Origin of the sequence: Thalassococcus arenae (assembly GCF_019104745.1) — a bacterium.
GTDB classification, from domain to species: Bacteria; Pseudomonadota; Alphaproteobacteria; order Rhodobacterales; family Rhodobacteraceae; genus Thalassococcus_B; species Thalassococcus_B arenae.
Window position 1 is genome coordinate 677,243 of record NZ_JAHRWL010000001.1, and the last position, 219,250, is coordinate 896,492.

The following is a 219,250-nucleotide window of genomic DNA, read 5'->3' on the forward strand; positions in this document are numbered from 1 at the left end:
CGCAGCACGGCGGCGCGCTGCTCGTCGTCCTTCAGGCCCATGACCTCGAGCACGCCGTTCAGCACCTTGCGGTTGTTGACCCGCACCACGTAATCGCCGCGCGGAATGCCCACGACCTCGAGGCAATCGGCCAGCAGGGCGCAGATCTCGGCATCCGCGGCGACCGACACCGCGCCCACGGTATCCGCGTCGCATTGATAGAACTGCCGGAACCGCCCCGGGCCGGGCTTTTCGTTGCGCCAGACCGGACCCATCGCATAGCGGCGATACGGCAGCGGCAGGTCGTTGCGGTGCTGGGCGTAAACGCGCGCCAGCGGCGCCGTCAGGTCATAACGCAAGGCCAGCCAGCCCTCGTCGTCATCCTCCCAGGCAAAGACGCCCTCGTTCGGGCGATCCACATCGGGCAGGAACTTTCCCAGGGCTTCGACCGTCTCGACCGCGGCGCTTTCCAAGGCGTCGAAACCATAGGCGTGATAAACCCCGGCGATCTGGCGCAGCATTTCGCTGCGCTCGGTCACCTCGGCGCCGAAATAATCGCGGAAACCCTTGGGCGTCTGGGCCTTGGGGCGCGGGGTCTTCTTGTCTTTGGCCATCGGTCCGCCTCGGCTGCAAATCCGCGGCCCGTTTATCGGCTTCGCCGCGGCGGGGCAAGCGACCGACTTGCAGCTTCACCTAGCTGGAAATATCCTCGGGGGGCTTGCCGCAGGCAAGCGGGGGCAGAAAGCCCCCTCCACCTCTGCAATCGAACTCTCCGCCGCCGTGACCGACCGCCAGACCCAGCTCGAAGAACGCCTCGCCGACCTGCTGCGGATCGTCGACGACCTGTCCTCGGTCGTCGCCCGCCAGGACCGCGAGATCGACCGCCTGACGGCGCGGGTCAGGATGCTGTTGGAGCGCGAAGCCGCGCGCGAGGCCGAAGCCACCGGCGGTGTGGTGATGGGCGACGAACGGCCACCGCATTACTGATCACTTGGACTTGATGTCCAGCGCCGCGACCTTGCCGTCGTGCAGCAGGATGTTCTTCCAGCGCACGTTGTCGCCGAACCGCTCGTATACGCTCAGGAAAGCCGTGTCGCGGGCCAGCGTCGACATGCGCGCGCCGCAGGGTCTGCCCTCGCCAACGCGGCAGACGCGCGACTTGATCGTCTCGTAGGCGGCATCGGTCTCGGAAACCGGAAGGGTCTTGGACGGCGCGCCGTAGCGCAGCTGTTCGTGCATTTCGGGCGATCCGAACAGCGCCAGAGCCGCGGTGAACTGGCGCGCGCAGCCATCGTCGAACCCGGTCACGAAAAAGGTGTGCGGAGCGGTACTGCCCGGAGCCGTGTCGTAAAGAACATAGCCGCGCCCGCGTTCGGGATAACGACCCACCTCGCGTCCCAGCCGGTTGACCGGCGTGCCGCAAAGCCGCGCGATCTGGCCGTAGGGCAGCGTCACGCCGGGGCCGACCTGCTCGTAGTCGGGCGCGCCGGGCGGCGGGGCGCCACGCGTCGGCGTCGTGCTGTCGGCTGCCGTGTTTCCACCGCGCAACGCGGCAAACAGGCCGCCGCGGCGTGGTTCCGTTGCAGCGGGAACGGCCGGTTCGGCGTCGGGGGCGGGTTCAGCCATCGCGGACCCTGCCGGTGCCACGTCTTGCGGAACCGCTGCGTCGTCCTGCTGCACGGGCGATTGCGCGGCGTCGGCGCGGGCACGCAGAAAGCCCAACAGCCCGCGGCGCGGTTTCTCGTCTTCGGCGATGGCCGGCGCAGGCGCATCGGCTATCGCGGTTTCGTCACCGGCGGGCGCTGCCAGCGCTTCGGCCTGAGCCGCGTTTTCGGGCACGTCGAGATCGGCCAGTTTCGGCACGTCGTCCAGCGCATCGCCGCAGCCCGCGGCAAGGCTCAGCACCAGCAATCCGATCGCTATCCCGCGCATCATCCCCTCTCCGTCGCCCCGAACCGGTTTACCTGCTACGCCACAAGCCGTCCAGCGAGCGGCGCTCAGAACTCCTCGACGGCCATCACCCCGGGCAGCGACTTGATGGCACCGCGGATCTCGGGCGTCACAGGGAATTCCTGGTGCAGGTCGATCTCGACCTCGCCGGGCAGGCCGGCATCGCTCAGGCACAGCCGCACCGGTCCGCGCGCCGTCCGGGGCATCTGCTCGGCCGCCCGGCCCAGCACCGAAGCCAGATTCGGAACGGCCTCGGGCGTCTCGACGAAAATGCGCAGGCCCGCGACACCGGCGCCAGCCGCCACGGTGTCGACCGGTTGCACCGCGCGGCCCAGCAGCTTGAGCTGGTCGGCCTCCATCGTCGCCTCGACCGTGACCACGACCTTGGCACCCGTTTCGAGGTGGTCGCGCGCCTCTTCCAGCGTGTCCGAGAACAGCGTGACCTCGTAGGCGCCGGTGGTGTCGGAAAGCTGGCAAAAGGCAAAGCGGTTGCCGCGCGCCGATTTGCGTTCCTGCCGGCCGGCGACGACACCGGCCAGCTTGGCCACCAGCGGCGCCGCCTCTGCCTTGGCCGTCACTTCGTCCAGCGTCAGCACGCCGGCGCGTTTCAACGGCGCCATGTAATCGTCCAGCGGATGGCCGGACAGGTAAAAGCCGATCGCCTTGAATTCCTCGCTCAGCCGTTCGGCGGGCAGCCAGTCAGCCACCGGCGACAGGCGCGGTTCGGGCAGGTCATCGCCGGCCTCGCCGAACAGGGACACCTGGTTCGACGATTTCTGGTCGTGGATCGCCGCGGAATAGGCCACCAAGGCATCCAGGCTGTCGAACACCCGACGCCGGTTCGCGTCAAGCACGTCGAAGGCACCGGCCCGCGCCATCATCTCGAGCGGCCGCTTGCCGATCCGTTTCAGATCGACCCTTCGGGCAAAGTCGAACAGCGTGGCAAAGGGCTTGTCGCCGTTTTCGCCCTGCGCGCCTTCGGCGCGACGCCCCTCGACCACCAGGCGCATCGCCTCGACCCCGACATTCTTGAGCGCGCCCAGGGCATAGACCAGGTGCCCGTCATGCACATCGAAGGTCGCCTGGCTGCGGTTCACGCAGGGCGGCACGTAAGGCAGGCCCAGGCCCTTCTTCACCTCTTCGAAATAGACCGCCAGCTTGTCGGTCAGGTGCAGGTCGCAGTTCATCACGCCGGCCATGAACTCGACCGGGTGATTGGCCTTGAGCCATGCGGTCTGGTAGCTGACCACTGCGTAAGCCGCGGCATGCGATTTGTTGAAGCCGTAATTCGCGAACTTGTCGAGAAGGTTCCAGACCTCCAGCGCCTTGTCCTTGTCGACGCCGTTCTTGGCGGCGCCATCCAGGAATTTCGGGCGTTCGGCGTCCATCGCCTCCTGGATCTTCTTGCCCATGGCGCGGCGCAGCAGGTCGGCCCCGCCAAGGCTGTAGCCGGCCATCTCCTGCGCGATCTGCATCACCTGTTCCTGGTAGACGATGATGCCCTGGGTTTCGTCCAGGATGTGATCGATCGTGGGATGCAGGCTGTCGCGTTCGCGCAGGCCGTTCTTGACCTCGCAATAGGTCGGGATGTTCTCCATCGGACCGGGCCGGTAAAGGGCAACCAGCGCAACGATGTCCTCGATGCAAGTGGGCTTCATGCGCTTGAGCGCATCCATCATGCCCGAGCTTTCCACCTGGAACACGGCGACCGTCCTGGCGGCCGCGTACAGCTTGTAGGATCGCTCGTCGTCCAGCGGGATGGCGTTGATCTGGTTCTCGGCCCCCGGGGCAGGGTCGTAAAGCTCGGTCCCGTCGGCGGCGATGTGCAGCGCGCGGCCGGTCTTCAGGATCAGATCGACGGCATTCTGGATCACTGTCAGGGTCTTCAGACCCAGAAAGTCGAACTTGACCAGCCCCGCCGCCTCGACCCATTTCATGTTGAACTGGGTGGCCGGCATTTCCGAACGTGGATCGCGGTAGAGCGGTACGAGCTCGTCCAGCGGACGGTCGCCGATCACAACGCCGGCGGCATGGGTCGACGCGTTGCGCAACAGCCCTTCGACCTGCTGGCCGTAGGTCAGCAACCGGTCCACCACCTCTTCGGCCCTGGCCTCTTCGCGCAGACGCGGCTCGTCGGCCAGCGCCTTTTCGATGCTGACGGGCTTGACCCCTTCGACCGGGATCATCTTGGACAACCGGTCGACCTGGCCATAGGGCATCTGCAAGACGCGGCCCACATCACGCACCGCCGCCTTGGACAGCAGCGCGCCGAAGGTGATGATCTGCGCCACCCGGTCGTGGCCGTATTTCTGCTGGACATAGCCGATCACCTCTTCGCGGCGGTCCATGCAGAAGTCGATGTCGAAATCGGGCATGCTGACCCGCTCGGGATTCAGGAAGCGCTCGAACAGCAGGGAATAGCGCAGCGGGTCCAGGTCGGTGATGGTCAGCGCATAGGCCACCAGGCTGCCGGCGCCCGACCCCCGCCCCGGCCCAACCGGGATGTCCTGATCCTTGGCCCATTTGATGAAGTCGGCGACGATCAGGAAATAGCCGGGAAAGCCCATCCCCACGATGATGCCCAGCTCGAATTCCAGCCGCTTTTCGTATTCTTCGACCGGCGCCGCGTGCGGGATCACCGCCAGACGTTCCGCCAGCCCTTCCTTCGCCTGGCGGCGCAGTTCCTCGACCTCGTTCTCGGCAAAGCGCGGCAGGATCGGATCGCGCTTGTAGGCCATGAAGGCGCAGCGCCGCGCGATCTCGACGGTGTTCTCCAGCGCCTCTGGCAGGTCGGCGAACAGCACCGCCATTTCCTGCGGGCTCTTGAAATAGTGCTGAGGCGTCAGGCGGCGGCGCGGTTCCTGCTGGTCGACATAGGCACCCTCGGCGATGCAGATCAGCGCGTCATGCGCCTCGTACATGTCGGATTTCGGGAAATAGACATCGTTGGTGGCGACCAGCGGCAGCCCCATCTCATAGGCCATCTCGACAAAGCCGCGTTCGGTCAGACGTTCGGCCTCGGGCGCGCTGCCATCCTCGCCCGGGTGGCGCTGCAGTTCGACATAGAGCCGGTCGTGGTAGATGCCGTGCAGCCGGGTCAGCAAGGTCTGCGCCGCGGCGGCCTGCCCCTGCTGCAACAACATGCCCACCGGCCCCTCGGGCCCGCCGCTGAGACAGATCAGCCCGTCGCCATGCCGTTGCAATTCGTCCAGCGTCACATGCGGCAACGCGCCGTCCCGCCGCAGGTACAGGCACGAATTCAGCTTCATCAGATTCTCGTAGCCGGTCTCGTTCTGGGCCAGCAGGACGACCGGCGCGGGGTCGCGCGGCCGCTGACCCGGTTCGGGCTCGACATGGCGCAGGTCGATCTGGCAGCCGATGATCGGCTGTACGCCCGCGCCGCTGGAGGCGACGGAAAACTCCAGCGCCGCGAACAGGTTGTTGGTGTCGGTCACCGCCACCGCCGGCATATCTGCTTTCCGGCACAGGTCGGGCAGCGACTTGAGCCGGACCGCGCCTTCCAACAGCGAATACTCGGTGTGGACGCGAAGGTGGATGAATCGGGGATCGCTGCTCATGCCCCGAGGCTAGCCCAGCCCGCGGCGGGGCAAAAGGCGTGATGCTCAGGGATGCAGCGAATAACCCGTGACGGTTCCGCGCCAATACAGTTCGTGGCTGTCCGCCGTGCCGTAACCGACCTCGCCGCGCAGGGGAATGCGCCGCCCGCCGATCCGGTCGTAATCCCAGAACCGGCCATACCAGGGGCGCGCAATGACGGTGCCGTCCGGAGAGGTGGCGGGACGGTCCGGCGCCTCGACGAAGGCGATGTCGCCAGCGGAATCGAACGTGAAGGTGACGGCTGCGACCTCGGCACCGACAGCCAGGGAAACCGACACCTGGTCGGGGCCGATCTGCCGCCAGACCAGGTCGGGATTGTGCAGAATCGCGTCGGGCACCCAGGGCAACTCGGCAAGATAACGCATCGCCTCGGACCGGTCCAAGACGCCGCTCTGCATGTCGGCGACCGGAACCGATCCGAACAACCGCGCCGCCAGACGCCCCTCGCCACCGGTATAGGCGTCGATCACCACCACCCTTGCAAAAGGCCCGACGCCCGCCAGGTCGGCGCGCCACAGAAATCCCGCCGTTCCCAGGCCGATCCATTGCTGCGCATTCATCGGCTGCCAGTCGGGCCGCGGCGCCAGGATCATCTCGGCCTCCTGGGTCAGGTGGACATAGCGCTGGCCACTGCCGCCCCCGCCATTGCGTTCCGCGAAGGCGGCGACGATCGGCGGCAGGTCGGCACGGGTCGCGGTGGCGACCGGACCACCGGTGATCGCCCGGACCAAACCGTTCTGCAGCCGTGCCAGCCGCCACATGCCCAAGAGCTGGGCCATGGCCAGCGCGGCAAGAAGAACCAGAACGATCAGAAGTGCGAGTCGCATGACCCGATCTTGGTCTCTGGCTACTGCGCGAACCTTGATCTGGCGCATGCCGCCTTCGATCCGGTCGACCGAATAACCGGCAACAACCGCGCAAGGCCCGACGCGATCCCAGTTTCCGCTTGCGTCGGCGCGGCGCCCGCTCCTAGGCTTGCGGCGAAAAACGCAACCACGCGCGTCTTCTACGCCGCATCGAGGGCGCGCAACCCGATCTTCGGGGGCACTTGGTAAGGCGGCAGGTTTATCGACATGGACATCACCTTTCTTCTCAACGGAGAGAGCGTGACGCTGCAACATCCGGAACCGACCGCAACCCTGCTGGATTGGCTTCGTGACACGCGCGGGCTGACCGGGACAAAGGAAGGCTGCAACGAAGGCGATTGCGGCGCCTGCACCGTGATGGTCACGGACGGCGACGGCGCACGACCGTTCAACGCCTGCATCCTGTTCCTGCCGCAATTGCACGGCAAGGCTGTGCGCACCGTCGAAGGCATCTCCGGCCCGGATGGCAGCCTGCACCCGGTGCAGCGCGCGATGATCGACCACCATGGCAGCCAATGCGGCTTTTGCACGCCCGGCTTCGTGGTCTCGATGGCCACCGCGCATCTGAACGCGGAAACCGATTACGACGACGCGCTGGCAGGCAATCTGTGCCGCTGTACCGGTTACGCACCGATCATCCGCGCCGCGCAATCCGCAGCCGGGCACCCCGCCCCGGACTGGATGCGGGACGACCTGCCCTTCTCTGGTTCCGAAATATCCTCAGGGGGGCTCGGCCTTGCCGAGCGGGGGGCAGACAGCCCCCCTGCGCCGTTCCACGCGCCCGAAACGGCGGACGATCTTGCCGAGCTTTACGCCCGGCACGCGGGCGCCACGCTGGTCGCGGGCGCCACGGATGTCGGTCTTTGGGTGACCAAGCAGATGCGCGATCCGGGCGAGGTGATCTTTCTGGGCCGCTGCGCCGATCTGCAAGGGATCGAGGAAACCGCTGCCGGGCTGCGGATCGGCGCCGGGGTGACGATGGATCGCGTGCTGCGCGCGGTTCAGACACGCCACCCGTCCTACGCGCAGATGCTGCGGCGCTACGGTTCGGTCCAGGTTCGTGCGGCGGCGACGATCGGCGGCAACATCGCCAACGGCTCGCCCATCGGGGACAATCCGCCGCCGCTGATCGCGCTCGGCGCGACGCTGCATTTGCGATTCCGCGATACCCGGCGCGAGCTGCCTCTGGAGGAATTCTTTCTCGATTACGGCAAGCAGGACCGCCACCCCGGAGAATTCGTCGAGGCGGTGACGATCCCCGTCCAGGCCGACCGGCTGCGGGTCTACAAGCTGTCGAAACGCTTCGACCAGGATATCTCGGCGGTCTGCGGCGCATTCAACATCGCCGTTTCCGACGGTGTGGTGCAATCGGCGCGGATCGCCTTCGGCGGGATGGCGGGCATCCCGAAACGCGCCAGCGCGGTCGAGGCCGCACTAACCGGTCAACCCTGGAACGAAGACGGCGTCGCCGCCACCTGGGATGCGTGGGAAGACGATTTCGCACCCCTGTCCGACATGCGCGCCAGCGCGTCCTACAGACTGACCACGGCGCGCAACATGCTGTCGCGCTTCCTGCTCGAGGATCTGGGTGCCGAAACCGATGTCCGGAGGGTTTCGCCATGAGCGTCTCGAACCCGCTGCCCCATGACGCAGCCCGGCTGCATGTCACCGGAACCGCGCGGTATGTCGACGATATCCCGACACCGCGCGGCTGCCTTTACCTGGCCTTCGGGCTGAGCACGGTGGCGGCGGGCCGGATCACCGCGCTCGATCTCGACGCGGTGCGCGCTGCGCCCGGCGTCGTCGGCGTCTGGGAGGCCGCGGACCTGCCGTCGGATTGCGATTGCTCGCCTTCGGCGCATGACGAACCCTTGTTGTCGGGCAACAGCATCCGCTATTGCGGCCAACCGGTCTTTCTGGTCGCCGCCACCAGCCATCACACCGCCCGCCGCGCGGCGCGACTGGCCAGGATCGAGGTACAGGAGCGCGATGCGGTCCTGAACGTCGAAGATGCGCTGGACACCGACAGCCGGTTCGAGGACGGGCCGCTGGTCTGGGAACGCGGCGATGCGGGCGAGGCGATCGACGATGCGCCGCACCGCGTCGAAGGCCAGATCGCCATCGGCGGGCAGGAGCATTTCTATCTCGAAGGCCAATGCGCGCTGGCCCTGCCGCAGGAAGACGGCGACATGCTGGTGCATGCCTCGACCCAGCACCCGACCGAGATCCAGCACAAGGTGGCCCATGCGCTTGGCCTGCCGATGCACGCGGTGCGGGTGGAAACCCGACGCATGGGCGGCGGGTTCGGCGGCAAGGAAAGCCAGGGCAACGCCCTGGCCGTGGCCTGCGCCGTGGTCGCTGCCGCCACCGGCCGGCCGGCCAAGATGCGGTACGACCGCGACGACGATTTCATGATCACCGGCAAGCGTCACGATTTCCGCATCGAATACAGTGCCGGGTTCGACGATGACGGCCGGCTGCGTGGTGTGGAATTTGTCCACCTGGTGCGCTGCGGATGGGCGCAGGACCTGTCGCTGCCGGTGGCCGACCGCGCCATGCTGCATGCCGACAACGCCTATGACCTGCCCGCGGTGCGGATCGAGTCGCACCGTCTGAAAACCAACACGCAAAGCGCCACCGCCTTTCGCGGCTTCGGCGGCCCGCAGGGGATGCTGGGGATCGAACGGGTGATGGACCACGTCGCCCATGTGCTGGGACGTGATCCGTTGGAGGTGCGGCGGGTGAACTACTATCCCGGCGTGGGAGGGGGGCTGTCTGCCCCCCGCTCGGCAAAGCCGAGCCCCCCCGAGGATATTTCCGAACCAGAGAAGCAGGGGATCACCCCGTATGGCCAGCCGGTCGAGGATTTCATCCTGCACGAGATGACCGAACGGTTGGCTCGGACCAGCGACTACGCGGCGCGGCGGGCGGCGGTGGCGGACTGGAACGACAGCCATCCGGTGCTGAAGCGCGGCATCGCGCTGACCCCGGTGAAGTTCGGTATTTCCTTCACGCTGACCCATCTCAACCAGGCCGGCGCGCTTGTTCATGTCTACCAGGACGGCTCGGTCGCGATGAACCATGGCGGGACCGAGATGGGCCAGGGTCTGTTCCAGAAGGTGGCGCAGGTGGCAGCCGACCGTTTCGGCCTGCCGCCGGAGGCGATCCGCATTACCGCCACCGATACGGCCAAGGTGCCCAACACGTCGGCTACGGCGGCCTCGTCGGGGTCGGATCTGAACGGCATGGCGGTGCGCGCGGCCTGCGACACGATCCGCGACCGGATGGCGGCCTACCTTGCGACGTTGCACCAGAGCACGGCCGACAGGGTGACCTTTACCGATGGGCAAGTCGACGTCGCCGGGCGGTCCATGTCGTTCGCCGACGCCGCACGGCTTTGCTACGAAGGCCGCGTCAGCCTGTCATCGACGGGCTTCTACAAGACGCCCAAGCTCAGTTGGGATCGGAAAAAGGGTGAAGGCCGGCCGTTTTTCTACTTTGCCTACGGCGCGGCCTGCACCGAGGTGGCGATCGACACGCTGACCGGGGAATACCGCATCCTGCGCGCGGATATCCTGCATGATTGCGGACGGTCGCTGAACCCGGCGATCGATACCGGCCAGATCGAGGGCGGCTATGTGCAGGGCGCCGGCTGGCTGACCACCGAGGAGCTGGTCTGGGACGAGACCGGACGGCTGCGCACGCATGCGCCGTCGACCTACAAGATCCCCGCCTGTTCGGACCGGCCGGCAGTGTTCAACGTCGCGCTGTGGGATGGCGAGAACCGCGAGAACACGATCTATCGTTCCAAGGCCGTGGGCGAACCGCCCTTCATGCTGGGCATCTCGGCCTTCCTGGCGCTGTCCGACGCGGTGGCGGCCTGCGGACCGGGCTACCCCGCGCTGAACGCGCCCGCCACCACCGAAGAGGTGCTGAACGCGGTGGGGAGAGCGCGCGATGGCGCTTGATCTCGATGCCTTGCGCGATGCGGTGGCCGCCCACGGCCGGGTGGCACGGGTCGTCGTGGCCGAGGTGCGCGGCTCGGCCCCGCGCGAGGTGGGTGCGGCGATGCTGGTCTGGTCGGAATGCGACGGTTTCGGGCAGTCGGGCACGATCGGCGGCGGCGCGCTTGAATACGAAGCGGTGGCACGGGCCTTCGCGCGGCAGGGGCTTTCGCGGCACCCTCTCGGGCCGTCCCTGGGGCAATGCTGCGGCGGTGCGGTGGCGCTCTGGACCGAGCATTTCGACGCGGCCGCATTGGACGCCCTGCAAGGCGAAACCGTCTTTGCGCGCGGACCGGGCGCAATGCCGTTGGGCGTGGCGCGTATTCTGGATCGTGCCCGAGCGCGCGGCGAAGCACCGGTGGCGCAACTGGTGCAAGGCTGGATGGTAGAGGCCATCGCCGCGCAGCGCATGCCGCTCTGGATCTGGGGCGCGGGCCATGTCGGGCGGGCCATCGTCGACGTGGTCGCGCCGCTGCATCGACACGACATCACCTGGGTGGATACCGGCCCGGGACGGTTTCCGCAGGACATCCCCGCCGGTGTGACCGCCCTGCCCGCCACGGACCCGGTGCTGTTGATGCCGCGCGCGCCCGACGACGCGGCCCACCTGGTGCTGACCTACAGCCACGAACTGGACCTGCGCCTGTGCGATGCCCTGCTGCGCCACAGGTTCGGATGGGCCGGGCTGATCGGGTCGGACACCAAAAAGGCGCGCTTTGCCAGCCGGCTGCGCGCGCTTGGCCACGCCGATGCAACCATCGCGCGCATCGCCTGCCCGATCGGCGACAAATCCCTGGGCAAGCAGCCCCAGGCCATTGCCATCGGGGTCGCCGCGCAGCTACTGAAGATGGGGACAGGGAAGAACACGGCTTGGACGACATCCTCCTCAGCATCGACGGCCTGACCAAGGCCTATCCCGGCGTGATCGCCAATGACGGCGTGTCCTTCGCCATCCGGCGCAGCGAGATTCACGCGTTGCTGGGCGAAAACGGCGCGGGCAAGTCCACACTGGTCAAGATGATCTTCGGACTGGTCGCGCCGGACAGCGGTTCGATGACCTACGATGGCGCCCCCTATGCGCCGGCCGAACCCAGCGAAGCCCGGCGCGCCGGGGTGGCGATGGTGTTTCAGCATTTCTCGCTTTTCGACGCGCTCAGCGTGGCCGAGAACGTGGCCCTGGGGATGGAAAAGCCGCCCGGCCTTCGCGACCTGGCCCGGCAGATACGCGCGGTATCGGAAACCTACGGCCTGCCGCTCGATCCCGGCCGCATCGTCGGCACCTTGTCGGCGGGCGAACGCCAGCGGGTCGAGATCATCCGCTGCCTGCTGCAGAATCCGCGCCTGCTGATCATGGATGAGCCGACCAGCGTTCTGACGCCGCAGGAAGTCGACATCCTGTTCCAGACCCTGCGCAAGCTGAAGGCCGAGGGCACATCGATCCTCTACATCTCGCACAAGCTGGAAGAAATCCGCGCGCTGTGCGACCACGCCACGATCTTGCGGCTGGGCAAGGTGGTAGGCACCTGCACACCGGCCGAGACGACGGCACGCGCGATGGCGGAAATGATGGTCGGGGCGAGCTTTTCCGCTCCGCAGGCCCGCGGCACGACACCGGGCGAGGTGATGCTGGAGGTCAGGGGGCTGAGCCTGCCGGCGCCCGGCGCCTTCGGCACGCCGTTGCGCGATGTCGGTTTCGCAGTGCGCACAGGCGAAATCCTGGGGATCGGCGGCGTGGCGGGCAACGGGCAGGATGAATTGCTGGCGGCGTTGTCGGGGGAACGCGCGGCACCCGCCGGGTCGATCTGGCTGGAAGGGACCGATGTCAGCCGGGCCGGCCCGGTGGCACGGCGGGGAATGGGGTGTTTGTCGGGCCCCGAAGAACGGCTGGGCCACGCCGCGGCACCCAACATGACGTTGACGGAAAACGGCATCCTGACGGCGGCTTTGCGTGAACGGCTGGTGCACCGAGGTTTCATCCGCTGGCCGCAGGCGCGCGCTTTCGCGCAACGCGTGATCGACCGGTTCGACGTGCGCACCCCGGGCACCGAGGTGGCGGCACGGGCGCTGTCGGGCGGCAACCTGCAGAAATACGTGGTCGGCCGGGAAATCGTGCAGAATCCCCGCGTGCTTGTCATCAACCAGCCGACCTGGGGCGTCGACGCCGCCGCCGCAGCGGCGATCCGGCAGGCGCTGCTGGACCTGGCGGCGGACGGTGCCGCGATCGTTGTCATCAGTCAGGATCTGGACGAACTGATGGAAATCGCCGACCGTTTCGCGGCGTTGAACGAAGGTCGGCTGTCGCCCGCCCGGGCGGTGTCAGACCTGGACATCGAGCAGATCGGGCTGATGATGGGCGGCGCGCATGACATGGAAGTCGCCCATGTCGGTTCGGCGGGGGCTGCATGATCGCGCTCGAAAAACGCCCCCAGCCTTCGCGGCTGTGGTCGGTCACGACCCCGATCGTGGCTGTGGTGCTGACGATGCTCTCGGGCGGGTTGATGTTCGCGGCGCTCGGCATCGACCCGGCGGCCGCCATCCGCACGATCTTTTGGGATCCGCTGTTCAACGAACAATTCGCCGGCTTCACCCGGCCTCAGTTGCTGGTCAAGGCCGGGCCGCTGATCCTGATCGCAATCGGCCTATCGGTTGGGTTCCGTGCCGGTATCTGGAACATCGGCGCCGAGGGACAATACATCATGGGCGCGATCTGTGGCGCGGGTGCGGGGCTGGCGCTGTACCCGTCGGACAGCGCGCTGATCTACCCGGTCATGCTTGTCGCCGGGGCGCTTGGCGGTTGGGCCTGGGCGATGATCCCGGCGATTCTGAAAACCCGTTTCGGCACCAACGAAATCCTCGTCTCGCTGATGCTGGTCTACGTGGCCGAGAACGTACTTGCAGCCGCCGCATCCGGGTTCCTGCGCAATCCCGAAGGCCGCGGCTTTCCGGGCAGCCGCAATTTCCGCGACTGGCCCAATGCCTACAACCCCGAACTGATCGACGGCACCGGCATGCATTTCGGCGTCGTGGCGGCCTTTGTCGCCGTGATCGGCGCCTATGTTCTGATGACGCGCCACATTCAAGGCTATCACATCCGGCTGGCCGGCGAGGCGCCACGGGCCGCGCGCTTCGCGGGGGTCAGCGCCACCCGTATGGTGCTGTTCTGCCTGGGCATGTCGGGCCTGCTGGCCGGCCTCGCGGGGTTGTTCGAGGTGACCGGACCGGCCGGTCAGCTGAACATCGACTTCAACTCGGGCTACGGGTTCACCGCGATCATCGTCGCCTTTCTGGGGCGATTGCACCCGGTCGGTATCCTTCTGGCGGGGTTGCTGATGGCGTTGACCTATATCGGCGGCGAACTGGCCCAGCTGATGCTGGGCGTACCGGGCGCGTCGATCCAGTTGTTCCAAGGGATGCTGCTGTTTTTCCTGCTTGGTGTCGACATGTTGACGAATTTCCGCATCCGCATCGGCAAGCGCGAGGTGGCTTGATGGATCTCGGCTCGATTTCCCCCACCCTTCTGATCGCCTCGATCATGATTTCGGCCACGCCGATCCTGCTGGCCGCGATCGGCGAGATGGTGGTTGAGAAATCCGGCGTGTTGAACCTCGGGGTCGAGGGCATGATGATCACCGGCGCGGTGGTGGGTTTTGCCGTTGCGGTGAGCACCGGCTCGCCCGGGCTCGGGTTTCTGGCGGCCGCCGCAGCCGCGGCGATGCTGAGCCTGTCCTTCGGCATCCTGACCCAGTTCTTTTTGTCGAACCAGGTGGCGACGGGGCTGGGGCTGACCCTGGTGGGACTGGGCCTGTCGGCATTGATCGGCAAGCCCTACGAGGGCATGAAATCGCCCACCCTGCCCAAGCTGGACCTCGGGCCGCTATCCGATTTGCCGGTGTTGGGGCGGATGCTGTTTTCGCACGACCTCATGGTCTACTGCAGCCTGGCGATGGTCGCCGCGGTTTGGGCATTTCTGAAATACACCCGTGCCGGGCTGATCCTGCGCGCTGTCGGCGAAAGCCATGACAGCGCCCATGCGCTTGGCTACCGGGTCGTGCGCATCCGACTTCTGGCGATCTTCTTCGGCGGCGCCTGTGCGGGGCTGGGCGGCGCCTATCTGAGCCTGGTGCGGGTGCCGCAATGGACCGAGGGCATGACCGCGGGCGCGGGCTGGATCGCCCTGGCCATCGTGGTTTTTGCATCGTGGCGTGCAGGCCGGGTGCTGGTGGGAGCCTATTTGTTCGGCGGCGTCACCGTCCTGCAACTCAACCTCCAGGCCGCGGGGGCCAATGTGCCCGTCGCGCTCTTGTCCGCTTCGCCCTATCTGATAACCATTCTGGTGCTGGTCATCATCTCGGCCCGAGGCGCGCATGGCGCACCGGCATCGCTTGGCCGGGCCTTTCATGCCTCGAACTGAGGCCACTCTAAAAAAACCACCACAGGGGAAACACCATGAGACTCAAAACACTTCTTGCCGCGGTCACGGCGGCGACGCTCGGCACCGGAGTGCTGGCCCAAGACCCGATTACCGCCGGTTTCATCTATGTCGGCCCGATCGGTGACGGCGGCTGGACCTTCGAACACAACGAAGGCCGCCTGGCGGTCGAGGAGCATTTCGGCGACAAGGTCAAAACCGTCTTCCAGGAAAGCGTGCCCGAAGGCGCCGATGCGGAACGCGCGATCACCCAGATGGCACTGTCCGGGGCGGACATCATCTTTACCACCTCCTTCGGTTACATGGATGCGACGCTGGCGGTGGCCGAAAAGTTCCCTGACGTGAAGTTCGAACACGCCACCGGATTCAAGGTCGCGCCCAACGTGTCGACCTATTCGGCGCGGTTCTACGAAGGTCGTGCCGTACAGGGCCACATCGCCGGCAAGATGACCAAGACCAACAAGATCGGCTATATCGCGTCCTATCCGATCCCCGAAGTGATCCGCGGCATCAACGCGTCCTATCTACACGCGAAAAAGGCCAACCCGGATGTCGAGTTCTCGGTCGTCTGGGTCTTTACCTGGTTCGACCCCGCCAAGGAGGCCGACGCAGCCCGCGCGCTGATCGAGAACGGCGTGGACGTGGTGCTGCAGCACACCGACTCGACCGCGCCGCAGGCGGCCGCGCAAGAGGCCGGCGGCGTCATCACGTTCGGCCAGGCTTCGGACATGATCGAATACGCACCGCTGCCCCGCGTCAGCTCCATCATCGACAATTGGGCGCCCTACTACATCGACCGCGTGCAGGCCGTGATGGACGGCACCTGGGAAAGCGTACAGACCTGGGACGGCATTCCCACGGGAATGGTCAAGATCGGCGAGATCACCGATGCGGTGCCGGCGGATGTGAAGGCCGAGGCCGAGGCGATGATCGAGGCGATCCGCGCGGGCGAATATCACCCCTTCACCGGCCCGATCAACAAGCAGGACGGTTCGGTCTGGCTGGCCGAGGGCGAGGTGGCCGGCGATGGCGACCTTTTGGGCATGAACTTCTACGTCGAAGGTCTGACGGGCGACATCCCGAACTGATCCCGACACCTGACAGCATGAAGGCCCCGTCAATGGCGGGGCCTTTTTCAGTTACCCCGACAAAGGCCGAATGGCCGGCCGGTGCCGTCTACTCCTGAATGGACTGAAGGTAGTAGACGACCGCCAGGATTCGTCCTTGCGTGATATGCGCCGCGTCATCGGGGGTCACTCCCCGATCCACGAGCGAGTCGGCAATGAAGTATTCGCCCCAGATCGGCATCTGCGAATCCCCGTGGCCGGCCTTGTCCATACCTTCGGCGATGTTCCTGTAAGTCTCGCTGAACGGGAATGCTCCACCTGCGCGTTTTGACAGCCCGGTCAAGTCGGCAGGCGCGACCGAGAACAGCCCGGCGATCTCACCGCCGCCCTTGCCGTCATCGCCGTGACAGATCGCACAGCGCGCCGAGAAGGTCGATTTGCCGAGAACCAATGCCGAATCCTGCGCATGAACGGCGCCCGAACCGAGAACCAACGCTGCCGAAGCCAATGTTTTCAAAAAAGTCATGGTTTCCTCCCGCTTTCCTGCGATTTCGAAATGACACCCGTCCGTTTCGCGCGACGCGCGTTTCCCCCTTCAGATCAGGTCTCCGTCGCGCAACGGGTACCGACCCATCTTCCACGCCCTGCAACTCTTGCTTGCGTTGCCCGGATGCGGTTCCAAGTGCCCGACCACGTACGCCGTCGGCCGTTGCGGATTTCGTGCCCCGAAAACGCCGGTCCAGACGGTTCACGCCAGGCGTCGAACGTGATTCGACACAACGCTATCACCCCGTCGTTCCGCCCCTTTGCGCGGAATCAAAGCGCCTCTCGAAGCACCGTGCTAATCGTTCCATGGACTGCATCTGAGGGCCGACGCATGCGGACGAACCCGACATCCCCGACCATCGCCAGTCGAACACTCGCGCTGTTCCTGTTGATCGCCTTTGGCCTGGCCTGGGGCATCTTCGTGCTGTTCGCGCTGTTTCCACAGCCGCTGGAGCGGCTGTTCGGCCCACCCAGCGGCAGTCATCCGCTGTTCGTTCTGGCTGTTTATGCGCCGGCCATCGCCGGCCTGTCCCTGGTCGTGCTGTTCGGCGGGTTTGGTGGCCTGAAGCGCTTTCTGTCACGGCTGCTACTTTGGCGTATCCCGTTGGCGTGGCTGGCATTTCTGGTGATTGCGATCCCGGCGATCTTTTTTCTTGGCGCGGCGCTCAAGGGTGGTATGGCGGACCACGCCCTGCCCTTCGACGGTCTTGGCGCAGCGCTGACGGCCATCGCGTTCATGCTGGTCCTCGGCCCGATGGAGGAATTCGGCTGGCGCGGCTATGCGTTGCCGATCCTGCAACGCCACATGGTTCCAGCCCTGGCAGGTGCCGTGCTGGGGCTGATCTGGGGCGTCTGGCACCTTCCCGCCTTCTTGCTTTCGGGCACGCCGCAAAGTGCCTGGGACTTCACGCCGTTTCTTGTAGGGTCGGTGGCGGTCAGCGTGATCCTGACCCCGCTGTTCAACGCCAGCAGAGGATCGATCCTGATCGCTGCGCTGTTCCACTTCCAGCTCAACAACCCGCTTTGGCCCGACGGTCAGCCATACGACATGTGGATCTTCGCCATCACGGCCCTGGTGGTGGTCTGGTTGAATCGCGGTACGATGTTCGTCAGGGGCGGCGTGACCGAGATCATTCCGCTCAGCGCAGGCGGGTCGCCGGCGCGGCCAGGCCCAGAACGGCGCAACCCAGCGTGACGCGCAACGCCGAGACCAGCTCGTCGACCGTTTCGGCACTGACATAGAGCCCACCTGTCCGATCGGCGAGACAGCGCGCAACGGCGGTAGCGCGGGTGTAATCCGTCTCGCCCTGCGAGGCCCATCCGAAATGTTCGCCGCGCACCTTGAAGCCGATGACATGCACGGTCAGGTCGGCACCATCGGCGGCCAGTTCCGCGGCCAGTTGGCAAGGCGCGCCGCCACAGGTTTCCTTGCCATCGGTGACCAGGACGATGGCACCGGGCCGTGCCCGGTAATCCAGCACCCGGGCGGCTTCGAACACGGCTTCGGTCAGCGGCGTGTCGCCGGCCGGTTCCAACGCATCGACGGCGCCGATAATTCGCGACGCGGCATCCGGTTCCGGGCCGAACAGCAGATCGACGCTTTGGCACGCCTCGCCGGGCCCGTAGACGATCAGCCCCAACCGGCGCGCCGACGCGATTCCGGGCAAGGCGCGTCGCATGGCCGCACGGGCCTCGAAGATGCGTGCCTCGCCGATCTGGTTGAACCCGGTCTCGGCCATAGACCCCGACCCGTCGAAGACGATCATCGCGTCCTCGGTGCAGGATTCGCTGGCAGGCAGGGGCGCGGCGACCAGATGCGCCGCCAGCAGAATGCCCAGTGTCTTTTGCCGGTCCGCCATGCGTCACGCTCGCATCCCGGGGCGGGTCCTGTCAAAAGTTCCGCCGTGCCGCGTGGGGATTTCTTTTGCCAAGCCGCGGCGCACATGGCACCAAGCGCGCATGAGACCCGACCTGAAAACACTGTCCGGCGCATCCGCGGGCCGCTTCGCTTTCGGCACGATGCAATTCGGTGGCAAGGCCGACGCGTCGGCCAGCCGCGCTCTGTATGACGCCTGCCGCGCCGCCGGGATCGTCCATTTCGACACGGCCTACGTCTATACCGACGGCGCGTCCGAAACCTTGCTGGGCGAATTCGCGGCGGCTGAACGCGAGGCGCTCTTCGTTGCGACCAAGGCCAGCTATACCGGCGGCGCGTCGCGCAAGAACATCCTGACCACCTTCGACGAAAGCCGCAAACGGCTGCGGATGGACGTGGTCGATCTGCTGTACATGCATCGCTGGGATGACGACACACCGCTGGAAGAAACCTTCGAGACCTTGGCCGGGTTGATGCAGGCGGGGACGATCCGGCATATCGGCGTGTCGAATTACGCCGCCTGGCAGGTGATGAAGGCGCAGGCGGTGGCGGCGGGTTTCGGCGTGCGGATCGACGTGATCCAGCCGATGTACAACCTGGTCAAGCGCCAGGCCGAGGTCGAGATCCTGCCGATGTGCGCCAGCGAAGGCATCGTACCGGTGCCCTATTCGCCTCTGGGCGGCGGGTTGCTGACCGGAAAATATGCGCGCGGCGATGCCGGGCGGCTGGTCGAAGACGATCGCTACAAGGCGCGCTATGGCCGCCCCGAAATGCACGCCGCCGCCGCCGAACTGAGCGCCATCGCGGCGGAACTGGGCACCGATCCCGCGACGCTGGCGGTGGCCTGGGTCGCTGCCCATGCCGCGCAACCGGTGCCGATCCTGTCGGCGCGGTCGGCCGAACAGTTGCGCCCGTCGCTGGCGGGGATGGATTTCGCCATGGACACCGCGCTCTATGACCGGCTGGCGGGCCTTGTGACGGCGCCGCCACCAGCGACGGACCGGCTGGAAGAAGCCTGAGCCTTCAGCGCCACTCGACGGTTTCGGTCAGCGGCGCGCGGGTCGTCCGAAAACCGTTGGCGGGGTGGTCCGGATCGGCATAGCCGCAGGCGATACCGCACAGCAGGTCGCGATCCGCGGCGATCCCGAACCACGCGCGCAGGAACGGCGCATAGCCCGCGACCGACGCCATGGCTGTCGACGCGATGCCGCGCGCCTGCAAGGCCAGCAGCGCCGCCGTGACGAAGGCGCCGCAATCGAGCACACCGTAGGGGCCAAGCGCCTTGGGCGTGGTGACCAGCATCACGTGCGGGGCGCCGAAAAAGCGGAAGTTCTGCATCATCTGCCGCGCCGATCCCGCGCGGTCACCCTTTTCGATGCCAACCGCCTCATAGAGCTGCCATCCGCATTCCGACCGCCTTTGCTTGTAGACGCCTTCATAGGCCGCGGGAAAGGGAATGTCCGGGGCATGGTCTGCCGTCTGGACATGGGCAAACAGCGCCTCGCGCAGACGGTCTGTCTCGGGCGCCGAGCAGGCAAGGACCTGCCAGGGTTGGGAATTGCACCACGACGGCACGTGCTGCGCAGTCTCGAGAGCCGCTTCGATCTCGGCGCGCGGAACCGGATCGGGTCTGTAGCCGCGGCAGGTGAAGCGGGACTTGATCAAATCCTCGAAAGCAGCGGGGTCGGTCACAGCAGGCCCTCTTTCTTGAGTTCGTTCAGGATCAAGGGCCCGTGTTCGCCGCGTCCGGGGATCGGGCCGGACCGTGCGATCGTGCCGTCAAAGCGCGGCGCCGGCGCGGGCGCACCGTCGCACCAGATACCACGCGCGGCGATATGCGCATCGGCCTGCGCCTCGGCGGGGCTGAGAACCGGACCGACGCAGGCATCGGTGCCGGAGAAAAGCGCAGTCCAGTGGTCGCGGGACTGCGCTGCAAAGAGCGTGGCGAGCGCCCGTGTCTGTGCCGGCCATTGGCCGGGATCGAATTGGTCGACGAAGAGAGGATCACCGGTGAGGCCGAGACGGTCGAGGAACAGCGCGTAGAATTTCGGCTCGAGGCATTGCACGGCGACGTGACGCCCGTCGGCGCAGGCATAGCACCGCGACCAGTGCGGCCCGTCCAGCAGCGAGGCGCCGCGCGCCGTGGTCGAGAATTGCGCGCCCATCGACAGCAGCAGTGCCATCATGTGGCTGGCCCCGTCGACGATGGCGGCGTCGATGACCGTGCCGCGGCCGGTCCGCTGTGCGTTCAGCAAGCCCGCCAGCATCCCCACCGCCAGATAGAGCGCACCGCCGCCGATATCGCCCAGAAGCGTCGGCGGCACGCCGGGCACATCCCCCGGCAGGCCGGCGTAGAACAACGCGCCGGACAGGCCGAGGTAGTTGAGGTCGTGACCGGCCTGCGCCGCGCGCGGCCCGGACTGACCCCAGCCGGTCATGCGGCCGTAGACAAGCCGCGGATTGAGCTCGTGCGCCGTGTCCGGACCAAGCTCCAGGCGCTCCATCACGCCCGGACGCAGGCCTTCGATCAGACCGTCCGAGCGGGCGATCAGCGCACGGGCGACGGCGATGTCCGCGGGTGCCTTGAGGTCGAGCGAGATGGACCGCTTGCCCCGATCGAGCAGGTTGGCGGCCTGCTTGCCGGGTATGTCCGACGCGCCCTTGCGATGAACCACCGTAACCTCGGCGCCCAGATCGGCCATCAGCATGGCAGCGAAGGGTGCAGGCCCCAGGGCCTCGAATTCGACGATGCGGATGCCGTGCAGCATGTCTGTCCTCCCGCCCGGACGGTGGCGCAGATGGCAGGCGATGAAAAGGGGCCTTGCCCCTCTGCCGCGCAGGCGCGGCATTCACCCCAGGATATTCGGAAATCGGAGAAGGACAGGGTGTTTCGCTTTTGTTCGCGCCGGGTTATCTGAGGGTCATGACGGAGTTGCCGGTTTCCCTGAAACGCTGGTTCAGCAAGCGCGGCTGGACGCTGCACCCGCATCAGCGCGCGATGCTGGACCGGACAGGTGAAGCGGCGCTGTTGCTGATCGCACCGACCGGCGGCGGCAAGACACTGGCGGGATTTCTACCAACCCTGGCCGAGTTGGGTGCGGCGCCGGGGCCGGGTCTGCACACGCTCTATGTCAGCCCGCTCAAGGCCCTCGCAGCGGATATCAAGCGCAATCTGCGCACGCCGATCGACGAGGCGGGGCTGGCGATCCGGGTCGAGGACCGCACCGGCGACACGCCTTCAAGCCGCAAGAAGCGCCAGCGCGCCGACCCGCCGCACATCCTGCTGACAACGCCGGAAAGTCTGGCGCTGCTGACCAGCTACGAGGATGCCCCACGGATGTTCGCGGGACTGCAGCGGGTGATCGTCGACGAGATCCACGCCCTGGCGGAAAGCAAGAGAGGCGACCAACTGATGCTGGCTCTGGCGCGCCTGCAGGGGATGTGCCCGGGGCTGCGCCGGGTGGGGCTGTCGGCGACGGTAGAGGACCCGCAGGCGATTGCCCGGCTGCTGGCCCGTCATCCCGATCCCTGCGACATTTTGCTGGCCGATCCGGGCCCGGACCCGGATATCTCGATGCTGGTGACGGACGAGGCGCCGCCCTGGTCCGGCGGAGGCGCGAAATACGCCATCCCGGCGGTGCTGGAACAGGTCAGGCGCCACAGGACGACGCTGATCTTTCACAACACCCGCGCGCAGGCCGAGATCTTTTTCCACAACCTGTGGCTGGCCAACGACGACGGTCTGCCGATCGGCATCCACCACGGCTCGCTCGACCGTCAGCAGCGCGAAAAGGTCGAGGCGGCGATGGTGGCGGGTCAGTTGCGGGCCATCGTCTGCACCGGTTCGCTGGATCTGGGCATCGACTGGGGCGACGTGGACCTGGTGATCCAGGTCGGTGCGCCGAAGAACGTCAAGCGGCTGGTGCAGCGGATCGGGCGGGCCAATCACCGCTACAACGCGCCGTCCAAGGCGATCCTGGTGCCCGCCAACCGCTTTGAGGTGGTGGAATGCGTGGCGGCGCTCGAAGCGGCGCGCGCGCATCAGCTGGACGGCGATCCGCGTGGGCCGGGGCCGCGCGACGTGTTGTGCCAGCACATCCTGATCGCGGCCTGTTCGGGACCGTTCGAGACCGATGCGCTATACGCTGAGATGACCAGCGCGGGCGCCTACGCCAATCTGAGCCGGGACCAGTTCGACGCCTGCCTGGAATTCTGCGCCACCGGCGGCTACGCGTTGCGCGCCTACGACCAGTGGCAGCGGTTGCAGCAATTGCCCGACGGGCGGTGGCAATTGCGCGATCCGCGCGCGGCGCAGCGCATCCGGCAGAACATCGGCACGATCCAGGACACCGACACGCTCAAGGTGCGCTGGCGCGGGCGCGGCGGGGCGCCTTTGGGCGAGATCGAGGAAGGCTTTGCCGCCTCGCTGACCAAGGGCGACACCTTTCTGATCGGCGGGCAGATCGTACGCTACGAAGGGCTTCGCGAAATGACGGTGGAGGTCACGCGCGACCCGGGCCGCAAGCCCAAGATCGCCACCTTCATGGGCACCAAGTTTTCGACGTCGACGCAATTGAGCCATCGCATCCTGCGCATGTTCCGGCAGGACAACTGGCCCGACTTGCCGCCCCATACGGCACAATGGCTGGCGTTGCAGCGCAAGGTGTCCCGACTGCCCGAACCGGGGAGGCTGCTGGTCGAGACGTTTCCCCGTGACGGGCGGCAGCAGCTGGTGGCCTACGGCTTTGCCGGACGCAATGCGCAGCAGACGCTGGGGCTCTTGCTGACCAAGCGGATGGAGGAGATGGGCCTGGCGCCGATGGGATTCGTGTCTACCGACTACGCGACGCTGATCTGGGGGCTGGACGCGGTGACGGACCCGGCGCCGCTGTTCGACATCGCCGCGCTCGAGGCCGGGGTCGACCAATGGCTGGCAGGCAACGCGGTGATGAAACGCACCTTTCGCGCCAGCGCCACGATCGCCGGGCTGATCGAGCGCAATATCGGTGGGCAGCGCAAGACCGGGCGGCAGGCGACGATGTCGTCCGACATCCTGTACGACACGCTGCTGAAATACGACCCCGACCACCTGCTGATGCAGATCACCCGCGAAGAGGCGATGCGCGGGCTGGTGGATTTCGCCCGCATCCGCGAGATGGCCGAGCGGGTGGGCGACCGGATCGACCACGTGGTGCTGGACCGGGTAACGCCACTGGCGGCGCCGCTGTTCCTTGAAGCCGGGCGCGTGCCGGTCAACGGTCTGGCGGACGAAAGGCTGCTGGAGGAAGAGGTGACGCGGCTTCTGAACGACAGCGGACTGGCGCAGATCGAAGTCAAACCGCGCTGGCGCGTGCCCTATTGACTTGCGCGGCCAACGCGGGTGCGGCAAGAACCAAGCATGAACAAATTCACGTTCTCCTTCGCCGGTTCTGAACTGTCGGCCCTGGCTTCGGGTGGGCTGTTCTGGCCCGCGCAAGACCTGCTGGTCGTGTCGGATCTGCACTTCGGCAAGGCGGCCCGGTTTTCGGCGGTGGGCGGGTCGGCGCTGCCGCCCTACGAGACGCGCGAAACGCTGACGCGGCTGGAAAAGGATCTGTCCGAAACCGGGGCGCGGCAGGTGATCTGCCTCGGCGACAGCTTTGACGCACCGGGGATCGAGACCGCCTTGCCCGAGGACGATTTGTTGTGGATCAGCCGCTTGATGGCCGGGCGACGCTGGACCTGGATCGCCGGCAATCACGATCCTGCACCGCTTGGCCTGGCGGGATCGCATCGGTCGGAAATGTCCGTCGGTCCGCTGGTCTTCCGGCATATCGCAAAGGCCGGGGCCACCGGCGAAGTGTCTGGCCATTACCACCCCAAGGCGCGCATCACAGCACGGGGACGCGCGATTTCACGTCCTTGTTTCCTGATCGACGAGGCCCGTTTGATATTGCCGGCCTACGGTCATTTCACCGGTGGGTTGTGGTCGGACAGCACGGTCCTGTGCGCGCTGATGGCGCCAGAGGCCCGCGCGATCCTGACGGGTAAGACGCTTTTCGAGATCCCGATGCCACGCCGCGCGATGGCCTAGATCAGGCGTTGGCGCCAGAGCACCAGACCAGCCACCGCCATCGCGCCCAGAGAGGCATACCGCGCTTCACCCGACGCGGCGGCCAGACCGTCGGCCGCCAGGCCTGCACCCAGAGGCGCCAGCACGACGAGGCTCAGGCAGACGGCGGAAGCGAAGAATTGCCCCCTTGCCCAAAGCGGTGCCGTGTCGCGGTGGTGCAGGGTGTTGGCCCACACGTAAATCATGGCCGACGCGAGCAGTGCGCCGGATCCGATCAGCATCTCCATCTGGGAAAGCTCCGGAGGGCTTTCGCGATCCCCCTGCCCCGCCATCGGGGCAAGCCATCCGGGACGCGGCCCTCACGCGGAGATTGGGATCGGGGCGGCCCCGTGCAAGAGAGGCTGGACGGAATATTTCGCGGCCACTAGCGTATCGGGATGTTCGACGCCGACCGCATCCGCCAGAGCTTTGCCCGCCAGGCATTCATGACCACGTTCGAGGCACGTTTGGACGAGATCGCCCAAGGCGCGGTGACGATCAGCGCACCGATCCTGCCCATCGCCGCGCAGCAGCAGGGCTATGCGCATGCCGGGCTGACCTTTGCCCTGGGTGACAGTGCGGCCGGCTATTCCGCGCTGTCGCTTTTGCCTGCCGATCAGGAGGTCGTGACGTCGGAAATGAAGATCAACCTGCTGGCTCCGGCAACGGGTGATCGGCTGGTGGCCCGTGGCCGCGTCGTCAAGCCGGGTCGGCGGTTGATCGTGGTCCTTTCAGAGGTGTTCTGCGGCGACCGGCAGGTGGCGCTGCTGACAGGGACGATGGTACCAGTGCCGGCGTGATCCTTGCCATTAATTAACGAATCTGTTAATTAACAAAAATGGCAAATATGGAGCAAACCTTTGCCGCGCTGGCGGACCCGACGCGGCTTGGCATCGTGATGCGCCTCGCCGAAACCGGCGAGATCGATGCAACCGACCTGGCAAGGCCGTTCGCAATCAGCGCGCCCGCCGTCTCGCGACACCTCAAGGTGCTGGAACAGGCAGGATGGGTAACGCGCCGACGGATCGGCACGCGGCGGCCGGTGCGGCTTGACCCCGCGCGGCTGGACGAGGTGCAGGTCTGGACGGGGCGGCTCCGGGCCGCTTTGGCAGCCAACTATGCCCGGCTCGATGCGCTACTGGACAGTGAAAAGGACAACCCATGAACAAGATGACCATGACCAAGGTCGGCGAAACCGACCTGCGCGTGATCCGCCGTTTCGACGCCCCGCCCGAGGCCGTCTACGACGCCCATGTCGATGAGGCCAAGATCAAGCGCTGGATGCTGGGCCCCGAAGGCTGGTCGATGCCCGACTGCGTGATCGACGCGCGACCCGGTGGGGCATTTTCCTATACCTGGGAGAACCAGGGCGGAGAGCGTTTCACCATTCGCGGCACCTTCGTATCGTTCGACCCGCCGCACCGGATCGTGCACGAGGAGACGATGGAGATGGGCGACGACACCCCGCCGATGAGCCGCGTCACCACCGAATTCGCCGCCGATGGCGACGGCACATTGATGACGATGGTGATCTCCTACGCCAGCGCCGAGGCGCGCGAAGGCGCCGTGGCCAGCGGCATGGAGGAAGGCATGGCCTTCAGCTATGACAACCTGGACCGGATGGTCACCGTCTAGACCGTCAGCCCCTGCGGTTCGGCCAGCCCGTTGGCGCGGCAGCAAGCGGTGACCGTGTTGGCCAGAAGGCAGGCGATGGTCATCGGCCCCACCCCGCCCGGAACCGGGGTGATCGCGCCGGCCACCGCGGCGCAACTGTCGAACTGGCAATCGCCCACCAGTCGCGTGCCGCCCTCGGGCTTGTCGACGCGGTTGATACCGACGTCGATCACCGTGGCACCGGGCTTGATCCAGTCGCCCGGCACCATTTCGGGCCGGCCCACCGCGGCGACGACGATGTCCGCGCGGCGCACGACACCGGCCAGGTCCTTGGTCCGGGAATGCGCGATCGTCACCGTGCAGCTGTCGCCCAGCAAGAGCTGCGCCATGGGCTTGCCGACGATGTTCGACCGCCCGATCACCACCGCGTCCATCCCTGACAGACTGCCGTGATGGTCGCGCAGCATCATCAGGCAGCCCAGCGGCGTGCAGGGCACCATCGACTTCTGCCCGGTGCCCAACAGGCCGACATTCGAGATGTGGAAGCCATCGACATCCTTGGCCGGATCGATGGAGTTGATCACGAGGTCTTCGTTCAGGTGCTTGGGCAGCGGCAGCTGCACCAGGATGCCGTGCACGTCGGGATCGTTGTTCAGTTGCCGGATCGTTTCGAGCAGCTCGGTTTCCGAAATATCGGCATCGAACCTGTGCTCGTAGGAATTCATGCCCACCTCGACGGTCTGCTTGCCCTTGGAACGGACGTAGACCTGGCTGGCGGGGTCTTCGCCGACCAGCACCACCGCAAGGCCGGGCGTGATGCCGTGTTCGCTTTTCAGACGCGCGACATGCTCGGCCACCTTGCCGCGAACTTTGGCCGCAAAGGCCTTGCCGTCAATCACCGTCGCCGTCATCGCGTCTTCCTTCCGCTTTCATCCGCCGGGCTGGCTTGGTCAGCCGTCGACACCCGCCTTGCCGATCACCCGCTCTTCGCGGGCGATCACTGTTTCGATCATGATCCGCCACATCGCCTGGGCCAGTTCGGGGTCGAGTCCGCTGGCCAAGGCCTTGTCGCGCACGTTGGCCAGCACCGCGTCGACCCTGCTGGGAGCCCGTGCCGCGATGCCCTCGCGCGCCTTCAGGTCGGGAGCGCGGTCGGTATAGCGTTCGCGCTCGGCCAGCAACGCGACCAACTCGCTGTCGATCTGGTCGATGCAGACCCGCAGGTCAGCCATCGAGCGGATGGTGTCGGGTGCAGGGCGTGTCATGTCGAAGTCCTTTCGCAACGCACCCTGCCCTATCCGGCATTCCGACCCGACGGACAACCCGCCGAATTGGCGCAGGTCAGGCCGATCTGCCGGTCAGAACAACCCTTCGATCTGGCCTGCGTCGTTCAGCCGGATCGCTTCGGCCGAAGGCACTCGGGGCAGGCCGGGCATGGTCATGATCTCGCCGCAGATCGCCACGACAAAACCGGCACCGGCTGACAGCCGAACCTCGCGCACCGGCACGGAATGGCCGGTGGGCGCACCGCGCAAGCTCGGGTCGGTCGAAAAGCTGTACTGCGTCTTGGCCATGCAGACCGGCAGGTTGCCATAACCCTGCGCTTCCCATTCCTTCAACTGAGTGCGGATCTTCTGGTCGGCCAATACTTCGTCGGCGCGGTAGATCCGCTTGGCAATCGTTTCGATCTTTTCGAACAGGCCCATCTCGTCGGGATAGAGCGGCGCGAATTGCGCTTCGCCCTTCTCGGCGATCTCGGCCACGCGGCGGGCCAGATCGGCCGAGCCCCTCGAGCCGTCGGCCCAGTGTTTGGACAGGATCGCCTCGGATCCCTGGCTGGCCACGTATTCCCGTACGGCATCGACCTCGGCCTCGGTGTCGCCGGCGAAGTGGTTGATCGCGACGACCACCGGCACGCCGAAGGATTTCACGTTCTCGATGTGACGGCCCAGGTTGGCGCAGCCCTTTTGCACCGCCTCGACGTTTTCCGCGCCCAGATCGGCCTTGGCGACGCCGCCGTTCATCTTCATCGCCCGCACCGTCGCCACCAGCACCACGCAATCGGGCGCCAGGCCGGCCTTGCGGCACTTGATGTTCATGAACTTCTCGGCACCCAGGTCGGCGCCGAATCCGGCTTCGGTCACCACGTAATCCGCCAGCTTGAGCGCAGTCGTCGTGGCGATCACCGAATTGCAGCCATGGGCGATGTTGGCGAACGGGCCGCCATGAACGAAGGCGGGATTGTTTTCCAGCGTCTGCACCAGGTTCGGCTGCATCGCGTCCTTGAGCAGCACCGTCATCGCGCCGTCGGCCTTGATGTCGCGGGCATAGACCGGGCTCTTGTCGCGGCGATAGGCGACGATCATGTCGCCCAGGCGCTTTTGCAGGTCGGCCAGATCGGTAGCGAGGCAGAGGATCGCCATGACTTCGGACGCGACGGTGATGTCGAAACCGGCCTGCCGCGGAAACCCGTTGGCCACGCCGCCCAGCGACGTCACCACGTCACGCAGCGCCCGGTCGTTCATGTCCAGAACCCGGCGCCAGGTCACGCGGCGGGTGTCGATATCCAGCTCGTTGCCCCAGTAGATGTGATTGTCGATCATCGCCGCCAGCAGGTTGTGCGCGCTGGTGATGGCGTGGAAATCGCCGGTGAAGTGCAGGTTCATTTCCTCCATCGGCACGACCTGGGCATAGCCGCCACCGGCGGCGCCACCCTTCATGCCGAAGTTCGGACCCAGCGAGGCTTCGCGGATGCAGACGCAGGCCTTCTTGCCGATCGCGTTCAGCCCGTCGCCGAGGCCCACGGTGGTGGTGGTCTTGCCCTCGCCCGCCGGGGTCGGGTTGATCGCGGTGACAAGGATCAACTTGCCGTTCGGGCGGTCCTTGACCGAGTTGATGAATTCCTGGCTCAGCTTGGCCTTGTCGTGGCCGTAGGGCAGCAGGTGCTCCGACCCGATGCCCAGCTTCGCACCGATCTCCTGGATCGGTTTCTTGTTCGCCTCGCGGGCAATTTCGATGTCGGACTTGAAGGCCATGGATGTCGTCCCTGTCGGCTTTGGTGGTCTGGTTGACACAGGGATAGCCGCGGCGAAATGCACGCAGCACTGCGAATCCGACATTTCCACCCCGTCTTGCGGCGCGGTTCACGAACATGCGTTGCGGATCGGAAACCTCGTCACGCTCGCAGAAACCCCGGATGGTTTCAGATGATGGGGGACGGCGCCCAGGGGCGCTGGTCGGGAACGTGCAGACGCAGGACATCGCCCAGGGCCAGGGCACCGGGGCGTTCGACCCAGGCCGTGACGCCGCGCCGCCCCTTCGCGGCTGCCTTGAACGCGTTGCCGTGACCGGCGGCATCCGCCTCGATCTCGCGCCCCGGCAGCACGCAGGGGCGGTTCTGCATGTCCACGACCATGGTCACACCATCAGCCCCCTGCAGGCGGGAAGACGGTGGCAGATGGCTGAAATCCGGCAGCCCCTCGACAACGACACTGGCCCCCAGCCAGACAGGATCCAGCGTCGTCAGCCCGATCTCGGTCGCGATCAGAGCCAGTTCCTCGGCCGAAACGATGGACAACTGGCGCACGTTGCGGATTTCCGTGCCCTTGGGGTGTTGACTGGTCACGCGGCTGCACGACGCGCGCGTCAGACCGGCGTGGCGCTCGTTTTCGGGCCCTTCCCAGCCCAACGTCAGATAGTCGACCGCCTGAGACCGGATCGCATCACCCGCGACCGGCACGCGACCCAGCCAGGTGATGCGGGCGGAATAGTCGGTCGGTAGCAATGCGGGCATGACGATGTCCTGAAATGGCGGTGGATCAAGGACGGCCGCGAGTGCCGCGAAAGTCAACCTGTGCATCGTGAATTCGCATTCACGAAAAGCGCGTTCTACCCGGGCGAAGGATGGGCCCTGGATCAAGCCATCGGGCGACCCCAGGCGGTGAAAGGTGGTGGTCTCGGCGTGCGGACCCCCGGCAAGGCACCCGTTGTGCGCATCCCGGCATGTTCGACCGATCCGTCAAAGAACGCCCCGGACCCTTGCACGGGCTCCGGGGCATCCGAACTGAAAAAACCCGTTTCGCGCGTCAGACCGACGGTTCGGGTTCCAAGTCGCCCGCCGGTTTGGCCTTGGGTTTGGTCTTGGGAATGGCGGTCAGGCTGGGCTTGTCGTCCTCGGCCGCGCCCGATCCGTCCACGTCGTCGGAATGAGGCGGTTCACCTCGCATGACACGTTTGATCTCGTCCCCGGTCAACGTTTCGTATTCCAGCAGACCTTGCGCCAACCGCTCCCACTCTTCCTTGCGCTCGGTCAGGATTTCAAAGGCACGGTCATAAGCGTCCTGGATGAACCGTTTGACTTCGTCCTCGATCAGCTCCTTGGTGTGCGCTGAAACGGACAGGCCCGCCGTATTGCCCTGGTACCCTTCGTGCGCCTCGGCATAGTCGATATTGCCGACCTTGTCGGACATGCCCCACCGCAGCACCATCGCCCGCGCCAGCGCGCTGGCCTGCTGGATGTCGCCCGCCGGGCCGTTCGAGACGTTTTCGGGGCCGTACTTGATGATCTCGGCAGCCTTCCCGGCCATCGTCATCGCCAGCTTTTCCTCGCACTCGGATTTGTGCCAGTTCAGCCGGTCGATCTCGGGCAGGCTGACCACCATGCCCAGTGCGCCGCCGCGGGGAATGATCGTCGCCTTGTAGACCGGGTCGCATTGCGGAAGCGCCAGCCCGACAACGGCGTGCCCGGCCTCGTGATAGGCGGTCTTTTCTTTCTGCTCGGCGGTCAGGACCATGCTGCGCCGCTCGGCGCCCATCATGACCTTGTCCTTGGCGTTCTCGAAATCCTCCATCGTGACGAAACGCCGGCCGACGCGCGCGGCCATCAGCGCCGCCTCGTTCACCAGGTTCGCCAGATCCGCGCCCGAGAAACCGGGCGTGCCGCGCGCGATGATGCGCAGGTCGACATCCGGGCCCAGCGGGGTCTTGCGGGCGTGCACGCCGAGGATCTTTTCGCGGCCCTTGATATCGGGGTTCGGCACCGTCACCTGCCGGTCGAACCGGCCGGGACGCAGCAGCGCCGGGTCGAGCACGTCGCGGCGGTTGGTCGCGGCGATGATGATGACGCCTTCGTTGGCCTCGAAGCCGTCCATTTCCACCAGCAGCTGGTTCAGCGTCTGCTCGCGCTCGTCGTTGCCGCCACCGTAGCCCTGACCACGGGCGCGACCGACGGCGTCGATTTCGTCGATGAAGACGATGCAGGGCGCGTTCTTCTTGGCCTGCTCGAACATGTCTCGCACGCGGGACGCACCCACGCCCACGAACATCTCGACGAAGTCTGAGCCCGAGATGGTGAAGAACGGCACGCCCGCCTCGCCGGCGATGGCGCGCGCCAGCAGCGTCTTACCGGTGCCCGGAGGGCCCACCAGCAGCGCGCCCTTGGGGATCTTGCCGCCAAGGCGGCTGAACTTCTGCGGGTTGCGCAGGAATTCCACGATCTCTTCCAGCTCTTCCTTGGCCTCGTCGATGCCGGCCACGTCATCAAATGTCACGCGGCCATGCTTCTCGGTCAGCAGCTTGGCCTTGGACTTGCCAAAGCCCATCGCCCCGCCTTTGCCGCCGCCCTGCATCCGGTTCATGAAGTAGATCCAGACACCGATCAGCAGCAGGAAGGGCAGCAGGCTGAGCAGGAATGCCTGGAAACCCGACTGCTCTTGCGATTTCGCGCTGACGGGCACGTTGTTCTCGATCAACAGGTCGGTCACCGCCGCGTCCTCGGGCTTGACCGCGACAAAGTCTTCGCCACCCGTCGTGCGGAAGCGGACCTGTTCTCCGTCGATCACCACCGAACTGACCGACTTGTCCTCGACCGCGCGGACGAATTCGGAATAGCTGGCCTCGCGGCTCTGCATCGTGGTGCCGTCGCCCGAGAACAGGCTGAACAGCGCCAGGATCAGAAAGAACAGAACGACCCAGAAGGCGAGATTGCGTGCGTTGCCCAAGGAAAATCCTCCGATCACGGGGGCGCGGAGGCGTCCCCACTCGTGTTGCCGCTTAACATAGCCATGGTTGACGCGTGTTCAATGCGAAACCCCGATCACTGCATCAGAAGAAACCGCGCGAACCGGACCGGTTCGGGGGCGTCCGAAGGCAGGACCGTGGTATTTCCCGGACCCAGCCCCATGGCGTCGCAGGCGACCAGCCGCGCGCCGTCCCACAGCGACGGTAGCGACAGGGCGATGCGGTGCGGCGGTGCGTCGTCGGGCCGGTCGGGCAACTGTTGCCAGCCGTCTTCACCCAAGGCCCGCACGATCAGACCCGAAGGCGCGGCGTCGGTGATCCTCCAACGCCCGTCCCAATGCATGTGTTGCCCGGCAACGGCGCGGGTCTGCGCCACGGCGGCGAATTCGCGAAACACCGTGGGCCGCCCGCCGACATGCTGCACCTCGCAGCCGTGCAGCGTACCGCCGCCGCCGCTGACAACGCGCTGGCGCAGGTCTTCCAGAGCTTCGGCGCGGGGGGCGTATTCTGCACCCGAAACGTATCGCAGCATCGCCGCCAGCAACCGCCGCTGGGTGCCAGGTTCGACCGGACCGTGCCAGTCGGGGTCCAGCGACAGCGTACCATGCCCCGCGCTGCCATAGGCGCGCCAGACATCCACGGCGCGGGCGATCAACGCGAACCGGTCCTCGCGCAGCCGCTTTGCGGTGGCCGCGAGCGTGGCGGCGCCGATCCCTTCGGCCCCCAGCAGAGCCAGCAGCCGCCGCATCCGGGCGCGGTCATAGGCCGGATCTTCGTTGGACGGATCTTCGACCCATCGGCCCCTGAGCGTGCGCAGGTAGTGGCGCAACTCGGCCCGGTCCATGTCCAGGCAGGGGCGCTTGATCCAGAACCGTTCGCCGGCGCTGCCCGGCGGGCAAGCGCCCGAGCATTCGGGCGGCAAAGCGTCGGGCACCGCACGCACCTGGCGGCTGGCCCGCATCGCCGACAGCCCGTCCAGCCCGGACCCGCGCGCCAACCGCATCAGGAAGGTTTCGGCCACGTCGTCGCGCGTATGAGCCATCAGCACGTGGTCGATGCCGCCGCGCCAGCGATCGATCAGTGACAGCCGGGCACGGCGGGCGGCGTCCATCACATTGCCGGCGCCGTCCCAGTGCCAGCGCAGCGTGGCGTGCGGCCAGCCCAGCGTTGCGCATTCCCCGGCGACCATAGCCGCCTCGGTGGCGCTTTCGGGGCGCAAGCCATGATCGACCGTCACCACCCACAGTTTCACGCCCCAGGCGCGGGTCCAGTTATGCGCGAGATACAGCATCGCCATGCTGTCGCCACCGCCCGAGACGGCCAGCGCGATTTCGGTGGGAAAGTTGGGGCCCAGCAATTGCCCCATCGCCGCGGCAAAGCGATCGTCCAGCGACGCGTTCACGGGCAGGTCAGGCGCCCCAGGCTGGCCTGCGATTCCGTCACGAACTGCGTCGCTTGCGGATACCGGCGGGCGACCTCCTGCAGGGTCACGCAGGCCTCGGCGGTGCTGCCCAGTGCGGCCAGCGCATCACCCAGTCGCCACAGGGCTTCTGGCGCGGGTTCACTGTCGGGGAAATCGGCATAGGCGCGCAGGTAGCGCCGGGCGGCTTCGCGCGTGTCGCCCAGACCGGCCAGCGCCTTGCCTTCGCCCAACAGGGCGGCGGATTCCAGCGGCCCTAGCGGATAGGTCTCGCGGAAGGCCGCAAAGAGGTCGACGGCGCCGCGAAAGTCACCATTGGCGAGCGCCTCCTGCGCCCGCCGGAAATCCGCCTCTTCGCTGACGGCCAGTTGCGCGCCGCCTGTCGGCAGCGGGGCTTGCGCCGCAGGCGCGGGTGCAGGTGCGGGTGCGAGCGCCGGGTTGGCCGCGGTCTGCGGTGCGACGCCACCCAGTTGCGGCGTGTCGCCCAGGGCGCCGATATCACAATTCGGTTCCAGCTCGCACAACCGGAATTCAAGATCTCCGACGCGGTTGGTCCCGTCCTGCACGACCTGGTTGATGCGGAATTCCAACTGTTCGGTCTTGGATGTGATCCGTGCCAGTTCGGCCTCGATGGCAACCAGCCGATCGTAGCTCGATCCACCCACCTGCACGCCGGTCGACCCGGTCGTGTTCAGTTCCTGCTTGAGGCGCTGGATTTCCACGTAGAGCACCGACAGGTCCTGTCGGATATCCGCCAGCGTGCCCGGCGCCTGCTGTGCCAGCGCCGGGACCGCTGCTGCGGTGCATAGGATCAGGGCCAGACCGAATTGCCGCATATCAGCTGAGCGCCCCGGCCGAGATGATCGTCACTGCACGGCGGTTCTTGGCATAGCACGCCTCTTCCGAGCACAGTTCGATGGGGCGTTCCTTGCCATAGCTGATGAACTTCAGCCGGCTTGCCGGGATGCCCTGCGAAATCAGGTATTCCATGACCGCGTTGGCGCGGCGGGCGCCCAGGGCAAGGTTGTATTCCCGCGTGCCCTGTTCGTCGGCATGGCCTTCGATCACCGCCAGGTAATCGGAATTGGTGGTCAGCCAGCGCGCCTGCGCGTCCAGCGTGGTGCGGGCTTCCGGCGACAGCGTCGACTGGTCGACGGCGAACAGCACGCGGTCTCCGATGGCCTGCTGGAAATGCGCGACCGAAGTCGGGTCATCGACGCTGCCCGGCACAATGGCCGGCGCCTGGGAAAAGCCGCCGCCCGCGTTGGCATCCGCGTCGGCACCCCCGGCACCGAACCGATTGGGATTGGTGCAGGCCGCCGCGGCTACCAGCGCGATCAGCATGGCCGTTGTTCTGAGTTGTTTCATGTCTCTGTCCTGCTCGTTGTCGCGCGCAGGCTAACACGGTCTGCGCGCAGGGGGAATCACGTCTATTGGAGCGGTCCCCAACTGGGGTCCGAGGCACCTTCGGGGGTGCGTACCCGTTTGAGGTTGCGGCCCGAGATATCGACCGAGTAGAGCGCCGAGGCGCCCTGTGCGCCCTGGGTTTCGCGGGCGAACATGATGACGCGACCGTTGGGCGCCCAGGTCGGCCCCTCGTCCAGGAAGGATGCGGTCAGCAACCGTTCCTCGGACCCGTCGGTTCGCATGACACCGATATGGAAACGCCCGGCATGCTGCTTGGTGAAGGCGATCAGGTCGCCGCGCGGCGACCAGACCGGGGTTCCGTAGCGCCCTTCGCCAAAGCTAATGCGGGTCGGCTCTCCGCCGCCGGCGGGCATGATGTATAGCTGCTGGTTGCCCGACCGGTCCGACTCGAACACGATCTGGCGGCCGTCCGGCGAATAGCTGGGCGCGGTTTCGATAGAAGGCGCGGTGGTCAGCTGACGCGGCACGCCGCCATTGATGTCCATCGCCCAGATATCGGTGTTGGATCCCTGCGTCAGCGAGTAGATCACGGTGTTTCCGTCCGGCGAGAACCGCGGCGCAAAACTCATCAGCGCATCCGAATTCGTCGGCAGGACACGGCTTTGCACCGCGCCCACGTCCAGCACGTGCACCCTTGGAAAACCGGTGGCATAGCTGGTGTACAGCACACGGTTGCCCTGCAAGGAAAAGCGCGGGGCCAGCACGATGGCCGAGCTGTCGGTCAGGAACTGCACGTTGGCGCCGTCGTAGTCCATGATCGCCAGGCGTTTGGCTCGCTGGTTCTTGGGTCCGGTTTCCGACACGAAGACGACACGGCTGTCGAAATAGGCCGCTTCGCCGGTGATGCGGGCATAGACCTGGTCGGCCACCTTGTGGGCCAACCGACGCCAGCCGTCGCTGCCGGCGGCGAACTGCATCCCCTCGCCCAGCTGCGCGTCCGAGAACACGTCCCAGACCCGAAACTTGACGGTCACGCGCCCGCTGCTGTCGGTGGCAACGGCGCCCGTCACCAATGCCTGGGCGTTTATCGCCTTCCAGTCCGCGAACTGTACCGGGCTTTGAAAACTGGTGATGCGCGAGATATGCGCCTCGGCCGGGATCTCGCGAAACAGACCGGTGCCGGTCAGGTCCTCGGCGACGACGCGGGTGATCTGATCGGCGAATTGCTGCGCCTCGGGGTTTTCGGCGACAAAGACCGGCACCGCGAAAGGCAGCGGCTCGACCACGCCTTCGGTGATTTCCAGCCGAAGCGGACCGTTTTGCGCCATCCCCGCCGCGGCAAACAGCGTCGCGACGGCAAATCCAGCCGCCAGACTCGTGAAAAACTGCCTCATTCCTCGAACTCCCTCGGTCGGGCACCGGCCATGCGCGAAGCCCCGCCAGCGGTTTTGCTCAATATACAAAGGTTTTCCGCGCCCGAGAACACCCCGAACGGCCTATCGCGGCAAGGATTCGCCATTCCGATCATCTCAGACGCATTTCCGCGGGGTTGAACGTGATCTCGATCTGCCGCCATTGGTCGTATTTGTCTTCCGGCAGTTTGTACCCATCCGGCCCCTGGCAGCGCAGGATCGCGCGGCGGGCGGATTGATAGGCGGCTTCGACCGCCGCGCCCGATCCGCCGGACGAGGCGATCATCCGCAAGCTGGATGTCACGACCTTGCCCGACCGCTCCATGTCCATCGCCACGGTCACGGTCACATTGGCGGCCTGGCTGCCGACATCGACGACCCAGCATTCCTGCACCGCGACGCGCAAGCCTTCGCGTTCGCCACGGGTCAGCGGCGGGCCCGCGGGCACGTCGGGCGACGGGTCGGCCGCGCCGCCCAACGCTTCGGCCAGCGCGGCATTGACGCCGCCGGTCTGGTCCGCCGGTGGTTGCGGCGCGGGTGTCTCGGCCGGCGGCGCGGCCGCGGTCGCGGTTGCCGGCCGCGTGCGCGGACGGACCGAGCTGACGGGCGCCGCCGCGGGCTGTTCCGCTTCGGTGACGATTTCGGTTGCGGCTTCCTCCGGCGCGGTGGCTTCCTGTTCGGCCTCGGCCGTGCGGTCGCTTTCGGTGTCGGGCTGCGCGGCCTCCTGCACCTCCGGCGCAACGGCGACATCCTCGGGCGGCGGCGCCACCGCTTCGGGGGCGACCCGCGGCGCCGGGCGCGGTTTGGGGCGGACCGCCGTCTGCGGCGCGAAGATCTGCGGCGCCGGCGGCGCCGGCGTCACCAGTTCGGGCGGTGTTTCCTGCACCTCCGCCTGTGGCGGCGCGGGCGGCGTCGGATCTGGCGTAGGCTGCGGTTCCGGCGCGGGCGGCTCGGGCGCGGGCGGCTGCGGCGCGGGTGCCGGCGGTTCGGGCGCGGGTTCGGGAGCCGGCGGTTGCGGCGCGGGTTCAGGTTCGGGCGCCACGGGCTGTGGATCGGGCTCGGTCACCGCCTCGGGCGCCGGGGCGTCCGGCACGGCGGGCTGGGTCAGCGCCGCGAACTCGGCTTCGGAGATGATCGACACGTCGGCAACAGACATCGGCGGCGGGGCCGAACGGAATACACCCCCGAACAGCACCCACAGGATCAGAAGGCCATGCAGCCCGGCCGATATCTGCATTCCCCGTGTCATGGCCGTCGTCAGCCGCCCGAGCCGTCAAGGGTCGGGCCGCCGATATCGGTGACCAGCCCGATCGACGAAAAACCGCCCGCGTTCAGTGCCCCCATGACCTCGGCGACGCTGGCATAGGGAACCGACCCATCCGCCCGCAGGAACACCCGGTCATCCGATCGTTCGGCCGCAATGGCACGCAATCGGGACACCAATTCCTCGCGCGCGACCTCGGTTGTCTGGATCAACACCGTGCCGTCGATGGCAACGGTCACCGTCAGCGGCTCTTCGGTTTCCGAAGGCAAGGCGCTCGCAGCGGTCTTGGGCAATTCGACGGGTACACCCACGGTCAACAGCGGCGCGGCGACCATGAAGATGATCAGCAGCACCAGCATCACGTCGACGAAGGGCGTGACGTTGATTTCCGACATCGGTGCGGAACGGCCGCGGCGGCCGCGGCGCCTGCGGCTGCCGCCCCCGCCGGATTTCATCACCCCGGCCCCCATCGCTCAGCTGTCCAACTGGCGGCTGAGGATGGTCGAGAACTCGTCGGCAAAGCTTTCGTAGCCCGCGACGATCCGGTCGCTGTCGGCCGAGAACTTGTTGTAGAAGACGACTGCGGGAATGGCGGCCAGCAGGCCCAGCCCGGTCGCCAGCAAGGCCTCGGCGATGCCCGGCGCCACAACGACCAGCGAGGTGTTCTGCTGCTCGGCGATCTCGATGAAGGAATTCATGATCCCGAAGACGGTGCCGAACAGGCCCACGAAAGGGGCGGTGGACCCGACGGTGGCCAGAACCGGCAAGCCTTTCTGCAGGGCTTCGGCCTCTTTCTGGATGGCGACATCCATCGACCGGTCGATCCGGGCATGGGCGCCGGCGATCAGGCCGCCGTCGTCGCGATGGCTGCGCTGCCATTCCACCATGCCGGCGGCAAAGATGCGTTCCGAGCGTCCGGCCGGCTCGGGGCCTATCTGGTCGAACAATTCATCAAGCGGCTCGCCCGACCAGAAGGCCCGGTCGAACCGGTCGGCTTCGCGCCGCGCGGTGCGGTAGGAGTAGAACTTTTCGAAGATGATGCCCCAGGCCCAGATCGACGCCACGATCAGCATCAGCATCACGATCTTGACCGTCAGGGTCGCGCGCGCGAACAGGCCCCACATCGAAAAATCGACCTCGCGCGCCAGTGCCAGCGTTTCTGCTTCCATGAACCTGCTCTTTCTCCGTGACCCCTGTCCCAGGGCCTTGGCGGGGGTTTACCCGATTTGACGGGGAAAGGCCAATGGAATAACGCGTCACGGCCCCGTGATGCGGGCGGGAATTCGCTGGTTCTGTTACATGCACCAGCGGGTGCGCAAGGTCAGTGAACCGGCTTGCGGATCACCGCCGGCAGGCGTGCGGGATGGCCATCGATGGTGACGCAAACAGCCGTGACCTCGGCCCGGAACAGCAGCGTGCCACCGCGCCAGACTTCCTGCCCCATGACCAGCCGGACCCCCGTCACGGCGGTGGTCACGGTGCGCACCTCAAGGTGGTCGTCGTATTTCGCGGGGGCCAGATAGTCGGCCTCGATCCGGCGCACGACAAAGACGATGCCGTCGCGTTCGCGCATGGCGTTCTGGTCCAGGCCCATTTCGCGGACCCAGTCCGACCGCGCGCGTTCGATATATTTCAGATAGTTGGCGTGGTAGACGATGCCCGCCATGTCGGTGTCTTCGTAGTAGACGCGGATCGGAAAAATATGGGTCATGTCCGGGCCCCTCAGGTTGCGCCGCACCGTATGAGGCCGTCTCGGCAGGCGCAAGCGACCAGCGCCGGGTCACCGCTTGCGCCGCCCTCCGGCGCTGCGGCTGTGGAAATCCGGTGGTCGGCGGGCGACCCAGCGGATGAAGGCGGCCATGCGGGGATGGGCGCGCAGGGCCTCGACCGTGTGATACTCACGCGCAAGCTCGGCCTCGGTGAAGGTCGCATGGATCTCGTTGTGGCAGATCTGGTGCATCAGCACGACGGGTCCGCCCTTGCCGCCCTTCAACCGCGGGATCAGGTGATGCAGGCTTTGCCGGGCATGGGCCGGGATCGGGCGGCGGCAAAGCGGACAGAGCGGTATTTCATCGAAATCACTCAGGGGTTCGGCCCTTGTGCTGACCATGGCGACGGGGCAAGAGTGTGACCCGAACGTTCACGGGATCAAGGGCTTCGGCATGAACTGGGATCTGTCGGCCCAGCCGGAAATCGTCCAGCGCCTCGCGGGCTATGCGACCCAGGGCTGGGACGTGGCCAAGACGTGGGTGCTGTCGCCCGCTGCCTGGTCGCAGTTCGGTCTGCTGGTACTGGCCTTTCTGCTGGCCTGGCTGATAACCCGCCGCCTTCGGCCCTACCTGACCCGCGTGCTGACCCCTGCGCCGGATGCGCGTGGCTTCATGCCGATGCTGCGCCGGTTCGCCCTGATCTTCCTGCCCCTGCTGCTGCCGCTGATCGCCTTCGCGCTGACCGCCGTCGGCGAACAGGTGACGCGGTCGATCTTCGGCTCGGGGGCGGTGATCGCCTTCGGGAAACGGGTGATCCTGTTCGTTGCCGCCCGCAGCCTCGTGCGCGAGATCATCGAGGACCCGCTGCTCAAGGTGCTGGGCCGGTTCATCCTGTTGCCGGTCATGGCGCTGTATGTGCTGGGTTTTCTCGACACCACGATCGACACGCTGAACAAGACCTTCATCAATCTCGGCAACATCTCGTTCTCGGTCATGTCGCTGGTGCGGTTCGTGATCGCCGGGTCGATCCTGTTCTGGCTGGGGCGCTGGTCGAACGACCAGACCGGCAACTACATCGAGAAGCAGGAGGAAATCCGCCCTGCCACGCGGCAACTGGCGGTCAAGGCGGCGGAACTGGCGATCTTCGGCGTCTGCTTCCTGCTGCTGATGAACATCGCGGGCATCCCGCTCAGCACGCTGGCGGTGCTGTCGGGTGCCATCGGCGTGGGCCTGGGCTTCGGCTTGCAGAAGATCGCGTCGAACTACATCTCGGGCGTCATCCTGCTGCTGGAGGGGCAGGCGACGGTGGGCGATTTCGTCGAGTTGGACAACGGCATGGCGGGCACCATCGTCAAGACGACCGCGCGGGCGATGATCCTGGAAACCTTCGACGGGCGCTGGATCGTGGTGCCGAACGAGGATTTCATCACCACCCGGGTCATCAACTATTCCGACCAGGGCTCGTCCAACCGCTTCGAGGTCGAGTTCTCGGTCAGCTACACCACCGACATCAACACGATACCCGACATCGTCGCGGCAGCGGTGCGCAAGCACCCGGCGGTGCTGGACAAACCCGAACCACCCGACGTGGAATTGCGCGGATTCGGCGACAGCGGGATCGACTTCGGGGTCGAGTTCTGGGTGAACGGCCTGGATGACGGCAAGAACAAGTACACCTCCGAAGTGCGGTTCCTGATCTGGAACGCCCTGCGCGACAACGGCATCGAGATTCCCTATCCGCGCCGCATCATCGAAATGCACGAGCCCGGCACGACATGAGTTTCGCGCTGGTCGTGGGCGGCGGCCCCGCCGGGCTGATGGCGGCCGAAGCGTTGTTGACGCGCGGAGTGCCGGTGGTGCTGGCCGAGGCCAAACCGTCGGTCGGCCGCAAGTTCCTGATGGCGGGCAAATCGGGGCTGAACCTGACCAAGATCGAACCGGCCGAGCGGTTTCACGCCGCCTATGGCTCCTCCGCCGAAGCGTTGCGTCCGATGCTGGACGCGTTCGGCCCGGAACAGGTCAAGGCCTGGACCGAGGCGTTGGGCCAGAAGACCTTTGCCGGCTCGACCGGGCGGCTGTTCCCGACCGCGATGAAGGCGTCGCCGCTGCTGCGGGCGTGGCTGGCGCGGTTGGACGCCGCCGGGCTGGATCGCAGGACGCGCTGGCGCTGGACCGGCTGGGACGGCGACGCCACGACCTTCGACACCGCCGACGGCGCCATGTCGCTGACCCCTGCGGTCACCGTTCTGGCACTTGGCGGGGCCAGCTGGGCGCGGCTTGGCTCGGACGGTCTGTGGGCCGGCATCCTGTCTGGCTCGGGCGTCGGTCTGGCACCGTTCCAGCCATCCAATGCCGGTCTGCGCGTGTCGTGGTCGGGGCATATGCATCCGCATTTCGGCACCCCGCTCAAGGCCATCGCACTGCGCGCCGGACCGCTTGCCAGCCGTGGCGAGGCGATGCTGTCGGCGCGCGGGCTGGAAGGCGGCGGGCTCTATCCCCTCACTCCTGCGTTGCGCGATGGCGCAGCGCTGGAAATCGACCTGCTTCCCGATCTGAGCCTCGACGAAGTCGCCCGCCGCCTGTCGAGGCCGCAAGGCAAGCAAAGCCTGACGGCGCATCTGCGCAAGACGCTGAAACTGACGCCGCCGGCGCTGGCGTTGTTGCAGGAATGCGCCCGCCCCCTGCCCCGCGACCCGGCCGCGTTGGCCGGCGTGATCAAGGCCCTTGCCGTGCCGCATGAAGGACCGCGCCCGATGGACGAGGCGATTTCGACCGCGGGTGGCGTGCCATTTGCCGAACTTGATGCGGGCCTGATGCTGCGGCGGAAACCGGGCGTGTTCTGCGGCGGCGAGATGCTGGATTGGGAGGCCCCGACGGGCGGCTATCTGCTGACGGCCTGCATGGCCACGGGATCATGGGCCGGGCGGCACGCCGCCGATCATTTCCATCGGAAGACCAGCCGGTCGCCGGAACCCTGATCGCCTGCGCCCGTCGTTTCGATCATCGCCGGATCGACACCGCGCGCGACCAGCGCATCGGCCACCGCCTCGGCCCGGCGGCGGCTGAGCTGCCTGTTCAGCGCGGGCAGCGACGATGACGCCGCCTGCCCCTCGATTTCCAGCACCAGACCGCGGAACGCAGTGCAGGCGCGGACCAGGCCGGCCAGCGAAGCCAGCGGCCACATCGTGCCGGGTTCCAAGACGAAACTGCCCGTGTCGAACCGGATCGCCGGCAGGGTGGCCAGCGCAGCCGTACAGCCCTCGACCTCGGGCACGGCGCCGAGATCTGGCAGCCAATAGCCGTCGGAGAAGATCTGCGGCACGTTCAGGTGAGCATGCTGTCGCCGCGTGCCCGAGGGCGGCGGCGGCGCGGTGGCCGCGTCCAGCGCGACACCGAGAGGCAAGGCGCGGCGCATCATCGGTTCCAGCCGGTCGATCGGCGCCCTGGGCGTCAACGTCACCGCGATCACGGTCGCGGAGGTGGTGGCATGCAGCCGAAGCGTTTCGACCTCGGCCAGGTACGGGCGCATCGCGGCAAGCGCGGCCAGTGCGGTATCGCCGTCGCCGCCCGGCGCCAGGCGCGGTGCACCGCGCATCGGCTCCACCCCGAGCGCTTCGGCCAGTGCCGCGACGGACAGACCGCGCATCAGCTTGCCCTCGACCTGCGCGCCGGTCGCCGCGTCGTAGGACACCGTGAAATCCGGCGGTGCGCCGTCATCGGCCACCGCCAGCACCACGTCCGCCCCCTGCATCGCCGCCTCGACGCGCGCCGCCGCGTCGGGGTTGGGTGCCACTCCGTCCAGCCGCGCGCCGGCCGCGTCAAGGATCAAGACGCCTTCGGACAGGGGCCCGAGCGCCGGGGCGCGGTCCAGAAGGGTCGTGCTCCAACCGTCCAGATCCGGATACGGTCCCCGGGTCACACCGGCGGCGTCCACCGGCAGTCCGATCGCCGCCGCCAGGGCCGCCAGATCGAAATCGGACGGCACGTGTCCGGTTGCGACGACACCGTCCGCAACGCGGTCAAGGCGCAAGGCCAGGTCCGGCCCCGGATCGGGTGGCACCAGCGAAAGGTTCAATGAAAAGCCCGGGGGCAAGGTGCCATGCAAAGCCTCGGCCTGCGCGGCGATGGCCGGATCGGCCAGCCCGCCGACCAGGGAAACGGTTCCCGGGCCCAAAGCCAGCTGACCTTCGGTGAGGTGCGCGAAAACCGGCAGAGACAAGGCCAGCGCGTCTTCGAAGCCCGGCTGTATCAACGGCAGCGGCGCATGGTCGATCGCGACACCGTGCAGCGGGCCCAGCGGCGCCAGGACCGCCAGATCGAAATCCGGCGGCACCTTGCCGGTCACCCGCTGTCCCATGCGCCGGTCGCGAGAGATGAGCAGGCTGTAGGGGCGGCCGTCATCCACGGCCTGAATGGAAAGCCGCACGAAATAGTGTTCGGGCAGCAATTCGAACCCCGCCCGAAGCGCTGCTGCGGTGCCCGGCAACAGCACCCTGCCTTCGATCTCGAGCACCCGGTCCCGCAAACGCATCCGCCCGTCTATCATCTGCGCCAATGCCTGCGCGCCGCGCAGCGCGACGCTACCCCAGGCGGCGTCGGGTGCACCGGAGGCCACCGGCAGCGACACGTCGGCCCGCAACGCGCGGCCCAACTCTTCGGCCAGGTCAACACCGCTTGCAAAGCCGGTGACCGCGACCGCGGACCCGTCCTTGATCGCCTCGACCACGAAGGGGCGCACGGCGTCCAGAAGGGCAAGACGGTTTTCGACCTGTGCAACGCCGTCGATGCCGGACAGCGCCTGAACCAGGCGCGCCATGTCGTCGGCGCTCTCGACGCTGCCTTCGACGGTGACGATCCGGTCGGCCACCGCGACCGAGAGCGGATGTTCGGATGCCGCCGCGATGCGCGCGGCCTCGGCCCTGATGCCGGCATTGATCAACGGCTCGTCGCTGGGAACGGTGAACACGCCAAACCCCACCACCGCGGCCACGATGACCAGGATGGCAAGGAAATCCCGCATCGTCCGTCCTCCGGCCGCGCGCCGTCAGACCGCGGCCTTGCGGCTTTCGTCCAGATAGATCTCGCGCAGCCGCGCCACGCGCTTGCCCGGTGTGCCATCGCCCAGGGCGACGCCGTCGATCTCGACCACCGGCATGACAAAGGCGCTGGCCGAGGTGATAAAGGCCTCGTCCGCAGCCTGCGCCTCGGCGATGGTGAAGTTGCGTTCCTCGACTTCCATCTGCGCCTCGCGCGCGAACCGCAGGACGGCGGCGCGGGTGATGCCGTGCAGGATGTCGTTCGACAGCGCGCGGGTGACGATCTTGTTGCCCTTGATGAAATAGGCGTTGTTGCTGGTGCCTTCGGTCACAAACCCGTCCTGTACCATCCAGGCATCGTCGGCACCGGCTTTCTTGGCCATCATCTTGCCCAGCGACGGATACAGCAGCTGCACCGTCTTGATGTCGCGACGGCCCCACCGCAGATCGTCGACCGAGATGATCTTCATCCCCGTTTTCGCCGCCGGGCTGTCGGCCAGGCCCGGCTTGTTCTGGGTGAACAGCACCACGGTCGGCGCGGTGTCTTCGGGCGGAAAGGCGAAATCGCGGTCACCCGGCGCGCCGCGGGTGATCTGCAGATAGACCAGCCCCTCGTCGATGTCGTTCAGGCGCACCAGTTCGCGGTGGATCTCGAGCAGATCGTCAAAGCAATCGGGCTTGCGCATGTCCAGTTCGTTCAGCGATCGCTCCAGCCGCTTGGCATGGCCGGCGAAATCGATCAGCTTGCCGTCCAGAACGCTGGTCACCTCGTAGACCCCGTCGGCCATCAGGAAGGCGCGGTCGAAGATCGACACCTTGGCCTCGGTCTCGGGCAGGTACTCTCCGTTCACGTACACGGTGCGGGTCATGGGCGCGGCTCCTTGGACTGTCGGTTCCTGTCTTGTGGCGTCGCGGCGGCGGCGTCAAGGCGCAGGCGCGGGCGATGCGCCCAGTCGCGTCATCCTGTCCGGGTGCAGACGCCCCCTGTCCATCAGGTGCCGCAACACCACCGCCACCATGCGCGCATCGCCCAGGGCGTCGTGGCCGCGCGCATCCGGCACGGTCAGTCCGAAATGATCCGGCAAGGTGTTGCTGCGCAGGCGGTGGATGTCATCCAGCGCGACACCCGCCGCATGCAGCAGCGCCGCGGCATTGCCGAAGCGCGCGGCGGGCAATGGCGGCGCGATGCCGGCAACGTAGCAACTGATGGCGATCATGTTGAATTCGTCCTTGCCCCAGGACCACAGCGCATCGTCGCCCGCAAAGACCGAGAACGACCCGAGTGCCCGGTCAAGCGGCAGGCCTTCGGCGGCGACCCGCGCATTGGTCACGCCGGTCAGTCGTTCAGCCAGCGGGTCGAGCGTTACCGGCGCACCGAAACGGTCACGCGGCGCGATCACGACCGAAAAACGCTCTAGTTCCGGGAACGGCGCCGACAGGCCGATCCGCACCGCACCGATCTGGAATACCACCGGATCGGGGTCGAGCGGCCCGCACCAGAACCGCCGGGGGGCGCCGGTGGCTGTCAGGAATTCGCAGTCGTAGACGATCGCCGTGTCGGTCATCAGCCCCACAACTCCGGCGCCGGAGGGTGCACGCCCATGGTGTCATAGCGCAGGGGCGGATCGCGATCCTCGGCCAATAACAGCGGACCATCGAGATCGACGATCGCCGCGCCCTGGGCGACCAGAACCGCCGGTGCCATCGCCAGGCTGGATCCGACCATGCAACCGACCATGACGCCGAACCCCTCGGCCCGGGCGGCGTCGCGCAGGGCCAGTGCCTCGGTCAGCCCGCCGGCCTTGTCGAGCTTGATGTTGACCATGTCGTACTTGCCCCGCAGCGCCGGAAGCGAAGCGCGGTCATGGCAGCTCTCGTCGGCGCAAAGCGGCACGGGGCGGGCCAGCCCGGTCAGCGCGTCATCCGCGCCCGCCGGCAGGGGTTGTTCCACCAGCGCCACGCCCAGGCGCCGCAGGTGCGGGGCCAGATCGGTATAGACCGCCGCATCCCAGCCCTCGTTGGCATCGATGATGATCCGGGCGTCGGGGGCGCCCCGCCGCACCGCCTCCAGACGCGGCATGTCGTCGGGCGTGCCCAGCTTGATCTTCAGCAGCGGGCGATGCGCGTTGTCGCGGGCCGCCTGTTCCATCCGGTCGGGCGCGTCCAGCGACAGGGTGTAGGCCGTGATCTCGGGCCCCGGCGCCGCCAGTCCGGCAAGCTGCCAAACGGGCTTCCCGACCCGCTTCGCTTCCCAGTCCCACAACGCGCAATCCACCGCGTTTCGCGCTGCGCCCGGCGGCAAGGCGGCTTGCAGTTCCGCGCGGAGGATGCCGGCGGGAAGCGCTTCGACCTGCGCCGCGACGCTGTCCAGGCTCTCGCCATAGCGGGCATAGGGCACGCATTCGCCGCGCCCCGTGACCCCGGCACGTGCGACCGTCACCGTCAGCACCCGTGCCTCGGTCCGGCTGCCGCGCGAAATGGTGAAGGCCTGCGCCAGCCTGAAAGTATCGCGCGTAACGGTCAGGCTCATCTCCGCTCCCCTGCTTCTTCTCTTTCAAAAATACGCATTCACCGGCCTGCGCCAAGCAAACGGCCGCCGGGTCAGAGCGCCGCGAGCGCCTCGGCCAGACGTCCGGCGCCGTGGCGGAATGGGTCGACCGTCGGCAGGCCCATGCGGTCCTCGATCTCGGCGCAACAGCGTGCGGCCTCGGTCGCGCCCATGTGCTGGGTGTTGATCGATACGCCGACGACGCGGCAGGCGGGGTTGGCCACCTGCGCCAGCGGCAGCGCCATGTCGCGCACCTGTTCAAGCGTCGGCAGTGTATAGTCGGGCAGGCCGCGCATGTGGGCCCGCGTTGGTTCATGGCAGAGGATCAGCGCATCGGGCTGGCCGCCGTGGATCAACGCCAGCGACACGCCGGAGAAGGACACGTGGTGCAGGCTGCCCTGCCCCTCGATCACGTCCCAGTGGTCGGGATCGTTGTCGGGGGTCAGCCATTCCACCGCTCCGGCCATGAAATCGGCCACCACCGCGTCCAGCGGAATGCCGTCGCCGGTGATCAGGATGCCGGTCTGCCCGGTGGCGCGAAACGTGCTTTTCATGCCGCGTTCGCGCATTGCCGCATCCAGCGCCAGCGTGGTGTACATCTTGCCGACCGAACAATCCGTGCCGACCGCCAGAACCCGCTTGCCGCGGCGCTTCACACCGTTGGCGATCGGGTATTCGACCTCGGGCACGCGGACGTCGTGCAGCGCGCGGCCCGTCGCTTGGGCCACGGCGGCCAGATCGGGTTCGTCGCGCAGCAGGTTGTGCAGGCCCGAAGCCAGGTCCAGCCCTTCCTCCAGCGCCGCCACCAACACCTTTTTCCACGTCTGGCCGATCTTTCCGCCGCGGTTGGCGACGCCGATGACCAGCGTCTTGGCGCCCGCGGCGATGCCTTCGGCGAGCGTCATGTCGGGCAGTCCCAGATCGGCCTTGCAACCCTCCATGCGGAACTGGCCGACGCAATTCTCGGGTCGCCAGTCGCGGATGCCTTGCGCGACCTTCGCGGCCAGCGGATCGGGCGCGTCGCCGAGAAACAAAAGGTAAGGGGTCTGGATCATCGTGGTCTCCGTCATCGGCATGTCACCCTACTTTTCCCGCCTTTTCCCGCAAGTACATTGCTTTTCGTCGGCCATGCGAGGGAAATGCACAAGAATTTTGCGCCATTTGGGTGGCAAGCGAAGGGATCTTGCATCGCTGCATCGCGGCGACTTTCCGCGACGCAGAATTTCGCTTGCGCAGCATTCGGCAATTTAATAACCCGAAAGGCGACACAAACGTAATTTCCTTACGCCCGAGGTTCTCCCGATGTCCTTCAGAATTCAGCCCGCTGCTCCTGCTTGTCCCAACCGGTGCCAGTTGTTCGGGCCGGGGTCGCGGCCGGCGATCTTCGAGAAGATGGCGGCGTCGGCGGCGGATGTGATCAATCTCGATCTCGAGGATTCGGTGGCGCCGTCGGACAAGGACAGCGCGCGGGCCAACGTGATCCAGGCGATCGGCGATATCGACTGGGGAAACAAGACGTTGTCGGTGCGGATCAACGGGCTGGACACGCCGTATTGGTATCGCGACGTCGTCGACGTTCTGGAACAGGCGGGCGAGCGGCTGGACCGGATCATGATCCCGAAAGTCGGTTGCGCATCAGATATTTACGCCGTCGACGCACTGGCCACGGCGGTCGAGACGGCCAAGGGGCGGGCCAAGAAGATCCGCTTTGAGGTGATCATCGAATCGGCCGCCGGCATCGCCCATGTCGAAGAGATCGCGGCGGCCTCGCCGCGGCTGGAAGCGATGAGCCTGGGGGCCGCGGATTTCGCCGCGTCGATGGGCATGGCTACAACGGGTATCGGTGGCACGCAGGAAAACTACTACATGTTGCGGGACGGGCAAAAGCATTGGTCCGATCCCTGGCACTGGGCGCAGGCCGCAATCGTCGCCGCCTGCCGCACCCATGGCGTGCTGCCGGTCGACGGCCCGTTCGGCGATTTCAGCGATGACGAGGGCTATCGCGCGCAGGCGCTGCGCTCGGCCACGCTGGGAATGGTCGGCAAATGGGCGATCCACCCCAAGCAGGTTTCCCTTGCAAATGAGGTATTTACGCCGTCCGAGGCCGCCGTCACCGAGGCGCGCGAGATCCTCGCGGCGATGGAGGCGGCCAAGGCCAAGGGCGAAGGCGCGACGGTCTACAAGGGCCGGCTGGTGGACATCGCCAGCATCAAGCAGGCCGAGGTCATCGTCCGCCAGGCCGAGATGATCGCCGGGCAGTAAACCCGGCGCGCGCGGCGTCAACCCGGCAAAAACACCGCCCGGACCACCCTCAATCCGTCCGATTCGCCGCGGTTTCGGGACGGATTGCCCGACCGGTTTTCACCCGTCCGATCCCGGTCACACGACCAATCCGTCCGATTCGGGCCGATTTCGGGACGGATTGCCCGGCGCCACACCGGCGCCCTATCGGTGGCGCGGAAAGCAGAGGCCCGGGCAGCACAAAACCGCGTGAAGGGCAGATTTTTTTCGCTGTCCCGCCAAAGCCCCGACCTGACCGGCGCGCCGAAACAGGCGGCGTTCAGCGACCGGGGGCCGGCGCGGATGCCGCCGCCACCGCATCGCGAAAGGCGGCCTGCGCGCCGGGCAGGATATGGTCGATCTGGTCGGCCGAGAGCGGCGTGCCGTCGGGCCGGAAAGCCAGCGCGACATCCCCCGGCCGCGCGACAAGCAGCGCGACGGGCCGCTTGCCGCCATGGCACAGCAGCGCGTGGTCCAGCCGTTTCGCCCGCACGATCTGCTGCGTCAGCGCCGCGATCCAGACCGGGCCGATGCGGCGCGGGGTGTCGAGCGCGACGGTCATCGCCGCACCCTGGCGAAGGCCCAGCCAAGGCGCATCGCCGGCGGCACGAGCCGGACCGGGCGCAGCCGCAGCGCGCCTTCGGCCCGGCCCTGCAGGCAGGCCCCGGAAAACTCGGGCGCGATATCCAGTTCGACGCGCCGGCATCCGGCGATGCCGAAGCGCAGTGGCGCGATCAGCCCGTATAGCTGGCCGGTATCGGCGGGATCGTCGAAGCCGAATGTCCCGGCCACCCGCAAGGATCGGATGCGCACGACGCGCAGCAGGTCGCGGGCAAAGCGCAGGATCGCGCCGACCGGCGGCCTGCGCCGCCCGGTGTCCTTGCCGCGCCGCCGATCCCGGGATGCCGGCCTTGGCGGTTTGGGGCGCCTGGCCTTGCGCGGGCGGTCGGTATCCGACAGCGTGATCCAGGGCACGCCCCCGCCCAACAGGCCGAGCTGCACGCGCAGGCGCGCATGCCCGGCCCGTTCGGCGACAAAGCGCAGTTCGACCGGCAGGACCAGCACGGCCAGCAGCGCCGCGCCGAGACCGGCAAGCAGCGCGCCCAGGGTCGGCCAGAGCCAGGTCATGACCGCGGCTCAGGCCTCGGCACCCTTGTCGTCGGGCTTGCCGCTGCGGCGGGTTTCCATGACGCGGACGGCGGTATCGCCGATGGCGTTGGCAAGGCTGGTCGCCGCGCCCTTGACGCCTTCGACGCGGGCGCCGTTCTGGTCGATGATGATCGCGCCCAGCGGCTTGATCCCGCCGCCCGCGCCGGTGCCGGCGCCGTTGCCGGACTTGGCGTCGCTGCCGCCGCCCGCGCCGAAGCCGAAACCGTAGCTGACGATGGGTATCACCGTGGCGCCATCGCGTTCGATCGGGTCGCCCAGCACGTTGCGCGCATTGAGCAGTTTTTCCAGTTCTTCGACGCTGCCCTTCAACAGGCGTTCCACCTCGTCCATCGGTCTTCCTCCTGACTGGGAAAATGTCGTCGCAGTCTAGCAGGGCGCGCATGGTCGGGATTGACCCGGAACAGGCGCGGCGCGAAGTGCCGCGACAGACCCGAAAAATTCCTAAAACCCGATTCTTTAGGGTCGCATTAAGCGCGCCGCGCGCAGCCTGTCGCCGGGTGAGTATTTGCGTGGGGGCGCAAGATGAATATCGAGAACCTGCTGGAGTTTTCCGGCCCGATCGGCCTGCTTTGCGCGCTGATCGTCTGTTTCGGCGAAGTGCGGCGCCTGCTGATCGGACCGAACCAGGCGCAATATATCATGGGACTGGTCTTTGGACTGGTGTCGATGCTGGAAATGCAGATGCCGATTTCGCCGTTCGAGGGCATCATCGTGGATCTGCGCAACGTGCCGATCGTGCTGGCCGGCGCGTTCCTGGGCTGGCGCGGGCTGGCCACCTGCCTGTTGGTGGCGGTCCTGACGCGCGCCCATATCGGCGGGGCGGGCGCCGTTTCGGGCATCATCGGGATGCTGATCGCGGGCTATGCCGGGGCGGTCTGGGATCGCGCCACGCGGCAAAGATTGCGGCGCAGTTTCCCGCAATTGCTGGGCCTGGGCGCGTTGGTTCCGGTGTCTTTCCTGGGCGTCCTGTTCCTTCCTGCCGAGGTCGCGACATGGTTCCTGTTCAACGCCGCGCCGGTGCTCGGGCTGATCTACCTGACCGTCATCCCGTTGGTGGGCGGGCTGCTGCAGCGCGAGATCCTGCGGATCGAAGCGGAATTGCACCCGACGACGGCGCCGATCTGTCCCGAAAGCGGCCTGCTGCCGCCGGCGGCCTTTGCTCGCGGGATCGTGCAGATGGCGATCAGCGGCGCCAGGGACGGCGTCGCCGGCATCCTGGTGGTCGAGCCGGTCTATCCGCGCTGGCTGGCGGTGTTCTGGGGCGGTTCGGCGCGCGGGCGCGTGCAGGAAGCGATGGCGCTTGGCCTGGCCGGACGGCTGCGCCATGCCGACCAGATCGGGCTGTCCGAAGGCGGGCGGCTGCTGGTGCCGCTGAGCGCGTCCGAGGCCGCGGGCGGGGCGCTGGACCTTGGCGCGCTGGCCCATTGCCTGAGCCGGTCGGAACTGCACCTGTCGCTGGGCCAGAGCGTGCAGCTGCATGCGCGGCTGCGGGTTCTGACGATCGGGAACGCCGCCGATATCCGCGCCTTGCTGCAAGGGGTCGACCGGGCGGACACGCTGGGCCGGAACCTGTGCGGACACGAGCAGGATTGCGCCGCCGCACCGGCCTGCGCCAAACCCTGCGCGACGAGCGACGGGCTGTTCGACAAGTACGACCTGGCGCTGACGACGTCGCAGGCGGTGACGGTGAAGCTGCGCGACTGAGCGCTGCGGCTAGCGCCGCAGGTCCTTGGGGCTGCCCATCACGACGAAGGTGGTGATCGCGTTGACCTGCGGCAGGGTGCCGACCACCTCGGTGTGGAAATGCTTGTAGCGGGCGAGATCGGCGGTCTCGACCCGCAGCAGGTATTCCACGGTGCCGGTGATGTTGTGGCATTCGCGGACCTCGGGCGCGGCCTGCATGGCGCGTTCGAAGGCCTCTTGCGCGGATTTGGTGTGCAGGTTCAGCCCGATGGTGACATAGGCGACAAAGCCCACCCCGGTCTTTTCCGGCGACAGCACGGCGCGGTAGCCGCAGATCACTCCGGTGCGTTCCAGCGCCGTGACCCGGCGCAGGCAGGCCGAGGGCGACAGGCCGACGCGGTCGGCCAGCGCGAGGTTGCTGATCCGCCCGTCGGCGGTGAGTTCGCGCAATATCCTGCGGTCTATTTCGTCGAGTTCGGTCATTTGTTGCGTTTGGTGACAGCAGATCGGCGAGAATGCAATCCCGCGGCGCCGATTTTGCGCGACTCTCGCCGGCATGAGCCCCGACGTCTTTCTTGCCCTTGTGGTCTTTGCCGCCTCGACCGTGTTCACGCCGGGGCCGAACAACCTGATGCTGATGGCGTCGGGCGCGAATTACGGGCTGCGCCGCAGCCTGCCGCATCTGTGCGGCGTCGCCTACGGCTTTCCGGCGATGATCGTGCCGGTGGGGCTGGGGGTGATGCAGCTGTTCGACCTGTGGCCGGCTTCCTACACGGTGCTGAAGATCGTGTCGGTCCTCTACCTGCTGTGGCTGGCGTGGAAGATCGCCCATGCCGGCGCACCCAAGGCGGCCACGGCGGAGAGCCGGCCGCTGACCTTTTTGCAGGCCGCGGCGTTCCAGTGGGTCAACCCCAAGGCCTGGTCGATGGCCCTGGGGGCGATCACGCTGTATGCCACCGGCCGCGACCTGGGCGCGGTGCTGTGGGTGGCCGGCACCTATGCCGCGATCGGCACCTTTTCGGCGCTGACCTGGACGGTGCTGGGCACCGGGGTGCGGCGGCTGCTGGCGCGGCCGTCGCGGCTGCGGGTCTTCAACTGGACGATGGCGGCTCTGCTGGTGGCGTCGATGCTGCCGGTGCTGGTCTGAGGCGCTATTTCAGCGGCACGCAGATTTCGGTCAGCAGCTCGGCCGGGGCGGTGTCGGTGGGGTCGTTCAGGTAGAACTCGTAGGGCGGGGAATCGGCGGGCTCGGACCCGGAGCAGGGCAGCCAGTTGCAATAGAGCTGGTCCCAGGCCTGGGGGAACTGGGCATAGGGCCCCTTGACCGTCATCACCGCGTAGCGCCCGCCCGGCAGGCGGGTTTCGTGCAGATCCGACGGCAGATCGAAACCCTCGGGCACCGCGATCCCGGCATCGGCGCGCAGATCGGGTTCGGCCACCGATTGCGGGCTGTCGTAGTAGACCCCGACGGTGCCGCGGGCCTGGTCCCAGAGCTGACGGGCGGAAAACACCGCGCAGACCTGCTGAAAGGCCTTGCCGATCTCATGATAGGCGCCCCGGTGCGGCAGCGCCGCGAGGCGCAGCGCCGGGCGTTCGGCGATGGTGACGGGAAACATCAGCGGGACTCCTGTTCTGAGGGTCAGGGCGGGCGGCGTATCGCGCCCGGACTTGCGGAATGCGGCGGGTGTCAGGCCGAACTGGCCGCGAAAGGCACGCGCGAAGCTCTGGGCGTTGTCATAGCCCGCGGCGGCGGCGACCTGCGCCAGCGGCCAATCGGTGCGAAGCAGCCAATGCGCGGCGCGGTGGGCGCGGATTCGGCGCACCGCCTGGGCCGCGGTTTCGCCGGTCATGGCATGGTAGACGCGGTGGAAGTGAAACCGCGACAGCGCCGCCACCTCGGCCAGCGCGTCGAGCGACAGATCGCCCGCGGGGTGGTCGAAGATGTGCTGCACGACGCGGCGCAGGCGGATTTCGTAGGCTTCGGTCATTGCGGTCCTGTCTGTTGGCGCCAGTGTGCACCGGTCCGGCGCGACAAATCTTGCTTTGTTGCAACCCGCCGCGCCGCGCGTCATATAGCGCGGAACGATGCAGGGGACGGATCATGACCCATTACCTCGACTTCGAGAAACCGCTGGCCGAGATCGAAGGCAAGGCGGCCGAGCTGCGCACCATGGCGCGGCAGAACGCCGACATGGACATCGAGGACGAGGCCCGCGCGCTGGACACCAAGGCCGCGGCGCTGCTGAAGGATCTGTACGCCAAGCTGACGCCCTGGCGGAAATGCCAGGTCGCGCGGCACCCCGAACGGCCGCATTGCCGCGATTACATCGACGCGCTGTTCACCGAATACACGCCGCTGGCCGGCGACCGCAGCTTTGGCGAGGATGCCGCGGTGCTGGGCGGGCTGGCCCGGCTGGGCGACCGGCCGGTGGTGGTGATCGGCCATGAAAAAGGCACCGACACGCAATCGCGCCTGCACCACAATTTCGGCATGGCCCGGCCCGAAGGCTATCGCAAGGCGATCCGGCTGATGGACCTGGCCGACCGGTTCGGCCTGCCGGTGGTGACGCTGGTCGACACGCCCGGCGCCTATCCCGGCAAGGGCGCCGAGGAGCGCGGCCAGTCCGAGGCGATCGCCCGCAGCACCGAGAAATGCCTGCAGATCGGCGTGCCGCTGGTGTCGGTCATCATCGGCGAGGGCGGATCGGGCGGGGCGGTGGCTTTTGCCACGGCGAACCGCGTCGCGATGCTGGAACATTCGGTCTATTCGGTGATTTCGCCCGAGGGCTGCGCGTCGATCCTGTGGAAGGATGCCGAGAAGATGCGCGAGGCGGCCGAAGCCTTGCGGCTGACCGCGCAGGACCTGCTCAAGCTGGGTGTGGTCGACCGGGTGATCCCCGAACCGATGGGCGGCGCGCATCGTGACGCCGAAAGCGCCATCGCCTCGGTCGGGGCGACGATTTCGGCCATGCTGGGCGAGATGGACGCGCTGAGCCCCAAGGAACTGGTCGCGGCGCGGCGCAAGAAATTCCTCGCGATGGGGTCAAAGGGGCTGGCGGCCTGAGCCGCGCCCCCGCGCCTGACATGTTTTCCCACGTTGATGTGACACGGCGACAGGGTTTCGTCAGGTGACAGGGCGCGCATCCGCGTCCTATGCAGGGGCATGGAATTCGTTCTGGCCTATGCCGCGGGCCTGCTGACGCTGATCAACCCTTGCGTCGTGCCGGTGCTGCCCATCGTGATCGCGACGGCCCTGCAGGCCAGCCGCTGGGGTCCGGCGGTGATGGCGGCGGGGCTGAGCCTGTCCTTCGTCGTGCTGGGCGTTTCCGTCACGGCGTTCGGGCACCTGATCGGGCTGGATGTCGAGACGGTCGCGCGGGCGGGCGCGGTGTTGATGGTGCTGTTCGGCCTGGCGCTGTTGCTGCCGCAGGCGGGTGCGGTGCTGGCCGCGGCCACCGCCGGGTTGTCGGCGCGGGCCGATGGCGGGCTGGACCGCGTCGACCGGAGCGGCCTGGGCGGGCAGTTCCTGGGCGGGTTGCTGCTGGGCGCGGTCTGGAGCCCCTGCATCGGGCCGACCCTGGGCGGCGCCATCGCGCTGGCCAGCCAGGGCGAGAACCTGGCCCGCGCCACCGGCATCATGGTGTTCTTCGCGCTTGGCGTGTCGACGCTGGTCCTGGGCCTGGCCCATGGCACGCGCGGCGCCATCGGGCGCCACAACGCCGCCCTGCGCCGCGCCGCGCTGCATTTGCGCCCGGTGCTGGGCGCGGCCTTTGTCCTGGTCGGCGTGGCGCTGCTTCTGGAGTGGCACCACGTCATCGAAGCCTGGCTGATCGGGGTGATGCCGGCCTGGCTGATCGACCTTTCCGTTTCCGTCTGATCCAAGGAGATACTCATGGACCGTCGTTCTTTCCTGATCGCCACCGGCGCCGTTTTGGCGCTGCCCCGAACCTCGTTCGCCGCGGCGCTGCAATACCAGCCCGGGATGGTCGGGGACCGCCTGAAAAACGGCGAGACGGTGTTCCTGGATTTCACCGCGACCTGGTGTTCGACCTGCCAGGCGCAGGGCCGCGTGATCAACGCATTGAAGGCCGCGAACCCGGCCTACGAACAGGCGATCACCTTTATCGACGTGGACTGGGACAGCTACAAGGGCGACGCCCTGACCAAGTCGCTGCGCATCCCGCGCCGGTCGACGCTGGTGGTTCTGAAGGGCGACAAGGAGCTGGGCCGGATCATCGCCCAGACCTCGGAAAGCGCGATCAAATCGCTGATGGACACCGCCCTGGCGGCGGCGACCGGCTGAGATCAGACCTGCGGCGCGTCCTGTCCGACGCTGAGCGCGCGCGCCAGCAGGGTCTGTAGCGTGACCTGCGGCAGGATGCTGACCGCCGGTGTCGGACGGTCGGCGGCGCCATCGACGCGGGCGCGCATGTAGTCGGTATGGAAGTCGGTCAGCCACCAGGACACGGCGGTGACCAGGTCGAAAACATCCGACTCTTCGAGCAGCAGGTAGCGGCAGCGCCCGTCCGGCAGCGGTTCGATCTCGACCCGGCTGACGGTCACGCTGCGCGCCATGCTGGCGGTGGTGAAGCGCCCGATCGGCAGAAACACCTGCTGCACCTGCCAGAGCGGACCCTGATCCAGAATGCAGACATGGTAGTCCGCCGGGCCGTCGCGCCGATCGGCCGGATCCGGCAGCGCGAATCCGTTGTCGCAGTCGGGGAATACGGTGTGCATCCAGACCGGGATCAGCCCGCGGGCGTCGCGCGGGCCCGTGACCCCACCGGGCCCGTCTTGATCGGGAAACACCAGAAAGGCCGCGGCGGCCCGGTCTGCGGAAACGTCCAGGATCTCGTCCCGTCGCGTGATGCGCCGTCCCAGGGGGATCAACCCGTGCAGAAGCCCGATCAGGAAGGTGCCCGCGACGGCCCCGACGAAAAAGACGGCAACGGTGCCGAGCAGCGACACCTCGGCCAATCCCATTGGCCACAGGGCCGCGCAAAGCGCGCCTGACGCGGAAAACGCCAGCGCATCGACCCATCCGCCGGGAAACAGGACGTTGTGCAGCGCGGGCAACAACAGGCACAGGACCGCCGGCCAGAGCAGGCCGGCATCGGGATCGCCTGCCCAGGTCTGACCGATCCAGACACCCGCGAAAAGCAGCGCCGCGCAGACCAGCGTCAGGCGGCGCAACAGCCATGTTCGGTATCGGACATGCTGCCATGACAGGGGCCAGTGGGTCATACTTGCCTTTCCTTCGTTCGCGACCCGCATCGCGCATCGCCTGACGCGCTATCGCATCGGCAAGAGGCGGCAATATGGCGATGTCCGGGAAATCCGGGAGCCGCTCAGGTGATGAGCATCCGCAGGCCCTGGGTGACGTCGGACCGCACGGCAAGGCGCAGGCCGGGTTCGTCCCCGGCCTTGAGCGCGGCGATGATGAGGCGGTGGAATTGCGGCGGGTCCGAGCGGCGCAGGCGGGCGTAGAGCGCGCGCATCGTGGGCCCCAGTTGCAGCCAGACGGTTTCGGCCATGGCCAGCATCGCCGGCGCCTGGGCGCGCAGGTAAAGCGTTCGGTGAAATTCGAGATTGGTGCGGATGTAGCCCACCGCGTCGCGGTTGCTGACCGCGTCGGCGATCGTGACGTTGATCGCCTGGAGCCGGTCGATCAGCGCCATATGGGCGCGCGGCAGGGCGCGCGAAGCCAGTTCGACCTCGATCAGCGAGCGCAGGGCGGCCAGTTCCTCGATCCGGTCACTGCCCAGTTCGGGCGTGGCGACGCGGCCCGATTGCGACATCGACAGCGCGCCTTCGGCGACCAGGCGGCGCACCGCCTCGCGGGCGGGGGTCATCGACACGCCGAAATCGCGGCCGATGCCGCGCAGGGTCAGCGCCTGGCCGGGCGCGATCTGGCCGTGCATGATGCGCGTGCGCAACCCGCGATAGACCCGGTCATGGGCGGCGGCGGGGGCGGCGGTGGAGGCCGGTTCGACGGTGAGGCGTTGCGGGTGCATGGGCTTTTGTGATCACGAAACCCCGCGGCGTCAATCAAAACCGATCTTCGGTCAGAACCGGTAGCGGTGCAGCGATCCGCCTTCGCGGCGCAGCCAGTCGCGGGGTTCGGACCAATCGCCGTAAAGAGCCGTCACCACGTCCCAGAAGGCGGGGGAATGGTTCATCTCGGCCAGGTGCGCGACCTCGTGCGCGGCGACGTAGTCGAGCACCCGCGGCGGGGCGAGCACCAGGCGCCAGGAATACATCAACGCACCCTGGGTGCTGCACGAGCCCCAACGCGAGCGGGTGTCGCGCAGGGTGATCCGCGCATAGGGCCGGCCGAGGGCGGTGGCGTATCGGTCGGAGGCATCGACCAGCCGGTCGCGGGCGCGGGCCTTGAGCCAGCCCTGAAGCCGGGCGGGCCATTGCGCTTCGCCCCCCGGCACGGCGATCTCGGCATCCGAGAGCACCACGCGGCGCGCCGAGCCGGGCACGATCCGGCGGGCGATTCCGTCGACCGGCAGCAGCGCGCCGGGGGCGATGGCGACGTCGTCGGGCCGGGCCGAGAGATGGCGGCGCAGCCAGGCTTCCTTTTCCGACAGGAACGCCCGGCCTTCGGTTTCGGGAACGTGGCGCGGCAACGTCAGGGTGGCGCGTCCGTCCAGCGCCGACAGGCGCAACGACATGCGGCGCGCACGGGACGACCGGCGCAGAACGACCGCGATCGGGGGGTTGCCCGGAAGTGTGATCTGGCCCATATCCCTGCCCTGAACCGCCCGCGCCGGTTGCCGCTTCGCAAAGGCTTTGACACCGCCTTCGTGTTATGGCAGTTGGCCCGGATTGTCGACCGGACCACCGATCAAGAGGAACCCTCCATGCCCAAGGAAGAATGGGGCGTCAAGCGCGTCTGCCCCACGACCGGCAAGCGTTTTTACGACCTGGGCCGCAACCCGATCGTCAGCCCCTATACCGGCGAGGTCGTGACGCTCGATACCGGCAAGCGCAGCATGATCGCCGCCGACGCCGCCGACAAGGCCAAGGCCAAGCCCGCAGCCGATGAAGAGGTCGATCTGCTGGAAGACGACGATGTCGATGTCGATCTCGACGATGACGATGATGTTCTCGACGATGATGACGATGACGGTGACAACGTTTCGCTGGACGATATCGCCGATGTCGCGAGCAATGACGACGACTGAGACCGCCTGAAAAAGCGCCGCGCGCGGGATTTTTCGCTTGAACCCGCCCGCGGCTTTGCGTAATCGAACGCGCACCGGAAATGGGGCCTTAGCTCAGCTGGGAGAGCGCTTGCATGGCATGCAAGAGGTCAGGGGTTCGATCCCCCTAGGCTCCACCAATCCCCCCCCGACAGCATCCTGTGACCGCGTGACGACCCCCGGCCATCAGCCGAGGGCGAGCCGTGCGCCGCTGATGGCCGAGATCGCGAGGATCAGGAACCTCAGCAGCCGCGCGTCGATCAGCCGGGCCAGCACTGGGGCCGCCCAGAGACCGGCCAGAACGCCCGGAAGCATGGCCAGGGCCGCGACGATCTGCGCCATCCCGAAACGGCCGATCATCGCAAGCGCGGCGATGGACAGAACGCTGCCGGTCGCGATCAGCGTCAGCATCGCACCCCGCACGCGGTCGGGCGCGAGGCCCTGGTAGAGCAGGGCCATGGGGGGCGCATGCACCCCCGCGATGGTGCCGAGAAACCCGGCGCCGCCACCGGCGGCCATCAGCGTGGTGCGGGTCAGCGGCGCCGAAAGGCCGGACAGGGCCAGCGCGACGCCCAGAACCACCATTGCCCCGAGCAGCCTGGCCAGCGTCGGCGCATCGACCAGCATGGCGACCAGCGCGGCCAGCACGGTTCCGGCGCAAAGACCAAGCGCCGCGGGGCGCAGTTCCGCCGCGTCGATGCGTGCCGGCACGCGGCGCAGCGCCAGCAGGCAGAGCACCAGCGACGCGGTCAGGATCGGACCCGGCGCGTAGATCGGGTCGAGCAGGACCAGAAGCGGGATCGCGAACAGGTTCAGCCCCATCCCGATGACGGCCTGCCCCGCCGAGCCGATGGCGACGATCAGCGTCAGCAGCGCGAATTCGGCCAGGTCCGGCGGCAATCCGGTCATCCCAGCAGCGCCCGGCGCAACAGGTTCAGCGCGGCCACCAGCAGCACCAGCAGCGTCGCCTTGCGGAAGGCCGCCTGGTCGATGCGGTCCTGCACCAGTCCGCCGATGCCCATGCCGAGGATGGCCGGCGGCAGCAGCAGCGCCGAGAAGAGCGCGGTGGTGGCGGTGATCACGCCCGAGCCGAGATGGGCAAAGACCAGCAGCACCGCACCCAGGCCATAGACGACGCCCTGCACCCGCATCTGTTCGCGTTTTTCGGTGCCGATGGCGGTCAGGTAGGTGACCAGCGGCGGCCCCCAGACCGCCGACAGCCCGCCGATGAACCCGGCGAAGGCGCCGACCGCCAGTTCCAGCCGCGGGTGGCCGCCGGCCGGCAGGCGCGGCCGCCAGCCGGCCAGTTGCAGCAGGGCGAAGACGGCGATGGGCAAGCCGATGATCGCCAGCAGGACGGCGACCGGCAGAACAGTGACGAATTGCGCCGAGATCATCAGCATCACCCCGCCGGCGATCAGGAAGCCACGGAACCGGCGCATCGACGCCAAGGCGGCGCGCGGCCCCTGGCGCAGCGCCTGCATCGCGTTGGTGACCAGCGTCGGCAGGATCAGCCCGGCCAGCGCGATTTCCGGCGGCAGGAAGGTGGACAGGGTCGAGATCATGATCAGCGGCATGGCAAAGCCGACCACGCCCTTGACGAACCCGGCCAGAAGCGCGACAGCGGCGGAGAGCCACAGGGCATGGACGGGGATCAGGGCGAAAAGGTCGGCCATGGCGGCGTCTTAACATGGCGTTTCGCGCCGCACCGCAAAAAACGATTGCGCAATAATCGATCAAGATGCCGCGACAAAAAGTATCTTTGTTGCGCTGCACCTGCAAACTAGGTATCCCTGTCGCAGCAGAGAGAGGACGTGATTCATGGCGCATGACGGACAAGACCTGACGCTCGACACTTCGGCGATCCTGCCGGAGCTGCTGGCGCTGACCGGTGCCGCAGTGGCGCCCGCGGTGGCGGTCCTGGAGACCGCCAAGGACCGGGTGCGCGAGACGGTGAGTGCAGGCGGCAAGGTGTCGGCGGCACTGATCGAGGAAAACCAGACCGCCGCGCACGGTCTGGCCTGGCTGGCCACCTATGTCGAAAGCCTGCGGCAGATGCAGGGCTGGGCCGAACGGCTGGACGCCGAAGGCCAGTTCGGCGAGGTCGAGGCACTGATCCACCAGATCGCCTTTGGCGAATATCTCTGGCAGATCTACGGTGGCATCCTGATGAACCAGGGCGAGATCGTGCGCCTGCAGGACATGGGTCTGGGCCAGGACGACATGCGCGGGCTGATGACGCCCGAGGTGATGACGCTGACGCAATCGGCCAACAGCCAGGCCGCCCGCACCCGGCTGGTGGCACTGATGGAGGAACGCGCCGCCGAGATCACCGTGGGCCGCACGGGCCTCGACGACGAGCTGGAGATGATCCGCGAGCAGTTCCGCCGCTACGCGGTGGAAAAGGTCGAACCCTTTGCGCATGAGTGGCACCTCAAGGACGAGTTGATCCCGATCGAGGTCATCGACGAGCTGGCCGAAATGGGCGTGTTCGGCCTGACCATCCCGGAGAACCTGGGCGGGCTTGGCCTGTCCAAGGCGTCGATGTGCGTGGTGTCCGAGGAATTGTCGCGCGGCTATATCGGCGTGGGTTCGCTGGGCACACGGTCCGAGATCGCGGCCGAACTGATCCTGGCCGGCGGCACCGACGAACAGAAGGAAAAGTGGCTGCCGGGGCTGGCGAGCGGGGAGATCCTGCCCACCGCGGTGTTCACCGAACCCAATACCGGGTCCGACCTGGGCAGCCTGCGCACGAAAGGCCGCCAGGACGAAAACGGCGACTGGATCCTGAACGGCAACAAGACCTGGATCACCCATGCCGCGCGCACCCACGTGATGACCGTGCTGGCGCGCACCGTGCCCGATACCGACGATTATCGCGGGTTGTCGATGTTCCTGGCGGAAAAGACCCCCGGCACGGATGAGCAGCCCTTTGTCGATCCCGGCCTGTCCGGCGGCGAGATCGAGGTGCTGGGCTATCGCGGCATGAAGGAATACACGGTCAATTTCGACGACTTCAAGGTCAAGGGCGAGAACCTGCTGGGCATGGAGCAGGGCAAGGGCTTCAAGCAGCTGATGGAGACCTTTGAATCGGCGCGCATCCAGACCGCCGCACGGGCCATCGGCGTGGCGCAATCGGCGCTGGATGTCGGCATGCGCTATGCACTGGACCGCAAGCAGTTCGGCAAGGCGCTGATCCACTTCCCGCGGGTGTCGGGCAAGCTGGCGATGATGGCGGTCGAGATCATGATCGCGCGCCAGCTGACCTATTTCAGCGCCCGCGAAAAGGATGCCGGCCGGCGCTGCGACCTGGAGGCCGGGATGGCCAAGCTGCTGGGCGCGCGGGTGGCCTGGGCGGCGGCGGACAACGCGTTGCAGATCCACGGCGGCAACGGGTTCGCGCTGGAATACGGGATCAGCCGCATCCTGTGCGACGCCCGCATCCTGAACATTTTCGAGGGTGCCGCCGAAATCCAGGCTCAGGTCATCGCGCGGCGGCTCTTGGCGTGAGCAAGGTGCGAAACCGTCCAGTGGACGGTTTCGGGCGGCGGCACGCCGAAATCCAGGCTCAGGTCATCGCCCGGCGCTTGCTGGCCTGACCGGCCGCGTCCCCGCGGCCAGACACAGACCCGGCGGCCCACCCGCCGGGTTTTTTCTTGCGGTGCGGCCGCCGAACCGGCGAACCGCCCCGCCCTGCAACGAAGAAGACCTTGACGGCGCTTTGCGGGATGGCGACAACACCTGTTGATCCGGGCCTTCGCCAAGCGCGAGGCGGACCAGGGCCCTGCGGATCCAGGGCGCAGCGGGGCAGCGGCCGGATGCGGCCAACCCATTGGAGTGTTTCATGAAATTTCGCTTTCCGATCGTCATCATCGACGAGGACTTCCGCTCCGACAACTCCTCGGGCCTGGGCATCCGCGCGGTGGCCGAGGCGATCGAGCGGGAAGGGTTCGAGGTTCTGGGCACGACGAGCTATGGCGACCTGTCGCAATTCGCGCAGCAGCAATCGCGCGCCAGCGCCTTTGTCCTGTCGATCGACGACGAGGAATTCACCCCCGGCCCCGATCTGGACCCCGCCGTGGTCAATCTGCGCAATTTCATCGAGGAGGTGCGCTGGAAGAACGCCGATGTGCCGATCTACATCTACGGCGAGACCAAGACCAGCCGCCACCTGCCCAACGATATCCTGCGCGAGCTGCACGGCTTCATCCACACCTACGAGGACACCCCGGAATTCGTGGCCAAGCACATCGTTCGCGAAGCCAAGTCCTATCTCGAGGGCATTCAGCCGCCCTTTTTCAAGGCGCTGCTGGATTACGCCGAGGACGGTTCGTATTCCTGGCACTGCCCCGGCCATTCCGGCGGCGTGGCGTTCCTGAAAAGCCCGATCGGGCAGATGTATCACCAGTTCTACGGCGAGAACATGTTGCGCGCCGATGTCTGCAACTCGGTCGAGGAACTGGGCCAGTTGCTCGATCACAACGGTGCCATCGGCGCGTCGGAGCGCAATGCGGCGCGGATCTTCAACGCCGATCACTGCTTTTTCGTCACCAACGGCACCAGCACGTCGAACAAGATGGTCTGGCATCACACCGTGGCTCCGGGCGACGTGGTGGTCGTCGACCGCAACTGCCACAAGTCGATCCTGCATTCGATCATCATGACCGGCGCGATCCCGGTCTTTCTCAAACCGACGCGCAACCATTTCGGCATCATCGGCCCGATCCCGCGCGCGGAATTCGAGATCGAGGCGATCCGCAAGAAGATCCGCGAAAACCCCCTGCTGTCCCATGTCGACGCCGACAGCGTGAAGCCGCGCATCCTGACGCTGACGCAGTCGACCTATGACGGCGTGTTGTACAACACCGAGGTCATCAAGGAGGTGCTGGACGGCTATGTCGAGAACCTGCATTTCGACGAGGCCTGGCTGCCCCATGCCGCGTTCCATCCGTTCTATGGCACCTATCACGCGATGGGCCGCAAGCGCGGGCGCCCGGCCCATTCGGTGACCTATGCCACGCAGTCGATCCACAAGCTGCTGGCGGGGATTTCGCAGGCCAGCCACGTGCTGGTGCAGGACAGCCAGGACACCAAGCTGGACCGGCACCTGTTCAACGAAGCCTACCTGATGCACACCTCGACCAGCCCGCAATACAGCATCATCGCCAGCTGCGACGTGGCGGCGGCGATGATGGAGCCGCCGGGCGGCACCGCGCTGGTCGAGGAAAGCATCATGGAAAGCCTGGATTTCCGCCGCGCGATGCAGAAGGTCGACGCCGAATACGGCAATGACTGGTGGTTCCAGGTCTGGGGGCCGGACGCGCCCGAAGAGGAAGGCATCGGCCGGACCAAGCAATGGGTGCTGCGCCGCACCGATGCCGATGGCGTGCAGCAGGCCGATGGCGAGGACAGCTGGCACGGTTTCGGCGACATGGCGCCGGGTTTCAACATGCTGGACCCGATCAAGGCGACGATCATCACTCCCGGCCTCAACATCGACGGCCGGTTCGAGGAGGAAGGCATTCCCGCCTCGATCGTCACCAAGTACCTGGCCGAACATGGGGTCGTCGTCGAGAAGACCGGGCTCTACAGCTTTTTCATCATGTTCACCATCGGCATCACCAAGGGCCGCTGGAACACGCTGTTGACCGAGTTGCAGCAGTTCAAGGACGACTACGCCAAGAACCAGCCGATGTGGCGCGCGATGCCGGAATTCTGTGCCAAGCATCCGCGATATGAACAGATGGGCCTGCGCGACCTGTGCCAGCATGTACACGCGTTGTATTCGAAATACGACGTGGCGATCCTGTCGACCGAGATGTATCTGAGCGAGCTGACACCGGCGATGAAGCCCAGCGATGCCTTTGCCTGCATCGCCGCCCGCAAGACGCAGCGCGTGCCGATCGACGATCTGGAAGGGCGGATCACAACCAGCCTGGTCACGCCCTACCCGCCCGGCATTCCGCTGCTGATCCCCGGCGAGGTGTTCAACAGGCGGATCGTGGATTATCTGCGCTTCAACCGGACCTTCGCCCGGGAATGCCCGGGTTTCGAGACCGATATCCACGGTCTGGTGCAGGAAACGGACGAACACGGCAACGTCCAGTTCTTCGCCGATTGCGTGGCCGAGACCGCGACCTGATCGAAGTCAAGGAACACATGCGCATCTCGTGATTTGTCAGCGTGGAAACGCAAGACGGAGTCACGAGATGAGCGTGAAAGACAGGCTGGCCGACGCGAAGGCACGGCAGAAAACCCTGAGCCGGGCCATTCCCGATACGGTGGCTGCCTTTGCCGACCTGGGCAAGACGGTCAAGGCGGAGGGGGCGCTGAGCTTCAAGGAAAAGGAATATGTCGCGCTTGGCATCGCCGTGGCGATCCGTTGCGAGCCCTGCATCCTGTTCCATACCGAGGCGCTGATCCGTCTGGGCGCCACCCGCGAGGAGGTGGCCGAGGTGCTGGCCACCTGCGTGCAGATGGCCGGCGGTCCGGGGCTGATGTATGCCGGCAAGGCACTGGAGGTCTATGACGGGCTGAGCGCGGACGGTTGAGCCTGCGCCACTCTGGCCCCGCGAAAACCGCCGGGCCGATGCCCACTTATATAGCGCAATTGAAATGTGAGGGACTTGCGATGCGTATTCTGTTTCTTCCCTTCGTTCTTGCCGCTTCGACGGCACTGGCCCAGCAACAGGTGCCCGGCGCGCATTTCATGGAAAACTGGGATGCCGATGCCGACGGGCAGGTCACGCTGGCCGAATTGCAGGACAAGCGCGAACAGGTTTTCTACATGTTCGACAGCGACGAAGACGGCATGCTGGACGCCGAAGAGTACCGGATGTTCGACGAAACCCGCGCGCTTGACATGCAGAACAACGCCGCGAATGCCGGCCGCGGTCCGATGCGCCGCCTGTCCGACGGGCTGCAACTGGCGGCCAATGATACCGATGGCGACGGCCAGGTCAGCCGCGATGAGTTCCTGACCCGCAGCGCCGACTGGCTGGCACGGATCGACATCGACGGCGACGGCGTGGTGACGCTGGCGGATTTCCGGCCCGGCCCAGGCAAGGGCCCGGCCAAGGCCAAGCCCTGACGCGCGCGGATGCCGCGCGGCCTAGCCGCGCAGCACCCCGCCCGTCGCCTTGGTCACCTTGTCGACGATCCTGGCCGACACGGCTTCGATGTCGGCGTCCTTGAGGGTCTTTTCCGTGGGCTGAAGCCGCACGGTGATGGCCAGCGATTTCTTGCCCGCGCCGAGGCTTCCGCCGATGAATTCGTCGAAGACGCGGACATCCTCGATCAGCGTCTTGTCGGCACCGGCGGCGGCGTTGACCAGGGTCAGCGCTTCGACATCGGCATCCACCACGAAGGCGAAATCGCGTTCCACCGCCTGCAGATCGTTCAACGCCAGGGCCGGCCGGGTCGACCCGGCCTTGCGCGGCAGCGGCACTTCGGCGGGCCAGAGGGTGAAACCCATCGCGGGGCCCTTCACATCCAGCGCACGCAGCACGCGGGGATGGATTTCGCCGAACACCGCCAGCACCTTTTTCGGGCCGAGGCAGATCATGCCGTGCCGGCCCGGATGCCACCAATCGCTGGCGCCGCGCAGGATCTGCGCCTTGGCGGGGGCACCGATGGCGGCCAGCACGGCCTCGCAATCGGCCTTGGCGTCATACAGGTCGACCGTGCGGCTGTTGCCGTGCACATCCTTGGGGCCGGTGCGGCCGACCAGCAGGCCGGTGACCAGCAGGTGCTGTTCACCGGGTTCGCCACCGTGAAACGCGTGACCGACCTCGAACAGCGCGAGATCCATGAAGCCGCGCGCCTGGTTGCGTGCCGCGGCCTGAAGCAGGCCGGGCAGCAGTGCCGGGCGCATGTGGCTCATCTCGGAACTGATCGGATTGGCCAGCATCGTCGCGTCATCACCGCCGCTGAACAGCGCCGCCGCGTGACTGTCGATGAAGCTGTAGGTGACGCATTCGTTGTATCCAAGTTGTGCGCACGTGCGCCGTGCCGCCTGTTCGCGTTTCTGCATTGGCGACAGGATCGGTTTCGGCACGCCGGCGTTCATCCGCGGCAGCGGCTGACCCTTGAGCTTGGTCAGCGAGGCGATGCGCGCGACTTCCTCGACCAGGTCGGCTTCGCCCATCACGTCGGGCCGCCAGGATGGGACATGGGCAAGGTTGCCCTCCATCTTGAAGCCGAGCGCGGTCAGGGTCTGGCGCTGGTCGGATTCGGGAATGTCCATGCCCACCAGGCTGACGACGCGCGCGGGATCGAGCCGGTAGCTGCGCGCGGTGTTCGGCACCTTGCCCGCCGTCACCACGTTCGACGGCTCGCCGCCGCAGAGATCGAGGATCATCTGCGTCGCGTCTTCCAGCGCCTGCATGTTGTAGGCCGGATCGATGCCGCGTTCGTTGCGATAGCGCGCGTCGGAATTGATCTTGAGCGCGCGGCCGGTATTGGCGATCTGGATGTGGTCCCAGACGGCGGCTTCGAGAAAGACATTGACCGTCTCGCGCGTGCAGCCGGTGGCCAGCCCGCCCATGATGCCGCCGATGCTTTCGATGGCCTTGTCGTCCGAAATGACCACCTGCCCGGCCGAGAAGGTGTAGGTCTTTTCGTCCAGCCCCACCAGCGTGTCGCCGTCAGCCGCGCGGTGCACCCGCAGGTTGCCGGTGACCTTGTCGGCGTCGAAGACGTGCAGCGGGCGGTTGCGGTCGTAGGTGAAGAAATTGGTGATGTCCACGAGCGCCGAGATCGGCCGCAGCCCGATGGCCTTGAGCCGGTCCTGCAGCCATTGCGGGCTGGGGCCGTTCTGCACGCCGCGGATCAGCCGGCCGGCGAAAACATGGCAGCCGCCCGCGCCCGCCGTGTCGGCGTCGATGGTGACGGTGATCGGGCAGGGATACTGCCCCTCGACCCGTTCCTGCGGCAGCGGTTTGAGCGTGCCGAGGCCGCGCGCGGCCAGATCGCGGGCGATGCCGTGCACCCCCAGGGCGTCCTGGCGGTTGGGGGTGATGGCGATCTCGATCACCGGGTCGACCTTGGCAGGGTCGTTTTCGGCCAGCCAGTCGGGGAAGGTCTGGCCGACCTCGCCCGAGGGAAGCTCGATGATGCCGTCATGTTCGTCCGACAGCTCCATCTCGCGTTCACTGGCCATCATGCCGTGGGATTCGACGCCGCGGATATTGCCGACCTTGATGGTGGTGTCGATGCCGGGCACGTAGGTGCCGGGCTTGGCCACGACGACGGTGATGCCGGTGCGGGCGTTGGGCGCACCGCAGACGATCTGTTTCTCGCCCTCGTCGGTCAGGACGCGGCAGACCTTGAGCTTGTCGGCATCGGGGTGCTTTTCGGCATGCAGCACCTTGCCGATGGTGAAATCGGCCAGCCTTGCCGCCGGGTTCTCGATCCCTTCGACCTCGAGCCCCAGATCGGTGAGCGTCTCGGCGATCTCGTCCACGGAGGCCGTGGTGTCGAGGTGGTCTTTCAGCCAGGAGAGGGTGAATTTCATTTTATCTGTCCTCTGTCACGGCGTGCTGCGCGCAAATCCTGCGGCGCGCCCGGCCCGAGGGTGGGTGCGGAACGCGCCCGCCCATGGGGGCGGGTCGGGCGCGTCGCGGGATTTGCATCCCGCGAAGTGTCATCGGCTCAACCCGCCATGCAAGGTCGGCACGTCCAGCGCCGCAAACCCGTAATGCCGCAGCCAGCGCAGGTCTGAATCGAAGAAGGCGCGCAGGTCGGGGATGCCGTATTTCAGCATGGCGATCCGGTCGATCCCCATGCCGAAGGCGAAGCCCTGCCATTCGTTCGGATCGACGCCGGCGTTTTCCAGCACCTTGGGATGGACCATGCCGCTGCCCAAGATTTCCAGCCAGTCGTCGCCTTCGCCCACTTTCAGTGCGCCGCCTTCCCAGGAACAGCGGATGTCGACCTCGGCGGACGGTTCGGTGAAGGGGAAATGCGAGGCGCGGAAGCGCAGTTCGACCTCGTCGACCTCGAAGAAGGCTTTCACGAATTCCTCGAGCACCCATTTCAGGTTGGCCATGGAAATGTCGCGGTCGATCGCCAGCCCTTCGACCTGGTGGAACATCGGCGTGTGTGTCTGGTCGTAATCGGCGCGGTAGACGCGGCCGGGCGCGATCACCCGGCAGGGGGCGCCATGCGTCTCCATGTGCCGGATCTGCACCGGCGAGGTATGGGTGCGCAGCACGTGCGGCGGGCGGTTGTCGCCCGGATCGCGGTGCATGTAGAAGGTGTCCATCTCGGCCCGCGCAGGGTGGTGGCCGGGGATGTTCAGCGCGTCGAAATTGTACCAGTCGCTGTCGATCTGCGGGCCTTCGGCGACGGAAAAGCCCATATCGGCAAAGATCGCCGTGACCTCTTCGGTGACCTGGGAAATCGGGTGGATCGTGCCCTGGCGGCGGGTGCGGCCGGGCAGCGTGACATCCAGCCATTCGCCGCGCAGCCGTTCGTCCAGCGCGGCATCCTCGAGCCCGGCCTTCTTGGCGGCCAGGGCCGCGTTGATCTCGTCCTTGAGCGCGTTCAGCGCGGGGCCGGCGACCTGGCGTTCCTCGGGCGTCATCTTGCCCAGTTCGCGCATCTTGAGCGCCACCTCGCCCTTCTTGCCGACGGCGGCGACGCGGATCGCTTCGAGCGCGGCTTCGTCCGACGCGTCGGCAATCAGGGTCAGGAATTTGTCGCGCAGATCGTCCATCGCTCGGGCCTCCGGAATGCGTGGCGTTTGACTAGCCGCAAGGCCGCGCAGGTGCAAGCGCCGGGGCGCGCTTGATCCCGTCGCGGCATGCGCCACCTTTTCGGGTATCGGCAAGCGGCGAGAGGATGCGATGCGGGTCTGGGCGGTTCTGGCGATGCTTGTGGCGGTCGGCGCCTGCGGACGCGGCGTGCCGCCGGATGCGCGGGTCGTGGTGGCCGGCGATTCCGTGATGGCGTGGAACCGGGTGCAGGGCGGGTCGGTCGCCGACCACCTTGCGCGGTTGCTGGACGAGCCGGTGGGCGACGTGTCGCTGCCCTTTGCCCGGGTGACGGGCGACCGGCCCGGCGGGATGGATATCCGGCGGCAGGTCGACGGGCTGGCGCCGGACTGGATCGTGCTGAACGGCGGCGCCAACGACCTGCGCGCCGAATGCGGCTGCACCGGCTGCGATGCGGTGCTGGACCGGCTTTTGAGCGCGGATGGCGGTGCCGGTGCGATTGCCGGGATGGTGGGGCAGTTGCGGGCCGATGGGGCGCGGGTGCTGTGGGCCGATTACTATACCGCGCCGCGCTTTGCGGGCACCGCCTGCACCGGACCTTATGACGTGCTTTCCCAGCGGCTGCGGCGGATGGCGGCGCGCGATGACGGCGTGGTGCTGGTCGACATGGCCGATGTTCTGCCGTCCGGAGATGCAGCGCTGTTCGCCTGGGACGGCGTCCATCCGTCGGGGGAAGGGTCGCGGCGGATCGCGGAACTGATCGCGGCGCGGCTGCGCGCGGCCGATCCGGCGTTGTACGGCGGCTGAGACGGGTTCACCGCGCCCGGGGCTTGAGCCAAGGCGCGCGATGGCCCAAACCTGCCTCATGGCGCATGCGGAACGCTATCATGGCCTGGACCTGTTGCGCGCGGTGGCGATGCTGCTGGGGCTCGTCCTGCACGGGGCACTGATCTATACCGCGCCGTCGGTCGTGGGTGACCTGCCGGTCGCGTCGGGGCTGGAGCCGCCGCAGGCCAGCCCGGCGACCTGGGCGGTGGTGATCTGGATCCACCAATGGCGGATGCCGGCGTTTTTCCTGCTGGCCGGGTTCTTTGCCGAACTGGTGATAGCCCGGCGCGGGGCGCGGGCCTTTCTGGCCGACCGGGCGGTGCGCATCCTGGGCGCGTTGGCGGTGTTTTCGGTTCTGTTCACGCTGATCTTCGCGCGGCCCTGGGGCGTGCTGGATCACATGTGGTTCCTCTGGTTCCTGAGCCTGTTCTGCCTGACGGCCTGGGCCGCGCATGGGATGGGTCTGCGGCGAGAATTGCGCGCGATGGCCTGGCCGGTGCAGCGGTTGCCGCGCATGATCTGGCTGGTGGTGCCGGTGGCTGCACTGAACCTGGCGGGCCGCGAGGCGGGTATCTGGCACATCATCCCCGACCAGATCGGGCAGTTGGACAGGCTGGTGGGCGCCCTGCCCTATTTCGCCGCCTTCGTCATCGGGCAGATGCTGTTCCACACGCGTGACCGCCTGGCCGAGCTGCGCCGTCCGCGCGTCTGGATGGGCTGCATCGCCGCGGGCGCGCTGGCCTATGTGCTGAGCCTGGGACTGATGGGCGCCGAGCCCTGGCCGGTGCTGCCGATGGCGGTTTTCAGCGCGGTCGCGTCGCTGGGATGGACCTTTGGCCTGATCGGGCTGGCGCAATGGGCGGTGCCGGCCCGGAGTGCCGCGATCGACTGGCTGGTGCGGCTGTCCTACCCTGTCTACATCTTCCACCTGTACCTGATCCTCGGCGTCTCGGCGCTTTTGGCGTCGGCCGGGCTGGCGCAAGGCTGGGTGATCGTCCTGTCGGCCTTCGTGACCTTCTGGCTGTGCGTCGTTCTGTACTACCTGCTTGTGAAATACACTCCGCTGGACTGGGTGCTGAACGGCTATGGGCGGGCCTGGTTCAAATGGCCCTGGGGGACCAATGGCGCAACGAAAAAGGCCGCCCCCTGAGGGGCGGCCCTGAAAGCGTCCAATCGCTCGGCTCAGGCGGCCAGGGCGCCTTTGGCCTGGGCCACGATGGCGGCGAATGCTTCGGGCTCGTGCACGGCGAGATCGGCGAGAACCTTGCGGTCGACCTCGATCCCGGCCAGCGTCAGGCCGTTGATGAAGCGCGAATAGGTCAGAGCCTCGTCATGGGCGCGCACGGCGGCGTTGATCCGCTGGATCCACAGGGCGCGGAAGTTGCGCTTGCGGTTCTTGCGGTCGCGGGTGGCGTACTGGTTGGCCTTGTCGACGGCCTGGGCCGCGACCTTGAAGGTGTTCTTGCGCCGGCCGTAATAGCCCTTGGCGGCCTTGATGACCTTCTTGTGACGTGCGTGGGTGACGGTTCCGCCTTTGGTACGGGACATCTCTCAGCCTCCTCTCAGCGGTCGTAGGGCATATAGCCCTTGACGATCTTGGCGTCGGGGGCCGACAGGGTGGTCGTGCCGCGCGCGTCGCGGATGAATTTCTTGGTGCGCTTGATCATGCCGTGGCGCTTGCCGGCCTGGGCGCTGATGACCTTTCCGGTCGCGCTTACCTTGAAGCGCTTCTTGGCGCTCGACTTGGTCTTCATCTTGGGCATTTCAGTCTCCTGTTATTGCGCGCGACTCGGCATGCCACATCGGCCGGCCGCGCGGTTGAGACGCGCCGTATAGGCGGCTGTCCCGGATTTGGCAAGAGCGAATGGCCGCCGCTTTCAGCCGGTGAACTTGGCGATCACCCGGAAGACGACATCGGGCAATTCGTGCAGGGCATAGCCGCCGCTTTGATTGATGGCGTAGACCGCCAGAGCCCCTGCGGCGATCAGAACGAAGGCCGCGACCCTGGGGCTGCGACCTTCGGAAAAGGCCGAAACGATGGCCGGTATCGACAGAACGCCTATCACGAGGGCGACGACCAGTGCCGTATCGGGGTCCATGACGCGCCACCTTTCGAAACTTCCGTTGGGGAAGCTTACTCCGGGTCGGTGCGGAAGATCAAACGTTCGTCACAAGGCGCAACCCTGAGAATATTGGTGGTTCCGGGCTGGTTGAACGGCACGCCGGCGGTCACCACGATCTGGTCGGTTTCGGTGCCCAGGCCGGCTGCGCGCACCGCGCGGGCGGCGTTGACCACGGCCTGCTTGAAGCGCTCGAGTTCGCCCGTCATCACGCATTGCGTGCCCCAGGTCAGCGCCAGGCGCCGCGCGACGCCGCGCTGCGAGGTCATGGCGATGATCGGCACCCGCGGGCGTTCCCGGGCGACCTTGGCGGCGGTGGTGCCGGACGAGGTGAAGCAGCAGATCGCCTTGATGTCGGTGGTCTCGGCGATCTCGCGCGCGGCCGCGACGATGCCGTCGGCGACGGTGTGGCGCTTGGCGGTGCGGCTGGCCTCGATGATCTCGCGATAGGTGGGGTCGTTCTCGACCTCGACGGCGACGGCGTTCATCGTGCTGACCGCCTCGACCGGGTATTGCCCGGCGGCCGATTCCGCCGACAGCATGATCGCGTCCGCGCCTTCGTAGATGGCGTTGGACACGTCGCTGACTTCGGCCCGTGTGGGCATCGGCGATTCGATCATCGATTCCAGCATCTGGGTGGCCACGATCACCGGCTTGGCCATCGACCGGCAGCGGCGCACCAGGCGTTTCTGGATCGGCGGCACGTTCTGCACCGGCAATTCGACGCCCAGGTCGCCGCGGGCGACCATGATGCCGTCCGACACTTCGAGGATCTCTTCGAAGTTGCGGACCGCGGCGGGTTTTTCGATCTTCGACAGGATCGCGGCGCGGCCACCGGCCAGCGTGCGCGCCTCGGTCACGTCCTCGGGGCGCTGGACGAAGCTGAGCGCCAGCCAGTCGATGCCCAGTCCGCAGACGAAGTCGAGATCCTTGCGGTCCTTGTCCGACAGGGCAGCCAGCGGCAGGATGACGTCGGGCACGTTCACGCCCTTGCGGTTGGAAATCGTGCCGCCGGCGATCACCGTGCAGCCGGCATGTTCGGGACTGCAATCGTCGACGCGCAGGCGGATCTTGCCATCGTTGACCAGCAACGTGGCACCCGGTTCAAGTGCCTGGAAGATTTCCGGATGCGGCAGGCAGACGCGGCTCTTGTCGCCCGGTGCCTTGTCGAGATCGAGCCGGAACGGTTCGCCCCATTCCAGTTCCTCGGACCCGTTGGCGAACTCGCCCACCCGCAGTTTCGGACCCTGCAGGTCGGCGAGAATGGCGATCGGGCTGTCGAGATCCTTTTCCACCTGGCGGATGATCTTGTGCCGCTCTTCGATCTCGGCATGGCTGCCGTGGCTCATGTTGAGCCGGAAGACATCGGCGCCCGCTTCGTGCAGGCCGCGGATCATTTCGTAGGTCGACGAGGCCGGGCCCAGCGTGGCCACGATCTTCACATTGCGGTTGCGTTTCATGACGGTCCCCCGTGGCTGGCTTTGGCGCGGCGTTGGCGCAGCGGCGCTGTTACCGCTAACGGCGCGCCCTGCTTATTGTCCATTTCCCTTGCCCGCGCAACTGGCTATGTGATGGCGGGACAGATTGACACCGCCATGACATACCAGCCCTACCACATCGAAGGCGCAAGCCGGAACAGCCGATGGCTGATCACCTGCGACCATGCCGCGAATACCGTTCCGCCCGATCTGGGCGGGTCGCTGGGGCTGCACGTGTCCGACATGGCGCGTCATATCGCCTATGACGTCGGCGCCGCCGGCGTCGCGCGCGCCCTGGGCGACGCGCTGGATGCGCCGGTGATCCTGTCGGATTTCTCGCGCCTGGTGATCGATCCGAACCGCGGTGAGGACGACCCGACGCTGTTGATGAAGATCTATGACGGGTCGGTCATTCCCGGCAATCGCCATGCCGACGCCGCCGAGAAAGAGCGTCGCCTGAACGCCTATTACCGGCCCTACCACGATGCGTTGGCCGATCTGGCGGCGCGGCGGGCCGACACGGTGATCGTGGCGGTGCATTCCTTCACGCCGCAATTGCGCGGCCGGGCGCACCGGCCCTGGCATGTGGGGATCCTGTATGGCGACGATGCCCGCCTGTCCGATCCGCTGATCACCGAACTCGAGGCCGAGGCGGATATCGTGGTGGGCCGCAACCAGCCCTATTCCGGCCATCTGCCCGGCGATTCGATCTGGCGGCATGCCTTGCAACCGGGGCGGATGAACACACTATTGGAGTTGCGCAACGACCTGATCGAAGACGACGCGGCCCAGGCGCATTGGGGCGCGCGACTGGCACCGCTGCTGGAGCGCGCGCTGCACGCCTCGGGCGCCTGACAAAGGGAGACCGACATGGACGAACAAACCCGGATCGAGATCGAGGCCGCCGCCTTTCGCAGGCTGCGCCAGCATCTGATGCAAGACCGTCGGGACGTGCAGAACATCGACATGATGAACCTGGCCGGCTTTTGCCGGAATTGCCTGTCGCGCTGGTATCAGGAGGCCGCAAACGAGCGCGGCATCGCGATGGACAAGGCACAGGCGCGCGAGGTCTATTACGGCATGCCCTACGACGACTGGAAAGCGCAGCACCAGGAACCGGCCGATGCCGGGAAACAGGCGGCGTTCGAGAAGGCGTTCAAGGAAAACGTGACCGACAAGGGCGAGGGCTGAGGCCTAACTTTGCGATTGCGCGGCCTGATAGGCCGGGCGGGCGCGACAGGTTTCCAGATAGGCAGCCAGGCGCGGCGGCGCTTCGGGGAACTTGGCGTTCATCGCCCAGGTCAGGCAATGGGTCAGCACGATGTCGGCGATGGTGAAGGTGTCGCCCATCAGGTAGGGCCCCGGCAATTCGGCTGCGATGCGGGCGATGTTATGCGCATATTCCGCGCGGCAGGCGGGCTTGATGTCGGGCACCCGCGCCTCTTCGGGCAGGATGAAGCTGTGCCGCGCGGCGGTCCAGAGCAGGCCTTCCACCTCGTCCAGCACGCGGAAGGTCCAGGCATCCTGCCGCGCCCGGTCGATGGTCCCGGCGGGAAAGGTCAGCGCGCCATGCTTGTCGGCGAGATAGGTCAGGATCGCGCTGCTGTCGGGGATCACCGAATCGCCGTCCCTGAGGACCGGGATCTTGCCCAGAGGGCTGACCGCGCGCAATTCGTCCGATTGCGGTTTCGCCGGAACGTGGTCATAGGCGACGCCCAGTTCCTCGAGCAGCCAGATCACCCGGAAGGTGCGGCTGCGCGGGCTGCCGTAAAGCGTGTAGGACATGGGCGGATTTCCTTTCGCCGGGGGTCTCAGAGACGCGCGCCGTAATGCGCGACGCGGATGAAGCAGCGTTCCACCAACGCCATCGCGGGCGCGCGCTGGCCGGCGGAGCGCAGGGTCAGGTCGGTATCCATCAACTGGGTCAGCGCCATCTCGACGGCATCGGCGTTCCAGCGCCCGGCCTGCCGCAGCAGCCGGTCGCGGCGTGGGCCGAAAATCGGCGGGCGCAGTTTCTGTACCGCGTTGGCCGGGCCGCCCGGCGCCGAACACAGCGCGTAGAGCACCCGGAAATGCCGCATCGCGAGGATCAGCAGCGTCACCGGCGCCACCCCCTGCCCGTCCAGCCGCATCATCACCGGCGCCAGATCGCCGGTGCGGCCTTCGGCGACGATGTGGAATACCTCGTCGATCTGCGCCTCGATCGTGGCCGGCGCGTTCAGCGCCACCTCGTCGGGGGTCAGTGCCGAGTCGTCGTCCAACTTGTAGAGCGCGACCTTGTCCAGCGTCTGGCGGAAATCGCCGGGCGTCAGCGTGCGCGCCAGCGCCTCGAGCGTGGTCATCGCCTCGCGCCCGACATCGCGCAACCCGGCGCGTTTCAGTTCGGCCTCGATCTCGTCCCGGCCCATCGGGTCGTTGTAGAGCGCGGCGGCAAAGGCGTGTTTCGCGGTCTCGAACAGCTTGCGCAGGCTGGATTTGGCGGGCAGCGATCCGGCGGTCACGACGATCTGCGCGTCGCCCGGGCGCCAATCCTCGAGCGCGGCGGCGATCTGCGGCGCAACGGTATCGCCTGCCTCTTCGACAAGGGCCACGCGGGCGCCGGGAAAGAAACTCTGCGCCTTGACGGCATCGTCCAGCAGCGCCTTGTCGCGGCGCAGGTCGGCGGCGGACACGCGGGTCAGGCGCATCTCGTCGGCGCCTTGGGGGCCGATCAGCGCCAGAACCACCTCGGCGCGTTTCATCGCCACGCGCATCGTGTCTTCGCCGTAGATCAGCAGCCCCGCCGCATCCGGGTCGGGCTTGCGGAAATAGGCGTTCGCATCACGGCCCGAGAGTTTCATTCCGCAAGCGCGTCGGCGGACAGGATCAGCGCGTCGATCACCTGGTCGGCCAGGATTACCATCAGCCGGTCTTCGGCATCGCGTTCCGCGGCGAGGGTGGCCGCGGTCGATCCGGTGGTGGAATAACCGGTGAAGGCATGGGTCTTGCCTTCGATCACCGGGTCGGCTTCACCAGCGGCCTGCAGCGCGTAATCGGCCGTGCCGTTCAGGCGATACCGCGTGGTGCGCCCGTCCGAGATCGACCCAAGCCCCTCGCGTCGGGTTCTGAGGGTGACGGCCAGCTCGTACGGCCCGGCGGCGCGACCCATGCGTTCCTCGAAGCGGCGGTTGAAGACGAACCCGGACCGATTGCCGGGATCGCGGGTGGCGATGCGCCCCTGCAAGCGGCCGCCAGACCCGCCGGGCGCGTAGACCGGGGCGAACCCGCAGCCCGCGGTGGCCAGCGCGGCGGTCAGAAACAGCCTTCGGTCACACCACCACATTCACGATCCGTCCCGGCACCACGATCAGCTTTTTCGGCTGGGCACCGTCGAGCGCCCGCAACACAGCTTCGTGCGCCAGCACCTGCTTTTCAACCTCTTCCTTGGCCAAATCCTTGGGCACGGTCAGTTCGCCCCGGCGCTTGCCGTTGACCTGGATCGGCAAGGTGACGGTATCTTCGACCAGCATCGCCTCGTCGGCCCTGGGCCAGGGCGCGTCGGCGATCAGCCCTTCGCCGCCCAGCATCGCCCAGATGTCTTCGGACAGGTGCGGGGTCATCGGCGCCATGAGTTGGGCCAAAGCCAGCACGGCCTGCCGTTTCGCCGCGGACCCGGCGCGGGATTTCTGCAGCGTGTTGGTAAAGGCATAGAGCTTGGCGATGGCGGCGTTGAAGCCGAAGGATTCCACGCCCATCGTCACGTCGTGGATGGCCTTGTGCATCTCGCGCAAAAGCGCCTCGTCCTCGGCCGTCGGCGGCACGTCGCCCTCGGCGATTTCCGCGGCGATGCGGTGCACGCGGGCCAGGTGTTTCGCCGCGGCTTCGGCGCCGGCGGCGGTCCATTCCACATCGCGTTCGGGGGGCGAGTCGCTGAGGACGAACCAGCGCGCGGTGTCGGCGCCGTACTGGCTGATGATCGCCACGGGATCGACGACGTTGTTCTTCGATTTCGACATCTTGGCCGAGGGGACGATCTGCACTTCGGTGCCGTCCGCGAGATACCCCTTGCCGTCACGCAGGGTCACGTCTTCGGGGTAATGGTAGACCGGCCGATCGTTGGCGTCCCGCGTCTGATAGATCGCATGCGTGACCATGCCCTGGGTGAAGAGCGCATCGAAGGGCTCGATCGACTTGGCGGGCAGGTGGCCGGTGGCGTGCATGGCGCGGGCGAAGAAGCGCGAATAGAGCAGGTGCAGGATCGCGTGTTCGATGCCGCCGATATACTGGTCGACATTCATCCAGTATTCGGCCTCGGCCATGTCGGTGGGCGTGTCGGCATGGGGCGCGGTGAAGCGCGCGAAATACCACGAGCTGTCCACGAAGGTGTCCATCGTGTCGGTCTCGCGCCGGGCCGGTTTGCCGCAGGAGGGGCAGGCGCAGTCGCGCCAGGTCGGGTGGCGGTCAAGCGGATTGCCGGGCACGTCGAAGCTGACGTCGTCGGGCAGGACGATCGGCAGGTTCTCTTTCTTCTCGGGCACCACGCCGCAATCGGGGCAATGCACCACGGGGATCGGGCAGCCCCAGTAGCGCTGCCGCGACAGCCCCCAGTCGCGCAGGCGGAATTTCTCGACGCCGCGGCCCAGCCCCTTGGCCTCCATCCAGTCGATGGTGGCGTCGATCGCCTCTTGCCCGGTGGCCACGTCAAGCCCGGCAAAATGGTTGATCCACTTTACCTTTTCGGTCTTGGGCGGCACGAAGGCCTCGGTTGTGACCGGCTTGGGGTCGTCGAGCGCGACATAGGTGTCGATCACCGGCAGGTCGTATTTGCGGCAGAAATCGAGGTCGCGCTGGTCATGCGCCGGGCAGGCAAAGATCGCGCCGGTGCCGTAATCCATCAGGATGAAGTTCGCCACCCAGACCGGGATTTCCCAGTTCGGGTCCAACGGGTGCCGCACCTTGAGCCCGGTGTCGAAACCCAGTTTTTCGGCCTTTTCCAGCGCCTCTTCGGTTGTGCCGCCCTTGCGCATCGCCGCCAATGCGCGGACCAGTTCGGGGTTGTCGGCCTCGAGCGCCTTGGTCAGCGGGTGATCCGGCGACAGCCCGAGGAACGACGCGCCCATCAGCGTGTCGGGGCGGGTGGTGTAGACGTCGATCTTGTCGAAGCCGTGGGTCGGTTCGGTCAGCGCCCAGGAAAACTCCAACCCGCGCGACTTGCCGATCCAGTTCTGCTGCATCAGCTTGACCTTGGCGGGCCAGTTGTCCAGCCCGTCGATGGCATCCAGCAATTCGCCCGCCATGTCGGAGATCTTGAAGAACCACTGCGTCAGTTCGCGGCGCTCGACCTCGGCGCCGGACCGCCAGCCCTTGCCGTCGATCACCTGTTCGTTGGCGAGAACGGTCATGTCGACCGGATCCCAGTTCACCAGGGATTTCTTCCGGGTGATCAGCCCGGCATCCAGCATGTCGAGGAACAGCGCCTGCTGCTGGCCGTAATACTCCGGATCGCAGGTGGCGAACATGCGCGACCAGTCGAGCCCGAAGCCCAGCGGCTTCATCTGCGCGACCATGTCGTCGATATTGGCATAGGTCCATGTCTTGGGGTGGATGCCCCGGTCCATCGCCGCGTTCTCTGCGGCCAGCCCGAAGGCGTCGAAGCCCATCGGGTGCAGCACGTTGTGCCCGGTGGCCTTCTTGTAACGCGCGATCACGTCGCCCATCGTGTAGTTGCGCACATGTCCGATATGGATGCGTCCCGACGGATAGGGGAACATCTCGAGCACGTAGTATTTCGGCTTGTCGCCGGTGCGGGTGGCACGGAACGTGCCGGCCTCGTCCCAGGCGGCCTGCCATTTCGGCTCGATCGAAGCGGGGTCGTAACGCGACATGGTCTTTCCTCTGGCAACGGGGGCCGGTCTGAACTCGTGCAGCGTGATAGGGCGGGTCGCGGCGGGCGTCCAGTGCGTGGCGACATTTCAGCCACCGCCGCCGCGGTTTTCCACCGGTACGGCGCATCGAGATTGGCCAATCACGAAAAGACGTGACACAACGGCGCCGGATTTGTCCCTAAACTGCGATACCCATGAACATCCTCGTCATCCATCAGAATTTCCCGGGTCAGTTCAAGCATCTTGCGCCGGCCCTGGCGGAAGCCGGGCACAGGGTTGTCGCGCTGACCTGCAAGGTCAAGGAAGCGACAGGCTGGCGCGGGGTCGAGGTGGTGCCCTACGCGCTCGAGGGCAAGAACAGCCCGGAACTGCATCCCTGGCTGACCGATTTCGAGACCAAACTGATGCGCGGCACCAGCTGCCTGCAGGAAGCGGCGAAGCTGAAGGCGAACGGCTTTGAGCCCGACGTGATCCTGGCCCATCCCGGCTGGGGCGAAAGCCTGTTTCTCAAGGATGTCTGGCCGGAAGCACGGCTTGGGCTGTATTGCGAACTGTATCACCAGGCCACCCGGGAATTCGTCGCCTTCGACCCCGAGTTCCCCGGCACCAGCCCGTCAACCGATGCGATGCGCTTGCGGCTGAAGAACCTCAACAACCGCCTGCACGAAGAGATCATGGATGCGGGGATCAGCCCCACCCGGTTCCAGGCCGACACCTTTCCCGCGCATTGGCGCGAACGGATCACCGTGGCGCATGACGGAATCGATACCGCCGCCGTCAGGCCGAACCCCGATGCGCGGCTGGATCTGCCGGACGGCAGCACCGTCACGCGGGCGGACGAAGTCATTACCTTCATCAACCGCAACCTCGAACCCTACCGCGGTTATCACATCTTCATGCGCGCCCTGCCGGACATCCTGCGCCGCCGGCCCGACGCGCGGGTGGTGATGATCGGCGGCGACGAAGTGAGCTATGGCCGGCGCCCGCCCGGGTCAAAGTCGTGGAAACAGATTTTCATCGACGAGGTGCGCGGGCAGATCCCGGATGCCGATTGGGCGCGCGTGCATTTCCTGGGGCGCGTTCCCTATTCGCGGTTCCTGGCGATGATGCAGGTCAGCCGGGTGCATGTCTACCTGACCTACCCCTTCGTGCTCAGCTGGTCACTGATCGAGGCGATGGCGGCCGAATGCGCCATCGTGGCCAGCGCGACGACGCCGGTTCTGGAGGTGCTGGAGGACGGCAAGACCGGCGTCCTGGTCGATTTCTTCGACCGGGCGGGGCTGACCGAGCAGGTCTGCGCGCTGCTGGACGATCCGGCCAGGCGTGCCGCGCTCGGGCGCGCGGCGCGGGAATTCGCGATTGCGCAATACGATCTGAAAACCGTCTGCCTGCCGCGTCAGATCGACTGGGTCACGCGGCTGGCGCAGACCACGCCGCGCCCGCCCGTCACCTGATCAGAGCCGCCCGTCCTGTTCGCGCAACTGGCGGGCACGGGTCAGGATCGCGTCTTCGACCGCGCGCACGGTGGCGGCGGATGCCGGTCCCGACCGCGTCATCAGCGCAAGGTTCAGCGACCGGGCATCCAGCGCCGGGTCAGAGATCAGGATCGTCGCGCGATAGGCCTGGCCGCCGCCGGGCGGCGTGCCGAAGCCGGTGGTGATGACCCCGGTAAAGGGATCGACCGACTGCACCGGCAGGAAATCCAGCGTCTCGAGCGAGGCATTCCACAGGTATTTGTTCACCGCGCCGACGCGGCCGGGATCGGGGCGTTCGCGGAACAGGTCCCAGATCGTGCCGCGCGACCGGGTTTCCTCTTCGTTCGCCGCCGCTCGCCGCACGGGCGCCGCTTCGCTCGCGTCGTCACCGCCCCGGTTCTGGAACGCGCCGCAGCCCGACGTCAGCAATAGTACAGCCGTCAAGCCAGATGCCACGGCGAGTCGGGTCTGTTTCATGATCGGTCCCTCGTCCGGTTGGTCGCGGTTCTGCATACAAGCGGCGACCCTGCTCGACAAGTCACCATAGCAAAACCGGGCAATGGCGGAATCCTGCTCAATATCCGTAACATGACCGGGGCCACAGCGATGCTTGTGGCAATATCGCATCACTGAATTGCTTGTTGGCCGCGACGTCTGAGGATGGGTTGCCAATTGACGGGGTGCGGGCGCATAGAAGCGTCATCAAGGCCGGGCAACCCGGATTGGTATGTGCCTTTGAACACATGAGGGAAACAATGAAAAAGATCCTGTTTGCGACCACCGCACTGGTTGTGACCGCAGGCGTTGCTTCGGCCGAAGTGGCTGTGACCGGCTTCGCCGAATTGGGCGTCTTCAAAGACGAAAACCGCGTCAACGACGTCACGCAGACTCACACCGACATCGACGTCACCTTCAAGATGTCGGGTGAAGCCGACAACGGCCTGACCTTCGGCGCTTCGTTCGATCTGGACGAAATCGACGGCGGCGGCGACCGCACCGACGACACTCAGTTCGACGATGCAACCGTCTTCCTGTCGTTTGGCGGTGCCAAGCTGACCGTCGGCGACACCGACTCGGCATTCGACGCCCGTCTGACCGAAACCGCGATTGGCGACACGATCCGTGACGACCACACGGTGCACCCGGGCTACAACGGCAACAGCTACCTCGACGAGCGTCTCGATACGCAGGTCGTTCGCTTTGACTACACCTTCGACGCCTTCACCGGCTCGATCTCGGTCAACTCCGACGACAGCGGCACGCTCGACCCGACCTGGTCGCTGGGTGTGTCCTACAACGCCGAGCTGGCCGGTCTGACCCTGGGCGTCGGCCTGGGCTACATCAAAGCCGACAGCGATGCCCCCGGTGTGTATGACGAGATCATCGGTCTCAGCCTGAACACCACCTTCAACAATGGCCTGCGCGCGATTGTGAACTACAGCCATTGGTCGGACAACACCTCGGGTGGTGCCGACGATGCCAACCACTGGGGCATTGGCCTGGGCTACACCATGAACGCCCTGACCGTGAGCGCCAACTACGGCATCTACGACTTCGACAACGATCTCGAGAACTCGGGCTGGGGTCTCGTGGCCAACTACGATCTGGGCGGCGGTCTTGTTGCTCAGTTCGGCGCAGGCGGTGGCGACTGTGACGTCGTCGTCGGTGAGTGCGCAGCGGTTGGTGACTACGAAACCACCTACTCGCTCGGCCTGGCGATGTCCTTCTAAGGACACCGGTCACCGAACATGGAAGAGCGGGCCTTGCGCCCGCTCTTTTCTTTTTGGCAGGCACCCGCTAGCTCTCGGGAAAGACGAGGGACACGCATGCTCAGCCTGCCGGCCGCCGAGAAACGACGCCTTTTCGCCGAAGCGCTTGCGCATCGCAAGGCACGGCGCTTTGACGCCGCGAAGGACATCTTGAAGCGCTTGATGCTGTCCGAACCCGGCAATGCCGAACTGCATTTCCTGATGTCGCAGGTCGCCTACGACGAAGGCGATCGCGATCAGGCGCTGCAGCAGATGGCCGAGGCGACGCGCCACGCGCCCGAAAACGCCAAACTCCTGACATCGGCGGCCGAACGGTTCGCGCAACTGCAGGCCAACGACCTGGCGCTGGCGGCCTTCGACCGGCTCATCGCGCTGGACCCCAAGGCCGTCGCACCGCGCGCCAACCGGGCAAGGCACCTCCAGGTGATGGGCCGGCTGGACGAAGCCGAAGCGGAGCTGCGCAAGCTGATCGCCCGCCACGAAGCCGACCTGGAACTGTACCGTATCCTGCTGGGCACGGTCCGCCCGAAACCCAATGACCCGATCCTGCGCAAGATGGAGCGTTTCTGGACATCGTCGCGGATGAATGACGAGGCCCGGATGAACCTTGGCTTTGCCCTGGCCAAGGCGATGGAAGACACCGGTCAGTTCGATCGCGTGTTCGGCTTTCTGGCGGCGGCGAACCAGGCGCAGCGCAAGCTGGCCCCCTATTCGGCCGAAACGCTGCGCGCCGAGACCGACCGTCTTCTTGCGGCGCAGGACGGGGCAGAGCTGACCCCTGCGGACGGTGTCGCCGAGATTTCCAGCGTGTTCGTCTGTGGCATGCCGCGATCCGGCACGACGCTGGCCGAGCAGATCCTGGGCCAGCACAGCGCCGTCACCGCGGGTGGCGAACTCGGCCATGCCTATCGGCAGGCGATTCTGACTTTCGGCGATGGCGACGGGTTGAAGCCGCTGTCGTCACTGTCGTCGAAATCGCTTCGTCTCTGGGCGGATCGCTATCAACGGATGGTGCGGCGCGATACCGGCGCGACGTCTCCTGTCGTGACCGACAAGTCGATGCGCACCGAACGCCTGTTCGGCTATATCCGCCGCGGTATCCCCGGTGCCGGAATGATCGTCATCCATCGCGATCCGCGCGATATCGCCTTGTCGATCTACAAGAACCATTTCGCGCTTGGCACACATCGCTATGCCAACGACCTTGCGGATATCGCGTTCGTTATCAAGCTGTTCAGACGGTCGGTGGCCCTGTGGCGCGACCGGATGCCCGGCATCGTGCACGAGGTCCGATACGAAGACCTGGTCATGGACCCCGAGCCGCATGCACGCGCGCTGGTGGCCGCCGCCGGGCTGGATTGGCAAGAGTCGTGCCTGCGGATCCAGGACAGCAAGAGCACGGTCCAGACACTGAGCCTGGCGCAAGTGCGCCAGCCGATCCATGCCGGCCGCCGACAGGCGTGGCGGCGCTACGAGACGGAAATGGCGCCGTTCATCGACGCCTGGGGAGACGAGCCATGGGATTGACGGATATCCGACAGCGCGTGGCCCGAGCCGCGCAGGACGCAGGGCGCGATACCGCCGACATCCGCCTGATCGCGGTGAGCAAGGTGCAGCCGCTGGAACGGGTCGAAGCGGTGCTGGAGCAGGGCCACCGGGTCTTTGGCGAGAACAAGGTGCAGGAAGCGCAGGGCAAGTGGCCGGATTTCAAGGCCCGGTTCGACGGGATCGACCTGCACCTGATCGGGCCGCTGCAGACCAACAAGGCGCGCGCCGCGGTCGAATTGTTCGATGCCATCCATTCGCTCGACCGGCCCAAGCTGGCCAACACGCTGGCGCGGCTTGCGCAGGAGCGCGGCGTCTGCCCCGATCTGTTCATCCAGGTCAACACCGGCGAGGAGCCGCAGAAGGCCGGTGTGCTGCCGGATGCCGCCGACGCTTTTGTCGCCGAATGCCGCGCGCTGGATCTGCCGGTGCGGGGCCTGATGTGCATCCCTCCGGTCGACGAGACCCCGTCGCTGCATTTCGCGCTGCTGGCCAAGATCGCGGCACGCAACGGTCTGGACGGGCTGAGCATGGGCATGAGCGCGGATTTCGAAGAGGCCATCGCGCTTGGTGCCACGCATATCCGCGTCGGTTCGGCCATCTTCGGTGAACGCGCTTCCGGCTGAGCGGCAAAACTCTTGTGAGAGTTTTGCAAATCTCTGACCAGAGATTTGCCGGCGCCGCGCCGGGTCTTGCACCCGCGTCGGCGGCCCGCTAACCCCGTGACCATGCGGACGATCCGGGACTATCAGTATGTCGAAGCCCGAGACCGCGGCGCCAGCGCTGCGATCGGCAATTTCGACGGCGTGCACAAGGGTCACCAGGCGGTGATCGCCCAGGCGCGCGCCGCTTCGCCCGATGCGCCGCTGGGTGTGCTGACCTTCGAGCCGCATCCGCGCGAGTATTTCGCCCCCGATGCGCCGCCCTTTCGCCTGATGAACCGCGAAGCCCGCGCGGCCCGGCTGGAAAAGCTGGGGGTCGAGCGGCTGTACGAGCTGAATTTCAACGCCGCCCTGGCCGCTTTGACGCCCGAACAATTCGCCCGCCGCGTGATCGCCGACGGTCTTGGCCTGGCCCATGTCGTGGTCGGTGCGGATTTCTGTTTCGGCAAGGACCGCGCCGGCAATGCCGCCGATCTGCGGCGGTTCGGCGCCGAGATGGGCTTTGGCGTGACCATCGCGGAATTGCTGGAAACCGACGGGATGCAAATCAGCTCGACCGCGATCCGCGAGGCGCTGAGCGAGGGCCGCCCACGCGATGCCGCCGCACAGCTGGGCCATTGGCACCGGATCGAAGGCAAGGTGATCGGCGGCGAACAGCGCGGACGCGAGTTGGGCTATCCCACCGCGAACATGTCGATCGACGGGCTGCATCCGCCGCGCCACGGCGTCTATGCCGTGCTGGTCGAGGTGCGCGACGGCCCGCACAGGGGGCGTTACCTGGGCGCAGCCAGCCTGGGTGTGCGGCCGATGTTCGGGGTCAATCGGGCGAACCTGGAAACCTTCCTGTTCGATTTCTCGGGCGATCTCTATGGCGCGACGCTGTCGGTCGGCCTGGTCGATTTCCTGCGTCCGGAAGAGAAATTCGACAGCCTGGATGCGCTGATCGGCCAGATGGATGCCGATTGCGCCCGGGCGCGGACGATCCTGGCCGCGCTATGACCGACCCCATCGACAGGTCCGGCCTGGCGCCGCGCTTTTGGGAGAAGACGCGCTTTGACCGGCTGAGCGAGCGTGAGTGGGAAGCGCTGTGCGACGGCTGCGGCAAGTGCTGCCTGAACAAGCTGGAAGACGAAGACACCGGCGAGGTCGCGTTGACCAACGTCGCCTGCCGGCTGTTCGACGACAGTAGCTGCCGCTGCGCGCAATACCCGATCCGGCATCAATTCGTTCCCGAATGCATCGTGCTGAAGCCGGACACCATCGCCGACAACCTCTACTGGATGCCGGAAACCTGCGCTTACCGCCTGGTCTACGAGGGCCGTCCGCTGTTCGACTGGCACCCGCTGATTTCGGGCACGCCCGACACGGTGCACACCGCCGGCATCAGCATGCAGCACCGCACCGTTCCGGAATTCGAGATCGACGAAGACGACTGGGAAGACCACATCATCGAGGAGCCGACCTGATGTTCTTTGCCTCGGACAATTCCGGACCCGCCGCACCGCAAGTGATGGACGCGCTGGCACAGGCGAACGACGGTTATGCAATGGGATACGGCGCCGATGCGCTGTCGCGGGACGTAGTCGCGCGGCTGCGCGCCCTGTTCGAAGCGCCCGACGCCGCCGTCTACCTGGTGCCGACGGGCACGGCGGGCAACGTTCTTGCGCTGTCCTGCCTCTGTCCGCCCTATGCCACGATCTTCTGTTCGCCCGTGGCGCATATCCACGAGGACGAATGCAACGGCCCGGAATTCTACACCGGCGGTGCCAAGCTGACCCTGGTGGGTGACAGCGACCGGATGACGCCGGACAACCTGCGGCGCGCCATCGCGGCCGAAGAAACCCGCGGCGTGCACGGGCCGAAACGCGGGCCGGTATCGATCACGCAGGTGACCGAACGCGGCAATGTCTACACGCTGGCCGAATTGCGCGCGCTGAGCGACGTGGCACGAGAGTTCGGCCTGCCCGTGCACCTGGACGGGGCGCGTTTTGCCAATGCCTGCGCCAAGCTGGGTTGCAGCCCGGCCGACATGACGTGGAAGGCAGGAGTCGACGTCGCGGTGTTCGGTGGCACCAAGAACGGCTGCCTGGGGGTCGAGGCGGTGCTGTTCTTCGATGCCCGGCAGGCCGAGGGGTTCGAACATCGCCGCAAGCGCGGTGCGCATCTGTTTTCCAAGCACCGTTACCTGGCGGCGCAAATGGATGCGTATCTGCGCGACGACCTCTGGCTGGATCTGGCGCAACGCGCCAATGCCCGCTGCGACGCGCTGGTGCAGGGGCTCCGGGGGGCAGGCATCGAGATCGAGAACGACACCCACGCGAACATGGTTTTCTTCCGGGCGCCGCGCGCGCTGCACCGCGCGGCGATGGCTCAGGGCGCGGTCTATCACATCTGGGGTGCCGAGGACGGCCCGCAAGACGAGATTGTCACCGGCCGGCTGGTCTGCGACTGGTCGCAATCGGCCGAAGCGGTCACGCAATTCGTCGAGACGCTGCGCGCAGCGCGCTAGTTCATCTGGAAGTGCAGCGCATAGCTGCCGTCTTCGAAGGGGCCGAACAGGTCGGGGATATCGGGGTGGTCGACCGGTTCGCCGGAATAATCCGCCACGAGGTTCTGTTCCGAGACATAGGCCACGTAGAAGCTCTGGTCGTTTTCCGCCAGCAGGTGATAGAACGGCTGTTCCTTGGCGGGGCGCGCTTCTTCGGGAATGGCTTCGTACCATTCCTCGGTGTTGCTGAACTCGGGGTCGACATCGAAGATCACGCCACGAAACGGGTGTTTGCGGTGTCGGACGACCTGGCCCAGATGGTATTTTGCGCGCTGCGAAAACATTGACTCACCTTCCTGTGCCATTTTTATCGCGAAACATGCATGGCTGTCCAACTTTTGCCATGATTTCGCCGGAAACACTCTGTGACGGATTGGCCAACAGTGCGGATTCGACCCGCGGCGATCGAACATGGATCGTCCATGCCGGCCGCGCAAGGCAGAATTTTGATTTCCCCAAGCCGCGGCAATCCGGTAAAGTGGCTACAAGAAAAAACGAACCAAAAAAGAGCGAGAGGCAGATGAGCAGATGGCTTCGCGCGCTTGTGATCGTGCTGTTGGCGGCGTCCTGCGGGGGCGGCGGCGGTTCGGGCAAGGCACCGCGCAACCTAGACAACGCCTGTTCCATTCTTCAGCAGCGGCCGGGCTACATCAACGCGTTCCGCGCGACCGAACGCAAATGGGGCGTGCCGGTGCATGTGCAGATGGCGACGATCTACCAGGAAAGCAAATTCATCTCGGATGCGCGCACGCCGCTGCGCTTCACCCTGGGCGTGATCCCGGTCGGGCGGCAAAGCTCGGCCTTCGGTTACAGCCAGGCGCTGGACGGCACATGGGATGAATACCTGCGGGCGCAGAACCGCCGCGGCGCGCGGCGCGACAACATCCGCGATGCGACGGATTTCATGGGCTGGTACATGGTGCAATCGCGCGACGAGCTGGGCATCCCCCTGAGCGATGCGCGGCGCCAATACCTGGCCTATCACGAGGGCCGGACCGGGTATCGCAGGGGCAGCTACAACTCGAAAAGCTGGCTGATGCGGGTCGCGTCGGAAGTCGGGCAGCGGTCGCTGGTCTACGAGTCCCAGCTGCGCGGCTGCCGCGCCGCGCGCTAGGCGCGGCTGCGCCGCCTCAGCGGCGCAGTTTTTCCAGTTCGGGATCGATCAGGAAGATCCGGTTGGCCAGCGGCGACTTGTCGAAGGCGCCCAGCACCACCGTCGTTTCCGTACCGTCGCCATCGGTGATGACCCATTGCCGCAACTCTACCGGATCGCCGGTGAACTTGAGCTGGATCGTGCCGTATTCGGGGCGTTCCGGATCGCGGGCGGTGACGATGGTGGCGGTGCCGTCATAGCTGTGGCCGGTGACCATCCCGGCACGGCCCAGGTCGACGTTGCGGTCCAGGATGATCGACAGCGGCGTGCGGCTCAGCGGGTAGGTTTCCGGCTCGGCCCCCAGCTTGCGGTCAAGGATGTAGACCGACCCGGCCGAGGCCAGCACCAATGCCATTTCCGGCGGGTTGTAGTCGAACCGGACCTTGCCGGGTCGCTTGATGAAGATCGTGCCGGTGGAAATCGTGCCATCGGCGTTGATCTGGGTGAACTGACCCTTGGCCGATTGCAGGCCGTTCAGATAGCCCGAGATCTCGTTCAACGACAATTTTTGCGCCTGCGCGGGCAAGGCCAGCGCGACGGTGGTCAGGGCTGCGGCGATCAGGGTGCGGAGCATGGGCGTCCTTCCTTGCTGGTCGGTTGCAACCGATATGGCATGGCGCGGGCCGATATGCGATATCAGCCGCCTTCACATCGATATCAGCAGCAAGACGCCGCCGTTCAAGGGGAAGCCCCCGGCAGGCCAAGCCCGTTCCGCCTCTTCATCTGGCCGGAAATATCCCGGGGAGTGCGAGGGGTGAGGGGCTGGCCCCGAACGTGCGGAGCACCCCCTCGCTCCCGCCCGATCCACGGGCCTATTGCTCGGGCACGAGGATCTCGCGCTTGCCGACATGGTTGGCGGCCGACACGACGCCCTCGTCTTCCATCTGTTCGACCAGACGCGCGGCCTTGTTGTAGCCGATGGCCAGCTTGCGCTGGATATACGAGGTCGAACATTTGCGATCCTTGATGACGATCGCCACGGCCTGGTCATACAGCGCGTCCTCGCCATCGGTGTTGCCGCCGGTGTTCAGGCCCAGCACCGCGTCGATGGTATCGGCCTTGTCGTCGTCGGGCCCCTGCACCACGCCCGAGACGTATTCCGGCGGGCCGAAGGCCTTGAGGTGGTTGACGATCTCCTCGACCTCCTCGTCGCTGACGAAGGGCCCGTGGCACCGGGTGATCTTGGCTCCGCCTGCCATGTAAAGCATGTCGCCCATGCCCAGCAGCTGTTCGGCGCCCATCTCGCCGAGGATCGTGCGGCTGTCGATCTTGGACGTCACCTGGAAGGAAATCCGCGTCGGGAAATTCGCCTTGATCGTGCCGGTGATGACGTCGACCGACGGGCGCTGCGTGGCCATGATCAGGTGGATGCCCGAGGCCCGCGCCATCTGCGCCAGGCGCTGGATGCAGGCCTCGATCTCCTTGCCCGCGACCATCATCAGGTCGGCCATCTCGTCGACGATCACGACGATATAGGGCATCTTCCTGGGCTCGAATTCCTCGGTCTCGAAGACCGGTTCGCCGGTGTCGTCGTCGAACCCCGTCTGCACGGTGCGCGAGAACATCTCGCCCTTCTTGAGCGCGTCGGCCACGCGGCTGTTGTAGCCGTCGATGTTGCGCACGCCCATCTTGGACATCTTGCGATAGCGCTCCTCCATCTCGCCCACGACCCATTTCAGCGCCACCACGGCCTTTTTCGGGTCGGTCACGACGGGCGACAGCAGGTGCGGGATGCCGTCATAGACGGACAGTTCCAGCATCTTGGGGTCGATCATCACCAGGCGCAGATCGTCCGGCGTCAGCTTGTAGAGCAGCGACATGATCATCGTGTTGATCGCCACCGACTTGCCCGAACCGGTGGTGCCGGCGATCAGCAGGTGGGGCATCTTGGCCAGGTTCGCGACCACCGGGTCGCCGCCGATATCCTTGCCGAGCGCCAGCGGCAGCTTGTGGTTGCCGTCGCCGAAATCGCGGCCCGACAGGATTTCCCGGAAACACACCATCTCGCGCTTTTCGTTGGGCAGTTCGATGCCGATCACCGACCGGCCCGGCACCGTGGACACCCGCGCCGACAGCGCCGACATCGACCGGGCGATGTCGTCGGCCAGGCCGATCACGCGGCTGGCCTTGAGGCCCGGCGCCGGTTCCAGTTCGTACATCGTGACGACCGGTCCGGGGCGAACGCTGACGATCTCGCCCTTGACGCCGTAATCGTCCAGCACGGATTCCAGCATGCGCGCGTTTTCTTCCAGCGCCTCGTCGCTCAGGTGGTGGCGTTCGACCTTTTCGGGCGACATCAGCAGGCTGAGCGGCGGCAGTTCGTATTCGACCGCCTTGTCCTCGAAGGCCAATTGCGGCTGCGCCTCGGCCTGCGCCCGGCGCGAAGGCTGGATCGGTTTGCGAGCGGGCTGCTGCACGACCTTGCGGGCGTCTTCCTCGGGCATCGGGACACGCTCGGCGGCAACGGCGGCGAAGGCATCATCCTCCTCGTCGCCGTAATCGTCGAAATCGCGGAAATCTTCGAAATCTTCGGTCAGCGCGCCGAGATCGTCGGCGGGCGGCGGTGCGGGTGGCACCAGACCCGACGCGGGCGGCTCGGCGCGCAACGTGGCAGAGCGCGCCGTCAGCGGTGGCTCGGGCGGCAATTGGCCGGCCTTCTGCGTCGGTTTGAAGATCAGCGGCAGCGGGCCATGACCGCGCCCCCGGGTCAGGGGCTTGGCCGGATCGGGTTCCGGCGCGGCCTGGGGGTCGGCCTTGCGCAGCTTGGACTTGACCGCGCTGGCGATCTTGGCGCGGATGCGGTCTTCGCCCGGCGCATCGACATCGTGATCGACGACGCCGTTGTCCACCAGTTCGGGTTCCGGCATCGCGTCGGGACGGCGGATCAGCGACGGCATCCGCGCGAACATCCCGATGCGCGGCTCGCCGTCTGCCGCGACATGGCTGCGCGCGGGCACCGGCACGGCTTCTTGCGCGGCGGCCCAGGCGGCCATCTCGGCCGCTTCGGCCTCGCGTGCCGCACGGCGTTCGGCCTGTGCGGCACGGATCCGCGCGGCCGTCGCAAAGGCGCCGCTGGCCCCGCGGCCCATCAACGCCACCAGCGTCGCATAGACCATGATCACGCCCAGAACGAGGAACCGCGCGATGCGGACGATCTCGGGACGGGTGAAGCCCAGAACGAAGACGCCCATCGCGACGATGGCCAGCCCCAGCACGAACTGCACCAGCTTGAGACCGAAGACGGCGCTGACCGGCAGAACGCTGAGCAGCGAGCCCATCATCATGTCGCCGAACAACCCGCCCAGGCCGAAATTGTGGCTCCACTGCCCGCCTTCGGGCAGCCCCGAGGCATAGACGGCGACCAGCGCGATCCAGATCGGCGCGAAGATCAGGCAACCCAGGGCGCGGTCGGTGCCACGATGCAGGACAAGGCGCAGACCCCAGACCGCCAGAACCAGCGCCAACCCCCAGCTGCCCCAGCCGACGATCATGAACAGCGGCGCCGCGACCGACGCGCCGATCCGGCCCATCCAGTTCTGCACCGGTGCATCGGTGGCCGACAGCCAGGACGGGTCATCGGGCGTGTACGAGGCAATCATCGCGGCGGCCATGACGCCAAGAGCCACCAGCGCGAACCCGGCCAGTTCCTTGCCGCGCTTTTCCAGCGCCGCCGCCATGTTGCTGTCGAAGAGGGGGTCGCGCCCCCGCGTCTGATACGCCATCACTCGCCTCGTTTTGTTCTTCTTGTCTATTCGTCTTGTGGGTAGAGCGTCTCCCGGATGCGGGTCAGCCCGTGTTCGGTGTCCTCGATCGGCGCCACCAGCGCCACGCGGATGAAAGTCTTGCCCGGGTTTCCCCGGTCCGTGTCGCGCGCCAGGTATTCGCCCGGCAACACGCGCACGCCGGTTTCACGCCACAGCCGCAGCGCCGCCGCTTCGCCGTCCGCGACCGGCAGCCACAGGAAGAACCCCGCCTGCGGCGCCATGTAGCCCGGCACGTTTCCGAAGATGCGGTCGGCCAGGGCGTATTTTTCGGCGTAGAGCGCGCGGTTCTGCACGACGTGATCCTCGTCGGCCCAGACCCGTTCGGCGACGCGTTGCAGCGGCATCGGCAGGGGCGCACCGGCATAGGCGCGCAACTGCTTGATCCGCTTGATCGTTTCCGGCCCGCCCGCGACGAAGCCCGAGCGCAGCCCGGGCAGGTTCGAGCGTTTGGACAGCGAATGGAACACCACGACCCGTTCGGGATCGGCCCCCATCTGCGCGGCCACCTCGAGCGCGCCGGGCGGCGGGGTATCGCGGTAGATCTCGGAATAGCACTCGTCGGCCAGAACCTGGAAATCGTGCTTTTCGGCCAGTCCGATCAGCGTCTCCCAATAGGCGCGGTCGGCCACTGCGCCCTGGGGATTGGCGGGCGAACAGATATAGGCCAGGGCGGTGCGGTCCAGCGTGGCGGAGTCCAGCGCCGCGAAATCCGGCAGATGCCCGGTTTCGGCGACGGCGGGTACGAAAACCGGCTCGGCCGCGACCGACAGCGCGCCGATCATGTAGACCTGGTAGAAGGGGTTGGGCATCAGCACGACCGGCCGGCCGCCAGCCTTGCGTTCGGGGCAAAGCGCCATCGCGGCGTTGTACAGCCCCTCGCGCGTGCCGTTCAGCGCCATGACCTGCGTATCCGCATCGACGCTGACGCCGTAGCGCCGGTTCAGCCAGGCGGCGATGGCGGCGCGCAATTCGGGCGTGCCCTCATTGGCCGGGTACTGGCCGAATTCGGTCATGTGATCGGCGATGATGCGGGAAATCCAGGGGGGAAAGGCGTGTTTCGGCTCGCCGATCGTCATGTGAACGACCGGCCCGCCCGGTTCATGCACGTCCAAAAGAGCCCGCAAACGGGGCCATGCATAAGCCGGTAGGTTCGAGAACCGCTCGGGAAACATGCGCTTCGCTTTTACTGCCTCAGGGTGCGGGCTTATTGATGCCCGTTTCGCCGCAGGATACGGAATTGCAGGGGGGTCTGTCCAGAATTTGCGTTTGCCACCGGGGGGATGTGGCCCGAAAGCCGCAGGAAAAGGTCAGGGGCGCTGCCCCTCTGGCGGCAAGCCGCCATTCACCCCGGAGTTTACCGGGCAAGATGAAGGGTCAGATCAGCGCCTGTTCGGCCGCGGCGGCAAAGCGCAGCAGGCGGTCTTCTGCCATCGGCGCGCCCATCAGCATGAGGCCGCAACTGGCTGTGCCGGTGGGCAGGGTGACGGCGCAGAGCCCCATCAGGTTGCCGACGCGGGTGTTGCGCAGGGTCAGCAGGTTTTCGGTGACGTAATAGTCTCCCTGCTCCATCAAGCGGTCGGTCTTGGGTGGCAGGTTCGGCGCCGTCGGGCACAGCACGGCGTCGAAACCGGCGGTGGCGGCGTGCCATTTGCGCCGGGTCTCGGCCATGCGCTGGCAGGCGGCGACGTAGTCGGCACCGGTATGCGCCGCGCCAGCGGCAAAGCGGTCGCGGATCGGAGCGAACATCAGGTCGCCGCGCGGCGCGATCTCGTGGCGCCAGGTGGCCCAGGCCTCGGTCGTGTAGAGGATGCCGGCATCGGCCATCGGGCCCGTCAGGTCGGGAAAGGAAAAGGGGATCAGGTCGGCCCCGGCCCTGTCCAGACGGTCGAGCGCCGCGCGATACGCCGACGCGGGCGCGTCACGCAGATCATCCATGACGATGGTTTCCAGCACCGCCAGGCGGCGGCCCTTCAGGCTCGACCCCGACAGATCCGGCGCCGCGCGCCCTTCCAGCGCCGCCAGCATCTGCGCGGCGTCCGACACCGTGCGGCACAGCGGCCCGACCGTGTCGAAGCCCGCCGCCAGCGGCACGACGCCGTCCAACGAAATCCGGCCATGGGTGGTTTTCAGCCCGACCAGGTCGTTCCAGGCCGCCGGGATGCGCACCGACCCGCCGGTATCCGAACCGACGGCCGCCGCCGCCAGACCGAATGCCACCGAAGCCGCAGCACCCGAGGACGAGCCGCCCGACACCGCGTCGGGATCGTTGACGCAAGGCGGCGTGGCGGTGACCGGGTTCAGACCCAGCCCGGAAAACGCCAGTTCCGACATGTGCGTCTTGCCCAGGCAGACCAGTCCCATCGCGGTGGCGGTGGCCAGAACCGGCGCGTCCCGGTCCGGCACCCGACCCTTGAGCAGCGCCGAGCCGGCCTCGGTCGCCACGCCCGCGCTGTCGAACAGGTCCTTCCAGCTGACCGGAACGCCGTCCAGCGGCGACCGGCGGCGACCGGCCTGCGCGCGGGCGCGGGCGGCGGTGGCTTCGGCCAGGGCGCGGTCGGGGGTCAATCGGGCATAGATGCGGTCAGCCCGCGGATGCGCCGCGATCTTGTCGAGAAAGGCCTGCGTCAGCTCCACCGGATCGATTTCGCCCGCGCCGATGCCGCGGCCCAGCCGGGTTGCGCCGAGTGTGGTCCAGTCTGTCATGCCCGCCCCTCCTGTCTGCGGGACGGTAGCGGCCTCTCGGCGCATGGACAATCCCGTGCGCGCACGCATATTGCGGGGCATGGAAATGGACGCAGATATCCTGATCGTGGGCGGCGGCCTGAACGGCCCGGCGCTGGCGCTGGCCGCCGCGCAGGCTGGTCTGTCCAGCCTCGTGGTCGATGCCCTGCCGGTGGACACCCGCACCGATCCGGCCTTTGACGGGCGGTCCTACGCCTTGGCGTTGTCGTCGGTGCGGATGATGGAAAACCTCGGGCTTTGGGGCGGCCTGGCCGGCCTTGCCCAGCCGATGAACCAGATCAAGGTCGCCGATGGCCGCGTGGGCGAAGCGCAGGTCTTCCTGGGTCTGCATTTCGACAGCGCCGAGATCGAGGACGGCCCGATGGGCCACATGCTGGAAGACCGGCATCTGCGCCGCGCGCTGTTGCGGGCGATGTCAGACAATCCGCTGGTCACGCATCGCGCCGAGGCGCGGGTGGTGGCGCAGTCGACCGGGCCGCGGGATGCGTCGATCACCCTGGCGGACGGCGTGGTGCTGCGCGGACGGCTGCTGGTGGGCGCGGACGGTCGGCAAAGCGGCACCGCCGCGCGCGCGGGCATCCGGCGCACCGGCTGGGGTTACGGCCAGACCGCGCTGGTCTGCGCCATCAGGCACGAAAAGCCGCACCACGGCACCGCGCACCAGCTGTTCCTGCCGCCCGGCCCGCTGGCCATCCTGCCGCTGAAAGGCGACCGGTCATCCATCGTGTGGTCGGAAAAGGACACGGCAGCGCAGGCCATCAACGCGTTGAGCGATGCCGATTACATGGACGTCCTGCGCCCGCGCTTCGGCGATTTCCTGGGCGACATCGCGCTGGAGGGCGCGCGCTATACCTACCCGCTGAACCTGACGCTGGCCAATGCCTTCGTCGCGGAACGGCTGGCGCTGGTGGGCGATGCCGCCCACGGTATGCATCCGATCGCCGGTCAGGGCCTGAATGCAGGGCTGCGCGACGTGGCGGCCCTAGCCCATGTGATCGCCCATGCGCAAAGGCGCGGCGAGGATATCACAAGCGCCGCGGTGCTGGAGCGATATCAAGGCTGGCGGAGGTTCGACACCGCCGCGCTTGCGGCTGCGACCGACCTGTTCAACCGTCTGTTTTCCAACGACAATACACTGCTTCGGCTGGGTCGCGATATCGGCATGCGCGCGGTTCAGGCGGTGCCAGAGCTGCGCCGCACCTTCATCCGCGAAGCCGCCGGCATCAGCGGCGACCTGCCCGATCTGATGCGCGCTTGAACCCGCCCCGCACGCCGTGCCAAGCAGGGCCAAAGGAGAGGCGTGGATGACAATCAAGACCGCCATCGTGACCGGCGCGGCCCGGGGTATCGGGCTGGCCACCACCAGGCTGCTGCTGGAACAGGGCTGGCGCGTGGCCATGCTCGACCGCGACGCCGAAGAACTGGACCGCGCGCTGCACGGTCTGGACGGCGTGCTGCCGCTGAAACTCGACATTTCCGATCCGCAATCGGCCGGCCGCATGGTGCGCGAGACGCTGGCCTGGGCGGGCCGGATCGACGCGCTGGTCAACAATGCCGGCGTAGCCGAATTCGGCCCCATCGCGGAGTGCGATTTCGAGATGTGGCGGCGGGTGATGGCCACGAACCTGGACGGCACCTTCCTGTGTTCGCAGGCCGCCGCCGATGCGCTGGCCGAAACCCGCGGCGCGATCGTCAACATCGCCTCGATCAGCGGGCTGCGCGCCTCGACGCTGCGGGTGGCCTATGGCACGTCCAAGGCGGCTGTGATCCAGCTGACCAAGCAGCAGGCGGCGGAACTGGGCGAACACGGCGTGCGCGCCAATTGCGTCTGCCCCGGCCCGGTGCGCACCAAGCTGGCGATGGCGGTGCACAGCCAGGAGATCATCGACAGCTATCACGACGCGATCCCGTTGAACCGATACGGTTCGGAACGCGAGATCGCCGAGGTGATCGCGTTTCTGGTGTCGGACAGGGCAAGCTATGTCACCGGGCAGGTGATCGCGGCGGATGGCGGGTTCGAATCGACGGGTGTGGGGCTGCCGGCGCTGCGCAAGTGACGGGCGATGGCGAGGTGAACCCCGCCCTACCCGCGCCGCGCAACTGAACGCAGCACCGGCGCGTGCCGTTACTTGATCCGCTGACCGTTGGCCAGCACGTGGCCCTGGTCGTTGACTTCGATCACCGATGTCGCGGTGTCCGGTTCGGTGCCCGGCACGGTGAACATCGACAGCATCATCCGGGCGCCCATGGCGTCCTCCTCGGCCATGATCCCCATCGCGATCAGCTTGTCGATCAGGCCATTGGCACCGGACACGGCAAGGTTCAGCTTGCCCTCGGGCGCGGGCATGCCGTCAAAGCTGGTCAGATCCTCGTTGTCGAAGGTGAACGCCCCGTCGCCGGTGATCTTGCCGCCCACCGCCTCGACCGTCAGCGCGTTCAGCGTCAGCGCATTCAGCTCGCCCGGCACGCCGCCGGTTTCCTCGAGCGCCGCCATCGCCTCGGCATCCATCAGGCTGACGAAGGGCGTGACCTGCGCCGTCATGTCGATGGCCACCGTGGCGGGATCGCGCGGCAACTGGCCCGCCGGGTCGAAGATGCCCCACAGCATGTCCGACATGGTGAAACCCGCCAGCGTCAGCCCCAGTGCCGCATCCCTGGGCGTGTCCGAAGCCGCCATCGGCATCGAGATCTTGAACCCGCTTTCGGCCATCTGCGCGTTGATCGGGAACGGCAGGTCCGGCACGGTCAGCGCCAAGGTCGTGCCGGTGCCCCTGGTCACGTAGGTCAGCACTTCGCTGTCCAGCACAAAATCCAGCGACCCCGAGGTCGAGCTGGTCTGGCCATTGACGATGTCGCTGCCTTCGTTGCCCATGAAGGCAAGCTGTCCGCCCTGGTGCGAAACGCTGCCGGAGGCGGCCATGCCCGAAGCGAAGAGCTGTTCGGGGTCCGAGGTGTCGATGCCCGACGGGATCGTGGCAGTGCTGGTCATCGCCAGCCCCGTCAGCTGGCCGTTTGCCGAAAACGATCCCGAACCTTCGGGATCGGCAAAGGCCATGTCGTAGGTCACGTTGCCCAGGGTCACGTCCTGGGCAAGCTTCTGAGCCGCGGTGTCGCGCATGACGGTCGAGGTTCCCTTGACAGGGCCGGCATCCATGACGAAGCGGGCGATCTCTTCGGTCAGGATGACGCCCTTGGTTCTGACCTCGGCCAGCGTGACCGCAATGCGGTCGGCGGTGTAATCGTACTTCAGCGCGCCGGGATCGCCCGATACCAGCATGTCCAGCGCGGTTTGGCTGTAGTCGAGACGGATATCGACCCGGTCGTCCTCGCCTTCGGGGACGAAGCCGATGGCGATGGGCATCACGGCGGGAAACGCCACCCGCACCGTGCCGTCGCCGAGATCGGTCAGGGTGATGCTGTCCATCGCGACGCTGAGCGTGCCTTCATCGTCGGGCATGTCGATCGACATCGCCACGTCCGTCACCGTCAGCGTATCGCCCGACAGGCTTTCGGTGGCCGTGACCGTGTATCCGAAGCTTTGCATGTAGGTCTCGAGATCGTCCCAGACCTGGGCCGGGGTCACGTCCGCAAGCGCCGGGCTTGCGGCCACGAGGCCGGCTGCAAGGGCCGGGATGCGGGAATAGCGTGTCATAATCCACCTCTCTGTCGGATCACTTCAATGGCGCCACTGTCCGGGGCCGCCGGGCACCGGTCAAGGGACTGGATTCCATACTACGGAGCCTCTACCAACATGGCGAGAGACAGGAGATCACAAAATGGACCTGACCGGGAAAACCGCGCTGATCACGGGGGCGAGCCGGGGCATCGGCGCCGAAACGGCAAGGCTCTTTGCCAAGGCCGGTGCCAATGTCGTGCTGGTCGCGCGTTCGGCCGAGGCGATCGCCGATCTCGCGGGGGAAATCGGCGCGCAGGCCGCGGCCATTCCTTGCGACATCGCGCGCTACTGGGAAGTCGAACAGGCCGTGGAAAACACGCTCAAGGCCTTTGGATCATTGGATATTCTGGTGAACAATGCTGGCGTGATCGAACCGATATCCCGAATGGCGGATGCCGATCCGGACGGCTGGGGCGAGGTGATAGACATCAACCTCAAGGGCGTCTTTCACGGCATGCGCGCGGCGCTTCCGGTGATGCTGGAGGCCGGCGGCGGAACGATCCTGACCATCGGGTCGGGCGCGGCGCACGGGCCGGTCGAGGGATGGTCGCATTATTGTTCGGCCAAGGCGGGTGCATTGATGCTGACGCGCATGGCCGACAAGGAATACCGCGATGCGGGTATCCGCGCGCTGTCGCTGTCGCCCGGCACGGTCGCCACGCAGATGCAACGCGAAATCAAGGCGAGCGGCATCAACCCGGTGAGCCAGCTGGACTGGGCGGACCACATCCCGCCGGACTGGCCGGCGCGGGCGCTGCTGTGGATGTGCGGGGCCGAAGCGGACGGGTTCCTGGGGGCCGAGGTGTCGCTGCGGGACGAAGACATCCGCGCGAAGGCGGGTTTGGCGTGATCCGGCTGGAGCGCGAACACGGGCTGTGGACCGCCACCATCGACCGACCCGAAAAGGCCAATTCCCTGACGGGTGAAATGCTTGAAAAGCTTGCAGAAATCGCCGAAGCGGCGGTGGAGGCGCGGGGGCTGGTCCTGACCGGGGCCGGGTCGGTCTTTTCGGCCGGGGCGGACCTGGATGCGGCGCGGGCGGGATTGGCGACCTCGCCGCTTTGGGAACGGCTGTCGGGCGCCATCGCCGCCCTGCCCTGCCTGACCATCGCGGCGCTGAACGGCACCGTGGCGGGCGGCGCGATGGGGATGGTTCTGGCCTGCGATCTGCGCATCGCCACGCCGCAGGCCAAGTTCTTTTATCCCGTTATGAAACTTGGGTTTTTGCCGCAACCATCCGACCCGGCACGGCTGGTTTCCCTGGTCGGTCCGGCGCGCGCCAAGATGATCCTGATGGCGGGCGCGAAGATCGGCGCGGAAGAGGCTCTGGCCTGGGGACTGGTGGACCGGATCACCGAGGCGGAGGACGTGGTCGCCGAGGCGAAAACGCTGGCAGCGGATGCCCTTGGCGCGTCGGCCGAGCACGCCGCGTCGATCAAGCGGATGCTGGTTCAAGGCACCGCACGGCCCCGGTAACGGCGCGCGCAGGCCGTTGCGCAACACCAAAACGTCCCGAAACACCGGATTTCGGGACGGATCGGTGGGCCATGGGCCGGGTTCGCATCCGCCGCCGGATCAGCAATCCGTCCCGAACCGTCCGATTTCGAGACGGATTGCCCCCCGGCCTGCGGGTCGGGACCATGACCTTGCGTCAGATCCGGTTAATGGCGGTGTTGCAGGAACCCGCCCGGCATCGGCGGATCCCCACCGTTTGGACGCGCGGATTGCGCCGGGTCATGCCAGCGCGCCGCAAAACGTGCAGGCTGGCGCAAGGCCCGCGCGGCCACTGCCGAGTCGCGGACCGGGCCAGTCAACGGGAGATCCGCATGAGACGTATCGTGACGACCACATCCGTGATCCTGAGCCTGCTGCTGGTTCAGGGCTGCGAGAACCTGACATCCGAGCAACGCACCGTCGTGGGCGTCGCTGCCGGGGCCGCGGCGGGGCTGATCACCGCGGATGCCCTGAACGCAGACCGCGACTGGCGCCTGATCGCCGCACTGGCCGGTGCGGCAGCGGGCACCATCGTTGCGCAGAACTCGCGCACCGGGAACTGCGCCTATTCACGCGGCGACGGCACCTATTACACCGCGCCCTGCCCGTAGAGATGTCGCCGGCCGGGCATTGGCCGGGCCGTTGCCGATGAGACAAGGCGAGTGTCCGGGCGGCGGCACGCCTTCCCCGTCCCGGATGGGCGACTTCACCGCGTGGCGGCGCAGGGCGGGTTTGAGCCCGAACCACCCGAATGCTGCGACGAAACGAAAGTCGGCTATGCGCAGCAGAACTTGCTTTGTTTTAGCAGCAGTGACCGCCAAGACCAAAAAATCAGCGATGCGGTTGTTGCGCTGTCCAACCGGTGTGGCACTCCCAACTCGGCCGGTCTGCGCGTTTTGGTTTGTGAGGCTCAAGCATTCTTTGCGCCGTCGCGGGCAAACACGAAACCCGCACCAAGCCACACTTCCGCCTAAGTCCTACGCTACGTCAGCGTTATGCCAATATGGAACAAAATCTGGGGAACCTTCTTCGGCGGATCCTGTCTCATCTTCGGGACCTGCGCCCTGTTTGGATACTTTCCCGGGGAAAGCATCGGCGTCCGGATGTTTGCACAGTTGGCCGAAAGGTTCGGTGCCACTGAAACGGGTTTGGGCACCCTCCTGGTCGGTCTGATCCTGAGCATCTGGATCCTCGTGTCGCGCCCCGGGGTCGCCCATGACTGTGGTATCGGATGCGACGGTGGGGGTGACGGGGGCGACTAATCAGTGCTCAGGTCGTTTTGGTCCGATCCGCCAATAGCGCCGACTTAGGTCCGCCACTTTCAAAGAACCGAGACTGCTTTCTGTTTCTGTTTCGAACGGTTTGTCTTGGAGCTAATTATAGCAGACCTTCCGGAGCCCGAGTTGAACGACCGCTTTGTCCGCCAAGCCGACCTTGGATGCCTTCGGGAGACCCGCATGGCCGACATAAAGCGTCAGATGTCCGCTCTGAGCCCCGAGCGGTCATTGCACCCTGCGCGGAATCAAGCCCCAGACTTGATCCGGGGCGTCAACGAGTTCGAACTCCCGCTCCCTCCCGCATCCCTGACCTTGAGCCCCGCCCGTTCGGCCGGGGCGCCCTCAGAGCCGGTCGAGCAGCGCCTGCGTGGGCCAGGCGTCGGCGGGCAGGCCCAGCTGGCGCTGCATGTCGCGCACCGCCGACCGGGTGCCGGCGCCGAGGATGCCGTCGATGTCGCCCACGTCATAGCCGCGCGCGGCCAGCTTGCGCTGGAGGTCCTTCATCGCCTCGCCCGACAGGCCCGGTTCGGGATCGCCCGCGTCATAGACCGGCGCGCCCTGCAGCCGGGTGGCGAAATAGGCGGCGGTGAGCACGTAGGTGAAGCTTTGGTTCCACTCGAAATAGACGCGGAAATTCGGATAGGCGATGAAGGCCGGTCCCTTGCGCCCCTGCGGCAGCAGGATCGAGGCGGCCAGGCGGCCATCGTCGAGCTGGCCGGTGCGGGCACGCACGCCGAGCTGTTCCCATTCGGCGACGGTCCGGGTGGTTTCCAGACCGGCGTCGTACCAGTCGAAACCGTCGGGCAGGATGACCTCTTGCAGCCAGGGTTCGCCATGGCGCCAGCCCAGTTGCGACAGCATCCTTGCGCCGGACAGCAGCGCGTCGGGTGCCGAGGTCTTGAGAGACACGCGCCCGTCGCCGTCGCCGTCGACGCCGTTTTCCAGGATGTCGCGGGGCAGCATCTGGACCATGCCGATTTCGCCCGCCCAGGCGCCGGTGGTGGTGGCGGGGTCGAATTCGCCACGCGCGAACAGCTCGATCGCGGCGAAAAGCTGGGGGCGGAAGATCTCCGGGCGGCGGCAATCATGGGCCAGCGTCGCCAGCGCGTTGGCGGTGTTGTAGTCGCCCTGAAAGGCGCCGTAATCGGTTTCGAACGCCCAGAAGGCCAGCAGGACGCCCGGCGCGATGCCATAATCGCGGTCGATCCGGTCGAAGGTCGCGGCGTGGCGCTGCGCCATCTCGCGCCCGCGGTCGAGCCGGTTCTGGCTGATGAGCTTGCGCGAGAAGGTGATGAACGGATCCTGGAAGATCCCCTGCCGGCGGTCGGCGCGCAGCACCTCGGGGTCTTGCCGCAGGTTGGACAGAAAGCGCGCGACCGTGGTTTCGTCCTGCCCCCGCGCCACCGCCTCGCGGCCCAGATCGGCCAGGAACGCGGCGAAATCGCCACCGCAGGGAACGGCCTGCGCGTGGGACAGGCCCGGCAGCGCGGCGCAGATCAGCAAGGCAGTCAGACGCATGGAACCCCCCGGAACTCGGGCGACACTTGCCCATCATGTGGGCACTGACAAGGGCCGGATCGGCGGCGAATTGCCACCGTTCACTTTTTGTTCACTTGTTTACCCTCGTGTTAACCTTTTGTTGACGATTGCGGCAGCACCCTCGATACGGGGACATCGCTAGTGCTGGACGGAGACCGACGTGAACGTGCTGATCGTTCAAAGCCGGGACGCCTTGGCTTCGCTTTGGAAACGGCACCTGGACCGTTTCGGGGCGCATGTCGCCATCGCGTCCACGCAGGAGCAGGCCATCGATTGCATGATGGCCGAGGAATTCCAGGTCATGGTTCTCGATCTTGTCCTGGATGAAGGCAGCGCGCTGGCGGTGGCGGATTATGCCAGTTTCCGCCAGCCCGAGGCGCGGGTGATCTTCGTCACCAACACCTCGTTCTTTTCCGATGGCTCGATCTTCCGGCATTTCGCCAATGCCTGCGCCTATCTGCCGGCGACGACACCGCCGTCGGACCTGGCCGCCATGGTCGAGCATTACGCCCAGGTGCACTAGGCGGCTTGCAGGGTCTCGCGGCCATGCGGGGCCAGGAAATCCGGATCGGGGCCGATCGGCACGATCCGGTGCGGATTGATGGTCTCGTGGCTGTAGTGATAGTGCCGGGTGATGTGATCGAGATTCACCGTCTCGGCCACGCCGGGCCGCTGATACAGTTCGCGCGTGTAGGCCCAGAGGTTGGGGTAATCGACCAGCCGGGCGCGGTTGCACTTGAAATGGCCGTGATAGACCGCGTCGAAGCGCACCAGCGTGGTGAACAGCCGCCAGTCGGCCTCGGTGATGCGGTCGCCCATCAGGTAGCGCCGGGTGGTCAGCCGGTCTTCGAGCCAGCCCATCGTGTCGAAGAGCGGTCGGACGGCGGCATCATAGGCATCCTGGGTGGTGGCGAACCCGGCCTTGTAGACGCCGTTGTTGAGCGTGTCGTAGATGCGGTCGTTGACCGGTTCGATGGCGGCGCGCAGGTCCTCGGGCCAGAAATCGGCGGTGTTGCCGGTGAGATGGTCGAAGGCGGCGTTGAACATCCGGATGATTTCCGAGCTTTCGTTCGACACGATGGTCTGGCGCGTGGCATCCCACAGGATCGGCACCGTCACCCGGCCCGAGACCTGCGGATCGGCCCGGAGATAGATGTCGCGGGCGAAGGGCAGGCCATGGAGCCGGTCGCCGGTGGCGCCGGGATAATCGTCGGCGAAGCTCCAGCCGTCGGACAGCATGTCGGGATGCACGACGCTGGTGCCGATCATCTCTTCCAGCCCCTTGAGCTTGCGGAAGATCAGCGTGCGGTGCGCCCAGGGACAGGCGAGGCTGACATAGAGGTGGTAGCGGCCGGGCTCGGCCCGGAAGCCGCCTTCGCCGGATGGCCCCGGCGCGCCGTCGGCGGTGATCCAGTTGCGGAACTTGGCGGTCGAGCGCTGGAACGCGCCGCCGGTTTTGCCGGTGTCATACCATTGGTCGTGCCACTGGCCGTCGATCAGCAGGCCCATCGGGTGTCTCCTTTTCGCTTGCCCGGCAATCTATGTGCGGCGGCGCGGCGGGAAACCCCGACACGCGCGCGGCCGCCCTGCATCAGCGCACATCACTTGCGGCGGATATAGACCTGCCAGAGCCAGAGCAGCAGCATCGCCCCCAGCACGGCGCCCACCAGCCCGGCCAGCGCGCCGGTCATGGCGATCAGGAAGCGCAGCACCAGCCCGCCGATCACCGCCCCGGCCATGCCGACTGCGATGGTTTCGACCACCCCCAGTTCGGTGCGCATCAGCCGCGTGGCGAGAAACCCCGCGGCGGCACCGACGATCAGCAACCAGATGACGGGCATGGCCTAGCGCCTGCGCCAATGGGTGGGCACGATGATCAGCGAACCGATCGAGGCGGCGATCGCGTTGATCCCCGGCGACCGGAAGCCGATGCCGAACATCAGCGACACGAAGTAGAACAGGAACGCCCCACCGATGCAGATGATGATGCTCTGCACGATGCCGTTGCGGGTGAAGCCGCTGCGTTCCGAGACATATCCGACGATCCCGGCGATGACGACGGTGCCGATCATGGTGGGGAACATGTGTCAGTCTCCCAGTGTTTCGCCCTTGGCAATAGCATGGCCGCGCAGAAAGGTCTCGGCCTCCTGCACGTCTTTTCCGGCGCGCTGCGCCCGCGTCACCTGCACCGCGCCGCTGCCGCAGGCGATGGTAAAGCCATCGTCCAGCGCGGTGCCCGGCGCGCCCTGCCCCGGCACCACCCGCGCGCCCAGCAGTTTCAGCCGCTCGCGCCCATGCATCGTCCAGGCACCGGGAAAGGGCGACAACCCGCGGATCTGGCGACTGACGATTTCGGCCGGCCGGGTCCAGTCGATGGCCGCCTCGGCCTTGTCGATCTTGGCGGCATAGGTGACGCCGTCCTCGGGCTGCGGCTGCGGGGTCAGATCGTCCAGATGCGCCAGCGCCTGCACGATCAGCCGCGCGCCCATGACGCTCAGCCGGTCGTGCAGCGCGCCGGTCGTCTCCTCGGGGCCGATCGGCGTCGCTTCGCGCAGCAGCACCGGGCCGGTATCCAGCCCCGCCTCCATCTGCATGATGCAGACACCGGTTTCGCCATCACCTTGCAGGATCGCGCGATGGATCGGCGCCGCCCCGCGCCAGCGCGGCAGCAGCGAGGCATGGATGTTCAGGCAGCCGTGGCGCGGCGCGTCCAGCACCGGCTGCGGCAGGATCAGCCCGTAGGCCACCACCACCGCCACATCCGCGCCCAGCGCGGCGAAATCGGCCTGCGCCTGCGGCGTCCTCAGCGTTGCGGGATGGGCCACCGGCAGGCCCAGCGCCTCGGCCCGCGCCTGCACCGGGGTCGGGCGGTCCTTCCTGCCGCGCCCGGCAGGACGCGGCGGCTGGCAATAGACGCGGGCGATCTCGTGCCCGGCTTCGACCAGCGCCTCCAGCACCGGTACGGAAAACTCCGGACTGCCCATGAACACGATGCGCATCACGCCCCCTGCTTCTTCTCTTTGAAAAATACGCCTGCCCGGCGCTGCCGCCCACCCCGACGCCGGGTCATCGCGCCGCCTTTGCCGCGCGCCTGAGCAGCATGTCGCGCCGGGTCTTGCTGAGCCGGTCGAAATACATCCGCCCGTTCAGGTGATCGATCTGGTGCTGCACCGACGTGGCCCAGAGCCCGACGAAATCGCGCTCTTCCATCTCGCCCTCGGCATTGAGGAACCGGACGGTCACGGCGCGGGGCCGGTCGATGCGGGCCGAGACGCCGGGCAGGTTGGGGCTGGCCTCGTCATGGGCGCGGTTCTCGATGCTGGCATGCAGGATCTCGGGATTGGCGAGGCGCAGGGCCTGGCCGCGGGTTTCGGACGCATCGACCACGGCCAGCCGCAGCATCACGCCGATCTGCGGCGCGGCCAGGCCGACGCCGGGCATCGCCTCCATCGTGTCGATCATGTCGGCCCAGATGCGGCGGATATCGTCGGTGATCGCGGCGACCGGCGCGGCGGCGGTCCGCAGCCGCCGGTCGGGCCAGGGCAGAAAGGGGCGGACGGTCATGCCGGTGCCCGGTATTCGGCCAGCAACGCGGCGCGTGCCGCGGGGCCCAGGTGGTCGAAATGCATCCGCCCGTCCAGATGATCCAGCTCGTGCTGGGCGCAGATCGCGGCGAACCCGTCCAGGTCGCGGCGTTGCGCGCTGCCGTCCGGCGCGGTGAAGGCCAGGGTGATCCGGGTGGCGCGCGTCACCTGCGCGGTGATGCCGGGCATCGACAGGCAGCCTTCGGGGCCGGTGGCGGTGTCGTCGGACGCGGTCAGGATGCGCGGGTCGATGCAGACCAGGGGCGTCGGCGCGCCCTGCTTCCAGCCGATATCCATGACGAAGACCCGCTGCATCGCGCCCACCTGCGGCGCCGCCAGCCCGCGGCCCGGCGCGGCATACATCGTGTCGAACAGGTCGTCGATCAGCGCCGCGACCGAGGCCGGATCGCCGACCGGGGCGCAGGGCTGCGCCAGGCGCGGATCGGGCCAGGTCAGGATCGGGCGCTGGCTCACGCCCGCTCCCGCGCGCGCTCTTTCTTCAGTTTGACCATCTTGCGGGTGATCAGCTGGCGCTTGAGCGGCTTGAGGTAGTCGATGAAGAGCCGGCCGTCGAGATGATCGATCTCGTGCTGCACGCAGGTCGCCCAGAGCCCGTCGAAGGTTTCGCGCCGCAGCTTGCCGTCGCGGTCCATCCATTCGACCTCGACCACCTTGGGGCGTTCGACATCGGCGTATTGGTCGGGGATCGACAGGCAGCCTTCCTCGTAGACATTGGTGTCGTCCGAGGCGGCGATGACGCGTGGATTGGCCATCACCAGAGGGCGTGGCGCGGCGCCTTCCTCCTTGATGCAGTCGAGCACGATCAGCCGGCTCAGCACGCCGACCTGCGGCGCGGCCAGGCCGATGCCCGGGGCGTCATACATGGTTTCCAGCATGTCGTCGGCCAGCGCCCGCAAGTCGTCGGACATGTCGGATACCGGATCGCACACCGTCTTGAGACGCGGATCGGGATGGATGAGGATCGGTCGTTTCATGGCGCTGATCTAGGCGGATTGCCGCGTTTTCGCAATAGCGTGCGGCGCTGGACGGACGGGGGTGACGGGTCTAGGCTGACGCCATGCGCCGCGTTCTCGTGATCTGCCTGCTGCTGCTGTCCGGCCTGCCGGGACGGCCCGTCGCCGCGCAGGAGACCACCGCACCGGGAACCGACCGGTTCGGCCATGGCGATGCCTGGGCGGTGTCGGGCCATGTCTTCGACATCAAGGGGCGTCGGTTCACCCTGGCGGGCGTGGTCTGCCCCGATCCCGGAACCGAAACCGGCCGCGAGGCCAAGGCGCTGATGAACCAGTTCCTGCGCACCCGCATCCGCTGCCGCGCGCGCCCCGGCCCCGAGGACGGCTGGGAGGCGCGCTGCGAAGCCAACAGCCGCGACGTGGCCGAGGCGCTGATCTCGTCCGGGCTGTGCCGGACCCCCTGACCCCGCATTGTTGGGGTTGCACCCGCCCAAGCAAACGCTAGCGTCTGGCGCGAAGCAAATTCCTTGCGAGGAATTTGCAAATCCCCGACCGGGGATTTGCGTCGCGCCGAGCAACGGGGAAAGGACCGCCATGTATCGTTTTGACGAAGAGATCGACCGCCGCGGCACCCATTCATCCAAGTGGGACACGCTGGAAAGCGGCTTCGGCATCACCGCCGAGGACGGTCTGGCGATGTGGACCGCCGACAGCGATTATCCGACGGCGCCCTGCGTGCTGGACGCGGTGCGCCGACAGCTCGACCATGGCCTGTTCGGCTATTTCACCGATGACGGCCCCTATCGCGCGGCGATCCGCTGGTGGATGGACGCGCGCCATGGCTGGCGGATCGAGCCGGACTGGATCCTGACGGCGCAAGGCCTGGGCAATGCCATCGCGCTGTGTCTCGACGTCTGGACCGCGCCGGGCGACCGGGTGGTGATCTTTCCGCCGGTCTACCATGAATTCGCCGCCAAGGTCCGCAAGGCCGGGCGCGAAGCGGTGGAATGCCCGTTGCGCCGCGACGGCGACCGTTATGAGCTGGACCTGGACGATGCGCAAAGCCGGCTGACGGGGCGCGAGACGATGCTGATCTGGTGTTCGCCGCAGAACCCGTCTGGCCGCATCTGGAGCGCCGACGAATTGCGCGCGGTCGCGGATTTCGCGACGCGCAACGGCCTGATCCTGGTGTCGGACGAGATCCATCACGATTTCATCTATCCCGGTGGAACCTTCGTGCCGATGCATGTCGCCGCGCCGCAGGCGACGGACCGGATGGTGGTGCTGACGGCAGCGTCCAAGACCTTCAACATCGCGGGCATGAAGACCGGCAACCTGATCATTCCCGATCCCGGTCTGCGCGCCGCGATGGCGCAACGGCTGCGGTCGATCGACTACAGCGCCAACCTGCTGGGCTACAAGATGGTGACCGCCGCCTATTCGCCCGAGGGCGCGGCCTGGGTCGACGCGCAGATCGCGCATCTGCTGGGCAACATCGCCAGCTTCGACGCCGCGGTGAACGCCATCCCCGGTGTGCGGTCGCTGCCGCTGGCCTCGACCTACCTGGCCTGGGTCGACTTTTCCGGCACCGGCATGACCGACGACGAGATCGCGGCGCGGGTCCGCGACGGCGCCCGCATCGCCGCCAGCCCCGGTCCCGGCTTCGGGACGGGGGGCGCGCGGTTCCTGCGTTTCAACCTGGCGACCAACCGTTCCCGCGTCGACGAGGCGGGGCGGCGGTTGCAGGCGGCCTTTGCCGATCTGCAGTGATCAGCGGCGCGGCGGGCGGGCCCTGTAGACCGGCAGCCGCCAGCCGAAGGCCAGCGACCCGGCGCGCAGCGTGACGGTCACGGCGGCGCAGATCGCCGCGCCGCTGGCCGGGGTCAGGCCGGCCCAGGACGCAGCGGCGGCGGCCAGCGAACCGGCCAGCGCGCAGGTCACGTAAAGCTCGCCCTGCTTGAGCACCAGGGGCACCTCGTTGGCCACGACGTCGCGCATCAGCCCGCCCGCGCAGCCGGTGACGATGCCCATGACCACGACGATTCCGGCCGCCTGGTCCAGCGCCAGGGCAATGCCCGAGCCGGCCGCGACCGCCACGCCCAGCGCCGCCGCGTCCAGCCACAGGATGGCGCGGTAGCGGCTTTCGATCAGGTGGGCGGTGAAGAACACCAGCAGCGCCGCGGCGCAGGCCACCACCAGGTAGACCGGATCGGCGATCCAGAAGACCGGGTTGCGGTCCAGCAGCACGTCGCGCAGCGTGCCGCCGCCGATGCCGGTCAGGCAGGCGAGAAAGGCGAAACCCACGATGTCCAGCTGCGCCCGGCTGGCCACCAGCGCGCCGGTCAGCGCGAACACCAGCACCGCGGTGTAGTCCAGCAGCGCCAGCAGGGTCATGCGCTGGCCGCGTCGGGTTTGGCGGGTTTGCCGGGTTTGAAGGGCGCCATGCCCGCCCGGGCCAGCGCATCGGCGCGTTCGTTCTCGGGATGGCCGGCATGGCCCTTGATCCATTCCCAGGTGACGGCGTGCCGGGCCTGTGCATCGTCCAGGCGCTGCCACAGTTCGGCATTCTTCACGGGCTTCTTGCTGGCGGTCTTCCAGCCGTTGCGCTTCCAGCCGTGGATCCAGCCGGTGACGCCGTTCTTGACGTAGGCGCTGTCGGTCACCACCGTGATGGTGCTGGGTTTCTCGAGCGTTTCCAGCGCCATGATTGCCGCCATCAGCTCCATGCGGTTGTTGGTGGTGTCGGCTTCGCCGCCCTGCAATTCGCGTTCGCGCAGCACCGCGTCGTCGCGGCGCGCCTGCAACAGCACGCCCCAGCCGCCGGGGCCGGGATTGCCGGAGCAGGCTCCGTCGGTGAAAGCGAAAAGATCAGGCATGGGCGGTGGTGGATATCCACGGTGCCACCGCGCCGTCAAGCCCCCGGTCGCGGCCGGTCCGCCACGCCCCGGGCGTGAGACCTGCGGCGCGCAGCAACGCGCCCAGGCTGTCGGCGGTGTAGTAGGCATAGACCCGGCCCAGCCGGTCGCGGGCCTCGCCCGTGCCTTCCTTGACGGCGATGTGGAACAGCCCGCCGGGCTTCAGCGCGGCGCGAATCGCCGCGAGGTGATGCGGCAGATCGGCCATCGGCGCATGCAGCAGGCTGAAATTGGCCCAGACGCCGTCATAGGCGGCCTGCGCGTCGAGATCGGCGAAACCGGCCTGGCGGGCGGTCACGCCGGGGTGACGGGCGGCCAGCCTGACCATCTCGGCCGAGGCGTCCCAGGCGTCGACCGCCAGACCCGCGGCCGCCATGTGCCGCGCCGAGCCGCCCGGTCCGCAGCCCAGATCCAGAACGCGGCCGCCCGGGGGCAACGCGGCGATGAAGGCGCGCAGGGTGGCGTCGGCCTCGCCGGCGGTGATCTGTTCGTATTCCGCCGCGCGGGCATCGTAGACGGCGATGGTTTCGGGATCGGTCATGGCGGCAGTGTTTCGCGCTTGTCCGTCCGAGGCAAGGGCGGACAGGGGGGCGTGCGTATTTGTCAAAGAGAAGAAGGGGCGGGGTTGCGCACCGGCCCTGGCTTCTTCTCTTTCGAAAATACGCCGGTCCTGCGGCTGACGCCCGCGCGCCATCAGAGCAGCACGCCGACGGCGAGGCAGGCGACGACCAGCGCGGTCAGGAGCCCGCGCAGCTGCATCCACCAGCCCGGCGCGAGGCCCCAGCGCCAGAATTGCCAGTCAAGCAGCAACAGGCCGGCAAAGCCGAAGATCAGGTTCATGCCGGCGCTCACCGGTCCGCCACCGGTCATGAAGAAGGCCCAGAGCGCCGGGATCACCGACAGCGCATAGCCCGTCGTCGCCTGCCCGCCCGTCGCCTTTGTGGCGAAGCCCCACAGCACCCCGGACATGAAGGACAGGATGACCGATCCGTAGAACAGCTGGACATAGGGGCCGACAAAGCGCGGACCCAGCATCGCGAGACCCCAGGCGGAGAGGCTGTCGGACAGCAGGGTCGCCGCGCCCCAGGCGAAGGGAATGACGCCGGCCAGGCCGAGGATCAGCGCGGAACGGGGAATGGTCTGCATGGGCGGCTTCCTGTGGCGGGCGGGGTCGCTGCCGGTCATCTAGCGCGGGACGCCGCGGATCGCCAGCGCCCGCGGCCGGCGCTCAGGCCCGTTCCAGCGCCAGCCGTCCCGCCAGAGCGGCGAAGAGCGCGGCGAAGGACCGGTTGAGCCAGCGCATGATGCGGTCGCTGCCGAGGATCCAGTCGCGGGCGCGGGCGGCGAACAGGCCGTAGAGCACGAAGACGGCGAAGGTCATCGCCATGAACACCCCGCCGAGGCCGATCATCTCGGCGGTGGCGGTGGCGGGATCGCCGCTCAGGAAGGGTGGCAGCAGGGCGAGGAAGAACAGCGACAGCTTGGGGTTCAGGATGTTGATGAGCGCGCCGCGGCGGGCGGTGACCCAGGCGCTTTCGGCCGAGCGGTCGGCGCGGACCTGCAGCGCCCCGCCCTGGCGCAGCGCGCCCCAGGCGAGCCAGAGCAGGTAGGCCACGCCGGCGAATTTCACCGTGGTGAACAGAACCGCCGAGCTGTGCAGAAGCGCGGCCAGGCCCAGCGTGGCGGCGGCGAGATGCGGCACGATGCCGATGGTGCAGCCCAGCGCGGCCGCCAGTGCCGGGCGCCGCCCCTGCCCCAGCCCGATCGCCAGCGTGTAGAGCACGCCAGTGCCGGGGGCGAGCACGACGACGAAGGCGGTGATCAGGAACTGGATGGACAGCATGACGAACCCCGGTTGCGGATGAGGGTGACGCTAGGGCGTGCACGGGCCGGGGTAAAGAGCGCGTTGCACCGCGCGGCGCCGGCGGGTGGTTCGGCAGCGGTCCCGACGCGGCGGGTTCGCGCAGCGGCCGGTTTGGCGCGACCGCGTCCGGAACGGTTCCGCGCCGTGCATCGCCGGCGGCAGAGTCTTGTCGTGTCGGTGTGCCGAGGCGCCGGCTGGCGATGTAGCCGCGGATCGCGGCCCGGTGCGGCTGTCCCGGGCGGGGTCCGCCGGCGGCCGGGGCCGGTCCGGGGCGATGGCCGGGGGTGCGCCGGCCGCGGCCGGGACGGCGACGCTGCCATATTCATGCCACCGTGGACCTGTATCCCGCGACCGAAACAGACATGGGAGAGGCACATGGCCGAGAAGACGGATGGGCCGCCGGCCGTTCTGGGTTGGCTGGGTTTCGCTTTCGGGGCGGCTGCGCTTGTCCTGACGATCGTGATGTTCTGGGCCGGACCGTTCGCACCGCAGCAGAGCGCGGGCGTCAGCCTGGGCGAGTTGGCGGCGGATATCGCCAGATCCGCGGCGCGGTCGGTTGCGGGTCAGCCTCAGCCCGAGCCCGAAACCCCGCTGCGCGATATCGACGATGTCCTGCAGATCGGCGTCGGCCTTCTGGCGGCACTTGCGGTGGTCGCCGGCATGGCCGGGCTGGTGCGCCGGGAAACAGGCCGCGCGGCGCTCGCCGGCATGTCGCTGGGCGCGCTGGCGGTGGGATTCCAGCTGTTCACCTGGACGGTGATGGCGATCGTCGGCGGTCTGGCCGTCGCGGCGGTCGTCTACGCGCTGCGCGACGCGTTCGGCGACATCCTGGGCGGGTTGTTCGACGGCTGAAGCGGCGTCCGCAGAGGCGAGGCGGATATCGTCGCGTTCAAAGTGTTTGGCAGCTGTGCGGGACGAAGGGGACGTTCGGCCAAAGGCGTGCCTTGGCCCGGAATCAAGGGCGAAGCCCGCCGGGCCGCGCCCTCCCTCCCTCCCCCTTGGGAGGGCGCATTTGCGACGCCGCACACCCGCACAATCGCGGGAGGTTCGTGGGACCATAAACCGGCGACAACAGCCGTCGAGAGCGCCCACCCGAGGGAGGGCGCGGCCCTATGTTGCTCCGGCCCTCACCGTCCGCCAAGGGCTCGATGCCGACCGTCGCGCCGTCTGGATCACGCGGGTTCGCGCAGCACGCGGGGCACCTTGAATTCGACATTCTCGACGGCGGTTTCCACCATTTCGACGGTGACGTCATAGCGGGTGCGGAAGGCGGCGATGACCTCGTCGATCAGCACTTCGGGGGCGCTGGCCCCGGCGGTGATGCCGACCGAGGCGATGCCATCCAGCGCGCGCCAGTCGATATCGGCGGCGCGCTGGACCAGCTGGGCATAGGCGCAGCCGGCCTTGGCGCCGACCTCGACCAGGCGCCGCGAATTCGACGAGTTCGGCGCGCCGACCACCAGCATCGCATCGCAGAGGGGTGCCATGGCCTTGACCGCCTCTTGCCGGTTGGTGGTGGCGTAGCAGATGTCTTCCTTGTGCGGGCCGACGATGGCGGGAAAGCGCGCCTGCAGCGCGGCGACGATATCGGCGGTGTCGTCCACCGACAGCGTGGTCTGGGTGACGAAGGCCAGGCGTTCGGGGTCGCGCACGGCGACGGTGGCCACGTCCTGAACGGTTTCGACCAGCAAAACCTCGCCCGGTGGCAACTGGCCCATCGTGCCGATCGTCTCGGGGTGGCCGGCATGGCCGATCATGATCATCTGCAGGCCGTTCTCGTGGTGGCGCGCGGCTTCGATATGCACCTTGGAGACCAGCGGACAGGTGGCGTCGACATAGATCATCTCGCGCCGCGCGGCTTCGGCCGGGACCGCCTTGGGCACGCCATGGGCGGAAAAGATCACCGGGCGGTCATCGGGGCAGTCGTCGAGCTCTTCTACGAAGACGGCGCCCTTGGCGCGCAGATCGTCGACCACGTATTTGTTGTGCACGATCTCGTGCCGCACATAGACCGGCGCACCCCATTTTCCCAACGCCATTTCGACGATCTTGATCGCGCGGTCGACTCCGGCGCAAAACCCGCGAGGCGCGGCGAGATAGAGGGTGAGGGGCGGTCGGGTCATCGGCAGGGCTCCGGCGGGTCGGACCACAGGTAGACCCGGATGCGAAGCCCGTCCAGTCCCCCGGGGCCTTGATCCCGCGCCTTTGCGTTCTACGGTATACCGGCGGACGGATGAAAGACGGCCCGGCCCATGAACGACTTCGACGACTCATTCTTCGACAAATCCGAGGCGCGGATCGCCGCCTTGCAGGCCCGCCTGTCGCAGGACGCGCTTGAGGGCATCGCGCGCGAGGCGGTGCGCCGGCTGGCCGAGCGCGACAGCCGGCTGGGCGGCACCGATCCCGAACACCCCGTCGCGGCGGATATCGCGACGCTGGTCGCCGCGCTGATCAACCGCGACCAGGCGCGCGCACGGGTCAAGATGCAGTGGCTGCAGGCACAGGGGCTGACGCTGGACGTGTTGTATGGCCGCTATCTTGCGCCCGCCGCGGCGTTGCTGGGGCAGATGTGGGAACAGGACCGCCTGAGTTTCGCCGAGGTGACGATGGGCGCGGGGCGGATCTTCGAACTGGTGCGGATGCTGCGCGATGCGTTGCCGCCGACGCGGATCACCCGCAATGCGCCGGTGCTGTTCGCCACGGTTCCGGGCGAACAGCACGGCATCGGCATCGAGATGGCGGCGGAACTGTTCCGCCAGCACGGCTGGGACGTGCGGCTGATGATCGGCGCCGACCACGACACGATCATGGCCGAGATCGGCCAAGTGGCCTGCGTGGTCCTGGGCCTTTCGTCGGGCGGGCGCGCGTCGGCGGCGGCGCTGGCGCAACTGGTGCACGCCGTGCGGGTGACCTATCCCGAGGTGTATCTGATGCTGAGCGGGCGGGTCGTGACGGAAGATCCCGGCCTGATTTCGGCCATGCAGCCCGACACCGCGATCGCCAATGTCGAGGACGCGCTGGCGGTGATCGAGGCGCTGTCGGGCGAAGCCGTACGATAACGTGGACGTGATGTGACCTTCCTGCGCTGGAACGGTGTTGGTCGTTCGGCAAGCCCACTTGAGACGAGACCGATGATGACCCGATCCTGGCTGCTGCCCATGACCCTGTTGCTGGCCGCAAGCGCGGCTGGCGCGCAAATGACCCCGGCGCCCAGCAAGGGCGTGCTGCCCTATGACCAACCGGACCGGGTGAGCAACGGTGCGCGGATCTATGCCGATTACTGTGCGTCATGCCACGGCGTGGCGCTGGAAGGGCAGCCGGATTGGCGGGTGCCCGACGCCGATGGCTATCTGCCCGCGCCGCCGCATGATCCGTCGGGTCATACCTGGCATCACGACGACCTGCTGCTGCTGCGGATCGTCACGCTGGGCACCGAGGCGATCGTCGGTGGCAATTACAGATCCAACATGTCGGGGTTCGGCGATGTCCTGGAGCCGGACGAGATCCTGGATGTGCTGGGCTTCATCAAGAGCACATGGCCCGACGAAGTGATCGAGATCCACAACGAGATCAACGGCCGCTCGGGCGCGTTCGGCAACTAGCGGAGCGTGCGGCCGCCGGGCCGCTCCGCATCCCGTCGGGCGGCGTCAACTGCCGCCCGCGGCAACCTCGAAATTGCGTTCTGCGGATTGCTCGCGCGGGGGGCGCCCGATGACGTCGCGCAGTTCGTCCAGTTCGATGAAATTGTCGGCCTGGCGGCGCAGTTCGTCGGCGATCATCGGCGGCTGGCTGCGGATCGTGGACACGACCGAAACTCTAACCCCTTGACGTTGCAAGCTTTCTACCAGCGGTCGGAAATCGCCGTCACCCGAGAACAGGACGATGTGATCGACCCGCGGGGCCAGTTCCATGGCATCGACGGTCAGTTCGATATCCATGTTGCCCTTGACCTTCCGGCGGCCCTGGCTGTCGGTGTATTCCTTGGCCGGCTTGGTCACCATGGTGAAGCCGTTGTAGTGCAACCAGTCCACCAGCGGCCGGATCGGCGAGTATTCATCGTTCTCGAGCAGCGCTGTGTAATAGAAGGCGCGCACCATCTTGCCACGGCGAGCGAACTCCTGACGCAGAAGCTTGTAGTCGATATCGAATCCAAGCGCTTTGGCTGCGGCGTATAGATTCGATCCGTCGATGAACAGCGCGAGCCGTTCGTCCTTGTAAAACATCAAAAGTCCTTCCAGGTAATCGGCAGCGTGCGAGTTGTCCGTGAGTGTGAGTGGTAAATGTGCACGCTCCTGAATACGTAACAATAATCTGTTTGTCGCTCCATTCAACCCATACAACCTATGCGAAAGATAGCGCAATCGTCACAATTGAACAAGAATGCCTGATCGCCCTTGGTTCGAACCTTGGTTCAAGGGCCGGATCGCCGGTCGAAACGGTGGCGGCCGCGCTGTCGGCGCTGGCGGATTCGGGGCTGCGGCTGCGGCGGGTCAGCCGGTTTTTCGCGACGCCGTGTTTTCCCGCGGGCGCGGGGCCGGACTATGTGAATGCCTGCGCCGCGGTCGGTGCGACCATGCCCCCGCCGGCGGTGCTGGCCTTGTTGCACGACATCGAAGCGCGGTTCGCGCGCGAACGCACGGATCGCTGGGGCAGCCGGACGCTGGACCTGGACCTGCTGGCGCAGGGCGATGCCGTGTTGCCGGACGCCGCGACGCAGACGCGCTGGCGCGACCTTGCCCCTGACCGCCAGCGCAGCGAGGCGCCGGAGACGCTGATCCTGCCGCATCCGCGCCTGCAGGAACGCGCCTTCGTGCTGGTGCCGCTGGCCGACATCGCGCCGGACTGGCGCCACCCGCTTGCCGGAACGACGGTTCGTGATATGCTGACGGCCATCCCCGGTTCCGACCGGGCGTCGATCACGGCCCTTTGAGGGCAATCGCGCCTTGTGCTTTGCGGCAAGGCGCGATACATCGTGACTTTCCGATGCCCGGCACCGGCCGCAGGATGCCGTTGCCGACCCCGACACTGACTGGAAGTGGAGCGCCCGATGGCCCGCGTGACCGTAGAAGACTGCGTTGACAAGGTTCCGAACCGGTTCGAGCTGGTGATGCTCGCCGCGCACCGGGCCCGCGAGATTTCGGCCGGGGCCGCGATCACCGTGGATCGCGACAACGACAAGAACCCGGTCGTCGCCCTGCGCGAGATCGCCGACGAAACGCAGTCGGCCGACGAACTGCGCGAGCGCCTGATCGAATCGAACCAGACCCAGATCGAGGTCGACGAACCCGAAGAGGACGCCATGGCCCTGCTGATGGGCGCCGAGGCGGACAAGCCGGTCGAAGACGATATGTCCGAAGAGAAACTCCTGCGTGCGCTGATGGAGGCGCAGGGACAGGGCTGAGGCCCGGTCGCGGACCGGGCGGGGATGGGCGCAATTGATCGCGGCAGAAGACCTTGTTGCACTGGTCCGCAACTACAACCCCAAGACCAATGCACGTCTGATCGAGGAGGCCTATGATTACGGCCGCCGGATGCATGACGGCCAGGTGCGCAAATCGGGCGAGCCGTATTTCAGCCATCCCGTCGCCGTCGCGGCGATTCTGACCGAGCAGCAGCTGGACGATGCCACCATCGTCACCGCCCTGCTGCACGACACGATCGAAGACACCCGGTCGACCTTTTCCGAGATCGAAGGCCATTTCGGCCGCGAGATCGCGGAACTGGTCGACGGCGTCACCAAGCTGACCAATCTGCAACTGTCCAGCTCGGAGACCCAGCAGGCCGAGAATTTCCGCAAGCTGTTCATGGCGATGTCCAAGGACCTGCGGGTGATCCTGGTCAAGCTGGCGGACCGGCTGCACAACATGCGCACGATCCGCGCCATGTCGACGGACAAGCAGGTGCAGAAGGCGCGCGAGACGATGGACATCTATGCGCCGCTGGCCGGCCGCATGGGCATGCAATGGATGCGCGAAGAGCTGGAGGACCTGGCCTTTCGCGTGCTGAACCCCGAGGGGCGCAGTTCGATCATCCGGCGGTTCATCACGCTGCAGAAGGAAACCGGCAACGTGATCCACCGGATCACCGCCGACATGCGCCACGAGCTGGAAAAGGCCGGGATCGAGGCCGAGGTGTTCGGCCGCGCCAAGAAGCCCTATTCGATCTGGCGCAAGATGCAGGAAAAGAAGGTCGGGTTCTCGCGGCTGTCCGACATCTATGGATTCCGCGTCATCACCGATACCGAGATGGATTGCTACGCCGCGCTTGGCGCGATCCACCAGCGCTGGCGCGCGGTGCCGGGGCGGTTCAAGGATTACGTCAGCCAGCCCAAGTCGAACGGCTATCGCAGCATCCACACCACCGTGTCCGGGCGCGACGGCAAGCGGGTCGAGGTGCAGATCCGCACCCGGCAGATGCATGACGTCGCCGAAACCGGCGTCGCCGCGCATTGGGCCTATCGCGACGGCCAGCGCGCCAAGAACCCCTTTGCCGTCGATCCGGCGAAATGGATCGCCTCGCTGACCGAACAGTTCGACGCCGAGGACGATCACGACGCGTTTCTCGAAGCTGTCAAACTCGAGATGTATTCCGACCAGGTGTTCTGCTTTACACCCAAGGGGGACGTCGTGAAGCTGCCCAAGGGCGCGACGCCGCTGGATTACGCCTATCAGATCCACACGCGGATCGGGTCGGCCTGCGTCGGCGCCAAGGTGGACGGCATCCGCGTGCCGCTGTGGACGCGGCTGAAGAACGGCCAGTCGGTCGAGATCATCACCGCCGAGGGCCAGACCCCGCAGGCGACCTGGCTGGACATCGCCACCACCGGCAAGGCGAAATCGGCGATCCGCCGCGCGCTGCGCGATGCCGGGCGCGAACGCTTTGCCCGGCTGGGCCGTGAACTGGCCCGCGCGGCGTTCGAGAATGTCGGCAAGAAGGCCACCGACAAGGTGCTGGAGAAAGCCGCCAAGACCTTGCGGCTGGAAGACGCCGAGACGCTGCTGGCGCGCATGGGCAGCGCCGAGCTGACGGCGCGCGAAGTGGTGCAGGCGGTCTATCCCGACCTGGCGCAGGTCGACGAGGCCGAGGTCGAGGTGCGCCGCGCCGTCGTCGGCCTGGAGCACGACCAGGGGTTCGAACGCGCGCCCTGCTGCCAGCCGCTGCCGGGCGAACGCATCGTCGGGCTGGCGCGCCGGGGGCATGGTGTGATGGTCCATGCCATCGACTGCGCGGCGCTGGCCGATTTCGAGGACCAGCCGCAGCGCTGGATGGACCTGCACTGGGCCGAGGGCAAGCATCCGTCGGTCTATGTCGTCACGCTGGAGCTGACGATCGGCAACGATGCCGGGGTCCTGGGACGAATCTGCACATTGATCGGCGAGCGGAAGGCCAATATCAGCGACTTGCATTTCGTCGACAGGAAACCAGATTTCTACCGATTGCTGGTTGATATCGAACTGAGCGACGCCGAGCATTTGCATTCGGTGGTCTCGACCCTTGAGGCGGAAAGCAATGTCGCCTCGGTGGAGCGCCGCCGCGATCCGGGGCTTGCCGCACCCACGGCGGCGGATCAGGCGGCGGAGTGACGGAAGGGCCGGGCTTTGGTTTTCAAGCGACGCGACAGGCGCCCGATCTGGAAGGCCGTGCTGGAAGCGTTCTGGCCGAAGGGCGGCTGGGGGCGCGCCGCGCTTTATGTCCGCCACCGCCTGCACCGCCTGCCCGACCCGCCGCACACCATCGCCCGCGGCATCTTTGCCGGGGTCTTCACCACCTTCACGCCGTTCTACGGGCTGCATTTCATCATCGCCGGTCTGCTGGCGCTGGTGATGCGCGGCAACGTGCTGGCGGCGATGCTGGCGACGTTCTTCGGCAACCCGCTGACCTATGTGCCGATCGGCGTGATCGCGATGCAGAGCGGCTACTGGCTTCTGGGGCTGGATGGCGGCGACAATCCGCGCTTTCATCACGGGCTGGGCGAAAAGTTCGTCAAGGCCGGGCAGGACCTGTGGCACAACGTGCGCGCCCTGTTCACCGACGATGTTGCGCATTGGTCCGAGTTGCGGGTGTTCTACGACGAGGTGTTCTTTCCCTACCTGATCGGTGGAATCATCCCCGGCCTGATCGCGGGAATCGCCTGCTATTACATCTCGCTGCCGCTGATTTCGGCCTATCAGAACCGCCGCAAGGGCCTGCTGAAACAGAAGCTGGCGGCGCTGAAGAAGAAAAAGGCCGACACCCGGAGCGGCGCCGAATAGGCGCGGCATTTGCGGTTTTCCCGGCGCGCGCGGCGGACTAGGTTGAGCGCGACGAGGGAAGGAAAGACCCGATGACAAGCTATGCCGGACGCCTGCGCCTGGGCGTCAACATCGACCACGTGGCGACCGTCCGCAACGCCCGCGGCAGCGCCTATCCCGATCCGCTGCGCGCCGCCAAGATCGCCGAAGAGGCCGGCGCCGACGGCATCACCGCGCATCTGCGCGAAGACCGCCGACATATCTCGGACGCCGATATCGAGGCGCTGATGGCGGGGCTGAACCTGCCGCTGAATTTCGAGATGGCCGCCACCGACGAGATGCAGAAGATCGCCCTGCGCCACAAGCCGCACGCGGTCTGCATCGTGCCGGAAAAGCGCGAGGAACGCACCACCGAGGGCGGGCTGGAAGTGGCGCGCGAGGAAAACCGCCTGGCGCATTTCATCGCGCCGCTGCGCGAGGCGGGCTGCCGGGTGTCGATCTTCATCGCCGCCGACCGCCGCCAGATCGAGGCCGCGCACCGGATCGGCGCCGAGGTGATCGAACTGCATACCGGGGCCTATTGCGATTTCCATGCCGAGGGCCGGCTGGAGGAGCGCGACGCCGAATTCGCCCGCCTGCGCGACATGGCGGCCTTTGGTCATGCGCTGGGGCTGGAAGTGCATGCCGGCCACGGGCTGACCTATGACACGGTGCAGCCGGTGGCGGGTCTGCCGCAGGTGATGGAGCTGAATATCGGTCATTTCCTGATCGGCGAAGCGATCTTTCGCGGGCTCGACCCGGCGATCCGCGAGATGCGCCGCCTGATGGACGAGGCCCGCGCGGAGCCTGCGGCGTGATCCGCCATGTCGTGATGCTTCGGCTGCGTGCCGACGCCGATGTCGACGAATTGCACGCCGTCATGGCCGGCCTGGACGCGCTGCGGGCGCAGATCGACGGGTTCACCGGGTTCAGCCACGGCCCCAACCGCGACATGGAGCTGAAATCTTCGGCCTGGCCGCATGGCTTCATCGCCGATTTCGCCGATGCCGCGGCGCTGGCGCGCTATGCCGCCGATCCCGGACACCGCGCGCTTGGGGCGCGGCTGGTGGCGCTTTGCGAAGGCGGCGGCGACGGGATCATGGTCTACGATCTGGAGACGTCCGCGTGATCCTGGGCATCGGCACCGACCTGTGCAACATCGAGCGCATCCAGGGCACGCTGGACCGCTTTGGCGACCGGTTCCGCAACCGGGTGTTCACGGATGTCGAGCAGCGCAAGGCCGAGCGGCGGCGCGATATCGCGGGCACCTATGCCAAACGCTGGGCCGCGAAAGAGGCGTGTTCCAAGGCGCTTGGCACCGGGTTGCGGATGGGCATCGCCTGGAAGGACATGGCGGTTTCGAACCTGCGCACCGGCCAGCCCGTGATGCATGTCACCGGCTGGGCGGCGGACCGGCTGGCCGAGATGACGCCGCCGGGGCACGAGGCGATCATCCACGTGACGCTGACCGACGATTTCCCCTGGGCCCAGGCCTTTGTGGTGATCGAGGCGCGGCCGAAACCCTAGACGTCGAACCGGCCCTGTTCGGTGTTCTTGTTCAGCCGTTCGGCCGGGAATACCCGCCCGTTCATCACCCCCCAGACCCCCGGTGCCAGCAGTTGCGCCGCCACGACCGCGCCGCCCAGGTTGAACTCGCCATCCGAGGCATAGAGCGAGAACGGCCGCATCGCGCCGGTCAGCACCACGCATTTGTCCGGCGCGACGCCCTGCAGGAACCGTGCGGTGCGCCCCATCGTGCCGGTGCCGTGGGTGACGACCAGCGCGGGTTCCGGCGCCGCGGCCACGGCGCGGGCGATGGCGTCGCGATCGGCATCGTCGAAATACAGACTGTCCTTGAGCATCAACAGCGACACGGTCGGGAAATCGCAGCGCCCGATGCGCAGCATCTCGGGGATGTGGGTGGCGCCGTCGGGCGAAAAGGCCAGACCTTCGCTGGCCATGTCGTGGACCTTGTCGATGGTCCCGCCCGTGACGATGATCCTGACGTCCTTCATGGCCCTCTCCCCGGCAAATGCGCGCCCCGACCGATAGCCGCCGGAGCCGGTCGCGGCAAGCCGCGCCGCCTATGGCTTGACACCCCGCGCGCGGCTCCGCATGTAGCCCGGGCACAGCCGAAAAGGGGCATCGGGCATGGCCAAAGAGGCAAAGTCGGGCGGCGGGTTCCTGGAAACCGTCAAGACCATCGTCTACGCGCTGCTGATCGCGGGCGTGTTCCGGACCCTGTTCTATCAACCCTTCTGGATTCCGTCGGGATCGATGAAGGACACGCTGCTGATCGGCGATTTCCTGTTCGTCAACAAGATGGCCTATGGGTATTCCTATGCGTCCTGCCCGTCGGTCAAGATTCCGTCGATCGGGATCAACATCGACGCCACGCATCTGTGCGGCTGGCTGGATGGCGACAACACCCGCATCCTGGGCGGCGAGCCCGAGCGCGGCGACATCGCCGTCTTTCGCCACCCGGTGACCGGCGGCGACTTCATCAAGCGCATCGTCGGCCTGCCGGGCGAGACGATCCAGATGAAGGGCGGCGTGCTGCACATCAACGGCGAACCGGTGCAACTGCAACTCGACGGCACGTTCGAGGAAACCGCCGGACCGCAAGGCCCGCAGCGCCTGCGCCCGCGCTGCGCCAACGGCCCGGTCGGCACCGGCGCACTGTGCATCAAGGAAAAGTTCGTCGAAACCCTGCCCGGCGGTCACGCGCATTCGATCCTGAACATCACCATGCAGGGCAGCGACAACACGCCGGTCTATACCGTGCCCGAGGGGCATTATTTCATGATGGGCGACAACCGCGACAATTCCTCGGACAGCCGCGTGCCCAACATCGCCGGCGGGGTGGGTTTCGTGCCCTATGAAAACCTGCTGGGCCGCGCCAGCCGGGTGATGTTCTCGTCCGCGGGCCGGTCGATGCTGTTCTTCTGGACCTGGCGCGGCGACCGGTTCTTCGAGAAGATCGAGTGAAGCTGTCGGCCGATCTGGCCGCCTTCGAGGCGCGTCTGGGCCACCATTTCGCCCAGCCCGACCTTCTGCGCCGCGCGCTGACCCACGGGTCGATGTCCGGACCGGGCCGCGAGGACAACCAGCGGCTGGAATTCCTGGGCGACCGGGTGCTGGGCCTGGTCATGGCGCAGGCCCTGCTGGAGGCCGACCCGGACGCCGCCGAAGGCCTGCTGGCGCCGCGCTTCAACGCGCTGGTGCGCAAGGAAACCTGCGCCGAGATCGCCCAGCAGATCGACCTGGGCAGCGTGCTCAAGCTGGGGCGGTCGGAACAGCGCAGCGGCGGGCGGCGCAAGCTGGCCCTGCTGGGTGACGCGATGGAGGCGGTGATCGCGGCGGTCTATGTGGACGCCGGGTTCGCCGTCGCGCAGGCGCTGGTCCTGCGGCTGTGGGGTGACCGGGTGCACCGGGTCGAGGCCGACGCCCGCGACGCCAAGACCACCTTGCAGGAATGGGCGCAGGCGCGCGGCCTGCCGCCACCCAGCTACGTGGAAAAGGCCCGGTCGGGGCCCGACCACGCGCCGGTCTTCACCATCGAAGCGCGGCTGCAGACCGGCGAGACCGCGCAAGCGCAGGCCGGGTCGAAACGCCAGGCGGAACAGGATGCCGCCAAGGCACTGCTGGACAGGCTGGGCTGACACCGTGCGGGTGTCAGGCAAAGGCCTGAACGCGGGCGGTGGGCGGGGCCGAGAACATGCCGCGGGCAATGGCAAAGTGATCCTGGGCCGGGTGTCGGGGAACCCGGCGCGGGGGGTGCGGTTGCGGCCGGGCATCGGCGGTTTGCCGAGGCCCGGAACCGGGGGCCGTCGCGGTTCGGGGGGGCGCGGTGCGGGCGGGCGCGGGCTGCGGGTCGGGCCGGGGCTGGCGCATACCGGGCGCGGCTTCGCGCCGTGACGCGGATTGGTCCCGCGCGGCGCAGTCCGGCCTTTCGCCGGCCGGTTGCCGCCGCTTGTGGATCACCGACAGCGAATCAAAGGCGTCATTCACCGCAGTCAGCCGGCGCACGGCCTCGTCCGGCGCGGCCTTGCAGACATCCGGGTGCCAGCGCTTGACCAGCCTTCGCCAGGCGGCGCGGATGGTGGCGAAATCGTCGGCAGGCGTGACGCCGAGCACGGCGTAGGGCGACGGGGATCGAAGGGTCTGGCTGCGGGGCATGGCGCGGTCCTTTTCGCTTGCCCGGTGCGATCCGGGCCGGTCGTGACGGCCCGCCCCTGCCCCCGCCGGGCCAGTCCGACAAAATAAGGCATAACTTTGTCCCAAACTTGCGAGAAGCCCAATTCTTGCCACAAAGTTAACGCAATCGGGACAAAACTCCGCCTTTTCCGGGCCACAGAAAGCGAAGCCGATGCGCGGCACATTCAGCGACTCCCAGCGCGGCAGCCTGTTCATGTGCCTGGCGATGCTGGGCTTCGGGATCGAGGACGCGTTCTTCAAGGCCGCGACCGGCCTTGGCGCCAGCCCCGGCCTGGCCACCGTGCAGTTCGGCCTGACCGCGATGACGATCTACGCGGTGCTTGCATGGCGGGCGGGCGTGCGTCTTTGGGATGCAGCCTATCTGCAGCCGCGCCTGTTGATCCGCACCGGGTTCGAGATCTGCGGCCGGCTGTTCTTTGCGCTGGCGCTGGCCTACACGCCGCTGTCCACCACTTCGGCCATCCTGCAGGCCGCGCCCCTGGTGGTGATGCTGGGTGCCGCGCTGGTGCTGGGCGAACGGATCGGACCGCGCCGCTGGGTGGCCATGGCGGTGGGGCTGGCCGGCGTGTTGCTGATCGTGCGCCCGTCACCGGCGGGGATCGAGGCGAACGCCGTCTTCGCACTGCTGGGGATGGTCGGGTTCGCCGGACGCGACCTGGCCACCCGCGCCGCGCCCGCCCATGTCCATGCCGCGCAACTGGGCGTTCTGGGCTTTGCCGTGGTCACTTTTGCCGGCCTGGTGATCCTGGGCTTCGAAACCGCACCGCCCGCATTGCCCCTGCCCGCAAGCCTGCTGCTGCTGGGCACCACGCTGGCGGGCGTGGTCGGCTATTCCGCGCTGACCAAGGCCATGCGCACCGGCGCCGTGGCGGTCGTCGCGCCTTTCCGCTATTTCCGGCTGCTGGTGGCGTTGGCGCTGGCCTATGCGGTCTTTGGCGAAAGACCCGATGCACAGACGCTGACAGGCGCGATGCTGATCGTCGGCGCCGGGCTGTATTCGCTCTGGCGCGAAGGCAGGGCTGGCGCGGCGCGGCGATCCGCGCTAGAGGACGCGCCTTGATGCAGGATCACCCCATGACCACACGTGCCGGATTCGTCGCCCTGATCGGAGAGCCCAATGCGGGCAAGTCCACGCTGACCAACCGCATGGTCGGCGCCAAGGTGTCGATCGTCACCCACAAGGTGCAGACCACCCGCGCCCGCATCCGCGGTGTCGCCATCGAGGGCGACACCCAGATCGTCTTTGTCGATACGCCGGGATTGTTCACGCCACGCCGCAGGCTGGACCGGGCGATGGTCAAGGCGGCCTGGGGTGGCGCCGCGGATGCCGATATCACCGTGCTGCTGGTCGAGGCGCATCGCGGGCTGACCGCCGGCGTGCAGCGCATTCTCGACGGGCTGGCCGATCTGCCCAAGGGGCTGCGGGTGGCTCTGGCGATCAACAAGATCGACAGGGTCGCGGCCAAGGCGCTGCTGGCGCTCTCGCAAAAGCTGAACGACGCCTATCCGTTCGAAAAGACCTTCATGATCTCGGCCGAAAAGGGCCACGGCGTCGCCGATCTGCGCGCCTGGCTGGCAGCGGCATTGCCCGAAGGCCCCTGGCTCTACCCCGAGGACCAGATCGCCGACCTGCCGCTGCGGATGATCGCGGCGGAAATGACCCGCGAGAAACTGACCCTGCGGCTGCACCAGGAACTGCCCTACCAGCTGACCGTCGAAACCGAAGCCTGGGAGGAACGCCCCGACGGGTCGGCCCGGATCGACCAGGTGGTCTATGTCAGCCGCGCCGGCCACAAGGGCATCGTGCTGGGCAACAAGGGCGAGACGATCAAGGCGATCTCCAAGGCCGCCCGCGAAGAGCTGGTAGAGTTCCTGGGCCGCAAGATCCACCTGTTCCTGCAGGTCAAGGTCCGCGAAAAATGGCAGGACGAGGCCGAACGCTATTCCGAGATGGGCCTGGATTTCCGGGACGGCAATGCCTGACGCCTGCGCATCTAGCGCGCCGGTGCGGCACAGCGCCGGAGCGCGGTCCCGGAGCAAGTCCGGGACTGTGCTGCGCGGCGAGCGGGACGATCCGCGGAAACCGCGCCCGTGACCCGGCTGACGGCACGGTTCTGGGTCGACGCCTATCTCGCGCGGCTGCGCCAGCACGCAATCCCCGCCTTCGTCACCGCGCATGGCGACGACCAGGCGGGCGCGGTGCTGGTGAAACTCGCCACGCTGGACGGGCAGGCGCGGGCGTTCACCCGGAGCTTCGACCTGGCGACCGGTGCCCGGATCTGGTCCGAACTGGCGGCCGGAACGGAACCGGAGGTTGACGCCGCCATCGCCCGCCAACGCGGTTTCGACCCCGATCTCTGGGTCCTCGAAGTCGAGGACCGCCAGGGCCGCCACCTGCTGGACCAGGACGGGTTTTCGGGCTGACCCCGGACGAAGCGCGGCCGTCACCGTTCCGACGGCGTATTTTTCAAAGAGAAGAAGCCAGGACCGGTCTTTGCGACCCGCCGCGGCTCGCCGCCCCTGCCCCTTCTTCTCTTTCGCAAATACGCAAAACCGCCGCCCAAAGCCGCAGGCGGCGGGCGGCAAACCCTGCGCGGCGCAGCCGCACCTTTTGGATCGGCGCTGGACAGCCCGGGCAACCGGGCCCACCTTGGCGGCCATGGAGTGGCGCGACACCGGCATCTTGCTTTCGGCCCGGCCGCATGGCGAAACCGCGGCGATCCTCGAGGTTTTCACCCCGGGCCATGGTCGCCATGTCGGGGTGCTGCGCGGCGGCGCCTCGCGCAAGCAGGCCGCCGTGCTGCAACCCGGCGCACAGCTGGACCTGGCCTGGCGCGCGCGGCTCGAGGACCATATCGGTGCCTTCACCGCCGAGCCGCAGCGGTCGCGCAGCGCGGCGGCGATGGCCGACCGGCTGGCGCTGGCGGGGTTGAACGCCGTCTGCGCGATGCTGTCGTTTTCCCTGCCCGAACGCGAACCGCATCCGGCGCTCTACCGGCGCAGCGAAACGCTGCTCGACCTGCTCGACCGGCCCGACCTTTGGCCCCTGGCCTATCTGCGGTGGGAACTGGCTTTGCTGGACGCGTTGGGCTTCGGGCTCGATCTGACCTGTTGTGCCGCGACGGGCGCGACCGAGGGGTTGGCCTATGTCTCGCCGAAAACCGGCCGGGCGGTGTCTTTGGCGGGTGCCGGCGATTGGGCGCCGCGGCTGCTGCCGTTGCCGCCGGTGCTGCTGGGTCAGGGCGCGGCCGACGATGCCGAGATCGCAGACGGTTTGCGGCTGACCGGGTATTTCCTGCAACACCGGCTGGCGTCCGAGTTGCGCGACAGACCGCTGCCCGCGGCGCGCGGCGTGTTCGTCGACCGGGTCGTACGGCGCGCCCGCGCCGGTGGCGATCCGTGAGCGCTGCGTCACGCGCGCTCTTTTGTCCCCCGCCGATCCGCGCTAGGCAGGTGCCATGATGTGGACGCTGCCCAACATCCTGACGACGCTCCGCCTGCTGGCCGCGCCCGGCATCGCGGTGCTGTTTCTCTATTTCGCCCGTCCCTTCGCCGATTGGGCGGCGCTTCTGCTGTTTCTGGCCGCCGCCGCGACGGACTGGATCGACGGGCGGCTGGCGCGGGCCTGGGGGCAGGAAACCAGGCTGGGCGCGATGCTGGACCCGATCGCCGACAAGGCGATGGTGGCGGTCGCGCTGCTGGTGATCGTGGGCTATTCGTCGATGTCGCCCTGGCTGGTGCTGCCGGCCACCTTCATCCTGTTCCGCGAGGTTTTCGTTTCGGGCCTGCGGGAATTCCTGGGCCAGGCTTCGGGCGATCTGAAGGTCACGAAACTGGCCAAGTGGAAGACCACCGCGCAGATGCTGGCGATCGCGGTCTTGTTCGGGCAGGGCGTGTTCGAGCATTATTTTGGCATGTCGGCCTGGGGCATGGACGAGGCGCTGATCGCCGACGTTCTGGACGGCCGGGTCGAGGACACGCAAGGCCTGCGCTGGAAGCTGACGGGCATGGTCTGGGCCGGCAATGGCGGGCTGGTCCTGCTGTGGGTGGCCGCGGCGCTGACCGTGATCACCGGCTGGGATTATTTCCGCAAGGCCCTGCCGATGCTGAGGGAGGATCGCTGATGGACGTGCTGTATTTCGCCTGGGTGCGCGAACGCATCGGCCTGCCGAAAGAACGGATCGAGACACGGGCGGCGACGGTGGCCGAACTGGTCGACGAACTGCGCGCCCGCGAAGAACGCTACGCGGCCGCCTTCGCCGATCTGTCGGCCTTGCGCGTCGCCGTTGACCAGGAATTGACGGATTTCGACGCGCCGCTGGCCGGCGCGCGCGAGGTGGCGTTCTTTCCGCCGATGACCGGGGGCTGAGGCATGCGCGTGGTCGTGCAGGAACAGCCATTCGATTTCGGCGCCGAGGCGGCGGATTTCGCCAAGGGCCGGGACGATATCGGCGCGGTGGTGACCTTTTCCGGCATCGTGCGGGCCGACGGGGCGATGACCGACATGGAAATCGAGCATTACCCCGGCATGACGGAAAAGGCGCTGGCCGCCATCGCCGCCGAGGCGCAAGCCCGCTGGGCCCTTGGCGATGTGCTGGTGATCCATCGCTTTGGCATGATGCGGCCGGGCGAGCAGATCATGATGGTGGCCACGGCGTCGAAACACCGCAAGGACGCGTTCGAGGCGGCGGAATTCCTGATGGATTACCTGAAATCCCGCGCGCCGTTCTGGAAGAAGGAAAGCGGCGCGGGCGGCGAAGGCTGGGTCGCCGCCAGGGACGAGGACGAGGCCGCGCTGGACCGCTGGTAGGCGCGCGTCTTGTCCCGAAACGACGGAAGCCGCCGGGCGAACCGGCGGCTTCGGTTTTTTCAGACTTTCGCGGTCAGGCGAACTTGCGGATCTCGCCCGACTTGAGCCGCGACTGGTAACTGTTCAGCTCGCGCTTGACGATCGGCATCAGGCAATAGAGCGCGATGATGTTGACCACCGCCATGGCGAAGATCGCCGCATCCGAGAAGTCGATCACCGGGCCCAGATTGGCGGCCGCGCCGATCACCACGAACAGGCAGAAGATCACCTTGAAGATCAGCTCCTTGGTGTGGCCTTCGCCGAACAGGAAGGTCCAGGCCTTGAGGCCGTAATAGGACCAGCTGATCATCGTCGAGAAGGCGAACAGGATCACCGCGATGGCCAGCACGTACTGGAACCAGCCAAAGGCCGACGAGAACGCCGCCGAGGTCAGCGCCACGCCCTTGTTGCCGTCCACGGTCTGGATCGTCGAGGCGCCTTCGTCCAGCAGGTAGAGCCCGGTATTGGGGTCCTGGATCAGCTGGCCGGTGATGATGATCACCAGCGCCGTCATGGTGCAGATCACCACCGTGTCGATGAACGGCTCGAGCAGCGACACGAAGCCTTCGGTGATCGGCTCCTTGGTGCGCACGGCCGAGTGCGCGATGGCGGCCGAACCGACACCCGCCTCGTTCGAGAACGCCGCCCGCTTGAAGCCCTGGATCAGCGCGCCGACCATGCCGCCGGCGACGCCCGCGCCGGTGAAGGCGCCGTTGAAGATCTCGCCGAAGGCCCAGCCGATCTTGTCGGCGTTCATCAAGATGATGACCAGCGCCGCGGCGACATACATGATGCCCATGAACGGCACGACCTTTTCGGTCACCCGGGCGATGGATTTCAGGCCGCCCACGATCACGATGAAGACCACGAAGGCAAAGACGATGCCGGTGATCCAGCCGGGGTAGTCGCCCACCACGTTCGAGATCTGCGCATGCGCCTGGTTGGCCTGGAACATGTTGCCGCCACCGAGCGCGCCGAGGATGCAGAAGACCGAGAACAGGATCGCCAGGAACTTGCCCGCGGGCAGGCCGCGTTCGGCGAAACCCTTGGTCATGTAGTACATCGGACCGCCCGATACCGTGCCGTCTTCGTATTCGTTGCGGTATTTCACGCCCAGGGTGCATTCGGTGAATTTCGACGCCATGCCCATCAGGCCGGCGAGGATCATCCAGAACGTCGCCCCCGGCCCGCCGATGCCCACGGCGACGGCCACCCCGGCGATGTTGCCCAGGCCGACCGTGCCCGACAGCGCGGTTGCAAGCGCCTGGAAATGGCTGACCTCACCGGCATCGTTGGGGTCGGAATAGTCGCCCTTGACCAGCGAGATCGAGTGCGGAAAGGCGCGGAACTGGATCAGGCCGAAATAGACGGTGAAGATCGTCGCGGCGATGACCAGCCAGGCCACGATCCACGGAAAGGTCGTTCCGGGGAAGTTGCTGAAGATGAGGTTGACGAACCAGCCGGTCGAGTTGGCGAAGATCTGGTTGACCTGTTCGTCGATGGATTGCGCCAGCGCGGGGCCGGACGCCCCTGCCAGCATCAGGACGGAAAGCGCCGCCCGCGAAAACGTCTTGGTCATGGCGTTGTGTTTCCTTCCTGTCATGGAACGATGGTGACGGGCACCGGCGCAACCTGCGCCAGGCTTCCGGCGACGGACCCGAACAGGCGCGACGAAAACCCGGATTCCCCTGTGCGGCCGATGATGATCTGGTCCGCCTTCTCGTCCTTGGCGATCCGGCACAGGGTTTCGGCGATGTGGCCGTATTTCAGTGTGGTTTCGACCGTGATCCCTTCCTTGGCCAACTGCGCCACAACCGGGCCCAGCACGGCGGTTTCCGCGCGCGACAATTCCTCTTTGCGGCGCGCGTGGCGTTCCTCGATTTCCTCGGGGGTCAGGAACGAATACGGCGACCATTCCAGCACATGCGCCAGAACAAGGCTGCCACCCTGCGCCTTCAGTTGCTTGACGGCAAAGTCGAGCGCCGATTTACCTCCGGCGCTGTCGTCGTAGCCGACGACGATTTTCCTGGTCATCTGTCCCTCCTTGTGGATCGCCCGTTTTCGGACTGATCCGGTCAGTCTACGCCATTCGGAGGATTTTCGCGCATGAATTGTGCGATCGGACGTTTTCCAGCCAACAACACGCATCTTTCGGCGGCGTCCGGTTGCGGTGTTTGGCCACATGGCACCGGACGGACACACGAATGATGCAGGGACGCGTTCTTGCAGTGAACAGGGTGACCGATGAAACACTCCATGCTTCTTGTTCTGACGATCGGCGTGCTGGCATCCTGCGATGCAGCCCCGACGCAGACCGCCGTGCGACAGTCGACGGACACCGCATCGCCGGCCTCGGAGACACAAGGCACGGTGTCGCCCGCGAAACCGGGGATCGTCGCGGTCAAGGGCCTGTCCTATCGTGTCGAGGCAAGCGCCGACCGGACCACGGCGCTGGTCGGGCTGCCGGAACCGCGGCGCAAGTTCCAGGGGCGTGATGTCGAGGCCGCGGCGGCAGCGGCCACGGGCTGCGCGGCCAGGATCCTTCCCGGCGAATGGGCGTTCCTGGGCGATCTCACCACGTTCGAGCTGAGCAACCTGCGTCCCGATGTGCGCCGTCCGTTCCCCGGATGGCGGGTCAGCCTGGCCTGCTGAGCGGATCCGCTTTACGCCAGCGACCCCTGGCGGCGGCACGCCGCCGGCGCGGATAACTCGGCCGTTGGCCCTTGCCGTGCCGCGGGTGCGGTCATATCCTTTGACCAATTCGGCCCCAGACTTCAGCCCGCAAGAGCGCCCCCATGCCATTCCGCCCCGTCCAGTCCGAAAAGCTGTCGCACGCTGTCGTGCGGCAGATCGAGCAGTTGATCCTGCGCGGCGTGCTGCGCCCGGGAGAACGGCTGCCGGCGGAACGCGAGCTGTCGGAAAAGCTGGGCGTGTCGCGCCCCAGCTTGCGCGAGGCGGTGGCGGAGCTGCAGGATCGCGGGCTGCTGACGTCCCGCGCCGGGGCCGGGATCTATGTCGCCGACGTTCTGGGCTCGGCCTTTTCCGAGGCGCTGATCCATCTGTTCGCCAACCATGACGAGGCGGTGTTCGACTACCTGTCCTTTCGCCGCGACATGGAAGGCCTGGCCGCCGAACGCGCGGCGCAACACGGCACCGAGACCGACCTCAGGGTGATCCAGCAGATCTACGACAAGATGGAGGCCGCCCATCAAAAGCGGAACCCGGCCGACGAGGCGCGGCTGGACGCGGATTTCCACCTGGCGATCATCGAGGCCAGCCACAACGTCATCATGTTGCACATGATGCGGTCGATGTATCAGCTGCTGCGCGAAGGCGTGTTCTACAACCGCCAGATCATGTTCAAGCAACGCACCACCCGCGACAGCCTGCTGGCCCAGCATCGCCGCATCAACGAGGCGTTGCAGGCGCGCGATCCGGCCGCGGCCCGCGCCGCCGTCGAGGCGCATCTGAGCTATGTCGAGCAGGCGTTGCACGACGACCGCAAGGCCGAGGCGCACGAAGCCGTGGCACGCCAGCGCTATGAACGCGAGACGGCGCGCGGCTGAATCCGGGTGGTTTGGGTTTGGGGTCAGTCATTCCGGACGTTTTTCAACTGGCACACAGCCGCGCAATTGCAGACGCGCGCGGGGGCGATCTGACGTCTATTCTGCGTGCTTTATTCCAGCCAGGTCAGGACGATATCTGAGCTGCGCGCTCACCTTGACCGTATCGCCGCCGCGTGGAGGCGCGTCATGCTGGATGCATGCCTTTGGCATGACGATTGCGCGGCGGCCTGCGGCCTTGATTCCGCGCTGCCCTTGATCGAACAAACCTCCGCTCCCGCCAAAACAGACCCGGTCTGCCGACCCACCACCCGCACCTACCCCGTCACCAGCAGCATCATCCCCGCCAGGATCAGCGCGCCCCAGCCAAGCCGGCGGCGCAGGTCGCCTTCGCCCAGCAGCAGGCTGCCGGCCAGGATCGACAGCAGCACCGAGACCTCGCGCAGCGGCGCCACATAGGCCACCGGCGTGAAGGTCAGCGCGTACAGAACCAGGATGTAGGCCAGCGCGTTCAGCACCGCGATGGCCAGCACCGCGCGTTTGTGGTCGCGCCAGAACCGTTGCACCTCGGACCAGCGCTGCCGCGCCACCGGTGCAAGGATCACGGCACGCCCGATGCCCGACGCATAGTCCATCAGCAGCGGTGGCACGGCCAGCGTCGCCACCGCATAGGCATCCCAGGCGGTGTAGCTGCCGATCAGCAGGCCGGTGCCGATGCCGAAGGCCAACGACCGCCCGGCCCGTTTCGCGCCGGGCCTTATGCCGCCGGTCAGCATCAGCACGCCGCCGACGATGATCCCCGCGCCCAGCAGCATCTGGGCCGACACGACCTCGCCCAGCAGCCATACCGCCAGCGCGGTCGACAGGATCGGCCCGGTGGCGCGCGCGGTGGGATAGACCAGCGACAGGTCGCCGTGGCGATAACCGGTCTGCAACATTAGGAAATAGCCCAGATGCAGCACCGCCGTGCCGACCAGGAACAGCACCTGCATCGGGCCGAACAGACCCGGCGATGTGGCGACGATCCAGACCGCCAGCGGCGCATAGATCGCCACCTGCCAGGCCGAGAACAACCAGATCAGTTCCGGCCCGCCGTGCAGGCGCTTGACGAGGAAATTCCAGGTGGCATGGCAGAAGGCCGCAGCCAGAACGAGGGCGAAACCGGCGAGGGTCATGGGTGGTCCTTTCGATGGTCCAGACGTGTGTCATCACGCCCTGTCCATCCCCTCTGGTCTTTTCGTCCTCGGGTGTCCGCCTGGCTGGCTCTCGGCGGCGCTTGGTCCGGCCTGCGGATCGCAGCGGAACCCTAGCCGCACATGGATAGGCTGGGGTCACGATTTCCGATCCATGTTGATTTTGCAAACAAAAAAGGGCGCCACCTTGGGTGACGCCCATCGGGATCCGATCTGGCCGAGGCTATTCCGCTTCGTCCGCGGGCTTGGCCTGCAACAGGCCATAACGTTCCTCGCCCAGCTTGTTGTGCAGCGCGATCTGGGTTTCGAGAAAGTCGATATGGCCTTCCTCGTCGGCGATCAGCTCCTCGAACAGGTTCTTGCTGACGTAGTCGCCGACCTTGTCGCAATGATCGCGTGCCTCGATATACAGCGTGCGGGCGTCGTGTTCGCCGGCCAGGTCGGCCTCCATGCTTTCCTTGAGCGTCTGGCCGATGCGCAGCGGGTCCAGCTTTTGCAGGTTCGGGTGGCCTTCCAGAAAGATGATCCGCGCGATCAGCTTGTCGGCATGGTGCATCTCCTCGATGCTTTCGGCGCGCGACTTGTCGGCGATGCGGCCAAAGCCCCAGTCTTCCTGCAGGCGGTAATGCAGCCAGTATTGGCTGACGGCGGTCAGTTCACTGCGCAACGCAGCGTTGAGGTATTCGATGACCTTGGGGTCGCCCTTCATTGCGTATCTCCGATCCTTTTCTGGCTGCGAAGGCTCCGCAATGCCGCGGGAACGCCAAACGCATCGCTGGTTTCCATGGTGGCGAGGAAATGCGGCATGCATCCGCCGCAATCCGGCCGCTTGCCCAAGGCACGATAGACCTTGCCCGGCGTGATGATCGTGTCGGGGTCCGCTGCGCGCATCCAGCCGATAGCGGCCTTGATGTCGCGGTCGGTGATCTGGGTGCAATGGCAAACGATCATCTGGGGGGCCTCCGACGGAAATCAATTTCCCGAGCATTTCACTCGGGAAACCGTAGTCGCGCCGTGGTCGCGCGTCAAATCCTGATCGTTTCACTCGGCCAATCTGTCGCAGCGCGCCACCCGTCGGGTCGCGGCGGCGCGCTGCGGAGCGTCTCTACTGTCCGGCCAGGATGGATGTCGGCGCGGTGCCGTCGTTCAGCCAGGCTTCGAGCGGCGTCATCGGGTCGAGCGCGGCCGCGTTGATGCCGCCCGGTCCCGGCAGGATGCCGCAATGGTCCAGCCCCGGCACCATGAACAGTGCGACGTTTTCCTTCAGCGCGTCCTCACCACCCGCGGCCGCCGACGCCTTTTCGTACCAGTCCACGGTCTTGTAAGGCGTCACGATGGCGTCGGCCCAGCCATGCCAGACGATCATCTTGCCGCCGGCCTCGCGGAAAGCCGTCAGGTCGGGATTGTCCGAGTTGTAGAACCCGGCAGAGGTCGACATGCGGGCCGGGTCGGTTTCGAAATCGAAATCCATCGGGGTCCAGGCCGGTCCCGGATCGGTGTCGAAGGCCATGTAACGGCCGAAATCGCCCGCAAAGGCGTTGACCAGCTTGCCGCCGCCCTCTGCATTCCCGGTCAGCCACAGCCACCAGAACGGCTCGGAGCCTTCGGGGATGCCACCGGGATAGAGCTGGTCGCCCGCGGCATTGCGCGGGCCTTCGCGCCATTTCATCAGTGTGTCCATCTGCTGGTTCGACAGGCCCAGGGCGCTGTAGTCGACTTCGCAGGCGCGGGGATCGGCAATCGCGCCGTCCTCGGCGCCATCCGCCGCGTCGCACTGGGCCAGAACCGCCTCGCCGATGCGTGCGGCCTCGTCGGGGCCAAGAACCTGGCTGCCGTCGGGCGCGGTGTTGGCCTGGATCAGCCAGGACATCTTGGTGCCCACCAGCCCGGTGTAGTCCAGCGCCGGTGCGCCCGAAATGATGCCGTCGAACATCTCGGGGTAACGCTGCGCGGCCATGTGTGCCATGCGCCCGCCGGTGGAACAGCCCTGAAAGATCGCCTGTTCGGACGCGCCGCCATAGAACGCGCCGATCATCGCCTGCGCGACGCGATGCGTTTCGCCGATCGACCGCCATCCCCAGTCGCGTTCGGCATGAGGGTTGCCCAAGGCCCAGCCGCCATCGGTGACGCCCAGCGCGTGGTGACCGCTATCCGAAGTGGCGGTGGCATAGCCGCGCTCCAGCCCCGGGCGCATGGCGTTGACCCAGCCGCCACTGGCATCGGCCCGGCCCAGAACACCGCAGAACCCGCCGCAGCCGGACTGGTAATACTTGCCGTTCCAGGCCTCCATCGGCAGACGCACCTCGATGGACACGGCCGGGCGCGCGGTGGCGCGCACCTCGCAATAGGCGGGCAGGGTGTCGGCGGCGGCGACCACCCGGGCCGAGGTGACGGCGGCGGCGTCGATCACCACGTCGCGCAAGGCGGTGCATTGGTCTGCGGTCTGTTGCGCAAGGGCCGGGCCGGCCAGCCCGGCAAGGGCCGCCGCAAGAAACAGGCGATGTGTCACGATACTCTCCCTGAAATTGATTTTGTGCGGGAACGGTCGCGCGAAACATCGGCGCGGTAAAGCCTGATAGCGCTGTCAGAACATCATGCAATCGGCACCGGGCGGCAACGGCTCGGCGCCTTCGGGCAGCGTGGGGGTGTAGTCGAACGACACGATCCGTGCACCCATGTCGAAGGCGATGAACAGCTGGCCCGACCCGGGGCGGATGGCGATGCCCTCGGGGTCCATGCCGTAGGCGATCAGCGGCTCGGTGGCCAGCAATTCGCCGTCAGCGGTAAACTCGTAAAGGCTGTTGGTGCCCTCCCAATCGTCGACGATCAGCAGGTGCCCGGTACGCGGGTCGCGGGCGATGCCCTGCGCCTCGGTCAGCGGGGGGGTCAGCGTCTTGGTGTCGATGCGGCGGATCAACTGGCCGTCCGGCGTCAGCCAGCTCAGCCATTCGGGGTCGTCCTCGACGGTGATGAGACTGCCATCGGCATCCACGGCGATGCCTTCGGTGTCGGCCCAACCGGTGTCGGCGCGGAACGGCCCGCCGCGCGGGCGGCCATCCTTGGCGAGGCGCTGGAAGGCCCCGAAACCGTCGGCGACCAGCAATCCGTCGCCTTCGACCGTGACCGCCTTGATCCGACGCAGATCCGACCCGAAGCGGCGCAATTCGTCGCCTTCGAGCGTGACCAGAACGACCTCCGGCCCCTCGTTGGCGATCCACAGGCCGCAGAAGGTGGGATCGTAGTCCAGGCTGGCGGGGCGGTCGAGATCGTAGGCCCCGGTCCGGACGAGGTTCAGCGCGGCGGCGGGTGGCGCGGCCAGAAGCAGGGCAAGGGCAAGAACGGGGCGCATGGCGAAAGGTTAGGGCTTTGCCCGCCATCGGCCAAAGAAAAAACCCGGGCGCGAACGCCCGGGTCCAGTGTGCCAAACCCAACAGGGAGGAGTCGGTTCAGCCTTTCGAGAATTCGGGATAGGCCTCCATGCCCAGTTCCGACATGTCGAGCCCGTTGATCTCGGCCTCTTCGTCGACCCGGATACCCATGACCGCCTTGAGGATGATCCAGACCACCAGCGAGGTGATGAACACAAAGGCGCCGATGGCGATGATGCCCATGATCTGCGCACCCCAGTTGCCGGTGTAGAAGGCCACCGCCAGCGTGCCCCAGATGCCCGCGATCAGGTGCACCGGGATGGCGCCGACCACGTCGTCGATCTTGAGCTTGTCCAGCATCGGCACGGTCAGGACCACGATCACGCCACCCACGCCACCGGTCAGCAGCGCGCCGAACAGCGACGGGGCCAGCGGTTCCGCGGTGATCGACACCAGACCCGCCAGCGCGCCGTTCAGCGTCATGGTGAGGTCGGGCTTGCCATACATCACCTGGGTCAGCAGCAGCGCCGCAACGGCACCGGCAGCGGCAGCCATATTGGTGTTGGCGAAGATGCGGCTGACGTCGGTCACGTCGCCCACGGTGCCCATCGCCAGCTGCGAGCCGCCGTTGAAGCCGAACCAGCCCAGCCACAGGATGAACGTGCCCAGCGTCGCCAGGGCCAGGTTCGAACCCGGCATCGGCACGGTCTTGCCGTCCTTGTACTTGCCGATCCGCGGACCCAGCACGATGGCCCCGGCCAGCGCGGCGAAACCACCGGCGGCATGCACCAGCGTCGAGCCGGCGAAGTCGGAGAAGCCGGCTTCGGACAGCCAGCCGCCGCCCCACTGCCACGACGCTTCGATCGGGTAGATGAAGCCCGTCAACACGACCACGAAGATCAGGAAGGGCCACAGCTTGATCCGTTCGGCCAGAGTGCCCGACACGATCGACGCCGTGGTGGCGCAGAACATCAGCTGAAAGAAGAAGTCCGACCCGGCCGACGCGTAGTCAAGCGCGGCGTCCTCGGCCGCCAGACCGACCGGTTCCAGCGAGGTCACGGCAAAGAACGGGCCCAGCCAGCCTTCGATCAGCCAATCCGCCGGGTACATGATGCCGAAGCCGACCAGCCAGTACATGATGGCCGCGATGGAAAACAGCGCGATGTTCTTGGTCAGCTGCATGGTGACGTTCTTGGACCGCACCAGGCCCGCTTCGAGCATGGCGAAACCGGCCGCCATCCAGAACACCAGAAAGCCACCCACGAGGAACAGCAATGTGGTGAAGATATAGGGATTGATGTCAGGGGCCGCGGCCTCCTGGGCCATCCCCAGCGACGGCGCCGCGGCAAGCAGAGCGGCCGGCGCGAGTGTCTTGATCAGTTTCATATCCGTTTCCCTTGTCCTTGTCGCGCTTCAGAGGGCGTCTGCATCGGTTTCGCCGGTGCGCACCCGCACGGCTTGCTGCACGTCGAGAACGAAGATCTTGCCGTCGCCGATCTTGCCGGTCTGGGCGGTCTTCATGATGGTCTCGACGACCTGGTCGGCCATGCTGGCCGCAACCACGATTTCCAGCTTGATCTTGGGCACGAAGTTCACCGCGTATTCCGCGCCGCGGTAGATTTCGGTGTGGCCGGACTGCGATCCGAAGCCCTTGATTTCGGTCACCATCATGCCGCGCACCCCGATCCCGGTCAGCGCTTCGCGCACTTCCTCGAGCTTGAACGGCTTGATCGTTGCAATGATCAGTTTCACCTTGGTCCCTTTCGTTTGGCAGGCTCGGACCTGCTCCATGCGGTGCAGAAAGAGGCCAAGAGACCGCGGTGGGAAGAAATCGCCCCGGATTCCGCGTCAATTCGGCTTGTTTTCGATGAAATTTTGTGCGGCCTGTCTCGACTGCCCAACAAAACGGCAAAAAATGAATCTCGGGAGCGCCGAACAGAGGTCTACATCGCCGGCGGATACCGCTATGGTCGGCGCAGAGCAGAATGCCGGGCTTGAGGATATGAGCACTTCCAATCGCGGGCGTTCGCGCCTGGTTGCGGATCGACGCTACAAGAAACCGACCGCCGCCAAGACCACCGGAAAACCGTCCAGGCCGCGCCGCAAGAAGGCGCCGCGCAAGACGCGTGGTCCGCTGGGCTGGGTGCTGTCGCTGCTGTTGTGGCCGTTCCGCCTGTTGTTCCGGCTGGCGCTCTACGGCACGGCCGTGGCGACGTTGGTGGTGGCGGCTGCGGTGTTCTATGTCTACGGCACCCTGCCCGACTACTCCGCCCTTCTGGACGGCCGCGCCCGCGGCTCCATCACGCTGCTGGACCGGCACGGCGACATCTTTGCCCGCCGCGGCGACCAGTTCGGCGGCGCGGTCACCACCGAAACCGTGTCACCGCACCTGTCCAACGCCATCGTCGCGACCGAAGACAAGCGGTTCTGGTGGCATGCAGGGATCAGCCCGCGCGGCATCGCCAGCGCCATCCGGATCAACCTGCGCGAAGGCCGCGGACCGCTGTCGGGGCACGGCGGCTCGACCATCACGCAGCAGACCGCGAAACTGCTGTGCCTGGGGGTCGAATACGACCCCGCTCAATGGGACAGCGAGGCCGCCTATATTTCCGATTGCCGCCGCGGGTCTCTGGCCCGCAAGGGCCGCGAGGCGATTTTCGCCTTGGCGATGGAGGCCAAGTATTCCAAGGCCGAAATCCTGTCGATCTACCTCAACCGCGCCTATATGGGTGGCGGCGCCTATGGCGCCGAAGCCGCGGCACAGCGCTATTTCGCGGTCTCCGCGGCCGAGCTGAACCCGGCGCAATCGGCGATGATCGCGGGCCTGCTGACCGCGCCGTCTTCGCTGGCGCCCACCTCGAACCTCGCCCGCAGCCAGGACCGCGCCGCGACGGTCCTGCGCCTGATGAACGAACAGGGCTATCTGACCGACGACGAAGCGACCTACTGGCAGCAGAACCCCGCCACGCTGTCGACGCGCAACTCCAACCCCGATGGCGGCTATTTCGCCGATTGGGTGATCCGTGCCATCGCCCGGGCCGAGGACGCCGCCGACGGCGATGCCGGCGACAACCGGTCGAGCTTCGACAACGACATCCTGCGCGCGCTCGAGGAAGCCAGCCGCGACCAGGTGCTGCAGACCACGCTCGATCCCGCGATCCAGCGCGCCGCGGCCGAAGCGGTGGACCAGGTGTTCTCGACCCGCATCCGCGAGGGGTCCAAGGCCGAGGTCGCGGTGGTGGTGATGTCCGCCGACGGCGCGGTGCGGGCGATGGTGGGCGGCCGCGACACCGATGCCTCGGGCGTGTTCAACCGCGCCACCCAGGCCAAGCGCCAGACCGGATCGGCCTTCAAGCCCTTCGTCTACGCCACCGCGCTGGAATTGGGCTATGGCCCGCTCGACACGGTGGTGGACGAACCGTTCTGCATGACCATCCCCGGCTCGGGCCGCTGGTGCCCGGAAAACTACACCTCCGACTACAAGGGCCGCGTCAGCCTGACCGATGCGCTCAAGGACAGCCTGAACATCCCGGCGGTCAAGATTTCAGAGTCCGTCGGCCGCGACCTGGTGCACCGGGTCTCGGCGGATTTCGGGATCGCCAGCGACCTGGCCGACACCCCGGCGCTGGCGCTCGGCGCCTCGGAATCGACGCTGCTGGAAATGACCGGCGCCTATGCCGGCATCCTCAATGGCGGCAGTTCGGTCACCCCCTACGGCGTGGTCGGCCAAGACGGGTCGGGCATCGGCGAACGGGTCATCAGCCCGCAGGCCGCGGGCGAACTGATCTGGATGATGCAGCAGGTCATCGAGCGCGGCACCGGCCGTCGCGCCGCGCTGCCCGACCGCGAGGCCGCGGGCAAGACCGGCACCAGCCAGGAAGCCAAGGACGCCTGGTTCATCGGCTTCACCGCCGATTACGTGGCCGGCGTCTGGATGGGCTATGACGACAACACACCGCTGACCGGCGTCACCGGCGGCGGCCTGCCGGCGGAAATCTGGCGCGAGGTCATGACCCGCGTCCATGCCGACCTGCCGGCCCGCCCGCTGCCCGCCATCGCGCCCGCCCGCGCCGCCCCGGCGCCCGCGCCGCAACCTGCGCCGCAAGCCCAGACCGGCCAGAACCGGCAAGAGCGTCCGCAGCGCGAAAGACCCCGCGACCCGGTGCAATCGCTGCTGGAGCAGGTCCTGCGCGAAATCATCGGCGGCAACTGACCGGCCTTCTTCTCTTTCGAAAATACGCCGTCCCGGCCCGGCCCCGCCGTGCCACGCCGTCTTGCGCGTCGCACCGCCACGGGCGCGCAAGGTCGCGCGGCGGCGCGACCCGAGGGATCCTGCGCGCGTCAGCGCACCTTCTGGCAGGTCATCCCGCGCGCGCCAGGTCGGCGATCATCGCGTCGAGATCGCCACGCCGCCGGTCGAGCATGGACCCGATCTCGGTCCGCTCGGTCAGCAGCATGTTCACGCCTTCGATATACATGTTGAAGAACTTGCCGGATTTCTGACCGACGAAGAACAGGATCTCGAACGGCGCCTCGCCGCGCAGATAGGCCGTGGTCGAAACCTCGAACGCGTTGCGCGACGGTTTCGCGCCGTTCACCTCGATCCGGCCACCGATGAATTCGCGGAACCGCTTGCCGTATTTGCGCGAGATATAGCTGGTGAAGGCGGCGGTGAACGCCTTTTTCTGCGATGCCGAGGCACGGCGTCCGTCGACACCCAGGGCGTAGGCGGCGATCGTCGGCAGATCGGCGTAGCGCTGGAAAATGCCCTCGAAATCGCGGATCATCGCCGCCTCGGACCTGCCCGAGCCGATGACGCGGTTGATCTCGCCCACCAGCTTGTCGACCAGACCCTGCGCCTGCCCGGCGGTCACCGCCAGGGCCGGTCGCGGCAGCGCCGCGCTCAGAATCAGGGCCGTGCTTCCCGCCAGAAAAGCCCGTCGGCCGCCCATCGAATAACGCATCAGAATCCCTCTGTGTCCAAGGCTTCGGGGTCAATATAGGCATCGGCCCCGGCGCTTTCATCGCCCAATTCGAACCGCCGGTTCTGCAGGTAGATCAGGCGCAGCTGGGCATAGCTGTCGGCGCTGTCGTAGAGCAGCGAATCCACCGTGTCCGAGAACTGCCCGCGCTCGCCGACCCGGTCGACGATCCGCGCCGCGGTGGTCCAGCGGCGGCTTTCCGGAGACAGGATGGCGCGCAGCGGGTTGGTGGCGAAATCCACCGCCATGCCCACCGCGTCGCGTTCGGTCGACGGACCCAGCAACGGCAGTTCCAGATAGGCGCCCTCCGGCAGCCCCCAGACATGCAGGGTTTCGCCGAAATCGCTGTCGTCGCGCGGCAGGCCCAGATCGCCCGCCACGTCCGCCAGTCCGCCGAAACCCAGCGTGGCGTTGATGGTGAACCGCAGCGTGTTGCGGGTGGCGTCGCCCAGCCGGCCCTGCAAAACCTGGTTCAGCACCGTTTGCGGCAGAGACGCGGTGTCGGCGAAATTCGACACGTTCCGCATCACGCCTTCGGGCACCGCGTCGGTCAACCCGGTGCCGGCGCCGCGGAACAGCCTTTCGTCGACCGAACGGTTGAAGGCGTGGACGCGGCGGTTGGCCGCCTCGTTCGGATCCCAGATCCCGTCCGGCGCCTGTCCCGGTCCCGGCGTCGAACATCCGGACGCGAGGGCGGCGCAACACAGCGCGATCGTCGCAAGGCGCAGTCTCATGCCCCAGTTTCCCTCTTAATTCGCTTTGGAAAACCGCAATGATTCCCTAAAAGGCTTCTTAGTTTCATATATGCGAACACCCAACGGAGGCAGCCGGTTTCAACGACGTTGTGGCACTATGGCGACATAGCCAGCCTGCCACATCAAGGCGACCGGGACAAAAGCAGCGCGAGGATTTCCGCCGATGACGCAACAGACTTGGGAAACCGGGCGGGCCGAGCTGCGTGCCGTGCGACGGCAAAGCCGTCCGTATTACTGGTTCGTGGCCCTTTTCAGCCTGTTCGTGAACTTGCTGATGCTGACCGGCCCGCTTTACATGCTGCAGGTCTATGACCGTGTTCTGGGCTCGCGGTCCGAGGCGACGCTGATCGCGCTCAGCGTGCTGGTGGTGTTTCTCTACGGAATGATGGGCCTGCTGGACTTCGTCCGCGGCCGCGTGATGAACCGCGTCGCCGCGCGGTTCCAGGCGGCACTGGACCTGCGGGTTTTCGACGCGGTGCTGCGCCGCTCGGCGGTCAAGAACGACGAAGTGGCCCAGACCGGCCTGCGCGATCTGGAATCGGTGCAGCGGATGATGTCCTCGCCGGTGCTGATGGCGTTTTTCGACATTCCCTGGACCCCGGTCTTTCTGATCGCCATCGCGATCTTCCATCCCTGGCTGGGCTACCTGGCGCTGGCGGGGGGGCTGGTGCTGATCGTCATCACCATCGCCAACCAGATGGTCACCCGCAATCCCACGCTGAAATCCAACCAGATGATGATGGAGGCCGAGCGCCGCGCCGACCAGATCCGTGGCGAGGCCGAGATGGTGCAGGCCCTGGGAATGCGCGGCGCCGCGTTCCGGCGCTGGTTCCAGGCACGCGGCGAGTCGCTCCGGGGCCAGATCGGCAGCACCGATCTGACCGGCGGCTTCACCACGCTGACCAAGACTTTCCGGCTTTTGCTGCAATCGGCGATGCTGGGGCTGGGCGCCTACCTGGTGCTGCAGAACGAACTCACGCCGGGCGCGATGATCGCCGGGTCGATCCTGATGGGCCGGGCGCTGGCGCCGATCGAACTGGCGATCGGGCAATGGGCGCTGGTCGAACGGGCGCGCAAGGGCTGGACCAACCTGGCGCAGCTGCTGACCGAACTGCCACCCGAAACGCCGCGCACCGCATTGCCGCGACCGCAGGCGCGCATCGACGTCACGCAACTGACGATGGTGCCGCCCGGGGAACAGCAGGCGGCGCTGCGGCTTGTCTCGTTCACGATCATGCCCGGCCAGGCCATCGGCGTGATCGGTCCGTCCGGCGCCGGGAAATCGACGCTGGCGCGGGCCCTGACCGGTGTCTGGCGTCCCGCCGGGGGCAAGATCACGCTGGACGGTGCGTCGCTGGATCAATACCGGCCCGACGTGCTGGGCCAGCTGATCGGATACCTGCCGCAACGGGTGGCCCTGTTCGACGGCACCATCGCCGAAAACATCGCCCGCCTGGCCGACGATCCCGATCCCGAAAAGATCGTCGAAGCGGCGCGTCGGGCCGATGCGCACGAGATGATCCTCAAGCTGCCGCAGGGCTACGACACCCGCGTCACCGCGGCCGGCGGGCGGCTGTCGGGCGGGCAGATCCAGCGGATCGGCCTGGCCCGCGCGCTGTTCGGCGATCCGGTGGTGCTGGTGCTGGACGAACCCAACTCGAACCTCGACAACGACGGCTCGAACGCGGTGAACCGCGCGATCCGCGCCTTCAAGGCGGACGGCAAATCGGTTCTGATCATGGCGCATCGCCCTGCGGCGATCCAGGAATGCGACCAGCTTCTGGTGCTCGAGAACGGTGCGCGCGTCGCCTTCGGGCCCAAGGACGAGGTGCTCAGGGCCATGGTCCAGAACCACCAGGAAATCCAGCAGAGCGCCGGGCCCGGAGGTGTGCGATGACATCCGAAACCCCTGCCTTCCCGCTGCGCGGCCCGATGATCCTGGGGCTGCTCGCGCTGGCCGTCCTGCTTGGCGGCTTCGGCACGTGGGCCGCGACCACCAACATCTCGGGCGCGATCATCGCGTCGGGCTCGATCGAGGTCGACCAGAACCGCCAGGTGGTGCAGCACCCCGATGGCGGCGTCGTGGCCGAAATCCTGGTCGACGAAGGCGACCACGTGCAGACCGGTGCGCCGCTGGTTCGGCTCGATCCGACGCTGCTGCGGTCGGAACTGGCGATCGTCGAGGGGCAGTATTTCGAGCTGGCGGCGCGGCGGGCGCGGCTGGTGGCCGAGCGCGACGGGTCGGACGAAATCCGGTTCGACCCTTCGCTGCTGGAACGGGCCGCGTCGGACGACGAAATCGCCGACCTGGTCGAAGGCCAGCGCAACCTGTTCGCCGCGCGCGGCGATTCCGTGGCCCGCGAGACCGAGCAGCTGGCCAAACGCCGCGACCAGATCGCCGACCAGGTGCGCGGGATCGTCGCGCAGCAGGCCGCCCTGGGCGAGATGCTGCTGTTGATCGAACGCGAACTGGCGGACCAGCAGGCGCTTCTGGACAAGGGTCTGGCCCAAGCCAGCCGCGTGCTGTCGCTGCAGCGCGAACAGGCGCGCCTGGCCGGCAATGTCGGCGAACTGACGGCGCAGAAGGCCCAGGCCGAGGGCCGGATGACCGAGATCGATATCGAGATCCTCAAGCTGCAGACCCGCCGCCGCGAAGAGGCGATCACCACTTTGCGCGACCTGCAGTTCCGCGAACGCGAATACGCCGAGCAGCGCCGCGCGATCCAGGAGCGGTTGTCCCGGATGGAAATCACCGCGCCGGTGTCCGGCGTCGTCCACGGCCTGACCGTGTTCACCCCGCGGGCGGTGATCCGCGCCGCCGAACCGGTGCTGTTCCTGGTGCCGCAGGACCGGCCTCTGGTCATCGCCGCGCAGGTCGAGCCGATCCATATCGACCAGCTGTTCGTCGACCAGGAGGTGTCGTTGCGGTTTTCGTCTCTGGACCAGCGGCAGACCCCGGAACTGGTGGGGCGCGTGGTTCAGATCTCGGCCGATGCCTTCGAGGACGAAAGCTCGCGCGTCCGCTATTACCGCGCCGAGATCGTGTTGAGCGAAGGCGAGATCGACCGCCTGCCGCCCGGCGCGACGCTGATCCCCGGCATGCCGGTCGAAGCCTTCATCCGCACCGAGGACCGCACGCCGCTGGCCTATCTGGTCAAACCGTTCACCGATTATTTTGCCAAGGCATTCCGCGAAAGCTGAGCGGCGGTTGTGGGGGGCTCTGCCCCCGTCGCGGCCAGCCGCGACTCCCCCGGGATATTTTTGAACCAGAGAAGCGGGGGACGGCTTTTCCTGTTGCGCGCGGCGGTCTAGCCTCGGCGCCGAACCGAAGGAGACCACCATGAAGAACACCGTCGAAACCCGCCTGGCCGAACTGGGCATCACCCTGCCCGACGCCCCTGCGCCCGCGGCCAATTACGTGCCCTACGTGCGGTCGGGCGACCTGCTGTTCGTCTCGGGCCAGGTCAGCATGAAGGACGGCGGTTTCGTCACCGGCCGGCTGGGCGCCGAGCTGAGCGTCGAGCAGGGCGCGGCGGCGGCGCGGCTGTGCGCGCTGAGCCTGCTGGCCCAAGTGCGCGCCGCCTGCGAGGGCGACCTGTCGCGGCTCAAACGCGTGGTCAAGCTGACCGGCTTCGTCAATTCCACGCCGGATTTCACCGATCAGCCCAAGGTCATCAACGGTGCTTCGGATACGCTGGTCGAGATCCTCGGCGAGGCCGGGCGGCATTCGCGTTCGGCGGTTTCCGCGGGCGCGCTGCCCTTCAACGTCGCGGTCGAGATCGAAGGCATCTTCGAGGTCTTCTGATGCCTGCCCTGCCCCCGGCTTTCCTGGACCGCCCGATCGCGCACCGGGCCTTGCACGATCTGGCCGCGGGCCGGCCCGAGAATTCGCGCGCGGCGATCCGCGCGGCGGTCGCGGCGAACTACGGGATCGAGATCGACCTGCAATTGTCCTCCGACGGCGAGGCGATGGTCTTTCACGATTACAGCCTTGACCGGATGACCGGCGAGACCGGTGCGGTGCGGCAGCGCACCGCGCAGGCCCTGGGCGCGATCCCGCTGACCGGCGGGGACGAGGGCATCCCGACTTTCGCCGAGGTGCTGGACCTGGTCGGCGGCGCGGTGCCGCTGCTGGTGGAGCTGAAGGACCAGGACGGCGCGATGGGACCGTCCGTGGGCCCGTTGGAACAGGCGGTGGCGCGGGCGCTGGCGGGCCATGCCGGGCCGGTGGCACTGATGTCGTTCAACCCGCATTCCGTTGCGGTTCTGGCCGATCTGCTGCCCCAGACCCCGCGCGGGTTGACCACCGACGCCTTCACGGCCGAAGGCTGGCCGACCCTGCCCGCCGCCACCCGCGACCGGCTGCGCGGCATCCCGGATTTCGATCGGGTCGGCGCGGCCTTCATCAGCCATGACCGCAAGAACCTGTCCGCGGCGCCGGTGGCGGCGCTCAAGGCGCGCGGCGTGCCGGTGCTGTGCTGGACCGTCCGATCGCCCGAACAGGAGGCAGAGGCCCGCAAGATCGCCGACAACGTGACCTTCGAGGGCTACGTTGCTTGATCCCGCCGCCCCGGCGCCCAGATAGTGCCGGGCAAGCGAGGCAAAATGACCGATCAAAGCCCCGGCGCCACCATCGCCGTGACCGTCCTGACCAGCCTGTCCCAGATCGCCGCGGCGGAGTGGGATGCCTGCGCCTGTCCCGAGGCCGCCGATGGCGGGCGGCCGAACGACCCGTTCACCACGCATCGCTTTCTGCATGCGCTCGAGGCGTCGGGATCGGTGGGGGCCGGCACCGGCTGGGATCCGCGTTATCTGGTGGCCGAGCTGGACGGAAAGATCATCGGCGTCGCGCCGCTTTACGCGAAATCGCACAGCCAGGGCGAATACATCTTCGACCACAACTGGGCGCATGCCTATGAACGGGCGGGCGGGCGCTATTACCCCAAGCTGCAGATCGCCGTGCCCTTCACCCCCGCCACCGGGCGGCGGTTCCTGACCCGGCCGGGCTTTGAGACGGCGGGCCTGGGCGCGCTGGTGCAGGGCGCGGTGCAGCTGGCCGCAGAGAACCGGCTGTCGTCATTGCACGCCACCTTCTGCACCGAGGCCGAGGCCATCGCCGGCGAGGCGATGGGGCTGATGCGCCGCACAACCCAGCAATATCACTGGCTGAACGACGGCTATCGCGATTTCGAAGCCTTCCTCGCCAGCCTGAATTCGCGCAAGCGCAAGACCATCCGCAAGGAACGCGCCCGCGCGCAGGCCTTCGGCGGAACGATCCGGATGCTGACCGGCGACGCCATCGAGGATCGGCACTGGGACGCGTTCTGGCGATTCTACCAGGATACCGGCGCGCGGAAATGGGGCACGCCGTATCTCACGCGCAAGTTCTTTGCCATCGCCCATGACACCCTGCGCGACGACATCGCGCTGGCCATCGCCGAACGCGACGGGCGTCCGGTGGCGGGCGCGCTGAACTTCATCGGGCGCAACACGCTTTTCGGCCGCTACTGGGGCTGCATCGAAGATCATCCCTGCCTGCATTTCGAAGCGTGCTACTATCAGGCCATCGATTTCGCCATCGCCCACGGCATGGCCCGGGTCGAAGCCGGCGCGCAAGGCGATCACAAGCTGGCGCGCGGCTATCTGCCGGTGCCGATCCATTCGCTGCACTGGATCGGCGACACGGGTTTTGCCGAGGCGGTGGCGAAATACCTGCAGGCGGAACGCCGCGCCGTGGACGAGGATATCGAGATCCTCACCGCCTACGGTCCGTTCCGCAAGGACAGACGGGAGGAACCGGAGTGACCGAGAGATTGACCGATGCCGTGCGCGAAACGCTGCTGGCGCCGTTGCTGGCCTGCGGCTGGACCCTGGTCGAGGGCCGCGACGCGATCACCAAGACCTTCGTCTTCGACGATTTCACCCAGGCCTTCGCCTGGATGACCCGGGCCGCGATGTGGGCCGAGAAGTGGAACCACCACCCCGAATGGTCGAACGTCTACAAGACCGTGACCGTGGTGCTGACCACCCATGACGTCGACGGCCTGTCATCGCTGGATGCCAAGCTGGCGCGCAAGATGGACAGCCTCTAGGCGGCAACGCCCGCTTGGCCTGCGCGCGGCTTGCTCCGTCGCTGTGGCGGTCTTAGCGTCGGGTCATGGATTTTTCCCTGCAGGACGCGTCGGACGCGCACATCGCCGCTATCGCCGCGATCTGGGAACAGGGCTGGCATGACGCGCACTCCCGGATCGTGCCGGACATTCTGCGCGACCTGCGCGATACGCAAAGCTTTGTCGACAGGGCCCAAGCGCATCGTGCGGACACGCGGGTGGCGGCACGCGACGGCATCGTGGCCGGGTTCTGCATGACGCTTGGAGACGAGCTTTATCAGCTCTACGTCGCACCCGATGGCCGGGGAACGGGCCTGGCCCAGGCGCTGGTCGCCGATGCCGAGGCGCGGATCGCGGCAGCGGGCCACGCCACCGCCTGGCTCGCCTGTGCAGTCGGCAACACACGGGCGATGCGATTCTACGAAAAGGCCGGGCGGCGCAACATCGGCCTCGTGTCGGTGGACCTTGAAACCCGATCCCGGCCTTTCGCGCTCGAGGTCTGGCGCTACGAGAAACGGGTTTGACAACGTCGCGCTGGAAACCTCATCACCGGCCTGAACGGCTGCGCATGATTTATGCGTGGCGCAGGCGGCCGATTGCGGATAGCGCAGGGCCATGCCGTTGCTGCGATCCAATCTGTTTTCTGTCCTTCTGCTGTGGCTTGTCGGCCTGGGCGCGGCCGCGCAATTCGCCAAGGTGGCCGTGCCTTTCGACACGGTGCGCGCGCTGTATGGTGACTGGGGCGATGCAACGGGTTGGCTGGTCTCGTCGATCAGCTTGATCGGCGCGGGCCTGGGCATCGTCGCCGGGGGGCTGGTTGGCCGGTTCGGCGCGCGCCGGCTGGTGCTGGCCGGTCTGGGTCTGGGCGCGGTCTGTTCGCTCTGGCAGGCGACATTGCCCGCCTTTCATATCCTTCTGGCGACGCGCCTGGTCGAGGGCCTGTCGCATCTGGCGATCGTCGTCGCCGCCCCCACGCTCATCGCGCAGCTCAGCGCGCCGCGGTGGCGCGGCGCCGCCATGACGCTGTGGAGCACGTTCTTCGGCGTCTCGTTCGCCCTGGTGGCGTGGCTTGCCATGCCGTTGGCCGGCCCCGCGGCCCTGGCCCGGTTGTTCGCGGGCCACGGCGCGATCCTGCTGGGGCTGGCCGGGCTGGTCGCCGTGTTTCTGCCCGAAGGCAGCATTCGGCCAGCCTCCTCGGACGAGGTCCGTGGTATCGGGGCGCTGCACGCGCAGACCTATCGTTCGGCCCATATCATCGCGCCGGCCGCCGGATGGCTGCTGTATACGCTGACCTTCGTGTCGCTGCTGGCGCTCCTGCCCGGCCTCCTGCCCGCCGGACAGGCGGGCTGGGCGGCAACGCTCATGCCGCTGGTCAGCATCGCCGCCTCGCTGGGGCTGGTGCCGGTCCTGCTGCGGCGTGTTTCGGCGATCACGACGGTGGTGGCGGGCTTCGCGCTGGCGGCGGCGTTGATCGCGCTCAACCTGTTGGCCGATCTGCAACTGGTCTTTGCGGTGACGTTGTTCGCCTTTCTCGGCCTGGTGCAGGGTGCAAGCTTTGCCGCGATACCGGAACTCAACGCTCGGGCGCAGGACCAGGCGCTGAGCTATGGCGCGATGGCGCAGACCGGCAATATCGGCAACCTGCTGGGAACGCCGCTTTTGCTGGCGATCCTGAGCGCGGCAGGCAGCGGCGCGATGTATGCGACGATCGTGGCGCTCTATCTCTGCGCCATCGTGCTGCATCTGTGGCTGGCGCGGCGGCGCGCCATGACCGGCCCGGTCTGACATCGGGTCGCCACGGGTCGCGGGCGGTTGTGCCGCGGGGCCTGCGGACCTGGCCTGCGGGCACGGCATTCACCCTGAAGACCGGCGCGGATGGCGACATCCGGCTGATCGCCGCGATCCGGGAAACCGGCTGGCACGACGCGCAGGCCACCATCGTGCCCGACAGCCTGCGGTGGCAGCGCACGATAAAAGGCTTTCGGGACCGGACGGCATCGCATCGTGCTCGCACGCAGGTGGCGATGGTCGACGGCGCCGTCGCGGGGTTCTGCATGGTCGTCGCAGACGAGCTTTGCCGGCTCTACGTCGCGCCGCCGGCGCGCGATGCGGAGGTCGCCCAGGCGCTGGTTCAAGATGCCGAGAACCGGGTCCGGGCCGCTGGTCACCGAACTGGCTGGCTGGCCTGCGCGGTCGGCAATGATCGGGCCGCGCGGTTCCACGACAAGGCCGGCTGGCAGAACGTGGGAACCCGCCCGGTTCAGCTTAGAACGCTTGTCGTCCGCCGCTGGGCGGGCGCGAGGGCGCCCGCCAGGAAACCCGTTCAGATCGCCGCCAGCAGCGCCTCGCCGCCCGAGATCTCGCAGGTGCCGGGGCTTTCCTCTTCGTGCAGGACCTTGACGGTACCGTCCTCGACGAACATCGCATAGCGCTTGGACCGTGCCAGCAGGCCGGCGGGCGGGGCGTCGAAATCCATGCCGATGGCCTTGGTGAAGCCCGACCCGGCATCGGCCAGCATGGTGATCCCGGCGGCGGTGGCGCCGGTGGCCTCGCCCCAGGCCTTCATCACGAAGGGATCGTTGACCGACACGCAGATGATCTCGTCCACGCCTTTGGCGGCGAATTCGTCCTTGGTGCGGATGAAGCTGGGCACATGGGCCGAATGGCAGGTCGGCGTATAGGCGCCCGGCACGGCAAAGATCACCACCTTGCGACCCGCCGTCTTGCCCGACAGCGCGACCTCTTCGGGGCCGTTCGCGCCCAGCTGGATCAAGGTTGCCTCGGGCAGTGTGTCACCAGTCGAAATGGCCATTGTCGGGTCTCCTGCAATTGCGTTTTCCGTGGCTCGGCATATAGGGTCGCGCGAGGGAAGTGAAAGGGAAAATCGGATGACGGATGTGGTGGTGATCGGCGCCGGGCAGGCCGGCGCCTCGCTGGTCGCACGGCTGCGGGCCAAGGGCCATGACGGGCGGATCACCCTGATCGGCGCCGAACCTGTGCCGCCCTACCAGCGCCCGCCCCTGTCCAAGGCTTACCTGCTGGGCGAGATGGAGGAGGAGCGGCTGTATCTGCGTCCCGCCAGCTTTTATGCCGAACAGGACATCGCGCTGGTGACCGGTCAGCCCGTCACGGCGATCGACCGCGCGGCGCGCCGCGTCCAGACCGCTGGCGGCGCGGTGTCCTACGACCATCTCGCGCTCTGCACCGGCGCCGTGCCGCGCCGTCTGCCCGCCGCGATCGGCGGTGACCTGGACGGCGTCTTCACCGTCCGCAGCCTGGCCGATGTCGACGCGATGGCGCCACGCTTTACCGCCGGGGCGCGCGTGCTGATCGTCGGCGGCGGCTATATCGGGCTCGAAGCCGCCGCCGTGGCCGCCAAGCGCGGTCTACACGTCACGCTGATCGAAATGGCCGACCGTATCCTGGCCCGCGTCGCCGCCCCGGAAACCGCCGACTACTTCCGCGCCCTGCACGCCGCGCACGGCGTCACGATCCGCGAGGCCACCGGCCTGGCCCGCCTGACCGGCGAGACCGCCGTGACCGGCGCCGAGCTTTCCGACGGCTCGCGGCTGGACGTGGATTTCGTCATCGCCGGGATCGGCATCGCGCCGGACACCGCCCTTGCCCGCGCCGCGGGGCTGGAGATCGACAACGGCATCGCCACCGATGCCTATGGCCGCACATCCGACGCGCATGTCTGGGCGGCGGGCGATTGCGCGTCCTTTCCCGCGCCGCAGGGCCGGATGCGGCTGGAAAGCGTCGGCAACGCCATCGACATGGCCGAAGCCGTGGCCGACAACATGCTGGGCGCGGGACTGCCCTATCATGCCAAACCGTGGTTCTGGTCGGACCAGTACGACGTCAAGCTGCAGATCGCGGGTCTGGGCACCGGGCATGACCGCGTGGTGATCCGCGACGACGGCAAGGGCGCGCGGTCGCATTGGTATTTCGGCGGCGGGCGCCTGCTGGCGCTGGACGCGATGAACGACCCGCGCGCCTACATGGTCGGCAAGCGGCTGATCGAGGCGGGGCTGTCGCCGGAGCCCGCCACCGTGGCCAACCCCGATACCGATCTCAAGGTGCTGATGACCACGATGATGCGCGGATGAGGATCGTCGCGGGCGACTGGCGCGGGCGGCGACTGGCCGCGCTTGGCAAGGGCGACCCGGCGGCGCATCTGCGCCCCACCACCGACCGCGTGCGCGAGGCGCTTTTCAACATGCTGGCGGGCGGCCGGTTCGGCGATCCGATCATCGATGCCGTGGTGCTCGACCTCTTCGCCGGCACCGGCGCCCTGGGGCTCGAGGCGCTGTCGCGCGGCGCGGCTTCGGCGACCTTTGTCGAAACGGGCCGCGCCGGGCTGCGGCTGCTGCGCGACAACATCGCCAGCCTGGGCTGCGCCGACCGCGCGCAGGTGCTGGCGGTCGATGCCACGCGCCTGCCCGCCGCGACCGAACCGGCGACGCTGGTCTTTCTCGATCCGCCCTATGGCAAGGGCCTGGGCGAGGCCGCGCTGGCCGCCGCGCAGGCCCGGGGCTGGATCGCCCCCGCCGCGCTGGTGGTCTGGGAGGAAGCAACCGAGCAAGCCGCGCCGCCGGGCTTCACCCGGCTTGACGCCCGTCGCTACGGCGACAGCTGGATCACGATCCTGCGGGCGGAGTGACGCGGGGGGCGGCGATTTGCGGCTGAGCAAAAAGGGGGCGTTTCGTAACATCGGACGTCCTTGGGAAAGCCGCACGTCGTCGGGCCGCGGTGCGGCGATCTGCGGCCGGGGTTGCGCAGTTAATACCTGCCAAATCCGCAAGCTGTCCGAGCCTCGCGCAAGCTTCGACAAATCGCCGTGCCGGGGGGCGGCCCGGCGATGCGCGGCGCCCCGGATCAAGTCCGGGGCTTGATTCCCCGCCTGGTATTGAGACCGAAAGAAAGCAGCGGGCACCGAGTCCCCAATACACAACAATCACATTCTGCTAATCTTGTTCCATGACCACGCTCACCAGCCCCTTCGCGCCCGCAACCGACACCCGGGACAAACCAAAACCGGCCCCACCGCGCAGCGGGCCGGTTCTGATCGGCGATTGCATCACCCCCTGGGGCGGCGAGACGATGCTGCTGGCGCTGATGCGCCGCTGGCAAAACGCGCCGGAGGACCGGGACGTCTGACCGCTCAGCCGTCGGCGGGTTCTGTCCCCACAGTCGCCGCCACCGCCTCGCGCGCATCGCGCACCAGGCCCGCACCGTCCAGTCCACGCGCGCTCATCTCGGCGATCCAGTCCTCGGTCACCTCGGCGCCCAGACCCTCGATCTGCCCGGACAAATCCGCATCCATCTCGGCGATCTCGTTGCCGGCCTCGTCCATCGCGGTACGCCCCTCGGCATCGCCGGTGTCATGCGCGCGCCCCGCCCAGGCCGAGGTCTCGAACCCGGAATTGGCGTCGATCACGGCGCGCAGGTCGGCGGGCAGGCCCTCGTAGACCGCCTTGTTCATCGCCCAGATGAAATACAGGTTATACAACGACCGGTCGCCCGCCACGTCGGTGTGGCTGTCCGTCAACTCGTCCAGTTTCAGCGACGGCGACATCTCCCAGGTGATCACGCCGCCATCCACCACGCCACGCGCCAGCGCCTCGGGAAAGGCGGGAACCGGCATGCCGATGGGCGTGGCGCCCAGCTTGTCCAGCAAAAGGGTGGCCGGGCGCGACGGACCGCGCAGCTTGAGCCCCTGGAAATCCTCCAGCGTCCCGATCGCCGGGCCGGTCTTGTGCACGATGCCGGGGCCGTGCATGTGCGCGGCGATCAGGTGCACATCGGCGAAATCGTCAGCCAGGTGTTTCTGGGTGAACAGCCAGGCCGCCTTCGACGCCTCCTCGGCGGATTTCGTCACCATGAAGGGCAGTTCCAGCGCCTCGGCTTCGGGGAACCGGCCCGGCGTGTAGCCGGGGATCACCCAGCCGCCGTCGATGGCGCCGTCGCGGATCAGGTCGTATTGCGCCGTGGCCGAACCGCCCAGCTGCATGAAGGGAAAGATCTCGATCTTCAGGCGCCCGCCGGATTCGGCTTCGACCTTCTTCGCCCAGGGCTCGATGAAATATTTCGGGTTGGCCGAATTGGGCGACACGAAATGCTGAAAGCGCAGCGTGACGTCCTGCGCCGCAACGGCGGTGCCGGCAACCGCAAGAAGCGCGGCAAGAGCGGTGGAGCGGATCGGGTTCATGGGCACGGTTCCTCTTGTTTTGGACCGGGGACGCTGCGGTGCAGCACGCGCCTTAGATATGCAGACACCCGATCAGTTGCAAACGATTCGCAAAAAGATGCGGCGGCGATCGACCTTCAGACCCTTGAGCCGGCTCGCAAATCCGCGATGACCGGGAATTGCCGCGCCGTTTTCCCCCTGCCGGATCAGGGCTGGATTTCGGCGCGGCGGGTGATATTCTCGCATTCACAAACGTGAATGACACCGGGGAGCCACCATGCCCGTCCTTCGACCGACCCGCCGCGATCTGCTGGCGATGGCTGCCGCGATGCCGGCGCTGACCCTGCCCGCTGCCGCCCGTGCCCAGCTGGGTGCGCCCGCCGCGGCCAACCCCGCGCATTTCGCCTTTACCCTGGGCCAGGCGCGGCTGACCGTGGTGTCGGACGGCCACCTGACCCTGCCGACCAACGGGCTGGGCGTGAATGCCGACCCGGCCGAGGTGCGCGCCTTTCTGACGGCGCATTTCCTGTCGCCCGACACCAATTATTCCCACACCAACCACCTGGTGATCGAACTGGGCGATGCGGTGGTGCTGGTCGATGTCGGTTCGGGCAACCGCTTTGTCGACAGCGCGGGGCGGCTGATGGCCAATCTCGACGCCGCGGGGATCGACCCCGCCGCGATCACCCATGTCGTCATCACCCATGCCCATCCCGATCACATCTGGGGCGTGCGCGACGATTTCGACGAGGCGATCCTGCCCGACGCCGCCTATTTCCTGGGCGCGGCCGAGCGCGATTTCTGGATGCAGGACGGACTGGTCGACCGGGTTGCGCCCGAGATGCAGCAATTCGTGCTGGGCGCGGTGAACTCGATCAATGTCGATGGCGCCGACTGGACGCCGGTCGGCAATGACGACGAAATCGCGCCGGGCATCCGGGTGATCGACACGCCGGGCCACACACCGGGGCATCTGAGCGTGGTGGTGGAAAGCGACGGCGCGCAGCTGATCGCGCTTGGCGATTGCATGACCCACGCCTATGCCAGCTTTCAGCGGCCGGATTGGGTGAACAGCTTCGACATGGATGCCGAAACGACGGTCACCACCCGCAAGCGCCTGCTGGACATGGCGGCCGCCGACCGGATGGCGGTGCTGGGCTACCACTTTCCGTTCCCCGGCGTCGGTCACGTGATGCGGGACGGCGACGCCTACCGCTTCGTCCCGGCGCTGTGGCAGTTCGGATAGAGCGGGACAGGTCTTTGCCGTCCGCGGCGGCCTTCGGCCCCGGCTCCGGGGCGGTCAGTCGCCTTGCATCCGCGCGTTGACGACCCGCTGCGACCACAGCAGATGCGCCAGTGCCGCCAGCGCGGCGACCCCGCCGGCGATGCCCAGCATCTCCAGCCCGGCCAGGTCCAGCACCAGCCCGGCCGCCGCCGATCCGGCGGCAATGCCGACATAGATCGCCGCCGCGTTCAGCGACAGCAGCACCGAAGCGCGCTGCGGGTCCAGCGCGATCAGCCGCATCTGCTGCCCCGCGGTGAACGACCAGCCCGCGAAGGACCACACGAAGACCAACCCCAGCAACAGCCAGCCGGGCATCGGCAGCGTGGAAAACGGCGGCATCAGCACGATCTGCGCCAGGCATAGCAGGGTCAGCGTCCGTGCCGGGCCGATCCGGTCGGCCAGCCAGCCGCCCGCCAGGTTGCCCAGCACCGCCGCGGCGCCGAAGACCAGCAGCGCCAGCGTGATGCCGTCGCGGCCATAGCCCATCGTTTCGCTCAAAAGCGCAGGCAGAAAGGTATAGGGCACGTAGATCGCCGCCAGGAAGGACGCGGTGAACAGCACCGCGATCATCATCGGGCCGTCGCCCAGCACCCGGCCCAGATCGGCCAGCTTGACCGGCGGCAGGCTCAGACCCGCCGGCACGCGCGTCCAGACCAGCCAGAGGCAGGGCAGCGCCAGCGCCGCCACCAGGCCGAAGGCCGCCTGCCAGCCGAAGGTATAGGCGATCCAGCCGCCCACCGGCACACCCGCGACCTGGCTCAGCGTCAGCCCGAACAGCACCGCCGCCAGCGCCTTGCCGCGCTGTTCGGGTGCGCTCAGCGCCGCGGCGATGGCCGATGTGACGGGCGTGACCACGCCCGCCCCCGCCGCCGCGACGACCCGCAACAGCAGCAACGGGCCCAGCCCGTCGACCAGCGCCGCCAGCGCCGAGGCCAAGGCGAATAGCGCCAGCCCCCAGAACAGGACGCGCCGCCGCCCGATCCGACCGGTCAGCGCCACCAGCAAGGGCGACAGCACCGCATAGGCAAAGGCATAGACCGTCAGTACCCAGCCCACCGAGGCGACCGGAACGCCCAGCCCGCCGGACAGCGGCTCCAGCAAACCGATCACGACGAAGGCGCCCATGCCGATCACGAAATTGCACGCCGACAGCAGCGCGATCAGGCCACGGGGCGCGGTGTCGGTCATGGCTTTGGCGCTCCTCATCCGCGCGAGAGGCGCCGCGCGCTCAGTATGTGGGGTGGAACTTGCCGCCCGGCGACAGGGTAAAGATGTCGACCCCGTCGGCGGTCACGCCGACCGAATGTTCGAACTGCGCCGACAGCGACTTGTCGCGCGTCACCGCCGTCCAGTCGTCCGCCAGAACCTTGGTTTCGGGCCGGCCCAGGTTCACCATCGGCTCGATGGTGAAGAACATGCCCTCTTCCAGAACCGGCCCGGTGCCGGGGCGGCCGTAATGCAAAACGTTGGGCGGAGCATGGAACACCCGGCCCAACCCGTGGCCGCAGAAATCGCGCACCACCGACATGCGGTTGGCCTCGACGAAGGTCTGGATGGCATGACCGATATCACCGAACGTGTTGCCCGGTTTGACCGCCTCGATCCCCTTCATCAGCGAATCGTGGGTGACCTGGATCAGCCGTTCCGATTTCCGGCTCAGCCGGCCCGCGACATACATCCGGCTGGTATCGCCGAACCAGCCATCGACGATAACCGTGACGTCGACGTTCAGGATGTCGCCGTCCTTGAGCTTCTTGTCGCCGGGGATGCCGTGGCAGACCACGTGGTTGACGCTGATGCAGCTGGCGTGCTGATACCCCTTGTAGCCGATGGTGGCACTGGTCGCGCCGGCCTTTTCCACCTCGGCCTGGATGAAATCGTCGATCGCGGCGGTGGTCTGGCCGACAAAGACGTGATCGGACACATCGTCGAGGATGCGGGCGGCCAGGGCACCGGCCTTGTGCATGCCGGCGAAATCGCCGGGCTGGTGAATGCGGATGCCATCGCGGGTCTGGCGTCCACCCTGATCGTGGTTCACGGCACGCTACTCCGTCGTGATTTTCCCGATACTTAATCGCCTTTTTGCCGCAAGACCACCCTGCCGCGCAATCGCCTGTATCGGGAACCGCGGGGCCGCATCGTGCGTTGTCGGACGAAGACCGGCAATACCGCAAGAAGGGACCCGCCCATGTTCGAAACGATCGACACCGTGATGCAGACCGAAATCTACGGCGGCAAGGCCATCGCCGACCTGCTGACGCTGGAATTCCTGGCCGCGCTACTGGGTGACGTGCTGGCCGCCATCGTGATCCTGCTGCTCGGCCTGGCCATCGGCGGCTGGCTCAAGCGCCGGGTGACGCATATCGGCCAGCGGCATGCGCATCTCGACAACACGCTGTTCGGCTTTCTCGGCAATGTCGTGCGCTACATCGCGGTCGGGTTCGCGCTGCTGTTCGTGCTGAACACCTTCGGCGTGGAAACCACGTCGATCGTCGCGGCGATCGGCGCGGCTGGCCTGGCCATCGGCCTGGCCCTGCAGGGCACGCTGTCGAACGTCGCGGCCGGGGTGATGATCGTGCTGTTCCGCCCCATCAAGCTGGGCGATTTCGTCGAGGTGGCGGGCAAGACCGGCACCGTGCAGGATATCAATCTCAATACCACGACGCTGGCCAGCCTGGGCAACACCCAGATCATCATCCCCAATTCCGAGGTCTGGGGCAACGTGATCGAGAATTACTCGGTCTACGACCGCCGTCGCGCGGAATGGGTTTTCGGCGTGGGCTACGGCGCTGATCTCGCCAAGGCCGAACAGGTGATCCGCGACACGATCATGGCCGACGACCGGTCGCATGCCGATCCCGAACCGTTCGTCCAGGTCAACAACCTGGGCGCCAGCTCGGTCGATTTCCTGGTCCGTGTCTGGGTCGATAGCAGCGCGTATTTCCAGTATCAGGCCGATATGAAACGCCGCGTGAAAGAGGCGCTGGACCGCGAAGGGATCGACATCCCCTTTCCCACCCGCACCCTGCATGTCGAACGCGACGCCGGGGCGGCCGAAACCGCGCGGGACGGCCGCGAAGCCGCCTGAGCACCGGTCGACGGCGCATTTGGCGGTCGGGGGCGGCTGGCCTATCCTCGGGCCGATTCCGTTCCGCCGACACCGAGGATCCGTTCCATGCGCCCGACCGCACCGCTGCTCGCCCTGGTCCTTCTGCCGCTGCCGCTGGCCGCCGATCCCTGCCGCGACCGCATCGCGGCGATGTTCGATGGCGGCGCGCTCGATCCCTTCGCCCGCCCGCCGCATCGCTACGTGATGACCACGACCGGGCCCGACGGCGCGGTCAAATCGATCTATCATGCGGTGTTCGAAACCCCGATACGCAGCCTGGGCTGGACCGAGGGCGCGGGGATGCAGTCGTTGATCCTGGGCTCGGACAGCTGGATCCGCATGGCCGAGGACCAGCCCTGGATGGCCGCGCCCAACATGGTGCCCGCCGATCACGAGGGTTTTGCCCGCGCCCAACGCGCCCAGCAGCGTGCCAACTTGGATGACACGGCCTGCCCGGGCACGGCCGATCTGGACGGCACCGAGGTCGAGATCGTGCGCTATTTCACCCGCACCGATCCCAATCCCGAGGCCGGCGGCGCCTGGTTCGGGTCGGCGAACACGGTGTTCATCGACCCCGCAACCGGGCGCGTCCTGCGGTGGGAGGTAACAGACGCCGTCAGTTCCTTTTCCCCCGATCCCAGCCCGGACATTCAGGTGCTGGTCTACACCTACGACGACACCATCGCGCTGTCAGAGCCGGACGGGTAGCGGTCCGCCCGCCTCGATCCCGCGCGGGTCGATTTGGCAACCAAGCGCCATCACCTCGACCCCCGCCGCCACCGCCCGGGCCAGCCCCGCCGCATAGTCCGGATCGATATCGCCCGCCACGGTGACGCGGTCGCAATCGCTGCGCTGCACCAGGAACAGCAGCACCGCGCGGTGCCCCTGGCCCACCATCGCCGCCAGGTCGCCCAGATGCTTCAGCCCCCGCGCCGTGACGCTGTCGGGAAACTCGGCCAGGCCGGGCCGGCGCGACAGCGTCACCGACTTGACCTCGACATAGATGTCGCGCGCCCCGCCCAGCAGGAAATCCACCCGGCTCTTTTCGGCATAGGGCACCTCGGCGCGCAGGCTGTCGAACACCTCCAGCGCCGGCACGCGGCCGGCTTCCAGCGCAGCGCGCACCACCCGGTTGGCGGCACCGGTATCGACCCCGGTGAACCGCCCGGCGCCGTGATCCACCAGACGCCAGGCGAATTTCAGCTTTTTCTTCGGATCGTCGTTCGGCTCCAGCCAGATCCGCATCCCCGGTTCGGCCAGCCCCAGCATCGATCCGGGATTGGCCACATGCGCCGTCACCTCGCGCCCGTCTTCCAGCACGCAATCGGCCAGAAAGCGTTTGTAGCGGCGTGTCAGCGTCGCAGGCAGCAGTTCGGTTTGAAAGCGCATGAACCCGGGCCTATACCGGGGGCAAGACCCGCGCAAGGAGGCCCCGCCATGCCCAACCCCACCGCCGCCATGCTGGTGATCGGAGACGAGATCCTGTCAGGCCGCACGCGCGACGCCAACATGCATTACCTCGCGGGCGAATTCACCAAGCACGGCATCGACCTGAAAGAGGCCCGCGTGGTTTCGGACGCACCCGACGCCATCGTCGCGGCGCTGAACGCGCTGCGCGCGGCCTATGATTACGTCGTGACCTCGGGCGGGATCGGGCCGACCCACGACGATATCACCGCCGATTGCGTGGCCCGCGCCTTCGGCGTCGGCATCGACGTGCGCGACGACGCCCGCGCCATCCTGCAGGCGCATTACGATCGCCAGGGGCTGGAACTGAACGCCGCGCGGCTGCGCATGGCGCGCATTCCCGACGGTGCCGCGCTGATCGACAACCCGGTCTCGGCCGCGCCGGGCTTTTCCATCGGCAACGTGCACGTCATGGCCGGCGTGCCCAGCGTGTTCCAGGCGATGGTCGCCAGCGTGCTGCCGACGCTGACGGGAGGCGCGCCGCTGTTGTCGCAGACCCTGCGGGTGATGCGCGGCGAAGGCGACATCGCCGGGCCGCTGGGCGCGTTGGCGGCCGATTTCCCCGATCTCTCCATCGGCTCCTACCCGTTCCAGCGCGACGGCATCTTCGGCGCCAACATCGTGGTGCGGGGCGCGGACGGCGCCCGTGTCGACGCCGCGATGACCCGGCTGTCGGGGCTGTTCGCCGAATGACCGATGCTCCCGACCTGAACCGGCTCTTTGCCGCCAGCGACGCCACCTGGCCCGCCGCGGCGCGCATCGACGCCGGGCCGTGGCGCCTGCGCGAAGGCCGGGGCGGCGGCAAACGCGTCTCGGCCGCCACCGCCGAAGGCCCGTGGCGCGACGACGATCTGCCCGCCGCCGAAGACGCGATGCGACTGATGGGCCAGCCGCCGCTGTTCATGCTCCGGCAGGGCGAAGATGCGCTGGACGCCGCGCTGGACGCGCGCGGCTACCGCATCATCGATCCGGTGCGCATCTGGCTGTGCCCGATCGACCATCTGGCCGACCGCAAGATCCCCCGCGTCACCGCCTTCGCCATCTGGGAACCACTGGCCGCCATGCGCGAGATCTGGGCGCAGGGCGGCATCGGCGAAGGCCGCATCGCCGTGATGGAGCGTGCACCCGACCCCAAGACCGGGCTGTTCGGCCGTGCCGCCGACCATCCCGCCGGCGCCGGGTTCTGCGCCGTGCATGACGGCATCGCCATGGTCCACGCCCTGGAAATCGCCGCACCCTTTCGCGGCAAGGGGCTGGGCGGCTGGATGATGCGGCTGGCGGCGCATTGGGGCCGCGCGCAGGGCGCCACCCACATGGCCGTGCTCTGCACCAAGGCCAATGCCGCCGCCAACGGGCTCTACGCTTCCCTCGGCCTGGCGGACGTGGGAGAGTATCACTACCGCATCCTCGACGACGAAAGCGACGACACGTGACCCAGGACATGCCCACCGCGCTCGACCTGCCGATGGTCGACCCGCTGCCGCCCGAGACGCAAAAGTATTTCGACATCTGCCAGGACAAGCTGGGCATGGTGCCGAACGTGCTGCGCGCCTATGCGTTCGACATCGACAAGCTCAACGCCTTCACCGCGATGTACAACGACCTGATGCTGGCCGACAGCGGCCTGACCAAGCTGGAACGCGAGATGATCGCGGTGGTCGTGTCCTCGGTCAACAAATGCTTCTACTGCCTGACCGCGCACGGCGCCGCGGTGCGGGCGCTGTCGGGCGATCCGCAACTGGGCGAGATGCTGGTGATGAACTGGCGCGCCGCCCGGCTGGACGCTCGCCAGACCGCGATGCTGGGTTTCGCCGAAAAGATCACCCGGGCCTCGTCGGAAATCACCGAGGCCGACCGCGCCGCCCTGCGCGCGGCAGGCTTCAGCGACCGCGACATCTGGGACATCGCCAATGTCGCGGGCTTTTTCAACATGACCAACCGCGTGGCCAGCGCCACCGACATGCGCCCGAATGCCGAATACCACGCGCAGTCGCGCTAGGGCGCTGGCCCTGCTCGCGGCGCTGGCCCTGCCCGCCGCCCTGCCCGCGCTGACCCTGCCCGACGGCGCCGCGCGCACCGCCCAGCAGGTCGGCGATCCCGGCCGCTACCCGCTGCCCACCGGCCCCTGGACGCTGGATGCCGGCCTGCCCGTGCAGGTGGTCGAAGGCCGCGTCGTGCGCGAGGCCTGGCGCATCGACGGCACCGGGCTGACCCCCAGCCAGATCATCGTGCCCCTGCGCGACGAACTGGCCGCGCAGGGGTTCGAGATCGTGCTGGATTGCGCCGCGTCCGATTGCGGCGGTTTCGATTTCCGTTTCGGCACCGAAGTGCTTCAGGCCCCCGCCATGCTGGTCGACCTGACCGCCTTCCGCTTCGTCTCGGCCCGGCGCGGCGACGGCGCGGTGGTGTCGCTGCTGGCCAGCCGCACCGGCAATGCGGGATACCTGCAGGTCGTGCGCGCGGGCTTTGGCAGCGGCGACGGGTTCCAGGTCGGAACCGGCGCGCCGCGGCTGGTGGCCACGCAACCCGCGGCCGCCGCCCCGCAACCGCCCGGCAGCCTGACCGAACGGCTCGAGACGCAGGGACATGTGGTGCTCAGCGATCTCGATTTCGCTTCGGGCTCGGCCGACCTGGCCCGCGAAACCTATGCCTCGCTCGACGAACTGGCCGCCTATCTGCGCGGCAATCCCGACCGCACCGTGGTCTTCGTCGGCCATACCGACGCGACGGGTTCGCTGGCCGCCAACCAGGCGCTGTCGACCCGCCGCGCGCAATCGGTGGTGGCCTATATGCGCGCCCGCGACGTGCCCGCCGCCCAGGTCTCGGCCGATGGCGTCGGCTATCTCTCTCCGCGCGCCACCAACCTCACCCAGGAAGGCCGCGACACCAACCGCCGGGTCGAGGCGGTGCTGCTGTCGACCGAGTGATGGTTGCGCCGAGATCGGGGCGTCTTCGCTTGCATCCAAATGTCCGCTCTGCGGACGAAGGGGACGTTCGTTCAGAGCACCCAGGGCGCGGAATCAAGGGCGAAGCCCGCCGGGCCGCGCCCTCCCTCCACCTTGGGAGGGCGCATTTGCGACGCCGCACACCCGCACAATCGCGGGAGGTTTGTGGGACCATGAACCGGCGACAACAGCCGTCGAGAGCGCCCACCCGAGGGAGGGCGCGGCCCTGCGTTGCTCCGGCGCTCACCGTCCGCCAAGGGCTCAGAGCGGACATCTGACGCTTTATGTCGGCCATGCGGGTCTCCCGAAGGCATCCAAGGTCGGCTTGGCGGACGAAGCGGACGTTCATCGTCACCGTGACAAGCCGCGCGTTGCCGGGCCGCGGTGCGGCGATCGATTGCCGGGATTGGGCGCTTTATGGCAACCACGTCCGGACAACGGCCGAGCCTTGCGCCCGTGTCGCCAAATCGCCGTGCCGTGGGGGCGGCCCGGCGATGCGCGGCGGCCTGCGGCCTTGATTCCGCGCAGGCACGGTGTCCGCCAAGGGCTTATAGCGGCCGCACGCGGCGCTCGCGACACGCTTTCGATCCGCAAGTCATGGACGCCTCGCACGGCAGAAAAAACCCGGGCCGAAGCCCGGGTTCGCAGTCAGCCTATCAGGACAGGCACGGGGAAGATCGGCTCACCACTTCAGCGGGCCCTTTTCGGCGAACTGGTGGACCAGGAAATCGATGAAGGCGCGCACCTTGGGCTGGGTGAACCGGCCCGGCGGATAGACCGCGTAGATGCCTTGCGTTTCGACCGGCAGATCGGGGATCGCATCCTCGACCAGCCCGGCCTCCATCGCTTCGTGATACAGGTAGGACGGCAGATAGGCGATGCCCAGACCCGCGATGCAGGCGTTCAGCAGCGACTGGCCGTCATTGACGCTCAGCCAGCCGGCGGTGCGCACCTGGCGCTTTTCGCCCGACGGCGCGGTGATCTTCCAGACATTGCCCGACGACTGGTTCGAGTAATGCAGCAGCTTGTGCTCGTTCAGGTCGTCGATCCGCGCGGGGCGGCCGAATTTCTCGAAATAGGACGGCGCCGCGATCATCCGCTTGGTGGTCTCGGTCAGCTTGCGGGCGCGCAGCGTGCTGTCTTCCAGCTCGCCGATACGCACGGCCATGTCGAAGCCTTCGGAAATCAGCTCCACATAGCGGTTGTTCAGCACCATGTTCACGGTGATGTCGGGAAATTCCGCCAGGAACTCGCCCAGCACCGGCGACATGTGGTTCACGCCGAAATCCGTGGCGACCGAGATGCGCAGCAGGCCCGAAGGCGCCGATTGCATCGAGGTGACCAGCGCGTCGGCCTCGCCGGCATCGTTCAGCACCCGGCGGGCGCGGTCGTAATAGGCCAGGCCGATCTCGGTCGGGCTGACGCGCCGCGTGGTGCGGTTCAGCAACCGTGCACCCAGCCGCGCCTCGAGACTCGAGACATGCTTGGACACGGCGGACTTGGAAATGCCCATCTTCTTGGCGGCGTCGGTAAAGCCCCCCTGGTCCACCACCGTGGCGAACGCCTCCATCTCGGTCAGACGATCCATTCCCGTCTCCCATCGCTTCAACTGTCGGAGAGGGTTATCGGCGGCAAAAGGGGCGCAACTACGGCGCGGGGTGGACAATATCGGGGTATTGCCGGGCAGTGTCGGCGTTGGCGAAACGACAACGGCGCATCGCCGCGGCGCCGCTTCGTGCTATCATTCCCGATTGCGGGCGGCATCGCGCGCCCCGCACAAACGGGAGGTTCTGCCATGAAACGTCTTCTTTCCGCGGCGGCCATCGCCGCGTTCTCCGCCACCGCCGCCCTCGCCCAGGGCACCCCCGCGCCAGAGGGCGCAGCGGTCTATTTCGTCGCGCCCGAAGACGGCGCCACGCTGTCCGGCCCGGTCAAGGTGATCTTCGGCCTCAGCGGCATGGGCGTCGCGCCCGCCGGCGTCGAAAAGGAAAACACCGGCCATCACCATCTCTATGTCAACCGCGCGCCCTTCGGCGAAGGCGAGATGGATGCCGAGATCGCCGCCAACGGCATTCCCAGCGACGACAACCACCGCCATTTCGGCGGCGGCCAGACCGAAATGACGCTGGACCTGCCCGCCGGCACCCACACGCTGCAACTGGTGCTGGGCGATCATTTCCACGTGCCGCACAACCCGCCCGTGGTGTCGGAACAGATCACCATCGTGGTGGAATGACCCGACGGGACGGCGGGCGGGGCGATGGTCCGGGCCATGCCCGGGCCGAGCGGCGCCCGCCGTGCCCGAGATTCCGTGCCTCAGATCCAGCGGATCGCGCGGAACAGAAAGAACAGCCCCACCGCCACCGCGACATTGATCGCCGCGAAGACCGGAAAGGCCCAGGCCCAGCCGGTGCCCGGCATGCCGGCGATGTTCACCCCGAACAGACCGGTCAGGAACCCCAGCGGCAGGAACACCGCAGCGACCACCGACAACGCATAGGAATTCCGGCTGTGCTGCGCCGACAGCACCCCGGCCATGTGATCGTGCAGCGCGGCGATCCGGTCGCGCAGCGAATCCAGCTCTTCCACCACCCGCACCATGCGGTTGGCGATCTCGGCCAGCTGCGGATGCGCCACCGCCGCGATGGGCTGTTCCAGCCGCGCCAGCCTCAGCAGCGCCTCGCGCTGCGGCCCGCAATAGCGGCGCAGCTTGATGACCCGCCGCCGCAGCGGGCCCAGCGCGTCATGCGACAGAACCTCCTGTTCGTGCACGTCCTCTTCCAGCGCATCGATCCGGTCCTCGTAATCCAGCGCCACGTCCTCGATGCGGTCGACGATCAGGTCCGCCAGGACATCGACGAAGGCCACCAGGTCGACCGGCGCGCCGCCCTGCTCGATCCGGTCCCGCAATGTCTCGGCGGCAAAGACCTTGCGGCGCCGCACGGTGATGACCTGCCGCGCATCGACCCAGATCCGCAGCGACACCATGTCGACCTGGTCGGCGCCGGCATTGAGGTTGATCGCCCGCAGGTTCAGCATCAGCCCGCCGGGCAGCGCGTCGCAGCGCGGCCGCGTTTCGGTGGCGGCCATGGCGCGGCCGGGGATGTCGGGCAGGTTGCGCGCCAGCCAGTGCTCGGTGTCCGGCCGCGTCAGGTCGAGATGCAGCCAGCGATAACCGTCATCCGGCGGCGGCGAATCCCAGGCCCCGTCGACCAACGCGCGGGCCGTGGCGTCCGGGGCGATGTCATAGGCATAGATCGGCGTCATGGCCCCACCTAAACGCGTTCCGCAACCAAGGCCAAGCGCCAAGCTCAACCCGCAGGCGCGCCTGCCAGGTGGTGCAGCCCCAGGGCCACGGGCGAATAATGATCCCGCCCGGTATCGGAAAAGACATGTTCCTGGATCCGGCGGAACGACTCGATGTAATCGGCATAGCTTGTCAGATCGACCGCCTTGGGCACCGGCAGCAGATTGCCCAGCGGCCCGGCGAAGCCGCGCACGCTGATCTCCATCTCGGCCCGGCTCAGGCCCAGCTGCGCCTCGGCGGCGATATTGGGGATCGACACCTGCACATCCGACGAAAACCGCGACGCCTCGACCTGCAGGCGTACCGCGATGCCCATCTCCACGTCGCGCCCGTCCTCGGTCTGCACCACGGCAAAGGTCTTGGCCTCCTGGATCACGCCGACCTGCGTGGCCTTGGCCTCGGCCTTGAACAGCGCCGAGAAAAAGCTCGCCTTGCCGCTGGCGTCGCGGGTATAGGCCACCGTGCTGACCAGGTGGCGGTTCAGCACCGCGCGCGGCGGGGTGTCGTCGCCGCCGGACGACGCCGCCGCCATCTCTTCGCCCGGCACGGTGCCGGCATAGAACATCGGCGGCACATCCAGCCTGAGCTTGACCATGCCCTGCCGGGTCAGGTCGGGCATGCGCGGATCCGTGTCCAGCAGCGGTTCATAGGGCGAAGGCAGGGATTGGGTTCTGGTTCCGGCCATGACGGGATTCCTCGGGCAACAGGACACGCGACGCGCGAATCGTTACATGGAATCCCCGTCCACCCCAAGCGCCTACAGCACCGCCGCCAGACGCACCCCCTGGTCGATGGCGCGCTTGGCGTCCAGTTCGGCGGCCACATCGGCGCCGCCGATCACATGCGCCTTGACCCCCCTGGCCTCCAGCGCATCGGCCAGCGACCGTTCGCTCAGCTGGCCCGCGCACAACACCACGCTGTCGCAGGCGATCACCTCGGGCCGCTCGCGCGCCTCGCCATAGGACACATGCAGGCCCTCGTCGTCGATGCGTTCGTAATTCACGCCCGCCTTCATCGCGACATCCTTCATCATCAGGCTGGCGCGGTGGATCCAGCCGGTGGTCTTGCCCAGCCGCTTGCCCGGCTTTTCGGCCTTGCGCTGCAACAGCGTGACCTGGCGCACCGGCGCATCCGGCTGCGGCCCTTCGGGCGCCAGGCCCGCGCGCGCGGTCTCGGGATCGGTCACACCCCATTCGCGCATCCAGTCCGGCAGGCTGGTGGTCGGGCTGTGTCCGGTCACCAGGAATTCCGCGACATCGAACCCGATGCCGCCCGCGCCCACGATGGCCACCCGCTCGCCCACCGGCGCCTTGCCGCGCAGCACGTCGACATAGCCCAGCACCTTTGCATGATCCTGGCCGGGGATCTGCGGATCGCGCGGCACCACGCCGGTGGCGACGATCACCTCGTCGAACCCGGTCAGGTCGTCGGCCGAAACCACGCGGCCCAGCGACAGCGTCACGCCGGTCTCGCCCAGCATGGTGCGGAACCAGTCGACCAGGCCCCAGAATTCCTCCTTGCCCGGCACCTGCTTGGCCATGTTCAGCTGCCCGCCGATCTCGTCGGCCTTGTCGAACAGCGTCACCTTGTGGCCGCGACCCGCCGCCGCGATAGCCGCCGCCAGGCCCGCCGGCCCGGCGCCCACCACGGCCACCGATTTCGGCGCGGCGGCGGGCTCCAGCACGATCTCGGTCTCGAAACAGGCGCGCGGATTGACCAGGCAGGAACTGACCTTGCCCTGGAACGTGTGATCCAGGCAGGCCTGGTTGCAGGCGATGCAGGGCGCGATCAGGTCGGCCCGCCCCGCCCTGGCCTTGGCGACGAAATGCGCATCGGCCAGGAACGGCCGCGCCATGCTGACCATGTCGGCGCAGCCCTCGGCCAGCACTTGCTCGGCCACGTCCGGCGTGTTGATCCGGTTCGAGGTGATGACCGGGATGCCGACCTGGCCCATCAGCTTTTTCGTCACCCAGGCAAAGGCCGCGCGCGGCACCGACGTGGCGATGGTCGGGATGCGCGCCTCGTGCCAGCCGATGCCGGTATTGATGATCGTGGCGCCGGCGCGCTCGATCTCCTGCGCCAGCTGCACCACCTCGGCGTAGGTCGAGCCATTCGGCACCAGGTCGATCATCGACAGCCGGTAGATGATGATGAAGTCATCGCCCACCGCCGCGCGCACCCGCTTGACCACCTCGATCGGCAGCCGCATCCGGTTCTCATAGCTGCCGCCCCAGCGATCCGTGCGCTTGTTGGTATGGGTGACGATGAACTGGTTGATGAAATACCCCTCGGATCCCATCACCTCGACACCGTCATAACCCGCCTCGCGCGCCCGCAGCGCCGCCGATGCGATATCGGCGATCTGCTTCTCGATCCCGGCCTCGTCCAGTTCCTTCGGCGCAAAGGGCGAAATCGGCGACTTGATCGCCGACGGCGCGACGCAGTCCGGGCCGTAGGCATAGCGCCCGGCATGCAGGATCTGCGCGGCGATCTTGCCACCCGCATCGTGCACCCGTTCGGTCACGATCCTGTGGTGTTCGACATCCTTGGCCGTGTACAGCCCGCCCGCGCCGGGAAACACGCCGCCTTCATGGTTCGGCGCCAGCCCGCCCGTCACCATCAGCCCCACGCCACCGCGGGCACGCTCGGCATAGAACTCGGCCACCCGGTTCCAGTCGCCGCGCTCTTCCAGGTTGGTGTGCATCGACCCCATCAGCACGCGGTTCTCCAGCGTGGTGAAGCCCAGGTCGAGCGGGGCAAGAAGATGCGGGTACTGGGTCATGTCAAAGGCCTCCCTTTCGGCGGGCACCACACACCATCCGCACGCCGCTGTCACGCCGCTACGTGACGTCAGACCGGTCTGCGTCAACCCGGAAAGCGCCCTGTCCCCCGTCGTCGTGCCGGTCAGCCGCCGGGGTGAACTGGCCCACCGGGCCCTGAGGGGCCGGCCCCTCTCCACCCCCGTTGCGGCACGGATGGCGGGGCGCCCCAACGGGATGGCGGGCGGGGCGATGTGCGCAGCACGAGCGGCGTCCGACACCCCCTTGGCGCGTCACACCGCGCGGGCCACCACGAAATGGCTCGGCAGCTTGGGCGGGTAATCCCCGGTCTCGACCACCTCGAAGCCCGCCGCCTCGATGGCCCGCCGCAGCTCCGCCGGCCGCAGAAAGGCCACGAACGGCGCCTTGCCCACCAGGCGTAGCAACCCGATCAGCGGCCTGAACCACGGCTTGCCGCCCAGGCAGGGCGTCTTCGAGATGAACAGCCCGCCTTCGGGCAGCCGCGCGCGCACATGCGTCAGCGTACCGGGCAGGTCCTCGACCAGGTGCAGCAGGTTGAAGGCCATCACCGCGTCGAACGCACCCTGCGCTGCGCCCGCCTCTGCGACGGCGAAACGGACATTGGCATCGCCCTGAACCGCCGCCTTGCCCTCGGCGATGCGGATCATCTCGCCCGACAGGTCCGTGCCCAGGATATCCGCCCCGGTATCGGCCAGCCTCAGCGCCGTGGTCCCCGTGCCACAGCCCAGTTCCAGCACCGCCATGTCCGGTGCCAGCCAGTGCCGCACCCGGTTCAGCGTTTGCTCATAGGCCTGCGCGTCGCCCACCGGGCGTTTGGCATATCCTTCGGCGATCTTGTCCCAGAATGCGGCTTTGGTCGTCATGGCGTTCTCCTGTCGTTTCCGCGCAGATAAGGCCGTCCCGACCCGGCCGGAACCCGCCAATCCGGCACGCCATCCATGCATTCCCGCATGGATCGCCTCAGCGCTCGGTCCAGCCCTTGCCCGCCAGGATCTTGCCCCGGCAGGATGCCGCCCGTCGCGCCCGCGTCTCTTCCTGCTTGGCGCCGCCGACATGGATCGCGAAACTGCGCTGCCGGCCCGGCGTCAGTGCGGCAAAAGCATCGGCCAGCGCGGGATCGGCATCCAGCATGTCCGCCAGGGCCTCCGGCAGCTCCGGCGCCGCGGCATCGCGCGGCGCCCGCCGCCCGGCTTCGGCATGCGCCATCGCCTGGGCCAGCAGCGCCCGCACGTCATCCGATTGCGCGGTCATGGCGGCAGTGTCGCGGAACCGCACCACATCCGCATGCCGGGTGTTCGGCCCCGACCGCTCCAGCAACCCGCCGGGGTCGTCCAGCAGCGCGGCGTTGAAGAAACTCAGCCGGAAATCTCCGCGAAAGGCCCCCATCACGGCGATGTTGCGCCCGGCATGCCTGTAACAGGGATGACCCCATTTCACCTGCTCGCCCAACCCCATCCCCAGGCACAGATCGCGCAGCGCCGCCAGCCCTTCGGACCAGCGGCGCGTCGAACAATCCTCGGTATCGAACCGGTCGCAGCGCCCGCAGCCCCTGGCGAAATAATCCCCGACCTCGGTGATCATCTCTGCCACGGGCCCGCTCCTATTCCGCCGCGTCGCGCTTGGGCAGCACCCAGTTCGGCCGCGGGAAATGGCAGGTATAGCCGTTGGGAATGCGCTCCAGGTAATCCTGGTGCTCGGGTTCGGCCTCCCAGAAATCACCCACCGGCTCGACCTCGGTCACCACCCGGCCCGGCCACAACCCGCTGGCCTCGACATCGGCGATGGTGTCCAGCGCGCATTGCCGCTGATCCTCGTCGACATAATAGATCGCCGAACGATAGCTCGGCCCGATATCGTTGCCCTGCCGGTTCGGCGTTGTCGGGTCGTGGATCTGAAAGAAGACCTCCAGCAGCCGCCGATAGCTGATCCTCTCCGGGTCATAGAAGATCTCGATCCCCTCGGCATGGCTGCCATGGTTGCGATAGGTGGCGTTGGGCACGTCGCCGCCGGTATAGCCGACCCGCGTGCGCACCACGCCCGGCAGCTTGCGGATCAGATCCTGCATGCCCCAGAAACACCCCCCCGCCAGAACCGCGCGTTGTTCGCTCATGCCCGTTCCTCCACCTGGTCGATATATTGGCCATAGCCCTCGGCCTCCATGTCGTCGCGATGGATGAACCGCAGCGATGCCGAGTTGATGCAATAGCGCAGACCGCCGCGATCGGCCGGCCCGTCCGGGAACACATGCCCCAGATGGCTGTCGCCGTGACGGCTGCGCACCTCGGTGCGGATCATGCCGTGACTGACATCGCGCAGCTCGACGATGTTCTCCGGCTCGATCGGCTTGACGAAGCTCGGCCAGCCGCAGCCGCTTTCGTACTTGGCGGCGGATGCGAACAGCGGCTCGCCCGAGACGATGTCCACATAGATGCCCGGCTCCTTGTTGCCCAGGTATTCCCCGGTTCCCGGCCGCTCGGTGCCGCTCTGCTGGGTGACGCGGTATTGCTCCGGGGTAAGGCTCTCGATCACCTCGGCGCGGCGTTCATACTTGGCCATGCATATCCTCCATCTCTTGCCCCCATTAGATGGGATGCGCGGCGCAAAAGCAAAGCACGCCGTCACATCCCTCACGATCGCGCCAGCCGCGCTGGCGCCGCGTCATCCCGGCCCCCACATCAAAAACAAGGGCCCTTCTTCTCTTTTCCAAATACGCAATCCCGCCCGCGCCGCACGCGCCGTCACCCGGACAGGCGCGCCACCGCCCAGCGCGCCGCATCCGCCACCGCCGCATCCGGGTCGTCGCACAGAGCCTGCACCACACCGCACAGGCCCGCATCCCCGGAATTGCCGATGGCGTAGCAGACGTTGCGCACGAACCGGCCCCGCCCGATCCGCTTGATGGGCGATCCCGCGAACAGCGCCCGGAACCCGGCATCGTCCAGCGCCGCAAGACGCGCCAGCTCCGGCGCGACCAGTTCGGGCCGGGCGTGATACTTCACCTCCGCCGCCCGCACCGCGAACTTGTTCCACGGGCAGACCGCCAGGCAATCGTCGCAGCCATAGATCCGGTTGCCCAGGCCCGCGCGCAACTCCGCGTCCACCGGGCCGCGATGCTCGATCGTCAGGTAGGAAATGCAGCGCCGCGCATCCAGCCGGTAGGGGGCCGGAAAGGCATCGGTCGGGCAGACATCCAGGCAGGCCCGGCACGACCCGCAATGATCCACCTCCGCCGCATCCGGCGCCAGATCGACCGTGGTAAAGATCGCGCCCAGGAAAAACCACGACCCCAGCTCCCGGCTCACCAGGTTGGTATGCTTGCCCTGCCAGCCCAGCCCGGCCGCCTGGCCCAGCGGCTTTTCCATCACCGGTGCGGTGTCGACGAACACCTTGATTTCCGGTGTCCGCGCAGCGGGCACCGCGTGGCCGGCAATCGCATCCTCGCGATGCGATGAGAGGCCACCCCCCTGCCATTCCGGGTGCCGCGCCGCCGCCTCGATCAGCCACCGCCCCAGCCGCTGCAGCCGCTTCTTGACCACGTCGTGGTAATCGCGGTTCTGCGCATAGACCGAGATCACCCCGCGGTCCCGCTGCGCCAGCCTGTCCATCACGTCGCCTTCGGGGCCGTAATTCTCGGCCAGCATGATGACCGACCGCGCCTGCGGCCACAGCGCCGCCGGATCGCCGCGCCATCCCACGCGGTCCTCCATCCAGGACATCTGGCCGTGCCACCCCTCGGCCAGAAAGGCCCGCAGCCGCCCCATCGCCTGCGGCACCGCATCCGGCCGGCACACCCGGCATGCCGCGAAACCCTCCGCCGCCGCCCGCGCCACCAGCGCCGCCTTCAGACCGTCCCCCGGCTTCTTCTCTTTCGAAATACGCAGATCCCCGCTCACCGCCCGCAAGCCCGCCCCATGTCCGCACCCGAACGGGACGGCGGGCGGGGCGCCTTTTGGCGCAAGCCAAAACAGCGCCGCCCGGCGGCCCGCTCAGAAATCCAGGTCGGCATAATGCGCCGGCGGCGGAAAGCCCGGCACCTGGTCGGCCAGGATCGACCGAAAGGCCGGACGCGACTTGATCTTGGCATACCAGTCCTTGACCACCTCCGACCGGTTCCAGTCCACGTCCGAGATGTAGTCCAGCGCCGACAGATGCGCGGCGGCGGCGAAATCGGCCAGCGTCATCACGTCGCCCGCCAGCCAGCGGCGATGGTCCAGCAGCCAGGCCATGTAATCCAGATGATACTTGATCGCCTTTGCGCCCGCCTTGACATTGCCGCTGTCGGGAAAGCCCGCCTTCATGACCTTCTTGTTGACCCGCTCGTAGAGCAGTTTCGACGTCACTTCCTGGTGGAACTTGTCGTCGAACCAGCCGACGATCCGGCGCACTTCATAGCGGCCCTCGGCCGAGCGCGGCATCAGCGGCGGCTCGGGGTATTTCTCTTCCAGGTATTCGCAGATCGCCGCGGACTCGGCCATGGTCTTGCCGTCGATCTTCAGCACCGGCACCTTGGCGGCGGGGTTGCGGCGCAGGAAATCGGCATCCTTCTCCCAATAGCGCTCCTCGACCAGTTCGCATTCGATCTTCTTCTCCGCCAGGCTCAGCCGCACCTTGCGGCAGAACGGGGACAGCGGCACGTGGTAAAGTCTGGCCATGTCGGGCGGGTTCCGGACATACTGAAAAGGGTTCGCTCTCAATGCCGCGAAACCGCGCCGGGATCAACTCCCCGACGGCGCATCGCGGCTGCGGACGCGGAACACCGCCCGCCGCCCTGCGCCACTTGACCTCGGCGACGCGGCGGCGCAGCTTCGCAACACCCAGCGCAAAGGCACGCCATGCTGTCCTCTTCCGGCCCCGATCTCTGGATCGCCGACGGCCCGCCGATCACCGCGGCGGCCGGGTTCCACTATCCCACCCGCATGGCGGTGGCGCGGCTGGCCGATGGTGGCTTGTGGCTCTGGTCGCCGGTGGCGTTCGACGCGGCGCTGCGCGACGCCGTCGCGGCGCTCGGCCCGGTGGCGCATCTGGTCGCGCCGAACGCGCTGCACCACATGGCGCTGGCGGACTGGGCCGCGGCCTTTCCCGACGCCCGCCTGCACGCCGCCCCGGGCCTGCGCGCCAAGCGCGCCGAGCTCGCCTGGACCGACGATCTGGGCGCCGACCCGCATCCGGGCTGGGCCGGGCAGATCGACCAGGCGGTCTTTCCCAACGCCATCGCGCCCGAGATCGTGTTCTTCCACCGCGCGTCCGGCACCGCGCTCTTCACCGACCTGCTGCAGCAGATGCCGCCAGGCTGGTATCGCGGCTGGCGCGGCCTGGTGGCGCGGCTGGATGGCATGACCGGGCCGGAACCGGCGGTGCCGCGCAAGTTCCGCCTGGCCGCGCGCCCGCGCGCCGGCGCCCGCGCGGCGCTTGCGCAGATCGCCGCCTGGCCGGTCGAAACGGTGCTGATGGCCCATGGCAATCCGGTCACCCGGGACGCGCCCGGCTTCCTGCGCCGCGCCTTCCGCTGGCTCGGCTGACCGGCTCAGCCCGCCCGGCGGCCCGGCCCCGGCCCCAGCGCCAGCGCGATCCCCAGCCAGAAGCCCGACCGCAGAACCATCGCGCCCACCGTGCGCCACTCGAACGGCGTGCCGGTCAGCGCCAGCCCGATGAACACGGCAAAGACCGCCGCCGTGGCCAGCCCGATCGTCCAGGCGATGCCCCGCGCCAGCGGCGATCCCGCGAACAGCGCCGCCGCCCCGGCCAGGTATGCCGCGCCCATGGCGAAGTTGAACCACAGCACCAGCGGCACCGCGTCGCCCACGGCGGCGCGCGCCGCGTCGCCGCCGAACAGCGCCCGCCCGCCGGAAACCAGCGTCGCCAGCCCGAACAGCGCGGCGATCGCCGCCACCGGCCTGTGCCATCGCGGCATGCCAGGCATCGCACCCCTCCCCCGTATCGAGACAACCAGACGCGCCATCATCGCACCGAATCGCCCGCCGCCCCGTGACCGGGATCAAGCCGCGCGCGTCACGCGAAAATCACTCGAAACAGGCCGCCCGGCCGTCGGCGGCGATCGTCGCGGCGCCCGACATGATCGCCCGGGCGCGGCGGTTCAGAAACCCGGTCGGCCGCGCCGCGTCGCGGGTCTTGGGGCTGGGCAGCACCGCGGCCAGCAGCGCCGCCTGCCGCGCGCTCAGCCGCTCCGGCCCGACACCGAAATAATGCCGCGCCGCCGCCTCGACGCCGAACACGCCCTCGTCGAACTCGGCCACGTTCAGGTAGACCTCCAGGATGCGCCGCTTGGACCACACCGCCTCGACCGCCGGCGTCAGCCCGGCCTCCAACGCCTTGCGGACCCAGGACCGGCCCTGCCACAGGTAGACGTTCTTGACCGTCTGCTGGCTGATGGTCGAAGCGCCGCGCGCCCCGCCCGCTTCGATGGCGGCGCGGATCGCATCCATGTCGAACCCCCAGTGCAGGCAGAAATTCGCATCCTCCGCCGCCACCGCCGACCGCCGCATCACCGGCGCGATGCCTTCCAGCGGCACCCAGGCGCGGTCGACGCTGCCCAGCCGGCGCTGTTCGGCCCAGATCGTGTGGGTGATCGGCGGGTTCAGCACCGAATACAGCGATACCGCCACGGCCACCAGCACCGCCGCCGCCAGTCCGGCGCGCAAGGCCATGCGCAAGACCCAGCGTAGCGGGCGCGGTCTCGGCGCCTTGCGCGCCGCCCGCTTCGTCCCGGCCCTGCCCTTGCCCTTGGTGGTCTTTGCCTGCGCCATGCCCGCTTATAGTCCCTCGCCCCGCCCAAGGGAATCCGCTGCCCGTGGCCTGGCGTCGTTCACGTTCAGGGCCGTCGACGAAATCGTCGCCATGCCTGTCCTCCACCCGACCGAACGATCTGTCAACCGGGACGGCCCGGCACAAGGAACCACGCCGCGATGGCGATACTTTGACGAAAACCCGCCGACACCCGGTCGCGGAGAGAGCCTTGCAAGAAGAAAAGGCGCCGGTTGCCCGGCGCCTTTCCCGATCGTCGCAAAGCCAAGCCGCGTTATTCCGCCGGCATCGCCAGGTCGTCCTCGATGCCCAGCGGATGCGGGATCTTGTTCAGCATCTCCTTGGGGCAGACCTGGACGAAATTCACCTTCTCGATGTCCCAGTTCTGCAGGATGTCCTGGCCCTTGCGGCTGCCGGTCTCGGCGACGTGGCGTTCGATCAGGCCTTTCAGCTGCGCCTCCCATTCCGGCGTGGTGACCGGGCAGGTCACCAGGCTTTCATGGTTCATCATGTCCATCGCCAGCCCCTTGGGGTCATACAGATAGGCCATGCCGCCGGTCATGCCGGCGCCGAAATTCGCGCCGATCGATCCCAGGATCACCGCCACCCCGCCGGTCATGTATTCGCAGCCGTTCGATCCGCAGCCCTCGACCACTACCTTGGCACCGCTGTTGCGCACGGCGAACCGTTCGCCGGCCCGGCCCGCGGCGAACAGGTAGCCGTCGGTCGCGCCGTACAGCACCGTGTTGCCGATGATGGTGTTCTCGCTGGCGACCAACGGGCTGACCTGCGGCGGGCGCACCACGATCAGGCCGCCCGACAGGCCCTTGCCGACATAGTCGTTGGCATCGCCCGACACTTCCAGCTTGAGCCCCGGCGCCGCGAAGGCGCCCAGCGATTGCCCGGCCGAACCCTGCAACTTCACATGCAGATGGTCCGGCTGCAGCGCGTTGCGCATCCCGAACTTGCGCACGATATGGCTGCTGACCCGCGTGCCCACCGTCCGGTGCGTGTTCATCACCGCATAGGACAGCTGCATCTTCTCGCCATCCTCCAGGAATCGCGCGGCGTCGCGCACGATCTCGGCATCCAGCGTGTCGGGCACCGCGTTACGCGGCTTGTCACGGTCGTAGACGATGTCGTCGCTGCCATCGACGCGGATCAGCAGCGGGTTCAGGTCCAGGTCGTCCAGATGCTCGGCGCCGCGGCTGACCTGCCGCAGCAGGTCGGCCCGGCCGATCACGTCGTCCAGCGACCGCGCACCGATGCTGGCCAGGATTTCCCGTACTTCCTGGGCGTAGAAGGTGATCAGGTTCACCACCTTGTCCGCCGTGCCGGTGAACTTGGCGCGCAGCTTTTCGTCCTGCGTGCAGACCCCCACCGGGCAGGTGTTGGACTGGCACTGGCGCACCATGATGCAGCCCATCGCGATCAGTGCGGCGGTGCCGATGCCGTATTCCTCGGCCCCCATCATCGCCGCCATGACGATGTCGCGCCCGGTGCGCAATCCGCCATCGGTGCGCAGCGTCACCCGGTCGCGCAGGTTGTTCATCGACAGGACCTGATGCGCCTCGGTCAGGCCCATCTCCCAGGGCAGGCCGGCATATTTGATGCTGGTCGCCGGGCTGGCCCCGGTGCCGCCATTGTGCCCCGAGATCAGGATCACGTCGGCCTTGGCCTTGGCCACGCCGGCGGCGATGGTGCCCACGCCCGAGGACGCCACCAGCTTGACCGTCACCTTGGCGCGCGGGTTGATCTGTTTCAGGTCATAGATCAGCTGCGCCAGGTCCTCGATCGAATAGATGTCGTGATGCGGCGGCGGGCTGATCAGCGTCACGCCCTCGGTGGAATGGCGCAGCCGCGCGATCAGTTTCGTGACCTTCATGCCGGGCAGCTGGCCGCCCTCGCCGGGCTTGGCGCCCTGGGCCACCTTGATTTCCAGCTCTTCGCAATGGTTGAGGTATTCCGCCGTCACGCCGAACCGGCCGCTGGCGACCTGCTTGATCTTGGCCGACGGGTTGTCGCCATTGGGCTCGGGCACGAAATGGGCGGGGTCTTCCCCCCCTTCGCCACTGTCCGACTTGGCCCCGATCCGGTTCATCGCCACGTTCAGCGTCTTGTGCGCCTCGGGGCTCAGCGCCCCCAGCGACATGCCCGGCGTCACAAAGCGCTTGCGGATCGAGGTGATGCTTTCCACCTCCTCCAACGGGATCGCCTTGCCCAGCGGCTTGATCGCCAAGAGATCGCGCAGATGGATCGGCGGGTTGGCCTGCATCGCCTTGGAATAGGTCTTCCACAGCTCATAGCTGGCGCGGTCGCAGGCCGATTGCAGCAGGTGCATGGTCTGCGCGCCCCAGGCATGGGTCTCGCCCGACTTGCGCGCCTTGTAGAAACCGCCGATCGGCAGCACGTCGCGGCCGCTGGCGAAACCGAGCGCATGAACCTCCTCGGCCTTCTTCTGGATGCCCGCCACCCCGATGCCCGAGATGCGGGAAATCATGCCCGGGAAGAACTCGGCGCACATCGCCCGGCTCAGGCCCACCGCCTCGAAATTCAGCCCGCCGCGATAGGACGAAATGACCGAGATCCCCATCTTCGACATGATCTTGAGCAGCCCGGCATCCACCGCTTCGCGATACCGCGCCACCGCCTGGTTCAGGCTCATGTCCAGCAGGCCGCGCTTGATCCGGTCGGCCAGGCTGTCTTCGGCCAGGTAGGCGTTGACCACAGTGGCGCCGGCGCCGATCAGCACGGCAAAGTAATGCGGGTCGATGCATTCCGCCGACCGCACGTTGATCGAACAGAAGGTCCGCAAGCCCTTGCGCGTCAGGTGGCTGTGCACCGCGCTGGTGGCCAGGATCATCGGCATCGCGACCCGGTCCTCGCCGACCTCCTCGTCGGTCAGGATCAGGTGCCCCGCCCCGCTGCGCACGGCATCCTCGGCCTCGGCGCGGATGCGGTCCAGCCCGGCACGCAGCGCGCCCGCACCCTTCTCGAAGGTGCAGTCGATCCGCGCCGAGGGCGCATTGAAATGGGTCTGCAACGCCTCGAACTGCGCATTGCCCACGAACGGGCTGTCCAGCACCAGGATCTCGGTCTGCGCGCTGCTTTCGTCCAGCACGTTCTTGAGATTGCCGAACCGCGTCTTCAGGCTCATCACCCGGTATTCCCGCAGGCTGTCGATCGGCGGGTTCGTCACCTGGCTGAAATTCTGCCGGAAATAATGGCTCAGCGGGCGATAGCGCTTGGACAGAACCGCGCTCGGCGTGTCGTCGCCCATGCTGGCCACGACCTCCTTGGCGTCCTCGGCCATCGGCGCCAGCACCTGCTCCAGCTCCTCGATCGTGTAGCCCGCCGCGATCTGGCGGCGGCGCAGCTCGGCGCCCTCGAACAGCGGCTTCTCGGTGATCCCGCCCAGCGCCTCGTCCAGCTCGTTGATCTTGCCGACCCACTCGCCAAAGGGCTGCGCCGCCGACAGCGCATCCTTGATCTCGACATCGTGGAACAGCTTGCCCGCCTTCATGTCGACCGCGATCATCTGGCCCGGCCCCAGCGCGCCCTTCTCGCGCACCGTCGCCTCGTCGACCGGCACCATGCCCGCCTCGGACCCCGCGATCAGCAGACCGTCACCGGTCACCACATAGCGCATCGGCCGCAGCCCGTTGCGGTCCAGCCCGCCGCAGACCCAACGGCCATCGGTCATCGCCAGCGCCGCGGGGCCGTCCCAGGGCTCCATCACCGCGTTGCAATAGGAATACATGTCGCGCCAGGCCTGCGGCAGCTCGACCGCCTGCTTGGACCACGATTCCGGCACCAGCATCGTCTTGGCCATCGGCGCGTTGCGCCCGGCCCGCACCAGTACCTCGAACACCGCGTCCAGCGCCGCGCTGTCGCTCGCGCCGTTGGCGATGATCGGCTTGATGTCTTCGGCCATGTCCCCGAACGTGGCCGAGGCCATGCGGATCTCGTGGGACTTCATCCAGTTGGTGTTGCCCTTCAGCGTGTTGATCTCGCCGTTATGGGCCAGCATCCGGAACGGCTGGGCCAGCCACCATTGCGGAAAGGTGTTGGTGGAATAGCGCTGGTGATAGATCGCAAAGGCGCTCTCGAACCGCGGGTCCTGCAGGTCGGGATAGAAATCGGCCACCTGCTCGGCCAGCATCATGCCCTTGTAGATGATCGACCGGCAGGACAGCGACGCGATGTACAACTGGGTGATCCCCGCCGCCAAGGCCGCCTTCTCGATCCGCCGCCGGATGACATACAGTTCGCGCTCGAAGGTCTCCTCGTCCACGCCCTTGGCGTTGGAAATCAGGATCTGCTCGATCTCGGGCCGGGTCGCATTGGCCTTCTCGCCCAGGCAATCGACATTCACCGGCACGTGGCGCCAGCCATAGATGTAATGGCCCATGCGCAGGATCTCGGTCTCGACGATGGTCCGGCAGGTCTCCTGCGCGCCGAAATTGGTGCGCGGCAGGAACACCTGGCCCACAGCCATCAACTCGTTCTTGCGCGGGCTGTGGCCGGTGCGGTCGACCTGGTCGTAGAAGAACGCCACCGGGATCTGCACATGGATGCCCGCGCCGTCGCCGGTCTTGCCGTCGGCATCCACCGCGCCGCGGTGCCAGACCGCCTTCAGCGCCTTGATGCCGTTCTCGACCACCTGGCGCGATTTCTTGCCGTCGATGCTGACCACCAGGCCGACGCCGCAGGACGAATGCTCCTCGCTGTCGTCATACAGACCGTTCTCGGCCATCCACTGGCGCTTGGCTTCCTCGGCGGCGGCCCAGGCTGCGTCATACTTGGTCATGTCAGGCTCCTGTCTGCGGGGCCGCACTTGCGGCGGTGGTGTTATGATTTCCGTTGAAAAGGGCCGCGCCCGACCCTGGGAGGGCGATCGCAACGGATATGGTCTTTGCAAAGACTGTCACGCTCAAGCCACTGGTTCGGAGCATGACGACTACAATGCGCCCTCCCGGGGGGAGGGTCGGGCGCGGCCCGGCGTGCCGCCGGGCAAATCGATTCGAACGATGCGCATTCAATCGGCTCACGCCTCACCCTCGACAAAGCGGTGCTTGGCCTCGTATTCGGCCCGCGTCGCACGCACGTGATCGCCCGCCATGTGGCCATAGGCCGGCGCCCGGTCGGTATAGATTTCCGAGATCAGCGGAAACGCTTGCGCCTCGGGGAACAGCCCGGGCATCAGCTCGAAATCCGCGTCTTCCTCGATCACGTCGCGCATCCACAGGTTGCTGCCGCACGTGCCGCAAAACGCCCGCTCGGCGAAATCCGAGGTCTTGTGCCGCACCACCGGGCCGCTGACCGTGACCGCCCCGGCGGACGCCCCGAAACAGGCGAACACGCCGCCGGTCCAGCGCTGGCACATCTGGCAATGGCACACGCCCACGGCGGCGACGTGTTCGCCGTCGATGGCGATCCGGACAGCGCCGCACAGGCACTGGCCGTCCATCTTTCCGGTCCTGCGATAGGGCTCGATCATCCTGCAATCCTTAACGCGCCCGTTGCGCCTTTTCCGTTGCTCTGTGCGTCATCGCACAGACCGCTCACCAATCCGTCCCGAATTCGGGGAAAACCGGACGGATCGCTGCTGCGACCCGCCGAAACCCGGGGTTCGGCCCCCCACCGATCCGTCCCGAAATCGACCGTTTCAGGACGGATTGCCGTTGCACATCACTCCGCGGCCACGGCGGTCGTTGCGTTAAGATCCGCCAGAAGCGCCTCCGCACAATCGCGCCCGTCGCGGATCGCCCAGACCACCAGGCTGGCGCCGCGCACGATGTCGCCCACCGCATAGACTCCCGGCAGGGCCGTGCGGCCGGTGGTGAACTCGGCCTTGACCGTGCCCCAGCGGGTCACTTCCAGCTCGGGCTGGCCCCACAGCGCGGGCAGGTCCTCGGGCTCGAACCCCAGCGCCTTGATGACCAGGTCAGCGGGCTCGTCATAGTCGGAACCCTCAATGATTTCAGGCGCTTGGCGGCCCGTCGCGTCGGGCGGGCCCAGCCGCATCTTCTGCACGATGACGGCCTCGACCGGATCGCCCCGGAACCCCTTGGGCGCGGTCAGCCATTCGAACTGCACGCCTTCCTCCTCGGCGTTCTGCACCTCGCGCTGGCTGCCCGGCATGTTGGCCCGGTCGCGGCGATACAGGCATTTCACGCTGACCGCGCCCTGCCGGATCGCCGTGCGCACGCAATCCATCGCCGTGTCGCCCCCGCCGATCACCACCACCCGCTTGCCCTCGGCGTTCAGTTCGCCGCTGTCGAACTCCGGCACCTCGTCGCCGAAAGACTTGCGATTCGAGGCGGTTAGATAGTCGATCGCCTTGACGATCCCGTCTGCGCCTGCGCCCGGTCCACCCAGGTCGCGGCTCTTGTAGACGCCGGTCGCGATGATCACCGCGTCGTGCTGCGCGCGGATATCCTCGAAGGCCATGGTCCGGCCCACGTCGCAATTCAAGACAAAGCGCGCGCCGCCCTTCGCGAGCTGTTCGTTGCGGCGCATCACCACGTCCTTTTCCAGCTTGAAGCCGGGGATGCCGTAGGTCAGCAGTCCGCCCGAGCGGTCATAGCGGTCGTAGACGGTGACCTGCACGCCGGCCCGGCGCAGCACGTCGGCGGCGGCAAGGCCACCGGGGCCGGCGCCGATGATGCCGACGCTCTCGGCGCGTTCCTTGGCCGGCTTGATCGGCTGCACCCAGCCGTTTTCCCAAGCGGTATCAGTGATATACTTCTCGACCGCGCCGATGGTGACGGTGCCGTGGCCGGATTGCTCGATCACGCAGTTGCCTTCGCACAGCCGGTCCTGCGGGCAGATGCGGCCGCAGATTTCCGGGAACGTGTTGGTGGCCTGGCTGATCTCGTAGGCTTCCTGCAGGCGGCCCTCGGCGGTCAGGCGCAACCAGTCGGGGATGTTGTTGTGCAGCGGGCAATGGCTCTGGCAATAGGGCACGCCGCATTGGCTGCAGCGGCTGGCCTGTTCGGCGGCCTTCTGGTCTGCGTACTCTGCGTAAATCTCGTGGAAATCCTCGCGCCGCACATTGGCGTCGCGTTTTTCGGGCATGTCCCGGTCAACACTCACGAATTTCAGCATCGGCTGCTTGGCCATTCCCAAAGCTCCTTGGAAGTCTCCCCGGTAGGCTGGCTTTTACTGAAAGCTTTCGGACAATAAAAGTCACAATTGCTGACCTTATATCGCTTTCTTTGACCCACTGCACCACGAGAGAGGTGGGAATCTGATGATATTTGGGTCCGATTCGGATTTAATTATTCGCTTCTCATTGAATCTAAAGCGTTTATACAGACCACATCCGCAGACCGGGCAGAACGCTCCATGACCCTGACGCATCTCCTTCTCGTCGCCCTGGTGCAGGGAATAACCGAATTTCTGCCGGTCTCATCCTCGGGCCACCTGATTCTGCTGCCGAATCTCACCGGCCTGCAAGACCAGGGTCAGGTCATCGATGTTGCCGTCCATGTCGGTACGTTGGGCGCCGTGGTGCTGTATTTCTGGTCGGACGTGAAGATCGCGCTGCACGGCACCACCCGGCTGATACGCGGCAAGGTCGATACCGCTTCGGCCTTTCTTGCCCTTTGCCTGCTGGTCGCCACCATCCCGGTCATCCTCTTCGGCCTCGCGCTCAAACTGACCGGCTGGGACGACGCGCTGCGTTCGATCGCGGTGATCGGGTGGACGATGTTGGGCTTCGGCCTCGTGCTTTACTGGGCGGATCGCTTTGGAAAACAAGTGAAAACCGCGGAAAACTGGAGCCTGCGCGACGCCCTCGTCATGGGGCTTTGGCAGGCCGTGGCCCTGATTCCCGGCACGTCGCGGTCGGGCATCACCATCACCGCCGCGCGGCACCTGGGCTATGCCCGCCACGACGCGGCGCGGCTGGCGATGTTGATGTCGATCCCGACCATCGTCGCCTCGGGCGCGCTGCTTGGGGTCGAGGTGATCGCCACCGCCGATGCGCAGGCCGCCCGCGACGGCGCCATCGCCGCCGCGATGGCCTTTGCCGCCGCCTTCGCCGCATTGGCGCTGATGATGCGTCTGCTGCGATCGGTCAGCTTCACGCCTTACGTGATATACCGCGTGATCCTGGGCGTGATTTTGCTTGTCATCGCGTACAGTTAAACCCGGTGATAGGGCGTTCCCGCCAGGATCGCCGTGGCACGGTAGAGCTGCTCGGCCAGCATCACCCGCGCCAGCATGTGCGGCCAGACCATCCGGCCCAGCGACAGCACCAGATCGGCGTTGTCGCGCAGGGTGGGGTCGACCCCATCCGCCCCGCCGATGACAAAGGCCGCGTTCGCCGCGCCCCCGTCGCGCCAGCCTGCCAGCGTGTCGGCGAATTCCGGCGACGACAGCGCCTTGCCGCGTTCGTCCAGCACGCACAGCCGCGCGCCGTCGGGCACCGCGCGGGTCAGCAAGGCCGCTTCGGCCGCCATGCCACCGCCCTTGCGGTCCTCGACCGCGTGTTCGCTCACCGGCCCGAGGCCAAGGCCCCGGCCCGTTCGCGTGGCACGGTCCAGATAATCGTCGATCAGATCGCGTTCGGGACCCGCCCGCAGCCGGCCCACAACGCAAAGATGCAGCCGCACTACTGCGCCTTGGCAGACGCCCCGGCGCCGCTTGCCGGCAGCCACATCTTTTCAAGCTGGTAGAATTCGCGCACCTCGGGACGGAAAACGTGGACCACCACGTCGCCGGCATCGATCAGCACCCAGTCGCCGGTATCCTTGCCTTCGGTCTTGGACAGGACACCGTGATCGTGCTTGAGCGTTTCCACCAGTTTCTCGGAAATCGCCGCGACCTGCCGCGACGACCGGCCCGAACAGACCACCATGTAATCGCAGACAGAGGTCTTGCCGCGCAGGTCGATCTGCACGACGTCTTCGGCCTTGTTGTCATCGAGAGAAGCGAGAACCGCGGACAGAAGCGTCTCGGCGGTGATCGCGGTGTCGAGCGCCCCGCTCATGCGGGGATCCCGGGCTGCGGCATCCGCCGCATGGGTCGTGATTGACAGGACATCGTCCTCCTTGTCGCTACGCGCCGGTCAGCCCCGGCACACGGCATGGAATAAAGGTAACACCGCGCGTGCGAAATCTCAATGTCACGCGGTGTTTTCGCAGGGTCCGACCGGCCTGCCTGCCTGCCGCATCATCGCCAGATAGCGTCTGACCGGGGTCGGGCGCAACAGCGGACGCGGCGTGCCACCGTCAATCGCGATTTCGGCGCTGACCGGGACGTCCATGTCGGGGCCGCCATCGACGGTGCACAGTCCGAAAGACAGCGACAGGCTGCCGGACGTGCCTTGCGGATCTTCGGTTTCCCAGGTCCGCGCGGCGGCTTGCGCGGCCCGCAGCGCCGGCAGGTCGCGATCGGCCACTGAAAAAGCACTTTGACGACCCGATGTCTGTCGGTCGAGCACGAACTCCCCGCCGGCCGTTTGCCCGTCGCGCGTCGCAACCAGCACCAACCGCGCGCTACCGGGGATGATTTCCAGACCCTCCGGCAGATGCGCAATGACCCGGTAGACGGCGGGATCGGCGGACAGGGGATCGGTTGTGCCGAGCCTGGCGGCCGTGACGGCATCGATGGCGGTACAGCCTTGAAGGGCAAGGGCGAGAATGAGCAGGATACGGATCATCGTTTACCTCTTGTGGAATCATTTTTAATTGTTTTACATTAAATAATCAAATTCAGGCAAGAGACCCGCATGACCCACCTTCCGCATCGCACCCGCCGCATCGCCCACGCGCTGTTCCTGTCGGTTACTATCCTGATGGCGGCCATCGTCGGGCTGCTGATCTACGTCACCGCCGTGCCAACGCTGCTCGTGGCCGAGCGCGCGCACAGCTTCGGTCTGGAGGTGGCCTGGCCGGTGAGCGGCACCGCCCGCGCGGCCCTGGTGGCCTGCGCCTGGATGTCGGCGGGCATCGCGCTGTTCACGCTGTCGCAGGTCGCGCGGCTGTTCCGCGCCTATGCCGACGACGCCGCGCTGACGCCGAACGCTGCGCGCGCGATTCGCGGCATCGGGCTGGGCCTGGTCGCGCAGGCATTCTGGAGCCTGCTGCTGCACCCGCTGAGCGGTCTGGCCCTGACGATGGACGCGCCGGTGGGGCAGCGGATGCTGGCCATCGCGATCCAGTCCGATGCTATCGGAACGGCGCTCGCCGGCGGTCTGATGCTGCTGATCGGGATCGTCATGACCCAAGCGGTCGCAGTGGCCCGCGAGAACGAAGGTTTCGTCTGATGCAGATCGTCGTTCGCCTGGACGTGATGCTGGCACAGCGCAAGATGCGGTCGCGCGAACTGGCCGAACGGGTCGGCATCACCGAACAGAACATCAGCCTGCTGAAATCCGGCAAGGTCAAGGGCATCCGGTTCGAGACACTGGCGCGGATCTGCGCGGTACTGGATTGCCAGCCCGGCGACCTGCTGGAGGCCTTGCCCGACGATCAGGCGCCGTAGGGCACCCAGACGGTCTTGACCTCGGTCGCGGCGTCGAGGAATTCGCGCCCCTCGCCCTCGGCGCCCAGCCAGTCGCGGGAATGGCCGTTGTTGACCCAGGTCCGTTTCAGATTCCCTGCGGCCCCTCGCTCGATCTCGGCGGCCAGGTCGGTCGAGGAAAAGGACCAGACCGCCTCGACATCGGCATGGGTGGCCAGGGTCGGCGCCAGGTCGGCATGCGATCCGGTCAGGATGTTGACCACACCGCCCGGAACGTCGGACGTATCCAGCACCTGGTAGAAATCGGTGGCGGCCAGCGGGAAGGGTTCCGAGGCGACCAGCACCACGCGGTTGCCCATGGCAATGGCGGGCGCCATGACCGATACAAGACCCAGAAGCGGAACATCGTCGGGACACAGGGCGCAGATCACACCGCAGGGTTCCCGCAATGCCATCGCCACGCCGCGCAATGGCGCCTGCGCCACCCGCCCGTCGAATTTGTCTGCCCAGGCAGCATAGGTGAACAGCCGCGCGACGGCGGCGTCGACTTCCTTGGCGCCGGACTTGCCGCCGGTCATGCGGTCGATCTGCGCGGCGAATTCCGATCCGCGCGCGGCGAGGTTCTCGGCGATGTAATAGATCACCTGCGCCCTCAGATGCGCCGTGGCGCTGGACCAGCCCGATGCACCGCGTGCCGCCTCGACCGCGTTGCGGATGTCCTTGCGGTTGGCGATCGGCGCCTGCCCGATCAGCCGGCCGCGCCGGTCAAAGACGTTGCGGGCATAGCCGCCATCGGGGCGGGCCTGCTTGCCGCCGACATAAAGCTTGGCGGTGCGGTCGACCGGTTGCGGTTCGGCCTCGTCGCCGTCGAAGGCGGCGACGGGTTTCAACGCCTTGGGCTTGCCCCCTGGCCGTGTATAGGCCGCCAGCCCTTCCCAGCCGCCTTCGCGGCCGAACCCGCTTTCGCGCACGCCGCCAAAGGGGGCCGCGGCGTCGAACAGGTTGGTGCCGTTCACCCAGACGACGCCCGCCGCCAGCCGGGGCGCCACGTCAAGCGCGGTGTTGATGTTTTCCGACCAGACCGTCGCGGCCAGCCCGTATCGGGTGTTGTTGGCCATCTGCACCGCCTCGTCCGGCGTGCGGAACGTCGACGACACCAGCACCGGGCCGAAGATCTCCTCCTGCATCAGCGGCGAGGCGGGCGACAGGCCTGAAATCAGGGTCGGCGGGTAGAAACAGCCATCGGGCAGCGGACAAGCGGCGCGATAGGTCTCGCCTTCGGCATTGGCATCGACCAGCGCGGCGATGCGGTTGCGCTGGAGCGGATCGACGATGGCGCCCACATCGACCGACTTGTCCAGCGGATCGCCGATGCGCAGCTTGTCCATCCGCGCGCGCAGCTTGGCATGGAAGCGCGGTGCAATGCCTTCCTGCACCAGCAGCCGCGACCCCGCGCAACAGACCTGGCCCTGGTTGAACCAGATCGCGTCGACCAGCCCCTCGACCGCGGAATCCAGATCGGCATCTTCGAACACGATGTAGGGCGACTTGCCGCCCAGTTCGAGCGTCAGCGGTATGCCGCGGCCCGCCGTTGCCTGCCGGATGCGGCGGCCCACCTCGGTCGAGCCGGTGAACGCGATCTTGTCCACATCCGCGTTGACGATCATCTCGCCCACGGCGCCGTCGCCGGTAACGATGTTCACCACCCCCTTGGGCAGCCCGGCCTGGCGGCAGATATCGGCGAACAGCAGCGCGGTCAGCGACGTCCATTCCGCCGGTTTCAGAACCACGGTGTTGCCCATGGCCAGCGCCGGCGCGACCTTCCAGGCCAACATCAGCAGCGGGAAATTCCACGGAATGATCTGGCCGCACACACCCAGTGGTTCGCGGCCGGGCAATTCCGCCTCCATCAGCTGGGCATAGCCCGCATGGTGGTAGAAATGCCGCTGCGCCAGCGGGATATCGATGTCGCGGCTTTCGCGGATCGGCTTGCCGTTGTCGAGCGTTTCCAGCACCGCGAACAGCCGCGAATGCTTTTGCAACAGCCGCGCGATTGCATACAGATACCGCGCCCGCCCCCTGCCGCCCAGCCGCGCCCACTTGCCCTGCGCGGCCCGCGCCGCGGCGACGGCGGCATCCACATCGGCCTGCGTGGCCTGAGAGAGCGTCGCCAGCACCTCGCCGGTCGCCGGGTTGCGGCTGTCGAAGCCGTCGCCTGGATCGGTGAAGACCCCGTCGATGAAATGTCCGAACCGGTCGCCCTGATCCACCAGCCAGGCCAACGCATCGCCGGCGGCTTCAGGCGCGGGGCCGTAATCCATGCTATCGAAGATTTGCTTGACGGTCATGCGAATGGGCCTTTCAGCGCGTGGTAGACGACATAGGCGATCCAGCAGAAAGCGACGGTCCATAGCACCAGTTGCACCCACCGCGTGCGCCGATGAAGCGCCGCGTAGTCCCGCAGAGCGTCGGGCAATCGTCCATCCGGCGGCGGCATGAACAAGGGCTCGGGTCCCAGCAGTCGCTGCATCGGGGTCGGCAGGTCGCGCACGGCGCGGCGGATGCGTCCTCGCCTCCACGCCGTGGACAGGACGATCAGCATGAAAAACAAAGCCGCCGCCGCGTATTCCGGGGTCAACTGCATCGCCTTACCCCATCGCATGCCGCCAGGACGCCGAATAGGCGCCGGTCACATGGTGTTCCAGCTGCCGCTCGATATCGCCCAACAGCGACGAGGCGCCGAAGCGGAACAGGTCGGGCCGCAGCCAGCGATCGCCCAGTTCCTCCTTGACCAGTGCAAGATAGGTCAGGCTGTCCTTTGCCTTGGAAATCCCGCCCGCGGGTTTGTAGCCGACGCGAAACCCCGTCGCCTCGTGATAGTCCCGGATCGCCCGCATCATCACCAGGCTGACCGGCAGCGTGGCATTGACGCTTTCCTTGCCGGTCGACGTTTTGATGAAATCGGCCCCCGCCATCATGCAGACCAGCGAGGCGCGCGCGACGTTCTGCAGCGTGCCCAGTTCCCCGGTGGCCAGGATCGCCTTGACATGCGCTTCGCCGCAGGCGGCGCGGAAGGTTCGCATTTCGTCGTACAGCGCCTGCCAGTTTCCGGTCAGCACATGGCGACGCGAGATGACGATGTCGATCTCGGCGGCGCCTGCTTTGACGCTTTCCTCGATCTCGGCGACGCGCAGGTGAAACGGCGACAGGCCGGCGGGAAAGCCGGTGCTGACCGCGGCGACGGGAATGCCGCTGCCCTGCAGCGCCGCGACGGCCGGGGCGATCATGTCGTGATAGACGCAGACGGCGCCGACGGTCAGCCCCGGCATGCCGATGGTGTCCAGCAGGTCGGCGCGCACCGGCTGGCGCGCCTTGGAACACAACCGGGCCACGCGCCCCGCCGTGTCGTCGCCCGCCAGCGTCGTCAGGTCGATGCAGGAAATCGCCCGGGCAAGCCAGGCCGCCTGATGCGCCTTCTTGACGGATCGCCGCCCCGGCAGGGTCGCCGCGCGGCGTTCGATAGCCGAGCGGTTGGCGCGGGCGCGCATCACCCAGTCCATGTCCAGCGACATGCCCGGATTGCGGGGTTCGGTCACCTGGGGAAGCTGGTCGAGCCCTGACTTCTGCGCGGTGTGCATCGTTGTCCTCGTGTCTTGCTCTGAAACGGTGACACGCGACCGGGACAGAGGCAAGCGCTGCCGTCGCGGCGGATTCCCGCCCGGCCCTTGATTGCGAACAATTCGCATTATCATTGACTTTGTGAGAATGACTCTCATATTCATGCAAAGGAGAAAAACACCCGATGTTCTTGACCCGCCGCGCTTTGCTGACCGCCACCGCCGCTGCTGCGTTCGCACCGCACGCCGCGCTGGCGCAGTCGCCGATATCCGTCATCGCCACTACCGGCATGATCGCCGACGCCGCGACGGCGATTGCGGGCGACAAGGCCGATGTCCGGGCCCTGATGGGGCCGGGCGTGGACCCGCACGGCTATCGCCAGACCCGCTCGGACATCGCGGCGATGGCGCGCGCCGATGTGGTGCTGTGGAACGGCCTCTATCTCGAAGCCCAGCTCGAGGACTTTCTGACCGAACTCGCCAGCCGCACCCGCGTCGTCGCGGTGGCCGAGGCGGCGCCTGCCGACAAGCTGCTGCGCCACGTCGATTACGAGGGCCGCGCCGACCCGCATCTTTGGATGGTGCCCGGCCTTTGGCGATTCGCGGTCGAGCGGGTACGCGACACCCTGATCGAAGCCGCGCCGGACCATGCCGACACCTTCGCGGCCAACGCCGAAGCCTATCTGGCCGAACTCGACGCGGTCGGAACCTACGCCGCCGACATCCTGTCGCGTGTCCCGCAAGAGGCGCGCGTGCTGGTTACCGCGCATGATGCCTTTGGCTATTTCGGCCGCGAATACGGCTTCGAGGTGGAAGGCATCCAGGGCATCTCGACCGAAAGCGAGGCCGGCTTGCAGCGCATCGGTGAACTGGTCGGCATGCTGGCTGCGCGCAAGATCGGTGCCGTTTTCGTCGAAAGCTCGGTCTCGGATCGCAACATCCGGGCCCTGATCGAAGGCGCCCGCGCCCGCGGCCACGAGGTGACCATCGGCGGCGAATTGTTCTCGGATGCGATGGGCGCACCAGGGACCTACGAAGGCACGCTGGTCGGCATGCTGGATCACAACGCCACCACCATCGCCCGCGCCCTTGGCGCCGATGCCCCGGCCCGCGGTATGGCCGGGCGGCTGTCGGCAGAAAGCTGAACCATGAAAACCCTGTCCCTCGCTTTCGATCACGGCCACGCCCTGCACGAAGACCTCGGCGCAAGCCCGATGGCGCTGCGCGGGTTGACGGTTTCTTATGGCGGCGAGCCGGTGGTCTTCTCGGCCGACATGACCGTGCAATCGGGCACCATGACGGCCATCGTCGGCCCGAACGGCGCCGGGAAATCATCGCTGCTCAAGGCGGCGCTGCAGATCGTACCGGCGCTGGCGGGGCACGTGATGTTCTGGGGCCAGCCCTTTGCCGCCGTGCGGGACCGCATCGCCTATGTCCCGCAGCGGAATTCCGTCGATTGGGATTTCCCGACACGTGTTCTGGACGTGGTTCTGATGGGACTTTACCGCGAACTGGGCCTGTTCCGCCGGGTGCGCGCGGAACACCGCGACCGGGCGCTGGCCTGTCTCGACCGCGTCGGCATGCGTGACTTCGCGGACCGCCAGATCGGCCAGCTGTCCGGCGGCCAGCAGCAGCGGGTCTTCCTGGCCCGGGCGCTGGCGCAGGACGCCGATCTCTACCTGCTGGACGAACCCTTTGCCGGGGTCGACGCCGCGACCGAAGCCGCGATCATCGCCGTTCTCAAGGCCCTGCGCGACGAAGGCCGTACCGTGGTCGCCGTCCATCACGACCTGTCGACCGTCGAAGCCTATTTCGACCGCGTCTTCCTGATCAATCGCCGCGCCATCGCCGAAGGACCGGTGGATACGACCTTCACCCCCGACCTGCTTCAGGCCACCTATGGCGGCCGGCTGAGCCAGGCCATGCCCGAGCTGGCACGCGGGGCCTGACGCGATGCTGCGCGACGCGCTGCTTCTCCAGTTGGGCTACAACGCCACACTGGTGGCCCTTGGCGCTGCGGCGCTCGGTCTGGCAGCGGGCACGATCGGCAGCTTCCTGCATCTGCGCAAGCGCGCGCTGGTCTCGGACGCGATCAGCCATGCCACCCTGCCGGGCCTTGCGCTGGCTTTCATCGGACTGGTCCTGCTGGGCCAGGACGGGCGCAGCTTGCCGGTATTGATGGCCGGAGCGGCGGTGTCGGCCTGGGCCGGGCTGTGGATCATCGGCTGGCTGACCCGGTCCACCCGGATGACCGAGGATGGCGCCATCGGTGCCATCCTGTCGGTCTTCTTCGGTTTCGGCATCGTGTTGCTGACGGTGATCCAGTCGCTTCCCTCGGGTCGCCAGGCGGGGCTCGAAGGGTTCCTGCTGGGTTCGACCGCCGGGATGCTGCGCGCCGATGCGATCACCATTGCCATCGGCGGCGCGCTGGTGCTGGCTGCCGCACTGGCGCTGCGCCGCGCCTTCCTGATGGTCGCTTTCGACCAGGGCTATGCCGAAGTGCGTGGCCTGAACATCGCCCGGCTCGACCTTGCGCTGATGACGCTGGTGTTGGCGGTCACGGTTGTCGGGCTCAAGGTGGTCGGACTGATCCTGGTCGTCGCCCTGCTCATCATTCCACCGGTCGCCGCGCGTTTCTGGACCGATCGGGCCGAACTGTCGGTCGCCATCGCTGCGCTGCTGGGCGGATTGTCGGGCTATCTGGGCGCAGCCGTGTCGGCCACCGCGCCGGACCTGCCCACCGGACCGATCATCGTGCTTGTGGCCTTCACCTTTTTCGCCGCGTCGATGTTGCTGGCGCCGCGCCGGGGCGTCGTCGCCGCCCTGTTGCACCAGGTGCAACTGGGCCAGGAGGTTCACCGCCGGCAGGGTCTTGTCGCGTTGGCGCATGGCTTGCCGGTACACGAGGCGCGCACCCGCCGCCTGCTGCGGCGGGCCGGTCTGATGCGGGCCGATGGCGTGGTGACCGAACATGGCCGCGCCGCCGCTGCAAACGCCGTTCGGGACGAAGCGCGGTGGCGAGCGTTGCGCGGCAGCGTCGCACTGGCCGAGCTTGCCGCCCATGACAACGGATTGACCCGCATCGACGAGGTTCTGACCCGTGACCAGATCTCCGAGATCGACCGGCGCATCGGTCCGCCCAAGGAGGCGACATGATGGGTGCGGAGTTCGTCTCGCTTTCGCTTACGCCGATCCTGATCGGGGCATTCGCGGCGATGGCCTGCGCCCTGCCCGGTACGTTCCTGCTGCTGCGCCGGCAATCGCTGATCGGCGACGCGATCAGCCATGTCGTCCTGCCCGGCATCGTCGTGGCATTCCTCGTGACCGGCACCGTCGCGACCCTGCCGATGACACTCGGCGCCGGCACGGCGGCCGTTGTGGCCGTGGTGTTGATCGAAACGATCCGCCGCCTGGGTCGGGTCGAAACCGGCGCGGCGATGGGCGTGGTCTTTACCGCCATGTTCGCCGGCGGTGTTCTGCTGCTAGAACAGTCCGATACGTCCGGCGTGCATCTGGACGTCGAACACGCGCTTTACGGCAATCTCGAAAGCCTGATCTGGCTGGATGCCCGCGGCTGGGCCTCGCTGACCGACCCCGCCGCCCTTGCGGGACTGCCGCCGGAATTGCTGCGCATGGCCGGGGTTCTGGCACTGGTGGCCGCGCTGACGGCGCTGTTCTGGCGGCCGCTCAAGATCGCCACTTTCGACGAAGGCTTCGCGCGCGGATTGGGACTGCCGACTGCGTCTTTGTCGCTCGGCCTGGTCGTCGCGGCGGCCTTGGCGGCGGTGGCGGCCTTCGACGCGGTGGGATCGATCATCGTGATCGCGATGTTCATCTGCCCGCCCGCTGCAGCACGGATGATGACCAACGACTTGGGCGCGCAGGTCGGCTGGTCGTTGGCCTTCGCCGCGGCCTCGGCCGTGCTGGGCTACGTGCTGGCCGGATATGGGCCGCTCTGGCTGGGCTTTTCAGCCACTGTATCCGCGGCGGGCATGATCGCCACCGTGTCGGGTCTGATCCTGGCCGTGGCAGCTCTGACCGGGCCGCATCGCCGCGCCTGATCCCTTCTTCTCTTTCGAAAATACGCCAGCGCCCCGTGGCCACAGGCGGGCCGTGCGTATTTGGAAAAGAGAAGAAACAGGGGACTCGCCCCAGCCCCGCACAAGCGCTATGTTCTTCTTATGTTCTCGGAGTTGTCCATCACCTCGAACTTCACTTTCCTCACCGGTGCCTCGCATCCCGAGGAATACATGGAGCGCGCGGCGATCCTGGGCCTTTCAGCCATCGCCATCGCCGATGTCAATTCGGTGGCGGGCATCGTGCGGGCGCATACACGGGCGCGCGAGATCGCCCGGCAGGTGGCCGAGCGCGACGCGGTGGAAGCGCGCGACGGCCGCATCGGGCCGCCCTGCCCCGCCGGCCTTGTGCGGCCCGACGCGATGGCGATCCGCAACGTGCCGCGGCTGATCCCGGCGGCCCGGCTGGTCTTTTCCGAGGGTGTCGAGATCACGGCCCTGGCGGCGACCCGGCGGGGCTGGGCGGTGCTGTGCCGGCTGATCTCCAAGGGCCGGCTGCGCGCGCCGAAGGGGCATTGCGACCTGCGCCTGGCCGAGTTGCCGGACGACATGAGCGGGCTGGAACTGATCCTGCATCCGCCACCACATATCCCGTCGCCGACCCGCGGCGCGTGCCCGTGGCGGACACAAGCCGAACGGCTGTCGCGCCGCCTGCATCCGCAGATGCATCTGGCGCTGACACCGCTTTACGACGGTGAGGATGATCGCCGCTTTGCCCGGATTGCCCGGCTCGCCGCCGATCTGGGCCTGCCCACGGTCGCCACCGCCTGCCCGCGCATGCATCACGGCCGCCGCCGCCGCATGGCCGACGTGCTGACCGCGATCCGGTTGGGCTGCCGGGTCTCGGACCTGGGCAAATCCGCCCTGGCCAATGCCGAACAGCGCCTGCGGTCCGAGGCCGAGATGCGCGCGCTGATGGGACCGCAGGCCGATGCCGTCGACCGCGCCGCCGCGCTGGCCGAGCGCTGCCGCTTCGACCTGGGCACGCTGCGCTACGAATACCCCTCGGAAATCGCGCAGGGCGAGACCGCCGAGGCACGGCTGCGGCGGCTGGCCCACGAGGGGTTGCGCTGGCGCTATCCGCACGGCGCGCCCGACAAGGTGCGTGCGATGCTGGAACACGAACTGGCCCTGATCGCCAAGCTGAGATACGAGCCCTATTTCCTGACCGTGCGCGACGTGGTGGCCTTTGCCCGCGCGCGGAACATCCTTTGCCAGGGCCGCGGCAGCGCCGCCAATTCGGTCGTGTGCTACTGCCTCGGCGTCACCTCGGTTTCCCCCGAGATCGGCACGATGGTGTTCGAACGTTTCGTCAGTGAGGCGCGCGACGAGCCACCCGATATCGACGTCGATTTCGAACACGAGCGCCGCGAGGAGGTGATCCAGCACATCTACGACCGTTACGGCCGCCACCGCGCGGGCCTGTGCGCCACCGTCATCCATTACCGCGGCAAGCGCGCCATCCGCGAGGTCGGCGCGGCGATGGGGCTGGCGCGCGACACGATCGGCGCGCTGTCGTCGCAGCTTTGGGGGTTCTTCTCGACCAAGGGGCTGGAGGCCGAGCGCATGGCCGAGATCGGGCTGGACCCTGGCGACCGGCAGCTTCGGCTGACGCTGGAGCTGGTCTACGAGATCGTCGGCTTCCCCCGGCACCTGTCGCAGCATGTCGGTGGCTTCATCATGACCGAGGGGCGGCTTGATGAACTGGTGCCGATCGAGAACGCCACGATGGAGGGCCGCACGGTCATCTGCTGGGACAAGGACGACATCGACAGCCTGGGCATCCTCAAGGTCGACGTGCTGGCGCTTGGCATGCTGACCTGCATCCGCAAGGCGTTCGACCTGCTCGATCTGCACCACGGCGAACGCTTCAGCCTGGCCACGCTGCCGCCCGAGGACCCGGCGGTCTACGACATGCTCTGCGAGGCCGACAGCATCGGGGTCTTCCAGGTCGAAAGCCGCGCGCAGATGAACTTCCTGCCGCGGATGAAACCGCGGACCTTCTACGACCTGGTGATCGAGGTGGCGATCATCCGCCCCGGCCCGATCCAGGGCGACATGGTGCATCCCTATATCCGGCGGCGCAACGGCGAGGAGGCGGTCAGCTTTCCCTCGGACGCACTTGGCCAGGTGCTGGGCAAGACGCTGGGTGTGCCGCTGTTCCAGGAACAGGCGATGCAGATCGCCATCGTGGGCGCGGGGTTTACCCCCGAACAGGCCGATCGTCTGCGGCGGTCGCTGGCGACCTTCAAGAAGCATGGGTCGGTCAGCGAGTTCCGCGCGCTGTTCCTGAAGGGCATGAAACGCAACGGCTATGACGACGATTTCGCCGAGCGGTGTTTTTCCCAGATCGAGGGGTTCGGATCCTACGGGTTCCCGGAAAGCCACGCCGCCAGCTTCGCCCTGCTGGTCTATGCCAGCGCCTGGATCAAGCGCCACCATCCCGGCATCTTCGCCTGCGCGCTGCTGAATTCGCAGCCCATGGGCTTTTACGCGCCGGCCCAGATCGTGCGGGATGCCCGCGAACACGGCGTGGTGGTGCGCCCGGTCTGCATCAATGCCAGTTTCTGGGACAACGTGATGGAACCCGACGGACAAGGCGGGCTGGCCCTGCGGCTGGGCTTTCGGCAGATCAAGGGGCTGTCCGAGGAAGACGCGCAGTGGATCGCGGGCGCACGCGGCAACGGGTATCAAACCGTGCGCGATGTCTGGCGGCGGGCGGGGCTGGCCGCGCCCGTGCTGGCGCGATTGGCCGAGGCCGACGTCTTTGCCGGGCTGGGTCTGTCGCGGCGCGCGGCGCTGTGGGAGGCCAAGGGCTTGGGCCCGTCGCAGGAATTGCCGCTGTTCGCCCGCGACATCGACGGCGAGGGGACCCAGGAACCGGTCGCGCTGCTGCCCGAGATGACGATGGGCGAACAGGTGGTCGAGGATTACGTCGCCATGCGCCTGTCGTTGCGGGCCCATCCGGTGGCTTTGTTGCGGCCTTTGTTGACCCCCGCGCCCCCGGAGCCCGGGCAAAGGGGCGCTGCCCCTCTGGCGGCCAAGCCGCCATTCACCCCGGAGTTTATCCGGCAAGATGAAGATCGAAGGATGCTAGCGGCCAGCGGCGGGCGGCATCCGCGCGACATGCCGCTGCCGATCCCGATCACGCGGGCCAATCCCGACTGAGGCTCAGGGACGGGCGAACGCCGCATCGAAGGCCCGCGCGCCCGGCGGGGTGAAGTGGACCGCCCGGCTGTCCGGATCGCGCCGCGCCCAACCCAGGACGAACATCCGGTCGAGCATCGCCCGACCCAGCGATCCGGCCAGGTGAGTGCGGCGTTCCGACCAATCGAGGCAGGCGCGGCAGAGCGGCGCGCGTCTGCGCGCCAGCGCATCGAGGTCGATGCCGAAACCAACGGCGAAATCAGCGCCCGACGCCGTCAGGGCCACATCGTCCCCCGACATGGTCAGCACACCCTGCGCGGTGAGCGCGTCGAACATCTGCACGCCGCGGTCCCCGGCTAGGTGGTTGTAGCAAACCCGTGCCTGGCGCAGCGCCGAATCGCGCGGGCCCGTTCGGGTGCGCAGATGGCCGGTACCGGCCGACAGGCCCATCAGCGCCTCGAGCACGCCGGCCACCGCGTCGGAGCCGAGCGTCACGTATTTGTGCCGACCCTGCTTGCGTATGCGCACCAGCCCGCCCTCGTCGAGCCGCGCCAGATGCCCGCTGGCGGTTTGCGGCGTCACCCCGGCCTCGGAAGCCAGTTCGGTCGCGGTCAGCGCCTTGCCGCCCATCAGAGCGGTCAGGATGTTGGCGCGGGCGGGATCGCCGATCAGCGCGGCGATGCGGGCAATGTCGGGTCCGTCTTTCATGCTTCGATCATGACCGAAGCATTCGCGTCGATCAAGTTGCTAGACCGGTCTGACAACCAGGAGACCCGCCATGCTGACATGCATCATCCGCTACCAGATCGACCCGACCAAGAAAGCCCAGTTCGAGGAATACGCCCGCAACTGGGGGCAGGCGATCCCGCGTTGTGGCGCCGATCTCGTGGGCTATTTCGCGCCTCACGAGGGATCGAGCACCCGGGCCTACGGCATCTACCATATCGACAGCCTGGCTGCCTACGAGGCCTACCGCGCCCGGCTGGCGGCCGACCCGCTGGGACAGGAAAACTACCAATTCGCGCTGCGCGAAAGGTTCCTCTTGCGCGAGGACCGGACTTTCCTGACCTTGGCATCCGCACCGCATGGGAGCCGCACATGATCGCCGTCATCTTCGAAGTGATTCCCGCCGAGGGGCGCAAGCAGACCTATCTGGACATCGCCGCCGAGATGCGGCCGCTGGTCGAGGAGGTCGAGGGCTTTATCAGCGTCGAGCGGTTCCAGAGCCTGACCACCCCCGGCAAGCTGCTGTCGATCAGCTTCTTCGAGGACGAGGATGCGGTGATACGCTGGCGCAGGCTGGCGGCGCATCGCCACGCGCAAAGCCGCGGCCGCAAGGGCATCTTCTCCGATTACCGGCTGAAGGTCTGCCACGTGCTGCGCGACTACGGCATGACCGATCGCGCCGAGGCGCCGGAGGACAGCGTCGCCTGCCACGGGTAAAAAAAGTTTGAACTGTTTGGGGACGCCCGCCGACCAATGAGTATCGGATAACCAGAAGGAGATGCCCCGATGACCTGCATGACCCGCCGTTCCGCCCTGCGCCTTGCGCTTGGAGCGACACTTGCCCCGCTCGGCGCCGGAATGTCCCGCGCCGCAAGCCACGCCGCTGCAACCGTGACGATCTCGGGCTTTGCCTTTCAGCCGGCGATGCTGACGATCGAGGTCGGCACCTCGGTCACTTTCGTGAACGCCGACAGCGCGCCCCACACCGCGACCGGTCAGGGCTTTGACACCGGTCGGCTCGGCCGCGGGGACGAAGCCACCCTGACTTTCGCCCAGCCCGGCACCTACGATTACGTCTGCCGCTTCCACCCGGCGATGACGGGCCGCATCACGGTCACCTGACACGAAAAAGGCCGTACCCGCCGGGTACGGCCTGATCTGGGCACCGGCCGTTCCGGCCGACGGTCGCTGCGGGCGACGCGCCCGCCCGTGTCAGATACCGCAGTCGACGATCGCCTGGGCGAGGATCGGCACGGTTTTGGCGTTCAGCCCGGCGATATTCAGACGGGAATCGCCGACCATGTAGATGCCGTGATCGGCACGCAGCTTTTCCACCTGATCCGGCGTGGCGCCGAGGCGCGAGAACATGCCCCGGTGCTGGGCGATGAAGCCGAACCGGTCCGATCCGCCGAGGCGTTGCAATTCCTGCGCCAAATGCGTGCGCAAGCCCAGCATCGAATTGCGCACCTCTTCCAGTTCCGCCGCCCAGTCGGCCCGCAGCGCCTGGTCGGTCAGCACCATCGTGACCAGCCGCGCACCGTGATCGGGCGGAAAGGAATAGTTCTGGCGGTTCAGGTAGTTGAGCGTGTCCTGGTTCAACTTGCGCGCGCTGCTGTCCTGGGCGACGGCCATCAGCAGGCCGGTGCGTTCGCGGTAGATGCCGAAATTCTTGGAACAGCTGGCAGCGATCAGGCATTCGGGCAGCGATGAGGCCACCAGCCGGGTCGCGGCGGCGTCGTCCTCGAGACCGTCGCCGAAGCCCTGGTAGGCGATGTCGATCATCGGCGTCGCACCGGTCTTGGCCAGCAGCGCGACGACCTCGCGCCATTGCGGCAGGGTCAGGTTGGCGCCGGTCGGGTTGTGGCAGCAGCCGTGCAGCAACACCACGTCGCCTTTGCCCGCCTTGGCGATGTCCGCCATCATGCCGTCGAAATCGACGCCACGGGTTTCGCCGTCGAAATAACGGTAGGGCACCATCTGGATCTGCATGTGCTTGAGAATCGACAGATGGTTCGGCCAGGTCGGATCCGAGACGAAAACCCGGACGTCCGGATTGGCCATCTTGACCATGTCGAACGCCTGGCGCACGGCACCGGTACCGCCGGGCGTGGCGGCCGCGGCGACGTTGGCGCGCGCCACCGCATCGCCCAGAACCAGCGCGATCATCGCGTCGGAAAAGCCCGGGTCACCGGCCAGGCCGGTATAGGACTTGGTGGTCTCGGTTTCCCAAAGCTGCTTTTCCGCCGCCTTGACCGCGCGCATGATCGGCGTCAGGCCGTTGGCATCCTTGTAGACGCCGACGCCGAGGTCGATCTTGGTTTCGCGCGGATCCTCGCGAAACGCTTGCATCAGCATCAGGATCTTGTCGGGCGGCTGGGCGGTCAGGGCTTCGAACATCACGCGTCTCCGGTGGCGATGGGCAGGGTCGGGAAAGCGCCCCATTCCGACCACGACCCGTCATAAACGGCGTGGTCGGATTTTCCGAGGCGCGACAGGGCAAGGCTGATGATCGCGGCGGTGACGCCGGACCCGCAGGTCGTGATGGCCGGTTTGGACAGGTCGACCCCGGCGGCGTCGAACACCGCGCGCAAGTCGTCGGGGGTCTTCATCGTGCCGTCGGCATTCAGCAGCGTGGCATAGTGCACGTTGCGCGAGCCCGGGATATGACCCGACCGCAGCCCGGCGCGCGGCTCGGGCTCTTCGCCGCGAAACCGGCCGGGGCTGCGGGCATCGAGTATTTCGGCATCGCGCAGTTTCGCCGCGGCCGAGACCTGCGTGACGTCCTTGACCAGGTGGTTCTGGCGTCGCACCGTCATGTGACGGTCGCGCACCATCGGCGGCAGATCCTCGATCTCGCGGCCTTCGTCGCGCCATTTCGGGAAACCGCCGTCCAGTACCGCGACATCGTCCTGACCCATCAGCTTGAAAAGCCACCAGACCCGGGCGGCGGAAAAAAGGCCCGCGCCGTCATAGACCACCACCTGATGGCCGTCGCCGACCCCCATGCCACGCATGCGGGACATGAATTTTTCGACCGGCGGAACCATGTGCGGCAGCGCCGAGCGGGCATCGGAAATCTCGTCGATATCGAAGAACCGCGCGCCCGGGATGTGACCGGCGTCGTATTCCGCCCGCGGATCGCGCCCGGCATCCGACATGTACCAGCTTGCATCCAGGATGCGCAGGTCGGGATCTTTGATATGGCGCGCCAGCCATTCGGTCGAGACCAGCGTCTTGGGATCGTCTTGGGACATAGCAGCACCGGGATCGAAAACCTCCCCGTGCTTAGTCGCCGCGGCCCTGTCTTGCAAGGGCCGGAGACGGCCATGCGACATGCCGGGTCAAGGCGATCCGCCTGCAAATCGCGCCGGCACCAAGACCGCCACATCCAGCCGTTTCGGCACCACCGCCCCGGCCCTGGCCGACCGGGGGAGAGACACGAGGCACGACGTGCCGGCCAGGCTCAGCCGCGTTCCTTCAACAGACGTTGTTTCTGACGGCCCCAATCGCGCTTGGCCTCGGTCTCGCGCTTATCGACGGTCTTCTTGCCCTTGGCGATGCCGATCTTCAACTTGGCGATGCCCTTGTGGTTGAAATACAAAACCAGCGGCACCAGCGTCATGCCCTTGCGCTGCGTCTCGTTCCACAGCCGCGACAATTCCTTGCGCGACACCAGCAGCTTGCGGCGGCGGCGGTCCTCGTGGCCGAACATCGCGCGTTCGTATGGCGCGATATAGCTGTTGACCAGCCACAGCTCGCCGTCCTTCACCTCGGCATAGCTTTCGGCGATGTTGGAACCGTTCTCGCGCAGCGACTTGACCTCCGAGCCCTGCAGCATGATCCCGCATTCCAGGTCGCTTTCGATCGCATAGTCGAACCGCGCCCGCCGGTTTTCCGCGAGGATCTTGTAGTTCGGATCGGTGGTCGGTTTCTTCGCCATGCGGGACAGATAAAGAGGAACCGGAGCAGTGTCTAACCGGATTGTCGGCGAACCGGTCAGAAATGGAACACTGCGAATAGCCCCCGGCACCCGGGCGAGACGGCAGCGGATCGAACAGGTGTCAAATCCTGCCAGGCGCCGTGGCAATTGTTCGGTCGGATGCGTCGGGCCGGGCTTTCAGTGCAAGCGTGCTCTGACGAAAAACGCCTCGACCTCAGTCGAGCCGAGAGCGCGCAGCGCTTCCAGCCTGTGCAGTCCCTCGATAAGCACGTATCCGTCGCCATCGACGCGCACCTGTATCGGTGTGGTCTGCCCGATCTCGATGATGCTTTCCGCGATTTTCTGCAGCTTTGCCTCGTCAAGGGTCTTCATCCGCTTGGACGGGACGCGGACATCGGCGATGGCAAGGGTGTGCTTCTGGAGCATGGAGCAACCATGATCCAATTGCCCGAGATAGGCCAGCGCTTATCCTTGAACGACGGGCGCGCCCGGTCTGGCGATTTTCCCCGTCCGCGACTAGCCTGTGCGAAACGCTTTGGAGATTGCCATGCGCATCCTGTTCACCGGCGGTTCCGGCAAGGCCGGGCGGCACGCCATCACCTATCTTGCCGAACAGGGCCACCGGGTGCTGAACGTGGATCGGGTGCCGCTGGATATGCCGGGGGTCGAGACAAGGCTGATCGATCTGACCGATGCCGGGCAGGTCTATGACACGATGCTCAGCTATGCGGGTTTCGATGAACTGGAACCCGGCACCGGCGTGCCGCGTTTCGACGCCGTGGTGCATTTCGCCGCCATTCCGCGCATCCTGGTGACCTCGGATAACGAATGCTATCGCGTCAACACGTTGTCCACCTACAACGTCATCGACGCGGCGCTGAAATTCGGCGTGCGCAAGATCGTTTTCGCCTCGTCCGAAACGACCTACGGCACCTGTTTCGCCGATGGTACGCGCAAGCCCGACTATCTGCCGCTGGACGAAGATCACCCGACGATCCCCGAGGACAGCTATGCCATGTCCAAGGTGGTGAACGAGGTGACGGCGCGGTCGTTCCAGCGCCGCAGTGGCGCCGACATCTACGGGTTGCGGATCAACAACGTGATCGAGCCGCACGAATACGCGCAGAAGTTCCCGGCCTACCTGGCCGACCCGGCCCTGCGGCTGCGCAACTTCTTTGCCTATATCGACGCCCGTGACCTGGGGCAGATGGTAGACTGTTGCCTTAGGACCGATGGGCTGGGTTTCGAGGTATTCAACGTCTCGAACGACGACCATTCGGTGGCCGAGACCTCGCAGGCTCTGATCGACCGGTTCTATACCGGTGTCGACGTCCGGGACGTGACGGAAACGGGCACGTTTTATTCCAACGCCAAGGCCAAGCGTTTGTTGGGATTCGCACCCCGGCACAGCTGGCGGATGTATGTCGAGGACACCACCCGCGCCTAGGCGTCAACTGCCGCGATAGGTGGAATAGCCATAGGGCGACAGCAGCAGCGGCACGTGATAATGCGCGTCCGGGTCGGCCATTCCGAAGCGGATCGGAACCGCATCCAGAAACAGCGGGTCGTCCTTGGCCAGACCGTTGGCGCGCAGGTAGTCACCGGCGAAAAAGATCAGTTCGTAGCTGCCGGGCTGGAACTTGTCCTTGGGCAAGATCGGTGCGTCGGTTCGGCCATCGGCATTGGTGACCGCCTCGGCGATCTTGCGGTGGGAATTTCCGGAAACGCGGTAGAGCGCGATCTCGATGCCTGCAGCCGGGCAACCGCGCGCGGTGTCCAGCACATGTGTTGTCAGGTATCCGTCAGCCATGGCACTCTCCCTGCGTTCCTCACCGCCACGATACCCGCTTTGCCCGCGACTGCCAGCGCCACGTGGCGCCGGGGCTTGCCAAATCCCTGAAATTGCCTCGTAAAGGACGTGCAGGGAGTTCACGATGAAACGTTATCCGCGCAACACGATCGGATATGGCGCTGACCGCCCCGACCCCGCCTGGCCGGGCGGGGCCAAGATCGCCGTGCAATTCGTGCTGAATTACGAGGAAGGCGGCGAGAATTGCCTGCTGCATGGCGACGCCGCGTCCGAAGCGTTCCTGTCCGACATTCCCGGTGCCACCCCCTGGCAGGGCGAACGGCACTGGAACATGGAATCGATCTATGACTACGGCGCGCGCGCCGGGTTCTGGCGGCTGCACCGGTTGTTCACGTCGCGCGGCATTCCCCTGACGATCTACGGCGTTGCGAGCGCGCTTGCCCGCAGCCCCGGCCAGGTCGAGGCGATGAAGGCGGCGGGCTGGGAAATCGCCAGCCACGGGCTGAAATGGATCGACCACCGCGCCATGTCCGAAGAAGACGAACGCGCGGCCATTGCCGAGGCGATCCGCCTGCATACCGAGGTCGTCGGCGAACCGCCGCGCGGCTGGTATACCGGGCGGTGCAGTATGAACACCGTCCGGCTGGTCGGCGAGGCCGGCCCGATCGAGTACATCTCGGACACCTACGACGACGACCTGCCGCACTGGATGCCGGTCGGGAACAAGCGGCTGCTGGTCATTCCCTACACGCTGGAAGCCAACGACATGCGCTTTGCCGCTAGCCCCGGCTGGGTGACCGGGCAGGATTTCGGCCAATACCTGTGCGACACGTTCGACGTGCTTTATGCCGAGGGGCAGCAAGGCCGCGCCGCGATGATGAGCGTCGGACTGCATTGCCGGCTGATCGGACGCCCCGGCAAGATCGCCGGACTGATCCGGTTTCTCGACCACATCGCGGACAAGCCCGATGTCTGGTGCCCGCGGCGGATCGAGATTTCCGACCACTGGGCCGAACATCACCTGCCCAAGCGCCGCGAACGGCCCTCATCGCTGGATCGCGACACGTTCGTCGCGCGCTTTGGCGGGGTGTTCGAACACAGCCCCTGGATCGCGGAACGCGCCTGGGCGCTGGAATTGGGCCCGGCGCATGACACGCCCGCGGGCCTGCACAACGCGCTGGCACGAATGTTCCGATCGGCTTCGCGCGACGAACGTTTGCGCGTCTTGCGCGCCCATCCGGACCTGGCGGGCAAGCTGGCGCAGGCCAAGCGGTTGACCGCCGATTCCACCGCCGAACAGGCCAGCGCCGGCCTGGACGCGCTGACAGATGGCGAACGCGCGCGGTTCACCGAACTGAACGACGCCTATACCGCGCGGCACGGCTTTCCTTTCATCATCGCGGTGCGCGACCACGACAAGGCGGGCATCCTTGCCGCGTTCGAACGGCGGCTGTCGCAGGACAGCGACGCCGAATTCGCCGAGGCCTGCCGCCAGGTCGAACGCATCGCAAGGCTGCGGCTCGAGGATATGGTATGAAGGACGCCGTGGCCCCGCGCTATGCCTTTCCGCCCGGCGGATTGCCGAGCCAGGACGAAGACCCGCAAGGCGCGGCCGTCTTCACCGAGGCCTATGCGCTGATCCCGGCCAAGACGATGCGCGACATCGTCACCAGTTTCCTGCCCGGCTGGATCCATACGCGCGCCTGGATCCTGGCCCGCCCGATGACCGGCTTTGCCGAGACCTTCGCGCAATACGCCGTGGAAATCGCGCCCGGCGGCGGGTGCGCGGAACCCGAGCCGGATGTCGAGGCGCAGGCGGCGATCTTCGTGGCGTTCGGCGAACTGCGCCTGACCCTGGGCCGCGACACCCACGAGTTGCGCGCGGGCAGTTTCGTCTTTATCCCGGCCAGCGCGGTCTGGACGCTTTGGAACACCTCCGACGCGCCCGCGGGCATGCATTGGATCCGCAAGCGATTCCAACCCGCATCGGGCATGTCACCGCCCGATGCCATCGTCACCCATGCCGATGATGTCGAACCGGCGCCGATGCCCTACAGCTTCGGAAAATGGGCGACGCAGCGATTCATCGATCCGCTGGACATGCGATATGACTTCCATGTCAACATCGTGTCGTTCGAACCGGGCGGGCGTATTCCCTTTGCCGAAACCCACGTGATGGAGCATGGGTTATACGTGCTTCAGGGCACCGGGCGCTACCTGCTGAACCGCGACTGGGTGGATGTGGGGCCGGGCGATTTCATGTGGCTGCGCGCCTTCTGCCCGCAGGCCTGCGTCGCGACCGGGGACGTGCCGTTCCGCTACCTGCTCTACAAGGATGTGAACCGGCATCCGGGGTTGGCGCTGTGACCGTGGAGATCGCCGCAAGGCCACTGACGGCGGCTGATTTCGCCCCGTTCGGCGACGTGCTCGAGGATGAAGGCCCGCCGGACCGCATCATCAACCAGGGTCTCTGCGGCCGCTACCACGACAGGGCAAAGCTGGATTTCGGCCCCGCAGGACGCGCCGGGATCAGCCTGTTCAAAGCCGAACCGCGTTCGCTGCCCTACCGGCTCGACATGGTCGAGCGGCACCCCGATGGCAGTCAGGCCTTTTTTCCGCTGCACCAGAAACCCTGGCTGGTGATCGTGGCCGAACCCGGCGACATTCCCGGCCGGATTCACGCTTTTCTCGCCGGCACCGGGCAGGCCGTCAATTTCCACCGCGGGACATGGCATGGCGTTCTGACCCCGCTGCACGCGCCGGGGCTGTTTGCCGTGGTCGATCGGATCGGCGACACGCCCAACCTGCAGGAACACTGGCTGGAACCGCCGGTGACGATCACGGCCTAGAACGAACGAGGGCCCGCGAACGGGCCCTCTTGGTCACTGCTCGGGTTTCCTGCCTGCTGGCAGATCAGTAGCCGGCGACACGGTAGCCCCGGTCGCGCAGACAGCGGACGGCATAGGCCGGGCGCCATTCGCCGCGCAGACGGACATCCATCCGGCAAGCCCCGGGAAGGTTGTCCGCACCGGCGAAATTGCGTTGCAGACAGCGGCGGCCCATCACATAGCGCGTCTTGTTGCTGTCCACCCGGATCAGACAGGCACTGGGCAGCGTCTTGCCCCGATGGGCCTTGTGGCCCTTGTAGCCCTGCTGGCCCCGCGGCACCGCGTGAACACGCGGCACGCTGTTCTTGGAATGCGTGGAATAGACCTTCTTTTTCTTGCGATCGCGGTCGTTGTTGTTGTCCTGGATGACCTTGCCGATGATGAACAAAGTGGTGGCCGCGGCAAGGAAGCGGGCGACATCGTCGGCGTTGGTGTCGGCGCGGGCGGAATTGGCGGAAAACCCGGTGATGGCAATCGCGACGGCGAGCACTCCGGCAATGAAACGGCGGGACATGGCAGTCTCCTTTCAGGATCAGGTTTCTGTGCGACGCCCCGAACCGGAACGCCCATGACCAGATCGTGCGGCCGCCCCCGGAAGAGAGGCAATATCGCCGCCCTGCTATCGGATATCGCCGTCCCTGCGCGGCGTTGTTATTGTCTTTCGCGCCGCCGCGGATCAGTCTGACGGCATGAAACGCTTGCTTCTCATCCTGGTCCTGGGCCTGTTCCTGCCCGCCGGCGCACAAGCCGCCTGCTACCTGGAATACAAGGCCAAGAAGGACGCGCCGTTGCGTCTGCATTACGGAGTGATGCAGATCGACGACGGCGGCTGCCCCGGCGCCAACCGGGCACAAAACATTGCCGAGCGCCGTCTGGACGGCACCGGCTGGACATTGCTGACGGTCGTCGGCCTGTCGGAGCAGCCTCCCTCCGACCAGAAAAGGGCGAATGCCGGTGAATACTTTCTCCGTTACTGAAGCGCTGCGCGCGGGGTCGCGGATCGTGAGTTTCGGCATCGCGGCCATTGTCGGCATACTCGCCGTGGGTGGCGCGGTGCTGTTCCTGACCCTGCCCGACGCCAACGCCTTCAACGCGCGGGTCGAACGGATCTTTGCCGAGAACAACGACCTGTCCGGCCAGGCCGAAGTCAAGCTGCTGGAAATCCTTGCACAATCCGGAACGGCCTTTGCCGATACGCTGACCAGTTACCGGATGGTGATCTTCGTTCTGCTGGTCTTCGCCGCCGCGATGCTGGTGGCGGCGCTGGTCTTTCTGGTCATGCTGGTGACGATGAACCGGCGCATGGCACAAATCGAACGGTCGGGCATCCAGGTCAGTTCGCTCATCATCTCGCGCGAGGAAAACACCGTCTATCTCAACACCACCGGTTTCAAACTGACCGGGGCGATGATGGAAACGCTGGCGGTGCTGGCCGAAGCGCGGATGGATGACGACATCCTTTCCGGCGCCGAGATCGAGGCGGTGATTTCGGGCCGGTCGGCGGCGGATTGCGACGAAGCGGCGGGGGCGACACGGATCAAGCGGCTTCGCGACGGGTTGGGCAACCAGATCGTCAGCGAATTGCTGGTCAAGAACATCGCCCGGCGCGGTTACATGCTGGCCATCGACAAGGACGTGATCGAGGTGATCTGACCGCTTAGGCCGGCCAGTGCACGGGCATCTGCCCGGCTTGCTGCGCCTCGGACACCACGGCGCGGTAATGCGGCATCGAATGGTTGGCCAGCAGGCGCGACCGCGCGGCGCGGCACAGCTGCACCCGGCCCATGTGGTGAAACGCGCCAGGCAAACCGCAGACGATGTCGTCGTCGCGGTTGATACACAGGCACAAACCGTCGTTGCGGATCGCGCCGCGCGCCTTGCGCGGTCTTGGCGCGGCAAAGCCGATGCCCGGCACTGCCCAGCTTTTCGACAGGATCTGCGTGGCTGCGGCGCCGAGCGAATGGCCGATGACATAGACCGGGCGTTCACCGCCTGCCTCGATCCAGTCGTAGATCGCCTTGGCGTGGCGCAGGAACCCCTGGTGCCAGATCGTGCCCGACGCACCGCGCTCGGTGGTGCCGTCGCGCACACTGAAGCGGCGCCCTCCGATCATCAGGACACGCAGGTTGAACTTGAGGTAATCCATTGCGGAATTCGATCCCGGAATGAGCAGAACCCCGTTGTCCAGCAGATGCGCCTGCACATCGCCTTCGTCGAGACTGCGCTTGACGCGCGGCGCCACCGAACGATGCGTCGCGGCGCTGTAGCTTGCTTCGGCCAATTGCGCCGCGGTGGCGATCGGGTAACGGTGTTGCGGCATGGTGACGCCCCGGATGATGCTGTCGTGCCCACAGGATAGCCAAGCGCGCCGTTGCCGTCAGCTGTCAGTTGATCCCGTTCGCCTGCTGCAATTCGCGGATGTAGGCGGTCACCAGCGCAACGTCGGCACGGGTCAGGCCCTCGACCGCTGGCATGTCGCCGAACGGCCAATGGTGTGCCTGGACCCCGACCGATACGGCCCGCTGGAACGATTCATCGGCGTGGTGCGACGGTTCGTAGATCTTGTGCACGAGCGGCGGCGCGACCCCATCCTGCCCCACCGCATGCGGGCCATGGCACGACAGGCAGGCGGTTTCGTAGATCGACCGGCCCAGTTCGGCGTTGTCCGAAAGCGTCGCTGGCAACGCGATTTCGACAAGCGGACCGCCGGGCACGCGGTCGTGGATTCCGTCGCCATCGGGGGACAGGAATAGATAACCGAACACCGCACCGGCACCGACCGCGACTGCCAGGACCAGAAGTTTCTTCAACATGGCGATCATCCCGCATTTTACCTCGATCCGACTAAACGGATACCGGCCAAAAGACCTTGCCTTCGGTCAAGTGGTGATCCCGGCAGGATTCGAACCTGCAACCTGCCCCTTAGGAGGGGGCTGCTCTATCCAGTTGAGCCACGGGACCACTGCGTCGTCCTTAGCGGGTCGGCGCGGGCTTGTCATCCCGCCGCACGTCGCGTTGCAGGATGTCCCGCCATCTTGCACCCGGTCATGTTTACGGTAACACTTTGACAAACCCCGATAAGGAAACCGAACGTGGCCAATGACGATCCCCGCCCGCTGACCCTGCGCGATGTCTCCGAAGCCTCCGGCGTGTCCGAGATGACGGTCAGCCGTGTGCTCCGCAACCGCGGCGATGTCAGTCAATCCACGCGGGAAAAGGTGCTGGAAGCCGCGAAATCGCTGGGCTACGTGCCCAACAAGATCGCCGGCGCTCTTGCCAGCCAGCGGGTCAACCTGGTGGCGGTCATCATCCCGAGCCTGTCGAACATGGTCTTTCCCGAGGTCATGACCGGTATCAGCCGGGTGCTCGAGGAAACCGACCTGCAACCGGTGGTCGGCGTCACCGACTACCTGCCGGAAAAGGAAGAGCGCGTTCTGTACGAGATGCTGTCCTGGCGGCCGTCGGGCGTGATCATCGCCGGGCTCGAGCATTCCGACGCATCCCGCGCGATGCTCAAGGCCAGCGGCATCCCGGTGGTCGAGATCATGGATACCGACGGCACGCCGGTCGATTGTGCGGTCGGCATTTCGCACCGCCGCGCCGGGCGGGAAATGGCCAAGGCGATCCTCAAGCAGGGTTACGAAAAGATCGGATTCATGGGCACCAAGATGCCGCTGGATCATCGGGCACGGAAACGCTTCGAAGGCTTTACCGAAGCGCTGGCCAAGGCCGGGATCGAGATCACCGATCAGGAATTCTATTCCGGCGGTTCGGCGCTGGCCAAGGGCCGCGAGATGACCGAGAAGATGCTCGAACGCGAGCCCGAGCTGGATTTCCTCTATTACTCCAACGACATGATCGCGGCGGGCGGTCTGCTTTATCTGCTGGACAACGGCATCGAGATCCCCGGACAGGTCGGACTGGCCGGTTTCAACGGGGTCGAATTGCTGGACGGATTGCCGCGCAAGCTGGCGACGATGGACGCCTGTCGGACCGAGATCGGAACAAAGGCGGCCCAGATCATCGCCGGTCGCGTCGACGATCCGAAAGCCGCATTCGACCCGATCATCGAGCTGACGCCCACGATCAGTTACGGCGACACGCTCAGACGACGGTGAGCCTGCAGCTTCCGAACCGCGCCGCGCGGCGGCTGTTCCTGCACCGGCACGCTCTGGCCGAGGCGCCCTCGGGTCCGGGCAAGGGTGACGATCTGCTCAACCTGATTACCCGTCTGGGCTTTGTCCAGGTCGACAGTGTGCGCACGGTAGAACGGGCCCACCACATGATCCTGTTCGCGCGCCGTCCGCCCTATCGGCCCAAACACCTCGACCGGCTGCTGCACAAGGATCGCAGCCTGTTCGAACACTGGACGCATGACGCGTCGGTCATTCCGACGGAATTCTATCCGCATTGGCGGGTCCGATTTCGTCGCGACGCCGACGCGCTGCTGCACCGCTGGCGGAAATGGCGGCGCGACGATTTCGAGGCCTGCCTCAACGGCGTGCGCCGGCACATCTCGGAACGCGGCCCCGCTTCTTCGGTGGATGTCGGCGAAGGCGAAGCGCGCAATTCCGGCGGCTGGTGGGATTGGCATCCGTCCAAGACGGCGCTGGAGTTTCTCTGGCTCACGGGTGAACTGGCGGTCTGCCACCGAGAGGGGTTCCGCAAGTATTATGACCTGGCCCACCGCGTGCATCCCGACGCCGCCACAGGGCCCATTCCGCACGAGGCGAACAGCCTGGACTGGCTGAACAACGCCGCGCTGGACCGGCTGGGTTTCGCGACCTCGGGCGAGATTTCGGCCTTTTGGGCAACGGTGACGCGCGCCGAGGCCAAGGACTGGGTCGAAGCCGAGCGCAAGGCCGGTCGGTTGGCTCCGGTTTCCGTGCAAGGGGCGGACGGCAGATGGCGGGCCTGTTTCGCGCGTCCGAACGTGCTGGAACAGGCACAGGCCGCACCGGAGCCACCCCCCCGCCTGCGCGTGCTCAGCCCCTTCGACCCTGCCTTGCGCGATCGCAACCGGGCCGAGCGGTTGTTCGGGTTCCGCTACCGGATCGAGATCTTCACCCCCGCACCCAAGCGCGAATACGGCTATTACGTCTTTCCGCTTCTCGAAGGCGACCGCCTGGTCGGTCGCATCGACATGTCCGGCGACCGCGACACCGGTGCTTTGCGCGTCGATGCATTATGGCCCGAACGTGGCGTGCAATGGGGCAAAGGCCGGCAAGGGCGATTGGAAGCCGAACTGGACCGGGTGGCGCGGTTTGCCGGGCTGACCGGGGTTGCCTGGCGGGAAGACTGGTTGCGCGCACCGAAATGACCGGCCGTGTCAGCCGGGTCGATCACGACGCGTTTCGCGCGGTGTTCGCGACATGGCTGAAAACGAATGTGATCCGGAAATGTCGTTTCGATGCGCCCGGATTGTTTTTCAAGGCAAGGCGGGGGTATTTCCGCGGGATCCGCGCGATCCTTCGACCGGCTGTTTGCCGAACATCCGGCCAGTGCTGTCATGGCCGTGTCATACGAATACGGTACCCGTCTCATTGCGAATGTGACCGCATCCGGAGAAGCAGGAATTCAGCCGATCCGATCACCTTTCCCGTTCGGGATCAAACGATTTGGATGACGTGACGGGGTGGCTTCGGCCACCCCTTTTCGCGCCCGGCGGGCGTCGCGAGCCATGCAAGGATGCCAGACCCGCTATGCCGGAACACCTCTAACAGCGTCCTTCGGAAAGGATTATCTGGGCAGCAATCCCGCGATGCGGGACATCCGAAAAGGCAATTCGACAATGTCACATGCAACAAACCCCACCTGGCGCCAGCCGGGCATTCTTTCGGTCGTGGCGCACGCGATCGGCGATTTCTTCGTGATGATCAGCGAAAGCAACTTCCGCGTTCGCGAAGCGGAAAAACTGAACGCGATGACCGACGCGCAACTGTGTGCGCTTGGCCTGCGCCGCGAAGACATTCCGCGCTTCGTGTTCCGCGATCTTCGCTACGTCTGAACGTCACCGGAAGACGCAAGAAAAAAGGCCGCGCAGAAAGCGCGGCCTTTTCTTTTGGGTGACAGAACCCGGATCAGTTCTGTGCGTAATATTCGATGACCAGGTTCGGTTCCATCATAACCGGGTAGGGCACATCCGAAAGGCCCGGCATGCGGACGAAAGTGGCGGTCATCTTGGAATGGTCGGCGTCGATATAGTCGGGCACGTCCCGCTCGGCCAGTTGGGTCGCTTCGAGAACCGAGGCCAGTTGCTTGGACTTCTCGCGCACCTCGATCACGTCGCCTTCCTTGACACGATAGGACGGGATGTTCACGCGCTGGCCGTTCACCAGGACATGGCCATGGTTCACGAACTGGCGGGCGGCAAACACGGTCGGCACGAACTTGGCGCGGTAGACCACGGCGTCAAGACGGCGCTCGAGCAGGCCGATCAGGATTTCGCCGGTATCGCCGCGCTGACGTTCGGCTTCGGTGTAGATGCGGCGGAACTGCTTTTCGGTCAGGTCGCCATAGTAGCCCTTGAGCTTCTGCTTGGCGCGCAGCTGCAGACCGAAGTCCGACATCTTGCCCTTGCGGCGCTGGCCGTGCTGACCGGGGCCGTATTCGCGGCGGTTCACCGGGGATTTCGGACGACCCCAGATGTTTTCGCCCATCCGGCGGTCGATCTTGTACTTGGCAGAGGTGCGTTTGGTCACCGTCTGATCTCCTTCGTTCAGGTTTCGAAGGGCGTTGTCCTCTTCCCGGATTTGGCCGGAATGACAGGCATCCCCTTGCGGGGGCCACCAACACCAATGAAGGCGCGCTTATACGCGCTTTTGCGGCCCTGTCAACGCGCCGGGGACAAGATCGGAAAAAAGAGAACAAAACACGATCTTTAAGGCGGATTTAAACCCTCGGGCGGCATCAAGGCGATGGTTGCAACGGAGGTAGACGTGGCTGGCCAGAGGCAGATCAGGCGCGACGCGGAGGCGGTCAACGCCCTCGACCATGCGATCCGGCGGCGCGATGCGGACACGGTATCGATGGTACAGCGTGCCGTGGAACATCGCGAAGTCATGCTGGCCTTTCAGCCGGTGGTTCAGGCCAACCGGCCCGATCAGGTCGCATTCCACGAGGCGCTGTTGCGCGTCCTTGACGATACCGGGCGCGTCATTCCCGCGCGCGACTTCATCCACGCCGTCGAGGATACCGAACTTGGTCGCAAACTGGACAGGATCGCCCTTCAACAGGGGATCGAGGAACTGGCGCAAGTGCCCGATCTTCGGCTTTCGATCAACATGTCGGCGCGGTCGATCGGGTTCCAGCCCTGGTTGCGCACATTGAATCGCGGCCTGCAGGAGGACCCGACCATCGCAGAGCGCCTGATCCTAGAGATCACCGAAACCTCGGCGATGCTGGTGCCCGAGCTGGTGGTGCGCTTCATGGCCGATCTGCGCAAGAAAGGCGTGGCCTTTGCCATCGACGATTTCGGATCGGGGCAGACCGCGCTGCGCTATTTCCGCGACTTCAATTTCGACGTGCTCAAGATCGACGGCCAATTCGTGCGCGGTATCGCCGGGAATGCCGACAACCAGGTTCTGGTGCGCGCCATGGCGGCGATCGCCGAACAATTCGACATGTTCACCGTCGCCGAAAAGGTCGAGCGCGCCGCGGATGCCGAATGCCTGGCTGCGCTCGGCATCGATTGCCTTCAAGGCTACTACTTCGCCGCGCCCACGCTGTCGCCGCCCTGGCAAAAGTCGCAAGCCCGCAAATCCGCCTGAAGTCGCGGAAATCCGCCTGAGACACCCTGTCCTGTGTCGCTGCTCTGGCCGCTTGGCTATGACGCAACGGCAATGCGGGGGTTTTTCGGCGGCGCAGCCTGTGCGACGTTGCCCCGGAATGGAATCGTCTGGTGAGGGAAAGAACTCATGACCAATGTCGTCATCGCATCGGCCGCGCGCACAGCCGTCGGCAGCTTCGGGGGGGCGTTCGCGAACACACCCGCCCACGATCTCGGCTCGGCCGTGCTCGAGGCGCTTGTCGCCCGCGCCGGTGTCGACAAGTCCGACGTGTCGGAAACGATCCTCGGCCAGGTTCTGACCGCTGCACAGGGCCAGAACCCTGCCCGCCAGGCCCATATCAACGCCGGCCTGCCACAGGAAAGCGCGGCCTGGAGTATCAACCAGGTCTGCGGATCGGGCCTGCGCGCCGTCGCGCTCGGCGCGCAGCACATCATGCTGGGCGATGCTTCGGTCGTCTGCGCCGGCGGCCAGGAAAACATGACGCTCAGCCCCCATGCCGCAAACCTGCGCGCCGGGCACAAGATGGGCGACATGTCCTATATCGACACGATGATCCGCGACGGCCTGTGGGATGCCTTCAACGGCTACCACATGGGCCAGACGGCAGAGAACGTCGCCGAGAAGTGGCAGATCAGCCGCGAGATGCAGGACGAATTCGCCGTCGCCAGCCAGAACAAGGCCGAGGCCGCGCAAAAGGCCGGCAAGTTCGATGACGAAGTGATCCCCTTCACCGTCAAGACCCGCAAGGGCGACATCGTCGTCGACAAGGACGAATACATCCGCCATGGCGCCACCATCGAAGCCATGCAGAAACTGCGCCCCGCCTTCACCAAGGACGGGTCGGTGACTGCGGCCAACGCATCGGGCCTGAACGACGGCGCCGCCGGTGTGCTGCTGATGTCGGCCGACGATGCCGAAAAGCGCGGGATCGAACCGCTGGCACGGATCGCGTCCTATGCGACAGCGGGCCTGGACCCGTCGATCATGGGTGTCGGGCCGATCTACGCGTCGCGAAAGGCGCTGGAGAAGGCCGGCTGGAAGGTCGATGATCTCGACCTGGTCGAGGCCAACGAGGCCTTCGCCGCGCAGGCCTGTGCGGTGAACAAGGACATGGGCTGGGATCCGGCGATCGTGAACGTCAACGGCGGCGCCATCGCCATCGGCCACCCGATCGGCGCGTCGGGCGCACGCGTGTTGAACACCCTGCTGTTCGAAATGAAGCGCCGGGGCGCCAAGAAGGGCCTCGCCACGCTGTGCATCGGCGGCGGCATGGGCGTCGCGCTGTGCGTCGAGCGGCCGTAACCGCGGGGGATGCGGATCACCGGGGCGCCCTTTCCGGCGCCCCGTTTTCTTTGAAGGCCCGTGCGCAAACCCGCGCAGACAGAATCAGCGCAACGCCGAAACATAATTGCGCAACCTAAATCTCAACGGTAACAAAGTTACCAATGCAGAAGCCAAGACTGGAGGACACCATGGCAAGAGTGGCACTCGTGACCGGCGGCAGCCGGGGGATCGGTGAAGCGATCTCGAAAAAACTGAAAGCGGAAGGCTACGAGGTGGCCGCCACCTATGCCGGCAACGACGAGAAGGCCGCCGCCTTCACCAAGGAAACCGGCATCAAGACCTACAAGTGGAATGTCGGCGACTACGAGGAATCGAAGGCCGGCATCGCCAAGGTCGAAGCCGATCTGGGCCCGATCGACGTTGTCGTCGCCAATGCCGGGATCACCCGCGACGCACCGTTCCACAAGATGACGCCCGAGCAATGGAAAGAAGTGATCGACACCAACCTCACCGGCGTCTTCAACACCGTCCATCCCGTCTGGCCCGGCATGCGCGAACGCAAGTTCGGCCGGGTCATCGTGATCAGCTCGATCAACGGCCAGAAGGGCCAGTTCGGCCAGGTCAACTATGCCGCCACCAAGGCCGGCGACCTGGGCATCGTGAAATCGCTGGCCCAGGAAGGCGCGCGCGCCGGCATCACCGCCAACGCGATCTGCCCGGGCTACATCGCGACCGAGATGGTCATGGCCATCCCCGAAGAGGTGCGCGCCAAGATCGTCGCCGGCATACCCGCCGGCCGCCTGGGCGAGCCCGAGGAAATCGCCCGCTGCGTGGCCTTTCTGGCCTCGGACGATGCGGGATTCATCAACGGTTCGACGATTTCGGCAAACGGCGCTCAGTTCTTCGTCTGAGATCCCCTGCCATCGACGTCCAACGCCCCGGCCCAAGCGCCGGGGCGTTTGCGTTTCTGTGCATCGATGCACGAACCCGGCGCGGTCAGGCGCGTTTTTCCATTCCAATGCCGCCTATATCAGCACCAGCACAAGGAGAGATGCCATGCTTACCCAGATCAACGGGCTGCATCACGTGACGTCGCTGGCCAGCGGCGCACAAGCCAACAACGATTTCTTCACCAAGGTGCTGGGGCTGCGCCGCGTCAAGAAGACGGTCAATTTCGACG

234 protein-coding genes and 2 tRNA genes (2 of these 236 cut by a window edge) are annotated in these 219,250 nt (G+C 66.9%); 116 read left to right on the forward strand and 120 right to left on the reverse strand.

The window, feature by feature from the left end; all coding sequences use genetic code 11:
- Positions 1–593, reverse strand: the start of a protein-coding gene (gene hisS / locus KUH32_RS03335) for a histidine--tRNA ligase (protein ID WP_217776646.1). It extends 880 nt beyond the left edge of the window; the window shows 593 of its 1,473 coding nt (coding positions 1–593); it begins with the start codon at positions 591–593; its stop codon lies off the left edge, out of view.
- Positions 594–759: 166 nt separating this feature from the next.
- Here hisS and KUH32_RS03340 point away from each other — a divergent pair, with 166 nt between their 5' ends.
- Positions 760–966: a SlyX family protein gene (locus KUH32_RS03340; RefSeq protein ID WP_217776647.1), complete on the forward strand. Its 207-nt coding sequence runs from the start codon at positions 760–762 to the stop codon at positions 964–966.
- On the opposite strand, the gene KUH32_RS03345 is transcribed toward KUH32_RS03340, so the two are convergent.
- The 3 genes from KUH32_RS03345 to KUH32_RS03355 all read right to left on the reverse strand — a co-directional run bounded on the left by KUH32_RS03345 (position 967) and on the right by KUH32_RS03355 (position 6,374).
- On the reverse strand, positions 967–1,911 hold the full coding sequence (locus tag KUH32_RS03345; RefSeq protein WP_217776648.1) for a hypothetical protein: 945 nt from the start codon (positions 1,909–1,911) through the stop codon (positions 967–969).
- Between the two features lie 65 nt (positions 1,912–1,976).
- Positions 1,977–5,507 carry a DNA polymerase III subunit alpha gene (dnaE, locus tag KUH32_RS03350; protein ID WP_217776649.1) on the reverse strand — a complete coding sequence of 1,177 codons (3,531 nt, stop codon included), beginning with the start codon at positions 5,505–5,507 and terminating at the stop codon, positions 1,977–1,979.
- 45 nt (positions 5,508–5,552) lie between these two features.
- Positions 5,553–6,374 carry a DUF6544 family protein gene (locus KUH32_RS03355; RefSeq protein ID WP_217776650.1) on the reverse strand — a complete coding sequence of 274 codons (822 nt, stop codon included), beginning with the start codon at positions 6,372–6,374 and terminating at the stop codon, positions 5,553–5,555.
- Between the two features lie 246 nt (positions 6,375–6,620).
- Here KUH32_RS03355 and xdhA point away from each other — a divergent pair, with 246 nt between their 5' ends.
- Genes xdhA through KUH32_RS03390 form a run of 7 tightly spaced genes read left to right on the forward strand, consistent with a single transcriptional unit; the run spans position 6,621 to position 15,934 of the window.
- Complete coding sequence (gene xdhA / locus KUH32_RS03360; RefSeq protein ID WP_217776651.1) at positions 6,621–8,036, forward strand: xanthine dehydrogenase small subunit; 1,416 nt, start codon at positions 6,621–6,623, stop codon at positions 8,034–8,036.
- Positions 8,033–10,381: a xanthine dehydrogenase molybdopterin binding subunit gene (gene xdhB / locus KUH32_RS03365; protein ID WP_217776652.1), complete on the forward strand. Its 2,349-nt coding sequence runs from the start codon at positions 8,033–8,035 to the stop codon at positions 10,379–10,381. Before xdhA ends, xdhB begins: the two co-directional genes overlap by 4 nt.
- Entirely contained in the window at positions 10,371–11,321 is a 951-nt protein-coding gene (gene xdhC, locus KUH32_RS03370) for a xanthine dehydrogenase accessory protein XdhC (RefSeq protein WP_217776653.1), read from the forward strand. The genes xdhB and xdhC overlap by 11 nt, the downstream gene beginning before the upstream one ends.
- Positions 11,288–12,823, forward strand: a complete 1,536-nt coding sequence (locus KUH32_RS03375) for an ABC transporter ATP-binding protein (protein ID WP_217776654.1) — start codon at positions 11,288–11,290, stop codon at positions 12,821–12,823. The genes xdhC and KUH32_RS03375 overlap by 34 nt, the downstream gene beginning before the upstream one ends.
- Positions 12,820–13,905 carry an ABC transporter permease gene (locus tag KUH32_RS03380; RefSeq protein WP_217776655.1) on the forward strand — a complete coding sequence of 362 codons (1,086 nt, stop codon included), beginning with the start codon at positions 12,820–12,822 and terminating at the stop codon, positions 13,903–13,905. Before KUH32_RS03375 ends, KUH32_RS03380 begins: the two co-directional genes overlap by 4 nt.
- Positions 13,905–14,828 (forward strand): ABC transporter permease, encoded by a 924-nt coding sequence (locus KUH32_RS03385; RefSeq protein ID WP_217776656.1) that lies wholly within the window; start codon positions 13,905–13,907, stop codon positions 14,826–14,828. The genes KUH32_RS03380 and KUH32_RS03385 overlap by 1 nt, the downstream gene beginning before the upstream one ends.
- A gap of 35 nt (positions 14,829–14,863) precedes the next feature.
- On the forward strand, positions 14,864–15,934 hold the full coding sequence (locus KUH32_RS03390; protein WP_217776657.1) for a BMP family ABC transporter substrate-binding protein: 1,071 nt from the start codon (positions 14,864–14,866) through the stop codon (positions 15,932–15,934).
- An 88-nt stretch (positions 15,935–16,022) separates the two neighbouring features.
- On the opposite strand, the gene KUH32_RS03395 is transcribed toward KUH32_RS03390, so the two are convergent.
- Entirely contained in the window at positions 16,023–16,439 is a 417-nt protein-coding gene (locus KUH32_RS03395) for a c-type cytochrome (protein ID WP_217776658.1), read from the reverse strand.
- A 351-nt stretch (positions 16,440–16,790) separates the two neighbouring features.
- Between KUH32_RS03395 and KUH32_RS03400 the strand changes: the two genes are divergently transcribed.
- Entirely contained in the window at positions 16,791–17,654 is an 864-nt protein-coding gene (locus KUH32_RS03400; RefSeq protein WP_217776659.1) for a CPBP family intramembrane glutamic endopeptidase, read from the forward strand.
- On the opposite strand, the gene KUH32_RS03405 is transcribed toward KUH32_RS03400, so the two are convergent.
- Entirely contained in the window at positions 17,599–18,318 is a 720-nt protein-coding gene (locus KUH32_RS03405; protein ID WP_254898973.1) for a vWA domain-containing protein, read from the reverse strand. The two genes, KUH32_RS03400 and KUH32_RS03405, sit on opposite strands and share 56 nt — an antisense overlap.
- 100 nt (positions 18,319–18,418) lie before the next feature.
- On the opposite strand from KUH32_RS03405, the gene KUH32_RS03410 reads away from it, so the two are divergent.
- Positions 18,419–19,354, forward strand: coding sequence for an aldo/keto reductase (locus KUH32_RS03410; protein WP_217776660.1), 936 nt, complete (start codon positions 18,419–18,421; stop codon positions 19,352–19,354).
- 4 nt (positions 19,355–19,358) lie between these two features.
- On the opposite strand, the gene KUH32_RS03415 is transcribed toward KUH32_RS03410, so the two are convergent.
- Entirely contained in the window at positions 19,359–20,027 is a 669-nt protein-coding gene (locus KUH32_RS03415; protein WP_217776661.1) for a nitroreductase, read from the reverse strand.
- A complete protein-coding gene (locus tag KUH32_RS03420) occupies positions 20,024–21,103 on the reverse strand; it encodes a CaiB/BaiF CoA transferase family protein (RefSeq protein WP_217776662.1) in 1,080 nt (359 codons plus the stop codon). Before KUH32_RS03420 ends, KUH32_RS03415 begins: the two co-directional genes overlap by 4 nt.
- 155 nt (positions 21,104–21,258) lie before the next feature.
- On the opposite strand from KUH32_RS03420, the gene KUH32_RS03425 reads away from it, so the two are divergent.
- Entirely contained in the window at positions 21,259–23,697 is a 2,439-nt protein-coding gene (locus KUH32_RS03425) for a ligase-associated DNA damage response DEXH box helicase (RefSeq protein WP_217776663.1), read from the forward strand.
- Positions 23,698–23,733: 36 nt separating this feature from the next.
- Positions 23,734–24,408, forward strand: coding sequence for a ligase-associated DNA damage response endonuclease PdeM (pdeM, locus tag KUH32_RS03430; protein ID WP_217776664.1), 675 nt, complete (start codon positions 23,734–23,736; stop codon positions 24,406–24,408).
- Here pdeM and KUH32_RS03435 read toward each other — a convergent pair.
- On the reverse strand, positions 24,405–24,674 hold the full coding sequence (locus KUH32_RS03435; RefSeq protein WP_217776665.1) for a hypothetical protein: 270 nt from the start codon (positions 24,672–24,674) through the stop codon (positions 24,405–24,407). The genes pdeM and KUH32_RS03435 overlap by 4 nt on opposite strands.
- Before the next feature lie 150 nt (positions 24,675–24,824).
- On the opposite strand from KUH32_RS03435, the gene KUH32_RS03440 reads away from it, so the two are divergent.
- Genes KUH32_RS03440 through KUH32_RS03450 form a run of 3 tightly spaced genes read left to right on the forward strand, consistent with a single transcriptional unit; the run spans position 24,825 to position 26,061 of the window.
- The gene (locus KUH32_RS03440) at positions 24,825–25,226 is read left to right on the forward strand and encodes a PaaI family thioesterase (RefSeq protein ID WP_217776666.1); all 402 of its coding nucleotides are present in this window, start codon (positions 24,825–24,827) and stop codon (positions 25,224–25,226) included.
- 47 nt (positions 25,227–25,273) lie between these two features.
- On the forward strand, positions 25,274–25,591 hold the full coding sequence (locus tag KUH32_RS03445) for an ArsR/SmtB family transcription factor (protein WP_217776667.1): 318 nt from the start codon (positions 25,274–25,276) through the stop codon (positions 25,589–25,591).
- Entirely contained in the window at positions 25,588–26,061 is a 474-nt protein-coding gene (locus tag KUH32_RS03450; RefSeq protein ID WP_217776668.1) for an SRPBCC domain-containing protein, read from the forward strand. The genes KUH32_RS03445 and KUH32_RS03450 overlap by 4 nt, the downstream gene beginning before the upstream one ends.
- On the opposite strand, the gene folD is transcribed toward KUH32_RS03450, so the two are convergent.
- From folD to KUH32_RS03520, 14 genes are all read right to left on the reverse strand, one after another.
- Entirely contained in the window at positions 26,058–26,951 is an 894-nt protein-coding gene (gene folD, locus KUH32_RS03455; protein WP_217776669.1) for a bifunctional methylenetetrahydrofolate dehydrogenase/methenyltetrahydrofolate cyclohydrolase FolD, read from the reverse strand. The two genes, KUH32_RS03450 and folD, sit on opposite strands and share 4 nt — an antisense overlap.
- 39 nt (positions 26,952–26,990) lie before the next feature.
- Entirely contained in the window at positions 26,991–27,305 is a 315-nt protein-coding gene (locus KUH32_RS03460; RefSeq protein WP_254898974.1) for a chorismate mutase, read from the reverse strand.
- Positions 27,306–27,398: 93 nt separating this feature from the next.
- Positions 27,399–29,075: a formate--tetrahydrofolate ligase gene (locus tag KUH32_RS03465; RefSeq protein WP_217776670.1), complete on the reverse strand. Its 1,677-nt coding sequence runs from the start codon at positions 29,073–29,075 to the stop codon at positions 27,399–27,401.
- Between the two features lie 167 nt (positions 29,076–29,242).
- Positions 29,243–29,833 (reverse strand): MOSC domain-containing protein, encoded by a 591-nt coding sequence (locus KUH32_RS03470; RefSeq protein ID WP_217776671.1) that lies wholly within the window; start codon positions 29,831–29,833, stop codon positions 29,243–29,245.
- A gap of 292 nt (positions 29,834–30,125) precedes the next feature.
- The gene (gene ftsH / locus KUH32_RS03475) at positions 30,126–32,039 is read right to left on the reverse strand and encodes an ATP-dependent zinc metalloprotease FtsH (RefSeq protein WP_217776672.1); all 1,914 of its coding nucleotides are present in this window, start codon (positions 32,037–32,039) and stop codon (positions 30,126–30,128) included.
- A gap of 95 nt (positions 32,040–32,134) precedes the next feature.
- Entirely contained in the window at positions 32,135–33,460 is a 1,326-nt protein-coding gene (gene tilS, locus KUH32_RS03480; RefSeq protein WP_348541079.1) for a tRNA lysidine(34) synthetase TilS, read from the reverse strand.
- Positions 33,457–34,314, reverse strand: a complete 858-nt coding sequence (locus tag KUH32_RS03485; protein WP_217776673.1) for a tetratricopeptide repeat protein — start codon at positions 34,312–34,314, stop codon at positions 33,457–33,459. The genes tilS and KUH32_RS03485 overlap by 4 nt, the downstream gene beginning before the upstream one ends.
- A 1-nt stretch (position 34,315) precedes the next feature.
- The gene (gene pal / locus KUH32_RS03490) at positions 34,316–34,846 is read right to left on the reverse strand and encodes a peptidoglycan-associated lipoprotein Pal (protein ID WP_217776674.1); all 531 of its coding nucleotides are present in this window, start codon (positions 34,844–34,846) and stop codon (positions 34,316–34,318) included.
- A 62-nt stretch (positions 34,847–34,908) separates the two neighbouring features.
- Positions 34,909–36,240, reverse strand: a complete 1,332-nt coding sequence (gene tolB / locus KUH32_RS03495; protein WP_217776675.1) for a Tol-Pal system beta propeller repeat protein TolB — start codon at positions 36,238–36,240, stop codon at positions 34,909–34,911.
- Positions 36,241–36,370: 130 nt separating this feature from the next.
- Positions 36,371–37,495 (reverse strand): cell envelope biogenesis protein TolA, encoded by a 1,125-nt coding sequence (locus KUH32_RS03500; RefSeq protein ID WP_254898975.1) that lies wholly within the window; start codon positions 37,493–37,495, stop codon positions 36,371–36,373.
- Between the two features lie 20 nt (positions 37,496–37,515).
- Positions 37,516–37,992 carry a protein TolR gene (tolR, locus tag KUH32_RS03505; protein WP_217776677.1) on the reverse strand — a complete coding sequence of 159 codons (477 nt, stop codon included), beginning with the start codon at positions 37,990–37,992 and terminating at the stop codon, positions 37,516–37,518.
- Between the two features lie 3 nt (positions 37,993–37,995).
- Positions 37,996–38,691: a protein TolQ gene (gene tolQ, locus KUH32_RS03510; RefSeq protein ID WP_217776678.1), complete on the reverse strand. Its 696-nt coding sequence runs from the start codon at positions 38,689–38,691 to the stop codon at positions 37,996–37,998.
- Positions 38,692–38,843: 152 nt separating this feature from the next.
- Positions 38,844–39,233 carry a tol-pal system-associated acyl-CoA thioesterase gene (gene ybgC / locus KUH32_RS03515; protein WP_217776679.1) on the reverse strand — a complete coding sequence of 130 codons (390 nt, stop codon included), beginning with the start codon at positions 39,231–39,233 and terminating at the stop codon, positions 38,844–38,846.
- Between the two features lie 69 nt (positions 39,234–39,302).
- On the reverse strand, positions 39,303–39,632 hold the full coding sequence (locus KUH32_RS03520; RefSeq protein ID WP_217776680.1) for an HNH endonuclease family protein: 330 nt from the start codon (positions 39,630–39,632) through the stop codon (positions 39,303–39,305).
- Between the two features lie 52 nt (positions 39,633–39,684).
- On the opposite strand from KUH32_RS03520, the gene KUH32_RS03525 reads away from it, so the two are divergent.
- The gene (locus KUH32_RS03525) at positions 39,685–41,010 is read left to right on the forward strand and encodes a mechanosensitive ion channel family protein (protein WP_217776681.1); all 1,326 of its coding nucleotides are present in this window, start codon (positions 39,685–39,687) and stop codon (positions 41,008–41,010) included.
- The gene (locus KUH32_RS03530) at positions 41,007–42,209 is read left to right on the forward strand and encodes a TIGR03862 family flavoprotein (RefSeq protein ID WP_217776682.1); all 1,203 of its coding nucleotides are present in this window, start codon (positions 41,007–41,009) and stop codon (positions 42,207–42,209) included. Before KUH32_RS03525 ends, KUH32_RS03530 begins: the two co-directional genes overlap by 4 nt.
- On the opposite strand, the gene KUH32_RS03535 is transcribed toward KUH32_RS03530, so the two are convergent.
- From KUH32_RS03535 to dgcN, 5 genes are all read right to left on the reverse strand, one after another.
- The gene (locus KUH32_RS03535) at positions 42,170–44,251 is read right to left on the reverse strand and encodes an OmpA family protein (RefSeq protein ID WP_217776683.1); all 2,082 of its coding nucleotides are present in this window, start codon (positions 44,249–44,251) and stop codon (positions 42,170–42,172) included. The genes KUH32_RS03530 and KUH32_RS03535 overlap by 40 nt on opposite strands.
- Before the next feature lie 24 nt (positions 44,252–44,275).
- Positions 44,276–45,136, reverse strand: a complete 861-nt coding sequence (locus tag KUH32_RS03540) for a D-amino-acid transaminase (RefSeq protein WP_217776684.1) — start codon at positions 45,134–45,136, stop codon at positions 44,276–44,278.
- Positions 45,137–45,190: 54 nt separating this feature from the next.
- A complete protein-coding gene (locus tag KUH32_RS03545; RefSeq protein ID WP_217776685.1) occupies positions 45,191–45,832 on the reverse strand; it encodes a 3'-5' exonuclease family protein in 642 nt (213 codons plus the stop codon).
- A complete protein-coding gene (gene dgcA / locus KUH32_RS03550; protein ID WP_217776686.1) occupies positions 45,832–46,797 on the reverse strand; it encodes an N-acetyl-D-Glu racemase DgcA in 966 nt (321 codons plus the stop codon). Before dgcA ends, KUH32_RS03545 begins: the two co-directional genes overlap by 1 nt.
- 71 nt (positions 46,798–46,868) lie before the next feature.
- Positions 46,869–47,870 carry an N-acetyltransferase DgcN gene (gene dgcN / locus KUH32_RS03555; RefSeq protein ID WP_217776687.1) on the reverse strand — a complete coding sequence of 334 codons (1,002 nt, stop codon included), beginning with the start codon at positions 47,868–47,870 and terminating at the stop codon, positions 46,869–46,871.
- A gap of 247 nt (positions 47,871–48,117) precedes the next feature.
- On the opposite strand from dgcN, the gene KUH32_RS03560 reads away from it, so the two are divergent.
- Positions 48,118–49,077, forward strand: coding sequence for an L-malyl-CoA/beta-methylmalyl-CoA lyase (locus KUH32_RS03560; RefSeq protein ID WP_217776688.1), 960 nt, complete (start codon positions 48,118–48,120; stop codon positions 49,075–49,077).
- Positions 49,078–49,375: 298 nt separating this feature from the next.
- Here the strand turns inward: KUH32_RS03560 and KUH32_RS03565 are convergent, their stop codons facing one another.
- From KUH32_RS03565 to KUH32_RS03575, 3 genes are read right to left on the reverse strand one after another with little or no spacing between them, the layout of a single operon-like run.
- Positions 49,376–49,657, reverse strand: coding sequence for a hypothetical protein (locus KUH32_RS03565; protein ID WP_217776689.1), 282 nt, complete (start codon positions 49,655–49,657; stop codon positions 49,376–49,378).
- Positions 49,654–50,223, reverse strand: coding sequence for a DUF2953 domain-containing protein (locus KUH32_RS03570; protein WP_217776690.1), 570 nt, complete (start codon positions 50,221–50,223; stop codon positions 49,654–49,656). The genes KUH32_RS03565 and KUH32_RS03570 overlap by 4 nt, the downstream gene beginning before the upstream one ends.
- A gap of 9 nt (positions 50,224–50,232) precedes the next feature.
- Positions 50,233–50,595, reverse strand: coding sequence for a GerW family sporulation protein (locus KUH32_RS03575; RefSeq protein WP_217776691.1), 363 nt, complete (start codon positions 50,593–50,595; stop codon positions 50,233–50,235).
- A gap of 192 nt (positions 50,596–50,787) precedes the next feature.
- Here KUH32_RS03575 and KUH32_RS03580 point away from each other — a divergent pair, with 192 nt between their 5' ends.
- Complete coding sequence (locus KUH32_RS03580) at positions 50,788–51,969, forward strand: LytS/YhcK type 5TM receptor domain-containing protein (RefSeq protein ID WP_217776692.1); 1,182 nt, start codon at positions 50,788–50,790, stop codon at positions 51,967–51,969.
- Between the two features lie 9 nt (positions 51,970–51,978).
- On the opposite strand, the gene KUH32_RS03585 is transcribed toward KUH32_RS03580, so the two are convergent.
- Positions 51,979–52,431 (reverse strand): Lrp/AsnC family transcriptional regulator, encoded by a 453-nt coding sequence (locus KUH32_RS03585; protein WP_217776693.1) that lies wholly within the window; start codon positions 52,429–52,431, stop codon positions 51,979–51,981.
- A gap of 73 nt (positions 52,432–52,504) precedes the next feature.
- Between KUH32_RS03585 and KUH32_RS03590 the strand changes: the two genes are divergently transcribed.
- Positions 52,505–53,095, forward strand: a complete 591-nt coding sequence (locus tag KUH32_RS03590) for a LysE family translocator (protein WP_217776694.1) — start codon at positions 52,505–52,507, stop codon at positions 53,093–53,095.
- A gap of 4 nt (positions 53,096–53,099) precedes the next feature.
- On the opposite strand, the gene KUH32_RS03595 is transcribed toward KUH32_RS03590, so the two are convergent.
- Positions 53,100–53,936, reverse strand: a complete 837-nt coding sequence (locus KUH32_RS03595) for an AraC family transcriptional regulator (RefSeq protein ID WP_217776695.1) — start codon at positions 53,934–53,936, stop codon at positions 53,100–53,102.
- 113 nt (positions 53,937–54,049) lie between these two features.
- On the opposite strand from KUH32_RS03595, the gene KUH32_RS03600 reads away from it, so the two are divergent.
- The 3 genes from KUH32_RS03600 (at position 54,050) to KUH32_RS03610 (ending at position 56,251) form a co-directional block, all read left to right on the forward strand.
- Positions 54,050–55,012 (forward strand): acetyl-CoA carboxylase carboxyltransferase subunit alpha, encoded by a 963-nt coding sequence (locus KUH32_RS03600; protein WP_217776696.1) that lies wholly within the window; start codon positions 54,050–54,052, stop codon positions 55,010–55,012.
- A gap of 99 nt (positions 55,013–55,111) precedes the next feature.
- Positions 55,112–55,825, forward strand: a complete 714-nt coding sequence (locus KUH32_RS03605; RefSeq protein WP_217776697.1) for a cytochrome c biogenesis CcdA family protein — start codon at positions 55,112–55,114, stop codon at positions 55,823–55,825.
- A 15-nt stretch (positions 55,826–55,840) separates the two neighbouring features.
- Positions 55,841–56,251: a thioredoxin family protein gene (locus KUH32_RS03610; RefSeq protein WP_217776698.1), complete on the forward strand. Its 411-nt coding sequence runs from the start codon at positions 55,841–55,843 to the stop codon at positions 56,249–56,251.
- Positions 56,252–56,253: 2 nt separating this feature from the next.
- On the opposite strand, the gene KUH32_RS03615 is transcribed toward KUH32_RS03610, so the two are convergent.
- The 3 genes from KUH32_RS03615 to KUH32_RS03625 form a co-directional block, all read right to left on the reverse strand.
- Positions 56,254–57,192 (reverse strand): hypothetical protein, encoded by a 939-nt coding sequence (locus KUH32_RS03615; protein WP_217776699.1) that lies wholly within the window; start codon positions 57,190–57,192, stop codon positions 56,254–56,256.
- 104 nt (positions 57,193–57,296) lie between these two features.
- Positions 57,297–57,962: a GntR family transcriptional regulator gene (locus KUH32_RS03620; protein WP_217776700.1), complete on the reverse strand. Its 666-nt coding sequence runs from the start codon at positions 57,960–57,962 to the stop codon at positions 57,297–57,299.
- 51 nt (positions 57,963–58,013) lie between these two features.
- Positions 58,014–58,700: a M48 family metallopeptidase gene (locus tag KUH32_RS03625; RefSeq protein ID WP_217776701.1), complete on the reverse strand. Its 687-nt coding sequence runs from the start codon at positions 58,698–58,700 to the stop codon at positions 58,014–58,016.
- Between the two features lie 117 nt (positions 58,701–58,817).
- Here KUH32_RS03625 and KUH32_RS03630 point away from each other — a divergent pair, with 117 nt between their 5' ends.
- Positions 58,818–59,141: a TIGR02300 family protein gene (locus KUH32_RS03630; RefSeq protein WP_217776702.1), complete on the forward strand. Its 324-nt coding sequence runs from the start codon at positions 58,818–58,820 to the stop codon at positions 59,139–59,141.
- Positions 59,142–59,223: 82 nt separating this feature from the next.
- A tRNA-Ala gene (locus KUH32_RS03635) sits at positions 59,224–59,299 on the forward strand.
- A gap of 46 nt (positions 59,300–59,345) precedes the next feature.
- On the opposite strand, the gene KUH32_RS03640 is transcribed toward KUH32_RS03635, so the two are convergent.
- Both KUH32_RS03640 and KUH32_RS03645 read right to left on the reverse strand, forming a co-directional pair.
- Complete coding sequence (locus KUH32_RS03640; protein ID WP_217776703.1) at positions 59,346–60,068, reverse strand: sulfite exporter TauE/SafE family protein; 723 nt, start codon at positions 60,066–60,068, stop codon at positions 59,346–59,348.
- Positions 60,065–60,835, reverse strand: coding sequence for a sulfite exporter TauE/SafE family protein (locus tag KUH32_RS03645; protein WP_217776704.1), 771 nt, complete (start codon positions 60,833–60,835; stop codon positions 60,065–60,067). Before KUH32_RS03645 ends, KUH32_RS03640 begins: the two co-directional genes overlap by 4 nt.
- Positions 60,836–60,980: 145 nt before the next feature.
- On the opposite strand from KUH32_RS03645, the gene KUH32_RS03650 reads away from it, so the two are divergent.
- The 4 genes from KUH32_RS03650 (at position 60,981) to KUH32_RS03665 (ending at position 66,249) form a co-directional block, all read left to right on the forward strand.
- The gene (locus tag KUH32_RS03650; protein ID WP_217776705.1) at positions 60,981–62,669 is read left to right on the forward strand and encodes an acyl-CoA dehydrogenase family protein; all 1,689 of its coding nucleotides are present in this window, start codon (positions 60,981–60,983) and stop codon (positions 62,667–62,669) included.
- A 334-nt stretch (positions 62,670–63,003) separates the two neighbouring features.
- Complete coding sequence (locus KUH32_RS03655) at positions 63,004–65,301, forward strand: arginine/lysine/ornithine decarboxylase (RefSeq protein WP_217776706.1); 2,298 nt, start codon at positions 63,004–63,006, stop codon at positions 65,299–65,301.
- Between the two features lie 67 nt (positions 65,302–65,368).
- The gene (locus KUH32_RS03660; protein WP_217776707.1) at positions 65,369–65,710 is read left to right on the forward strand and encodes a carboxymuconolactone decarboxylase family protein; all 342 of its coding nucleotides are present in this window, start codon (positions 65,369–65,371) and stop codon (positions 65,708–65,710) included.
- Between the two features lie 80 nt (positions 65,711–65,790).
- Positions 65,791–66,249, forward strand: coding sequence for an EF-hand domain-containing protein (locus KUH32_RS03665; protein ID WP_217776708.1), 459 nt, complete (start codon positions 65,791–65,793; stop codon positions 66,247–66,249).
- Between the two features lie 21 nt (positions 66,250–66,270).
- Here KUH32_RS03665 and pheT read toward each other — a convergent pair whose 3' ends face one another.
- Both pheT and pheS read right to left on the reverse strand, forming a co-directional pair.
- Complete coding sequence (gene pheT / locus KUH32_RS03670) at positions 66,271–68,673, reverse strand: phenylalanine--tRNA ligase subunit beta (RefSeq protein ID WP_217776709.1); 2,403 nt, start codon at positions 68,671–68,673, stop codon at positions 66,271–66,273.
- A gap of 129 nt (positions 68,674–68,802) precedes the next feature.
- A complete protein-coding gene (pheS, locus tag KUH32_RS03675; RefSeq protein ID WP_217776710.1) occupies positions 68,803–69,876 on the reverse strand; it encodes a phenylalanine--tRNA ligase subunit alpha in 1,074 nt (357 codons plus the stop codon).
- A 130-nt stretch (positions 69,877–70,006) separates the two neighbouring features.
- Here pheS and KUH32_RS03680 point away from each other — a divergent pair, with 130 nt between their 5' ends.
- Together KUH32_RS03680 and KUH32_RS03685 are read left to right on the forward strand one after the other, a co-directional pair.
- Positions 70,007–70,681 (forward strand): SGNH/GDSL hydrolase family protein, encoded by a 675-nt coding sequence (locus KUH32_RS03680; protein ID WP_217776711.1) that lies wholly within the window; start codon positions 70,007–70,009, stop codon positions 70,679–70,681.
- A 40-nt stretch (positions 70,682–70,721) separates the two neighbouring features.
- Positions 70,722–71,852: an acyltransferase family protein gene (locus KUH32_RS03685; protein WP_217776712.1), complete on the forward strand. Its 1,131-nt coding sequence runs from the start codon at positions 70,722–70,724 to the stop codon at positions 71,850–71,852.
- A gap of 32 nt (positions 71,853–71,884) precedes the next feature.
- Here KUH32_RS03685 and rplT read toward each other — a convergent pair whose 3' ends face one another.
- From rplT to pyk, 4 genes are all read right to left on the reverse strand, one after another.
- Entirely contained in the window at positions 71,885–72,250 is a 366-nt protein-coding gene (rplT, locus tag KUH32_RS03690) for a 50S ribosomal protein L20 (protein ID WP_217776713.1), read from the reverse strand.
- A 14-nt stretch (positions 72,251–72,264) separates the two neighbouring features.
- On the reverse strand, positions 72,265–72,465 hold the full coding sequence (gene rpmI / locus KUH32_RS03695; RefSeq protein ID WP_100162135.1) for a 50S ribosomal protein L35: 201 nt from the start codon (positions 72,463–72,465) through the stop codon (positions 72,265–72,267).
- A 114-nt stretch (positions 72,466–72,579) separates the two neighbouring features.
- Positions 72,580–72,801 carry a hypothetical protein gene (locus KUH32_RS03700; RefSeq protein WP_217776714.1) on the reverse strand — a complete coding sequence of 74 codons (222 nt, stop codon included), beginning with the start codon at positions 72,799–72,801 and terminating at the stop codon, positions 72,580–72,582.
- A 35-nt stretch (positions 72,802–72,836) separates the two neighbouring features.
- Complete coding sequence (gene pyk / locus KUH32_RS03705) at positions 72,837–74,282, reverse strand: pyruvate kinase (protein ID WP_217776715.1); 1,446 nt, start codon at positions 74,280–74,282, stop codon at positions 72,837–72,839.
- A 135-nt stretch (positions 74,283–74,417) separates the two neighbouring features.
- Between pyk and KUH32_RS03710 the strand changes: the two genes are divergently transcribed.
- Both KUH32_RS03710 and KUH32_RS03715 read left to right on the forward strand, forming a co-directional pair.
- A complete protein-coding gene (locus KUH32_RS03710; RefSeq protein WP_217776716.1) occupies positions 74,418–75,155 on the forward strand; it encodes an N-formylglutamate amidohydrolase in 738 nt (245 codons plus the stop codon).
- A 15-nt stretch (positions 75,156–75,170) separates the two neighbouring features.
- A complete protein-coding gene (locus KUH32_RS03715) occupies positions 75,171–75,491 on the forward strand; it encodes a DUF1244 domain-containing protein (protein WP_217776717.1) in 321 nt (106 codons plus the stop codon).
- 3 nt (positions 75,492–75,494) lie between these two features.
- Here the strand turns inward: KUH32_RS03715 and KUH32_RS03720 are convergent, their stop codons facing one another.
- Genes KUH32_RS03720 through leuS form a run of 4 tightly spaced genes read right to left on the reverse strand, consistent with a single transcriptional unit; the run spans position 75,495 to position 80,164 of the window.
- Positions 75,495–76,085 carry a glutathione S-transferase family protein gene (locus KUH32_RS03720; protein ID WP_217776718.1) on the reverse strand — a complete coding sequence of 197 codons (591 nt, stop codon included), beginning with the start codon at positions 76,083–76,085 and terminating at the stop codon, positions 75,495–75,497.
- 26 nt (positions 76,086–76,111) lie between these two features.
- The gene (holA, locus tag KUH32_RS03725) at positions 76,112–77,140 is read right to left on the reverse strand and encodes a DNA polymerase III subunit delta (RefSeq protein ID WP_217776719.1); all 1,029 of its coding nucleotides are present in this window, start codon (positions 77,138–77,140) and stop codon (positions 76,112–76,114) included.
- On the reverse strand, positions 77,137–77,622 hold the full coding sequence (gene lptE / locus KUH32_RS03730; RefSeq protein WP_217776720.1) for an LPS assembly lipoprotein LptE: 486 nt from the start codon (positions 77,620–77,622) through the stop codon (positions 77,137–77,139). The genes holA and lptE overlap by 4 nt, the downstream gene beginning before the upstream one ends.
- Entirely contained in the window at positions 77,609–80,164 is a 2,556-nt protein-coding gene (gene leuS / locus KUH32_RS03735; protein ID WP_217776721.1) for a leucine--tRNA ligase, read from the reverse strand. The genes lptE and leuS overlap by 14 nt, the downstream gene beginning before the upstream one ends.
- A gap of 194 nt (positions 80,165–80,358) precedes the next feature.
- Here leuS and KUH32_RS03740 point away from each other — a divergent pair, with 194 nt between their 5' ends.
- Positions 80,359–81,618: a glycosyltransferase gene (locus tag KUH32_RS03740; protein WP_217776722.1), complete on the forward strand. Its 1,260-nt coding sequence runs from the start codon at positions 80,359–80,361 to the stop codon at positions 81,616–81,618.
- Here KUH32_RS03740 and KUH32_RS03745 read toward each other — a convergent pair whose 3' ends face one another.
- Positions 81,619–82,116 (reverse strand): DUF3576 domain-containing protein, encoded by a 498-nt coding sequence (locus tag KUH32_RS03745; RefSeq protein WP_217776723.1) that lies wholly within the window; start codon positions 82,114–82,116, stop codon positions 81,619–81,621.
- A 278-nt stretch (positions 82,117–82,394) separates the two neighbouring features.
- On the opposite strand from KUH32_RS03745, the gene KUH32_RS03750 reads away from it, so the two are divergent.
- From KUH32_RS03750 to KUH32_RS03775, 6 genes are all read left to right on the forward strand, one after another.
- On the forward strand, positions 82,395–83,369 hold the full coding sequence (locus KUH32_RS03750) for a porin (protein ID WP_217776724.1): 975 nt from the start codon (positions 82,395–82,397) through the stop codon (positions 83,367–83,369).
- A gap of 96 nt (positions 83,370–83,465) precedes the next feature.
- Positions 83,466–84,935, forward strand: coding sequence for a tetratricopeptide repeat-containing sulfotransferase family protein (locus KUH32_RS03755; protein ID WP_217776725.1), 1,470 nt, complete (start codon positions 83,466–83,468; stop codon positions 84,933–84,935).
- Positions 84,926–85,579 (forward strand): YggS family pyridoxal phosphate-dependent enzyme, encoded by a 654-nt coding sequence (locus tag KUH32_RS03760; RefSeq protein WP_217776726.1) that lies wholly within the window; start codon positions 84,926–84,928, stop codon positions 85,577–85,579. Before KUH32_RS03755 ends, KUH32_RS03760 begins: the two co-directional genes overlap by 10 nt.
- Before the next feature lie 102 nt (positions 85,580–85,681).
- Positions 85,682–86,614 carry a bifunctional riboflavin kinase/FAD synthetase gene (locus tag KUH32_RS03765; protein WP_217778272.1) on the forward strand — a complete coding sequence of 311 codons (933 nt, stop codon included), beginning with the start codon at positions 85,682–85,684 and terminating at the stop codon, positions 86,612–86,614.
- Entirely contained in the window at positions 86,611–87,081 is a 471-nt protein-coding gene (locus tag KUH32_RS03770; RefSeq protein WP_217776727.1) for a YcgN family cysteine cluster protein, read from the forward strand. The genes KUH32_RS03765 and KUH32_RS03770 overlap by 4 nt, the downstream gene beginning before the upstream one ends.
- A complete protein-coding gene (locus KUH32_RS03775) occupies positions 87,081–88,124 on the forward strand; it encodes a threonine aldolase family protein (protein WP_217776728.1) in 1,044 nt (347 codons plus the stop codon). Before KUH32_RS03770 ends, KUH32_RS03775 begins: the two co-directional genes overlap by 1 nt.
- On the opposite strand, the gene hspQ is transcribed toward KUH32_RS03775, so the two are convergent.
- Positions 88,121–88,447: a heat shock protein HspQ gene (gene hspQ, locus KUH32_RS03780; RefSeq protein WP_217776729.1), complete on the reverse strand. Its 327-nt coding sequence runs from the start codon at positions 88,445–88,447 to the stop codon at positions 88,121–88,123. The genes KUH32_RS03775 and hspQ overlap by 4 nt on opposite strands.
- Positions 88,448–88,683: 236 nt before the next feature.
- On the opposite strand from hspQ, the gene KUH32_RS03785 reads away from it, so the two are divergent.
- Positions 88,684–89,277 carry a transglycosylase SLT domain-containing protein gene (locus KUH32_RS03785; protein ID WP_217776730.1) on the forward strand — a complete coding sequence of 198 codons (594 nt, stop codon included), beginning with the start codon at positions 88,684–88,686 and terminating at the stop codon, positions 89,275–89,277.
- Positions 89,278–89,293: 16 nt separating this feature from the next.
- Here the strand turns inward: KUH32_RS03785 and KUH32_RS03790 are convergent, their stop codons facing one another.
- From KUH32_RS03790 to KUH32_RS03805, 4 genes are all read right to left on the reverse strand, one after another.
- Positions 89,294–89,890 (reverse strand): LolA family protein, encoded by a 597-nt coding sequence (locus KUH32_RS03790; protein WP_217776731.1) that lies wholly within the window; start codon positions 89,888–89,890, stop codon positions 89,294–89,296.
- 238 nt (positions 89,891–90,128) lie between these two features.
- Positions 90,129–93,038, reverse strand: a complete 2,910-nt coding sequence (locus tag KUH32_RS03795; RefSeq protein ID WP_217776732.1) for a DNA translocase FtsK — start codon at positions 93,036–93,038, stop codon at positions 90,129–90,131.
- Positions 93,039–93,064: 26 nt separating this feature from the next.
- The gene (locus KUH32_RS03800; protein WP_217776733.1) at positions 93,065–94,252 is read right to left on the reverse strand and encodes an aminotransferase class I/II-fold pyridoxal phosphate-dependent enzyme; all 1,188 of its coding nucleotides are present in this window, start codon (positions 94,250–94,252) and stop codon (positions 93,065–93,067) included.
- A gap of 202 nt (positions 94,253–94,454) precedes the next feature.
- Entirely contained in the window at positions 94,455–95,783 is a 1,329-nt protein-coding gene (locus KUH32_RS03805; protein ID WP_217776734.1) for an amidase, read from the reverse strand.
- A gap of 43 nt (positions 95,784–95,826) precedes the next feature.
- Between KUH32_RS03805 and KUH32_RS03810 the strand changes: the two genes are divergently transcribed.
- Both KUH32_RS03810 and KUH32_RS03815 read left to right on the forward strand, forming a co-directional pair.
- The gene (locus KUH32_RS03810; RefSeq protein ID WP_217776735.1) at positions 95,827–97,080 is read left to right on the forward strand and encodes an FAD-dependent monooxygenase; all 1,254 of its coding nucleotides are present in this window, start codon (positions 95,827–95,829) and stop codon (positions 97,078–97,080) included.
- Between the two features lie 46 nt (positions 97,081–97,126).
- Positions 97,127–97,879: an SDR family NAD(P)-dependent oxidoreductase gene (locus KUH32_RS03815; RefSeq protein WP_217776736.1), complete on the forward strand. Its 753-nt coding sequence runs from the start codon at positions 97,127–97,129 to the stop codon at positions 97,877–97,879.
- Positions 97,880–97,947: 68 nt separating this feature from the next.
- On the opposite strand, the gene KUH32_RS03820 is transcribed toward KUH32_RS03815, so the two are convergent.
- A complete protein-coding gene (locus KUH32_RS03820) occupies positions 97,948–99,474 on the reverse strand; it encodes a DUF2125 domain-containing protein (protein ID WP_217776737.1) in 1,527 nt (508 codons plus the stop codon).
- A gap of 124 nt (positions 99,475–99,598) precedes the next feature.
- Here KUH32_RS03820 and KUH32_RS03825 point away from each other — a divergent pair, with 124 nt between their 5' ends.
- The 3 genes from KUH32_RS03825 (at position 99,599) to KUH32_RS03835 (ending at position 101,603) form a co-directional block, all read left to right on the forward strand.
- On the forward strand, positions 99,599–100,348 hold the full coding sequence (locus tag KUH32_RS03825) for an SDR family oxidoreductase (RefSeq protein WP_217776738.1): 750 nt from the start codon (positions 99,599–99,601) through the stop codon (positions 100,346–100,348).
- Entirely contained in the window at positions 100,345–100,974 is a 630-nt protein-coding gene (locus KUH32_RS03830) for an enoyl-CoA hydratase/isomerase family protein (RefSeq protein WP_217776739.1), read from the forward strand. Before KUH32_RS03825 ends, KUH32_RS03830 begins: the two co-directional genes overlap by 4 nt.
- A gap of 350 nt (positions 100,975–101,324) precedes the next feature.
- The gene (locus KUH32_RS03835) at positions 101,325–101,603 is read left to right on the forward strand and encodes a YMGG-like glycine zipper-containing protein (RefSeq protein ID WP_217776740.1); all 279 of its coding nucleotides are present in this window, start codon (positions 101,325–101,327) and stop codon (positions 101,601–101,603) included.
- Between the two features lie 1,008 nt (positions 101,604–102,611).
- Here the strand turns inward: KUH32_RS03835 and KUH32_RS03840 are convergent.
- Positions 102,612–103,787, reverse strand: a complete 1,176-nt coding sequence (locus KUH32_RS03840; protein ID WP_217776741.1) for a lytic murein transglycosylase — start codon at positions 103,785–103,787, stop codon at positions 102,612–102,614.
- A gap of 181 nt (positions 103,788–103,968) precedes the next feature.
- Between KUH32_RS03840 and KUH32_RS03845 the strand changes: the two genes are divergently transcribed.
- Positions 103,969–104,331 (forward strand): response regulator, encoded by a 363-nt coding sequence (locus KUH32_RS03845; RefSeq protein WP_217776742.1) that lies wholly within the window; start codon positions 103,969–103,971, stop codon positions 104,329–104,331.
- Here the strand turns inward: KUH32_RS03845 and KUH32_RS03850 are convergent.
- The 7 genes from KUH32_RS03850 to def (KUH32_RS03880) form a co-directional block, all read right to left on the reverse strand.
- Positions 104,328–105,317 (reverse strand): glutathione S-transferase family protein, encoded by a 990-nt coding sequence (locus tag KUH32_RS03850; protein ID WP_217776743.1) that lies wholly within the window; start codon positions 105,315–105,317, stop codon positions 104,328–104,330. The two genes, KUH32_RS03845 and KUH32_RS03850, sit on opposite strands and share 4 nt — an antisense overlap.
- 92 nt (positions 105,318–105,409) lie before the next feature.
- A complete protein-coding gene (locus tag KUH32_RS03855; protein WP_217776744.1) occupies positions 105,410–105,649 on the reverse strand; it encodes a GlsB/YeaQ/YmgE family stress response membrane protein in 240 nt (79 codons plus the stop codon).
- A gap of 3 nt (positions 105,650–105,652) precedes the next feature.
- Positions 105,653–105,892, reverse strand: a complete 240-nt coding sequence (locus KUH32_RS03860) for a hypothetical protein (RefSeq protein ID WP_217776745.1) — start codon at positions 105,890–105,892, stop codon at positions 105,653–105,655.
- Between the two features lie 3 nt (positions 105,893–105,895).
- Positions 105,896–106,807 carry a methionyl-tRNA formyltransferase gene (gene fmt, locus KUH32_RS03865; protein WP_217776746.1) on the reverse strand — a complete coding sequence of 304 codons (912 nt, stop codon included), beginning with the start codon at positions 106,805–106,807 and terminating at the stop codon, positions 105,896–105,898.
- Positions 106,808–106,874: 67 nt separating this feature from the next.
- Positions 106,875–107,372 carry a peptide deformylase gene (gene def / locus KUH32_RS03870; RefSeq protein WP_217776747.1) on the reverse strand — a complete coding sequence of 166 codons (498 nt, stop codon included), beginning with the start codon at positions 107,370–107,372 and terminating at the stop codon, positions 106,875–106,877.
- Positions 107,369–107,866: a peptide deformylase gene (gene def, locus KUH32_RS03875; RefSeq protein WP_217776748.1), complete on the reverse strand. Its 498-nt coding sequence runs from the start codon at positions 107,864–107,866 to the stop codon at positions 107,369–107,371. Before def (KUH32_RS03875) ends, def (KUH32_RS03870) begins: the two co-directional genes overlap by 4 nt.
- The gene (gene def, locus KUH32_RS03880) at positions 107,863–108,387 is read right to left on the reverse strand and encodes a peptide deformylase (protein ID WP_217776749.1); all 525 of its coding nucleotides are present in this window, start codon (positions 108,385–108,387) and stop codon (positions 107,863–107,865) included. Before def (KUH32_RS03880) ends, def (KUH32_RS03875) begins: the two co-directional genes overlap by 4 nt.
- Positions 108,388–108,470: 83 nt before the next feature.
- Between def (KUH32_RS03880) and KUH32_RS03885 the strand changes: the two genes are divergently transcribed.
- Both KUH32_RS03885 and KUH32_RS03890 read left to right on the forward strand, forming a co-directional pair.
- On the forward strand, positions 108,471–108,830 hold the full coding sequence (locus tag KUH32_RS03885) for a hypothetical protein (protein WP_217776750.1): 360 nt from the start codon (positions 108,471–108,473) through the stop codon (positions 108,828–108,830).
- 130 nt (positions 108,831–108,960) lie between these two features.
- Entirely contained in the window at positions 108,961–110,136 is a 1,176-nt protein-coding gene (locus KUH32_RS03890; protein WP_217776751.1) for a MalY/PatB family protein, read from the forward strand.
- Here the strand turns inward: KUH32_RS03890 and KUH32_RS03895 are convergent, their stop codons facing one another.
- From KUH32_RS03895 to KUH32_RS03915, 5 genes are all read right to left on the reverse strand, one after another.
- A complete protein-coding gene (locus tag KUH32_RS03895) occupies positions 110,137–110,760 on the reverse strand; it encodes a trimeric intracellular cation channel family protein (RefSeq protein WP_217776752.1) in 624 nt (207 codons plus the stop codon). It abuts the gene before it with no gap.
- The gene (gene rnhA, locus KUH32_RS03900) at positions 110,757–111,242 is read right to left on the reverse strand and encodes a ribonuclease HI (protein WP_217776753.1); all 486 of its coding nucleotides are present in this window, start codon (positions 111,240–111,242) and stop codon (positions 110,757–110,759) included. The genes KUH32_RS03895 and rnhA overlap by 4 nt, the downstream gene beginning before the upstream one ends.
- A complete protein-coding gene (locus tag KUH32_RS03905; protein WP_217776754.1) occupies positions 111,235–111,822 on the reverse strand; it encodes a class I SAM-dependent methyltransferase in 588 nt (195 codons plus the stop codon). The genes rnhA and KUH32_RS03905 overlap by 8 nt, the downstream gene beginning before the upstream one ends.
- A gap of 152 nt (positions 111,823–111,974) precedes the next feature.
- Entirely contained in the window at positions 111,975–112,427 is a 453-nt protein-coding gene (locus KUH32_RS03910) for a DUF3429 domain-containing protein (RefSeq protein WP_217776755.1), read from the reverse strand.
- 82 nt (positions 112,428–112,509) lie between these two features.
- Positions 112,510–113,124: a LysE family translocator gene (locus KUH32_RS03915; protein WP_217776756.1), complete on the reverse strand. Its 615-nt coding sequence runs from the start codon at positions 113,122–113,124 to the stop codon at positions 112,510–112,512.
- A gap of 396 nt (positions 113,125–113,520) precedes the next feature.
- Here KUH32_RS03915 and KUH32_RS03920 point away from each other — a divergent pair, with 396 nt between their 5' ends.
- The gene (locus KUH32_RS03920) at positions 113,521–113,997 is read left to right on the forward strand and encodes a hypothetical protein (protein WP_217776757.1); all 477 of its coding nucleotides are present in this window, start codon (positions 113,521–113,523) and stop codon (positions 113,995–113,997) included.
- A 320-nt stretch (positions 113,998–114,317) separates the two neighbouring features.
- On the opposite strand, the gene ispH is transcribed toward KUH32_RS03920, so the two are convergent.
- On the reverse strand, positions 114,318–115,268 hold the full coding sequence (gene ispH, locus KUH32_RS03925; RefSeq protein ID WP_217776758.1) for a 4-hydroxy-3-methylbut-2-enyl diphosphate reductase: 951 nt from the start codon (positions 115,266–115,268) through the stop codon (positions 114,318–114,320).
- A 129-nt stretch (positions 115,269–115,397) separates the two neighbouring features.
- Between ispH and KUH32_RS03930 the strand changes: the two genes are divergently transcribed.
- Both KUH32_RS03930 and KUH32_RS03935 read left to right on the forward strand, forming a co-directional pair.
- Entirely contained in the window at positions 115,398–116,204 is an 807-nt protein-coding gene (locus KUH32_RS03930; protein ID WP_217776759.1) for a cobalamin B12-binding domain-containing protein, read from the forward strand.
- 75 nt (positions 116,205–116,279) lie between these two features.
- Positions 116,280–116,747, forward strand: a complete 468-nt coding sequence (locus KUH32_RS03935) for a c-type cytochrome (protein ID WP_217776760.1) — start codon at positions 116,280–116,282, stop codon at positions 116,745–116,747.
- Between the two features lie 45 nt (positions 116,748–116,792).
- On the opposite strand, the gene KUH32_RS03940 is transcribed toward KUH32_RS03935, so the two are convergent.
- Positions 116,793–117,368, reverse strand: coding sequence for a LabA-like NYN domain-containing protein (locus KUH32_RS03940; RefSeq protein WP_217776761.1), 576 nt, complete (start codon positions 117,366–117,368; stop codon positions 116,793–116,795).
- 92 nt (positions 117,369–117,460) lie between these two features.
- On the opposite strand from KUH32_RS03940, the gene folK reads away from it, so the two are divergent.
- From folK to acpS, 7 genes are all read left to right on the forward strand, one after another.
- On the forward strand, positions 117,461–118,075 hold the full coding sequence (gene folK, locus KUH32_RS03945) for a 2-amino-4-hydroxy-6-hydroxymethyldihydropteridine diphosphokinase (RefSeq protein WP_431358173.1): 615 nt from the start codon (positions 117,461–117,463) through the stop codon (positions 118,073–118,075).
- Positions 118,076–118,192: 117 nt separating this feature from the next.
- Positions 118,193–118,546, forward strand: coding sequence for a DNA-directed RNA polymerase subunit omega (gene rpoZ, locus KUH32_RS03950; RefSeq protein WP_217776762.1), 354 nt, complete (start codon positions 118,193–118,195; stop codon positions 118,544–118,546).
- Positions 118,547–118,580: 34 nt separating this feature from the next.
- Entirely contained in the window at positions 118,581–120,728 is a 2,148-nt protein-coding gene (locus tag KUH32_RS03955) for a RelA/SpoT family protein (protein ID WP_217776763.1), read from the forward strand.
- Between the two features lie 15 nt (positions 120,729–120,743).
- Complete coding sequence (locus KUH32_RS03960) at positions 120,744–121,397, forward strand: DUF2062 domain-containing protein (RefSeq protein WP_217776764.1); 654 nt, start codon at positions 120,744–120,746, stop codon at positions 121,395–121,397.
- A 71-nt stretch (positions 121,398–121,468) separates the two neighbouring features.
- The gene (locus KUH32_RS03965) at positions 121,469–122,233 is read left to right on the forward strand and encodes a pyridoxine 5'-phosphate synthase (protein ID WP_217776765.1); all 765 of its coding nucleotides are present in this window, start codon (positions 121,469–121,471) and stop codon (positions 122,231–122,233) included.
- The gene (locus tag KUH32_RS03970; protein ID WP_348541080.1) at positions 122,230–122,544 is read left to right on the forward strand and encodes a Dabb family protein; all 315 of its coding nucleotides are present in this window, start codon (positions 122,230–122,232) and stop codon (positions 122,542–122,544) included. Before KUH32_RS03965 ends, KUH32_RS03970 begins: the two co-directional genes overlap by 4 nt.
- A complete protein-coding gene (gene acpS / locus KUH32_RS03975) occupies positions 122,541–122,942 on the forward strand; it encodes a holo-ACP synthase (RefSeq protein WP_217776766.1) in 402 nt (133 codons plus the stop codon). The genes KUH32_RS03970 and acpS overlap by 4 nt, the downstream gene beginning before the upstream one ends.
- Here acpS and KUH32_RS03980 read toward each other — a convergent pair.
- Positions 122,939–123,430 (reverse strand): asparaginase domain-containing protein, encoded by a 492-nt coding sequence (locus KUH32_RS03980; RefSeq protein ID WP_217776767.1) that lies wholly within the window; start codon positions 123,428–123,430, stop codon positions 122,939–122,941. The genes acpS and KUH32_RS03980 overlap by 4 nt on opposite strands.
- A 136-nt stretch (positions 123,431–123,566) precedes the next feature.
- On the opposite strand from KUH32_RS03980, the gene lepB reads away from it, so the two are divergent.
- Positions 123,567–124,403 carry a signal peptidase I gene (lepB, locus tag KUH32_RS03985; RefSeq protein WP_217776768.1) on the forward strand — a complete coding sequence of 279 codons (837 nt, stop codon included), beginning with the start codon at positions 123,567–123,569 and terminating at the stop codon, positions 124,401–124,403.
- On the forward strand, positions 124,400–125,077 hold the full coding sequence (gene rnc, locus KUH32_RS03990; protein ID WP_217776769.1) for a ribonuclease III: 678 nt from the start codon (positions 124,400–124,402) through the stop codon (positions 125,075–125,077). Before lepB ends, rnc begins: the two co-directional genes overlap by 4 nt.
- Positions 125,078–125,090: 13 nt before the next feature.
- Here the strand turns inward: rnc and KUH32_RS03995 are convergent, their stop codons facing one another.
- The gene (locus KUH32_RS03995) at positions 125,091–125,594 is read right to left on the reverse strand and encodes a J domain-containing protein (protein ID WP_217776770.1); all 504 of its coding nucleotides are present in this window, start codon (positions 125,592–125,594) and stop codon (positions 125,091–125,093) included.
- Positions 125,595–125,784: 190 nt separating this feature from the next.
- On the opposite strand from KUH32_RS03995, the gene KUH32_RS04000 reads away from it, so the two are divergent.
- From KUH32_RS04000 to KUH32_RS04030, 7 genes are all read left to right on the forward strand, one after another.
- A complete protein-coding gene (locus KUH32_RS04000; protein ID WP_217776771.1) occupies positions 125,785–126,693 on the forward strand; it encodes a DMT family transporter in 909 nt (302 codons plus the stop codon).
- A gap of 14 nt (positions 126,694–126,707) precedes the next feature.
- On the forward strand, positions 126,708–127,616 hold the full coding sequence (gene era, locus KUH32_RS04005; protein WP_217776772.1) for a GTPase Era: 909 nt from the start codon (positions 126,708–126,710) through the stop codon (positions 127,614–127,616).
- A gap of 108 nt (positions 127,617–127,724) precedes the next feature.
- Entirely contained in the window at positions 127,725–128,057 is a 333-nt protein-coding gene (locus KUH32_RS04010) for a DUF1491 family protein (RefSeq protein ID WP_217776773.1), read from the forward strand.
- 235 nt (positions 128,058–128,292) lie between these two features.
- A complete protein-coding gene (recO, locus tag KUH32_RS04015; RefSeq protein ID WP_217776774.1) occupies positions 128,293–129,036 on the forward strand; it encodes a DNA repair protein RecO in 744 nt (247 codons plus the stop codon).
- A gap of 55 nt (positions 129,037–129,091) precedes the next feature.
- Positions 129,092–129,757 (forward strand): CDP-diacylglycerol--glycerol-3-phosphate 3-phosphatidyltransferase, encoded by a 666-nt coding sequence (gene pgsA, locus KUH32_RS04020; RefSeq protein ID WP_217776775.1) that lies wholly within the window; start codon positions 129,092–129,094, stop codon positions 129,755–129,757.
- Positions 129,757–130,002, forward strand: coding sequence for a molybdopterin converting factor subunit 1 (gene moaD / locus KUH32_RS04025; RefSeq protein WP_217776776.1), 246 nt, complete (start codon positions 129,757–129,759; stop codon positions 130,000–130,002). Before pgsA ends, moaD begins: the two co-directional genes overlap by 1 nt.
- A 3-nt stretch (positions 130,003–130,005) precedes the next feature.
- Complete coding sequence (locus tag KUH32_RS04030; RefSeq protein WP_217776777.1) at positions 130,006–130,443, forward strand: molybdenum cofactor biosynthesis protein MoaE; 438 nt, start codon at positions 130,006–130,008, stop codon at positions 130,441–130,443.
- A gap of 73 nt (positions 130,444–130,516) precedes the next feature.
- Here KUH32_RS04030 and KUH32_RS04035 read toward each other — a convergent pair whose 3' ends face one another.
- Positions 130,517–132,061 carry an alanine/glycine:cation symporter family protein gene (locus tag KUH32_RS04035; RefSeq protein WP_217776778.1) on the reverse strand — a complete coding sequence of 515 codons (1,545 nt, stop codon included), beginning with the start codon at positions 132,059–132,061 and terminating at the stop codon, positions 130,517–130,519.
- Between the two features lie 20 nt (positions 132,062–132,081).
- On the reverse strand, positions 132,082–132,516 hold the full coding sequence (locus KUH32_RS04040) for a universal stress protein (protein WP_217776779.1): 435 nt from the start codon (positions 132,514–132,516) through the stop codon (positions 132,082–132,084).
- A 222-nt stretch (positions 132,517–132,738) separates the two neighbouring features.
- Between KUH32_RS04040 and KUH32_RS04045 the strand changes: the two genes are divergently transcribed.
- A complete protein-coding gene (locus KUH32_RS04045; RefSeq protein ID WP_217776780.1) occupies positions 132,739–133,134 on the forward strand; it encodes a hypothetical protein in 396 nt (131 codons plus the stop codon).
- 143 nt (positions 133,135–133,277) lie between these two features.
- Positions 133,278–134,048 carry a FadR/GntR family transcriptional regulator gene (locus KUH32_RS04050; protein WP_217776781.1) on the forward strand — a complete coding sequence of 257 codons (771 nt, stop codon included), beginning with the start codon at positions 133,278–133,280 and terminating at the stop codon, positions 134,046–134,048.
- 314 nt (positions 134,049–134,362) lie between these two features.
- On the opposite strand, the gene KUH32_RS04055 is transcribed toward KUH32_RS04050, so the two are convergent.
- The 7 genes from KUH32_RS04055 to KUH32_RS04085 all read right to left on the reverse strand — a co-directional run bounded on the left by KUH32_RS04055 (position 134,363) and on the right by KUH32_RS04085 (position 140,358).
- A complete protein-coding gene (locus KUH32_RS04055) occupies positions 134,363–135,220 on the reverse strand; it encodes a DMT family transporter (RefSeq protein WP_217776782.1) in 858 nt (285 codons plus the stop codon).
- Between the two features lie 241 nt (positions 135,221–135,461).
- Complete coding sequence (gene bfr, locus KUH32_RS04060; protein WP_217776783.1) at positions 135,462–135,947, reverse strand: bacterioferritin; 486 nt, start codon at positions 135,945–135,947, stop codon at positions 135,462–135,464.
- Complete coding sequence (locus KUH32_RS04065) at positions 135,944–136,189, reverse strand: (2Fe-2S)-binding protein (RefSeq protein WP_217776784.1); 246 nt, start codon at positions 136,187–136,189, stop codon at positions 135,944–135,946. Before KUH32_RS04065 ends, bfr begins: the two co-directional genes overlap by 4 nt.
- A 154-nt stretch (positions 136,190–136,343) precedes the next feature.
- A complete protein-coding gene (locus tag KUH32_RS04070; protein WP_348541081.1) occupies positions 136,344–137,747 on the reverse strand; it encodes a tannase/feruloyl esterase family alpha/beta hydrolase in 1,404 nt (467 codons plus the stop codon).
- Between the two features lie 75 nt (positions 137,748–137,822).
- Positions 137,823–138,587, reverse strand: coding sequence for an SdiA-regulated/phytase-like domain-containing protein (locus KUH32_RS04075; RefSeq protein WP_217776785.1), 765 nt, complete (start codon positions 138,585–138,587; stop codon positions 137,823–137,825).
- Between the two features lie 97 nt (positions 138,588–138,684).
- Positions 138,685–139,992 (reverse strand): ammonium transporter, encoded by a 1,308-nt coding sequence (gene amt / locus KUH32_RS04080; RefSeq protein WP_217776786.1) that lies wholly within the window; start codon positions 139,990–139,992, stop codon positions 138,685–138,687.
- A 27-nt stretch (positions 139,993–140,019) separates the two neighbouring features.
- Positions 140,020–140,358, reverse strand: coding sequence for a P-II family nitrogen regulator (locus KUH32_RS04085; protein WP_217776787.1), 339 nt, complete (start codon positions 140,356–140,358; stop codon positions 140,020–140,022).
- A 250-nt stretch (positions 140,359–140,608) separates the two neighbouring features.
- Between KUH32_RS04085 and KUH32_RS04090 the strand changes: the two genes are divergently transcribed.
- On the forward strand, positions 140,609–142,819 hold the full coding sequence (locus tag KUH32_RS04090; protein WP_217776788.1) for a transglycosylase domain-containing protein: 2,211 nt from the start codon (positions 140,609–140,611) through the stop codon (positions 142,817–142,819).
- 148 nt (positions 142,820–142,967) lie between these two features.
- On the opposite strand, the gene KUH32_RS04095 is transcribed toward KUH32_RS04090, so the two are convergent.
- A complete protein-coding gene (locus tag KUH32_RS04095) occupies positions 142,968–143,570 on the reverse strand; it encodes an MlaC/ttg2D family ABC transporter substrate-binding protein (RefSeq protein ID WP_254898977.1) in 603 nt (200 codons plus the stop codon).
- Positions 143,570–144,322 (reverse strand): MlaA family lipoprotein, encoded by a 753-nt coding sequence (locus tag KUH32_RS04100; protein ID WP_217776789.1) that lies wholly within the window; start codon positions 144,320–144,322, stop codon positions 143,570–143,572. Before KUH32_RS04100 ends, KUH32_RS04095 begins: the two co-directional genes overlap by 1 nt.
- A 184-nt stretch (positions 144,323–144,506) precedes the next feature.
- Here KUH32_RS04100 and KUH32_RS04105 point away from each other — a divergent pair, with 184 nt between their 5' ends.
- The 9 genes from KUH32_RS04105 (at position 144,507) to KUH32_RS04145 (ending at position 152,882) form a co-directional block, all read left to right on the forward strand.
- Positions 144,507–146,240 (forward strand): type I secretion system permease/ATPase, encoded by a 1,734-nt coding sequence (locus KUH32_RS04105; RefSeq protein WP_217776790.1) that lies wholly within the window; start codon positions 144,507–144,509, stop codon positions 146,238–146,240.
- Positions 146,237–147,544 carry an HlyD family type I secretion periplasmic adaptor subunit gene (locus KUH32_RS04110; protein WP_217776791.1) on the forward strand — a complete coding sequence of 436 codons (1,308 nt, stop codon included), beginning with the start codon at positions 146,237–146,239 and terminating at the stop codon, positions 147,542–147,544. The genes KUH32_RS04105 and KUH32_RS04110 overlap by 4 nt, the downstream gene beginning before the upstream one ends.
- Positions 147,545–147,683: 139 nt before the next feature.
- Positions 147,684–148,148: a RidA family protein gene (locus KUH32_RS04115; protein ID WP_217776792.1), complete on the forward strand. Its 465-nt coding sequence runs from the start codon at positions 147,684–147,686 to the stop codon at positions 148,146–148,148.
- On the forward strand, positions 148,148–148,903 hold the full coding sequence (locus tag KUH32_RS04120) for a glycerophosphodiester phosphodiesterase family protein (protein WP_217776793.1): 756 nt from the start codon (positions 148,148–148,150) through the stop codon (positions 148,901–148,903). The genes KUH32_RS04115 and KUH32_RS04120 overlap by 1 nt, the downstream gene beginning before the upstream one ends.
- Positions 148,904–148,948: 45 nt before the next feature.
- On the forward strand, positions 148,949–150,148 hold the full coding sequence (locus KUH32_RS04125) for a GNAT family N-acetyltransferase (RefSeq protein WP_217776794.1): 1,200 nt from the start codon (positions 148,949–148,951) through the stop codon (positions 150,146–150,148).
- Positions 150,145–150,435 (forward strand): 4a-hydroxytetrahydrobiopterin dehydratase, encoded by a 291-nt coding sequence (locus tag KUH32_RS04130; protein ID WP_217776795.1) that lies wholly within the window; start codon positions 150,145–150,147, stop codon positions 150,433–150,435. The genes KUH32_RS04125 and KUH32_RS04130 overlap by 4 nt, the downstream gene beginning before the upstream one ends.
- 65 nt (positions 150,436–150,500) lie before the next feature.
- Positions 150,501–150,977, forward strand: coding sequence for a GNAT family N-acetyltransferase (locus KUH32_RS04135; protein WP_217776796.1), 477 nt, complete (start codon positions 150,501–150,503; stop codon positions 150,975–150,977).
- Positions 150,978–151,068: 91 nt separating this feature from the next.
- Positions 151,069–152,238, forward strand: coding sequence for an MFS transporter (locus KUH32_RS04140; protein WP_217776797.1), 1,170 nt, complete (start codon positions 151,069–151,071; stop codon positions 152,236–152,238).
- A gap of 29 nt (positions 152,239–152,267) precedes the next feature.
- Positions 152,268–152,882 (forward strand): GNAT family N-acetyltransferase, encoded by a 615-nt coding sequence (locus KUH32_RS04145; RefSeq protein ID WP_217776798.1) that lies wholly within the window; start codon positions 152,268–152,270, stop codon positions 152,880–152,882.
- On the opposite strand, the gene KUH32_RS04150 is transcribed toward KUH32_RS04145, so the two are convergent.
- Positions 152,777–153,265 (reverse strand): peroxiredoxin, encoded by a 489-nt coding sequence (locus tag KUH32_RS04150; protein ID WP_217776799.1) that lies wholly within the window; start codon positions 153,263–153,265, stop codon positions 152,777–152,779. The two genes, KUH32_RS04145 and KUH32_RS04150, sit on opposite strands and share 106 nt — an antisense overlap.
- Before the next feature lie 76 nt (positions 153,266–153,341).
- Here KUH32_RS04150 and KUH32_RS04155 point away from each other — a divergent pair, with 76 nt between their 5' ends.
- From KUH32_RS04155 to KUH32_RS04165, 3 genes are all read left to right on the forward strand, one after another.
- The gene (locus KUH32_RS04155) at positions 153,342–154,562 is read left to right on the forward strand and encodes an NAD(P)/FAD-dependent oxidoreductase (protein WP_217776800.1); all 1,221 of its coding nucleotides are present in this window, start codon (positions 153,342–153,344) and stop codon (positions 154,560–154,562) included.
- Positions 154,559–155,116, forward strand: a complete 558-nt coding sequence (rsmD, locus tag KUH32_RS04160; protein ID WP_217776801.1) for a 16S rRNA (guanine(966)-N(2))-methyltransferase RsmD — start codon at positions 154,559–154,561, stop codon at positions 155,114–155,116. Before KUH32_RS04155 ends, rsmD begins: the two co-directional genes overlap by 4 nt.
- Positions 155,117–155,433: 317 nt before the next feature.
- Positions 155,434–155,613 carry a hypothetical protein gene (locus KUH32_RS04165; protein ID WP_217776802.1) on the forward strand — a complete coding sequence of 60 codons (180 nt, stop codon included), beginning with the start codon at positions 155,434–155,436 and terminating at the stop codon, positions 155,611–155,613.
- 4 nt (positions 155,614–155,617) lie between these two features.
- Here KUH32_RS04165 and KUH32_RS04170 read toward each other — a convergent pair whose 3' ends face one another.
- Entirely contained in the window at positions 155,618–156,664 is a 1,047-nt protein-coding gene (locus tag KUH32_RS04170) for a TRAP transporter substrate-binding protein (protein ID WP_217776803.1), read from the reverse strand.
- 256 nt (positions 156,665–156,920) lie between these two features.
- On the opposite strand from KUH32_RS04170, the gene KUH32_RS04175 reads away from it, so the two are divergent.
- Entirely contained in the window at positions 156,921–157,889 is a 969-nt protein-coding gene (locus tag KUH32_RS04175) for an MBL fold metallo-hydrolase (RefSeq protein ID WP_217776804.1), read from the forward strand.
- A gap of 54 nt (positions 157,890–157,943) precedes the next feature.
- Here KUH32_RS04175 and KUH32_RS04180 read toward each other — a convergent pair whose 3' ends face one another.
- On the reverse strand, positions 157,944–159,116 hold the full coding sequence (locus tag KUH32_RS04180) for an MFS transporter (protein WP_217776805.1): 1,173 nt from the start codon (positions 159,114–159,116) through the stop codon (positions 157,944–157,946).
- 40 nt (positions 159,117–159,156) lie between these two features.
- Positions 159,157–159,966, reverse strand: coding sequence for a type I methionyl aminopeptidase (gene map, locus KUH32_RS04185; RefSeq protein ID WP_217776806.1), 810 nt, complete (start codon positions 159,964–159,966; stop codon positions 159,157–159,159).
- Between the two features lie 150 nt (positions 159,967–160,116).
- Here map and KUH32_RS04190 point away from each other — a divergent pair, with 150 nt between their 5' ends.
- Positions 160,117–161,016: a mechanosensitive ion channel family protein gene (locus tag KUH32_RS04190; RefSeq protein ID WP_217776807.1), complete on the forward strand. Its 900-nt coding sequence runs from the start codon at positions 160,117–160,119 to the stop codon at positions 161,014–161,016.
- 87 nt (positions 161,017–161,103) lie between these two features.
- Entirely contained in the window at positions 161,104–161,745 is a 642-nt protein-coding gene (locus tag KUH32_RS04195) for a hypothetical protein (RefSeq protein ID WP_217776808.1), read from the forward strand.
- On the opposite strand, the gene sfsA is transcribed toward KUH32_RS04195, so the two are convergent.
- The gene (gene sfsA / locus KUH32_RS04200; RefSeq protein ID WP_217776809.1) at positions 161,728–162,426 is read right to left on the reverse strand and encodes a DNA/RNA nuclease SfsA; all 699 of its coding nucleotides are present in this window, start codon (positions 162,424–162,426) and stop codon (positions 161,728–161,730) included. The two genes, KUH32_RS04195 and sfsA, sit on opposite strands and share 18 nt — an antisense overlap.
- A 48-nt stretch (positions 162,427–162,474) precedes the next feature.
- On the opposite strand from sfsA, the gene KUH32_RS04205 reads away from it, so the two are divergent.
- The 4 genes from KUH32_RS04205 to KUH32_RS04220 are packed head-to-tail and all read left to right on the forward strand — an operon-like array spanning position 162,475 to position 165,431.
- Entirely contained in the window at positions 162,475–163,197 is a 723-nt protein-coding gene (locus tag KUH32_RS04205) for a competence/damage-inducible protein A (RefSeq protein WP_217776810.1), read from the forward strand.
- On the forward strand, positions 163,194–163,937 hold the full coding sequence (locus KUH32_RS04210) for a GNAT family N-acetyltransferase (protein ID WP_217776811.1): 744 nt from the start codon (positions 163,194–163,196) through the stop codon (positions 163,935–163,937). Before KUH32_RS04205 ends, KUH32_RS04210 begins: the two co-directional genes overlap by 4 nt.
- A gap of 8 nt (positions 163,938–163,945) precedes the next feature.
- Entirely contained in the window at positions 163,946–164,503 is a 558-nt protein-coding gene (locus KUH32_RS04215; RefSeq protein WP_217778282.1) for a peroxidase-related enzyme, read from the forward strand.
- Entirely contained in the window at positions 164,475–165,431 is a 957-nt protein-coding gene (locus tag KUH32_RS04220) for an OmpA family protein (protein ID WP_217776812.1), read from the forward strand. The genes KUH32_RS04215 and KUH32_RS04220 overlap by 29 nt, the downstream gene beginning before the upstream one ends.
- A gap of 700 nt (positions 165,432–166,131) precedes the next feature.
- On the opposite strand, the gene KUH32_RS04225 is transcribed toward KUH32_RS04220, so the two are convergent.
- Complete coding sequence (locus KUH32_RS04225) at positions 166,132–167,037, reverse strand: LysR family transcriptional regulator (protein ID WP_217776813.1); 906 nt, start codon at positions 167,035–167,037, stop codon at positions 166,132–166,134.
- Positions 167,038–167,244: 207 nt separating this feature from the next.
- Between KUH32_RS04225 and KUH32_RS04230 the strand changes: the two genes are divergently transcribed.
- Positions 167,245–167,685, forward strand: a complete 441-nt coding sequence (locus tag KUH32_RS04230) for a DUF4399 domain-containing protein (RefSeq protein WP_217776814.1) — start codon at positions 167,245–167,247, stop codon at positions 167,683–167,685.
- A gap of 80 nt (positions 167,686–167,765) precedes the next feature.
- Here the strand turns inward: KUH32_RS04230 and KUH32_RS04235 are convergent, their stop codons facing one another.
- The 9 genes from KUH32_RS04235 to fzlA all read right to left on the reverse strand — a co-directional run bounded on the left by KUH32_RS04235 (position 167,766) and on the right by fzlA (position 176,209).
- On the reverse strand, positions 167,766–168,716 hold the full coding sequence (locus tag KUH32_RS04235; RefSeq protein WP_217776815.1) for a zinc transporter ZntB: 951 nt from the start codon (positions 168,714–168,716) through the stop codon (positions 167,766–167,768).
- Positions 168,717–168,760: 44 nt separating this feature from the next.
- Positions 168,761–169,441, reverse strand: coding sequence for a hypothetical protein (locus KUH32_RS04240; protein ID WP_217776816.1), 681 nt, complete (start codon positions 169,439–169,441; stop codon positions 168,761–168,763).
- Positions 169,442–169,513: 72 nt separating this feature from the next.
- Positions 169,514–171,538: an NADPH-dependent 2,4-dienoyl-CoA reductase gene (locus KUH32_RS04245; RefSeq protein ID WP_217776817.1), complete on the reverse strand. Its 2,025-nt coding sequence runs from the start codon at positions 171,536–171,538 to the stop codon at positions 169,514–169,516.
- Between the two features lie 270 nt (positions 171,539–171,808).
- A complete protein-coding gene (locus tag KUH32_RS04250) occupies positions 171,809–172,420 on the reverse strand; it encodes a class I SAM-dependent methyltransferase (protein WP_217776818.1) in 612 nt (203 codons plus the stop codon).
- Positions 172,421–172,517: 97 nt separating this feature from the next.
- A complete protein-coding gene (locus tag KUH32_RS04255) occupies positions 172,518–173,138 on the reverse strand; it encodes a YdeI/OmpD-associated family protein (protein WP_217778284.1) in 621 nt (206 codons plus the stop codon).
- 19 nt (positions 173,139–173,157) lie between these two features.
- Entirely contained in the window at positions 173,158–173,667 is a 510-nt protein-coding gene (gene msrA, locus KUH32_RS04260) for a peptide-methionine (S)-S-oxide reductase MsrA (protein ID WP_217776819.1), read from the reverse strand.
- On the reverse strand, positions 173,664–174,113 hold the full coding sequence (gene msrB, locus KUH32_RS04265) for a peptide-methionine (R)-S-oxide reductase MsrB (protein WP_217776820.1): 450 nt from the start codon (positions 174,111–174,113) through the stop codon (positions 173,664–173,666). The genes msrA and msrB overlap by 4 nt, the downstream gene beginning before the upstream one ends.
- A gap of 182 nt (positions 174,114–174,295) precedes the next feature.
- Positions 174,296–175,450 carry a tRNA epoxyqueuosine(34) reductase QueG gene (gene queG, locus KUH32_RS04270; protein ID WP_348541082.1) on the reverse strand — a complete coding sequence of 385 codons (1,155 nt, stop codon included), beginning with the start codon at positions 175,448–175,450 and terminating at the stop codon, positions 174,296–174,298.
- Positions 175,451–175,543: 93 nt separating this feature from the next.
- Entirely contained in the window at positions 175,544–176,209 is a 666-nt protein-coding gene (fzlA, locus tag KUH32_RS04275) for an FtsZ-binding protein FzlA (protein ID WP_217776821.1), read from the reverse strand.
- A gap of 180 nt (positions 176,210–176,389) precedes the next feature.
- Here fzlA and KUH32_RS04280 point away from each other — a divergent pair, with 180 nt between their 5' ends.
- Positions 176,390–177,076, forward strand: coding sequence for a DUF4336 domain-containing protein (locus KUH32_RS04280; protein ID WP_217776822.1), 687 nt, complete (start codon positions 176,390–176,392; stop codon positions 177,074–177,076).
- A 5-nt stretch (positions 177,077–177,081) separates the two neighbouring features.
- Here KUH32_RS04280 and KUH32_RS04285 read toward each other — a convergent pair whose 3' ends face one another.
- The 5 genes from KUH32_RS04285 to KUH32_RS04305 form a co-directional block, all read right to left on the reverse strand.
- A complete protein-coding gene (locus tag KUH32_RS04285; RefSeq protein WP_254898978.1) occupies positions 177,082–177,477 on the reverse strand; it encodes a hypothetical protein in 396 nt (131 codons plus the stop codon).
- Between the two features lie 100 nt (positions 177,478–177,577).
- Entirely contained in the window at positions 177,578–178,321 is a 744-nt protein-coding gene (gene mtgA / locus KUH32_RS04290) for a monofunctional biosynthetic peptidoglycan transglycosylase (RefSeq protein WP_217776823.1), read from the reverse strand.
- Positions 178,322–178,593: 272 nt separating this feature from the next.
- Entirely contained in the window at positions 178,594–183,129 is a 4,536-nt protein-coding gene (gene gltB / locus KUH32_RS04295; protein ID WP_217776824.1) for a glutamate synthase large subunit, read from the reverse strand.
- Positions 183,130–183,366: 237 nt separating this feature from the next.
- Positions 183,367–183,819, reverse strand: coding sequence for a GFA family protein (locus tag KUH32_RS04300; protein ID WP_217776825.1), 453 nt, complete (start codon positions 183,817–183,819; stop codon positions 183,367–183,369).
- A gap of 191 nt (positions 183,820–184,010) precedes the next feature.
- Positions 184,011–185,444, reverse strand: coding sequence for an NAD(P)-dependent oxidoreductase (locus KUH32_RS04305; RefSeq protein WP_217776826.1), 1,434 nt, complete (start codon positions 185,442–185,444; stop codon positions 184,011–184,013).
- Between the two features lie 225 nt (positions 185,445–185,669).
- Here KUH32_RS04305 and KUH32_RS04310 point away from each other — a divergent pair, with 225 nt between their 5' ends.
- On the forward strand, positions 185,670–186,473 hold the full coding sequence (locus tag KUH32_RS04310; RefSeq protein ID WP_217776827.1) for an undecaprenyl-diphosphate phosphatase: 804 nt from the start codon (positions 185,670–185,672) through the stop codon (positions 186,471–186,473).
- Here KUH32_RS04310 and rlmH read toward each other — a convergent pair.
- The 3 genes from rlmH to KUH32_RS04325 form a co-directional block, all read right to left on the reverse strand.
- Positions 186,470–186,940, reverse strand: coding sequence for a 23S rRNA (pseudouridine(1915)-N(3))-methyltransferase RlmH (gene rlmH / locus KUH32_RS04315; RefSeq protein ID WP_217776828.1), 471 nt, complete (start codon positions 186,938–186,940; stop codon positions 186,470–186,472). The two genes, KUH32_RS04310 and rlmH, sit on opposite strands and share 4 nt — an antisense overlap.
- The gene (gene rsfS, locus KUH32_RS04320; RefSeq protein WP_217776829.1) at positions 186,940–187,317 is read right to left on the reverse strand and encodes a ribosome silencing factor; all 378 of its coding nucleotides are present in this window, start codon (positions 187,315–187,317) and stop codon (positions 186,940–186,942) included. The genes rlmH and rsfS overlap by 1 nt, the downstream gene beginning before the upstream one ends.
- A 135-nt stretch (positions 187,318–187,452) precedes the next feature.
- Positions 187,453–187,989 (reverse strand): hypothetical protein, encoded by a 537-nt coding sequence (locus KUH32_RS04325; RefSeq protein ID WP_217776830.1) that lies wholly within the window; start codon positions 187,987–187,989, stop codon positions 187,453–187,455.
- Positions 187,990–188,058: 69 nt separating this feature from the next.
- On the opposite strand from KUH32_RS04325, the gene KUH32_RS04330 reads away from it, so the two are divergent.
- Together KUH32_RS04330 and KUH32_RS04335 are read left to right on the forward strand one after the other, a co-directional pair.
- Positions 188,059–188,595: a DUF2975 domain-containing protein gene (locus tag KUH32_RS04330; protein WP_217776831.1), complete on the forward strand. Its 537-nt coding sequence runs from the start codon at positions 188,059–188,061 to the stop codon at positions 188,593–188,595.
- Positions 188,595–188,813: a helix-turn-helix domain-containing protein gene (locus tag KUH32_RS04335; protein ID WP_217776832.1), complete on the forward strand. Its 219-nt coding sequence runs from the start codon at positions 188,595–188,597 to the stop codon at positions 188,811–188,813. The genes KUH32_RS04330 and KUH32_RS04335 overlap by 1 nt, the downstream gene beginning before the upstream one ends.
- On the opposite strand, the gene KUH32_RS04340 is transcribed toward KUH32_RS04335, so the two are convergent.
- From KUH32_RS04340 to deoC, 3 genes are read right to left on the reverse strand one after another with little or no spacing between them, the layout of a single operon-like run.
- Positions 188,801–191,140, reverse strand: a complete 2,340-nt coding sequence (locus KUH32_RS04340; RefSeq protein WP_217776833.1) for an aldehyde dehydrogenase family protein — start codon at positions 191,138–191,140, stop codon at positions 188,801–188,803. The two genes, KUH32_RS04335 and KUH32_RS04340, sit on opposite strands and share 13 nt — an antisense overlap.
- A complete protein-coding gene (locus tag KUH32_RS04345; protein WP_217776834.1) occupies positions 191,137–191,436 on the reverse strand; it encodes a hypothetical protein in 300 nt (99 codons plus the stop codon). The genes KUH32_RS04340 and KUH32_RS04345 overlap by 4 nt, the downstream gene beginning before the upstream one ends.
- Positions 191,437–191,440: 4 nt before the next feature.
- On the reverse strand, positions 191,441–192,430 hold the full coding sequence (deoC, locus tag KUH32_RS04350) for a deoxyribose-phosphate aldolase (RefSeq protein ID WP_217776835.1): 990 nt from the start codon (positions 192,428–192,430) through the stop codon (positions 191,441–191,443).
- A 164-nt stretch (positions 192,431–192,594) separates the two neighbouring features.
- Between deoC and KUH32_RS04355 the strand changes: the two genes are divergently transcribed.
- The 5 genes from KUH32_RS04355 to KUH32_RS04375 all read left to right on the forward strand — a co-directional run bounded on the left by KUH32_RS04355 (position 192,595) and on the right by KUH32_RS04375 (position 199,653).
- A complete protein-coding gene (locus KUH32_RS04355; RefSeq protein WP_217776836.1) occupies positions 192,595–193,554 on the forward strand; it encodes a metal ABC transporter solute-binding protein, Zn/Mn family in 960 nt (319 codons plus the stop codon).
- A 3-nt stretch (positions 193,555–193,557) separates the two neighbouring features.
- Positions 193,558–194,358: a metal ABC transporter ATP-binding protein gene (locus KUH32_RS04360; RefSeq protein ID WP_217776837.1), complete on the forward strand. Its 801-nt coding sequence runs from the start codon at positions 193,558–193,560 to the stop codon at positions 194,356–194,358.
- A gap of 4 nt (positions 194,359–194,362) precedes the next feature.
- The gene (locus tag KUH32_RS04365; RefSeq protein WP_217776838.1) at positions 194,363–195,565 is read left to right on the forward strand and encodes a metal ABC transporter permease; all 1,203 of its coding nucleotides are present in this window, start codon (positions 194,363–194,365) and stop codon (positions 195,563–195,565) included.
- A complete protein-coding gene (locus tag KUH32_RS04370; protein WP_254898979.1) occupies positions 195,562–196,470 on the forward strand; it encodes a metal ABC transporter permease in 909 nt (302 codons plus the stop codon). Before KUH32_RS04365 ends, KUH32_RS04370 begins: the two co-directional genes overlap by 4 nt.
- A gap of 120 nt (positions 196,471–196,590) precedes the next feature.
- Positions 196,591–199,653, forward strand: a complete 3,063-nt coding sequence (locus tag KUH32_RS04375) for an error-prone DNA polymerase (protein ID WP_217776840.1) — start codon at positions 196,591–196,593, stop codon at positions 199,651–199,653.
- 3 nt (positions 199,654–199,656) lie between these two features.
- Here KUH32_RS04375 and KUH32_RS04380 read toward each other — a convergent pair whose 3' ends face one another.
- Entirely contained in the window at positions 199,657–200,340 is a 684-nt protein-coding gene (locus KUH32_RS04380; protein ID WP_217776841.1) for an ArsR/SmtB family transcription factor, read from the reverse strand.
- Positions 200,341–200,410: 70 nt separating this feature from the next.
- Between KUH32_RS04380 and KUH32_RS04385 the strand changes: the two genes are divergently transcribed.
- The 3 genes from KUH32_RS04385 (at position 200,411) to KUH32_RS04395 (ending at position 201,480) form a co-directional block, all read left to right on the forward strand.
- Complete coding sequence (locus KUH32_RS04385) at positions 200,411–200,734, forward strand: NIPSNAP family protein (RefSeq protein WP_217776842.1); 324 nt, start codon at positions 200,411–200,413, stop codon at positions 200,732–200,734.
- Positions 200,731–201,075 (forward strand): antibiotic biosynthesis monooxygenase family protein, encoded by a 345-nt coding sequence (locus tag KUH32_RS04390; protein ID WP_217776843.1) that lies wholly within the window; start codon positions 200,731–200,733, stop codon positions 201,073–201,075. The genes KUH32_RS04385 and KUH32_RS04390 overlap by 4 nt, the downstream gene beginning before the upstream one ends.
- A gap of 69 nt (positions 201,076–201,144) precedes the next feature.
- Complete coding sequence (locus KUH32_RS04395; protein WP_217776844.1) at positions 201,145–201,480, forward strand: cupredoxin domain-containing protein; 336 nt, start codon at positions 201,145–201,147, stop codon at positions 201,478–201,480.
- Positions 201,481–201,570: 90 nt separating this feature from the next.
- Here the strand turns inward: KUH32_RS04395 and KUH32_RS04400 are convergent, their stop codons facing one another.
- The 4 genes from KUH32_RS04400 to KUH32_RS04415 all read right to left on the reverse strand — a co-directional run bounded on the left by KUH32_RS04400 (position 201,571) and on the right by KUH32_RS04415 (position 204,724).
- Positions 201,571–202,755 carry an amino acid aminotransferase gene (locus tag KUH32_RS04400; RefSeq protein WP_217776845.1) on the reverse strand — a complete coding sequence of 395 codons (1,185 nt, stop codon included), beginning with the start codon at positions 202,753–202,755 and terminating at the stop codon, positions 201,571–201,573.
- Positions 202,755–203,612, reverse strand: coding sequence for a 3-mercaptopyruvate sulfurtransferase (sseA, locus tag KUH32_RS04405; protein WP_217776846.1), 858 nt, complete (start codon positions 203,610–203,612; stop codon positions 202,755–202,757). The genes KUH32_RS04400 and sseA overlap by 1 nt, the downstream gene beginning before the upstream one ends.
- Positions 203,613–203,821: 209 nt before the next feature.
- Positions 203,822–204,298 carry an SsrA-binding protein SmpB gene (gene smpB, locus KUH32_RS04410; RefSeq protein ID WP_217776847.1) on the reverse strand — a complete coding sequence of 159 codons (477 nt, stop codon included), beginning with the start codon at positions 204,296–204,298 and terminating at the stop codon, positions 203,822–203,824.
- A gap of 177 nt (positions 204,299–204,475) precedes the next feature.
- Positions 204,476–204,724 carry a ParB N-terminal domain-containing protein gene (locus KUH32_RS04415; protein WP_217776848.1) on the reverse strand — a complete coding sequence of 83 codons (249 nt, stop codon included), beginning with the start codon at positions 204,722–204,724 and terminating at the stop codon, positions 204,476–204,478.
- A 121-nt stretch (positions 204,725–204,845) separates the two neighbouring features.
- Between KUH32_RS04415 and KUH32_RS04420 the strand changes: the two genes are divergently transcribed.
- Positions 204,846–205,745, forward strand: coding sequence for an NAD-dependent epimerase/dehydratase family protein (locus KUH32_RS04420; protein ID WP_217776849.1), 900 nt, complete (start codon positions 204,846–204,848; stop codon positions 205,743–205,745).
- Between the two features lie 3 nt (positions 205,746–205,748).
- Here KUH32_RS04420 and uraH read toward each other — a convergent pair whose 3' ends face one another.
- On the reverse strand, positions 205,749–206,108 hold the full coding sequence (gene uraH / locus KUH32_RS04425; protein WP_217776850.1) for a hydroxyisourate hydrolase: 360 nt from the start codon (positions 206,106–206,108) through the stop codon (positions 205,749–205,751).
- Positions 206,109–206,232: 124 nt separating this feature from the next.
- On the opposite strand from uraH, the gene puuE reads away from it, so the two are divergent.
- The 3 genes from puuE to KUH32_RS04440 are packed head-to-tail and all read left to right on the forward strand — an operon-like array spanning position 206,233 to position 208,957.
- A complete protein-coding gene (puuE, locus tag KUH32_RS04430; RefSeq protein ID WP_217776851.1) occupies positions 206,233–207,645 on the forward strand; it encodes an allantoinase PuuE in 1,413 nt (470 codons plus the stop codon).
- Positions 207,642–208,475, forward strand: coding sequence for a bifunctional allantoicase/(S)-ureidoglycine aminohydrolase (locus KUH32_RS04435; protein ID WP_217776852.1), 834 nt, complete (start codon positions 207,642–207,644; stop codon positions 208,473–208,475). The genes puuE and KUH32_RS04435 overlap by 4 nt, the downstream gene beginning before the upstream one ends.
- Positions 208,472–208,957, forward strand: coding sequence for an ureidoglycolate lyase (locus KUH32_RS04440; protein ID WP_431358174.1), 486 nt, complete (start codon positions 208,472–208,474; stop codon positions 208,955–208,957). Before KUH32_RS04435 ends, KUH32_RS04440 begins: the two co-directional genes overlap by 4 nt.
- A 64-nt stretch (positions 208,958–209,021) precedes the next feature.
- Here the strand turns inward: KUH32_RS04440 and KUH32_RS04445 are convergent, their stop codons facing one another.
- Positions 209,022–209,510 carry a hypothetical protein gene (locus KUH32_RS04445; protein WP_217776853.1) on the reverse strand — a complete coding sequence of 163 codons (489 nt, stop codon included), beginning with the start codon at positions 209,508–209,510 and terminating at the stop codon, positions 209,022–209,024.
- Between the two features lie 175 nt (positions 209,511–209,685).
- On the opposite strand from KUH32_RS04445, the gene KUH32_RS04450 reads away from it, so the two are divergent.
- On the forward strand, positions 209,686–209,973 hold the full coding sequence (locus tag KUH32_RS04450; protein ID WP_217776854.1) for a hypothetical protein: 288 nt from the start codon (positions 209,686–209,688) through the stop codon (positions 209,971–209,973).
- Positions 209,945–210,649, forward strand: coding sequence for a winged helix-turn-helix domain-containing protein (locus tag KUH32_RS04455; RefSeq protein ID WP_217776855.1), 705 nt, complete (start codon positions 209,945–209,947; stop codon positions 210,647–210,649). The genes KUH32_RS04450 and KUH32_RS04455 overlap by 29 nt, the downstream gene beginning before the upstream one ends.
- A gap of 4 nt (positions 210,650–210,653) precedes the next feature.
- On the opposite strand, the gene KUH32_RS04460 is transcribed toward KUH32_RS04455, so the two are convergent.
- From KUH32_RS04460 to KUH32_RS04470, 3 genes are all read right to left on the reverse strand, one after another.
- Positions 210,654–211,316, reverse strand: coding sequence for an alpha/beta hydrolase family protein (locus tag KUH32_RS04460; RefSeq protein WP_217776856.1), 663 nt, complete (start codon positions 211,314–211,316; stop codon positions 210,654–210,656).
- A gap of 64 nt (positions 211,317–211,380) precedes the next feature.
- Positions 211,381–211,809, reverse strand: coding sequence for a c-type cytochrome (locus KUH32_RS04465; protein WP_217776857.1), 429 nt, complete (start codon positions 211,807–211,809; stop codon positions 211,381–211,383).
- A 71-nt stretch (positions 211,810–211,880) separates the two neighbouring features.
- A tRNA-Arg gene (locus KUH32_RS04470) sits at positions 211,881–211,957 on the reverse strand.
- A 131-nt stretch (positions 211,958–212,088) separates the two neighbouring features.
- On the opposite strand from KUH32_RS04470, the gene KUH32_RS04475 reads away from it, so the two are divergent.
- The 3 genes from KUH32_RS04475 (at position 212,089) to KUH32_RS04485 (ending at position 215,003) form a co-directional block, all read left to right on the forward strand.
- Positions 212,089–213,114, forward strand: a complete 1,026-nt coding sequence (locus KUH32_RS04475; protein WP_217776858.1) for a LacI family DNA-binding transcriptional regulator — start codon at positions 212,089–212,091, stop codon at positions 213,112–213,114.
- Between the two features lie 2 nt (positions 213,115–213,116).
- On the forward strand, positions 213,117–214,316 hold the full coding sequence (locus KUH32_RS04480; protein WP_217778291.1) for a winged helix-turn-helix domain-containing protein: 1,200 nt from the start codon (positions 213,117–213,119) through the stop codon (positions 214,314–214,316).
- 315 nt (positions 214,317–214,631) lie between these two features.
- Positions 214,632–215,003: a hypothetical protein gene (locus KUH32_RS04485; protein ID WP_217776859.1), complete on the forward strand. Its 372-nt coding sequence runs from the start codon at positions 214,632–214,634 to the stop codon at positions 215,001–215,003.
- Positions 215,004–215,076: 73 nt separating this feature from the next.
- Here the strand turns inward: KUH32_RS04485 and rpsD are convergent, their stop codons facing one another.
- Positions 215,077–215,697, reverse strand: a complete 621-nt coding sequence (rpsD, locus tag KUH32_RS04490) for a 30S ribosomal protein S4 (protein WP_217776860.1) — start codon at positions 215,695–215,697, stop codon at positions 215,077–215,079.
- Between the two features lie 237 nt (positions 215,698–215,934).
- Here rpsD and KUH32_RS04495 point away from each other — a divergent pair, with 237 nt between their 5' ends.
- The 4 genes from KUH32_RS04495 to KUH32_RS04510 form a co-directional block, all read left to right on the forward strand.
- Positions 215,935–216,765 carry an EAL domain-containing protein gene (locus KUH32_RS04495; protein WP_348541083.1) on the forward strand — a complete coding sequence of 277 codons (831 nt, stop codon included), beginning with the start codon at positions 215,935–215,937 and terminating at the stop codon, positions 216,763–216,765.
- A 147-nt stretch (positions 216,766–216,912) separates the two neighbouring features.
- Positions 216,913–218,088 (forward strand): acetyl-CoA C-acetyltransferase, encoded by a 1,176-nt coding sequence (locus KUH32_RS04500; protein WP_217776862.1) that lies wholly within the window; start codon positions 216,913–216,915, stop codon positions 218,086–218,088.
- A gap of 170 nt (positions 218,089–218,258) precedes the next feature.
- The gene (gene phbB / locus KUH32_RS04505; protein WP_217776863.1) at positions 218,259–218,981 is read left to right on the forward strand and encodes an acetoacetyl-CoA reductase; all 723 of its coding nucleotides are present in this window, start codon (positions 218,259–218,261) and stop codon (positions 218,979–218,981) included.
- Positions 218,982–219,126: 145 nt separating this feature from the next.
- On the forward strand, positions 219,127–219,250 hold the 5' end (the start) of the coding sequence (locus tag KUH32_RS04510) for a VOC family protein (RefSeq protein WP_217776864.1). The gene runs 806 nt beyond the window's last position; the window shows 124 of its 930 coding nt (coding positions 1–124); it begins with the start codon at positions 219,127–219,129; its stop codon lies beyond the right edge, outside the window.

Excerpts from the sequence above, each read along its gene's own strand:
- KUH32_RS03345 (WP_217776648.1), bottom strand. The coding sequence starts at position 1,911 with ATGCGCGGGATAGCGATCGGATTGCTGGTGCTGAGCCTTGCCGCGGGC.
- dnaE (WP_217776649.1), bottom strand. The coding sequence starts at position 5,507 with ATGAGCAGCGATCCCCGATTCATCCACCTTCGCGTCCACACCGAGTAT.
- KUH32_RS03355 (WP_217776650.1), bottom strand. The coding sequence starts at position 6,374 with ATGCGACTCGCACTTCTGATCGTTCTGGTTCTTCTTGCCGCGCTGGCC.
- xdhA (WP_217776651.1), top strand. The coding sequence starts at position 6,621 with ATGGACATCACCTTTCTTCTCAACGGAGAGAGCGTGACGCTGCAACAT.
- xdhB (WP_217776652.1), top strand. The coding sequence starts at position 8,033 with ATGAGCGTCTCGAACCCGCTGCCCCATGACGCAGCCCGGCTGCATGTC.
- xdhC (WP_217776653.1), top strand. The coding sequence starts at position 10,371 with ATGGCGCTTGATCTCGATGCCTTGCGCGATGCGGTGGCCGCCCACGGC.
- KUH32_RS03380 (WP_217776655.1), top strand. The coding sequence starts at position 12,820 with ATGATCGCGCTCGAAAAACGCCCCCAGCCTTCGCGGCTGTGGTCGGTC.
- KUH32_RS03385 (WP_217776656.1), top strand. The coding sequence starts at position 13,905 with ATGGATCTCGGCTCGATTTCCCCCACCCTTCTGATCGCCTCGATCATG.
- KUH32_RS03390 (WP_217776657.1), top strand. The coding sequence starts at position 14,864 with ATGAGACTCAAAACACTTCTTGCCGCGGTCACGGCGGCGACGCTCGGC.
- KUH32_RS03395 (WP_217776658.1), bottom strand. The coding sequence starts at position 16,439 with ATGACTTTTTTGAAAACATTGGCTTCGGCAGCGTTGGTTCTCGGTTCG.
- KUH32_RS03400 (WP_217776659.1), top strand. The coding sequence starts at position 16,791 with ATGCGGACGAACCCGACATCCCCGACCATCGCCAGTCGAACACTCGCG.
- KUH32_RS03405 (WP_254898973.1), bottom strand. The coding sequence starts at position 18,318 with ATGGCGGACCGGCAAAAGACACTGGGCATTCTGCTGGCGGCGCATCTG.
- KUH32_RS03410 (WP_217776660.1), top strand. The coding sequence starts at position 18,419 with ATGAGACCCGACCTGAAAACACTGTCCGGCGCATCCGCGGGCCGCTTC.
- KUH32_RS03420 (WP_217776662.1), bottom strand. The coding sequence starts at position 21,103 with ATGCTGCACGGCATCCGCATCGTCGAATTCGAGGCCCTGGGGCCTGCA.
- KUH32_RS03425 (WP_217776663.1), top strand. The coding sequence starts at position 21,259 with ATGACGGAGTTGCCGGTTTCCCTGAAACGCTGGTTCAGCAAGCGCGGC.
- pdeM (WP_217776664.1), top strand. The coding sequence starts at position 23,734 with ATGAACAAATTCACGTTCTCCTTCGCCGGTTCTGAACTGTCGGCCCTG.
- KUH32_RS03435 (WP_217776665.1), bottom strand. The coding sequence starts at position 24,674 with ATGGAGATGCTGATCGGATCCGGCGCACTGCTCGCGTCGGCCATGATT.
- KUH32_RS03440 (WP_217776666.1), top strand. The coding sequence starts at position 24,825 with ATGTTCGACGCCGACCGCATCCGCCAGAGCTTTGCCCGCCAGGCATTC.
- KUH32_RS03445 (WP_217776667.1), top strand. The coding sequence starts at position 25,274 with ATGGAGCAAACCTTTGCCGCGCTGGCGGACCCGACGCGGCTTGGCATC.
- KUH32_RS03450 (WP_217776668.1), top strand. The coding sequence starts at position 25,588 with ATGAACAAGATGACCATGACCAAGGTCGGCGAAACCGACCTGCGCGTG.
- folD (WP_217776669.1), bottom strand. The coding sequence starts at position 26,951 with ATGACGGCGACGGTGATTGACGGCAAGGCCTTTGCGGCCAAAGTTCGC.
- KUH32_RS03460 (WP_254898974.1), bottom strand. The coding sequence starts at position 27,305 with ATGACACGCCCTGCACCCGACACCATCCGCTCGATGGCTGACCTGCGG.
- KUH32_RS03465 (WP_217776670.1), bottom strand. The coding sequence starts at position 29,075 with ATGGCCTTCAAGTCCGACATCGAAATTGCCCGCGAGGCGAACAAGAAA.
- KUH32_RS03470 (WP_217776671.1), bottom strand. The coding sequence starts at position 29,833 with ATGCCCGCATTGCTACCGACCGACTATTCCGCCCGCATCACCTGGCTG.
- KUH32_RS03485 (WP_217776673.1), bottom strand. The coding sequence starts at position 34,314 with ATGCGGCAATTCGGTCTGGCCCTGATCCTATGCACCGCAGCAGCGGTC.
- pal (WP_217776674.1), bottom strand. The coding sequence starts at position 34,846 with ATGAAACAACTCAGAACAACGGCCATGCTGATCGCGCTGGTAGCCGCG.
- tolB (WP_217776675.1), bottom strand. The coding sequence starts at position 36,240 with ATGAGGCAGTTTTTCACGAGTCTGGCGGCTGGATTTGCCGTCGCGACG.
- KUH32_RS03500 (WP_254898975.1), bottom strand. The coding sequence starts at position 37,495 with ATGCAGATATCGGCCGGGCTGCATGGCCTTCTGATCCTGTGGGTGCTG.
- tolR (WP_217776677.1), bottom strand. The coding sequence starts at position 37,992 with ATGGGGGCCGGGGTGATGAAATCCGGCGGGGGCGGCAGCCGCAGGCGC.
- tolQ (WP_217776678.1), bottom strand. The coding sequence starts at position 38,691 with ATGGAAGCAGAAACGCTGGCACTGGCGCGCGAGGTCGATTTTTCGATG.
- ybgC (WP_217776679.1), bottom strand. The coding sequence starts at position 39,233 with ATGACCCATATTTTTCCGATCCGCGTCTACTACGAAGACACCGACATG.
- KUH32_RS03520 (WP_217776680.1), bottom strand. The coding sequence starts at position 39,632 with ATGGTCAGCACAAGGGCCGAACCCCTGAGTGATTTCGATGAAATACCG.
- KUH32_RS03525 (WP_217776681.1), top strand. The coding sequence starts at position 39,685 with ATGAACTGGGATCTGTCGGCCCAGCCGGAAATCGTCCAGCGCCTCGCG.
- KUH32_RS03530 (WP_217776682.1), top strand. The coding sequence starts at position 41,007 with ATGAGTTTCGCGCTGGTCGTGGGCGGCGGCCCCGCCGGGCTGATGGCG.
- KUH32_RS03535 (WP_217776683.1), bottom strand. The coding sequence starts at position 44,251 with ATGCGGGATTTCCTTGCCATCCTGGTCATCGTGGCCGCGGTGGTGGGG.
- KUH32_RS03540 (WP_217776684.1), bottom strand. The coding sequence starts at position 45,136 with ATGACCCGCACCGTGTACGTGAACGGAGAGTACCTGCCCGAGACCGAG.
- KUH32_RS03545 (WP_217776685.1), bottom strand. The coding sequence starts at position 45,832 with ATGACCGACACGGCGATCGTCTACGACTGCGAATTCCTGACAGCCACC.
- dgcA (WP_217776686.1), bottom strand. The coding sequence starts at position 46,797 with ATGAGCCTGACCGTTACGCGCGATACTTTCAGGCTGGCGCAGGCCTTC.
- dgcN (WP_217776687.1), bottom strand. The coding sequence starts at position 47,870 with ATGATCCAGACCCCTTACCTTTTGTTTCTCGGCGACGCGCCCGATCCG.
- KUH32_RS03560 (WP_217776688.1), top strand. The coding sequence starts at position 48,118 with ATGTCCTTCAGAATTCAGCCCGCTGCTCCTGCTTGTCCCAACCGGTGC.
- KUH32_RS03565 (WP_217776689.1), bottom strand. The coding sequence starts at position 49,657 with ATGACCGTCGCGCTCGACACCCCGCGCCGCATCGGCCCGGTCTGGATC.
- KUH32_RS03570 (WP_217776690.1), bottom strand. The coding sequence starts at position 50,223 with ATGACCTGGCTCTGGCCGACCCTGGGCGCGCTGCTTGCCGGTCTCGGC.
- KUH32_RS03575 (WP_217776691.1), bottom strand. The coding sequence starts at position 50,595 with ATGGACGAGGTGGAACGCCTGTTGAAGGGCAGCGTCGAAGAACTGGAA.
- KUH32_RS03580 (WP_217776692.1), top strand. The coding sequence starts at position 50,788 with ATGAATATCGAGAACCTGCTGGAGTTTTCCGGCCCGATCGGCCTGCTT.
- KUH32_RS03585 (WP_217776693.1), bottom strand. The coding sequence starts at position 52,431 with ATGACCGAACTCGACGAAATAGACCGCAGGATATTGCGCGAACTCACC.
- KUH32_RS03590 (WP_217776694.1), top strand. The coding sequence starts at position 52,505 with ATGAGCCCCGACGTCTTTCTTGCCCTTGTGGTCTTTGCCGCCTCGACC.
- KUH32_RS03595 (WP_217776695.1), bottom strand. The coding sequence starts at position 53,936 with ATGACCGAAGCCTACGAAATCCGCCTGCGCCGCGTCGTGCAGCACATC.
- KUH32_RS03600 (WP_217776696.1), top strand. The coding sequence starts at position 54,050 with ATGACCCATTACCTCGACTTCGAGAAACCGCTGGCCGAGATCGAAGGC.
- KUH32_RS03605 (WP_217776697.1), top strand. The coding sequence starts at position 55,112 with ATGGAATTCGTTCTGGCCTATGCCGCGGGCCTGCTGACGCTGATCAAC.
- KUH32_RS03610 (WP_217776698.1), top strand. The coding sequence starts at position 55,841 with ATGGACCGTCGTTCTTTCCTGATCGCCACCGGCGCCGTTTTGGCGCTG.
- KUH32_RS03615 (WP_217776699.1), bottom strand. The coding sequence starts at position 57,192 with ATGACCCACTGGCCCCTGTCATGGCAGCATGTCCGATACCGAACATGG.
- KUH32_RS03620 (WP_217776700.1), bottom strand. The coding sequence starts at position 57,962 with ATGCACCCGCAACGCCTCACCGTCGAACCGGCCTCCACCGCCGCCCCC.
- KUH32_RS03625 (WP_217776701.1), bottom strand. The coding sequence starts at position 58,700 with ATGGGCCAGATCACACTTCCGGGCAACCCCCCGATCGCGGTCGTTCTG.
- KUH32_RS03630 (WP_217776702.1), top strand. The coding sequence starts at position 58,818 with ATGCCCAAGGAAGAATGGGGCGTCAAGCGCGTCTGCCCCACGACCGGC.
- KUH32_RS03640 (WP_217776703.1), bottom strand. The coding sequence starts at position 60,068 with ATGACCGGATTGCCGCCGGACCTGGCCGAATTCGCGCTGCTGACGCTG.
- KUH32_RS03645 (WP_217776704.1), bottom strand. The coding sequence starts at position 60,835 with ATGGCCGACCTTTTCGCCCTGATCCCCGTCCATGCCCTGTGGCTCTCC.
- KUH32_RS03650 (WP_217776705.1), top strand. The coding sequence starts at position 60,981 with ATGGCGCATGACGGACAAGACCTGACGCTCGACACTTCGGCGATCCTG.
- KUH32_RS03655 (WP_217776706.1), top strand. The coding sequence starts at position 63,004 with ATGAAATTTCGCTTTCCGATCGTCATCATCGACGAGGACTTCCGCTCC.
- KUH32_RS03660 (WP_217776707.1), top strand. The coding sequence starts at position 65,369 with ATGAGCGTGAAAGACAGGCTGGCCGACGCGAAGGCACGGCAGAAAACC.
- KUH32_RS03665 (WP_217776708.1), top strand. The coding sequence starts at position 65,791 with ATGCGTATTCTGTTTCTTCCCTTCGTTCTTGCCGCTTCGACGGCACTG.
- pheT (WP_217776709.1), bottom strand. The coding sequence starts at position 68,673 with ATGAAATTCACCCTCTCCTGGCTGAAAGACCACCTCGACACCACGGCC.
- pheS (WP_217776710.1), bottom strand. The coding sequence starts at position 69,876 with ATGGACGATCTGCGCGACAAATTCCTGACCCTGATTGCCGACGCGTCG.
- KUH32_RS03680 (WP_217776711.1), top strand. The coding sequence starts at position 70,007 with ATGCGGGTCTGGGCGGTTCTGGCGATGCTTGTGGCGGTCGGCGCCTGC.
- KUH32_RS03685 (WP_217776712.1), top strand. The coding sequence starts at position 70,722 with ATGGCCCAAACCTGCCTCATGGCGCATGCGGAACGCTATCATGGCCTG.
- rplT (WP_217776713.1), bottom strand. The coding sequence starts at position 72,250 with ATGTCCCGTACCAAAGGCGGAACCGTCACCCACGCACGTCACAAGAAG.
- rpmI (WP_100162135.1), bottom strand. The coding sequence starts at position 72,465 with ATGCCCAAGATGAAGACCAAGTCGAGCGCCAAGAAGCGCTTCAAGGTA.
- KUH32_RS03700 (WP_217776714.1), bottom strand. The coding sequence starts at position 72,801 with ATGGACCCCGATACGGCACTGGTCGTCGCCCTCGTGATAGGCGTTCTG.
- pyk (WP_217776715.1), bottom strand. The coding sequence starts at position 74,282 with ATGAAACGCAACCGCAATGTGAAGATCGTGGCCACGCTGGGCCCGGCC.
- KUH32_RS03710 (WP_217776716.1), top strand. The coding sequence starts at position 74,418 with ATGACATACCAGCCCTACCACATCGAAGGCGCAAGCCGGAACAGCCGA.
- KUH32_RS03715 (WP_217776717.1), top strand. The coding sequence starts at position 75,171 with ATGGACGAACAAACCCGGATCGAGATCGAGGCCGCCGCCTTTCGCAGG.
- KUH32_RS03720 (WP_217776718.1), bottom strand. The coding sequence starts at position 76,085 with ATGTCCTACACGCTTTACGGCAGCCCGCGCAGCCGCACCTTCCGGGTG.
- holA (WP_217776719.1), bottom strand. The coding sequence starts at position 77,140 with ATGAAACTCTCGGGCCGTGATGCGAACGCCTATTTCCGCAAGCCCGAC.
- lptE (WP_217776720.1), bottom strand. The coding sequence starts at position 77,622 with ATGTGGTGGTGTGACCGAAGGCTGTTTCTGACCGCCGCGCTGGCCACC.
- leuS (WP_217776721.1), bottom strand. The coding sequence starts at position 80,164 with ATGTCGCGTTACGACCCCGCTTCGATCGAGCCGAAATGGCAGGCCGCC.
- KUH32_RS03740 (WP_217776722.1), top strand. The coding sequence starts at position 80,359 with ATGAACATCCTCGTCATCCATCAGAATTTCCCGGGTCAGTTCAAGCAT.
- KUH32_RS03745 (WP_217776723.1), bottom strand. The coding sequence starts at position 82,116 with ATGAAACAGACCCGACTCGCCGTGGCATCTGGCTTGACGGCTGTACTA.
- KUH32_RS03750 (WP_217776724.1), top strand. The coding sequence starts at position 82,395 with ATGAAAAAGATCCTGTTTGCGACCACCGCACTGGTTGTGACCGCAGGC.
- KUH32_RS03755 (WP_217776725.1), top strand. The coding sequence starts at position 83,466 with ATGCTCAGCCTGCCGGCCGCCGAGAAACGACGCCTTTTCGCCGAAGCG.
- KUH32_RS03760 (WP_217776726.1), top strand. The coding sequence starts at position 84,926 with ATGGGATTGACGGATATCCGACAGCGCGTGGCCCGAGCCGCGCAGGAC.
- KUH32_RS03765 (WP_217778272.1), top strand. The coding sequence starts at position 85,682 with ATGCGGACGATCCGGGACTATCAGTATGTCGAAGCCCGAGACCGCGGC.
- KUH32_RS03770 (WP_217776727.1), top strand. The coding sequence starts at position 86,611 with ATGACCGACCCCATCGACAGGTCCGGCCTGGCGCCGCGCTTTTGGGAG.
- KUH32_RS03775 (WP_217776728.1), top strand. The coding sequence starts at position 87,081 with ATGTTCTTTGCCTCGGACAATTCCGGACCCGCCGCACCGCAAGTGATG.
- hspQ (WP_217776729.1), bottom strand. The coding sequence starts at position 88,447 with ATGTTTTCGCAGCGCGCAAAATACCATCTGGGCCAGGTCGTCCGACAC.
- KUH32_RS03785 (WP_217776730.1), top strand. The coding sequence starts at position 88,684 with ATGAGCAGATGGCTTCGCGCGCTTGTGATCGTGCTGTTGGCGGCGTCC.
- KUH32_RS03790 (WP_217776731.1), bottom strand. The coding sequence starts at position 89,890 with ATGCTCCGCACCCTGATCGCCGCAGCCCTGACCACCGTCGCGCTGGCC.
- KUH32_RS03795 (WP_217776732.1), bottom strand. The coding sequence starts at position 93,038 with ATGGCGTATCAGACGCGGGGGCGCGACCCCCTCTTCGACAGCAACATG.
- KUH32_RS03800 (WP_217776733.1), bottom strand. The coding sequence starts at position 94,252 with ATGTTTCCCGAGCGGTTCTCGAACCTACCGGCTTATGCATGGCCCCGT.
- KUH32_RS03805 (WP_217776734.1), bottom strand. The coding sequence starts at position 95,783 with ATGACAGACTGGACCACACTCGGCGCAACCCGGCTGGGCCGCGGCATC.
- KUH32_RS03810 (WP_217776735.1), top strand. The coding sequence starts at position 95,827 with ATGGACAATCCCGTGCGCGCACGCATATTGCGGGGCATGGAAATGGAC.
- KUH32_RS03815 (WP_217776736.1), top strand. The coding sequence starts at position 97,127 with ATGACAATCAAGACCGCCATCGTGACCGGCGCGGCCCGGGGTATCGGG.
- KUH32_RS03820 (WP_217776737.1), bottom strand. The coding sequence starts at position 99,474 with ATGACACGCTATTCCCGCATCCCGGCCCTTGCAGCCGGCCTCGTGGCC.
- KUH32_RS03825 (WP_217776738.1), top strand. The coding sequence starts at position 99,599 with ATGGACCTGACCGGGAAAACCGCGCTGATCACGGGGGCGAGCCGGGGC.
- KUH32_RS03835 (WP_217776740.1), top strand. The coding sequence starts at position 101,325 with ATGAGACGTATCGTGACGACCACATCCGTGATCCTGAGCCTGCTGCTG.
- KUH32_RS03840 (WP_217776741.1), bottom strand. The coding sequence starts at position 103,787 with ATGCGTCTGACTGCCTTGCTGATCTGCGCCGCGCTGCCGGGCCTGTCC.
- KUH32_RS03850 (WP_217776743.1), bottom strand. The coding sequence starts at position 105,317 with ATGGGCCTGCTGATCGACGGCCAGTGGCACGACCAATGGTATGACACC.
- KUH32_RS03855 (WP_217776744.1), bottom strand. The coding sequence starts at position 105,649 with ATGCCCGTCATCTGGTTGCTGATCGTCGGTGCCGCCGCGGGGTTTCTC.
- KUH32_RS03860 (WP_217776745.1), bottom strand. The coding sequence starts at position 105,892 with ATGTTCCCCACCATGATCGGCACCGTCGTCATCGCCGGGATCGTCGGA.
- fmt (WP_217776746.1), bottom strand. The coding sequence starts at position 106,807 with ATGCGCATCGTGTTCATGGGCAGTCCGGAGTTTTCCGTACCGGTGCTG.
- def (WP_217776747.1), bottom strand. The coding sequence starts at position 107,372 with ATGACCGTCCGCCCCTTTCTGCCCTGGCCCGACCGGCGGCTGCGGACC.
- def (WP_217776749.1), bottom strand. The coding sequence starts at position 108,387 with ATGAAACGACCGATCCTCATCCATCCCGATCCGCGTCTCAAGACGGTG.
- KUH32_RS03885 (WP_217776750.1), top strand. The coding sequence starts at position 108,471 with ATGCGCCGCGTTCTCGTGATCTGCCTGCTGCTGCTGTCCGGCCTGCCG.
- KUH32_RS03890 (WP_217776751.1), top strand. The coding sequence starts at position 108,961 with ATGTATCGTTTTGACGAAGAGATCGACCGCCGCGGCACCCATTCATCC.
- KUH32_RS03895 (WP_217776752.1), bottom strand. The coding sequence starts at position 110,760 with ATGACCCTGCTGGCGCTGCTGGACTACACCGCGGTGCTGGTGTTCGCG.
- rnhA (WP_217776753.1), bottom strand. The coding sequence starts at position 111,242 with ATGCCTGATCTTTTCGCTTTCACCGACGGAGCCTGCTCCGGCAATCCC.
- KUH32_RS03905 (WP_217776754.1), bottom strand. The coding sequence starts at position 111,822 with ATGACCGATCCCGAAACCATCGCCGTCTACGATGCCCGCGCGGCGGAA.
- KUH32_RS03910 (WP_217776755.1), bottom strand. The coding sequence starts at position 112,427 with ATGCAGACCATTCCCCGTTCCGCGCTGATCCTCGGCCTGGCCGGCGTC.
- KUH32_RS03915 (WP_217776756.1), bottom strand. The coding sequence starts at position 113,124 with ATGCTGTCCATCCAGTTCCTGATCACCGCCTTCGTCGTCGTGCTCGCC.
- KUH32_RS03920 (WP_217776757.1), top strand. The coding sequence starts at position 113,521 with ATGGCCGAGAAGACGGATGGGCCGCCGGCCGTTCTGGGTTGGCTGGGT.
- ispH (WP_217776758.1), bottom strand. The coding sequence starts at position 115,268 with ATGACCCGACCGCCCCTCACCCTCTATCTCGCCGCGCCTCGCGGGTTT.
- KUH32_RS03930 (WP_217776759.1), top strand. The coding sequence starts at position 115,398 with ATGAACGACTTCGACGACTCATTCTTCGACAAATCCGAGGCGCGGATC.
- KUH32_RS03935 (WP_217776760.1), top strand. The coding sequence starts at position 116,280 with ATGACCCGATCCTGGCTGCTGCCCATGACCCTGTTGCTGGCCGCAAGC.
- KUH32_RS03940 (WP_217776761.1), bottom strand. The coding sequence starts at position 117,368 with ATGTTTTACAAGGACGAACGGCTCGCGCTGTTCATCGACGGATCGAAT.
- rpoZ (WP_217776762.1), top strand. The coding sequence starts at position 118,193 with ATGGCCCGCGTGACCGTAGAAGACTGCGTTGACAAGGTTCCGAACCGG.
- KUH32_RS03965 (WP_217776765.1), top strand. The coding sequence starts at position 121,469 with ATGACAAGCTATGCCGGACGCCTGCGCCTGGGCGTCAACATCGACCAC.
- KUH32_RS03980 (WP_217776767.1), bottom strand. The coding sequence starts at position 123,430 with ATGAAGGACGTCAGGATCATCGTCACGGGCGGGACCATCGACAAGGTC.
- lepB (WP_217776768.1), top strand. The coding sequence starts at position 123,567 with ATGGCCAAAGAGGCAAAGTCGGGCGGCGGGTTCCTGGAAACCGTCAAG.
- KUH32_RS03995 (WP_217776770.1), bottom strand. The coding sequence starts at position 125,594 with ATGCCCCGCAGCCAGACCCTTCGATCCCCGTCGCCCTACGCCGTGCTC.
- KUH32_RS04000 (WP_217776771.1), top strand. The coding sequence starts at position 125,785 with ATGCGCGGCACATTCAGCGACTCCCAGCGCGGCAGCCTGTTCATGTGC.
- era (WP_217776772.1), top strand. The coding sequence starts at position 126,708 with ATGACCACACGTGCCGGATTCGTCGCCCTGATCGGAGAGCCCAATGCG.
- recO (WP_217776774.1), top strand. The coding sequence starts at position 128,293 with ATGGAGTGGCGCGACACCGGCATCTTGCTTTCGGCCCGGCCGCATGGC.
- pgsA (WP_217776775.1), top strand. The coding sequence starts at position 129,092 with ATGATGTGGACGCTGCCCAACATCCTGACGACGCTCCGCCTGCTGGCC.
- moaD (WP_217776776.1), top strand. The coding sequence starts at position 129,757 with ATGGACGTGCTGTATTTCGCCTGGGTGCGCGAACGCATCGGCCTGCCG.
- KUH32_RS04030 (WP_217776777.1), top strand. The coding sequence starts at position 130,006 with ATGCGCGTGGTCGTGCAGGAACAGCCATTCGATTTCGGCGCCGAGGCG.
- KUH32_RS04035 (WP_217776778.1), bottom strand. The coding sequence starts at position 132,061 with ATGACCAAGACGTTTTCGCGGGCGGCGCTTTCCGTCCTGATGCTGGCA.
- KUH32_RS04040 (WP_217776779.1), bottom strand. The coding sequence starts at position 132,516 with ATGACCAGGAAAATCGTCGTCGGCTACGACGACAGCGCCGGAGGTAAA.
- KUH32_RS04045 (WP_217776780.1), top strand. The coding sequence starts at position 132,739 with ATGCTTCTTGTTCTGACGATCGGCGTGCTGGCATCCTGCGATGCAGCC.
- KUH32_RS04050 (WP_217776781.1), top strand. The coding sequence starts at position 133,278 with ATGCCATTCCGCCCCGTCCAGTCCGAAAAGCTGTCGCACGCTGTCGTG.
- KUH32_RS04055 (WP_217776782.1), bottom strand. The coding sequence starts at position 135,220 with ATGACCCTCGCCGGTTTCGCCCTCGTTCTGGCTGCGGCCTTCTGCCAT.
- bfr (WP_217776783.1), bottom strand. The coding sequence starts at position 135,947 with ATGAAGGGCGACCCCAAGGTCATCGAATACCTCAACGCTGCGTTGCGC.
- KUH32_RS04065 (WP_217776784.1), bottom strand. The coding sequence starts at position 136,189 with ATGATCGTTTGCCATTGCACCCAGATCACCGACCGCGACATCAAGGCC.
- KUH32_RS04075 (WP_217776785.1), bottom strand. The coding sequence starts at position 138,587 with ATGCGCCCCGTTCTTGCCCTTGCCCTGCTTCTGGCCGCGCCACCCGCC.
- amt (WP_217776786.1), bottom strand. The coding sequence starts at position 139,992 with ATGAAACTGATCAAGACACTCGCGCCGGCCGCTCTGCTTGCCGCGGCG.
- KUH32_RS04090 (WP_217776788.1), top strand. The coding sequence starts at position 140,609 with ATGAGCACTTCCAATCGCGGGCGTTCGCGCCTGGTTGCGGATCGACGC.
- KUH32_RS04095 (WP_254898977.1), bottom strand. The coding sequence starts at position 143,570 with ATGCGTTATTCGATGGGCGGCCGACGGGCTTTTCTGGCGGGAAGCACG.
- KUH32_RS04100 (WP_217776789.1), bottom strand. The coding sequence starts at position 144,322 with ATGAGACTGCGCCTTGCGACGATCGCGCTGTGTTGCGCCGCCCTCGCG.
- KUH32_RS04105 (WP_217776790.1), top strand. The coding sequence starts at position 144,507 with ATGACGCAACAGACTTGGGAAACCGGGCGGGCCGAGCTGCGTGCCGTG.
- KUH32_RS04110 (WP_217776791.1), top strand. The coding sequence starts at position 146,237 with ATGACATCCGAAACCCCTGCCTTCCCGCTGCGCGGCCCGATGATCCTG.
- KUH32_RS04115 (WP_217776792.1), top strand. The coding sequence starts at position 147,684 with ATGAAGAACACCGTCGAAACCCGCCTGGCCGAACTGGGCATCACCCTG.
- KUH32_RS04120 (WP_217776793.1), top strand. The coding sequence starts at position 148,148 with ATGCCTGCCCTGCCCCCGGCTTTCCTGGACCGCCCGATCGCGCACCGG.
- KUH32_RS04125 (WP_217776794.1), top strand. The coding sequence starts at position 148,949 with ATGACCGATCAAAGCCCCGGCGCCACCATCGCCGTGACCGTCCTGACC.
- KUH32_RS04135 (WP_217776796.1), top strand. The coding sequence starts at position 150,501 with ATGGATTTTTCCCTGCAGGACGCGTCGGACGCGCACATCGCCGCTATC.
- KUH32_RS04140 (WP_217776797.1), top strand. The coding sequence starts at position 151,069 with ATGCCGTTGCTGCGATCCAATCTGTTTTCTGTCCTTCTGCTGTGGCTT.
- KUH32_RS04150 (WP_217776799.1), bottom strand. The coding sequence starts at position 153,265 with ATGGCCATTTCGACTGGTGACACACTGCCCGAGGCAACCTTGATCCAG.
- KUH32_RS04155 (WP_217776800.1), top strand. The coding sequence starts at position 153,342 with ATGACGGATGTGGTGGTGATCGGCGCCGGGCAGGCCGGCGCCTCGCTG.
- rsmD (WP_217776801.1), top strand. The coding sequence starts at position 154,559 with ATGAGGATCGTCGCGGGCGACTGGCGCGGGCGGCGACTGGCCGCGCTT.
- KUH32_RS04165 (WP_217776802.1), top strand. The coding sequence starts at position 155,434 with ATGACCACGCTCACCAGCCCCTTCGCGCCCGCAACCGACACCCGGGAC.
- KUH32_RS04170 (WP_217776803.1), bottom strand. The coding sequence starts at position 156,664 with ATGAACCCGATCCGCTCCACCGCTCTTGCCGCGCTTCTTGCGGTTGCC.
- KUH32_RS04175 (WP_217776804.1), top strand. The coding sequence starts at position 156,921 with ATGCCCGTCCTTCGACCGACCCGCCGCGATCTGCTGGCGATGGCTGCC.
- KUH32_RS04180 (WP_217776805.1), bottom strand. The coding sequence starts at position 159,116 with ATGACCGACACCGCGCCCCGTGGCCTGATCGCGCTGCTGTCGGCGTGC.
- KUH32_RS04190 (WP_217776807.1), top strand. The coding sequence starts at position 160,117 with ATGTTCGAAACGATCGACACCGTGATGCAGACCGAAATCTACGGCGGC.
- KUH32_RS04195 (WP_217776808.1), top strand. The coding sequence starts at position 161,104 with ATGCGCCCGACCGCACCGCTGCTCGCCCTGGTCCTTCTGCCGCTGCCG.
- sfsA (WP_217776809.1), bottom strand. The coding sequence starts at position 162,426 with ATGCGCTTTCAAACCGAACTGCTGCCTGCGACGCTGACACGCCGCTAC.
- KUH32_RS04205 (WP_217776810.1), top strand. The coding sequence starts at position 162,475 with ATGCCCAACCCCACCGCCGCCATGCTGGTGATCGGAGACGAGATCCTG.
- KUH32_RS04210 (WP_217776811.1), top strand. The coding sequence starts at position 163,194 with ATGACCGATGCTCCCGACCTGAACCGGCTCTTTGCCGCCAGCGACGCC.
- KUH32_RS04215 (WP_217778282.1), top strand. The coding sequence starts at position 163,946 with ATGCCCACCGCGCTCGACCTGCCGATGGTCGACCCGCTGCCGCCCGAG.
- KUH32_RS04220 (WP_217776812.1), top strand. The coding sequence starts at position 164,475 with ATGCCGAATACCACGCGCAGTCGCGCTAGGGCGCTGGCCCTGCTCGCG.
- KUH32_RS04225 (WP_217776813.1), bottom strand. The coding sequence starts at position 167,037 with ATGGATCGTCTGACCGAGATGGAGGCGTTCGCCACGGTGGTGGACCAG.
- KUH32_RS04230 (WP_217776814.1), top strand. The coding sequence starts at position 167,245 with ATGAAACGTCTTCTTTCCGCGGCGGCCATCGCCGCGTTCTCCGCCACC.
- KUH32_RS04235 (WP_217776815.1), bottom strand. The coding sequence starts at position 168,716 with ATGACGCCGATCTATGCCTATGACATCGCCCCGGACGCCACGGCCCGC.
- KUH32_RS04240 (WP_217776816.1), bottom strand. The coding sequence starts at position 169,441 with ATGGCCGGAACCAGAACCCAATCCCTGCCTTCGCCCTATGAACCGCTG.
- KUH32_RS04245 (WP_217776817.1), bottom strand. The coding sequence starts at position 171,538 with ATGACCCAGTACCCGCATCTTCTTGCCCCGCTCGACCTGGGCTTCACC.
- KUH32_RS04250 (WP_217776818.1), bottom strand. The coding sequence starts at position 172,420 with ATGACGACCAAAGCCGCATTCTGGGACAAGATCGCCGAAGGATATGCC.
- KUH32_RS04255 (WP_217778284.1), bottom strand. The coding sequence starts at position 173,138 with ATGATCACCGAGGTCGGGGATTATTTCGCCAGGGGCTGCGGGCGCTGC.
- msrA (WP_217776819.1), bottom strand. The coding sequence starts at position 173,667 with ATGAGCGAACAACGCGCGGTTCTGGCGGGGGGGTGTTTCTGGGGCATG.
- msrB (WP_217776820.1), bottom strand. The coding sequence starts at position 174,113 with ATGGCCAAGTATGAACGCCGCGCCGAGGTGATCGAGAGCCTTACCCCG.
- fzlA (WP_217776821.1), bottom strand. The coding sequence starts at position 176,209 with ATGGCCAGACTTTACCACGTGCCGCTGTCCCCGTTCTGCCGCAAGGTG.
- KUH32_RS04280 (WP_217776822.1), top strand. The coding sequence starts at position 176,390 with ATGCTGTCCTCTTCCGGCCCCGATCTCTGGATCGCCGACGGCCCGCCG.
- KUH32_RS04285 (WP_254898978.1), bottom strand. The coding sequence starts at position 177,477 with ATGCCTGGCATGCCGCGATGGCACAGGCCGGTGGCGGCGATCGCCGCG.
- mtgA (WP_217776823.1), bottom strand. The coding sequence starts at position 178,321 with ATGGCGCAGGCAAAGACCACCAAGGGCAAGGGCAGGGCCGGGACGAAG.
- gltB (WP_217776824.1), bottom strand. The coding sequence starts at position 183,129 with ATGACCAAGTATGACGCAGCCTGGGCCGCCGCCGAGGAAGCCAAGCGC.
- KUH32_RS04300 (WP_217776825.1), bottom strand. The coding sequence starts at position 183,819 with ATGATCGAGCCCTATCGCAGGACCGGAAAGATGGACGGCCAGTGCCTG.
- KUH32_RS04305 (WP_217776826.1), bottom strand. The coding sequence starts at position 185,444 with ATGGCCAAGCAGCCGATGCTGAAATTCGTGAGTGTTGACCGGGACATG.
- KUH32_RS04310 (WP_217776827.1), top strand. The coding sequence starts at position 185,670 with ATGACCCTGACGCATCTCCTTCTCGTCGCCCTGGTGCAGGGAATAACC.
- rsfS (WP_217776829.1), bottom strand. The coding sequence starts at position 187,317 with ATGAGCGGGGCGCTCGACACCGCGATCACCGCCGAGACGCTTCTGTCC.
- KUH32_RS04325 (WP_217776830.1), bottom strand. The coding sequence starts at position 187,989 with ATGATCCGTATCCTGCTCATTCTCGCCCTTGCCCTTCAAGGCTGTACC.
- KUH32_RS04330 (WP_217776831.1), top strand. The coding sequence starts at position 188,059 with ATGACCCACCTTCCGCATCGCACCCGCCGCATCGCCCACGCGCTGTTC.
- KUH32_RS04335 (WP_217776832.1), top strand. The coding sequence starts at position 188,595 with ATGCAGATCGTCGTTCGCCTGGACGTGATGCTGGCACAGCGCAAGATG.
- KUH32_RS04340 (WP_217776833.1), bottom strand. The coding sequence starts at position 191,140 with ATGACCGTCAAGCAAATCTTCGATAGCATGGATTACGGCCCCGCGCCT.
- KUH32_RS04345 (WP_217776834.1), bottom strand. The coding sequence starts at position 191,436 with ATGCAGTTGACCCCGGAATACGCGGCGGCGGCTTTGTTTTTCATGCTG.
- deoC (WP_217776835.1), bottom strand. The coding sequence starts at position 192,430 with ATGCACACCGCGCAGAAGTCAGGGCTCGACCAGCTTCCCCAGGTGACC.
- KUH32_RS04355 (WP_217776836.1), top strand. The coding sequence starts at position 192,595 with ATGTTCTTGACCCGCCGCGCTTTGCTGACCGCCACCGCCGCTGCTGCG.
- KUH32_RS04360 (WP_217776837.1), top strand. The coding sequence starts at position 193,558 with ATGAAAACCCTGTCCCTCGCTTTCGATCACGGCCACGCCCTGCACGAA.
- KUH32_RS04365 (WP_217776838.1), top strand. The coding sequence starts at position 194,363 with ATGCTGCGCGACGCGCTGCTTCTCCAGTTGGGCTACAACGCCACACTG.
- KUH32_RS04370 (WP_254898979.1), top strand. The coding sequence starts at position 195,562 with ATGATGGGTGCGGAGTTCGTCTCGCTTTCGCTTACGCCGATCCTGATC.
- KUH32_RS04375 (WP_217776840.1), top strand. The coding sequence starts at position 196,591 with ATGTTCTCGGAGTTGTCCATCACCTCGAACTTCACTTTCCTCACCGGT.
- KUH32_RS04380 (WP_217776841.1), bottom strand. The coding sequence starts at position 200,340 with ATGAAAGACGGACCCGACATTGCCCGCATCGCCGCGCTGATCGGCGAT.
- KUH32_RS04385 (WP_217776842.1), top strand. The coding sequence starts at position 200,411 with ATGCTGACATGCATCATCCGCTACCAGATCGACCCGACCAAGAAAGCC.
- KUH32_RS04390 (WP_217776843.1), top strand. The coding sequence starts at position 200,731 with ATGATCGCCGTCATCTTCGAAGTGATTCCCGCCGAGGGGCGCAAGCAG.
- KUH32_RS04395 (WP_217776844.1), top strand. The coding sequence starts at position 201,145 with ATGACCTGCATGACCCGCCGTTCCGCCCTGCGCCTTGCGCTTGGAGCG.
- KUH32_RS04400 (WP_217776845.1), bottom strand. The coding sequence starts at position 202,755 with ATGTTCGAAGCCCTGACCGCCCAGCCGCCCGACAAGATCCTGATGCTG.
- sseA (WP_217776846.1), bottom strand. The coding sequence starts at position 203,612 with ATGTCCCAAGACGATCCCAAGACGCTGGTCTCGACCGAATGGCTGGCG.
- smpB (WP_217776847.1), bottom strand. The coding sequence starts at position 204,298 with ATGGCGAAGAAACCGACCACCGATCCGAACTACAAGATCCTCGCGGAA.
- KUH32_RS04415 (WP_217776848.1), bottom strand. The coding sequence starts at position 204,724 with ATGCTCCAGAAGCACACCCTTGCCATCGCCGATGTCCGCGTCCCGTCC.
- KUH32_RS04420 (WP_217776849.1), top strand. The coding sequence starts at position 204,846 with ATGCGCATCCTGTTCACCGGCGGTTCCGGCAAGGCCGGGCGGCACGCC.
- uraH (WP_217776850.1), bottom strand. The coding sequence starts at position 206,108 with ATGGCTGACGGATACCTGACAACACATGTGCTGGACACCGCGCGCGGT.
- puuE (WP_217776851.1), top strand. The coding sequence starts at position 206,233 with ATGAAACGTTATCCGCGCAACACGATCGGATATGGCGCTGACCGCCCC.
- KUH32_RS04435 (WP_217776852.1), top strand. The coding sequence starts at position 207,642 with ATGAAGGACGCCGTGGCCCCGCGCTATGCCTTTCCGCCCGGCGGATTG.
- KUH32_RS04445 (WP_217776853.1), bottom strand. The coding sequence starts at position 209,510 with ATGTCCCGCCGTTTCATTGCCGGAGTGCTCGCCGTCGCGATTGCCATC.
- KUH32_RS04450 (WP_217776854.1), top strand. The coding sequence starts at position 209,686 with ATGAAACGCTTGCTTCTCATCCTGGTCCTGGGCCTGTTCCTGCCCGCC.
- KUH32_RS04455 (WP_217776855.1), top strand. The coding sequence starts at position 209,945 with ATGCCGGTGAATACTTTCTCCGTTACTGAAGCGCTGCGCGCGGGGTCG.
- KUH32_RS04460 (WP_217776856.1), bottom strand. The coding sequence starts at position 211,316 with ATGCCGCAACACCGTTACCCGATCGCCACCGCGGCGCAATTGGCCGAA.
- KUH32_RS04465 (WP_217776857.1), bottom strand. The coding sequence starts at position 211,809 with ATGTTGAAGAAACTTCTGGTCCTGGCAGTCGCGGTCGGTGCCGGTGCG.
- KUH32_RS04500 (WP_217776862.1), top strand. The coding sequence starts at position 216,913 with ATGACCAATGTCGTCATCGCATCGGCCGCGCGCACAGCCGTCGGCAGC.
- phbB (WP_217776863.1), top strand. The coding sequence starts at position 218,259 with ATGGCAAGAGTGGCACTCGTGACCGGCGGCAGCCGGGGGATCGGTGAA.